226 protein-coding genes, 1 tRNA gene, 1 pseudogene and 1 riboswitch (2 of these 229 running past the window's edge) are annotated in these 219601 nt (G+C 67.4%); of the genes and pseudogenes, 103 read left to right on the top strand and 125 right to left on the bottom strand.

Annotated elements, in window-relative coordinates; genetic code table 11:
* Positions 1–467 carry the 5' portion of an MJ0042-type zinc finger domain-containing protein gene (locus ACW17V_RS07300; RefSeq protein WP_492108194.1) on the bottom strand. It extends 463 nt beyond the left edge of the window, so only the first 467 of its 930 coding nucleotides appear in the window; its start codon is at positions 465–467; its stop codon lies off the left edge, out of view.
* An 83-nt stretch (positions 468–550) separates the two neighbouring features.
* On the opposite strand from ACW17V_RS07300, the gene ftsE reads away from it, so the two are divergent.
* From ftsE to ACW17V_RS07280, 4 genes are read left to right on the top strand one after another with little or no spacing between them, the layout of a single operon-like run.
* The gene (gene ftsE / locus ACW17V_RS07295) at positions 551–1255 is read left to right on the top strand and encodes a cell division ATP-binding protein FtsE (RefSeq protein WP_419321472.1); all 705 of its coding nucleotides are present in this window, start codon (positions 551–553) and stop codon (positions 1253–1255) included.
* Positions 1252–2145, top strand: coding sequence for a cell division protein FtsX (locus ACW17V_RS07290; protein WP_492108193.1), 894 nt, complete (start codon positions 1252–1254; stop codon positions 2143–2145). Before ftsE ends, ACW17V_RS07290 begins: the two co-directional genes overlap by 4 nt.
* Entirely contained in the window at positions 2142–2762 is a 621-nt protein-coding gene (locus ACW17V_RS07285) for a YdcF family protein (RefSeq protein WP_492108192.1), read from the top strand. Before ACW17V_RS07290 ends, ACW17V_RS07285 begins: the two co-directional genes overlap by 4 nt.
* Entirely contained in the window at positions 2759–3469 is a 711-nt protein-coding gene (locus ACW17V_RS07280; RefSeq protein WP_492108191.1) for a lysophospholipid acyltransferase family protein, read from the top strand. Before ACW17V_RS07285 ends, ACW17V_RS07280 begins: the two co-directional genes overlap by 4 nt.
* Here ACW17V_RS07280 and ACW17V_RS07275 read toward each other — a convergent pair.
* The gene (locus tag ACW17V_RS07275) at positions 3466–4011 is read right to left on the bottom strand and encodes a gamma-glutamylcyclotransferase (protein WP_492108190.1); all 546 of its coding nucleotides are present in this window, start codon (positions 4009–4011) and stop codon (positions 3466–3468) included. The two genes, ACW17V_RS07280 and ACW17V_RS07275, sit on opposite strands and share 4 nt — an antisense overlap.
* A gap of 28 nt (positions 4012–4039) precedes the next feature.
* Between ACW17V_RS07275 and ACW17V_RS07270 the strand changes: the two genes are divergently transcribed.
* The 5 genes from ACW17V_RS07270 (at position 4040) to ACW17V_RS07250 (ending at position 9613) form a co-directional block, all read left to right on the top strand.
* Positions 4040–5047, top strand: a complete 1008-nt coding sequence (locus ACW17V_RS07270) for a DUF2125 domain-containing protein (RefSeq protein ID WP_492108189.1) — start codon at positions 4040–4042, stop codon at positions 5045–5047.
* Between the two features lie 114 nt (positions 5048–5161).
* The gene (locus tag ACW17V_RS07265; RefSeq protein WP_492108188.1) at positions 5162–5962 is read left to right on the top strand and encodes a chorismate mutase; all 801 of its coding nucleotides are present in this window, start codon (positions 5162–5164) and stop codon (positions 5960–5962) included.
* A gap of 45 nt (positions 5963–6007) precedes the next feature.
* Positions 6008–7129, top strand: coding sequence for a histidinol-phosphate transaminase (gene hisC / locus ACW17V_RS07260; protein ID WP_492108187.1), 1122 nt, complete (start codon positions 6008–6010; stop codon positions 7127–7129).
* A complete protein-coding gene (locus ACW17V_RS07255) occupies positions 7129–8067 on the top strand; it encodes a prephenate/arogenate dehydrogenase family protein (protein WP_492108186.1) in 939 nt (312 codons plus the stop codon). Before hisC ends, ACW17V_RS07255 begins: the two co-directional genes overlap by 1 nt.
* A gap of 328 nt (positions 8068–8395) precedes the next feature.
* Positions 8396–9613, top strand: coding sequence for an RtcB family protein (locus ACW17V_RS07250; RefSeq protein WP_492108185.1), 1218 nt, complete (start codon positions 8396–8398; stop codon positions 9611–9613).
* A 40-nt stretch (positions 9614–9653) separates the two neighbouring features.
* On the opposite strand, the gene ACW17V_RS07245 is transcribed toward ACW17V_RS07250, so the two are convergent.
* Positions 9654–11219 carry a DUF885 family protein gene (locus ACW17V_RS07245; RefSeq protein WP_492108184.1) on the bottom strand — a complete coding sequence of 522 codons (1566 nt, stop codon included), beginning with the start codon at positions 11217–11219 and terminating at the stop codon, positions 9654–9656.
* A 130-nt stretch (positions 11220–11349) separates the two neighbouring features.
* Here ACW17V_RS07245 and pcaF point away from each other — a divergent pair, with 130 nt between their 5' ends.
* The 5 genes from pcaF (at position 11350) to ACW17V_RS07220 (ending at position 18467) form a co-directional block, all read left to right on the top strand.
* On the top strand, positions 11350–12552 hold the full coding sequence (pcaF, locus tag ACW17V_RS07240; protein WP_492108183.1) for a 3-oxoadipyl-CoA thiolase: 1203 nt from the start codon (positions 11350–11352) through the stop codon (positions 12550–12552).
* A gap of 93 nt (positions 12553–12645) precedes the next feature.
* Complete coding sequence (locus tag ACW17V_RS07235) at positions 12646–14532, top strand: glycoside hydrolase family 9 protein (RefSeq protein WP_492108182.1); 1887 nt, start codon at positions 12646–12648, stop codon at positions 14530–14532.
* Between the two features lie 112 nt (positions 14533–14644).
* The gene (locus tag ACW17V_RS07230; protein WP_492108181.1) at positions 14645–16495 is read left to right on the top strand and encodes an ATP-binding protein; all 1851 of its coding nucleotides are present in this window, start codon (positions 14645–14647) and stop codon (positions 16493–16495) included.
* 125 nt (positions 16496–16620) lie between these two features.
* Positions 16621–17085, top strand: a complete 465-nt coding sequence (locus ACW17V_RS07225; RefSeq protein ID WP_492108180.1) for a DUF4126 family protein — start codon at positions 16621–16623, stop codon at positions 17083–17085.
* The gene (locus ACW17V_RS07220) at positions 17082–18467 is read left to right on the top strand and encodes an FAD-containing oxidoreductase (protein WP_492108179.1); all 1386 of its coding nucleotides are present in this window, start codon (positions 17082–17084) and stop codon (positions 18465–18467) included. The genes ACW17V_RS07225 and ACW17V_RS07220 overlap by 4 nt, the downstream gene beginning before the upstream one ends.
* Here ACW17V_RS07220 and ACW17V_RS07215 read toward each other — a convergent pair.
* From ACW17V_RS07215 to ACW17V_RS07170, 10 genes are all read right to left on the bottom strand, one after another.
* Entirely contained in the window at positions 18453–19511 is a 1059-nt protein-coding gene (locus ACW17V_RS07215; protein ID WP_492108178.1) for a tetratricopeptide repeat protein, read from the bottom strand. The two genes, ACW17V_RS07220 and ACW17V_RS07215, sit on opposite strands and share 15 nt — an antisense overlap.
* Before the next feature lie 48 nt (positions 19512–19559).
* Positions 19560–19634: transfer RNA gene (locus ACW17V_RS07210), tRNA-Gly, on the bottom strand.
* Between the two features lie 64 nt (positions 19635–19698).
* Positions 19699–20697: a UDP-glucuronic acid decarboxylase family protein gene (locus tag ACW17V_RS07205; protein ID WP_492108177.1), complete on the bottom strand. Its 999-nt coding sequence runs from the start codon at positions 20695–20697 to the stop codon at positions 19699–19701.
* A 121-nt stretch (positions 20698–20818) separates the two neighbouring features.
* Complete coding sequence (locus ACW17V_RS07200) at positions 20819–21709, bottom strand: TraB/GumN family protein (RefSeq protein ID WP_492108176.1); 891 nt, start codon at positions 21707–21709, stop codon at positions 20819–20821.
* A 75-nt stretch (positions 21710–21784) separates the two neighbouring features.
* On the bottom strand, positions 21785–22684 hold the full coding sequence (locus ACW17V_RS07195; protein WP_492108175.1) for an alpha/beta fold hydrolase: 900 nt from the start codon (positions 22682–22684) through the stop codon (positions 21785–21787).
* Between the two features lie 58 nt (positions 22685–22742).
* Entirely contained in the window at positions 22743–22937 is a 195-nt protein-coding gene (locus ACW17V_RS07190; RefSeq protein ID WP_419317414.1) for a helix-turn-helix transcriptional regulator, read from the bottom strand.
* Positions 22934–23335, bottom strand: coding sequence for a hypothetical protein (locus tag ACW17V_RS07185; RefSeq protein ID WP_492108174.1), 402 nt, complete (start codon positions 23333–23335; stop codon positions 22934–22936). The genes ACW17V_RS07190 and ACW17V_RS07185 overlap by 4 nt, the downstream gene beginning before the upstream one ends.
* Before the next feature lie 21 nt (positions 23336–23356).
* Positions 23357–23797 carry a hypothetical protein gene (locus tag ACW17V_RS07180; protein WP_492108173.1) on the bottom strand — a complete coding sequence of 147 codons (441 nt, stop codon included), beginning with the start codon at positions 23795–23797 and terminating at the stop codon, positions 23357–23359.
* Between the two features lie 114 nt (positions 23798–23911).
* Entirely contained in the window at positions 23912–24211 is a 300-nt protein-coding gene (locus ACW17V_RS07175; RefSeq protein ID WP_492108172.1) for a hypothetical protein, read from the bottom strand.
* Between the two features lie 320 nt (positions 24212–24531).
* A complete protein-coding gene (locus ACW17V_RS07170) occupies positions 24532–25560 on the bottom strand; it encodes a 2'-deoxycytidine 5'-triphosphate deaminase (protein ID WP_492108171.1) in 1029 nt (342 codons plus the stop codon).
* 159 nt (positions 25561–25719) lie between these two features.
* On the opposite strand from ACW17V_RS07170, the gene metZ reads away from it, so the two are divergent.
* The 5 genes from metZ to ACW17V_RS07145 all read left to right on the top strand — a co-directional run bounded on the left by metZ (position 25720) and on the right by ACW17V_RS07145 (position 29844).
* Positions 25720–26904 carry an O-succinylhomoserine sulfhydrylase gene (gene metZ / locus ACW17V_RS07165; protein WP_492108750.1) on the top strand — a complete coding sequence of 395 codons (1185 nt, stop codon included), beginning with the start codon at positions 25720–25722 and terminating at the stop codon, positions 26902–26904.
* Positions 26885–27349: a Co2+/Mg2+ efflux protein ApaG gene (apaG, locus tag ACW17V_RS07160; RefSeq protein ID WP_492108170.1), complete on the top strand. Its 465-nt coding sequence runs from the start codon at positions 26885–26887 to the stop codon at positions 27347–27349. The genes metZ and apaG overlap by 20 nt, the downstream gene beginning before the upstream one ends.
* 241 nt (positions 27350–27590) lie before the next feature.
* Positions 27591–27923 carry a helix-turn-helix domain-containing protein gene (locus ACW17V_RS07155; protein ID WP_492108169.1) on the top strand — a complete coding sequence of 111 codons (333 nt, stop codon included), beginning with the start codon at positions 27591–27593 and terminating at the stop codon, positions 27921–27923.
* A 207-nt stretch (positions 27924–28130) separates the two neighbouring features.
* Positions 28131–28784, top strand: coding sequence for a hypothetical protein (locus ACW17V_RS07150; RefSeq protein ID WP_492108168.1), 654 nt, complete (start codon positions 28131–28133; stop codon positions 28782–28784).
* 169 nt (positions 28785–28953) lie between these two features.
* A complete protein-coding gene (locus tag ACW17V_RS07145) occupies positions 28954–29844 on the top strand; it encodes a hypothetical protein (RefSeq protein WP_492108167.1) in 891 nt (296 codons plus the stop codon).
* Positions 29845–29891: 47 nt separating this feature from the next.
* On the opposite strand, the gene ACW17V_RS07140 is transcribed toward ACW17V_RS07145, so the two are convergent.
* The 4 genes from ACW17V_RS07140 to ACW17V_RS07125 all read right to left on the bottom strand — a co-directional run bounded on the left by ACW17V_RS07140 (position 29892) and on the right by ACW17V_RS07125 (position 34265).
* On the bottom strand, positions 29892–30800 hold the full coding sequence (locus tag ACW17V_RS07140) for an Hsp33 family molecular chaperone (RefSeq protein ID WP_492108166.1): 909 nt from the start codon (positions 30798–30800) through the stop codon (positions 29892–29894).
* A gap of 221 nt (positions 30801–31021) precedes the next feature.
* Positions 31022–31957: an ornithine carbamoyltransferase gene (gene argF, locus ACW17V_RS07135; RefSeq protein ID WP_492108165.1), complete on the bottom strand. Its 936-nt coding sequence runs from the start codon at positions 31955–31957 to the stop codon at positions 31022–31024.
* A 115-nt stretch (positions 31958–32072) separates the two neighbouring features.
* A complete protein-coding gene (locus tag ACW17V_RS07130; RefSeq protein ID WP_492108164.1) occupies positions 32073–33293 on the bottom strand; it encodes an aspartate aminotransferase family protein in 1221 nt (406 codons plus the stop codon).
* 150 nt (positions 33294–33443) lie between these two features.
* Positions 33444–34265, bottom strand: a complete 822-nt coding sequence (locus tag ACW17V_RS07125; RefSeq protein WP_492108163.1) for an ABC transporter permease — start codon at positions 34263–34265, stop codon at positions 33444–33446.
* 238 nt (positions 34266–34503) lie between these two features.
* Here ACW17V_RS07125 and gcrA point away from each other — a divergent pair, with 238 nt between their 5' ends.
* The 5 genes from gcrA (at position 34504) to ACW17V_RS07100 (ending at position 38334) form a co-directional block, all read left to right on the top strand.
* Positions 34504–35034 carry a cell cycle sigma 70 cofactor GcrA gene (gene gcrA, locus ACW17V_RS07120; RefSeq protein ID WP_492108162.1) on the top strand — a complete coding sequence of 177 codons (531 nt, stop codon included), beginning with the start codon at positions 34504–34506 and terminating at the stop codon, positions 35032–35034.
* Positions 35035–35105: 71 nt separating this feature from the next.
* Entirely contained in the window at positions 35106–36638 is a 1533-nt protein-coding gene (gene xseA, locus ACW17V_RS07115; RefSeq protein ID WP_492108161.1) for an exodeoxyribonuclease VII large subunit, read from the top strand.
* 27 nt (positions 36639–36665) lie between these two features.
* Entirely contained in the window at positions 36666–36887 is a 222-nt protein-coding gene (locus ACW17V_RS07110; RefSeq protein WP_492108160.1) for a DUF2093 domain-containing protein, read from the top strand.
* Positions 36888–36925: 38 nt separating this feature from the next.
* A complete protein-coding gene (locus ACW17V_RS07105; RefSeq protein ID WP_492108159.1) occupies positions 36926–37720 on the top strand; it encodes a M23 family metallopeptidase in 795 nt (264 codons plus the stop codon).
* A 104-nt stretch (positions 37721–37824) separates the two neighbouring features.
* The gene (locus ACW17V_RS07100) at positions 37825–38334 is read left to right on the top strand and encodes a response regulator (RefSeq protein ID WP_492108158.1); all 510 of its coding nucleotides are present in this window, start codon (positions 37825–37827) and stop codon (positions 38332–38334) included.
* Here the strand turns inward: ACW17V_RS07100 and ACW17V_RS07095 are convergent.
* Positions 38331–39272 carry a lysophospholipid acyltransferase family protein gene (locus ACW17V_RS07095; protein WP_492108157.1) on the bottom strand — a complete coding sequence of 314 codons (942 nt, stop codon included), beginning with the start codon at positions 39270–39272 and terminating at the stop codon, positions 38331–38333. The two genes, ACW17V_RS07100 and ACW17V_RS07095, sit on opposite strands and share 4 nt — an antisense overlap.
* 118 nt (positions 39273–39390) lie before the next feature.
* Between ACW17V_RS07095 and ACW17V_RS07090 the strand changes: the two genes are divergently transcribed.
* Both ACW17V_RS07090 and hisN read left to right on the top strand, forming a co-directional pair.
* Positions 39391–39783 (top strand): helix-turn-helix domain-containing protein, encoded by a 393-nt coding sequence (locus ACW17V_RS07090; RefSeq protein ID WP_425993805.1) that lies wholly within the window; start codon positions 39391–39393, stop codon positions 39781–39783.
* Positions 39784–39824: 41 nt separating this feature from the next.
* Positions 39825–40661 (top strand): histidinol-phosphatase, encoded by an 837-nt coding sequence (gene hisN, locus ACW17V_RS07085; RefSeq protein ID WP_492108156.1) that lies wholly within the window; start codon positions 39825–39827, stop codon positions 40659–40661.
* On the opposite strand, the gene ACW17V_RS07080 is transcribed toward hisN, so the two are convergent.
* From ACW17V_RS07080 to ACW17V_RS07060, 5 genes are all read right to left on the bottom strand, one after another.
* A complete protein-coding gene (locus tag ACW17V_RS07080) occupies positions 40642–41607 on the bottom strand; it encodes an alpha/beta fold hydrolase (protein WP_492108155.1) in 966 nt (321 codons plus the stop codon). The genes hisN and ACW17V_RS07080 overlap by 20 nt on opposite strands.
* Before the next feature lie 3 nt (positions 41608–41610).
* Positions 41611–41919 carry an SCP2 sterol-binding domain-containing protein gene (locus tag ACW17V_RS07075; RefSeq protein WP_492108154.1) on the bottom strand — a complete coding sequence of 103 codons (309 nt, stop codon included), beginning with the start codon at positions 41917–41919 and terminating at the stop codon, positions 41611–41613.
* Between the two features lie 90 nt (positions 41920–42009).
* A complete protein-coding gene (locus tag ACW17V_RS07070; protein WP_492108153.1) occupies positions 42010–42666 on the bottom strand; it encodes a hypothetical protein in 657 nt (218 codons plus the stop codon).
* Positions 42663–43550: a class I SAM-dependent methyltransferase gene (locus ACW17V_RS07065; protein WP_492108152.1), complete on the bottom strand. Its 888-nt coding sequence runs from the start codon at positions 43548–43550 to the stop codon at positions 42663–42665. The genes ACW17V_RS07070 and ACW17V_RS07065 overlap by 4 nt, the downstream gene beginning before the upstream one ends.
* Positions 43551–43605: 55 nt before the next feature.
* Positions 43606–44448 carry a class I SAM-dependent methyltransferase gene (locus tag ACW17V_RS07060; RefSeq protein WP_492108151.1) on the bottom strand — a complete coding sequence of 281 codons (843 nt, stop codon included), beginning with the start codon at positions 44446–44448 and terminating at the stop codon, positions 43606–43608.
* 230 nt (positions 44449–44678) lie between these two features.
* On the opposite strand from ACW17V_RS07060, the gene ACW17V_RS07055 reads away from it, so the two are divergent.
* Positions 44679–45149 (top strand): Hsp20 family protein, encoded by a 471-nt coding sequence (locus ACW17V_RS07055; protein WP_492108150.1) that lies wholly within the window; start codon positions 44679–44681, stop codon positions 45147–45149.
* A gap of 83 nt (positions 45150–45232) precedes the next feature.
* On the opposite strand, the gene ACW17V_RS07050 is transcribed toward ACW17V_RS07055, so the two are convergent.
* From ACW17V_RS07050 to gpmA, 3 genes are all read right to left on the bottom strand, one after another.
* Positions 45233–46498: a pentapeptide repeat-containing protein gene (locus ACW17V_RS07050; RefSeq protein WP_492108149.1), complete on the bottom strand. Its 1266-nt coding sequence runs from the start codon at positions 46496–46498 to the stop codon at positions 45233–45235.
* Positions 46499–46596: 98 nt separating this feature from the next.
* Positions 46597–47856: a pentapeptide repeat-containing protein gene (locus ACW17V_RS07045; RefSeq protein WP_492108148.1), complete on the bottom strand. Its 1260-nt coding sequence runs from the start codon at positions 47854–47856 to the stop codon at positions 46597–46599.
* Positions 47857–47942: 86 nt separating this feature from the next.
* Positions 47943–48656 (bottom strand): 2,3-diphosphoglycerate-dependent phosphoglycerate mutase, encoded by a 714-nt coding sequence (gene gpmA, locus ACW17V_RS07040; protein ID WP_492108147.1) that lies wholly within the window; start codon positions 48654–48656, stop codon positions 47943–47945.
* Positions 48657–48755: 99 nt separating this feature from the next.
* Between gpmA and ACW17V_RS07035 the strand changes: the two genes are divergently transcribed.
* The 5 genes from ACW17V_RS07035 (at position 48756) to ACW17V_RS07015 (ending at position 52940) form a co-directional block, all read left to right on the top strand.
* Entirely contained in the window at positions 48756–48989 is a 234-nt protein-coding gene (locus ACW17V_RS07035) for a hypothetical protein (protein WP_492108146.1), read from the top strand.
* Positions 48986–49942 (top strand): KpsF/GutQ family sugar-phosphate isomerase, encoded by a 957-nt coding sequence (locus tag ACW17V_RS07030; protein WP_492108145.1) that lies wholly within the window; start codon positions 48986–48988, stop codon positions 49940–49942. Before ACW17V_RS07035 ends, ACW17V_RS07030 begins: the two co-directional genes overlap by 4 nt.
* A gap of 98 nt (positions 49943–50040) precedes the next feature.
* Positions 50041–51537: a phosphomannomutase/phosphoglucomutase gene (locus ACW17V_RS07025; RefSeq protein ID WP_492108144.1), complete on the top strand. Its 1497-nt coding sequence runs from the start codon at positions 50041–50043 to the stop codon at positions 51535–51537.
* 212 nt (positions 51538–51749) lie between these two features.
* A complete protein-coding gene (locus tag ACW17V_RS07020) occupies positions 51750–52217 on the top strand; it encodes a GNAT family N-acetyltransferase (RefSeq protein ID WP_492108143.1) in 468 nt (155 codons plus the stop codon).
* Positions 52218–52313: 96 nt separating this feature from the next.
* Positions 52314–52940, top strand: a complete 627-nt coding sequence (locus ACW17V_RS07015) for a hypothetical protein (RefSeq protein ID WP_492108142.1) — start codon at positions 52314–52316, stop codon at positions 52938–52940.
* 16 nt (positions 52941–52956) lie between these two features.
* Here the strand turns inward: ACW17V_RS07015 and ACW17V_RS07010 are convergent, their stop codons facing one another.
* Positions 52957–54174 (bottom strand): multidrug effflux MFS transporter, encoded by a 1218-nt coding sequence (locus tag ACW17V_RS07010; RefSeq protein WP_492108141.1) that lies wholly within the window; start codon positions 54172–54174, stop codon positions 52957–52959.
* Between the two features lie 154 nt (positions 54175–54328).
* On the opposite strand from ACW17V_RS07010, the gene ACW17V_RS07005 reads away from it, so the two are divergent.
* Entirely contained in the window at positions 54329–55291 is a 963-nt protein-coding gene (locus ACW17V_RS07005) for an alpha/beta fold hydrolase (protein ID WP_492108749.1), read from the top strand.
* Between the two features lie 3 nt (positions 55292–55294).
* On the opposite strand, the gene ACW17V_RS07000 is transcribed toward ACW17V_RS07005, so the two are convergent.
* Positions 55295–55549, bottom strand: coding sequence for a low temperature requirement protein A (locus tag ACW17V_RS07000; RefSeq protein ID WP_492108140.1), 255 nt, complete (start codon positions 55547–55549; stop codon positions 55295–55297).
* A gap of 97 nt (positions 55550–55646) precedes the next feature.
* On the opposite strand from ACW17V_RS07000, the gene pip reads away from it, so the two are divergent.
* Positions 55647–56636 carry a prolyl aminopeptidase gene (gene pip, locus ACW17V_RS06995; protein ID WP_492108139.1) on the top strand — a complete coding sequence of 330 codons (990 nt, stop codon included), beginning with the start codon at positions 55647–55649 and terminating at the stop codon, positions 56634–56636.
* Positions 56637–56638: 2 nt separating this feature from the next.
* Here pip and ACW17V_RS06990 read toward each other — a convergent pair whose 3' ends face one another.
* From ACW17V_RS06990 to ACW17V_RS06945, 10 genes are all read right to left on the bottom strand, one after another.
* Positions 56639–57187: a GNAT family N-acetyltransferase gene (locus ACW17V_RS06990; protein ID WP_492108138.1), complete on the bottom strand. Its 549-nt coding sequence runs from the start codon at positions 57185–57187 to the stop codon at positions 56639–56641.
* Entirely contained in the window at positions 57187–58344 is a 1158-nt protein-coding gene (gene rodA / locus ACW17V_RS06985) for a rod shape-determining protein RodA (RefSeq protein ID WP_492108137.1), read from the bottom strand. The genes ACW17V_RS06990 and rodA overlap by 1 nt, the downstream gene beginning before the upstream one ends.
* Positions 58341–60347, bottom strand: a complete 2007-nt coding sequence (gene mrdA / locus ACW17V_RS06980; protein WP_492108136.1) for a penicillin-binding protein 2 — start codon at positions 60345–60347, stop codon at positions 58341–58343. Before mrdA ends, rodA begins: the two co-directional genes overlap by 4 nt.
* 4 nt (positions 60348–60351) lie before the next feature.
* Entirely contained in the window at positions 60352–60867 is a 516-nt protein-coding gene (locus ACW17V_RS06975; protein ID WP_492108135.1) for a hypothetical protein, read from the bottom strand.
* Entirely contained in the window at positions 60864–61928 is a 1065-nt protein-coding gene (mreC, locus tag ACW17V_RS06970; protein WP_492108134.1) for a rod shape-determining protein MreC, read from the bottom strand. Before mreC ends, ACW17V_RS06975 begins: the two co-directional genes overlap by 4 nt.
* Positions 61929–61976: 48 nt before the next feature.
* Complete coding sequence (locus ACW17V_RS06965) at positions 61977–63020, bottom strand: rod shape-determining protein (protein ID WP_004623009.1); 1044 nt, start codon at positions 63018–63020, stop codon at positions 61977–61979.
* Between the two features lie 342 nt (positions 63021–63362).
* Positions 63363–64241 (bottom strand): DMT family transporter, encoded by an 879-nt coding sequence (locus tag ACW17V_RS06960; protein ID WP_492108133.1) that lies wholly within the window; start codon positions 64239–64241, stop codon positions 63363–63365.
* Positions 64238–64849, bottom strand: a complete 612-nt coding sequence (locus tag ACW17V_RS06955) for an O-methyltransferase (protein ID WP_492108132.1) — start codon at positions 64847–64849, stop codon at positions 64238–64240. The genes ACW17V_RS06960 and ACW17V_RS06955 overlap by 4 nt, the downstream gene beginning before the upstream one ends.
* Before the next feature lie 108 nt (positions 64850–64957).
* A complete protein-coding gene (locus tag ACW17V_RS06950) occupies positions 64958–66532 on the bottom strand; it encodes a 2-isopropylmalate synthase (RefSeq protein ID WP_492108131.1) in 1575 nt (524 codons plus the stop codon).
* A gap of 237 nt (positions 66533–66769) precedes the next feature.
* A complete protein-coding gene (locus ACW17V_RS06945) occupies positions 66770–68674 on the bottom strand; it encodes an alkyl/aryl-sulfatase (protein WP_492108130.1) in 1905 nt (634 codons plus the stop codon).
* Positions 68675–68803: 129 nt separating this feature from the next.
* Between ACW17V_RS06945 and ACW17V_RS06940 the strand changes: the two genes are divergently transcribed.
* The gene (locus tag ACW17V_RS06940; protein ID WP_492108129.1) at positions 68804–69493 is read left to right on the top strand and encodes a TetR/AcrR family transcriptional regulator; all 690 of its coding nucleotides are present in this window, start codon (positions 68804–68806) and stop codon (positions 69491–69493) included.
* Here the strand turns inward: ACW17V_RS06940 and ACW17V_RS06935 are convergent.
* Positions 69468–70175 carry a TVP38/TMEM64 family protein gene (locus ACW17V_RS06935; protein WP_492108128.1) on the bottom strand — a complete coding sequence of 236 codons (708 nt, stop codon included), beginning with the start codon at positions 70173–70175 and terminating at the stop codon, positions 69468–69470. The genes ACW17V_RS06940 and ACW17V_RS06935 overlap by 26 nt on opposite strands.
* Positions 70176–70394: 219 nt before the next feature.
* On the opposite strand from ACW17V_RS06935, the gene ACW17V_RS06930 reads away from it, so the two are divergent.
* From ACW17V_RS06930 to ACW17V_RS06920, 3 genes are all read left to right on the top strand, one after another.
* The gene (locus ACW17V_RS06930; RefSeq protein WP_419317468.1) at positions 70395–71060 is read left to right on the top strand and encodes an AAA family ATPase; all 666 of its coding nucleotides are present in this window, start codon (positions 70395–70397) and stop codon (positions 71058–71060) included.
* A 128-nt stretch (positions 71061–71188) separates the two neighbouring features.
* Positions 71189–71869 carry a nucleotide-binding protein gene (locus ACW17V_RS06925; protein WP_492108127.1) on the top strand — a complete coding sequence of 227 codons (681 nt, stop codon included), beginning with the start codon at positions 71189–71191 and terminating at the stop codon, positions 71867–71869.
* A 49-nt stretch (positions 71870–71918) separates the two neighbouring features.
* Positions 71919–72452, top strand: a complete 534-nt coding sequence (locus ACW17V_RS06920; RefSeq protein WP_492108126.1) for an NADPH-dependent FMN reductase — start codon at positions 71919–71921, stop codon at positions 72450–72452.
* On the opposite strand, the gene ACW17V_RS06915 is transcribed toward ACW17V_RS06920, so the two are convergent.
* Positions 72449–73033: a carbohydrate binding domain-containing protein gene (locus ACW17V_RS06915; RefSeq protein WP_492108125.1), complete on the bottom strand. Its 585-nt coding sequence runs from the start codon at positions 73031–73033 to the stop codon at positions 72449–72451. The two genes, ACW17V_RS06920 and ACW17V_RS06915, sit on opposite strands and share 4 nt — an antisense overlap.
* A 282-nt stretch (positions 73034–73315) precedes the next feature.
* Between ACW17V_RS06915 and ACW17V_RS06910 the strand changes: the two genes are divergently transcribed.
* The 6 genes from ACW17V_RS06910 to ACW17V_RS06885 all read left to right on the top strand — a co-directional run bounded on the left by ACW17V_RS06910 (position 73316) and on the right by ACW17V_RS06885 (position 77121).
* Positions 73316–74518, top strand: coding sequence for a pyridoxal phosphate-dependent aminotransferase (locus ACW17V_RS06910; protein WP_492108124.1), 1203 nt, complete (start codon positions 73316–73318; stop codon positions 74516–74518).
* A gap of 104 nt (positions 74519–74622) precedes the next feature.
* Positions 74623–74769, top strand: coding sequence for a hypothetical protein (locus ACW17V_RS06905; protein ID WP_492108123.1), 147 nt, complete (start codon positions 74623–74625; stop codon positions 74767–74769).
* Between the two features lie 9 nt (positions 74770–74778).
* A complete protein-coding gene (locus ACW17V_RS06900) occupies positions 74779–75042 on the top strand; it encodes a hypothetical protein (protein WP_492108122.1) in 264 nt (87 codons plus the stop codon).
* Positions 75043–75106: 64 nt separating this feature from the next.
* A complete protein-coding gene (locus tag ACW17V_RS06895; protein WP_492108121.1) occupies positions 75107–75268 on the top strand; it encodes a hypothetical protein in 162 nt (53 codons plus the stop codon).
* Positions 75269–75382: 114 nt separating this feature from the next.
* Entirely contained in the window at positions 75383–76459 is a 1077-nt protein-coding gene (locus ACW17V_RS06890; protein ID WP_492108120.1) for a sensor histidine kinase, read from the top strand.
* Between the two features lie 80 nt (positions 76460–76539).
* Complete coding sequence (locus ACW17V_RS06885; protein WP_492108119.1) at positions 76540–77121, top strand: carboxymuconolactone decarboxylase family protein; 582 nt, start codon at positions 76540–76542, stop codon at positions 77119–77121.
* A gap of 29 nt (positions 77122–77150) precedes the next feature.
* Here the strand turns inward: ACW17V_RS06885 and ACW17V_RS06880 are convergent, their stop codons facing one another.
* Complete coding sequence (locus ACW17V_RS06880; protein ID WP_492108118.1) at positions 77151–77789, bottom strand: glutathione S-transferase family protein; 639 nt, start codon at positions 77787–77789, stop codon at positions 77151–77153.
* Positions 77790–77951: 162 nt separating this feature from the next.
* Between ACW17V_RS06880 and ACW17V_RS06875 the strand changes: the two genes are divergently transcribed.
* From ACW17V_RS06875 to ACW17V_RS06865, 3 genes are read left to right on the top strand one after another with little or no spacing between them, the layout of a single operon-like run.
* Positions 77952–78539: a glutathione S-transferase family protein gene (locus ACW17V_RS06875; protein WP_492108117.1), complete on the top strand. Its 588-nt coding sequence runs from the start codon at positions 77952–77954 to the stop codon at positions 78537–78539.
* A complete protein-coding gene (locus ACW17V_RS06870; protein WP_492108116.1) occupies positions 78536–79480 on the top strand; it encodes a DUF6807 family protein in 945 nt (314 codons plus the stop codon). The genes ACW17V_RS06875 and ACW17V_RS06870 overlap by 4 nt, the downstream gene beginning before the upstream one ends.
* A 2-nt stretch (positions 79481–79482) precedes the next feature.
* Entirely contained in the window at positions 79483–79659 is a 177-nt protein-coding gene (locus ACW17V_RS06865; protein ID WP_492108115.1) for a DUF4169 family protein, read from the top strand.
* 8 nt (positions 79660–79667) lie between these two features.
* On the opposite strand, the gene ACW17V_RS06860 is transcribed toward ACW17V_RS06865, so the two are convergent.
* Positions 79668–80708 carry an alginate O-acetyltransferase AlgX-related protein gene (locus ACW17V_RS06860; RefSeq protein ID WP_492108114.1) on the bottom strand — a complete coding sequence of 347 codons (1041 nt, stop codon included), beginning with the start codon at positions 80706–80708 and terminating at the stop codon, positions 79668–79670.
* A gap of 158 nt (positions 80709–80866) precedes the next feature.
* Between ACW17V_RS06860 and ACW17V_RS06855 the strand changes: the two genes are divergently transcribed.
* Positions 80867–81115 (top strand): ribbon-helix-helix domain-containing protein, encoded by a 249-nt coding sequence (locus ACW17V_RS06855; RefSeq protein WP_492108113.1) that lies wholly within the window; start codon positions 80867–80869, stop codon positions 81113–81115.
* Here the strand turns inward: ACW17V_RS06855 and ACW17V_RS06850 are convergent.
* Together ACW17V_RS06850 and ACW17V_RS06845 are read right to left on the bottom strand one after the other, a co-directional pair.
* The gene (locus tag ACW17V_RS06850; protein WP_492108112.1) at positions 81076–81288 is read right to left on the bottom strand and encodes a hypothetical protein; all 213 of its coding nucleotides are present in this window, start codon (positions 81286–81288) and stop codon (positions 81076–81078) included. The two genes, ACW17V_RS06855 and ACW17V_RS06850, sit on opposite strands and share 40 nt — an antisense overlap.
* An 8-nt stretch (positions 81289–81296) precedes the next feature.
* The gene (locus ACW17V_RS06845) at positions 81297–81488 is read right to left on the bottom strand and encodes a hypothetical protein (protein ID WP_492108111.1); all 192 of its coding nucleotides are present in this window, start codon (positions 81486–81488) and stop codon (positions 81297–81299) included.
* Positions 81489–81597: 109 nt separating this feature from the next.
* On the opposite strand from ACW17V_RS06845, the gene ACW17V_RS06840 reads away from it, so the two are divergent.
* The 5 genes from ACW17V_RS06840 to ACW17V_RS06820 all read left to right on the top strand — a co-directional run bounded on the left by ACW17V_RS06840 (position 81598) and on the right by ACW17V_RS06820 (position 88894).
* Positions 81598–83985: an ATP-dependent helicase gene (locus tag ACW17V_RS06840; RefSeq protein ID WP_492108110.1), complete on the top strand. Its 2388-nt coding sequence runs from the start codon at positions 81598–81600 to the stop codon at positions 83983–83985.
* A gap of 1186 nt (positions 83986–85171) precedes the next feature.
* Entirely contained in the window at positions 85172–85621 is a 450-nt protein-coding gene (locus ACW17V_RS06835) for a hypothetical protein (RefSeq protein ID WP_492108109.1), read from the top strand.
* A 49-nt stretch (positions 85622–85670) separates the two neighbouring features.
* Positions 85671–86537 (top strand): 50S ribosomal protein L11 methyltransferase, encoded by an 867-nt coding sequence (locus ACW17V_RS06830; protein ID WP_492108108.1) that lies wholly within the window; start codon positions 85671–85673, stop codon positions 86535–86537.
* Between the two features lie 74 nt (positions 86538–86611).
* Complete coding sequence (locus tag ACW17V_RS06825; protein WP_492108107.1) at positions 86612–87040, top strand: hypothetical protein; 429 nt, start codon at positions 86612–86614, stop codon at positions 87038–87040.
* 42 nt (positions 87041–87082) lie between these two features.
* Complete coding sequence (locus tag ACW17V_RS06820) at positions 87083–88894, top strand: aminopeptidase P family protein (RefSeq protein WP_492108106.1); 1812 nt, start codon at positions 87083–87085, stop codon at positions 88892–88894.
* Positions 88895–89019: 125 nt separating this feature from the next.
* Here the strand turns inward: ACW17V_RS06820 and ACW17V_RS06815 are convergent, their stop codons facing one another.
* The 3 genes from ACW17V_RS06815 to ligA all read right to left on the bottom strand — a co-directional run bounded on the left by ACW17V_RS06815 (position 89020) and on the right by ligA (position 92782).
* Positions 89020–89439 carry a DUF2147 domain-containing protein gene (locus tag ACW17V_RS06815; protein WP_492108105.1) on the bottom strand — a complete coding sequence of 140 codons (420 nt, stop codon included), beginning with the start codon at positions 89437–89439 and terminating at the stop codon, positions 89020–89022.
* Between the two features lie 135 nt (positions 89440–89574).
* Positions 89575–90306 (bottom strand): class I SAM-dependent methyltransferase, encoded by a 732-nt coding sequence (locus ACW17V_RS06810; RefSeq protein ID WP_492108104.1) that lies wholly within the window; start codon positions 90304–90306, stop codon positions 89575–89577.
* A gap of 124 nt (positions 90307–90430) precedes the next feature.
* Complete coding sequence (gene ligA, locus ACW17V_RS06805; RefSeq protein ID WP_492108103.1) at positions 90431–92782, bottom strand: NAD-dependent DNA ligase LigA; 2352 nt, start codon at positions 92780–92782, stop codon at positions 90431–90433.
* A 108-nt stretch (positions 92783–92890) separates the two neighbouring features.
* Here ligA and ACW17V_RS06800 point away from each other — a divergent pair, with 108 nt between their 5' ends.
* Positions 92891–94060, top strand: coding sequence for an acyltransferase family protein (locus ACW17V_RS06800; RefSeq protein WP_492108102.1), 1170 nt, complete (start codon positions 92891–92893; stop codon positions 94058–94060).
* Positions 94061–94116: 56 nt separating this feature from the next.
* Here ACW17V_RS06800 and recN read toward each other — a convergent pair whose 3' ends face one another.
* The 3 genes from recN to lpxC all read right to left on the bottom strand — a co-directional run bounded on the left by recN (position 94117) and on the right by lpxC (position 97829).
* The gene (recN, locus tag ACW17V_RS06795) at positions 94117–95814 is read right to left on the bottom strand and encodes a DNA repair protein RecN (protein ID WP_492108101.1); all 1698 of its coding nucleotides are present in this window, start codon (positions 95812–95814) and stop codon (positions 94117–94119) included.
* 92 nt (positions 95815–95906) lie between these two features.
* Positions 95907–96824 carry an outer membrane protein assembly factor BamD gene (locus tag ACW17V_RS06790; RefSeq protein ID WP_492108100.1) on the bottom strand — a complete coding sequence of 306 codons (918 nt, stop codon included), beginning with the start codon at positions 96822–96824 and terminating at the stop codon, positions 95907–95909.
* 108 nt (positions 96825–96932) lie between these two features.
* Positions 96933–97829, bottom strand: coding sequence for a UDP-3-O-acyl-N-acetylglucosamine deacetylase (gene lpxC, locus ACW17V_RS06785; RefSeq protein WP_492108099.1), 897 nt, complete (start codon positions 97827–97829; stop codon positions 96933–96935).
* A gap of 285 nt (positions 97830–98114) precedes the next feature.
* Here lpxC and ACW17V_RS06780 point away from each other — a divergent pair, with 285 nt between their 5' ends.
* A complete protein-coding gene (locus tag ACW17V_RS06780; RefSeq protein WP_492108098.1) occupies positions 98115–100187 on the top strand; it encodes a S9 family peptidase in 2073 nt (690 codons plus the stop codon).
* A gap of 6 nt (positions 100188–100193) precedes the next feature.
* Here the strand turns inward: ACW17V_RS06780 and ACW17V_RS06775 are convergent, their stop codons facing one another.
* The 6 genes from ACW17V_RS06775 to yajC all read right to left on the bottom strand — a co-directional run bounded on the left by ACW17V_RS06775 (position 100194) and on the right by yajC (position 104961).
* Positions 100194–100907, bottom strand: coding sequence for a squalene/phytoene synthase family protein (locus ACW17V_RS06775; protein WP_492108097.1), 714 nt, complete (start codon positions 100905–100907; stop codon positions 100194–100196).
* A gap of 66 nt (positions 100908–100973) precedes the next feature.
* Positions 100974–101585, bottom strand: coding sequence for a urate hydroxylase PuuD (locus ACW17V_RS06770; protein ID WP_492108096.1), 612 nt, complete (start codon positions 101583–101585; stop codon positions 100974–100976).
* Between the two features lie 86 nt (positions 101586–101671).
* Positions 101672–102034, bottom strand: coding sequence for an Mth938-like domain-containing protein (locus ACW17V_RS06765; protein WP_492108095.1), 363 nt, complete (start codon positions 102032–102034; stop codon positions 101672–101674).
* Positions 102034–102999: a protein translocase subunit SecF gene (secF, locus tag ACW17V_RS06760; protein ID WP_492108094.1), complete on the bottom strand. Its 966-nt coding sequence runs from the start codon at positions 102997–102999 to the stop codon at positions 102034–102036. The genes ACW17V_RS06765 and secF overlap by 1 nt, the downstream gene beginning before the upstream one ends.
* Complete coding sequence (secD, locus tag ACW17V_RS06755) at positions 103000–104601, bottom strand: protein translocase subunit SecD (protein WP_492108093.1); 1602 nt, start codon at positions 104599–104601, stop codon at positions 103000–103002.
* Between the two features lie 51 nt (positions 104602–104652).
* Positions 104653–104961, bottom strand: coding sequence for a preprotein translocase subunit YajC (yajC, locus tag ACW17V_RS06750; RefSeq protein WP_492108092.1), 309 nt, complete (start codon positions 104959–104961; stop codon positions 104653–104655).
* Between the two features lie 116 nt (positions 104962–105077).
* On the opposite strand from yajC, the gene ACW17V_RS06745 reads away from it, so the two are divergent.
* The 3 genes and pseudogenes from ACW17V_RS06745 (at position 105078) to ACW17V_RS06735 (ending at position 106805) form a co-directional block, all read left to right on the top strand.
* Complete coding sequence (locus ACW17V_RS06745; protein ID WP_492108091.1) at positions 105078–105917, top strand: ATP-binding protein; 840 nt, start codon at positions 105078–105080, stop codon at positions 105915–105917.
* A 235-nt stretch (positions 105918–106152) separates the two neighbouring features.
* Positions 106153–106346 (top strand): annotated as a pseudogene (locus tag ACW17V_RS06740) (hypothetical protein); the annotation flags it as partial.
* Positions 106347–106577: 231 nt separating this feature from the next.
* Positions 106578–106805, top strand: a complete 228-nt coding sequence (locus ACW17V_RS06735) for a hypothetical protein (protein WP_492108090.1) — start codon at positions 106578–106580, stop codon at positions 106803–106805.
* 40 nt (positions 106806–106845) lie between these two features.
* Here ACW17V_RS06735 and dipM read toward each other — a convergent pair whose 3' ends face one another.
* From dipM to serS, 4 genes are all read right to left on the bottom strand, one after another.
* Positions 106846–108717, bottom strand: coding sequence for a cell division endopeptidase DipM (dipM, locus tag ACW17V_RS06730; protein WP_492108089.1), 1872 nt, complete (start codon positions 108715–108717; stop codon positions 106846–106848).
* Positions 108718–108818: 101 nt separating this feature from the next.
* Positions 108819–109475 carry a protein-L-isoaspartate(D-aspartate) O-methyltransferase gene (locus ACW17V_RS06725; protein ID WP_492108088.1) on the bottom strand — a complete coding sequence of 219 codons (657 nt, stop codon included), beginning with the start codon at positions 109473–109475 and terminating at the stop codon, positions 108819–108821.
* Positions 109472–110266, bottom strand: a complete 795-nt coding sequence (surE, locus tag ACW17V_RS06720) for a 5'/3'-nucleotidase SurE (RefSeq protein ID WP_492108087.1) — start codon at positions 110264–110266, stop codon at positions 109472–109474. Before surE ends, ACW17V_RS06725 begins: the two co-directional genes overlap by 4 nt.
* 5 nt (positions 110267–110271) lie before the next feature.
* A complete protein-coding gene (serS, locus tag ACW17V_RS06715; RefSeq protein ID WP_492108086.1) occupies positions 110272–111690 on the bottom strand; it encodes a serine--tRNA ligase in 1419 nt (472 codons plus the stop codon).
* Between the two features lie 371 nt (positions 111691–112061).
* Here serS and ACW17V_RS06710 point away from each other — a divergent pair, with 371 nt between their 5' ends.
* Positions 112062–112547: a hypothetical protein gene (locus ACW17V_RS06710; RefSeq protein WP_492108085.1), complete on the top strand. Its 486-nt coding sequence runs from the start codon at positions 112062–112064 to the stop codon at positions 112545–112547.
* Between the two features lie 97 nt (positions 112548–112644).
* Here ACW17V_RS06710 and tatC read toward each other — a convergent pair whose 3' ends face one another.
* The 8 genes from tatC to ACW17V_RS06670 all read right to left on the bottom strand — a co-directional run bounded on the left by tatC (position 112645) and on the right by ACW17V_RS06670 (position 119398).
* Positions 112645–113544: a twin-arginine translocase subunit TatC gene (tatC, locus tag ACW17V_RS06705; RefSeq protein ID WP_492108084.1), complete on the bottom strand. Its 900-nt coding sequence runs from the start codon at positions 113542–113544 to the stop codon at positions 112645–112647.
* The gene (tatB, locus tag ACW17V_RS06700; protein ID WP_492108083.1) at positions 113541–114137 is read right to left on the bottom strand and encodes a Sec-independent protein translocase protein TatB; all 597 of its coding nucleotides are present in this window, start codon (positions 114135–114137) and stop codon (positions 113541–113543) included. The genes tatC and tatB overlap by 4 nt, the downstream gene beginning before the upstream one ends.
* Before the next feature lie 92 nt (positions 114138–114229).
* On the bottom strand, positions 114230–114454 hold the full coding sequence (tatA, locus tag ACW17V_RS06695; RefSeq protein WP_492108082.1) for a twin-arginine translocase TatA/TatE family subunit: 225 nt from the start codon (positions 114452–114454) through the stop codon (positions 114230–114232).
* A gap of 289 nt (positions 114455–114743) precedes the next feature.
* Positions 114744–115403, bottom strand: coding sequence for an SMC-Scp complex subunit ScpB (gene scpB, locus ACW17V_RS06690; protein ID WP_492108081.1), 660 nt, complete (start codon positions 115401–115403; stop codon positions 114744–114746).
* Positions 115400–116242, bottom strand: coding sequence for a segregation and condensation protein A (locus ACW17V_RS06685; RefSeq protein ID WP_492108080.1), 843 nt, complete (start codon positions 116240–116242; stop codon positions 115400–115402). Before ACW17V_RS06685 ends, scpB begins: the two co-directional genes overlap by 4 nt.
* Positions 116239–117261 carry a beta-N-acetylhexosaminidase gene (gene nagZ / locus ACW17V_RS06680; RefSeq protein WP_492108079.1) on the bottom strand — a complete coding sequence of 341 codons (1023 nt, stop codon included), beginning with the start codon at positions 117259–117261 and terminating at the stop codon, positions 116239–116241. Before nagZ ends, ACW17V_RS06685 begins: the two co-directional genes overlap by 4 nt.
* Before the next feature lie 10 nt (positions 117262–117271).
* A complete protein-coding gene (gene ftsN, locus ACW17V_RS06675; RefSeq protein ID WP_492108078.1) occupies positions 117272–118045 on the bottom strand; it encodes a cell division protein FtsN in 774 nt (257 codons plus the stop codon).
* Between the two features lie 168 nt (positions 118046–118213).
* Positions 118214–119398 carry a deoxyguanosinetriphosphate triphosphohydrolase gene (locus tag ACW17V_RS06670; RefSeq protein WP_492108077.1) on the bottom strand — a complete coding sequence of 395 codons (1185 nt, stop codon included), beginning with the start codon at positions 119396–119398 and terminating at the stop codon, positions 118214–118216.
* Positions 119399–119499: 101 nt separating this feature from the next.
* Between ACW17V_RS06670 and erpA the strand changes: the two genes are divergently transcribed.
* Entirely contained in the window at positions 119500–119832 is a 333-nt protein-coding gene (gene erpA, locus ACW17V_RS06665; RefSeq protein ID WP_492108076.1) for an iron-sulfur cluster insertion protein ErpA, read from the top strand.
* A 187-nt stretch (positions 119833–120019) separates the two neighbouring features.
* On the opposite strand, the gene ACW17V_RS06660 is transcribed toward erpA, so the two are convergent.
* Positions 120020–120358, bottom strand: a complete 339-nt coding sequence (locus ACW17V_RS06660) for a hypothetical protein (protein WP_492108075.1) — start codon at positions 120356–120358, stop codon at positions 120020–120022.
* A gap of 35 nt (positions 120359–120393) precedes the next feature.
* On the opposite strand from ACW17V_RS06660, the gene xth reads away from it, so the two are divergent.
* The 4 genes from xth to ACW17V_RS06640 all read left to right on the top strand — a co-directional run bounded on the left by xth (position 120394) and on the right by ACW17V_RS06640 (position 122806).
* Entirely contained in the window at positions 120394–121182 is a 789-nt protein-coding gene (xth, locus tag ACW17V_RS06655; protein WP_492108074.1) for an exodeoxyribonuclease III, read from the top strand.
* Between the two features lie 41 nt (positions 121183–121223).
* Positions 121224–122099, top strand: a complete 876-nt coding sequence (locus ACW17V_RS06650; RefSeq protein WP_492108073.1) for a hypothetical protein — start codon at positions 121224–121226, stop codon at positions 122097–122099.
* Between the two features lie 62 nt (positions 122100–122161).
* Positions 122162–122485 (top strand): hypothetical protein, encoded by a 324-nt coding sequence (locus ACW17V_RS06645; protein ID WP_492108072.1) that lies wholly within the window; start codon positions 122162–122164, stop codon positions 122483–122485.
* A 21-nt stretch (positions 122486–122506) separates the two neighbouring features.
* A complete protein-coding gene (locus tag ACW17V_RS06640; RefSeq protein WP_492108071.1) occupies positions 122507–122806 on the top strand; it encodes a 1-deoxy-D-xylulose-5-phosphate synthase in 300 nt (99 codons plus the stop codon).
* A gap of 228 nt (positions 122807–123034) precedes the next feature.
* On the opposite strand, the gene ilvD is transcribed toward ACW17V_RS06640, so the two are convergent.
* Both ilvD and ACW17V_RS06630 read right to left on the bottom strand, forming a co-directional pair.
* Positions 123035–124771 carry a dihydroxy-acid dehydratase gene (ilvD, locus tag ACW17V_RS06635; RefSeq protein WP_492108070.1) on the bottom strand — a complete coding sequence of 579 codons (1737 nt, stop codon included), beginning with the start codon at positions 124769–124771 and terminating at the stop codon, positions 123035–123037.
* Between the two features lie 170 nt (positions 124772–124941).
* Positions 124942–125997, bottom strand: a complete 1056-nt coding sequence (locus ACW17V_RS06630) for a sensor histidine kinase (RefSeq protein ID WP_492108069.1) — start codon at positions 125995–125997, stop codon at positions 124942–124944.
* 249 nt (positions 125998–126246) lie between these two features.
* Here ACW17V_RS06630 and ACW17V_RS06625 point away from each other — a divergent pair, with 249 nt between their 5' ends.
* Both ACW17V_RS06625 and ACW17V_RS06620 read left to right on the top strand, forming a co-directional pair.
* Positions 126247–126540: an antitoxin of toxin-antitoxin stability system gene (locus ACW17V_RS06625; RefSeq protein WP_492108068.1), complete on the top strand. Its 294-nt coding sequence runs from the start codon at positions 126247–126249 to the stop codon at positions 126538–126540.
* The gene (locus ACW17V_RS06620; RefSeq protein ID WP_492108067.1) at positions 126537–126821 is read left to right on the top strand and encodes a type II toxin-antitoxin system RelE/ParE family toxin; all 285 of its coding nucleotides are present in this window, start codon (positions 126537–126539) and stop codon (positions 126819–126821) included. Before ACW17V_RS06625 ends, ACW17V_RS06620 begins: the two co-directional genes overlap by 4 nt.
* Positions 126822–126823: 2 nt before the next feature.
* Here ACW17V_RS06620 and ACW17V_RS06615 read toward each other — a convergent pair whose 3' ends face one another.
* A complete protein-coding gene (locus ACW17V_RS06615; RefSeq protein ID WP_492108066.1) occupies positions 126824–127759 on the bottom strand; it encodes a Gfo/Idh/MocA family protein in 936 nt (311 codons plus the stop codon).
* Positions 127760–127861: 102 nt separating this feature from the next.
* On the opposite strand from ACW17V_RS06615, the gene ACW17V_RS06610 reads away from it, so the two are divergent.
* Positions 127862–128887, top strand: coding sequence for an NADP-dependent oxidoreductase (locus ACW17V_RS06610; protein ID WP_492108065.1), 1026 nt, complete (start codon positions 127862–127864; stop codon positions 128885–128887).
* A gap of 51 nt (positions 128888–128938) precedes the next feature.
* Here the strand turns inward: ACW17V_RS06610 and ACW17V_RS06605 are convergent, their stop codons facing one another.
* Positions 128939–129283: a copper-binding protein gene (locus tag ACW17V_RS06605; protein WP_492108064.1), complete on the bottom strand. Its 345-nt coding sequence runs from the start codon at positions 129281–129283 to the stop codon at positions 128939–128941.
* Positions 129284–129573: 290 nt separating this feature from the next.
* On the opposite strand from ACW17V_RS06605, the gene mdoH reads away from it, so the two are divergent.
* Together mdoH and ACW17V_RS06595 are read left to right on the top strand one after the other, a co-directional pair.
* Complete coding sequence (gene mdoH, locus ACW17V_RS06600; protein WP_492108063.1) at positions 129574–131571, top strand: glucans biosynthesis glucosyltransferase MdoH; 1998 nt, start codon at positions 129574–129576, stop codon at positions 131569–131571.
* An 85-nt stretch (positions 131572–131656) separates the two neighbouring features.
* On the top strand, positions 131657–132550 hold the full coding sequence (locus ACW17V_RS06595) for a cobalamin biosynthesis protein CbiG (protein ID WP_492108062.1): 894 nt from the start codon (positions 131657–131659) through the stop codon (positions 132548–132550).
* Between the two features lie 29 nt (positions 132551–132579).
* Here ACW17V_RS06595 and ACW17V_RS06590 read toward each other — a convergent pair whose 3' ends face one another.
* A complete protein-coding gene (locus tag ACW17V_RS06590; RefSeq protein WP_492108061.1) occupies positions 132580–133944 on the bottom strand; it encodes an MATE family efflux transporter in 1365 nt (454 codons plus the stop codon).
* A gap of 129 nt (positions 133945–134073) precedes the next feature.
* Here ACW17V_RS06590 and ACW17V_RS06585 point away from each other — a divergent pair, with 129 nt between their 5' ends.
* Together ACW17V_RS06585 and ACW17V_RS06580 are read left to right on the top strand one after the other, a co-directional pair.
* On the top strand, positions 134074–135078 hold the full coding sequence (locus tag ACW17V_RS06585) for an SDR family oxidoreductase (RefSeq protein ID WP_492108060.1): 1005 nt from the start codon (positions 134074–134076) through the stop codon (positions 135076–135078).
* A gap of 225 nt (positions 135079–135303) precedes the next feature.
* Positions 135304–136137 carry a flagellin gene (locus ACW17V_RS06580; RefSeq protein WP_492108059.1) on the top strand — a complete coding sequence of 278 codons (834 nt, stop codon included), beginning with the start codon at positions 135304–135306 and terminating at the stop codon, positions 136135–136137.
* Positions 136138–136144: 7 nt separating this feature from the next.
* Here the strand turns inward: ACW17V_RS06580 and ACW17V_RS06575 are convergent, their stop codons facing one another.
* Positions 136145–136579 carry a hypothetical protein gene (locus ACW17V_RS06575; RefSeq protein WP_492108748.1) on the bottom strand — a complete coding sequence of 145 codons (435 nt, stop codon included), beginning with the start codon at positions 136577–136579 and terminating at the stop codon, positions 136145–136147.
* Positions 136580–136750: 171 nt separating this feature from the next.
* On the opposite strand from ACW17V_RS06575, the gene ACW17V_RS06570 reads away from it, so the two are divergent.
* Complete coding sequence (locus ACW17V_RS06570) at positions 136751–137140, top strand: VOC family protein (RefSeq protein WP_492108058.1); 390 nt, start codon at positions 136751–136753, stop codon at positions 137138–137140.
* A 25-nt stretch (positions 137141–137165) separates the two neighbouring features.
* On the opposite strand, the gene ACW17V_RS06565 is transcribed toward ACW17V_RS06570, so the two are convergent.
* From ACW17V_RS06565 to thiC, 9 genes are all read right to left on the bottom strand, one after another.
* A complete protein-coding gene (locus tag ACW17V_RS06565) occupies positions 137166–137735 on the bottom strand; it encodes a DUF2239 family protein (RefSeq protein ID WP_492108057.1) in 570 nt (189 codons plus the stop codon).
* Complete coding sequence (locus ACW17V_RS06560; RefSeq protein ID WP_492108056.1) at positions 137732–138070, bottom strand: GIY-YIG nuclease family protein; 339 nt, start codon at positions 138068–138070, stop codon at positions 137732–137734. The genes ACW17V_RS06565 and ACW17V_RS06560 overlap by 4 nt, the downstream gene beginning before the upstream one ends.
* Positions 138071–138146: 76 nt before the next feature.
* Complete coding sequence (locus ACW17V_RS06555; RefSeq protein ID WP_492108055.1) at positions 138147–138545, bottom strand: hypothetical protein; 399 nt, start codon at positions 138543–138545, stop codon at positions 138147–138149.
* Positions 138546–138689: 144 nt separating this feature from the next.
* Entirely contained in the window at positions 138690–139472 is a 783-nt protein-coding gene (locus ACW17V_RS06550; RefSeq protein WP_492108054.1) for a DUF2461 domain-containing protein, read from the bottom strand.
* Positions 139473–139563: 91 nt separating this feature from the next.
* Positions 139564–140301, bottom strand: coding sequence for a hypothetical protein (locus ACW17V_RS06545; RefSeq protein WP_492108053.1), 738 nt, complete (start codon positions 140299–140301; stop codon positions 139564–139566).
* A 36-nt stretch (positions 140302–140337) separates the two neighbouring features.
* Complete coding sequence (locus ACW17V_RS06540) at positions 140338–140685, bottom strand: hypothetical protein (RefSeq protein WP_492108052.1); 348 nt, start codon at positions 140683–140685, stop codon at positions 140338–140340.
* Between the two features lie 190 nt (positions 140686–140875).
* Positions 140876–141229: a DUF1428 domain-containing protein gene (locus ACW17V_RS06535; protein ID WP_492108051.1), complete on the bottom strand. Its 354-nt coding sequence runs from the start codon at positions 141227–141229 to the stop codon at positions 140876–140878.
* Between the two features lie 39 nt (positions 141230–141268).
* Positions 141269–142660 carry a S41 family peptidase gene (locus ACW17V_RS06530; protein WP_492108050.1) on the bottom strand — a complete coding sequence of 464 codons (1392 nt, stop codon included), beginning with the start codon at positions 142658–142660 and terminating at the stop codon, positions 141269–141271.
* Between the two features lie 57 nt (positions 142661–142717).
* On the bottom strand, positions 142718–144559 hold the full coding sequence (thiC, locus tag ACW17V_RS06525) for a phosphomethylpyrimidine synthase ThiC (RefSeq protein ID WP_492108049.1): 1842 nt from the start codon (positions 144557–144559) through the stop codon (positions 142718–142720).
* Between the two features lie 73 nt (positions 144560–144632).
* A riboswitch (TPP riboswitch) is annotated at positions 144633–144739 on the bottom strand.
* A 101-nt stretch (positions 144740–144840) separates the two neighbouring features.
* Here thiC and ACW17V_RS06520 point away from each other — a divergent pair.
* The gene (locus tag ACW17V_RS06520) at positions 144841–145362 is read left to right on the top strand and encodes a RidA family protein (RefSeq protein ID WP_492108048.1); all 522 of its coding nucleotides are present in this window, start codon (positions 144841–144843) and stop codon (positions 145360–145362) included.
* A 67-nt stretch (positions 145363–145429) separates the two neighbouring features.
* On the opposite strand, the gene ypfJ is transcribed toward ACW17V_RS06520, so the two are convergent.
* Genes ypfJ through ACW17V_RS06505 form a run of 3 tightly spaced genes read right to left on the bottom strand, consistent with a single transcriptional unit; the run spans position 145430 to position 147328 of the window.
* Positions 145430–146278: a KPN_02809 family neutral zinc metallopeptidase gene (gene ypfJ / locus ACW17V_RS06515; RefSeq protein WP_492108047.1), complete on the bottom strand. Its 849-nt coding sequence runs from the start codon at positions 146276–146278 to the stop codon at positions 145430–145432.
* A gap of 30 nt (positions 146279–146308) precedes the next feature.
* On the bottom strand, positions 146309–146707 hold the full coding sequence (locus ACW17V_RS06510; protein WP_492108046.1) for a hypothetical protein: 399 nt from the start codon (positions 146705–146707) through the stop codon (positions 146309–146311).
* A 60-nt stretch (positions 146708–146767) separates the two neighbouring features.
* Positions 146768–147328, bottom strand: a complete 561-nt coding sequence (locus ACW17V_RS06505; protein ID WP_492108045.1) for a tetratricopeptide repeat protein — start codon at positions 147326–147328, stop codon at positions 146768–146770.
* A 191-nt stretch (positions 147329–147519) separates the two neighbouring features.
* Between ACW17V_RS06505 and cuyA the strand changes: the two genes are divergently transcribed.
* The 3 genes from cuyA to ACW17V_RS06490 all read left to right on the top strand — a co-directional run bounded on the left by cuyA (position 147520) and on the right by ACW17V_RS06490 (position 150448).
* Entirely contained in the window at positions 147520–148521 is a 1002-nt protein-coding gene (gene cuyA, locus ACW17V_RS06500) for a D-cysteate sulfo-lyase (RefSeq protein WP_492108044.1), read from the top strand.
* Positions 148522–148532: 11 nt separating this feature from the next.
* Positions 148533–149207, top strand: a complete 675-nt coding sequence (gene cuyB / locus ACW17V_RS06495) for a cysteate racemase (RefSeq protein ID WP_492108043.1) — start codon at positions 148533–148535, stop codon at positions 149205–149207.
* A 125-nt stretch (positions 149208–149332) separates the two neighbouring features.
* Positions 149333–150448 carry a 2OG-Fe(II) oxygenase gene (locus ACW17V_RS06490; protein WP_492108042.1) on the top strand — a complete coding sequence of 372 codons (1116 nt, stop codon included), beginning with the start codon at positions 149333–149335 and terminating at the stop codon, positions 150446–150448.
* Positions 150449–150458: 10 nt separating this feature from the next.
* Here the strand turns inward: ACW17V_RS06490 and ACW17V_RS06485 are convergent, their stop codons facing one another.
* Positions 150459–150638 carry a hypothetical protein gene (locus ACW17V_RS06485; RefSeq protein ID WP_492108041.1) on the bottom strand — a complete coding sequence of 60 codons (180 nt, stop codon included), beginning with the start codon at positions 150636–150638 and terminating at the stop codon, positions 150459–150461.
* A gap of 463 nt (positions 150639–151101) precedes the next feature.
* Here ACW17V_RS06485 and ACW17V_RS06480 point away from each other — a divergent pair, with 463 nt between their 5' ends.
* The 4 genes from ACW17V_RS06480 (at position 151102) to ACW17V_RS06465 (ending at position 155697) form a co-directional block, all read left to right on the top strand.
* A complete protein-coding gene (locus ACW17V_RS06480; RefSeq protein WP_492108040.1) occupies positions 151102–152742 on the top strand; it encodes a pectate lyase in 1641 nt (546 codons plus the stop codon).
* A gap of 277 nt (positions 152743–153019) precedes the next feature.
* The gene (locus ACW17V_RS06475) at positions 153020–154783 is read left to right on the top strand and encodes a response regulator (RefSeq protein WP_492108039.1); all 1764 of its coding nucleotides are present in this window, start codon (positions 153020–153022) and stop codon (positions 154781–154783) included.
* 69 nt (positions 154784–154852) lie between these two features.
* A complete protein-coding gene (locus ACW17V_RS06470) occupies positions 154853–155227 on the top strand; it encodes a VOC family protein (protein ID WP_492108038.1) in 375 nt (124 codons plus the stop codon).
* A 68-nt stretch (positions 155228–155295) separates the two neighbouring features.
* On the top strand, positions 155296–155697 hold the full coding sequence (locus tag ACW17V_RS06465) for a host attachment family protein (RefSeq protein WP_492108037.1): 402 nt from the start codon (positions 155296–155298) through the stop codon (positions 155695–155697).
* Positions 155698–155764: 67 nt separating this feature from the next.
* On the opposite strand, the gene ACW17V_RS06460 is transcribed toward ACW17V_RS06465, so the two are convergent.
* From ACW17V_RS06460 to ACW17V_RS06445, 4 genes are all read right to left on the bottom strand, one after another.
* Positions 155765–156037: a helix-turn-helix domain-containing protein gene (locus ACW17V_RS06460; protein ID WP_492108036.1), complete on the bottom strand. Its 273-nt coding sequence runs from the start codon at positions 156035–156037 to the stop codon at positions 155765–155767.
* A gap of 75 nt (positions 156038–156112) precedes the next feature.
* The gene (locus ACW17V_RS06455; protein ID WP_492108035.1) at positions 156113–156562 is read right to left on the bottom strand and encodes a hypothetical protein; all 450 of its coding nucleotides are present in this window, start codon (positions 156560–156562) and stop codon (positions 156113–156115) included.
* Between the two features lie 55 nt (positions 156563–156617).
* A complete protein-coding gene (locus ACW17V_RS06450) occupies positions 156618–159425 on the bottom strand; it encodes an ATP-dependent DNA helicase (RefSeq protein ID WP_492108034.1) in 2808 nt (935 codons plus the stop codon).
* Between the two features lie 46 nt (positions 159426–159471).
* Complete coding sequence (locus ACW17V_RS06445; RefSeq protein ID WP_492108033.1) at positions 159472–160458, bottom strand: tetratricopeptide repeat protein; 987 nt, start codon at positions 160456–160458, stop codon at positions 159472–159474.
* Between the two features lie 135 nt (positions 160459–160593).
* Here ACW17V_RS06445 and ACW17V_RS06440 point away from each other — a divergent pair, with 135 nt between their 5' ends.
* Together ACW17V_RS06440 and pdeM are read left to right on the top strand one after the other, a co-directional pair.
* Positions 160594–163044, top strand: a complete 2451-nt coding sequence (locus tag ACW17V_RS06440) for a ligase-associated DNA damage response DEXH box helicase (RefSeq protein WP_492108032.1) — start codon at positions 160594–160596, stop codon at positions 163042–163044.
* Positions 163041–163748: a ligase-associated DNA damage response endonuclease PdeM gene (pdeM, locus tag ACW17V_RS06435; RefSeq protein ID WP_492108031.1), complete on the top strand. Its 708-nt coding sequence runs from the start codon at positions 163041–163043 to the stop codon at positions 163746–163748. The genes ACW17V_RS06440 and pdeM overlap by 4 nt, the downstream gene beginning before the upstream one ends.
* 3 nt (positions 163749–163751) lie before the next feature.
* Here the strand turns inward: pdeM and ACW17V_RS06430 are convergent, their stop codons facing one another.
* Positions 163752–164213, bottom strand: a complete 462-nt coding sequence (locus tag ACW17V_RS06430) for a DUF3429 domain-containing protein (RefSeq protein WP_492108030.1) — start codon at positions 164211–164213, stop codon at positions 163752–163754.
* Positions 164214–164352: 139 nt separating this feature from the next.
* On the bottom strand, positions 164353–167304 hold the full coding sequence (locus ACW17V_RS06425) for an SEL1-like repeat protein (protein WP_492108029.1): 2952 nt from the start codon (positions 167302–167304) through the stop codon (positions 164353–164355).
* 210 nt (positions 167305–167514) lie between these two features.
* Here ACW17V_RS06425 and ACW17V_RS06420 point away from each other — a divergent pair, with 210 nt between their 5' ends.
* A complete protein-coding gene (locus ACW17V_RS06420; RefSeq protein ID WP_419254865.1) occupies positions 167515–167730 on the top strand; it encodes a hypothetical protein in 216 nt (71 codons plus the stop codon).
* On the opposite strand, the gene ACW17V_RS06415 is transcribed toward ACW17V_RS06420, so the two are convergent.
* Positions 167727–169367 (bottom strand): phosphatidylglycerol lysyltransferase domain-containing protein, encoded by a 1641-nt coding sequence (locus tag ACW17V_RS06415; RefSeq protein WP_492108028.1) that lies wholly within the window; start codon positions 169365–169367, stop codon positions 167727–167729. The genes ACW17V_RS06420 and ACW17V_RS06415 overlap by 4 nt on opposite strands.
* Before the next feature lie 195 nt (positions 169368–169562).
* Here ACW17V_RS06415 and ACW17V_RS06410 point away from each other — a divergent pair, with 195 nt between their 5' ends.
* The 4 genes from ACW17V_RS06410 to ACW17V_RS06395 all read left to right on the top strand — a co-directional run bounded on the left by ACW17V_RS06410 (position 169563) and on the right by ACW17V_RS06395 (position 173357).
* Positions 169563–170768, top strand: coding sequence for an acyl-CoA dehydrogenase family protein (locus ACW17V_RS06410; RefSeq protein ID WP_492108027.1), 1206 nt, complete (start codon positions 169563–169565; stop codon positions 170766–170768).
* A gap of 3 nt (positions 170769–170771) precedes the next feature.
* Complete coding sequence (locus tag ACW17V_RS06405) at positions 170772–171383, top strand: 2-hydroxychromene-2-carboxylate isomerase (RefSeq protein ID WP_492108026.1); 612 nt, start codon at positions 170772–170774, stop codon at positions 171381–171383.
* 1 nt (position 171384) lies between these two features.
* Positions 171385–172518 (top strand): acyl-CoA dehydrogenase family protein, encoded by a 1134-nt coding sequence (locus ACW17V_RS06400; RefSeq protein ID WP_492108025.1) that lies wholly within the window; start codon positions 171385–171387, stop codon positions 172516–172518.
* A 140-nt stretch (positions 172519–172658) separates the two neighbouring features.
* Positions 172659–173357 carry an SH3 domain-containing protein gene (locus ACW17V_RS06395; RefSeq protein ID WP_492108024.1) on the top strand — a complete coding sequence of 233 codons (699 nt, stop codon included), beginning with the start codon at positions 172659–172661 and terminating at the stop codon, positions 173355–173357.
* Positions 173358–173614: 257 nt separating this feature from the next.
* Here ACW17V_RS06395 and pyk read toward each other — a convergent pair whose 3' ends face one another.
* From pyk to fliL, 12 genes are all read right to left on the bottom strand, one after another.
* Positions 173615–175045 carry a pyruvate kinase gene (gene pyk, locus ACW17V_RS06390; protein ID WP_492108023.1) on the bottom strand — a complete coding sequence of 477 codons (1431 nt, stop codon included), beginning with the start codon at positions 175043–175045 and terminating at the stop codon, positions 173615–173617.
* A 22-nt stretch (positions 175046–175067) separates the two neighbouring features.
* Positions 175068–177530, bottom strand: coding sequence for a glycoside hydrolase family 3 protein (locus ACW17V_RS06385; protein ID WP_492108022.1), 2463 nt, complete (start codon positions 177528–177530; stop codon positions 175068–175070).
* A 270-nt stretch (positions 177531–177800) separates the two neighbouring features.
* Positions 177801–178823 (bottom strand): LacI family DNA-binding transcriptional regulator, encoded by a 1023-nt coding sequence (locus ACW17V_RS06380; protein WP_492108021.1) that lies wholly within the window; start codon positions 178821–178823, stop codon positions 177801–177803.
* A gap of 178 nt (positions 178824–179001) precedes the next feature.
* Positions 179002–179991: a glucokinase gene (gene glk / locus ACW17V_RS06375; RefSeq protein ID WP_492108020.1), complete on the bottom strand. Its 990-nt coding sequence runs from the start codon at positions 179989–179991 to the stop codon at positions 179002–179004.
* A 13-nt stretch (positions 179992–180004) separates the two neighbouring features.
* Entirely contained in the window at positions 180005–181816 is a 1812-nt protein-coding gene (edd, locus tag ACW17V_RS06370; RefSeq protein WP_492108019.1) for a phosphogluconate dehydratase, read from the bottom strand.
* Positions 181817–181821: 5 nt separating this feature from the next.
* A complete protein-coding gene (pgl, locus tag ACW17V_RS06365; RefSeq protein ID WP_492108018.1) occupies positions 181822–182514 on the bottom strand; it encodes a 6-phosphogluconolactonase in 693 nt (230 codons plus the stop codon).
* Between the two features lie 2 nt (positions 182515–182516).
* Positions 182517–183971 (bottom strand): glucose-6-phosphate dehydrogenase, encoded by a 1455-nt coding sequence (zwf, locus tag ACW17V_RS06360; protein WP_492108747.1) that lies wholly within the window; start codon positions 183969–183971, stop codon positions 182517–182519.
* 241 nt (positions 183972–184212) lie between these two features.
* The gene (locus tag ACW17V_RS06355; RefSeq protein WP_492108017.1) at positions 184213–187086 is read right to left on the bottom strand and encodes a tetratricopeptide repeat protein; all 2874 of its coding nucleotides are present in this window, start codon (positions 187084–187086) and stop codon (positions 184213–184215) included.
* Positions 187087–187093: 7 nt separating this feature from the next.
* Positions 187094–187897, bottom strand: a complete 804-nt coding sequence (locus ACW17V_RS06350; protein WP_492108016.1) for a MotE family protein — start codon at positions 187895–187897, stop codon at positions 187094–187096.
* Positions 187897–188457, bottom strand: a complete 561-nt coding sequence (locus ACW17V_RS06345; RefSeq protein WP_492108015.1) for a DUF6468 domain-containing protein — start codon at positions 188455–188457, stop codon at positions 187897–187899. The genes ACW17V_RS06350 and ACW17V_RS06345 overlap by 1 nt, the downstream gene beginning before the upstream one ends.
* Positions 188454–189599 (bottom strand): flagellar motor switch protein FliM, encoded by a 1146-nt coding sequence (fliM, locus tag ACW17V_RS06340; RefSeq protein WP_492057723.1) that lies wholly within the window; start codon positions 189597–189599, stop codon positions 188454–188456. The genes ACW17V_RS06345 and fliM overlap by 4 nt, the downstream gene beginning before the upstream one ends.
* 30 nt (positions 189600–189629) lie before the next feature.
* Positions 189630–190253 carry a flagellar basal body-associated protein FliL gene (gene fliL, locus ACW17V_RS06335; RefSeq protein WP_492108014.1) on the bottom strand — a complete coding sequence of 208 codons (624 nt, stop codon included), beginning with the start codon at positions 190251–190253 and terminating at the stop codon, positions 189630–189632.
* Positions 190254–190478: 225 nt separating this feature from the next.
* Between fliL and flgF the strand changes: the two genes are divergently transcribed.
* From flgF to ACW17V_RS06310, 5 genes are all read left to right on the top strand, one after another.
* On the top strand, positions 190479–191216 hold the full coding sequence (gene flgF, locus ACW17V_RS06330) for a flagellar basal-body rod protein FlgF (RefSeq protein WP_492108013.1): 738 nt from the start codon (positions 190479–190481) through the stop codon (positions 191214–191216).
* A gap of 13 nt (positions 191217–191229) precedes the next feature.
* A complete protein-coding gene (flgG, locus tag ACW17V_RS06325) occupies positions 191230–192018 on the top strand; it encodes a flagellar basal-body rod protein FlgG (RefSeq protein ID WP_492108012.1) in 789 nt (262 codons plus the stop codon).
* Between the two features lie 4 nt (positions 192019–192022).
* Positions 192023–192772, top strand: coding sequence for a flagellar basal body P-ring formation chaperone FlgA (gene flgA / locus ACW17V_RS06320; protein ID WP_492108011.1), 750 nt, complete (start codon positions 192023–192025; stop codon positions 192770–192772).
* An 11-nt stretch (positions 192773–192783) separates the two neighbouring features.
* A complete protein-coding gene (gene flgH / locus ACW17V_RS06315; RefSeq protein WP_492108010.1) occupies positions 192784–193515 on the top strand; it encodes a flagellar basal body L-ring protein FlgH in 732 nt (243 codons plus the stop codon).
* Between the two features lie 147 nt (positions 193516–193662).
* Positions 193663–194136 carry a hypothetical protein gene (locus tag ACW17V_RS06310; protein ID WP_492108009.1) on the top strand — a complete coding sequence of 158 codons (474 nt, stop codon included), beginning with the start codon at positions 193663–193665 and terminating at the stop codon, positions 194134–194136.
* On the opposite strand, the gene dxs is transcribed toward ACW17V_RS06310, so the two are convergent.
* The 6 genes from dxs to ACW17V_RS06280 all read right to left on the bottom strand — a co-directional run bounded on the left by dxs (position 194137) and on the right by ACW17V_RS06280 (position 199232).
* The gene (dxs, locus tag ACW17V_RS06305; protein WP_492108008.1) at positions 194137–196056 is read right to left on the bottom strand and encodes a 1-deoxy-D-xylulose-5-phosphate synthase; all 1920 of its coding nucleotides are present in this window, start codon (positions 196054–196056) and stop codon (positions 194137–194139) included. It abuts the gene before it with no gap.
* Positions 196057–196073: 17 nt separating this feature from the next.
* A complete protein-coding gene (locus tag ACW17V_RS06300) occupies positions 196074–196958 on the bottom strand; it encodes a polyprenyl synthetase family protein (RefSeq protein ID WP_492108007.1) in 885 nt (294 codons plus the stop codon).
* On the bottom strand, positions 196955–197299 hold the full coding sequence (locus ACW17V_RS06295; protein WP_492108006.1) for a tRNA-binding protein: 345 nt from the start codon (positions 197297–197299) through the stop codon (positions 196955–196957). The genes ACW17V_RS06300 and ACW17V_RS06295 overlap by 4 nt, the downstream gene beginning before the upstream one ends.
* On the bottom strand, positions 197299–197556 hold the full coding sequence (locus tag ACW17V_RS06290) for an exodeoxyribonuclease VII small subunit (RefSeq protein WP_492108005.1): 258 nt from the start codon (positions 197554–197556) through the stop codon (positions 197299–197301). Before ACW17V_RS06290 ends, ACW17V_RS06295 begins: the two co-directional genes overlap by 1 nt.
* Positions 197557–197650: 94 nt before the next feature.
* Complete coding sequence (locus ACW17V_RS06285) at positions 197651–198274, bottom strand: histidine phosphatase family protein (protein ID WP_492108004.1); 624 nt, start codon at positions 198272–198274, stop codon at positions 197651–197653.
* A gap of 37 nt (positions 198275–198311) precedes the next feature.
* Entirely contained in the window at positions 198312–199232 is a 921-nt protein-coding gene (locus ACW17V_RS06280) for a histone deacetylase family protein (RefSeq protein WP_492108003.1), read from the bottom strand.
* A gap of 63 nt (positions 199233–199295) precedes the next feature.
* On the opposite strand from ACW17V_RS06280, the gene ACW17V_RS06275 reads away from it, so the two are divergent.
* The 3 genes from ACW17V_RS06275 to ACW17V_RS06265 all read left to right on the top strand — a co-directional run bounded on the left by ACW17V_RS06275 (position 199296) and on the right by ACW17V_RS06265 (position 202243).
* Positions 199296–199808, top strand: a complete 513-nt coding sequence (locus tag ACW17V_RS06275; RefSeq protein WP_492108002.1) for a GNAT family N-acetyltransferase — start codon at positions 199296–199298, stop codon at positions 199806–199808.
* A gap of 87 nt (positions 199809–199895) precedes the next feature.
* The gene (locus tag ACW17V_RS06270; protein WP_492108001.1) at positions 199896–201074 is read left to right on the top strand and encodes a vWA domain-containing protein; all 1179 of its coding nucleotides are present in this window, start codon (positions 199896–199898) and stop codon (positions 201072–201074) included.
* Positions 201075–201739: 665 nt separating this feature from the next.
* The gene (locus ACW17V_RS06265) at positions 201740–202243 is read left to right on the top strand and encodes a hypothetical protein (protein ID WP_492108000.1); all 504 of its coding nucleotides are present in this window, start codon (positions 201740–201742) and stop codon (positions 202241–202243) included.
* Positions 202244–202259: 16 nt separating this feature from the next.
* On the opposite strand, the gene ACW17V_RS06260 is transcribed toward ACW17V_RS06265, so the two are convergent.
* Entirely contained in the window at positions 202260–202754 is a 495-nt protein-coding gene (locus tag ACW17V_RS06260; RefSeq protein ID WP_492107999.1) for a surface-adhesin E family protein, read from the bottom strand.
* Between the two features lie 181 nt (positions 202755–202935).
* On the opposite strand from ACW17V_RS06260, the gene ACW17V_RS06255 reads away from it, so the two are divergent.
* Together ACW17V_RS06255 and ACW17V_RS06250 are read left to right on the top strand one after the other, a co-directional pair.
* Positions 202936–203619 carry a TetR/AcrR family transcriptional regulator gene (locus ACW17V_RS06255; RefSeq protein ID WP_492107998.1) on the top strand — a complete coding sequence of 228 codons (684 nt, stop codon included), beginning with the start codon at positions 202936–202938 and terminating at the stop codon, positions 203617–203619.
* A 182-nt stretch (positions 203620–203801) separates the two neighbouring features.
* The gene (locus tag ACW17V_RS06250; protein WP_492107997.1) at positions 203802–204551 is read left to right on the top strand and encodes an FkbM family methyltransferase; all 750 of its coding nucleotides are present in this window, start codon (positions 203802–203804) and stop codon (positions 204549–204551) included.
* Here the strand turns inward: ACW17V_RS06250 and ACW17V_RS06245 are convergent.
* Positions 204548–205978, bottom strand: a complete 1431-nt coding sequence (locus tag ACW17V_RS06245) for a UdgX family uracil-DNA binding protein (protein ID WP_492107996.1) — start codon at positions 205976–205978, stop codon at positions 204548–204550. The genes ACW17V_RS06250 and ACW17V_RS06245 overlap by 4 nt on opposite strands.
* Positions 205978–207213, bottom strand: coding sequence for a putative DNA modification/repair radical SAM protein (locus tag ACW17V_RS06240; RefSeq protein ID WP_492107995.1), 1236 nt, complete (start codon positions 207211–207213; stop codon positions 205978–205980). Before ACW17V_RS06240 ends, ACW17V_RS06245 begins: the two co-directional genes overlap by 1 nt.
* A 91-nt stretch (positions 207214–207304) precedes the next feature.
* Here ACW17V_RS06240 and ACW17V_RS06235 point away from each other — a divergent pair, with 91 nt between their 5' ends.
* The 4 genes from ACW17V_RS06235 to ACW17V_RS06220 all read left to right on the top strand — a co-directional run bounded on the left by ACW17V_RS06235 (position 207305) and on the right by ACW17V_RS06220 (position 210833).
* The gene (locus ACW17V_RS06235) at positions 207305–208183 is read left to right on the top strand and encodes a transglutaminase family protein (RefSeq protein ID WP_492107994.1); all 879 of its coding nucleotides are present in this window, start codon (positions 207305–207307) and stop codon (positions 208181–208183) included.
* Between the two features lie 31 nt (positions 208184–208214).
* On the top strand, positions 208215–208361 hold the full coding sequence (locus tag ACW17V_RS06230; protein ID WP_492107993.1) for a hypothetical protein: 147 nt from the start codon (positions 208215–208217) through the stop codon (positions 208359–208361).
* A 151-nt stretch (positions 208362–208512) separates the two neighbouring features.
* Positions 208513–209364 carry a hypothetical protein gene (locus tag ACW17V_RS06225; protein WP_492107992.1) on the top strand — a complete coding sequence of 284 codons (852 nt, stop codon included), beginning with the start codon at positions 208513–208515 and terminating at the stop codon, positions 209362–209364.
* Positions 209365–209414: 50 nt separating this feature from the next.
* The gene (locus ACW17V_RS06220) at positions 209415–210833 is read left to right on the top strand and encodes an MFS transporter (protein WP_492107991.1); all 1419 of its coding nucleotides are present in this window, start codon (positions 209415–209417) and stop codon (positions 210831–210833) included.
* Here ACW17V_RS06220 and ACW17V_RS06215 read toward each other — a convergent pair.
* The 6 genes from ACW17V_RS06215 to ACW17V_RS06190 all read right to left on the bottom strand — a co-directional run bounded on the left by ACW17V_RS06215 (position 210830) and on the right by ACW17V_RS06190 (position 214982).
* A complete protein-coding gene (locus ACW17V_RS06215) occupies positions 210830–211126 on the bottom strand; it encodes a UvrB/UvrC motif-containing protein (protein WP_492107990.1) in 297 nt (98 codons plus the stop codon). The genes ACW17V_RS06220 and ACW17V_RS06215 overlap by 4 nt on opposite strands.
* A gap of 48 nt (positions 211127–211174) precedes the next feature.
* The gene (locus ACW17V_RS06210) at positions 211175–212236 is read right to left on the bottom strand and encodes a Leu/Phe/Val dehydrogenase (protein ID WP_492107989.1); all 1062 of its coding nucleotides are present in this window, start codon (positions 212234–212236) and stop codon (positions 211175–211177) included.
* A gap of 60 nt (positions 212237–212296) precedes the next feature.
* Positions 212297–213340: an alpha/beta hydrolase gene (locus ACW17V_RS06205; protein WP_492107988.1), complete on the bottom strand. Its 1044-nt coding sequence runs from the start codon at positions 213338–213340 to the stop codon at positions 212297–212299.
* Positions 213337–213918: a uracil-DNA glycosylase family protein gene (locus ACW17V_RS06200; RefSeq protein WP_492107987.1), complete on the bottom strand. Its 582-nt coding sequence runs from the start codon at positions 213916–213918 to the stop codon at positions 213337–213339. The genes ACW17V_RS06205 and ACW17V_RS06200 overlap by 4 nt, the downstream gene beginning before the upstream one ends.
* Before the next feature lie 56 nt (positions 213919–213974).
* Complete coding sequence (locus ACW17V_RS06195; protein WP_492107986.1) at positions 213975–214607, bottom strand: glutathione S-transferase family protein; 633 nt, start codon at positions 214605–214607, stop codon at positions 213975–213977.
* A 72-nt stretch (positions 214608–214679) separates the two neighbouring features.
* The gene (locus ACW17V_RS06190; protein ID WP_492107985.1) at positions 214680–214982 is read right to left on the bottom strand and encodes a DUF3253 domain-containing protein; all 303 of its coding nucleotides are present in this window, start codon (positions 214980–214982) and stop codon (positions 214680–214682) included.
* A 119-nt stretch (positions 214983–215101) separates the two neighbouring features.
* Here ACW17V_RS06190 and ACW17V_RS06185 point away from each other — a divergent pair, with 119 nt between their 5' ends.
* The gene (locus ACW17V_RS06185; RefSeq protein ID WP_492107984.1) at positions 215102–215554 is read left to right on the top strand and encodes a PaaI family thioesterase; all 453 of its coding nucleotides are present in this window, start codon (positions 215102–215104) and stop codon (positions 215552–215554) included.
* A gap of 123 nt (positions 215555–215677) precedes the next feature.
* Here ACW17V_RS06185 and ACW17V_RS06180 read toward each other — a convergent pair whose 3' ends face one another.
* The 3 genes from ACW17V_RS06180 to ACW17V_RS06170 all read right to left on the bottom strand — a co-directional run bounded on the left by ACW17V_RS06180 (position 215678) and on the right by ACW17V_RS06170 (position 218731).
* Positions 215678–216295 (bottom strand): glutathione S-transferase family protein, encoded by a 618-nt coding sequence (locus tag ACW17V_RS06180; RefSeq protein WP_492107983.1) that lies wholly within the window; start codon positions 216293–216295, stop codon positions 215678–215680.
* A gap of 66 nt (positions 216296–216361) precedes the next feature.
* Positions 216362–217642, bottom strand: a complete 1281-nt coding sequence (locus ACW17V_RS06175) for a NupC/NupG family nucleoside CNT transporter (RefSeq protein WP_492108746.1) — start codon at positions 217640–217642, stop codon at positions 216362–216364.
* A 210-nt stretch (positions 217643–217852) separates the two neighbouring features.
* Positions 217853–218731, bottom strand: a complete 879-nt coding sequence (locus ACW17V_RS06170) for an EF-hand domain-containing protein (RefSeq protein WP_492107982.1) — start codon at positions 218729–218731, stop codon at positions 217853–217855.
* A 305-nt stretch (positions 218732–219036) separates the two neighbouring features.
* On the opposite strand from ACW17V_RS06170, the gene ACW17V_RS06165 reads away from it, so the two are divergent.
* Positions 219037–219601, top strand: partial view of an ABC transporter permease gene (locus ACW17V_RS06165; protein WP_492107981.1) — the beginning only. The gene runs 644 nt beyond the window's last position; 565 of the gene's 1209 nt are visible here — the first part of the coding sequence; the start codon lies at positions 219037–219039; its stop codon lies beyond the right edge, outside the window.

Here is a 219601-nt window from a genome sequence, read left to right as displayed (position 1 = left end):
AGCCCGACCGTGTTCACCGGAAGGCCGACGCTGGCATAGGCCCCGGCCGTGGCGGGCCACAGGCGCACCATGTCGATGCGGAAGATCAGGGCGCCGACCACCATCGAAGCCATCGCAGCGGCCATGCCGGCCCAGACCACGCCCGTGGTCGTCGCCTCGCGCAGGCGACGCTCGGCGTCGGCACGGGCCCGGAACACCTTGGGCAGCTCCTCGCCCGGAAGGGCGCTGACCGGCGGTTCGGGTTCAGGTTCGGCGGTCGCGGCGGCCCCCGAGGCGTCCAGTGACGCCATGGCGGCGTCGCCGGCCAGGGTGGCGTCGGAAGGCTCGTCGAAGAGGTCCGTCGACTCCTCGTTACGGGCGGTCCAGCGGTTGCCGCACGAGGCGCAGCGCACGACACGACCAGCCGCACCGACCTTGGAGTCGTCGACGAAATAGCGGCTGGCGCACTCCGGACAGGTCAGTATCATGGCCGCGAATCGTAGGCTCCCCGCATTAACAAATGGGGTCGCTGATTTTGTCCCTGATGTCCAGAAAGCCCGGCGACAGCTCCTTGCGGATCGAGGCAGATCAGGGCGATGACGCCCTCCCCGTGGTTCGCTTCGAGGGCGTGTCGATGCGCTACGGCCGCGCGCCGGAAACGCTAAGAGACATTGGGTTTTCACTGGCTCCCGGGTCGTTTCACTTCCTGACCGGCGCTTCGGGCGCAGGCAAGAGTTCCCTGCTCAAGCTGATCTATCTGGCCCATCGTGCGTCACGGGGTCGCGTGGAGCTTTTCGGCCGCGATGTCAGCCTTTTGCCGACCGGCGACCTGCCGTTCCTGCGCCGCCGGATCGGGGTGGTCTTCCAGGAATTCCGGCTGCTGGAGCACCTGTCGGTGTTCGACAACGCCGCCCTTCCCCTTCGCATCCTCCAGCGCAAGCCGGCGACCTATCGCGACGACGTCGCCGAACTGCTGACCTGGGTCGGACTGGGTGAACGGATGCACGCCCTGCCCGCCACCCTGTCGGGCGGTGAGAAGCAACGCCTGGCCATCGCCCGCGCCGTGGTCGACCGGCCCGACGTGCTGCTGGCCGATGAGCCGACCGGCAATGTCGATCCGGCAATGTCGCTGCGACTGCTGCGGCTGTTCGTCGAGCTCAATCGCCTGGGCACCACCGTGCTGATCGCCACCCATGACGAAGACGTCGTGGCCCGCGCCGGCCAGCCCACCCTGCATCTCGAGCACGGCCGCCTGGTCGAAGGCGGCGACGCATGAGCGAGGTGTTCCAGGTCGAGCGCTGGCGGCCAGGTCCGCTGCTGCCGCCGCGCGACGCTCGCGACGGCTCGCTGGTCTTCGTGGTCGCCGTCCTCTGCTTCCTGGCCTGCCTGACAGCCCTGGCCGCCCTGGCCGCCAACCGCGCGGCCGAGGGCTGGACCAACCAACTGACCGGGTCGGCGACCGTGTTGGTCCGCGCCCGTCCCAACGAGACCCCCGACTCCGCCGCCGCCCGCGCCGCCGAGGCCCTGGCAGGGGTCAAGGGCGTGGTCGAGGCGCGAGCCCTGACCAAGGACAAGGCCGAGGAGCTGCTGGTTCCCTGGATCGGCAAGGAGGCCCTGGTCGACGACCTGCCCACGCCACGTCTCGTCACCCTGGACCTGGACCCCAAACTGCCCGCCACCGCCACGGCGCTGGATCAGGCCCTGAAGGCGGCCGGCGTGGACGCGGTCATCGATGACCACAGCCGCTGGATCGCCGACATCGAACGCGGCGCGGGCCTGGCCCGCTGGGCGGCGCTCGGCGTCTTCGCCCTGATCGCCGCTGCCGCGACTTCGGTGATCGCCTTCGCCACGCGGGCCGGACTGGCGGCGCGGGCCGACGTGATCGAGGTGCTGCACCTGTCCGGAGCGGAAGCCCGTTTCATCGCCGGCCTGTTCCAGTGGCGGTTCGCGGGCATGGCCGCCGTGGCGGGCTTGCTGGGCGGCGCGGGCGCGACCATCATCGGCGCGGCGATACGGACCCTGGGCGGCGGTTCGGGCCTGGCGCCGATCCTGCCCCTGGCCTGGATCGATCTGCTGGCGCCCTTGCCCTGCCCGCTGATCGCCGCCCTGGTCGCGGGCTTCACCGCCCGCTTCGCCGCCCTGCGTCTGCTCAGGAGCATGCCGTGAAGAGCTTCGCCGCCCTTTTGATCCTGCTGATGGTCTGGGCCGTCGGCCTGCTGGCGTTCTCGAGCCGTGTCGAGCAGTCCATCCCCGCCCGGGAGCCGCCGATCGCCGATGGCGTCGTGGTGCTGACCGGCGCCTCGAACATCCGCCTGGAAGCCGCCACCAAGCTTCTGGAAGCCGGCAAGGGCAAGCGCCTGCTGATCTCGGGCGTCAATCGCGAGGCCACCCGCGAGGACGTGCTGAACGTGACCAAGGCGGTCAAGCCGGTCTATGACTGCTGCGTGGACCTGGGCTTCGCCGCCGCCAACACCGTGGGCAACGCCCGGGAGACGGCCGAGTGGGCCAAGGCCAAGGGCTATCGCAGCCTGATCGTGGTCACGGCGGACTATCACATGCCCCGCTCGATGCTGGAGCTGCGCGCCACCATGCCCGACACCGTGCTCTATCCTTACCCGGTGGCTACCGAGGGACTGGACGCCCATCGCTGGTGGAAGCAGAACGCCACGGCGCGGCGGATGGTCGTGGAATATTGCAAATACTTGGCGATCCTGGGCCGCGAGGCGTTCCTGGGATTAGGCCCCAAGGAAAATGCTGGCGAGCCGGCGAAGGAAGCGTCTTGATCTATCTGCGTTCGTTTCTGTTCCAGCTGTATTTCTGGCTCTGGTCGATCTTCACCGCGACCTGGATGGTGGCCCTGCTGCCCCTGCCGCGCCGCTTCGCGGTCGCAGCCCTGACCTTCTGGTCCAAGGGCCTGTTCTTTGGCCTGCGCTGGATCGCCGGCGTCAGGGTCGAGGTGCGAGGCCGCGAATACCTGCCCACCGGCCCCGCCCTGGTCGCCGCCAAGCACCAGTCGATGTTCGACGTCTTCAGCCAGTTTGGCCTGCTGCCCGACGCCTGTTTCGTGATGAAGAAGGAACTGCTGAACGTGCCGCTGTTCGGCTGGCACGGCCTGAAGGCGGGCATGGTCGTCGTGGATCGCGCGGGCCACTCGGCAGCCCTGAAGAAGCTGGTCCGCGACACGCTGGAGAAAATGAAGGAGGTTCGCCAGGTGGTGATCTTCCCCGAAGGCACCCGCGGCGCCGTCGGCGTTCCCGGCGACTACAAGCCCGGCATCGCCGCCCTCTATCGCGAGCTGGACCTGCCGGTCACGCCCCTGGCGCTGAACTGCGGCGTGCACTGGGGCAAGGGTTTCCTGGTCAAGCCGGGCGTGATCGTCTTCCACTACCTGCCGCCCATCCCCGCCGGCCTGAAGCGCGGCGAGTTCATGCGCGAACTGCAGACCCGCATCGACACGGCGACCAAGGCGCTGGAGGACGAAGGAATCTAGGTCCCCTCCCGCGCCTCGACCAGCTTGAGCAGCGTCTCCATCGCGTGATCGCGCACGCCGTCCTCGCGCAGATGGCCGACGAGGTCGCTCAGATAGTCAATATTGCGCCCCGACAGCCCCTTGGCGCCGGCGATCAGGTCGGCCTGTTGCTCGAGGGTCAGGGCTCCGGCCCACTGGCTGTGCTTCATGTCCGACAGGAAGACCAGCGAGGAGATCTTCGCCGCCTCACCGTCGATCTTCAGATCGCTCCAGGCCTCGAAATAGGTCTCGGTCGGCTGCTCGCGTTCGCGCAGATAGCCGTAGACCTCTTCCCACTCCGCCGCGGCCACCCGATAGGCCGCGCCGCGCACCGAGCCGCCGGGCGCCAGGCCCAGAACCAGTCCCGGACGCTCGTAGGTGCCCCGGTGATGGACCGAATAGATGCAGAAGGCGCGACGACGGCCGTGGAGAACCGCGCGTCTTCGCTCTACAAACGGGAACCCGGGACGCCACATGAGCGATCCGTATCCGAACACCCAACGGTCTCCGCTCTCGACGCTCATCTTCAATCCCGACTGGACGCACGCTTTCATGACCCATACCGACGCCGCGCCGCCTCGCAAAGTCCGCCGACGGGGTCTGTTTGCGCCTTTCATCATCCTGCTGATCTTCGCGACGGCCTGGTGCGTCGGCTGGTTCTGGCTGCGCGGTCAGGCCGAGCAGCGGATGGACACCGCCTCGGCGTCGCTGAAGTCGCGCGGCTATGACCTGTCGTGGAGCGCCCGCACCTTTTCCGGCTTCCCGTTCCGCCTGGATGTGACCCTGGCCGACGCCCGCGTCGCCGAGCCGTCCGGCTGGGCTCTGCGCATTCCCGAGCTGCGAGCCGAAGCGATGATCTATGGCCTGGATCACTGGGTGGCCACCGCCCCGCGCGGCGCCCTGCTGACCCGGCCCAACGGCGGCGACGTCGCCATTGCCGGCCAGGCCCTGCGCGCCAGCCTGGCGGGCCTGAAGCAGCACCCGCCTCGCATCTCGATCGAAGGCGCCGGGCTCGTCTTCTCGACCGCGCCAGAGGCCGCGCCCTTCCCGCTGCGTTCGGCCCAGGCCATGCAGTTGCACCTTCGCCCCGGTCCGGATGATCAGGCCGCGATCCTGTTCAAGGCCGACGCCGCGCGCGTCAACTTCACGGGGCTGCTGGGCCGCATCGCCCAGGAGAACAGCGCGGACATGACCCTGGACGCCCGCCTGACCAAGGTCGGGGCGCTGCGCGGCGACAACTGGGCCGACGCCGTGCGCGACTGGAGCACGGCCGGCGGCGCGATCACCATGGAAAACGCCAGGATCACCGCCGGCGAGGCCGAGGGCACGGCCAAGTCCGGCGCCCTGACCGTCGACGCCAATGGCCGTCTGCAGGGCAAGCTTGAGGTCGCCCTCAAGGAGCGGGTCGATCCCCGGGCCGCCCGGACGCCTGAACAGATCCTGGCCGCCGCGGCTCAGGCCCTGGGGCGCGAGCCGGTCATCGAGGCCAGCCTGATCCTGCAGGAAGGCCGCACCCGCCTGGGAAGCATCGACACCGGCCCCTCGCCGCGCGTTTATTGAGCGTCGGACGGGCGCGCCTCCGGCGGACGGCGCGCAAGTTTCTTGCCGTGAACGCCAGCTATTGCGCCGGCGGCGGCAAGGACTATGGTCCGGCCTCCAATTTCGGGGATAGACATGGGTACCGACGCGGCTGACGCGCCTCCGTCTCTCGACGAGGTCCGATGGCGACTGGACGCCATTGATGGCGAACTGCTGAAGCTGCTGGACGAGCGCGCGGCGCTGGCCAGTTCGGTGGCGGCCGCCAAGCGCGCGTCGGGTGACACCGGCTTTGGCCTGCGACCCGGCCGCGAGGCCCTGATCATCCGCAAGCTGCTGGCTGCCCCGCGCACCGCCGCCAATGACGCCCTGATCATCCGCGTCTGGCGCGAGGTGATGAGCGACAACCTGGCCCGCCAGGGCCCGTATCACCTGGCCGTCTGGGGCGGCAAGGATCCGACCCGCACGGTCGAGCTGACGCGTCTGCGCTTCGGAACCGCACCCCGGATGCAACTCCTGACGGAAGCCAAGGACGTGCTGGCCGCCGCCAAGACGCCGTGGGGTGTTGGCGTGCTGGCCCTGACACAAGACAGCAACTGGTGGGGCCGGCTGCTGGCCGAGCCGAAGCTGAAGATCTTCGCCGCCCTGCCCTGCCTGAACCGCTGGGGCCCGCAGGCCGCTCTGGCCGTCGCCGAAGTCGAGGTCGAGCCCACCGGTGGCGACCAGACCTTCTGGGTCACCGACTCGGGCAAGAGCGCCGCCGCCATCGTCGAGGCCCTGAGCCCCAGCGGCGTCGCCGCTGAGCCCCTGGCTGAGGCGGGCGGGCTGAAGCTGTTTTCGCTGTCGGGCTTCTTCATGCCCAATGACGAGCGCCTGGCCCAGGCCCCGGGCAAGCTGACCGGCGTCATCGGGGCTGCGCCCACGCCGTTCGACGTGTAAGTGGGCGGCGTATAAGACGACCGTCTGTCTCGACCGAGTAATCCGATGACCGCTCCCGCCCCCGACCGCTTCGCCGCGCCGCGTCCCATGCCCAAGCCGGGCATCCTGGATATCCACGCCTATGTCGGCGGCAAGTCGAAGATCGAGGGCGTCGCCCATCCGGTGAAGCTGTCGAGCAACGAGAATATTCTGGGCTGCAGCGAAGCAGCCAAGGACGCCTATCGCGCCGCCGTCGACCGACTGCACCTCTATCCGGATGGCAAGGCCAATGGCCTGCGCGCCGCGGTGGCCCAGCACTATGGCCTAGAGCCCGAGCGCCTGACCTTTGGCGACGGCAGCGACGAGATCTTCGCCCTGCTGTGCCAGGTCTATCTGGAGCCCGGCGACAATATGGTTCAGGGCGAGCACGGCTTTGCCGCCTACGCCATCGGGGCCCGCGCCTGTCAGGGCGAGGTGCGGATGGCCCGCGAGCCGAACCAGCGCATCGACGCCGACGAGATCGTCAAATGCATCGACGAGCGCACGCGGCTGGTGTTCATCGCCAACCCGGCCAACCCGACCGGCACCTGGCTGACCGGCGAGGAAATCCGCGCCCTGCACGCGGCGATCCCGCCGTCGGTGGTGCTGGTGCTGGACGGCGCCTATGCCGAATTCGCCACCGATCCACGCTTCGAGGATGGCCTGGACCTGGCCCGAACCGCGCAGAACGTCATCGTCACCCGCACCTTTTCCAAGATCCACGGCCTTGGCGGCCTGCGGGTCGGTTGGGGCTATGGACCGGCCGGGATCATCGAGCCGATCGAGCGCATCCGTCCGCCGTTCAACACCTCGATCCCCGGCCAGGAAGCCGCCGTCGCAGCCCTCGCCGACCTTGAATTCCAGGCCCGTTCGGTGGCGCTGGTCGAGCAGTGGCGGCCGTTCCTGACCCAGCAGCTGGGCGGCCTTGGCCTTGAGGTCACGCCGTCGGCGGCCAATTTCGTGCTGGTCAATTTCCCCAAGGTCGCAGGCAAGACGGCCCCCGAAGCCGAGGAATTCCTGGCCAGCAAAGGCTATCTGGTCCGCGCCGTCGGCAATTACGGCCTGCCCCACGCCATCCGCATCACCATCGGCCTGGAAGAGCACAACCGCGCTGTGGTCGATCTGCTGACCGAGTTCATGGGTCGCTGATGTCACACCCCGGTATCCTCTATCCCAAGATGACCGTGATCGGCTGCGGCCTGATCGGCGGTTCGGTGATCCGCGCGGCCCGCGCCCACGGCGTGGTCAGCGAGATCACCGTGGCCGACGCCAGCGAGGCCCACCGGGCCCGCGTGGTCGAGCTGGGCATCGCCGACCACGTCACCGGCGACATCGCAGAAGCCGTGAAGGACGCCGACCTGGTCGTCATCGCCACGCCGGTGCTGTCGGTGCCTGAACTGGCCGGACTGGTGATCCCAGCCATGAAGCCCGGCGCCACCCTGACCGACGTCGGCTCGACCAAGGCCAATGTCGCCGAGGCCTTTCGCGCCCAGGACTGCTCCAAGATCTTCGCCATCCCCGGCCACCCGATCGCCGGCACCGAGCAGTCGGGTCCCGACGCCGGCTTCGCCGAGCTGTTCGAGAACCGCTGGACGATCCTGACCCCCTTCGAGAGCGACGACGAGCACTACGCCGCCGCCGTCGCCCAGCTGTCGGCCTTCTGGCGGTCGTTCGGCGCCCAGGTAGAGCTGATGGACGAGAAGCACCATGACCTGGTGCTGGCCGTCGTCAGCCACCTGCCCCACCTGATCGCCTACACCATCGTGGGCAGCGCGGCCGATCTGGAGAACGTGACCGAGAGCGAGGTCATCAAGTTCTCGGCCTCGGGCTTCCGCGACTTCACCCGTATCGCCGCCAGCGATCCGACCATGTGGCGCGACATCTTCATCGCCAACAAGGACGCGGTGCTGGAGATGCTGGGCCGCTTCACCGAGGACCTGCAGGCCATGAGCCGCGCCATCCGCTGGGGCGACGCCGACACCCTGCACAGCCACTTCACCCGCACCCGCGCCATCCGTCGCGGCATCGTGGCCGCCGGCCAGGAAAGCGCCGAGCCGAACTTCGGGCGCGATCGCGGCAAGCACTGAGGCGCACCTGTGCCTCATCCGCCACAGAGCGCAACTTCCGCGTCAGCGCCTCTGGCGCACCCTGAGCGAACACTGTAATCGCCCGCCTCCCGAAGGATTGAGGACCATGGCGCACAAAGCTCCAACCTACCTGCCCGCATTTGTCCAACTCGACCGCCAGGTCGAGGAGATGAACGCGTGCGCGTGGGAGGGGGTTACGGTCTAGGGTTCGAACTGAACTCGGGAAGTCCGAAAAAGCCCCTCCTGGCCTGAGCCGGAGGGGTTTTTCGTTTGTGCGGAGATCTTGCCGGCCCTGTCGCCAGGAGGGGGAGCAAGAGGAGAGAAGCCCATGAGCGGCTTCACGCATATCGAAAGTGACGGCGCGCCCATCAAGGCGTGGACACACGGGGTTCCCATCGAGGACTCCGCTCTCAAGCAGCTGCGAAACGTCGCCAGCCTGCCGTTCATCCACAAGCACGTTGCGGTCATGCCCGACGTGCATTGGGGTATGGGCGCGACCGTAGGCTCGGTGATCCCGACCCTGGGCGCGATCATCCCGGCGGCCGTAGGCGTAGACATCGGCTGTGGCATGATGGCGGTGCGCACCTCGATCCGCGCCGAGCATCTGCCCGACAACCTGTTCGGGATCCGCTCGGACATCGAGGCGGCCGTCCCGCACGGCCGAACCGACAATGGCGGGCGCAACGACAAGGGCGCCTGGCAGACGGAGCCTCCAGCGGTCGCGGCCGACAAGTGGGCGAGCCTGAAAACCGGCTATGACGACGTGGTAGCGCGGCATCCCAAGGCCGGCCACCAACGCGGCTTTGGCCACTTGGGCACGCTGGGCACCGGCAACCATTTCGTCGAGCTCTGCATCGACGAAGCGGGCGACGTCTGGGTAATGCTGCACTCCGGTTCGCGGGGCGTGGGCAACCGGTTCGGGACCTACTTCATCGAGCGAGCCAAGTACGAAATGCGCCGGTGGTTCATCAACCTGCCCGATGAAGACCTGGCCTACTTCGCCGAAGGCAGCGAGGGCTTCATCGACTATGTGCGGGCGGTTTCCTGGGCGCAGAAGTACGCCTTGGCCAACCGCGAGGTGATGATGGAGCAGGTGCTGACCGTGCTTCGGCGGACCTTCCCCGATTTGACGACCACGGAGCATGCGGTGAACTGCCACCACAACTACGTGTCGCGGGAAAAGCACTTCGGCAAGGACGTCTACCTGACCCGCAAGGGCGCGGTGTCGGCCAAGGACGGAGAGCTGGGGATCATCCCGGGCTCGATGGGCGCCAAGTCGTTCATCGTGCGCGGCCGGGGCAACCCGGACTCGTTCTGCACCTGCTCGCACGGAGCAGGACGGGCGATGAGCCGTAACGAAGCCAAGCGCCGTTTCACGACGGCAGACCACATCGCCGCCACGGCTGGCGTGGAATGCCGCAAGGACGAAGGCGTGATCGACGAAACGCCGATGGCCTATAAGGACATCGACGCCGTCATGGCCGCCCAGAGCGACCTGGTGGACATCGTCCACACGCTGCGCCAGGTCGTTTGCGTAAAGGGCTAGCGGACGCCGTCCGGTCGAAGGACCGGGCGGCGTCTCGCGTTTAAGCCGTACCCAGCACCCGCGCCCGCAGCATCGACAGCGGCAGGGTCCCCGGGAGCAGCACCGCGTCGTGGAAGGCCCGGATGTCGAAGCCCGGCCCCAGCCGCTTGCGCGCTGCTTCGCGCAGGCGGACCAGCTCCAGCCAGGCCAGCCCCTGCCCCGCCGCGGCGGCCGGGCCGATGGCGATGCGTTCGATGCCTTGCGAGACGGGCGAGAACACGGGCGGCGGACCCTGCAGGTCATTGAGGAAGATCGTGGTCTTCTCCACGCTCCAGCCCTTCAGATGGACGCCGAGGTCGGCCAGCAGGCGGCCGACGCGGAACAGCATCCACTGGAGATAGCCCAGCTGCGCGAGCGGATCGCCCGCGAAGGCGCCCTCCTCATCGGCAAGCTGTTCGGCATAGATCGCCCAGCCTTCGGAGACCCCCGGGAAAGCCAGTCGGGTGCGCAGCGGATGGGCGCCGGAGCGCTCCTCCAGCGGCATCTGCACCATGTGACCCGCCACGCTTTCATGGTGGACGACGCTGGGCAGGGTCCAGCTGGGGCGGCTTCGGATGGTGTTGAGGTCAGCGTAATAGACACCCGGCTTGGAGCCATCGAAGGACGGGGCCTCGCGATAGCCCTGGCGGCGGGCGGCCTCGTCGGCGGGGGTCATGCGGCGCATGCTGACCGCGCGACTGCCCGGCGCGACCGTGGCGAACGAGACCGGCAGGCGCGAGACGGCCCTGGTCAGCGAAGCGTTCATGTCGGCGATGAGCCGGTCGCGCCCGGCGTCGTCATCGCTGTAGAGCCAGCGCTCGTCGTGGCTGAGGGCGGCCAGACGCGCGCCGACCGTTCCCTTGCTCAACCCCTGGGCCTTCAGCAGCCTGTCAGCGCGGGCGGTCAGGGCCTTGGCGGCGGCGTTGGCGCGATCCCAGGCCTGGGCCGGCGTGATCTTGTCGCCCATCGCCGTCTTCAGCAGCAGCGCGTAATACGCCTCGCCGTCCTTGAAGCGATGCACGCCGATCCCTTCGCCGGCCTGGGGACGCAGTGCGATCAGAGCGTCACGCTGGCGGCCGAGGGCGGCCACGAGGTCGGGCGCGGCGGCGGCGGCCATGGCGGTTTCGGCGAGACCCGCGACCACCTTGTCGATCACGAAGGCGGGCAGGATCACACCCCTGGCGGCGTCGGCGGCGATCCTCGCGGTCTCGGCGTCCAGTCGCCTGACGGTGTCAGCGGCCGCGTCGCCCGACTTCGCGGCCTCAACGGCCTTCAGCCAGGCGCCCGCGCGGGTGGTCACGACATAGGGCGAGGTCGCGCCCGCGCCGAACGGGAAGCGGCGGACGATTTCGTCCTCGGTGGCGAACGCCGACAGTACAGCATCGTAGTCCAGGCGCGCGACGGGGCTCAGAGTCGTCGGGGAAAAGGCTCTCAGCGTCGCCAGCTTCTGGTCGGCCGGGCCGCCCCTGGCCAGCTTGTCCAGCAGCGCCTTCAGCGCCGCGTCGTCGCTGCCCGCCTGCGCGCCGCCGGCCGCCAGCAGCGCCGCGCCGCCCACGGCGCCGCCCATCACGTCTCGCCGGCTGATCATGGCGTCTCTCCTGGGATGTCTCATTGCGGTCAGGTCTATGCGATCTGACACCGGTGTCCAGCCATTCGCCGACTTGATCGCGCCCGCCCGGCCGCTAGGGTGCGCCGAACAAATGTTTGAGAGATCCGCCATGGCCGAAGCCTTCATCTGCGACGCGATCCGCACCCCCATCGGCCGCTATGCAGGAGCTCTGTCGTCGGTGCGGGCCGACGATCTGGCGGCGATCACGCTGAAGGCCCTGGCCGCGCGCAACCCGGGCGTCGACTGGAGCCTGATCGACGACGTGGTGCTGGGCTGCGCCAATCAGGCCGGCGAGGACAACCGCAACGTGGCCCGCATGGCCGCCCTGCTGGCGGGGCTGGGAACCGAGGCCTCGGGCTCGACAATCAACCGCCTGTGCGGCTCGGGCCTGGACGCCGTGGGCGTGGCCGCCCGCGCCATCAAGTCGGGCGAGGCCCAACTGATGATCGCCGGCGGCGTCGAGAGCATGAGCCGCGCGCCGTTCGTGATGGGCAAGGCCGACAGCGCCTTCTCGCGCAGCGCCGAGATCTTCGACACCACCATCGGCTGGCGCTTCGTCAACCCGGCCATGCGCAAGGCCTATGGCGTGGACTCCATGCCCGAGACCGCCGAGAACGTCGCCGACGATTACGGCGTCAACCGCGCCGACCAGGACGCCTTCGCCCTGCGCAGCCAGGCTCGCGCCGCCGCCGCCCAGGCCAGCGGCCGCTTCGACGCCGAGATCGTTCCGGTCAGCATCGCCCAGCGCAAGGGCGACCCCGTCGTGGTCAGCAAGGACGAACACCCCCGCGCCACTACGATCGAGGCGCTGTCGGCCCTCAAGCCCATCGTCCGGCCCGACGGCACGATCACCGCCGGCAACGCCTCGGGCGTCAATGACGGCGCGGCGGCGCTGATCATCGCCTCCGAAGACGCCATCAAGCGCCACGGCCTGACGCCACGCGCCCGCATCGTCGGTTCGGCCGCCGCCGGCGTCGCGCCGCGTGTCATGGGCTTTGGCCCCGCGCCCTCGACCCAGAAGCTGCTGGCGCGGCTGGGGCTGACCATCGGCCAGATGGACGTGGTCGAACTGAACGAGGCGTTCGCCGCCCAGGGGCTGGCGGTGCTGCGGGCGCTGGGCCTGCCCGACGACGGCGAGCACGTGAACCCCAACGGCGGCGCCATCGCTCTGGGCCATCCGCTGGGCATGAGCGGCGCGCGTCTGGCGCTGACGGCGGTGGAGGAGCTGCATCGCCGGGAAGGTCGCTATGGCCTGGCGACGATGTGCATCGGCGTCGGCCAGGGGATTTCGATGGTGGTCGAGCGGGTCTGAGCGAAATTTTGCGGACGACAACGCTGTCAGGTTACCGCTAACCTGCGCCCGAAGACGCGCGGCCATGACGCGTCGGCAGGCAGGAAGACGCATATGACCAGGATCAGCCCGGCCCTGAAGGCCCTCGCCCTGACTCTTGCCCTGGCTGGCGGCGCGGCGGCGCAAGACACCGTCCAACCCATCCGCCTCAACCAGTTGGGCGTCGAGGCGACGGGCCCCAAGCGCGCCATGCTGGCTGATCCCTCGACCCGCCCGCTGGCCTGGAGCCTGCGCGACGCGAAGGGCGGGGTCGTCGCCAGCGGCGAGACCCGGGTGTTCGGCGCCGACGCGGCCTCCGGCGAGCATGTCCACCAGATCGATTTCAGCGCCTTCAGGGGCTCCGGCGACGGCTATCGCCTGAGCGTCGGCGCGGCGCAGAGCCGACCCTTCGCCATCGGCGGGCGGCTGTATGGCGCGCTAAAGGCCGACGCCCTGGGCTTCTTCTACCAGAACCGCGCCAGCATCCCGATCGAGGCGCGGTTCGTTCAGCGACCGGATCTGGCCCGCCCCGCCGGCCACGCGCCGGACAAGGCGACCTGCTTCGACAAGGCCGACGAACGCGGCCAGGTCTGGGCCGGCTGCGACTATACCCTGGACGTCAGCCGGGGCTGGTACGACGCCGGCGACCACGGCAAGTACGTCGTCAATGGCGGCATATCGGTCTGGACCCTGCTGAACGCCCACGAGCGCGCCGCCGTGCTGGGCAAGACCACGACCCTGGCCGCCTTCGCCGACGGCAAGGGCAGGATTCCCGAGAACGCCAACGGCGTCTCCGACCTGCTGGACGAGGCCCGCTGGGAGATGGACTTCCTGCTGGCCATGCAGGTTCCGCAGGGCAAGACCCTGGCCCTGCCTGTGGGACATCAAGAGGTCGGCCCGACCGGTCGCCTGGTCCTGACCGAGCTGGACGCCTCCGGCATGGCCCACCAGCGGATGGGCGACGAGCGCTGGACGGCCCTGCCCACCGCCCCGGCCGACGACAGGGAAACCCGCTACCTGTATCACCCGACCACCGCCGCCACCCTGAACCTGGCCGCCACGGCGGCCCAGGCGGCGCGGATCTGGAAGAGCATCGATCCGGCCTTCTCGGCCCGCTGCCTCGACGCCGCTCGGCGCGCGTACGCGGCCGCCCGGCGCAATCCCGAGGTCTACGCTCTGGGCGCCTTCACAGGCAGCGGCGGCTATGGCGACGGCAATGTGGAAGACGAGTTCTACTGGGCCGCCGCCGAGCTGTACGCGACGACCGGCGCGGCCGAGTACGAGACCGCCCTGCGCGCCTCGCCACTGTTCCTGGCTGCCCCCTCTGCATCCGGACTAGCGGCGGGCGGCAGGCCGACGGGCGACATCGGCTGGCCCTCGGTCGGCGCGTTGGGGACGATCACCCTGGCGCTGGTGCCCAACGGCCTGAAGCCCGCCGAGGTCGCCACGGCCCACGCCAATCTGGCCGCCAGCGCCGACCGCTATCTGGCGGATGGCGTCACCCAGGGCTACGCCCTGCCCTATGCGCCCAGGGGCTATCCCTGGGGCTCGACCTCTTCGGTGCTGAACCGGGCCATGGTGCTGGGCCTGGCCGCTGACTTCACGGGCAAGGCCGCCTATCGCGATGGGGCGGTCGACGCCATGGACTGGATCCTGGGCCGCAACCCGCTGGACCGCTCGTTCGTCACCGGCCATGGCGCGCGGCCGATGCGCAACCCACACCACCGCTTCTGGGCCCGGCAGGCCGACGCCCGTTATCCCGCACCGCCGCCCGGCGTGGTCTCGGGCGGTCCCAACTCGACCAGCATGGGCGACCCCGTGGCCAGGGACATGAAGGGCCAGTGCGCGCCCCAGACCTGCTGGACCGACGACTATCGCGCCTTCACCCAGAACGAGGTGGCCATCAACTGGAACGCGCCGCTGGTCTGGGTCGCCGCCTGGCTGGACGAGCCGGCGCGCTGACAGGAAAGGGCTTACGGCCAGGCTACGCGACATTTTGCCGCTCAGATTGGCATATCTTCGTTCACCCTGGCGGCCGTATTGAAGAAAATGATGGCCCGGTGCGAGTTCTGGAATGCGGTCTGACGGAGCAGAGGATAGGCCGTGGGGCGAAGCCCTGAGGCTCGCCCTGCTGGGGCAGGCGCAGCGCAACAGCATGGCCACCATGGCGGTTCAGGCTGCGGCGGCGATCGGCGTCACCCTGATCGCGCAACCGGCCGAGCGCCCCTTCCACGTGGGTTGGCTAGTCGTCGTCCTGACCCTGCTGGCCACTCGCCTGGTGATCGACCGCCTGCTGGGCGCCGCCCTGGCTGGCCGGTTGCTGGCCGATCACCTGTGGTCTCTGGCGCGGCTTCACAGTGCGGGCCTGATCCTGAGCGCGGGCCTGTGGGCGCTGCTGGCTTACCTGCGCATTCCGGTCGACAGCCTTGTTACGCGCTATGCCCTGATCGTGGTGCTGTCGGCGCTGGCGGGCGGCGCGGTCGGCGTTCTGTCGCCCCAGAAATGGACCGGCCGGATCTATGTCTCTCTCATCCTGCTACCCGCCTCCATAACCCTGATCACTCTGGGTGGCGTGGATGCGAGCCTGGGCGCCCTTGGCGTCGTCTTCTGGGTGGTGATGATTGTGGGCCATCGCAACAACCACGCCCTGCTGGTCGACTGCCTGCGGCTGCGCGACGAGAACCGCGAGCTGCTCGAGGATATCCGGCGACGCAATCACGACACCAGCCTGCTGAACCGCGACCTGGAAAGCCGCGTGCGCGCCCGCACCGAGCAGTTGGAACGCCTGTCGGAAAAGGCCCAGGTCGCCAACCGCGCCAAGTCGCAGTTCCTGGCCATGGTGAGCCACGAAATGCGCACCCCGCTGAACGCCATCCTGGGCGAAGGTCAATTGCTGGCGCGCGAAGACCTCACCCCGCCACAACGCCAGCGCCTGGGGGTAATGAAGACCGCCTCCCGCGTGATGCGGCAACTGATCGACGACATCCTCGACATCTCGCAGATCGAGGCCGGCGGCCTGCAATTACGGTTGAACGTATTCTCGCTGGAGACCCTGGTCAGTAACATCCGGGAACTCCACCAGCCCATGGCCCGGGAGCGGGGCCTGTCCCTGACCATCGCCCTGCAACCCGATCTGACGCGTTTCCGACGCGGCGACGGCGACAGGCTGGCCCAGGTCGTCGCCAATCTGGTCGCCAACGCGCTGAAGTTCACGCGGCAGGGCGGCGTCACGGTCAAGATCACCGGCGACGATCATCAGCTTCAGATCGCGGTGATCGACACCGGCATCGGCATCGCCGCGAAGGACCACGAGGCGATCTTCGAGCGCTTCGTCCAGGTCGACAATTCATCGACCCGCCAGGTCGGCGGCATCGGGCTGGGCCTGGCCATCTGCCGCGAGATTTCCGAGCGCATGGGCGGCGCGTTGACGGTCACTTCGGCCCTGGGCATCGGCGCACGGTTCGATTTCACGGCGCCGATCCCGTCGGTGCTATCGTCCGAAGCCCCGATCGAGGACGAGGACGGCGAGTTCGCCGGGGAGGCGCCCGCTTCGCTTCTGGTGGTGGACGACAATCCGGTCAACCGGCGCATCCTCGCCGCCCTGGTCGAACCCTTCGGCGTCACCTGCGGCTTCGCGGTCAGCGGTCGCGAAGCCGTGGCGGCCTGGCGCGCCCAGCCCTGGGACGCGATCTTCATGGACGTGCACATGCCCGACATGGACGGGGTCGAGGCCACGCGGGCGATCCGCCGTGAAGAGGCCCTGGCCGGAGCCGCGCGGACCCCGATCATCGCCGTCACCGCCAGCGTACTGAACCACGAGGTGGAAAGCTACATGAAGGCGGGGATGGATGGCGTCCTGCCCAAGCCGATCGAAGCCTCGGCCCTGGCGTCAACCCTGTCACAGTGCGTGGCCGCCGCGGCCTAGAGCCGGTCGCGGCCCATCACATCGAGACCAGGGACGATCGAAACGTCCAAGACCGACGGCGCCGCTTGCGATTTGCTCCAACCGGGCGCCAGATCACGGGACGCTCGATCGCTCTGGAGCCTGGCATGGTCTTCTATCTCCTCGCCCTGCTGATCGGCGTCATCGCCGGTCTTCGCGCCATGACCGCTCCGGCGGCGGTCAGCTGGGCCGCCCATCTGGGCTGGCTGCCCCTGGCCGGCACGCCCCTGGGCTGGCTTGGCGCAAGCCTGACGCCCTGGATCTTCAGCGCCCTGGCCCTGCTGGAACTGGTGGCCGATCAGCTTCCCAAGACCCCCAGCCGAAAGGTTCCGGTGCAGTTCGGGACCCGCATCCTGACCGGCGGCCTCTCCGGCGCGGCGATCGGCATGGCTCATGGCGCCTGGATCGGCGGCGCGGTCGCGGGCGTCATCGGCGCGGTGATCGGCACGCTGGGCGGGGCCGAGATCCGGGGCCGCCTGGCCCGGGCCTTCGGCAAGGATCTGCCCGCAGCGCTTCTTGAAGACGCCGTCGCCGTGGGCGGCGCGGCGCTGATCGTGACGGCGCTCTCGTGAACCAGACCTTCGACGCCATCATCATCGGCGCCGGCCAGGCCGGTCCCGCCCTGGCCGAACGGCTGACGGCGGCCGGAAAGACCGTTGCCGTGATCGAGCGCAAGCTGTTTGGCGGCACCTGCGTCAATACCGGCTGCATGCCGACCAAGACCCTGATCGCCAGCGCCCATGCCGCGCACCTGGCCCGCCGCGCCGCCGAGTACGGCGTCACCCTGGCCGGCCCGGTCGGCATCGACATGAAGCGGGTCAAGGAAAGGCAGCAGACCGTCGTCCGCAACGCCCGCCACGGCGTGGAAACCTGGCTGAACGGCATGCCCGGCTGCACGACCTTCGTCGGCCACGCCCGCTTCGAATCCGCCACGGCGGTGCGGGTCGGCGACGACCTGCTGAGCGCCAGCCAGATCTTCATCAATGTCGGCGGCCGGGCCAATATTCCCGACATGCCGGGTGTGGACCAGGTTCCCTACCTGACCAACACCGACATGATGCAGATGGATAGCGTGCCCGAGCACCTGGTGATCATCGGCGGCAGTTATATCGGGCTGGAATTCGCCCAGATGTACCGCCGCTTCGGGGCCGAGGTGACGGTGGTCGAGATGGGGCCGCGCCTGATCGGGCGCGAGGACCCCGAGGTCTCGCAGGCCGTGCAGGAGATCCTCGAGGCCGAGGGGATCAGCGTGCGCCTCAACGCCGAGTGCATCAGCTTCGCCACCCATGCGGACGGCGTCTGCGTCCACGTCACCTGCGAGGCCGGCGCGCCCGAGGTGACCGGATCGCACGTGCTGCTGGCCGTGGGCCGCAAGCCCAATACCGACGACCTGGGCCTCGAAGCGGCCGGGGTCGCGGTGGACAAGCGCGGCTACATCGTCGTCGACGACCAGCTGCGCACCAGTGTGCCCGGCGTCTGGGCGATGGGCGACTGCAACGGCAAGGGCGCCTTTACCCACACCGCCTACGATGACTTCGAGATCGTCGCCGCCAACCTGCTCGACGATGACGCCCGCAAGGTCAGCGACCGCATCACCGCCTACGCCCTCTATATCGACCCGCCTCTGGCCCGGGTCGGTATGAGCGAGGCCGAGGTCCGCGCCACGGGGCGTCCCGCCTTGATCGGGACGCGGCCGATGACCCGCGTGGGCCGCGCGGTCGAGAAGGGCGAGACCAGGGGCTTCATGAAGGTGCTGGTCGACGCCGAAACCAAACAGATCCTCGGCGCCGCGATCCTGGGCGTCGGCGGCGACGAGGCCATCCACGGCATCCTCGACATCATGTACGCCAAGGCGCCCTGCACCACCCTGCAGCGGGCCGTGCATATCCACCCGACGGTGTCGGAACTGATCCCGACCGTGCTGGGAGAGCTGAAGCCGCTAACCCCGAGCTGAAAACCGCTCACCCAGGCGCTCGATGGTTTCGTCCCAGCGCCCTTTGGCATCGCTGAAGAAGAACTCCGCGGAGGGGTACCAGGTTGATCGGTCCCGCCCCCTTCCCCATCGCCAATCGGTGTCGATCCGGGTGAGCAGCAGCCATACAGTCTTGCCCATTCCACCCGCCAGATGGGCGATGGCCGTATCGACGGTCACGACGACATCCAGACCTTCGATAATGTCAGCGGTGTCGGCGAAATCCTTCCCGCCCGTGGCGGCGTAGTCCAGGCCGACGGTCGCGCCGAGCGCGGCGGCCAGCTTCAAGCCGCTCGCCTCGTCAAGCGAGCGGTAGGCATTGTTGCCATGTGCGGCGCTGCCCCCCGTGACCAGACCGATCCGGGCGGAAGACGTGACCTTCCCGCCGGCCTTGAGGTAAGGCGCTCCTGGAACCGTCTCGAGTGTATAGTCCATCAGGCCGACGATATCGGGCCCCATGGCGTAGAAGTCGCAGTCCGGGATTTCGACCCGACCACTGCCCTCATAGACCTCGACGCCCGGCAACGATCTGCCAAGCAGTCGAGACACCTGTGGTCTGCAGACCAGCCTGACGGTCGCGCCGCGCTCGGCCAGGATCGGCGCGAAGCGAGCGTACTGAAGTTCATCGCCAAAGCCCTGTTCGGGCCAGATCAACAACGAGCGACCGGCAAGGTCTTCGCCATTCCATTCGGGACACTCGAAAAAGGCGGGCTTGTTGGTGTTGTATTTGGGCACGTCGTGCCGCCGCCTAAAATGCGGGATCGCATCCCTGTAGCGCCCCTGCATCATGATGACCTGGCTGAGCGCATAGTGGGTGCGCGCCGACTCCGGATCGATGGCCAGGGCGCGGCGATAGGCCTTTTCGGCCTCGGGCAGCCGACTGCGGCTGGACAGGACGCCGCCCAGATTGTGCTGGATCGCCAGATCGCGCGGATGCATGCGCGCCGCTAGCCTGAAAAGGCGTTCAGCCTCCTCGAAGTCGAGCGCGGCTTCGGCGCGCTGCGCCTTGTCGAAGAGTTTCCTCACGAGGGCGCTCCGTCAAAGGCCCGACCCAGACCGCAGAACCGCGAGCCTTGGAGCGGGCGATGGGAATCGAACCCACGACATTCTGCTTGGGAAGCAGACGCTCTACCTCTGAGCTACGCCCGCGAGGCGTTCGGGTCGTCTAGCGGGTCTGGGCCGGGTTCTCAAGAGCCGCGGACGGTGAAACGGGCTAGCCTCGGCTCTCGTCCTCGACTAGGCCCTTGCCCAGCACCGCCTTGAAATGGGCGATGGTCTTGGCCAGGCCTTCCTTCAGCTGGGTCCTGGGCTCCCAGTCCAGCGCCGACTTAGCCAGGGTGATGTCGGGCTGGCGCTGACGGGGATCATCCTGCGGCAGGGGCTTGCGCTCGATCACCGAGGTCGAGCCGATCTGGGCGATGGTCTGCTGGGCCAGCTCCAGGATCGTGAACTCGTTGGGATTGCCGATATTGACCGGGCCCGTGAAGCCAGTGGGCGTGGCCATCATGCGGATGAAGCCTTCGACCAGATCGTCGACATAGCAGAAGCTGCGGGTCTGCTGGCCTTCGCCGTAGATGGTGATCGGCTGGTTGGTCAGGGCCTGGACCACGAAATTGCTGACCACCCGGCCGTCATTGATCGCCATGCGCGGACCGTAGGTGTTGAAGATCCGCACGACCTTGATGTCGATGCTGTCCTGCCGGAAGCTGTCGAAGAACAGGGTCTCGGCGCAGCGCTTGCCCTCGTCATAGCAGGCGCGCGGCCCGATCGGATTGACCCGGCCCCAGTAGCTTTCGACCTGGGGGTGGATCTCGGGGTCGCCATAGACCTCGCTGGTCGAGGCCTGCATCACCCGGGCGCCGGTGCGCTTGGCCAGGTCCAGCATGTTGATGGCGCCCATGACATTGGTGCGCACGGTCATCACCGGATCGTACTGATAGTGGATCGGCGAGGCCGGACAGGCCAGGTTGTAGATCTGGTCCACCGGGATGAAGATCGGGTGGTTCACGTCGTGGTTCACGAACTCGAAGTTCGGGTGATCCATCAGGTGGGCGATGTTGTCCTTGCTGCCCGTGAACAGGTTGTCCAGGCACACAACGCGATCGCCGCGGGCGATCAGCCGGTCGCACAGGTGAGAGCCGACAAAGCCGGCCCCGCCCGTCACCAGGATGCGAAGCGCTGTGTGTTTCTTGGCGGCGGTTTGGGCGGACATGGCGGGTCTCTGCGGCGCGATCTTCACCGTGGTCTGAATTGCGTAACGGGTCTCGCCCTCTGGCTCAACCATCGCCTGCGCTGACGGATGCGACCGACCGGCGCACCCGTCCCTGGCATGGCTATTTCACGCGCTCGGCCTGGACACCCAGCGTGGCCAGTTGCGCCTGCAGGCTGTCGGGACCCACGAGGTGGCCCGCGCCAACGGCGACGAAACTGACGCCCGAGCCGGCAAGCTTGGTCTTAAGCTGAGTGGCCCAGTCGCGATTGCGGTCGGTCAGCAGTACGCCATAGACCTCGGCATAGTTGGTCTTCATCTCGGTGATGAACTGCTCCTCCAGGGCCCGGATGTCGCCGGCCGCCCAGGCCGCGACCATGCTGTCGATCTTGGCGGGGCCGGCCTCGGCGTCGTCCAGAGTGGCCTGCAGCATCTCGACCTCGGTCTTGGTCGGCATGTCGGCGAAGAACCGGATCTGCTGCTCCACCGTCTCAAGCGATGAGACCGACTTGCCGGCCGCCTTCATCTCTCCGGAAATCACCTGCTCGACGCCGCTGCGCGGATCATAACCGGCCTTAATCACCGGCAGCATGGCCAGCGAGATCGAGGCCAGCCAGGGTCGCATGACCTCCATGGCCTGGGGCGGCATGCCCGCGGCCTGGGCCAGGCCCTGGGCGCGTTTGAAGTCCTTGGACGACAGCTTCTGCGACAGCGGCGTGGCGCGATCCAGGCCGTACTGCATGACCAGCGGCTGCATGACCGCCGGATCGTCGGCGCCCAGGACCTCGATCACCAGATCATCGCTGGCCTTCAGGGCCTGATTGATCCGGGGCGAGCGCCACTGGGTCTGAGGCTTGAGCACGTGGATGGTGCCGAACAGATAGATCGTCGAGTCCTGGTCCTTGATCGCCCACAGGGCGGGCTCGGCCATAGCCGGGGCGGCGAGGCCAAGGGCCAGCAGGGAAACCAGGCCGATGAACGCCCGGCGGGCGGGCTGGAAGACGGTGCGGAGCATGTGATTCTCTGAACGGATGCGAGGACGAGTTAGGGGTGAACCCTCGCCGGGCGCAATCGGGCCCGGCGAAAGCGGCTATTTCAGGAAGCGCTCGACCGCGCCGGCGAAGGCGGCCGGCTGGTCGACCATGATGAAGTGAAAGGCGCCGTCGACGCGCTCCAGCCTGACCTTGGGCAAGGCGGCATAGGCGCCGGCATAGGTCTGGTCGACCATGGCCTGGGGCGCGCCCATGGCCGGATCATAGGGATAGAGCATCGTGGTCGGCGTGGTGACGGCGGCCAGCTCACCGCGCATGTCGGTGGTCAGAACATCGTAGAGCGCGCGCGCCACGACCGATTGTGATGAGGTCTTCGACCAGTCCAGCGCAGCCTTCAGGCCGTCCGGCGACTTGACCAGGCGAGGCATGGTCATCGCCTGCTGAGCGGCGAAGGTCTCGGCCGACATGGCGGTCATGCTGTCACGCATGGCCGTCGCCTGCGGTTTGACGCCGTCGACAGTGGCGGCCGGCGAGAACAGCACGGCATAGAACGGCAGGCTGTCGACGATCATCAGGCGGCTGAGGTCCTCGGGATGGCGGCGGGCCAGCATCAGACCGGTGAGGCCGCCCATCGAATGGCCGATCACGGCGGGCGACTTCAGCCCGGCGCCCTTGATGTAGCTGTCGACGGCTTCGACCAGCGGCTCCAGCACGGGCCCCTCGGCATTGCCGCCGACCGGCGCGCCGGCGAAACCGGCGACCTGGACGACGTGGACGCGGTAGCGCCCCGAAAGCTGCTTGACCGTGGCGTCCCAGACCGCGCCGGACGAGGCCAGGCCCGGGATCAGCACAACGTCAGGCCCCTGCCCGCTGACCGTGACCGCGATGCGATCGGAGACCGGGGCCGAGTGGGCGTGGTTGCCGCCAAAGACGCCGATGGCGGCGAAGATGGCGATCAGGCACGCGAAAGCGCGCGCCGAAAAACGGCGGTTACACATGGCGACAATCCTTGTTCGAGAGATGACGGCGGGGCGATCCCGCCGCGATCAAGAGAGGCTAGGCCTCGTCCTGGAAGATGGCTTCGATGGGTTGGCTGAAGAGCCGGGCGATCTTGAAGGCCAGCGGCAGGCTGGGGTCGTACTTGCCCGTCTCCAGGGCGTTGATGGTCTGGCGCGAGACCTCCAGGCGTTCGGCGAGGTCAGCCTGGCTCCAGTCGCGCTCGGCGCGCAGCACCTTGAGCCGGTTCTTCACTGGTACCTCCTGCGCACGAAGGGCTGGGCCAGGCCGAAGCTGCCGCAGAACAGCGGAAACACCAGATAGAGCGGGATGTGCGGCACGACGTCGGCGTTCTCCAGAAAACCCCACGCCGTGCAAGCCGACAGCGTGATCCCGACGCCCCACAGCATCGACTGGATCAGGACCGAGCGGATGAACTCGTCGGTCTCCTCGATCAGGTAGAGACCCATGATGGCGATCACCGCGATGACCGGGAACGCCGGGGCGACGGCCAGGAGCCAGAGCAGCGGTCCGGTCGGATGAAGGTTACTGATTGCCCACAGGGCGCCGCACAGCACGACGACATAGGCCAGCATGGCGGGAATGAACCGGGCGATATAGCGGCGTCCGGCGACGGTGGTTGAACTGTTCATGTCGGGTCTCCTATTTCCGGATCAGCGCGACCGAAAGAGCCACCAGCCGACCCAGGCCAGGATGTAGCCGGCCAGCTGGATCAGAACGACAGCCTGGACGCCGGCCATGACCCAGTAGCGGGTGTCATGGGCGCCCAGAAGGGCCTCCCAGATCGAGGCGTCGATGAAGAACAGGGTCGGCAGGGCCAGGATCAGGGCGGTGCTGCCGCCCCAGAACCAGGCGAACTTGTGGGCCTCCCGGGCCGCCTCGTCGATCAGCCGCCAGTAGTAGATCGACGCGCCCGCACCCACGACCAGCAAGACCGCGGCGACCGTCAGCTGAACCGGCATCGGGAGAGGCCTGTCCAGCCCCTCAAGAAAGCCCCAGACAAAGCCGGTGACGGCGCCGATGGAGACGCAGCCGATCAGCACCGCCTGGGCTTTGGTTTGACGCGGCCATCGCGCGCCGGATTTAGTTTCCATGACAAGCACCCCTATCGAAATGACAAGGGTATTTGTCATGCCCACCCGATGCATGTCAAGCGTGCTTATCTTTTTGTATGGGAGAGGCGACTAAATGTAAGGTCCGTCAGCTCTTCAAGCGGCCTTGGGCAGATCGAAAACGTCGCGGGCCTCATCGCCCAGAACTCCACGCCAGTGGATCGCCTCGATCGTGCGGCGCTTGAGGGCGCGAGCCAGCACACCCGTGCTTTTGCAGCTGCGCATTTCCCAACCATAGCGCGAGAAGCGGTCGCCGAAATCGGCCCAGCGGATCACCCGGCCCGCGCCGTCCTGCCGCCATATGGCCTTGTCGCAGCCCGGGATCCTGGCGCATCCCTCCCAGGCGCGGATGCGGGTCTGAAGGATCGAAAACGGGTCAGAACCGAGACGGGCCATAACGCGGCCTCCTTGGAAATTCGGGGCGCCGGTCCAGGTCGTTGCCCGACTCTTCCGACGTTTTAAATCTATCACTAGTATTCAGATCAATCTCGCCTACCACATGTGGTGTGACGCAATGCCGCGAGGGCTAGGCTGGCGCTGTGACACGCGCGCCGCCGCTATCAGCGGCGCGCGCCAGACGCCGCCCTGATCCAGTCCTGTGCTTGTCCATCACGACGCTCCGGCTCGTGCGAAATGCGTGAGCCAGAGCTAAGCGTGAGTCGGTTTAAGGCGGGACTTAAGTCCGGCGCGACCTAACGCCCCAGGGGCATGTTGACTCAGGTCCAGGCCTTGAAGTGCTTGGACAGTTTCAGGCCCTGGCGCTGGTAGTGCGACCCGCCCTCCCCGTACAGCCGCGCGGGCCGGGCGGTCAGGGGCTCATAGACCAGCCGGGCCACGGTCTGGCCGTCCTCCAGCAGGAACGGCGTCTCGTGGCTGCGCACTTCCAGCACGCCCTTGGAGCCGACAGCGGCGGCTTCCTCGGTTCCAAAGCCCGGATCGAAGAAGCCGGCATAGTGGACGCGGAACTCACCGACCGACGGATCGATCGGCGTCATCTCGGCCGCTTCCAGCACCGGGATCTCGATGTCGTCTTTGGACGCCAGGATGTAGAACTCGCCCGGATCCAGCAGCAGCTCGCCATGGCGGGTTTCCAGCGGTTCCCAGAAGTCGCGCGGATCGTGGCCGTCCTCGTGGTCCAGGTCGACGACGCCAGCGTGGCGACGGCCGCGGAAACCGACAATGCCGCCCATGCCGGGCGACAGGTCGACCCCGACACTGCGAATCGACAGCTTGGCCGGCTCGCCCCGCTTCAGGCGCAACTGGTTAAGGCGCGTGCCCGACCGCACCAGAACCGAAAAGGTCTGAGGCGCGATCTCCATATAGAGCGGCCCCTCATAGCCGGCGTCGACGTCGTCAAAGGCGCGGCTGTGATCGGTCAGCAGGCGCACGAAGACATCCACCCGCCCGGTCGAGCTCTTGGGATTGCCGCGCGCCGAGATATTGGCCGGCAGGGCCAGGCTTTCCTGCAGCTCGGCGATATAGACGCAGCCCTTCTCCAGCACCGCGCCCTTGGTCAGGTCCAGCTCGTGCATGGCGACGTCTTTCAGGCGCTGGGTCACGCGACGGCCCAGGCCCGGCAGGAACGAGGCGCGCACCCGCCAGGCGCGCGCGCCCAGCCGCAGGTCCAGGCTGGCGGGCTGCACCTGATCGACGTCGAACGGCGTCTGAGAGGTGATCGCCTCCTGGGCGATGAGGTCTTCGATGGTCTGGCAGGGCAGAATCCCTGCGGAATGGGCGTCGGTCATTGGCGCGACAGTCGCTAAAGCTCGCCTGGAAGGCAAGGCTGGAGAGACAACCGCTCGCCTCAAGCAATTGTGGTGTTGAAATCAGGCCTATCCGCCTTGACCCTGCGGCCCTCTAAACCCCTTATGCCGGCCTTTTCCGCGCCGAAGAAGGAACACCCCGTGGCCGAGGACCCGAAAGACTGGGACATCGCGACCAAGCTGATCCGCGGGGGGCTGGCCCGGTCGCAATATATGGAGACCGCCGAGGCGCTCTACCTGACCCAGGGCTTCACCTATGACAGCGCCGAGGGCGCCGATCGCCGCTTTTCCGGCGAGGATCCGGGCTTCGTCTATTCGCGGTTCAACAACCCGACCGTGAAGATGTTCGAGGACCGCCTGGCCCTGCTGGAAGGCGCCGAAGTGTGCCGCGCCCAGGCCACGGGCATGGCCTCGATCAACGCCGCCCTGATGGGCCTGGTGAAGGCTGGCGACCACGTCGTGGCCGGCCGCGCCCTGTTCGGCTCGTGCCGCTGGCTGATCGCCGAATGGCTGCCGCGCTTCGGCGTCGAGACCACCTTCGTCGACGCCACCGACCCCAAGGCCTGGGAAGCGGCCATGCGGCCCAACACCAAGGCCGTGCTGATCGAGACGCCGTCAAACCCGGTGCTGGAGATCACCGACATCCGCGCCGTGTCCGAGATCGCCCACGCGGTGGGGGCCAAGGTCATCGTCGACAACGTCTTCGCCACCCCGATCTTCCAGCAGCCGCTGAAGCTGGGCGCCGACGTCGTCGTCTATTCGGCCACAAAGCACATCGACGGTCAGGGCCGGGTTCTGGGCGGGGCGATCCTGACCAGCGAGGCGATCGCCGAGGAATTCTATCGCGACATGCTGCGCCACACCGGCCCGTCACTGTCGCCCTTCAACGCCTGGGTGCTGGTCAAGGGCCTGGAGACGCTGGACCTGCGCGTGCGCCGCCAGACCGACACCGCCTTCGCCCTGGCCAATGTGATCGCCGAGCACAAGAAGACCCAGAAGGTGCTCTACCCCTTCCGCCACGACCACCCGGGCCATAACGTCGCCAAGTCGCAGATGACGGGCGGCGGCACCGTGGTGGCGCTGGATCTTGGCACACGAGAAGCCGCGTTCAAGTTCCTGAACGCGCTGGAGATCGTCGACATCTCCAACAACCTCGGCGACGCCAAGTCGATGGCCACCCACCCGCCGACCACCACCCACCGCTCGGTGCCCGAGGCCGAACGTCCGTCCCTGGGCGTCACCGAAGGCGGCGTGCGCCTGTCGGTCGGTCTCGAAAGCCTTGCCGATCTGACGCGAGATGTGACCCGTGCGCTCGACCAGGCGTGAAACCTCCCCGCCGCTGCAGCGGATCCGCAAGCGTCGCGGCGCCGATGGCGGCATCTATGAAGCCCGCACGCGCGACATCGTCGTGCGCGTGGCGCCCGTTTACCTGCCCGAGGAATCCGCGCCCGAGGAAGGCCTCTATCTTTGGTCCTACACGGTGGAGATCGAGAACCACGGCGCCGAGACGGTGCACCTGGTCGCCCGCCGCTGGGCGATCACCGACGCCCTCAATCGCTGCAACGAGGTCGAGGGCTCCGGCGTGGTCGGCGAGCAGCCGGAACTGAAGGCCCGCGAGGCGTTCCGCTACGTCTCCAGCTGCCCCCTGCCGACCGCGTCGGGCGCCATGCGCGGCAGCTACCAGATGATGACCGAGGGCGGCGACGTGTTCGACGCCGAGATCCCCGAGTTCTCGCTGCACCTGCCGGGCGCGGCGCGGCGATACAACTGATCCCGACGGGCGCCGAAGTCACTTAGACGCTGCCGGACGCGGCGCCAGCCAACGGCTGGCTCTTGCTCCATCGCGACAGCGTCCAACAGCGATCGCTCGACGCCACGCGCGCGATCTCGACTTCAATACAATCAGGGAATGTATTCCGTGCCGTGGCGGTCCGATTTCCGCTTACATCCTGCGGTGCCTATGGCGGTGGGTGACGTTCGAAAGACCTTAGACCCAAGGATCGATCGCACGCATGGCGTCCCGGGGGGAACGGCTAAGCGAGGCCATAAAGGGCCGCGGCATCACCAAGATGCTGTCCCTGGCCCTCGACCTGCGCGTCCATGAAAGCGCCATCAGCCGCTGGCGCAGGGACGGCGCGATGACGCTCGACAACGCCGTGCGCCTCTCGGAGGTGCTCGACGTCTCCCTGGACTGGCTGATCCTGGGCCGCGGCGACATGGACCGCCACAAGACGCCCTCACCCCATCCTGAAGAGGCCGACCTGATCGAGGTCGGCCGCCGCCTTCCCGCGGCGGCGCGTGGTCACCTGGTGGTCTTCCTCGAGAGCATCGCCCCGACCGACTGACGGCGCAGATCGCTCTTGCGCCCGGCGCAAGAAGTGCACGCGCCAGTTGCGCGAGACGCAACACGCCACGGGTGTTAACAAAGTATTATCGTCCTAGGGTTGCTTTGTCGGAGGAACGACGGGGACACTGTGAGGCGCTCAGCCAATGCAGGTCCTTCGCCCTTTTGTCCGACCTCAAACAGCAACGCTTCCAGAGGAATTGGCGCAATGGCGACCTATACGATCAAGATCCTGAACAACGCTCAGGCCAACAAGAGCTATGTGGCCTTCATGGCTCAACCCGTGGTCACGTCGAACGGCGGCACGGTGCCCGTCTACACCAACGCCTGGGCGACCTTCGAGAACATCACCGACGGCGGTTGGGATTCCGTCGTCTACACCCAGTCGACCTACGCCTACTGGTCGCAAGCCGCGGCTCAGCTGAGCCCCACCACGATCATCGACTCCGGCGGCACCAAGCAGGTCAACACCGCCACCACCGACACGGTGGCCTTCACCAACACCGGCGCCACGGGCTTTGGTTCGGTCACCAGCCCGGGCACCGCCCAGAACGGGTCGTTCTCGATCACCACCACCACCGACTTCACGCCGGCCAACAACTTCGTGCTCGGCCTGGCCAGCTCCAACGGCTCGCTGATCCCCAGCCCGGTGGCCAGCTTCGCCGCCTTGCCCAACGAGATCTACAACATCACGCCGGTCGTGAAGTTCTACGTCGCCGACCAGCTCTATCAGGCCGGCCAGGTCATCGACTATTCGGCGACCTCGAACCAGATCGCCACGATCGACTTCACCGGTCTGCCGCAAACCACCGCGACCGTCGTCCAGGCCGCCAACGGCGCCTTCTCGGTCACCTACAGCTAACAGCGCCGACGGGGAGCCCCCCCCCCCGTACCGTACCGCTGCCTGGCGGGCGGGTCGCTTGAGCCAGCAAGCGACCCGTCATGCCCCTGTTTCCCTCTCACACCGTGGTCTCAAGCCCGTCGGCGGCGTCCGGCGGCGCGCGACCGCGCCTCCAGCAAGGAGAAGACCCATGGCTATCGGCTATTCCGCGTTCACCACGCCTGCAGGCAATCTCGCACCGACCTTCAACAACGGGAACTTCACCTCCACCTTCAACAACACCGCCACCTTCACCCATGGCCAGGGCGAGACCTGCGCGGACGGCGAGTATCGGCAATATGTGAAGGGCGCACTGTCGGCAGGCGGGTCATCCGTTCCGCTCACGCTCTGCGCAGCGCTCAATACGACGCTCTCGGCCGTCTATCAGGAGGATGGCTGTCCGTCGGGAACCTGCACGGCCTACGGCCACCGGTCGTGCCCCACCAGCCCGCTCGACAACTACACGCCGAGCCAGGCCACCGGCTGCTCATTCTCGATGTCGGACTCCCCGGGATTTTACAATGTGACTGCGGGAACCGCCTACTCGGTGGCGTTCGAGTTCAAGGGCGATCTGATCAACACCGCGACCAATGAGGTGCTCGCGACCAACACCTGGACCGTCAATGGCGCCGAGACAGCACCCGGCGCTGTTAATGTCATGGTCGCGGCGGCCTCGACAGCAGCAGCGCCCGTCGGTATGCGAGCCGGCGACAAGCTCGTCTCGGCGGACCTGACCCGCAACCTGGTGACCGGCGCGCGCGAAGTTCAGCTCGTGATCACGCGGACAGCCTTCGAAGCGCCGCTGAGCCCCAACGCCGTGAGCATGATCCTGAAGGACGAAAACGGCGGCGTCATCGCCACCCTCGGCGCGCCGGTCGTGCATGAGGTCGGCCACAAGGGCGAGACAACCGCCGTCATCGTCCACACGCTCGCGGACGCCGCCCCCAGCCCGTCTCACGCCGAGATAACCTTGATCGGCGCCAGGGCAATCGAGAGCTTGTCGTCCCCCAATGTGACGGTGTTGCCCGTAAGACCGCGCTGACCTCAGGTTCACGCCGCCGACCGAACGCCGGCGGCGTGAATCAAGCCTTAGCCGACCGAGGCCGGATCCACCGCATAGACCCGCGAGCAGTACTCGCACGTCACGTGGATCTTGCCGTCGGGCTCGACCATCTCGGCCTTTTCCGCCTCGGTGAACGACTGGATCACCACGGCGATGCGGTCATCCGAGCAGCGACAGAAGGAGCGCAGCGGCTTCTCCTCGATCAGCCGCACGCCGTCCTCGTTGAACAGCCGCCACAGCAGGGTCGGCGTGCTCAGAGTCGGGTCGATCAGCTCGTCCTCGCCGGTGGTTTCGAAGAAGGCCTGGGCATGGGTCCAGGCTTCCTTCGTCTCGCCGCGCGTCTCGTCGCCGGCGATCGACTGGATCAGGATGCCGCCGGCGCGCCACTTGAGCCCTTCGCCGGTATCCGCCTGGCCAACGGCCAGGCGCACGCGGGTGGGGGTCTGTTCCGACTGCTGGAAATACTGCTCGGCGCACAGGGCCAGGGTCTCGCCTTCGATCGGCGTGACGCCCTGATAGCGGTCCATGTCCGCGCCCTGGTCCAGGGTCATGATGAACACGCCACCGCCCAGCAGGGTCTTGGCGCCGGGGCGGGCGAAGCCCTCCGAGGCCTTGGCGACTTCCTCGGGGTCGAACCGGCAATAGCCGCGCAGGCCGCCGCTGGTGTCGTAGTCGACCACGACATAGCGCACGGGTCCGTCGCCCTGGGCCTGGACGATCAGCCGGCCCTCGAACTTCAGGCTGGAGCCGACCAGGGCGGCCAGGGCGCAAGCCTCGCCCAGCAGGTTGGCGACCGGCTCGGGATAGTCGTGGCGGGTCAGCACCTCGTCGACGGTGGCGCCCAGGCGCACGACACGGCCGCGCACGGGCAGGCCTTCGATCTGAAAGGCGGAAACGATGTCGTCGAGGGCGGGAATGGCGGTGGTGTCGGTCATGGGGCGGTTAGATAGGAGCTTCCAGCGAAAATGCGAGCCCCTAGATGCGCCGCCGCCCGGCTAGGCCGCGCCCTATCCAATATGGGTACGGTCCGGGCCCGGACCCATTGTGGAGCGAGGAGAGTCGGAGCACGCCAGAAAGGTCGCCGCTTTTGCCCATACGCGGCGGCAAAGCCGGCCAGTGTTCCAACCCCACCGGACGCTGGCCGGCGCCCCGCCCCCTACCCGATCGCGCCGAACGCCCAGGCCAGAACCGACTTCTGGGCGTGGATGCGGTTCTCGGCCTCGTCCCAGGCCAGGGACCGCGGACCATCGAGCACGGCGTCGGTGACTTCCTCGCCCCGGTGGGCCGGCAGGCAGTGCAGGAAGACGCCGTCGGGCTTGGAAAGATCCATGAGCGCCTCATCCACCTGATACGGCTCCAGCGCCGCCAGGCGCTGGTCGTGATCGGTGTCGCCCATCGAGACCCAGGTGTCGGCCACGACCACGTCGGCGCCGCGCACGGCCTCGCGCGGGTCGTCGGTCATGGTCACCTGGCCCTGCAGATCCTGGGCGCGCGCCAGATCCACCAGGTCGGGGTGATACACCGCCGGACAGGCAATCTTCAGCTTGAAGCCCAGCAGCGGCGCGGCGTGGATGAAGCTGGAGCAGACATTGTTGCCATCGCCGACCCAGGCGATGGTCTTGCCACCCACGTCGCCGCGATGCTCTTCGATGGTCAGCAGGTCGGCCATGATCTGGCACGGGTGGCTCTTGTCAGTCAGGCCGTTGATCACCGGCACGGTCGAGACCTGGGCGAAGCGTTCCACGTCAGCGTGGCTGTTGGCGCGGATCATCACCGCGTCGACCATGCGCGACAGCACGCGGGCGGTGTCCTCGATGGTCTCGCCGCGCCCCAGCTGCATGTCGTTGGAGGTCGAGATGATCCCCGAGCCGCCCAGCTGGCGGATCGCCGCGTCGAACGAGAAGCGGGTGCGGGTCGAGTTCTTCTGGAAGATCATCGCCAGAACGCGACCATCGGCGGGCGCGTCGGCGTCGACCTTGCCCTGGCCCCAGCCCTTGCGGGCGGTCTTGCGGGCCTTGGCGTCCTCCAGCATCAGACGCAGCGTGGCGCCGTCGAGCTTCCAGAGATCGATGAAGTGCCGGGGTTGGGTCATTGCCATTCCCTCCCCGCTCTCCCCGGCGAAAGCCGGGGCCCAGATACATCCGGGAAAGCAGCGGGCTTGATCTGGGTCCCGGCTTTCGCCGGGAAGAGCGGATAAGAGTTGGAGTTTAGGCGGCCGCCAGTTTCGAGCGAGCGGCCTCGCAGGCCTTCTCCAGCTTGGCGATCGCCTCGCTGGCTTCCTCGATGGTCAGGTTCAGCGGCGGCAGCAGGCGCACGCAGTTGTCGCCGCCCCCCGCCACCAGCAGCTTCTCGTCGCGGGCCAGGACCATGAACTCGCGGTTGTTCGGGATCAGCTTGATGCCGATCAGGAAGCCCTTGCCGCGGATGTCGACGATGACGTCCGGGAAGCGATCCTTCAGGCCGTTCAGCTGCTGCACGAAATAGCCGGCCACGGTCTTCACGTTGTCGAGGATCTCGGGCGTGTTGATCGTGTCGAAAGCCGCCTTGCCCACGGCCATGGCCAGCGGGTTGCCGCCGAAGGTCGAGCCGTGGACGCCCACGGTCATGCCCTTGGCCGCCTCGGTGGTGGCAAGGCACGCGCCGACCGGGAAGCCGCCGCCCAGGGCCTTGGCCACGGCCATGATGTGCGGCTCGCCGCCGGGCGCCCACTCATAGGCGAACAGCTTGCCGGTCCGGCCCATGCCGCACTGCACTTCGTCATAGATCAGCAGGACGCCGTGCTCGTCACACAGCGAACGCAGGCTGACCAGGCAGTGCTCGGGGATCGACCGCGCGCCGCCCTCGCCCTGCACGGGCTCGACAATGATCGCCGCGGTGGTCGGCTGCGCGATGGCGGCCTTCAGGGCGTCATGGTCGCCGAAGGTCAGCTGGCTGTAGCCCGGCAGGCGCGGGCCAAAGCCCTCGACATAGCTGGGATTGCCCGACGCGTTGACCGCCGCATACGACCGGCCGTGGAACGAGCCGTCGAAACCGAAGATCTCGGTCCGCTCGGGCTGGCCGTTGGCGGTGTGATACTTGCGGGCGGTCTTCAGCGCGCACTCGATCGCCTCTGTGCCCGAATTGGTGAAGAACACCACGTCGGCGAAGCTGTGGGCGCACAGCTTGTCGGCCAGCTCTTCCTGCTCGGGGATGCGATAGATGTTGGAGACGTGCCAGAGCTTCTCGCCCTGGGTCTTCAGCGCCTCGACCAGAACCGGGTGGGCGTGGCCCAGACCGTCGGTGGCGATACCCGCCACGCAGTCCAGATAGACATCGCCGTCGGTCGAGAACAGGCGCGCGCCTCGGCCTCGCTCGAACGCCAACGGGGCGCGGTTGTAGACGCCCATGATGTGCTGTTGCGAGGACTTCGAAGACGTCGGGCTGGTCAAGACCGCCTCCCAAAAAGGAAAGAAGCCCCCGCGCTGTTCGCACGGGGACCGGAAGGCCGCAGGTTGTCGCCGTGGAACGACGCTCTGTCAATGAAACTGGCCGGGAAAGTTTTGTGAAATTACGCGCTTGGGTCGCGCGCGCCACACCGCTCAGGTCTTGAGGCGATATCCGGTGCGGAACAGATGCCAGCACCACAGGAACAGCACGATGGTCAGGACCGCCGTGGTGATCACGCCAATCAGGATCGAGCCGTCGGCATGACCGATGAAGCCGTAGCGGAACCCGTCGATCAGATAGAAGAACGGGTTGTAGTGGCTGGCCGAACGGAAAGGCTCCGGCAGCCTGTCGACCAGATAGAAGGTGCCCGACAGGAAGGTCATCGGCATGATCAGGAAGTTGGTCACGGCCGACAGCTGGTCGAACTTCTCGGCCCACAGGCCCGCCAGAATACCGGCCAGGCCCAGGATCAGCGACGCGCCGATCCCGAAATAGAAGATCGGCCAGACGTGGGCGACGCCCAGGCCCGCGCCCGGCAGCAGGCCGATGACAATGGCCGTCACCGCGCCGACCACCACGCCGCGCGTCGCCGCGCCCAAGGCGAAGGCCGAGACCTGCTCCAGAGGCGACAGCGGCGGGGTCAGGAAGTCCGGCGTCAGACCCATCATCTTGGCCTGGATCAGCGACGAGGACGAATTGGCGAAGGCGTTGTTGAGGATGGCCATCATGATCAGGCCCGGGGCCACGAAATGGCCGAAGCTCACCCCGTCCACCGCCTGTCGCGCAGGACCGACGGCGACCACGAAGACCAGCATGTAGAGCAAGGTGGTCACCACCGGAGCGGCCACCGTCTGGGTGCCCACCTTCCAGAAGCGGCGGATCTCGCGCTGGTACAGGGTGAAGAACCCACTCCAGTTCCAGCCATGATAATCGCGCGGCTGCGGCGGAACGACGCTGTCTGCCATGTCTCTCATGAACCCGAGTCCCAAAATTCCCTTACGCATGTGCGCTTTGGGCCCTCAAGGCGCAAGTCAGACCCTTTCCGAATCAACATCTAGTTTCTGTGGACAGACCACTTGGCGCCCATTGTGTGATTTAACGTTTTCTTTACGATATGTGGTAGGACGACTGCCGGCGGGGTGGTCAAAACACCAGATATGGGGTCCAGAGCTTGGGGAAGCTTCGGAACCCGTTGAATGGCGGGAGATGGGTATGAGCTGGACCGACGATCGGGTCACCACCTTGAAGAAGCTCTGGCTGGACGGGCTTTCGGCCAGTCAGATCGCCAAGCAATTGGGCGGCGTTACGCGCAACGCCGTCATCGGCAAGGTGCACCGCTTGGGCCTTTCGGGCCGCGCGGCTCCTTCGCAACCGGCGCGTCCGGCCTTCAAGGCCCCGCGTCCCGCCCGTCCCGCCGCGCAGACCATGCCGTCCGCGCCGCGCCGGGTCGTCACGCCCGAGCACACGCCAGCGCAAGCCATCGTGTCCTCCGGCGTCGCCCCTCCGACCCTGCCCGTCTATCGCGACGAGCAACCCGGCTCGGCCACCGTGCTGACCCTGGGCGCCCACATGTGCAAGTGGCCGATCGGCGACCCCTCGTCGGACGGCTTCACCTTCTGCGGCCGTCGCTCGTCGGAAGGCCCCTATTGCGGCGAACACGCCCGGGTGGCCTACCAGCCGCAACAATCCAAGAAGAAGGCCGGCCCCACCGAGCTGGCTCGCTCGCTGCGTCGCTACATCTAAAACCTACCCCATAAGAACAAGTCTCTCATGCGGCCCTCCCCGTTCGTCGGGGAGGGCCTTATGCTGTGCGCATGACCGACGTCGCCGCTCCTGATTCCAACGCGCCCGCCTATTCCGTCTCGGAACTGGCCTTCGCGCTGAAGCGCACGCTGGAGACCAGCTATTCCCACGTGCGGCTGCGCGGCGAGCTGTCGAAGGTCACCCATCACGGCAACGGCCACGTCTATCTGACCATCAAGGACGACAAGTCGGCCATCGACGGCGTGGTCTGGAAAGGCTCCGTACGGGGCTTGGGGGTGCGGCCCGAGCACGGCCTGGAAGTCATCGTCACCGGCAAGATCACCACCTATCCGGCCGGCTCGCGCTACCAGATCGTCATCGAGAGCATGGAGGCCGCCGGGGTCGGCGCGCTGCTGGCCCAACTTGAACGCCTGAAGGCCAAGCTGCATAGCGAGGGCCTGTTTGAGGCGTCGCGCAAGCGTCCGCTGCCCACCATGCCCGCCGTGGTCGGCGTGATCACCAGCCCCACCGGGGCGGTGATCCGCGACATCCTGCACCGCATCCGCGACCGCTGGCCGTGCCATGTGCTGGTCTGGCCCGTGGTCGTGCAGGGCGATCAGGCCGCGCTGCAGGTGGCCGGGGCCATCCGGGGCTTTAACGCCATCACCCCCGGCGGACGCGTGCCGCGTCCCGACATCATCATCGTCGCCCGCGGCGGCGGTTCGGTCGAAGACCTGTGGGCCTTCAACGACGAGACCCTGGCCCGCACCGTGGCGGCGAGCGACATCCCGCTGATCTCGGCCGTCGGCCACGAGACCGACACCACCCTGATCGACTTCGTCTCCGACCGCCGCGCGCCCACCCCCACCGCCGCCGCCGAGATCGCCACGCCGGTGCTGGGCGAGCTGCGGGCCCTGGTCTCCGACTATGACCGCCGCCTCAATCGCTGCGGCTCGCGCGTTCTGGAAGAGCGCCGCACGCGGCTGGTCAGCGCCGCCCGCGCCCTGCCCCGCCCGGCCGACCTTCTGGCCCTGGCCCAGCAGCGCTTCGACATCGCAGCGGGACGCCTTGACGCCGCCCTGGGCCGCAACACCGCCGTCCACGCCCAGGACCTGCTGCGCGTCACCGCCCGCCTGTCGCCCGAGGCTCTGGGCCGTCAGCACAAGGTCAAGGCCGATCGCGTGTCTGACCTGTCGCGCCGCATGGATCTGGCCGCCCGTCGCGCGCCCGAGCGCATCGCCCAGAACGCCCGCCTGCCCGCTCTGTGGAGCCGCCTGAACGACGCCGGCAAGCGGCGCCTGCAACGTGACGCCGACCGTCTGTCCAGCCTGGAAAAGCTACGCCAGTCGCTTAATCCCCGGCGACCTCTGGATCTGGGCTTTGCCCTGGTCCGCAAGGCCGATCACTCGATCGTCCGCTCGGCCGCGCATTTGGGCCCCGGCGACTGGGTCAGCCTGCAGTTCGGCGATGGAGAGCGCAACGCGTTGATCGACGACAGCGCGCCGCCGGCTGTGGCGCCCGCCCCCGCCCTGACCCCCGCTCCGCCCAGACCAGCCCGTCCGAAGCCGACTACACCAAAACCTGATCAGGGCGATCTGTTCTGAGACGTCACCGTGGCGTAGAACACCCTCATGAACGCTTTTGATCGCGACCTTGGAAAATCCGACGGCCTGGCCGTGCTGCACTATGGCGACGGCGAATACGCCGTGATGTCGCCGGGCCGTTTCGTGCTGTGCGCCGTCACCGGCGCCAAGGTGTCGCTGGACGCCCTGCGCTACTGGAGCCCCGAGCTTCAGGAAGCCTATGCCACCCCCGCCGAAGCGCTGAAGCGCTGGCAAGAGAAGATCGCCTGAACCGTCGGGCGCTCCTGACGGGCCTCGCCGTCAGCGGCGTGGCTCGCGCGGCCTGGGCCTCGGCGCCCGGGCTGACCCTGTCAGGCAAGTTTGTGCAGGGCGGCTACGCCATCGGCCGCACCGCGCCCCAGGCCACCATAGATCTTGATGGCGAGATCGTGGGCCTGGCCTCGACCGAGGGCTGGTTCGTGGCCGGCTTCGACCGCGACGCTCCGCCGGTCGTCACCATCACCGTCACCACCGCCGACGGCTCCGCCAGCCATGAAGCGGTCATCGCGCCTGGAGCCTTCGATATCCAGCGCATCGACGGCCTGCCCGCCAATCAGGTCGCGCCCGTCGATCCCGTCCTGCTGGCCCGGATCGCCGCCGAGGGCGAGCGCAAGGCCGCGGGTTTCAACAGCATCGCGGACCTGGACGCCTTCAGGAGCGGCTTCATCCTGCCTGTCGAGGGCGCGAGGCGGTCAGCCCGCTTCGGCGGGCAACGCATACTTAACGGCGAGCCCAGGCGCCCCCATTTCGGCGTTGATCTGGCCGCGCCAGTGGGAACGGCCGTGCGCGCGCCGGCCGGCGGACAGGTCGTTTTTTCCGAGACCGGACTACATTTCGAGGGCGGGCTGATCCTGATCGATCATGGTCAGGGCCTGATCACCGCCTACCTGCATCTATCCAAAGTCATTGTTATGGCCGGAGATTTGGTCAGGCAGGGCCAGATCATCGGCGCCGTCGGCAAGGAAGGGCGGGCCACGGGCCCGCACCTGTGCTGGCGCATGAAATGGCGGGGCCGCAACCTTGATCCATCCCTGATGGTCGGCGCCACCTCTCCTCGCCCGTAGCGCGCAAATAAACCATCCATTAGCCTTGATCTCACTATCCAGAAGCCGGGCCATGTGCTTACTCGCGGCTCTGCTTCCCGGTCTGACTAGGAGATAGCCACCGCATGTCGGCGGAGTATGCCAATCTGCGCTTTCTGCTGGTGGACGATAACCACCACATGCGGGCTATCGTCAGCGCCATCCTCAAGGGCGTGGGCGTCAAGCACGTGCGCGAGGCCATGGACGGGGCAGAAGCCCTGCAGGCGATGCGCGAAGGTCTGATCGACATCGCCATCGTCGACTTCAAGATGTCGCCGCTGGACGGCGTTCAGTTCACCCAGCTGGTCCGCAACTCGCCAGACAGCGTCGATCCCTTCCTGCCGATCATCATGCTGACCGGCTTTGCCGAGCGCCATCGGGTGTTCGAGGCCCGCGACGCCGGGGTTACCGAGATCGTGGTCAAGCCGGTCACGGCCCGCTCGCTCCTGGACCGGATCAACATGGTGATCTTCAAGCCCAGGCCATTCATCCGATCGGGCGACTATTTCGGCCCCTGCCGCCGTCGCCGCGATGAACCGAACTATGCGGGCCCCTTCCGTCGGCAGGGCGAAGGTCCAGGCGCGCTCGAAATCTAGCCTTCGCTGGCAGGGGCTTCCCTAGCGGCCAGCGCCGCATAGACCTCGTTGGGCCACCGGCGGTGAACCCAGAACCATTCCGCCGGCCGCTCGCGGATGCGCTCCTCCATGAAGGTGTTGATCAGGCGCACGCCCGCCTCGATGTCGGCCGTGCGGTCGCCGGTCGAGGGCACGACGATGGGATCGTGGACCACCGCCCGGAACCGCGCGCCCCTGATGCGCTGAACCGACATCGGCTGCAGCACCGTGCCAAAGCGGATCGCCAGCCGGGTCGGGCCCGGCGCGGTGCGCGCGTCATGGCCGAAGAACGGAGCGGCCACGCCATTGTTGAACTTCTGGTCGTTCATCAGGGCGACCGACCGGCCTTCCTTCATGCCTTCGAGCAGTTCCCGCGCGCCGTCGCCGCCCTTGGGCGCGAACAGCCGCACGCCATAACGGAAGCGGCTCTCCTTGATCCGCTTGTCCACATAGGGATTGTTGGCCGCGCGATAGGTCATCTCGCAGATCACGCCGCTATCGACGATGGCGGCCGGCATCACCTCCCAGTTCGAGAGGTGGCCGGACACGAACACCACCGGGATCTTCTTCTCGGCGATCTCGGTCAGACGCTCCCTGTTGACGACCTCGACCCGGCCGGTGGACGGCAGGATCCTGTCCATCAGCGGGAATTCGGCGAATGAGCGGCCCAGGCCGTCCCATTGCGCGACCAGGGTCTGCGCGCGCCAGGCCTCGTCCTTTTCCGGGAACGCCAGCTTCAGATTGCGCTCTGCGACCTTGTGCGCCCCGCTGAGCGGACCGAACGTGCGGCCGATCCAGCCGCCGAAATTCGACGCCGCGTCCACGCCCATAAGGCGAAACAGCGCGATGAAGAGGTCAAAGCCCAGCGCCTCACCGCGCCAGAGCAGATCCTGGGCCCAGGGCCGACGCTTATCCGACATGCCTTCTTAGTAGGCTGGCTTGCACGCCGCGCGCAACGCCACTTCGCCCGGCACGCGACTTGCGACCAACAAGCACGACCGTTCCGTTTCGGGACGCTCGATACTCTAACGGGGGGGCTTGGCTTCCATGGGTAACGACATCGACGTGCATTTGGGCAAGCGTCTGCGCCGTCGTCGCCGTCTTCTGGGTCTGACCCAGCAGCAACTGGCCGGCACGGTGGGCGTTCGATTCCAGCAGATTCAAAAGTACGAGTGCGGCGCCAACCGTATCTCGGCCGCTCGCCTCTGGCAGCTGTCCGAGGCGCTGGAGGTGCCGGTCGGCTATTTCTATGACGGCCTCTCCGACCAGGTTCGCCGCGAAGCCGCAGGCGAAGCCGAGGGCGGCGAAATGTTCGCCCGCAAGGAAACGCTGGACCTGATCCGTGCATACTACCTGCTGGGCGAGCGTCCGCGTCGTCGCCTGCTGGATCTGGCCAAGTCGTTGAACGGCGGCGAACACGCCGACGCGTAGTTCCGGTAGCGTACGTGCGGCGGGGGCGTTAAACCCCGCCCATGACGCTTTCTGCTGACCGGCTCGCCGCGCTCGACGCCTTTATCATCGATCTCAACCAGGCTTCGGCCGAGGTGATCCTGCCCTTGTTCCGGGCGGATCATGGACTCGAGGACAAGGGCGCCGGCAAGAACCTGCCGCGTGAAAGCCACGCCGCCTTCGATCCGGTTACCGAGGCCGATCGCGGGGCCGAGGCGGCGATCCGCGCGCTGATCGCCGAGCGCTTTCCCGAGCACGGCGTGATCGGCGAGGAATATGGCGAGGACCGCCCGGACGCCGAGTTCGTCTGGGTGCTCGATCCCATCGACGGCACGCGCGCCTTCATCTCCGGCCTGCCCCTGTGGACCACCCTGATCGGCCTTCGCCATCAGGGCCGTCCCATAATGGGCTCCATCGGCCAGCCCTATGTGGGCGAGGTCTTCATCGGCCATGCCGGTGGCTCGCGCCTGATCTCGCGCGGCCAGAGCACGCCGATCAAAGTCCGCGAATGCCCGAACCTGACCGACGCCGTCATCTCCACCACTGATCCCGACGCCTGTTTCGACGGCGCCGAACGCGGGGCCTGGTTGCAGGTTCGCGCCGCCGCCAAGCTGGCCCGTCTGGGCTGCGACGCCTATGCCTACGCCATGGTCGCCATGGGCAAGATGGACATGGTGATCGAAGCGGGCCTGAAGTCCTGGGACATCGAAGCCGCCATCCCCGTGATCGAGGGCGCCGGCGGCCTGGTCACCGACTGGCGCGGCGAACCGATCGGACAGCACGGTGGGCAGATGGTGATCTCGGGCGATCGCAGGCCGCTGGACGAGGCGCTGGTGTCGCTCAGGCGGTCGGCGAAATAGGCGCCACGGCGTCCACGGTCTGGTCGAACGCCACCCAGAACTGCGCCCGGCGCGCGTCGATCTCGATCAGGATCTCGTGGAACGATCCCTCGATCTCCCGATAGCGCCCCTTCGGAATCCGTTGCGCGATCGACCTGAGGTCGACGTTCAGCACGCGGCTGTCCTCGCCGGCCCCGACGATGGTCACCGGGATCGAGATCGCTTCAACGCCAGACGAACGGCGAAGCCAGGCGCAGGCGGAAAAGGCGAAGTCCACCCAGCCCCAGGTCGTGCCGCCCAGGGCGATGTCGGGATTGGCCAGCAGTTGAGCGCGATAGCGCTCGTATCGCGCCTGGTCGTGGGTCAGGGCGTCGGTGGCGAAACTGTGGGTGAACGGGTCGCCGGTCTCGCCCAGCGTATAGTCGCCCGCCCGGCCGGCGCGGGCCATGAGCCAGGCCAGGGCGCGGGAGGCGCGAGGCGGCCGACGCCCGGTGTTCAGACCCAGCATCGGGGCCGATAGCACGCAGGCGGCGAAACGGTTTTCGCCGTGGGCCAGGGCCAGTGTGGTCAGGCAGCCGCCCATCGAGTGTCCCAGGGCGATCCAGGGCTTGGGCAGGCGGCCTTCGAAGGCGTCGAGCAGAGCCGCATAGTCGCCCAGGAACGGCTTGAAGCCCCGAGCGTGGCCCTTGAGCCGGTCAGGCAGAGCGCGGGCCGACAGCCCCTGCCCTCGCCAGTCGTGGACAAGCACGGCGAAGCCGCGATCCAGCAGGTCTTGAATGACCTCGTAATATTTCTCGATCGGCTCGCTTCGGCCGGGGCTGACGATCACCGAGCCCCGGGGTTTGCCATCCGGGAAAAAGGAAGCGGCGCGGAGGGTCGCCCCATCCGCGCCGACAAACCATTCAGCCATCCCATGATCCGGAACAGGCGCCTCGGGAATCGATACCAGAGGCGCCCTTTCCGGCATGGATCAGCGCATCTTGGCGAACAGCGTCGCCATCTTGGACTGCAGCGCCATGGCGGCGCCCATGTCCGACAGCTTCAGCTTGCCGGTCATCACCGCCATGGTGGGGTCCAGCGAACCGGCGCCGATCGCCAGCAGATCATCCATGCTCAGAGTCATGGTCAGATCGGCGGGCAGGTCTTCGTTGGTGACGGAGCCGCCGTCGATGTGCACGACGCCGGCGTCCTTGAGGTCGAATTTCAGGCTTTTGCCCAGACCGCTGTCGTCGCCCACGGCGCCTTTGATACGGTCGGTGATTTCCTGCAGCGTGGCCATGAGCGCGATCTCCCTGTGTTTCGCGTGTTGATTGGCGATAGCTAGACCGGGCAGCGACGGCAAGTAAACACCGTTCAGACCCGTTCCGGCTTATTTCTTCCGGTCGTAGAACCCGACCTTAGTTGGGCTTTTTGTCAACTTTACCCTTACGGCGCCCTTGAAATCTTCCGGGCGAAAGTACGGGGTTTCCTTGATCAGGGGCAGCGGCTGGGTGCGGCCATCGGCGAAGACGGCGACGCCGCCGGCGGCCTTGACGAAGGCGATCCCGGTCATCTTGGGCAGCAGCATACCCATCGGGCCCGCCGCCTTGCCGATCACCGTATTGGCCTCGCTCACCGTGGCCGCCAGTTCTCGGGCGTCGTATTCGGTCGCCGGATTCAGCTGGGTCGCGAAATTCAGCGTCGTGCCGACCTTGGCGTCCTCGGGCAGGTCGAGCGCAAGTTTGGCCCCACCCTCAAGCTGCGCCAGGGTGGGCAGGCGTTCGAAAGCCCCGGAGGCGTTGACCGGCAGCGGCGTGCGGGCTCCGTTCGCCTCGATCAGCGTCGCCTTCAGGTTGGCCAGCGGTTTGTCCTTGAGGCTCAGCGTATAGCCAAGCCGCACTCGGGCGCGCTCGCCGGCGGGCACCTTCAGGAACTTCTCGAGATAGGGAAACGCCTTGGCCGCCGGCCCGACCTTTTCGGCCAGGGCGGGCGTGGCGATCGCGGCCAGCAAGGCCGCCGCGACGAGGCCGGTCTTCAGAGGGCTCATTTGGGCTTCATGAATTTGAGGGTCATGCGGTCACTCTCGCCGATGGCGTCATACTTGGCGTGGTCGAAGCCCGGCTCGGCGGGCTCACCGCGCGGGGCAGAAAGCCGGGTCGGCGGCAGGGTCCAGACGCCGAAGGGGTGATCCTTGGTGTCTTTGGGATTGGCGTTGATTTCGCTGGAGCCCGCCAGGATGAAGCCGGCTTCCTGGGCCATCTGCACGACATAGGCTTCCTGCACATAGCCGTCGGCCGCCAGCACGTCCTGGATACGTCCAGCCTCGCCGCGATGCTCCTCGACGCCGAGCACGCCGCCAGGCTTCAGGGCCGCCAGAGCGTCCCGGAAAGCCTTCTCGGCGATCCCTGCAGCCATCCAGTTATGGACGTTACGCAGGAACAGCACGAGGTCGGCTGAGCCGGCCGGCGCGACCGGACCGCTGGTCGGCCCAAACGCGGTGACCTCCACGGCGCCATACAGCCTGGACTTCTCCGACAGCTTGCGCCGATAGGCCTCGACCACCTCGGTGGCGGCCGGATCGCTGGCGTCGGCCTGCAGGGTCGGGGCGTAGAGCTTGCCCTTGGTCGAGGCCAGGAACGGAGCCAGGATCTCGGTGTACCAGCCCGCGCCCGGCCAGAATTCGACGACCGTCTGTCCGGGTTTGAGCTCCCAGAACTTCAGGCTCTCGACAGGGTGGCGCCACATGTCGCGAGCGCGGTCGGCCGACGAGCGCCAGTCGCCGCCGACCGCTGTCTCGATGGTTTGGCTTGCGGCCTTGGATGGCGCCTTTGGCGCATCTTCAGCCGTCTTGCGTCCGCAGCCGACAAGACCTGCCGCCGCCCCACCGACGATCAGGCCTCGCCTGGACCAGGAAATATCCGGAAGCATCATCCCCCCTTACGAACGCCGCCAGACTATTTCGCGACCTTGGCCAAAAGGCGCCGAATCACGAAGGCTTGCGGAAACGCAGGGTCATCCGGTCGCTTTCGCCGATCGCGTCGTACTTGCTGCGATCGAAGGTCGGATCGGCGGGCTGGCCGCCGGGCGCGGTGCGCTTGACCGGGGGCAGAGTCCAGACGCCGAAGGGGTGATCCTTGGTGTCCTTGGGATTGGCGTTGATCTCGGACTTGGCGTCTAGCTTGAAGCCCGCCTTTTCGGCCAGGGCCACCACGGTGGCGGTGGCCAGATAGCCATCGGCGCCGGCGCTGGTTTCAGACTTCGGATCGGCGCGGTGGTCCTCGACCGCCAGGATGCCGCCAGGCTTCAGCACGGCGAAGAAGTCGGCGAGCACCTTGTCGGCGACGCCGGGCTGAACGGTCCAGTTGTGGACGTTGCGGGCGGTCAGCACCAGATCGGCGGAACCCGGCGCGCCGAGCGGCCCGGACACGGCCCCGAAGTTGGCGTACTGCACCTTGCCGTAGCGGCCTTCATCAGCGAAGCGGGCCTCGAAAGCCTCCCGCCCCTTGCGCGCGCCGTCGGACAGCTTGGGGTTGGCCAGGTCGGCGACGCCGGCGATGTAGTTTCCACCGGTGGCCTTGGCGTAGGGCGCAAGGATCTCGGTCCAGTAGCCGTTGCCCGGCGAGACCTCGATCACGGTCTGCGAGGGTTTCAGGCCCCAGAACGACAGGCTCTCATAGGGATGGCGAGCGCCGTCGCGCGCCACATCGGCGGCGGGACGGTGCGGGGCGGCAACGGCGGCCTTGAGCGCCGCGTCGGCGGCGAAGGCTGCGGGAGCGGCGGCCAGGCAAAGCGTGGCGGCCAGCATCAGGACATGGCGACGATGGGTCATGTTCGGGTCTCTTCCGCGTCAGGAGCGGCGACCTTAACCGGGGGCTGGAGCCGATCAAGCGTTTAGCGACCGAGGTTCAATTCAACCTCTTGAAGTCGAAAACCTGCTCCCCACCTGTCTATTCGAAGGCGCTGGATCCCCGGGCCTTCCGGACCACGGGCGACGCCGATTTCGGGTCGCCGACGGGACGAACAGACACTGCAACCTTGCTTGATAAGAAGGATGTGACCATGCGTACGATCGACCTTTCCCCTCTGTACCGCTCGCTTGTCGGCTTTGACCGTCTGGCCGCGCAGCTCGACGCCGCCGCCAGCAACGAAGCCGCTTCGGGCTATCCGCCTTACAATATCGAGCGGACCGACGAGAATTCCTACCGTATCGAGATCGCCGTCGCCGGCTTCAAGCTGGACGAACTGGCCATCGAGGTGAAGGAAGGCCTCCTCACCGTGTCGGGCCGCAAGACGGCCAATGACGACGTGAAGCGCTACCTGCATCGCGGTCTGGCCGAGCGCAATTTCGAGCGCCGCTTCCAGCTGGCTGACTATGTGATCGTCACCGACGCGGCCCTGGCCGACGGTCTGCTGTCGATCTCGCTGAAGCGCGAGCTGCCCGAAGCCCTCAAGCCCCGAACCATCGAGATCAAGTCGGACGCCGCGCCGCTGATCGAAGGCAAGAAGGTCAAAAGCGACAAGGCCGCCTGACCGGCGACGTTGAACAGCATCTTCTGAGATCCCTCCCCTCGACTTTGGCGGCGCAGCGATGCGCCGCCTTTTTCGTGTCGAGGCTAGGCCGGAACGGAAAGGTCCAAGCCCTGCGCCTGGCTCAGGTCGCAGTCGCGAAAGCTGGCTTTGACGGCCCGGGCCCCGGTGAAGTCAGCGCCACGCAGATCGGCGCCGTCGAGGACCGCTTCCGACAGATCGGCGGTCTGGGCCATGACGTAGCGCAACCGCGCCGAGGCCAGATTGGTCAGCGTGCGGCGCTCGGGACCCAGCGGCAGCGGGGTCAGAATGGCCTGACGCAGGTCGGCCTTGGTCAGGTTGGCGCCGGTCAGCTTGGCGCCTCGCAGGTCGGCGCCACGCAGGTCGGCGGCGCGCAGGTCAGCGTTCTGAAGATTAGCGCCCTGCAGCTGCGCCCCGGACAAATCCAGGCCCACCATGCATGCGCCCTTGGCGCTCATCGCCGTCAGGCGAAGGCCCTTGAGGCGATCCCCCAGCGGCCGCAGGTCTTCGTCATCCAGCCGCGCGCACTGGCCTTCCTTGCCGCCGGTCTGGCACCAGCGCTGGTTGTCGAGGGCGCGTTGATAGAGTTCCTGGGCCCTGGCCTGGGCCTGGGCGGTCACGGTGACCAAGGCGCCGGTCATGTTCGAGCCCGAGGTCCGGGCGGTCGAGGTATCGACCCCGGCCATCACCGAGCCTTGAAGATTCGCGCCTTCGAGATTGGCGCCCTTGATATCGGCCCCGTCCAGGATGGCGCCCGACAGATTGGCTTCCTTGAGATTGGCGCCCGACAGCTTGGCGCCACGCAGCGAGCAATCGCTGAAATCGGCCTTGAACGCCGAGACGCCCTCGAACTGCGACCCGTCCAGGGTGGCGCCCGAGAAGTTGGCCTCGTCGACATCGCCTTCGCGCGTCTCGTGGCGCAACGAGTCGAGACCCTTGCGAGCATGGGGAATGGCGATCTGGCCTTCGCGGAAGTCGGCCTGGGTCAGGTCGGCCTGGGCGAGATTGGCGCCGCGCAGGCAGGCGCCGCGCAGGTCGGCGCGAACCAGCATGGCCTGACGAAGATCGGCCTTGCGCAGATCGCAGCCAAACAGGCTGGCGCGGTCCAGCTTGGTACGGACCATTCGGCAGCCGTCGAGGACCGAACCCGTGAAATCGGCGTCGACGAGATTGCGGAACGACATGTCCAGACCGGACAGGTTCGTGAATTTGAGGGAAGCACGCTTGCCGCCCTGTTTGCCCGTGACGAATTTCTCGTGGGCCATCACGATCATGTCGAGCTCGGCCTGGCTCAGGCGTCGTCTGCCAGCCATGCTCTGCGCGGCGGTCATGCCCTGCTATCTCCACGTGAAAGGTCTGCTCGAAGTTGGCGACAGTACCGACGACCGACGAGCGAACGGTTAAGACTGCGCGGAAATGTCGCGGCAGATCAGATGACGTCTTCCAGCCCCCTCGCCCCCTGGCGAATGGCGCCGGTGAGGTCGACCTCCTTGAGGAGCGCGTTGGTGAAATTGGCGCGCGACAGGTCAGCGCCGCTGAGGCAGGCCTGCCGCAGGTCGGCCCGCGCCAGGTCGGCATTGGTCAGCAACACGCCCGTCAGGTCCGACGGCAGTAACCTGTCGCGCCCGATCAGCAGGGGGCCAAGCTGGGCGTCGCGGAGATCCGAACCGGAAAGCTTGGCGCCGCGAAGCCGCGCGCCGCGCAGGTCAGCGTGACGAAGATTGCAGGCGCGAAGATCCGCGCCTTCCAGCTGCGCGCCCTGAAGCTGCACGCCCTCCATGTCGAGGCCGTAGAACACCGCGCCCTTGGCCGAAAGGGCCGTCAGGTTGAAGCCGCGGACCGATTTCAGATTGCGCAGGTCGGCCTTGTCGAAGGCCGAAGGCTTGCCCTCGGCGCCGCCGGTCTCGCACCAGCGCGCATGGTCGGCGATCATCTGCTCGTAGGGCAGGTCGGAAACGCTGGTGCCCGACGGCTTGTCAGTCAGGGCGCCGTCCATATTGGTGTCGTTGACGTTCCACTGCTGGGTCTTGGCGCCCACCAGGACGGTGTTTCGCAGATCGGCGCCTGCGAGATTGGCGCCTGACAGATCGGCGCCCGCCAGGTTGGCGCCGTTGAAATTAGCCTGTTTGAGGTTGGCGCGGATCAGTTTCGCGTCCTTCAGGATCGCGTCGCTGAAGTCGGCCTTGGTCGCCACGATGCCCGACAGGCGCGAGCGCTCCAGGTTCGCGCCGGCCAGGATGGCGCCGGTGGCATAGGCTTCCCGATGCACAGGCTCGATGAGCTTGTAGCCTTCCTTGCGATCAGCCGAAGCGATGGAGCCTTCGCGCAGGTCAGCCTCGAACAGATCGGCCCCGGTCAGGTTGGCGCCGCGCAGGCTGGAGCCACGCAGATCCACGCGACGCATCGAAGCATCGGTCAGATCGGCGCCCTGCATGTCGGCGCCGTACATGTTGGCGTTGTCGAGTTTGGCCCTGCGTAGATCGCAGCCAACCAGCAAGGCGCCGGTGAAGTCAGCGTCACAGAGGTTGCGGCCCGTGACCGACAGGCCCGACAGGTCGCAGAAGGCGAAGACCGCGCGCGCGCCGCCCAGCCGCGCCGCCCACAGGCGGTCGTGCTTGGCGCAGATAACGTCCACGTCATATTGCGTCAGGCGCCGGTACTCTTGGCCTGTCGCCACTGGGGCGGTCATGGTGCTTGCGATCTATCCCGACTGGATGGACCGCGACCATGCCCGCCCGGGCATTAACGCTGAGTTTCCAAGCGTTTCCGGCTCTGTCAGGCGATTGCGGGCAGATCTTGAGCGCGGCTCTCGTCGAGGTAGCGGACCGAAACCGGCTTGAGGGCGCCGTCCAGTTCGATCACCAGCGGGTTGCCGGTGGGAATTTCGACATGAACGATGTCAGCGTCCGGCACCTGGAACAGGTGCTTGACGATGGCGCGCAGGGAATTGCCGTGGGCGGCGACCAGGATCGTCTCGCCCGCCGCCAGCTTCGGCGCAATCTCGGCTTCCCAATAGGGCAGGACGCGGACCAGGGTCGTGGCTAGGCTCTCGGTCGACGGGAGGTCCTTGCCAGCGTAGCGGCGGTCCTTGCTGAAATCGTACTCGCCGCCCGGGGCCAGTTCCGGCGGCGGGATGTCGTAGGACCGGCGCCAGATGGTGACTTGCTCCTCGCCGTGCTTGGCGGCGGTCTCGGCCTTGTTCAGGCCCGTCAGGCCGCCATAGTGGCGCTCGTTCAGGCGCCAGTCCTTGGTGACCGGCACAAAGCTCTGGCCGGCGGCGTCCAGCGCCAGGTTACAGGTGCGGATGGCGCGGGTCTGGACCGAGGTATAGGCCTCATCGAGATCGATGCCCGCGGCCTTGATCAGCTCGCCGCCCTTGCGCGCCTGGGCTTCGCCCTCGGCGGTCAGGTCGACGTCCACCCAGCCGGTGAAGCGGTTCTCGAGATTCCACTGGCTCTGGCCGTGGCGGAGCAGGACGAGGGTTGGCATCGGGCCTCCTTGCGAGATGTCACGGGCGGGCTAGGCCCAGAGGCGCGTTCCGTCAAGCGCCCCCTCCCCGTCCGCGCGACACATGCTATAGGCAGGCGCATGTCCGATCGCATTTTCATGCCCCTGATGGCGTTGATCGCCATGGCGATGATCGCCCTCGCCCTGGTCTGGCCGCAAGGCTACGGCGCGCGCTCGCCCGATCCGTTCGGCTCCACGCCGATCCAGCAGACGCCTGAAATGCGAGCCAAGATCGAGCGCGAGAAAGAAGGCGCCCGCCGTCGCGCGGAAGAAGCCGTCCGGGCCGTCAAGGCCGCCGGCGGAGTCGTGCAGTGAGCGCCTTCGACGCCGTCCTGGTCGGCCAGAGGGTTATTCTGGGCGAAGCCGACGCGCTGCGCGCCCTGTCCGATCACCTCGGCGAGAGCTTCGCCAAGGCCGTGGAGACCGTTTTCAGCGCCAAGGGCCGCGTGGTCTGCACCGGCATGGGCAAGTCGGGCCACGTGGCGCGCAAGATCGCCGCCACCCTGGCGTCGACAGGCACCTCGGCCATGTTCGTCCATCCCGCCGAGGCCAGCCACGGCGACCTGGGCATGATTGGCCCCGACGATGTGGTCCTGGCCCTGTCGAAGTCGGGCGCTGGCCGTGAATTGTCTGACACCCTGGTCTACGCCAAGCGCTTCTCGATCCCGTTGATCGCGATGACCGCCGTCGCCGACAGCCAGCTGGGTCTGGCGGCCGACATCCTTCTCCTGCTGCCCGACGCACCCGAGGCTACCGCCGAGGTCAGCGCGCCGACCACCTCGACCACCCTGCAAATCGCGCTGGGCGACGCCCTGGCCGTGGCCCTGCTGGAGCGCCGGGGGTTCACGGCGAGCGATTTCCGGGTCTTCCACCCCGGCGGCAAGCTGGGCTCGATGCTGCGCACGGTCGGCGACCTGATGCATGGCGACCAGGAACTGCCGCTGGTGGCCGCCGATGCGCCCATGCCCGCCGCCCTGCTGGTGATGAGCGAGAAGCGCTTCGGCGCGGCCGGCGTGCTCGACCCTTCTGGCCACTTGATCGGCCTGATCACCGACGGCGACCTGCGCCGCCACATGGACGGCCTTCTGGACCACCGCGCTGATGAGGTTATGACCCAGGCGCCCCTGACCATCGGCCCGGGCGCCCTGGCCGCCGAGGCCCTGAAGGTGATGAACGAGCGCCGGATCACCGTGCTGTTCGTGGTCGACAGCGGGCGCCCGGTCGGCATCCTGCATGTCCACGATCTGCTGCGGGCGGGCATTATCTAGGCGGCGGTCACGTTTCGACAATCGATGTCATGTGAGAACGCTAGCGGCGCCGGCCCGTGGTCGCTAAAGCAACGTTCTCAACCTTGATGCGAGCCCCGATGTTCTCTGCCCCGCGCTCTGACCTCGTTCCCAATACCGCCGCCTATGAGAACGAGCCGCTGGTTAAGGCGACCGGCTTTCGCGAATACGACGCGCGCTGGCTGTTTGGGCCCGACATCAACCTGCTGGGCATCCAGGCGCTGGGACTGGGCCTGGGCACCTACATCCAGGAACTGGGCCTGTCGAAGATCGTGGTCGGCCACGACTTCCGCTCCTATTCCAGCTCGATCAAGAACGCCCTGATCCTGGGTTTGATCTCGGCCGGCTGCGAGGTTCACGACATCGGCCTGGCCCTGTCGCCGACGGCCTATTTCGCCCAGTTCGACCTGGACATCCCGTGCGTGGCCATGGTCACCGCCAGCCATAACGAGAACGGCTGGACCGGCGTGAAGATGGGCGCGCAACGCCCCCTCACCTTCGGTCCCGACGAGATGGGCCGGCTGCGCGACATCGTACTAGGCGGAGCCTTCGTCGAGCGCGACGGCGGCAAGCTGATCCGGGTCGAGGGCGAAGCCGAGCGCTTCATCGCCGACGTCGCCAAGCGCGCCAGCATCACCCGGCCCTTGAAGGTGATCGCCGCCTGCGGCAACGGCACGGCCGGCGCCTTCGCGGTCGACGCCCTGCAGCGCATGGGCGTCAGCGACGTGATCGGCATGGACACCGAGCTCGACTACACCTTCCCCAAATACAATCCGAACCCTGAAGATGTGGAGATGCTGCACTCCATGGCCGCCGCCGTGCGCGAGCACAAGGCGGACCTGGCCTTCGGCTTCGACGGCGACGGCGACCGCTGCGGCGTGGTCGATGACGAGGGCGAGGAGATCTTCGCCGACAAGATCGGCCTGATGCTGGCCCGCGATCTGGCCCCGCTGAACCCCGGCGCGACCTTCGTGGTCGATGTGAAGTCGACGGGCCTCTACGCCACCGACCCGATCCTGGCCGAGCACGGCTGCAAGGTGATCTACTGGAAGACCGGCCACAGCTATATCAAGCGCAAGAGCGCCGAGCTGGGCGCCCTGGCCGGCTTCGAGAAGAGCGGCCACTTCTTCATGAACGGCGACCTGGGCTACGGCTATGACTGCGGCCTGACCGCCGCCGCCGCCGTCCTGGCCATGCTGGACCGCAACCCCGGCCAGAAGCTGTCGGACATGCGCAAGGCCCTGCCGGTGGCCTTCACGTCTCTCACCATGAGCCCGCACTGCGGCGACGAGGTGAAGTACGGCGTCGTCGATGACGTGGTGAAGGAATACCAGGACCTGTTCGCCGCCGGCGGCTCGATCCTGGGCCGCAGGATCACCGAGGTCATCACCGTCAACGGCGTGCGCGTGCACCTGGAGGACGGCTCGTGGGTCCTGGTGCGGGCCTCATCGAACAAGCCCGAGATCGTGGTCGTGGTCGAGAGCACCAGCTCCGAGGACGACATGCGCGCCCTGTTCCGCCAGGAAGTGAAGCCGCGCCTCGGCGACCGGGTCGGGAAGTACAACCAGGAAATCTGAGTCTTCCCAGCGACGCGCGCAGTTCGTAGAGTTGCTGGACGCCCGCCGACGAGATCGGCGGGCCGGTTCCAGGAGAATGCCTTTGCTCACCGACCTCGCATCGGACCGCTTCAGCGGCCAGCGCGGACGCGTGTGAGCACGCCCGGACGCTGACCGCTCACGAAGCCTGGACAGACGTCATCGACGTCCCCTCATTTTCTTCGAGAGCCACCATGATCCTGGAAACAACCAAAGACGACTACGCACGCCTGATGCTGGGCCTCGGGCCGAGAGATCTTGATCTGGCCGACACGCCGATCGCGCCGCCTGCCATTATCGAAATGCTGGCCGGTGTCGCAGACGGCGTCTGGGCGACCTTCTCGCCTGCCTCCTGGCTGATCGTCGAGCGCGGCGAGGTGGTGGGGCTGTGCTCCATCACGCGCCCGCCCGAGCACGGCGTGGTGGATATCGGCTATGGGGTCGCGCCCAGCCGGCAAGGTCGCGGCTATGCCGGCCGGGCGGTGAGCGACATCGTCGCTTGGGCGAAAGAGCGCGACGATGTAGCGGCCCTGACCGCCGAGACATCGACGACGAACCTGGCCTCGCAGCGCGTCCTGAGCCGAAACGGCTTCGTTCAAGCAGGCGAGCGCCTTGATGAAGAGGACGGACCGTTGATCTGCTGGTGCTGCCCGACCGCATAGCGGGCCGCCGAACCGGGGCGACGGTGGAGATCAGTCACCGTCGTCCCTGACGCATTCCCCTTGCGCGAAACCCCAAAGCCGGGCGATCTCGCCAGGATGCGTCGCTCGATCCCTCTCGCCCTGACCTGCGCCCTGCTGACCGGACCGGCCCTGGCCGCCGATCCCGGCACGACCCAGCGCGGCGACACCATGCGCGACGCCGTCACCGCGCCGCTGGAGGACCTGAACCTCAGGCGCAAGGACATCCCCGCCGTGCTGACGCGCGCGGTCGCTGATCCCTATGACGTGGTGGGCCTGGAGCGTTGCGAGCCGATCGCCGCCGAGATCGGCCGGCTGGACGCGGCGCTGGGTCCCGACCTGGATGAGGCCCCGCCCCCCGACGATCGCTCCAGGAGCAGGAAGGTGGTCGATGGCGCGTGGAAGGCCGGGGTCGCCGAGGTTCGCGACCAGACGACCCATGTGCTGCCATTCCGCGGCTGGATCCGCAAGCTGACCGGCGCGGCCAAGCACGACAGGGCCGTCCAGGCCGCCATCCGCTCGGGCGGCATCCGGCGCGGCTATCTGAAGGGCGTGGGCATGCGGATGAACTGCGCGCCGCCTGCCGCGCCCAGCTGGTTCGTGCCGGCCCCGCCGCCGCCGCCGCCCGCGCCGGAAAATCCGTTGGCGAAGCTCATCGCGGTCTGGGAAAACTTCCTGATCTGGCTGCGCAACCTGATCGGCTAGGGCCTGACCGGCCGCCTCACGCCTGGGTCTTGGCGGCGCCCTCGGGCAAGGCGATCAGGAAGATGGCCAGCGACGATCCGATCAGGCAGGCGAACATCACGCCGGCCATCGGCCTAGCCGTGCCGTCGTGCAGAAGACCGCTGATCCAGGCGGCGATGGCGCCCGAGCCGAACGAGGCCGCACCCATCAGGGCCGAGGTGGAGCCGGCCCGCTTGGGATCGACGCTTAGCGCGCCGGCCATGGTGTTGCCGCCCATCAGACCATAGGTCGACAGCGACAGGAACAGCAGCGGCAGCACCGTCCACTGTCCGCCCAGACCCGACCACGCCGCGCCGACCAGTAGGAAGGCGAAGATCACCGAGGCGATGCTGGCGCGCATCAGCACGCGGTCCGGGGTGGTCCGGCGCAGGAGCAGCCGATTGACTTGGCTGGCGCCAATAATGCCCACGGCGTTGAAGGCGAAGATGATGTTGAAGACCAGCGGCGAGTGGCCATAGGTGCTCATGATCACATCCGGCCCACCAGAAATGTAGGTGAACAGCACCGCGCCGTTCAGCGTGCCGGCCAGGCCATAGCCCACCAGCCGCCGCATCCGCAGCAGGGCGCCGAACGCCTTGAAGGGGTTTTCAGAACGCGCCTGGGCCTCGGTCTCGGCCGAGCGCGACTCGCTCAGCCCCAGCGCCACCCACACGCCGATCGCCAGGCCAAACCCCGCCAGCACCCAGAACACGCCGCGCCAGCCAGCGACCAGCTGGATCAGGCCGCCAAACTGCGGGGCCAGCACCGGCGCCAGGCCCATGATCAGGGTCATCAGCGACAGCACGCGCGCCGTGTCGGCATGGCCAAAGCGATCGCGCACCACGGCGCGGGCGACCACCGCCCCGGCGCAGCCGCCCAGGGCCTGAACGAACCGCGCGGCGATCAGGGCCTCGATCGTCGGCGCCAGGGCGCAGGCCACCGAGGCCAGAAAATAGACCGCAACCCCGAACAGGATCGGACCCCGCCGGCCCAGGCGATCCGACGCCGGGCCGTAGATGAACTGGCCGATGGCCATGCCCGCGAAAAACGCCGCCAGGGTCGCCTGGGTCTGGTCCGGCCCGGCGTGCAGCGACCGGCCGATGGACGGCAGACTCGACAGATACATGTCGATCGACATGGGCGCGAAGGCGGTCAGGGCGCCCAGCAGGAGGACCAGCCTCCAGGGCGTGGCGACGGGCGGTTCGGCGACGGTCATGCGGGCCTTCTACTCCCGTTTGACGCAGCGTGAACCCCTCAACCGGCTTGCGGGGCGAGGTTTGGACCGTCACGGTGATCAACAATCACACAGGGCAGGAAAGCAGCAGGAGACATCGATGAGCCGCAGCGAAGAGCGTCCGCTCGCCCCGCCGATGCCGCAGCCGTCCTTCGCGACGGTCAACGGCATCCGCATGGCCTATTATGAGGCCGGCCCGCGCCAGGGCGTTCCCATCGTGCTGTGCCACGGCTTTCCCGAGTTTTCCTATTCCTGGCGGCACCAGATCGCGGCGCTGGCCGCGGCCGGGCGTTGGGTGATCGCGCCGGACCAGCGCGGCTACGGCCTGACTGATCGTCCCGAGCCTGTCGAGGTCTATGACATGGAGCACCTGACCGGGGATCTGGTTGGCCTGCTCGACCATCTGGGCGTCGAAAAGGCCGTCTTCGTCGGTCACGACTGGGGCGGGATCATCGTCTGGGCCATGCCGCTGCTGCATCCGGATCGGTGCGCCGGGATCATTGGCCTGAACACCCCGTTCACCCCTCGCCTGCCGCTGGATCCGATCGAGATGTACCGCCGCGCCTATGGCGACGAGATGTACATCGTCCACTTCCAGAAGCCCGGTATCGCCGACGCGCAGCTGGGCGCTGACGCCGGCAAGACCATCCGCTTCTTCATGCGCGCGCCCGGCGACAGCGTCGAAGCCTTCGAGGCGCGCCCGGCGGAGCGCAAGAGCTTGGCTCTGCAGGAAGGTCTGGCGCGCTACGATCCCGCCAGTGACCCACTGCAGTTCCTGCGTCCCGAGGAACTGGCCGTGTTCACCGAGACCTTCGAGCGCACCGGCTTTACGGGCGGCATCAACTGGTATCGCAACTTCACGCGCAACTGGCAGCGCGCGGAGCACCTGCCCCGTCGCATCGACGCCATCCCCTGCCTGATGATCATGGCCGAGCACGACGTTGTCCTGCCACCGTCGCTCTGCGACCGCATGGGCGAACAGATCGAGGATCTGGAGAAGGTGCTGATCAAGGGCAGCGGCCACTGGACCCAGCAGGAGAAGCCGGCAGAGGTCAACGCGGCCATGCTGGACTGGCTGGATCGCCGCTTTCCGGCCTGACCGTCAGGGCCGGCCGCTAGCCAGGGCCTCGGCGCGTCGGCGCATCGCCGCCGCCAGTTGCAGCAGGGCCAGGGCCGAGGTCTCGTCTCGCCGGGCCGCGCGCATCGAATAGACCTGGGCCAGGGCGAACAGCGCCTCGACCCGATCAACGCCGCCATCGGCGAAGGTCTCACCGATCGTGCGGTCCAGTTCGGCCAGCTGGCGCGGGGTGAGCATGCCCAGCAGCTCTTCGTCGGTCAGATCTTCAGGCGAGTCCATGAGCGGAACATAGCAACTCGGCGGCAGGACGCATCCTCGAACCCCGTTGGTCGATCTTTCGTTCACAGGACGAGGTGAAGCGCGTTAGGTTCGGGGCATGGATCGTAACGCTTCCTCCACCGTCATGTCCTCGATCGGCCGGCGCGGCCTCTTTCGCGAGGTCGAGCCCTATTCATTCGGCTGGATGCCCACCGGCGGTCCGCACGAGATCTATTACGAGGAATGCGGCAATCCGCGCGGCAAGCCCTGCGTGATCCTGCACGGCGGCCCCGGTGGGGCGGTCAATCCGACCATGCGGCGGTTCTTCGACCCGGCCAAATGGCGCATGGCCCTGTTCGACCAGCGCGGCTGCGGCCGCTCGCGCCCCAACGCCAGCCTCGACGATAACACCACCTGGAGCCTGATCGAGGACATCGAGCGGCTGCGCGAGCATCTGGGCGTCGAGAAATGGACCGTGTTCGGCGGCTCCTGGGGGTCGACCCTGGCCCTGGCCTACGCCATCAAGCACCCCGACCGGGTCGAGGGCCTGGTGCTGCGCGGCATCTTCCTGCTGACGCAGAAGGAACTGAACTGGTTCTACCAGGACGGCGCCTCGATGCTGTTCCCCGACGCCTGGGAACGCTTTCTGGCCCCGATCCCGGAAGACGAGCGCGGCGATCTGATGAGCGCCTATCACCGTCGGCTAGTGGCCCCCGACCGTCGCGTACAGCTGGAAGCCGCCGCGGCCTGGAGCCAGTGGGAGGGCGACACCATCTCGCTGCGAGGGCCGGAGGCGCGTCCGCCGAAGTTCAACGAAGAAGACTTCGCCATCGCCTTCGCGCGGATCGAGTGCCACTTCTTCACCAACAAGGGCTTCTTCGACCACGATGGGTGGATCCTGAAGAACATCGACAAGATCAAGCACATCCCTGGCTGGATCGTGCAGGGCCGGTTCGACGTGGTGACGCCGCTGGACAGCGCCTGGTCGCTACACAAGGCCTGGCCCGAAGCGCGCTTCGACATCATCTGGGACGCCGGCCACGCCTCGACCGAACCCGGGATCATCGATGGGCTGGTGCGGGCCACCGAGGCGGCGCTGGTTTCCTGAAATCAGGCGGCTCGGCTGATCGCCTGCGCGCCGCACCACTCCCAGCGGTCGCGCGCTGGCGAATGGATCAGGCGCTGGCCGACCGGGCTCATTCCCAGCTTTTGCATGACTCCGAATGAGGCCGCGTTCTCGCGCTGGGCGACGGCCTCGATGACCTGCACCGGCAGCAGCCGCCACATCGCCGCGAGCGCCGCCCTCCCCGCTTCGGTCATGTAGCCCTGGCCATGCGCGTGCTCGGCGAGGTGATAGCCGATATCGATCACGTCCGTCGCGTCGACGGTTCCGCCGCCAAAGCCGCCGATCATCACCCCGTCTGACAGACGCTCGATCGCATAGCTCACATGCCAGCCGGCCAGCACGCCCGCCCGCGCGAGTGCGATGCGCTCGACGGCCAGCTCAACGCTGACGGGATCTGGCCAGGTCGCCAGCCAGCGGGTCACGGCGGGCGTCAGGTTGGCCGCGAGGACAGGCGCGTCCGAGGCGCGGAAACAGCGCAACTTCAAGCGCGGCGTGATCAGCACAGGCAGCAGTTCGGCGGCCTGGTCCGACATCACATCAGCGAGCCTTTGCCGCTGGTCACTTCGGTATAGCGATGCACCCGCACGGCCTGCACCAGGCCAAAACCGATCATGACGGTCAGCATGACGGTGCCGCCATAGGACAGCATCGGCATGGGCACCCCGACCACCGGGGCCAGACCCATCACCATCGCGCCGTTGATCAGCACGTAGAGCGCGAAGGTCGCGGTCGTGCCCGCAGCGGCAAGGCGGCCAAAGTGGCTGTGGCTGATCGAAGCGATCCGCAGGGCCATGAAGATCACCGCGCCATACAGGAACAGCACCGCGAAACAGCCTAGAAAGCCGAACTCCTCGGCCAGGGTGGCGAAGATGAAGTCGGTCTGCTTCTCGGGCAGGAAGTTCAGCTGGCTCTGCGAGCCCAGACCAAAGCCCTTGCCCATCAGGCCGCCCGAACCCAGGGCGATCTTGGACTGCATGATGTGATAGCCGTTGCCCGAGGGGTCGGCCTCCGGGTTCATGAAGGTCATGATGCGGTTGCGCTGATAGTCGTGCAGCACGAACAGAATGAACGGCGGGATGGCGACCAGGGCCGCCACGACGCCGGCCACGATCACCCGCCAGGAAAGGCCCGCCAGCACCACGATGGCCAGCCCCGTGGCGGCGATCAGCACGGCGGTGCCAAGGTCTGGCTGATGGGCGACCAGCAGCACGGGCGCGCCGATCATGACGGCCGGGATCAGCAACCGCCAGGACAGACGGGCGCTGTCGGCGGACAGGCCGTGATAGTAGCGGGCCAGGGCCAGCACGAGGCCAATCTTCATGATCTCGGACGGCTGGAAGCGGAATCCACCGATCGACAGCCAGCGCTGCGCGCCCAGCGAGGTGTCTCCCACCAGCTCCACGGCGACCAGCAACAGCAGGCCCACCACATAGACGGGATAGGCGATCATGAACCACAGGCGCAGGTCGATCATGGCCAGCACGATCATGATCACGAAATAGATGCCAAAGCGGACCAGATGCCTGGCCGCCCAGGGCTCCCAGGACGCGCCGGCGATCGAAAACAGCATCAGGGCGCCAGCGCCCGCGATGAAGCAGAGCGCCAGACAGAACGTCCAGTCGATCTCCATGAACTTGATGATCGGCCGGTCGCGTTCGCCGGGCCGGCTGAGGCCGCCGCTGAGGGTCATATGTGCGGTCCTTGCGGCGGCGGCGCGGCCGGCGGCGGCGCGCCCACGATCGGATCTTCCGGCGCGGCGCCTTCGATCACCGCCTCGGGCGGCGCGTCGGGCATGGGCATCGGCTTTTCGATGCGGGCGCGGATCTCCGGATCCTTCAGCAGGGCCACGCGCATGACCTCGCGCGCGCGCGGCGCGCCGGCCGTGCCGCCGCCCAGACCGCCATGCTCGATGATGACCGAAACAGCGTAGCGCGGGTCGTCATAGGGGGCGAAGGCGACGAACAGGTTGTGGTCCTTCAGCCGCCAGCGCACGTCCTTGCTGTTGCGCGAGACGCCCTTGTCGAAGCTGCGCACCTGGGCCGTGCCGGTCTTGCCGGCCATCTGGATGTCACCCAGGCCCAGCTGACTGTTGGTGTAGGCGGTGCCGCCGGCGGCCGACACGGCGGCCATGCCTGCGCGCACATATTCCAGGTGCTCGGCCGAGAACGGCAGGTCGGGTACGGCGGCGCCGCTGGGCTGCTCGACGCCGCCCACCGACTTGATCAGACGCGGAACAAGGGCCTTCTTGCCGTTGGCCAGGCGCGAGGTCATCACCGCCAACTGCAGCGCGTTGACGTTCAGAGCCCCCTGCCCGATGCCGTAGCTGGGCGACTCGCCCGGGAACCAGATCTGGTTGCGCGGGTCCTTGAAGGCCTTCTTCTTCCAAGCGCGGTCCGGGACGATGCCACGGCGCTGGCCGGGAATGCCGATGTCGAAGATTTCGCCAAAACCCACCGCGCGCGCCGCCGTGGCGATCGCGTCGGGACCGATGCGCAGGGCCGTCTGGTAGAAATAGATGTCGCACGAGTTCTTGATGGCGTCGTGCATGTTCTGGGCGCCGTGGCCGCCCTTTTCCCAGCAACGCCAGGTGCGGCCGCCATAGTACCAGCCGCCCGAACAGTTGATCCGCTGCTCGGGATCAACCCCCGCCGTCAGGGCCGCCAGCGCCACAGTCGGCTTGAACGTCGAACCCGGCGGGTAGGTGCCGGTCATCGCCTTGTCGAGCAGCGGCTTGCGTTCGTATTCCGAAAGGGCCTTGTATTCAGGGCCACTGAGGCCCTTCACGAAGCGATTGGCGTCGAAGCTCGGCGCAGAGACCATGCACAGCAGGTCGCCGTTGCGCACGTCCATCACCACGATGGCGCCGCTCTCCTCGCCCATCACCTCAAGGGCGCGGTTCTGGATGTCGGCGTCGAGAGTGAGGCGGATTTCCTTGCCCGGCGTCGGACGGATGTCGCCTTCAGGATCGAGGCGCACAACGCGTCCCTGGGCGTCGACCTCGGCCTTAGTGGCGCCCGCGCGGCCGCGCAGGGCGGTGTCGAAGGCCTTTTCCACGCCCTGCTTGCCGATCCGGAAGCCCGGATGATGCAGCAGGTCCTGATCCTGGGTCGGATCCTTCTCGGCCGCCACCAGATCGCGGTCCGAGACCTTGGCGACATAGCCGATCACGTGGGCGAAGGCGCCGCCGAACGGATAGACCCGGACCTCGCCCATGTCGGCGGTGACGCCGGGCAGTTCCGGCGCGCGGATATTGACCCGGGAAAACTCCTCCCAGCTCATGTCTTCCATGATCGCCACCGGCGCCTTGCGAGGCGCGCGGGCAATGTCCTTGATCAGGCGGGCGCGTCGCGTTCCATCGATCGGCACCAGCTTTGACAGGTCGTCGAGGGCCGCCTCGACATCCATGCCCTTGTCCTTGGTGATCATCAGCCGGAAGTTGGGCCGATTGGACGCCAGGGGAACGCCATTGCGGTCCAGGATCAGGCCGCGCGGGGGCGGGACCAGGCGGTAGTTGAACTGGTTGCCGGCCGACAGCTTCTGATAGCGCTGGGCTTCGACCAACTGCAGCTGGGCCAAGCGGCCGCCCAGGGCCAGCAGGCCCGCGCCCGCCAGACCGCCCATCAGGAACGCGCGCCGGTGGAAGACCCCCTGGCGCTCGTTGACCTCGAAGAACAGGATTGACGGTTCGCTCATCGCCCTACCGGAAACGCACGTCGGCGTCGTCGAAACGATCGACCAGACGATGGGCGAACGGGAACAGCAGCGCCGTGGCCAGGAACTGCCAGAACACGGCCAGCAGGCTGGGCATGACCAGGCTGTCGAGCATCGAGAACAGGAAGCCGGCGATCATGGTCACGGCCGTCACACCCGCGAACCAGGCCCACATCATCGGACGGCTCTGGCCGGTCATCATGTTGCGGGCCGTCAGCACCATGGCGTAGGCGACCAGCAGCGACAGACCCCACAGGCCAAGAGGGCCGCCCCAGAACAGGTCCAGAAACAGGCCCAGCAGCAGGGTGGCGAACGGGGCCAGGATCGAGGGGCGGATCAGGGCCCAGGCGAAGGCCGGAACCAGGGCGAAGACCGGCTCGGGCAGTTGCAGGCCCCAGATGCGCAGCGGGGCCGCGAACACGATCGTGGCGGCGATGCAGACGAGCAGCGGAATGCCCAGCCAGCGCGCCGGGTGCAGGGGCCTGGCGCCGCGCATGCTCATTGCGGGGCTCCCGCGGCGGCGGGCCTGGGCGCGGCGGGTTTCGGCGCCGGCGGCTTTGGCGTCGCGGTCGCGCCTGGGGACGTCGTGGCTGGAGGCTTCGTGGCCGAAGCCGCTGGCGGCCTGGCGATGGGGGCTGGCGCGCTGAGGATCGAGGTCTGCGGATCCTCGGTGGTTACCGGCGGCAGGCTGCGGGTCTGCAGCTGCTTTTCGTCGGCCAGTTGGGCGAAGTCCTTGAAGAGCAGGATACGGACAAAGTCGATCGCGGCGTCGTCGGCGAACAGCACCACGCGCCAGCGGCCGTCCAGGCCCTTGACCGCGGCGCCCACGGGCAGGCCACGCGGCACGACGCCGCCATCGCCGGAGGTCACCACCCGGTCGCCCTGCTGGATCGGATCAACACCGCGCAGATATTCCAGCTTGGGATTGGGGCCGCCGTCGCCGGTGAGGATGGCGCGGGCGTTGGTGCGGTCGATCATCACCGGCGTGCGCGAGGCGATATCAGTCAATAGCAGCACGCGACTGACGCCGCGCGACACGCCGACGATCCGGCCGACCAGGCCGCGCTCGTTCAGCACCGGATTGCCGACCACCACGCCCTTTTCAGAACCAGCATCGGCCAGGCGGGTATTGGCGAAGGGGCCGCGGCTGTCGCTGACCACACGGGCTGACGCCATCGGGATCGGCGGATCGGTCTTCAGGCCCAGCAGGGACTTGTAGCGGTCGTTGGTGTCCTGCAGCGCCAGCGCGCGATCACGCCACTGGCGCATCTCGGCGAGCTCGGCCTTCAGCCGGCGGTTTTCGGAAGCGGTGAAGAAATAGCTGCGCGCGAAGTCGAGACCCAGGCCCGTCCAGCGTCCCGGCGCGGCGATCACGCCACTGACCGGCTTGGAGACCGTGTCCACTGTCTGGCGGGTCACGCCATAGGCGTGGTCCTGAAGCGTCTCGCGCCGGTCGGCCAGCAGGAACGCCACCGCGATCACGATCGCGACGATGAGCGCCACGGCCGCGGTCCAGGTGAGCGGCACTTTCAGGTCGCCGAGGGGACCTTCGCGAAAGGGCACGAATGCGTTCTCCTGGCGCCGCCCCGGCGCCCTTGCAGGATTCTAGGCCTAGGCCAGGGTGGATTCCAGGACGCCCTTCATCCACTTGGGATGCTCAAGCACCTTGCCGCAGCCCAGGGCCACGCAGGACAGCGGATCATCGGCCACGGTGACCGGCAGGCCGGTGTGGTCGCGGATCTCGGCGTCCAGGCCGCGCAGCAGGGCGCCGCCCCCCGTCAGCATGATGCCCTTGTCGGCGATGTCCGAAGCCAGCTCAGGCGGCGTGGCTTCCAGGGCGACCTTCACGGCCTCGACGATCTGCCCGACCGGTTCGGCCAGGGCGTCGGCGGCCTGCTTTTCGCTGATGCGCACTTCGCGCGGCACGCCCTGCATCAGGTCGCGGCCCTTGACGTCGATCGACAGGCCTTCGCCGTCGGCCGGCGCGCGGGCGGTGCCGATTTCCTTCTTGATGCGCTCGGCGGTCGTTTCGCCGATCAGCAGGTTATGGTGGCGACGCATGTAGCTGATGATCGCTTCGTCCATCTTGTCGCCGCCCACGCGGACCGAGCGCGAATAGACGATGCCCGACAGCGACAGCACGGCCACCTCGGTGGTGCCGCCGCCGATATCGACGACCATCGAACCGGTCGGCTCGTGGATGGGCAGGCCGGCGCCGATCGCGGCGGCCATCGGCTCGTCGATCAGGCCGACGCGGCGGGCCGAGGCGTTCAGGCAGCTGTCATTGATGGCGCGGCGCTCGACGGCGGTGGCGCCCGACGGCACGCAGACGATGACCTTGGGGTTCACGAAGCCCTTGCGGTTGTGAACCTTGCGGATGAAATACTTGATCATCTCCTCGGCGACTTCGAAGTCGGCGATGACCCCGTCGCGCATCGGACGGATGGCTTCCATGTGACCGGGCGTGCGGCCCAGCATCTGCTTGGCTTCGATACCCACGGCGTGGACGATCTTGCGACCACCGACATTGCGAAGCGCCACCACCGACGGCTCGTTCAGAACGATCCCCTTGCCCTTCATATAGATAAGGGTGTTGGCCGTTCCGAGGTCGATGGCGATGTCGTTGGAGATCACGCCGAAGAGGGAAGAAAACATTGAAAGCCCTGACTGAGGGATAGAGGGGCAAAACGCGGCAGTTCAAGACGAAAGCAGGCTCTGGACCAGTCCACGGCGCGAAGCGGACTTCGCGCGCGATTCACTACCTAACCCACTACCGGACAAGGACAACATGATTCCCCGGAATCGCCGTCTCATCTGGGTTTTCGTGCTCCGGGACACGACGGGAGCGCCGCCCCCTGGCCGCGCCGTCGCCTGAAAGCCCCAAAGCGCGTCGACGCTGCCCGTTTGCCCTGCGAAAGCGTTGATTTCAAGGTCTATTCGCGGCTCGTCCAAAGGCATTTGCGGAGAGGGTGTCCAAGCACCCGATCATGGCCAAATCTAGCCGAGCGCGGCCATGACCACGCCGAGCGCCGTGACCGCTCCGGCGATGATCTGCAGACGGGTCAGACGCTCGGCGAACAGTCGTCGCCCGGCCAGGGCGGCGATGGGCATTTCGATCACGCCGACGGCCCGGACCGGTCCCACCGGGCTCAGGGCCATGGCCGTGAACCACAGGCCGGAAGCCGCCGCGCCGCAGAATCCCGCCCCGAGCGACTGTCTCCAGACTGCCGCCACAGCCGCAAGCGCGGCCGGGTTTCGCACCGCCAGCACGCTGGTCAGGGTCACCGTCTGGATCGCCTGCACGACCATCACCGTGACAAAGGCCGAGGCGACGGGATGGCCGGGGTCGAAGGCCAGGCTGGCCTGCCGGAAGCAGTTGGCGCTGAGCGCGAAGATCGCGCCCGAGCCCAGCCCGGCCAGAACGGCGCCGCGACGCAGGACGACCTCGCCTCGCGGCCAGGACAGGGCCGCCAGACCCAGGGTGACCACCAGGCCGCCGATCCAGGCCATGAGACCCACATGGTCGCCAAACAGCAGCACACCCCAGACCAGGGCGAAAGGCAGTCCGCTCTGTTGCATGGCCGTGCCCAGGGCGAAGGTCGAGCGATGCATGGCGGTCAGCAAGGCCGCCGTGGCGGCGATCTGCAGCCCCGCCCCCGCCGCGCAGGCCAGCCAGAACCAGGTCGCGGGATGGGCCTGTGCGCCCGGCGTGGCCCACCAGGCCACGGCCGCGAACACGGTGGCGAAGGGCAGGCCAAACAGAAACCGCACCAGGGTCGCACCCCACGGCCCTGCTCCACCCATGACAGAGCGCTGGGCGGCGTTGCGGGCGACCTGCAGGGCCGCCGCGCCGATGGTGATGGGAATCCAGATCATGACCGTCGCGCCGATATCACCAGGCCCGAGGCCCAGGAGAGGCTGACGGTCGCGAGATCAGGATGGCTTTTCAGCCGCGCGGTCAGGTCGTCAACCCGCGCCTGATGACCGCACGGCCAATTGGGCTGGGGAAGCATGTCATCGACGATGTAGAGACCTCCCGGCGCCAGCAAGGCCAGCGCCGCGTCCAAGCCATCGTACTTTCCGGGCCAGGCGTCAGCGAAGATCAGGTCGAAGCTTCCCCTCGCCTGCCCTCGAATGACGTCGAGGCCGTCGGCGACCACGAAGCGCACCCGCTGATCTCGGGCCAGCGCCTCCCGCGCCACGACCTGGACACGCTGGTCCGTATCAACGCTGAGCAGGGTGGCGTCCGCGCTCATGCCTGCGGCCAGGCACACGGTGGCAAGCCCCGTGCCGGTGCCCAGCTCCAGCAGGTTTCCTCCGGGCTTGGAAGCGGCCAGCAGGCGCAACATCGCGCCGGTGTCGGGCTCGGAAGGCATAGCAAAGCCCAGCGCGGCAGTGCGGGCGCCGATCTCGCGCCAGGATTCAGGCAAGGCGGCGGCATTGTCGCCGAACCCGGGGTTCGCCGAGGAAAGGGTGGAGCTCATGCGGCATCCGCTCATGGGGCCGCGCAGGGCGGCGCTACCCGTCGCGCTGAGGCGACGGGATCATCCTTGCGATAGGGAAAGGGGTCGGGGGCGCGAACGCTTCCGATCCTAGAAGCCGCTGGCGATCGCCGCCTCGGGCCGGCTCTTCTCCTTGCGGGCGAAGAGGTTGTTGAGCGCGTTGACATAGGCCTTGGCCGACGCGGTCAGGGTGTCGGTATCGGCGGCCTGGCCGGTGGCGATACGACCGTCTTCTTCCAGTCGCACCGAGACCTGGGCCTGGGCGTCCGTGCCTTCGGTGACGGCGTGCACCTGGAACAGGCGCAGGGCGGCGCTGTGCGGCACGATCTTGTGGATGGCGTTGAACACCGCGTCCACGGGACCATCGCCGGTCGCCTCGGCGGTACGTTCCTGGCCGTCGACGTCGAGGGTCAGCTCGGCCGACTGGCCGTCGGTGCCGGCCACGACGCGCAGGTGCTGCACGCGGATCTTTTCCGAGCCGCGCGCCAAGGCGTCGTCGACCAGGGCGATGATGTCGTCGTCGTAGACGTGCTTCTTGCGGTCGGCCAGGTCCTTGAAGCGGCCAAAGGCCTCCTTCAGGGCGTTCTGGCCCAGCTCGTAGCCCAGGTCCTTCAGCTTGGCGCGGAAGGCGTGGCTGCCCGAGTGCTTGCCCATGACAAGGCTGGACGGCGCCTGGCCGACCGACTCCGGGGTCATGATCTCGTAGGTCTCGCGGTTCTTCAGCATCCCGTCCTGGTGGATGCCGCTTTCATGCGCGAAGGCGTTCTTGCCGACGATGGCCTTGTTGTACTGCACCGGGAAACCGGTGATGGCCGAGACGTAGCGGCTGGCGCGAGTGATGTGGGTGGTGTCGATCCTGGTCTCGTAGGGCAGCTTGTCGCCGCGCACCTTCAGGGCCATCACCACCTCTTCCAGCGCGGCGTTGCCGGCGCGCTCGCCCAGACCGTTGATGGCGCATTCGATCTGGCGCGCCCCGCCCTGCACGCCGGCCAGGCTGTTGGCCACGGCCAGGCCCAGGTCGTTGTGGCAGTGGGTCGAGAAGATCACCCTGTCAGCGCCCTCGACGTTCTGGGTCATCCAGCTGAACAGGTCGGCATATTCCGACGGATAGGTGTAGCCAACGGTGTCGGGCAGGTTGATCGTCGTGGCGCCGGCCTTGATGGCGGTCTCGATGGCGCGGCGCAGGAACTGGCGGTCGCTGCGGGTGGCGTCCTCGGCCGACCACTCGACATCGTCGCGCAGGTTGCGGGCATGGGTCACCGAGCGGGCGATCACGTCGATGACGGCGTCCGGCTCCATCTGCAGCTTGTGCTTCATGTGCAGGTCGCTGGTGGCGATCACCACATGGATGCGGCCGCGGGCGGCGGGCTTCAACGCTTCAGCGCAACGGTCGATGTCGACCTGATGCGCCCGGCACAGGCCGGCGATGGTGCTGTCCTTGACGATCTTGGCGATCTCGCGAACCGCCTCGAAATCGCCGTTCGAAGCGATCGGGAAGCCGGCCTCGATAACGTCGACGCCCATCTCCTCAAGGATCTTGGCCAGTTCCAGCTTTTCGTCATGCGACATGGACGCGCCGGGCGACTGCTCGCCGTCGCGCATGGTGGTGTCGAAGATCACGACGTTGTCGCGCTTGTCGAAAGCGCCGTTGGCTACGGGGGTCATTTGATTACTCGTCGGAAGGTGTCTGCGTGCGGGGCGGCTGCGGGTAAATCATCCCCTGCGCGCCCGGCCACGACGAGGCGTGACCCTAGAGCGCCCAGGGGCTGGTAAGCCGAAGCAGAAGCAGGGTGCGCGCGACGTTCATGCGCACTTTCTACACATCGCCCCCAATCGCAGCAAGCATTTTGCGCCCGGAGCGCGATTGGCCGCACGCAGCGCAACTTCTATCCAAACATCAAACTATTTGAGGCGGGTGACGATCGGAAAATCGTTCGGGAAGGTGTCAAACCACCCCGACAGCCGCCCCATGGCGGCCCGATCGCCCTCGAGCTTGACCTCTCCGGCCAGGATCTTGGGCAGTAGGGACGTTCCCCGGAACAGCGAGTCGAGAAACAGCGGTCGGGAAACAGTCAGGGTGGCGTCGACCGCCTCACCTGCGACAAGCGGCTGAGCCACCAGAACACGGTTACGGACCTCGACCAGGAACCGCTCGTTACGCTCCGGGAAGACGAAGGCCAGCTTGAGGCGCGCGTCGCCGACCTTTTCGGCGTTCAGCCGGATGGCCAGGACGTCGAAGATCATCTGGCTTTCCAGGCCCTGCAACATGTCGAGCGAGGCCATGGAGGCCGGGAGCTTGCGCACGCCATCCCTCAGCTCATCGGTCGCCGTCAGGTACATGTTCCTCCAGATGGCGTTCTCGGTCTGGTAGCCGAGTTGTTCATAGGCAGCGGCCAGTTGGGCTCGGGCGGCTTTGTCGCCGCCATCGCTCATGACGACGTGGTTCAACAGGCTGGCGGCCCAGGCATAGTCGCCGGTCGTGGCGGCCTCGGCGGCCAGGGCCCTGACCTTATCGGCGCCGCCCATGGCGGCGACATAGCGCTTGCCGGTTTCGGCGGGCGGCGCCGGGGCCAGGTGCGCGGGATTGGCGTCGTACCAGCCCATATAGCGCTGATAAACCGCGCGGCTGTTGAAACTCATCGAGCCGTAGTAGCCGCGATTGTACCAGTCCCTGGCCAGGGTCGGCGGCAGCTCGATCCGGGCGGCGATCTCGTCGCCGGTCAGGCCCAGGTTCAGCAGTCGCACCGACTGATCGTGCAGATACTTGTAAGCGTCGCGGTGCTCGCCCAGGAAGGTCTTCACCGTCTCCTGGCCAAAGCGCGGCCAGCCGTGGCTGGTGATCATCAGGTCCGACTGGTCGGCGAACAGGCGGATGGACTCGGTCAGGCCGTCAGCCCAGGCCTTGCTGTCGCGAACCAGCGCCCCGCGCGGGGTCAGCACATTATGCATCGTGACATTGGCGTTCTCGGCCATGTCGAGGATGCGCAGATCCGGCAGGTAGAGGTTCATCTCGGCAGGGGCTTCGGTGTTGGGCGTGTACTGGAAGCGCACCTTCACGCCATCCAGCACCAGTTCCTGGCCGGTGTGGTCGATAGTCTGGGTCGGCGGGATCAGGGTGATCGTACCCTTGGCGATGCCCTGGCCTATGCCCGAGCTGATCTGACCCTCCACGCCAGGCGGCAGCATGATGCCGAACTGATACTGGGCCCTGCGGCTCATGGCGTTGCCGGCCAGCACGTTCTCGCTGACGACCTCCTTCATGAAGCCCTCAGGCGCGACGATCGCCACCTTGCCGGCCTCGACATCTTTTTGGTCGACGATGCCGCGCACGCCGCCGAAGTGGTCGCTGTGGCTGTGGGTATAGATCACCGCCCGGATCGGCAGCACGCCCAGCTTCTCAGTGACAAGGTCGAAGGCCGCACGGGCGGTCTCGGCCGTGGTCAGCGGATCGACGACAACCCACCCGGTGTCGCCCTTGATGAAGGTGACGTTGGAGACATCAAAGCCCCTCACCTGCCAGACCCGGTCGGAGACCTGAAAGAGGCCGTGGCGCGACAGCAACTGGGCCTGACGCCAGAGACTGGGATTCACCGTCGCGGGCGCCTCGCCCTTGAGGAAGTCATAGGCCGCGAGGTTCCACGCCACCTGGCCGTCTGCTCGCCTGATCAGCGGATCGGCGCGCGTGCCCAGAAAGCCCCGATCGGCGAACTCGAAGTCCTGACGATCGGAAAACGGCAATGCCCGGGCGACAGCCTTCTGATGCTCGGCGGTGAGCGCCGAGGCCCGCTCGCCAGCATCAGCGGCCAATGGAATCGCGAAAAGCGAAACAATCGACACGACAAGCGCCACTTTACGGTTAAGTCTGAATCCCGACACCGAATCCTCCCCCGTTTCGTATTTTGAAACTTTATAGTTTCATTCTACTTATCACCGAAGATGACCGCAGCAAACCAAGCTCGAACACCGACGCCACGCGGTCGTCCCGGCCAGCCCAAGCCCCGGGTCGATCGCGACGCGCGCGCCCAGGCCGTGCTTGACGCGGCCGTGCTTGTGTTCGCTGAAAAGGGCCTTCACGCCGCGACGATGCAGGACATCGCCGACCGGGTGTGCATGGCGAAGATCCTGATCTACCGGCTTTATCCCTCACGTCAGGCCCTGGTAGACGCCCTGTTCAGCGAAATCCTGGTCGAGATCGAGGCCATCGCCGCCCAGCCGTGGGGCGGGTACGGATCGGGCATGGCGGCTCTGATCGAGATGGGCAGGGCGCGCCCCGCCCTGTTCCTGCTGCTGCTGCGGGAGGCGCGCGGCGGTCCCGAGACCCTGCCTTGGGCCACCGCGTGCGACGCCCTGCTCGCGGGCCTGACCGAACCCTTCGTGGCGGCGCCGCCGGAAGCCTCCGACGACCTGAAGGCCGCCTGCGCCCACGCGGCGCGAACCTTCCTGCCCTTTGTTGTTCAGGCCTGGGTCGCCGGGATCGAGCGCAGCGACGGCATGACCGACGCGGCGCGCATCAGGTGGTTTGGCCTGATGGTCCGCGCATGGCGCAGCGCGACGCGCGAAGCCCTCGGACTGCCGGACGCGCCGGAACCGGCCACGCTGGCTAGTCAGCCGCCTCGCGCTTCTTGAGCCAGGCGCGGGCGACAAGACCCGCGACGATCCAGACAGCCACGGCGATCACGAGCATTACGATGTGCTGCCCGCCACCGCCGCGCATGGCCTGGACGATGGAGTTGCCGGCGAAGGCCGTCAGGCCGATCTTCGGAATGATGCCGATGGCCGTGCCGGCCGCGAAATCGCGCAGCTTCATCGGCGTGACGCCGGCGGCCATGTTGACGACGATGAAGGGGGCCGAGGGCACCAGCCGCACGATCAGGCTGGCCAAGAAGCCGTTCTTGCCGATAAGCCGCATGAACTTGGCCACGCCGTCGCCCGCGAAGTCACGCAGCACCCTGGCGCCGAACGCGCGTCCCAGCCAAAACCCGACCAGCGACGAGACCAGGGTGCCGACCCAGCTATAGGCGAAGCCCGTCAAGGGTCCGAAGGCGACCACCGCCGCGGCGATCAGCACGAACTGGGGAACACCGATAAAGGCCAGGGCGGCGAACGCTCCCACCGCCATGGGCAGGGCCCAGGGACCATGGGCCGCGCCAAGCCACTGCTCGACGGCCGCCTCACCATTGAGGCCCAGCATCTGGGCGCCGAACAGGAAGACGATCCCCACCCCGCCAAACAGCACGAAGGACACCGCCACCGTGCGCCAGGCGCGGGCGTCCATATTGGTCACAAACTCGATGAGGCGGCGCATCACGTCTCCTGCCTCGCTCAATGGCGCCGGTGGGTCAAGCATCGGCGGCGTCTGTGGCGCCTCGATGGCGGGCGAATTAACCATGTCACAGCCCTCACCCCTTGTTTTTCAAGGGATAGCACTCGCCCGTCACGACATTTCGTTTGCCAAGCCTTCACATTACACCGTTACTTATCCACAGGCCGGTGGGGCAAGAACCGTGTCTGAACTGGAGTGATCGACGTGAAGACCCTGGCTGTGATTTCTCGCAAGGGCGGTGCCGGAAAGACAACACTCTCGGTCAATCTGGCCATCACCGCCCATTTGGCCGGCCTCAAGACGATGATCGCCGACATCGACCCGCAGCGCTCGGCGACCGATGCGCTCAAGGCCCGCGTCGCGCCCGGTCCGACTCTGATGGAGATCAACGCCGGCAAGCTGTTCCAGACCAAGGCCACCGCCGGCTACAGCGGCTATGACTGCCTGATAGTCGACACACCGGCGGCGCCGGACACCGATGTCCTCCAGGCCGTGCAGTGCGCCGACCTCTGTGTGCTGGTGTGCCGCCCCACCTTCCTGGATATCGCCTCTATCGCGCGGTCGGCCGAAGCCGTTCGCCGCCTGGGCAAGAAGGGACTGATCGTCCTCAGCCAGGCCCCGCCCCGTCGCAATGGCGAAGAGCCCCTCAGCGTCCTGAAAGCCGCCGAGGCGTTGCGTTTTACCGGCATGCCCATGGCGCCGGTCGGACTGCGCGCCCGCGCCGCTTTCCAGCAGTCGATGGCCCATGGTCGATCGGTCTGCGAGTGGGAGCCGAGCTCGGCCGCCAGCCAGGAAATCCAGCGTCTTTGGGACCATCTGGAAACCCTGGCGCCGAGCGGTCAGAGCGACCTGTACCTTCGCGCGAACTGAAGCGCGATCCGCGAAATCGCGAGGTCGCGGAGGTTGTATTTCGTTTACATTTTCTCCCTCACTATGGCGAAGCTTGGCGTCAAGCCAATCGGTTCCAGTTCAGGTGGCGGCCTGGGGGGAGATTAGCCGTGAAGACAATCAGCGTGCTTTGCCGAAAAGGCGGAACGGGCAAGACGACACTCGCCGTTAATCTGGCCATTGCGGCCTTTCTGGATGGCCACAAGGTGATGTTGGCCGACCTTGACCCTCAGCGATCAGCCTCGGACGCGCTCCGGGCCCGAAGGCGTCCCGGCCCCGCGTTCGCCGAAAGCTGCGCCGGCAAGCTGTTCCACGCTCAAACCAACGCCCAGCGCGAGGGCGTTGAACTGCTGATCGTCGACACACCGGCGGCTCCAGAGACGGACGTGGCGCATGCTGTCAGTCTTTCAGACCTGTGCCTGGTGGTGGGACGTCCCTCGTTCCTGGATCTGGCCCCCATCGTGCGATCGGCGGACACGGTGCGCCGTCTCAATCGACAGGGCCTGATCGTGCTCAACCAGGCTCACACCAATCGCCCCGAGGTGGCTCCCGTCGCCTTTCCGGACGTGGTCGAGGCCCTGCGCTTCTGCGGCCTGCCGCTGGCGCCGGCGGGACTGCGCTCCCGTAGCGTGTTCCAGCAAGCGATTGCTCAGGGCCAGTCGGTCATGGAGCTGGAGCCCGGCGGGGCCGCAGCCCAGGACATGTCACGCCTGTGGGCGCACCTGAAGTGTGCATGGGCGCTGGGCGACCATGGCCAGACGTCGCCGGAGCTAGCCGCCCGCGCCGGTTGATCCTATCTCTCTCGCGTCGCCTGATCCTTGGGCGATGCGAAAGCATGACATGAAGATCCTAGGCGTTTCCGGCAGCCTGCGCGCCGCCTCGTTCAACACTGCCCTGCTGCGCGCGGCGCAGGAACTGGCCCCCGAGGATGTCACGATCCAGATCTTCGGCCTGCACGACCTGCCCCTGTTCAATCAGGACGTCGAGGACGTGGGCGATCCGCCGGCCGTGACCGCCTGGAAGGACGCGATCCGAACGTCCGACGCCCTGCTGCTGGCCTGCCCCGAATACAACGGCGGCGTCACCGGGGTGTTGAAGAACGCCATCGACTGGGCCTCGCGCGGCAAGCCCGCGCCGCTGGCGGGCAAGATCTGTTGCCTGGTCGGGGCCAGTCCGGGCGCGACGGGTACTGTCCGGGCCCAGGACGCCCTGCGGCTGTCCCTGCGGCGCGCCGGGGCCGAGGCCGTTCCGCTAGGGGAGATCCTGGTCGGTCAGGCGCACACCAAGATCGTCGACGGCGTGCTGGCCGACGAAACCACGCGGACCTATCTGGCCCGCCATCTGGCGACCTTCGCGGCGCGGCTGCGGAGCTAGTTGGCCAGCTTCGACAGGTCGTAGTCGGGGCCAAAGTCCAGCACGAAGACCGGTCCCAGCACGACGGTCTGCCTGGCCGAGGCCAGATGAAGAGAGATGTTGCCGCCCCCGGCCGGGATATCGATCGCCGCCTTGCCGGGCACCGTGTGCATCGCCCATTCCCCGCCGATCTTCACCGAGCCCTGCATGGCCGCGTCGTAGGGCGCGCTGGACTGCTGGATACGAGCGCCCGAGATCGTCGCCGCGGCCGGCCCGCCATCGACGCTTTCGGCCTTGGCCCAGAAGGCCAGAAGCAGGGTGTCGCCCTTGGCGATCTTGCCGCTGATCGGCTGTTGGGCGGCCACGTCCCAGGGCTGGGCGCTGGCGGACGCGACCTCGACGCGGATCCCGCCGCCGCCCACCACGGACTTGTCCTTGACCGGCTTGTTGGTCTGGCCCGCACCCTGGACCTGCCAGTTGGCCGACGGCGTGTTGATCGCCTTCTGCAGGATGTCGCCATCCTTGTCCTGACGCGCCAGGACCGACGACCCGGCGCCGACGGCCAGCGCCACGAGCGAGGCGACGACGATGACAGCTTTCATGCTGCTCCCTCCCCTGTTTCACCTGGACGGAATCGTCCTTCGGGACGGCTCCGGCATTTCCCCCCAAGGTCGGCCGACGAGGCGGTCCTGAACCTTGATCGTTGTTATTGATGGTAGCGCTACCGTTTGAAGCTCGGCGAGGCAAGACGCGGTCGCGCCACAGGCCTGTCGCCCAAAGGCCTCACCTGCCGCAAGAGCGGTCGCCCCGCGTTGCGCCGCAGCAAGCGGAGGCGTAAAGACCGCCGCAATCCTGAAAACCGGTTTCCCAGGGGAGTCCCAAGAATGTCGCTCGAGTCCGCCGCCCTGCGGCGCATCGCACCGTCGGCCACCATCGCCATCAGCGCCAAGGCGCGCGCTCTGAAGGCCGCCGGTCGTGACATCATCGCCCTGTCGGCGGGCGAGCCGGACTTCGACACCCCGGAAAACATCAAGGAAGCTGGCATCACGGCGATCCGCGCCGGCAAGACCAAATACACCGACCCCGACGGCATGCCCGAGCTGAAGGCGGCGATCTGCGCCAAGTTCAAGCGCGAGAACGGCCTCGACTATAAGCCCAGCCAGGTCCACGTCGCCCCCGGCGGCAAGCCGGTGATTTACAACGCCCTCGTCGCCACCCTGAACCCGGGCGACGAAGTCATCATCCCCGCGCCCTACTGGGTGTCGTATCCCGACATGGTCCTGCTGGCCGGCGGAACGCCCGTGCCGGTCGAGACGACGGCCGAGAGCGGCTTCAAGCTGACGCCGGAAGCCCTCGAAAAGGTCATCACGCCCAAGTCCAAGTGGCTGATCATCAACAGCCCGTCCAACCCCTCGGGCGGCGCCTATACCCGCGCCGAGCTGCAGGCCATCGCTGACGTGCTGCTCAAGCACCCGCAGGTCTGGGTGCTGACCGACGACATGTACGAGCACCTGGTGTTCGACGACTTCGAATTCACCACCATCGCCCAGGTCGAGCCCAGGCTGTACGACCGCACGCTGACGATGAACGGCGTCTCCAAGGCCTACGCCATGACCGGCTGGCGGATCGGCTACGCGGCCGGCCCCGAGCCGCTGATCAAGGCCATGGCCAAGATGATCAGCCAGACGACCTCCAATCCCTCGTCCATCTCGCAATGGGCGGCGCTGGAGGCGCTGAACGGCACGCAGGACTTCATCAAGCCTAACGCCAAGCTGTTCCAGGAGCGCCGCGATCTGGTCGTGTCGATGCTGAACCAGGCCAGCGGGATCCACTGCCCGACCCCGGAAGGCGCGTTCTATGTCTATCCGTCGTGCGCCGGCCTGATCGGCAAGACCGCGCCCAGCGGCAAGGTCATTGAAAGCGACGAGGATTTCGCCGTCGAACTGCTGGAAACCGAAGGCGTCGCCGTCGTCCACGGCGCGGCTTTCGGCCTCTCGCCGTTCTTCCGGATCAGCTACGCCACCAGCAACGATGTGCTGGAAGACGCCTGCTCGCGGATCCAACGTTTCTGCGGCAACGTTAAGTAGATCGACAAAATCCTCCCCTTCGGGGGAGGATTCCACTGCGCATCGCGCACAAAGCGCGCTAGGGGTCTCGCCCGTCGCGCTTCCAGCGGCCAAGGAGGTCTCAAATGGCGCGTACTCCCAACTATTCCTTCGAACGTCAGGAACGCGAGCGCGCCAAGGCTCGCAAGGCTGCCGAGAAGGCTGCCGAAAAGGCCGCCGCCAAGCAGGCGCAAAATCCCGATGACGCTCCGTCCCAGACCGACGATCAGTAAAGAACCTTCATGCCCACCCTGACGATGTACAACCACGAGACCGTCGCCCTTGATGGCGAGGTCTTTTCGGACTGCGAGTTTCGCGGTTGCCGCCTCGTCTATTCCGGCGGGGAAGCCCCGACCTTCGACGGCTGCCGTTTCGACGAATGCGAATGGAAGTTCGACGACGCCGCCGAACGCACCCTGGCCCACCTGAAAGTGGTCTGGAACAATGGCGGCAAGGGCCCGGTCCAGGCGCTGATCAAGGAAATCACGGGCGGCGGCGGGCGCTAGCCCGCGGAGCCTTCGCCGAACTGGCGTGTTAGGTCGTGTGACACTGCACGATTGAAGCAAGCCCATGCGAAGCGCCAAGGAGTGCCTGGCCAAGGCCGCCGAGATGGAGCGGCAGGCGGCTCAATGCCAGACCCCCGCCCTGCGGGCTGATCTCATCTCGATGGCCGAGACCTGGCGATACGTCGCCCTGCAGGCGCTTTGGCAGGATCGCCGAACGGGCGTCTAGGCCAAGCAATTGACGACATCAGTTTGGAAAGCGCGTAGGGCTTTACTATCGGCATCCATCCGCTGCCGTCCGCGCCCAAGTCGCCGCGTCGAGGATCGGACATAAATCCCGCCGATGACCCGACAGATACCCGGCATTGAAGACGCCCAAACCCTTGCTCAGGCCATCGTCGATACGATCCATGAGCCTCTGTTGGTCTTGGACGAAAGCTTCACTGTTCTGGCGGCCAGCCGGTCATTCTACGAAATATTCCAGGTCGATCCGCAGCAGACCATCGGCTGCCTGCTCTATGCGCTGGGCGACGGCCAGTGGGATATCCCCGGGCTGAGACTCCTGCTCGAGACCATCATCCCCGAGCACACCGCCATGGACGGTTTCGAGGTCGAGCACGATTTTCCCGGCCTCGGCCGCCGCACTATGCTGCTGAACGCCCGCAACGTTCTCTACGCCACCAGTTCCAGCACCACGATCCTGCTGGCCTTCACCGATATCACGGCCCGGCGCCTGGTCGAACGGGAGAGACAGGATCTGCTGGAGCGCACAGAGGAGCTCCTTCGGCAAAAGCAGGTGCTGCTGCAGGAGATGCAGCATCGCGTGGCCAACAGCCTGCAGATCATCGCCAGCATCCTGATGCTCAAGGCCCGGGCCGTCACCTCAGAAGAAACCCGCTTCCATCTCAAGGACGCCCATCAGCGGGTGATCTCGGTCGCCGAGGTGCAGTCCCATCTGCACGCCTCAGGCGGCGTCGATCAGATCGAGGTCGGCCCCTACCTCACCAAGCTGTGCGCCAGCCTGGCCACCTCGATGGTCAGCCAGGACCAGCCCATCAGCCTGAAGGTCTTCGCCGACCATGGCCTCATCGGATCCGACAAGGCCGTGAGTATCGGCCTGATCGTCACCGAGCTGGTCATCAACGCCATCAAGTACGCCTTCCCCACCGCCCGGAAAGACGCCCTGATCAATGTCACGTTCTCGAGCCAGGCCAGCGACTGGGAACTGAGCGTGGTCGATAATGGCGTTGGCGCAGCCGCGAGCGCCCCATCCGTCAAGCATGGCGGCCTGGGCACGGTCATTGTTCAGGCCCTGGTCAAGCAGCTCGAAGGCGAGATGACGACGGACTCGACCGCCGGCATGCGCGTCTCGATCAAGCGAAGCTCTTTGCTTCCCCCCGCACTCGACGACGCGGCCTGAACGATCGTTTGACCCCGGCCTGCGGGTGAGGCGATGCTGACGCCGACGCGGCGCCAGACCGCGCGAGCGGGAGGCAAGCGATGCGGTTGAACGAGCCCAGGGTCCATCCCCTGTCCAGCGACAGGCTGACGCCTGAACAGGCCGAGATCCTGGCGCCGCTGGGCGGCGGCGGCGTGATCCCGGCCGGGCCCGTGCTGAACATCTTCCGCACCATGGCTCACGCCCCCAAGGCCCTGAAGGCCTTCTTGACCTGGGGCAACTACGTCCTTTCCAAGAAGAACGACCTGCCGGCGCGCGAGCGCGAGATCGTCATCCTGCGCACGGGCTATCTGTGCAAGAGCGGCTACGAGTGGACCCAGCACGTCGAGATCGGCCTGCGATGCGGCCTGACGTCCGACGAGATCATACGGCTCAAGGCCGGCCCCGACGCCGGCTGGAGCCCGGCCGACGCGGCGCTGATCCATGCGGCGGACGAGCTCAACGCCGACCACTTCATCAGTGACACGACCTGGGCCGCCCTGCTGTCCCACTTCAGCGTGAAGCAGGCGATGGATGTGGTCTTCACGGCCGGCCAGTACACCCAGGTCAGCATGATCCTGAACACCTTCGGGGTTCAGTTGGACCCCGGCCAAACCCTCGATCAGGACCTGCGCAAGGCCTGACCGCCCGATCAGCGATATCGGTCTCGGCTCTAGTCGTTGATCCAGTCGGTAAGGCCTTCGCGGTCATGGACCTCGCGCAGGGACGGCATGGCGCGCATCCGCTTCAGGTACTCAGCGATGTTGGGCCACGCCACGGCGGTCCTGGGCATGTTGCGCGACCAGCGCATCAGCATGGTCGCCAGAAAATCAGCGGCCGTCAGACTGTCGCCCAGCAGATGGGGGCCGCTAGCGGCCAACTGCGCGTCTATGCGATTCCAGGCGCCCTCGATCCTGGTCCGCGCGACCAGGCCGGCCGCCTCGCTCGCCTCGGCGGAGGCGGGTTCATCCGGATAGAACCAGGCGCGGAAGGCCGGCAGGAGGGTGTTGGCCAGATAGATCATCCACTGCAGATAGGCAGCGCGGTCTGACGAACCCGGCGCGGGCGAGAACGCGCCCAGGCTATGGCGCTCGGCCAGCAGCATCAGGATCGCCGTGCTCTCGCTCATCGGCGCGCCGTCGACGATCAGGGTGGGCACCACGCCGTCGGGATTGAGCGCCAGATATTCGGGCGTTTTTTGTTGCCTGGCTTCCGTGTCGATCAGCGCCAGTTCGAACGGGACGCCCAGTTCGATCAGCATCCAGTGGATCGCCAGGCTGGCCGCGCCAGGACTGTAGTAGAGCCGGTACATATCAGAATCCCTCGCCCTGTTCGGGCGAGGGATCGTTCACCTCGGATAGGGTGTCAACGCCCTTGGTGCTTCTCGAACGGGCGACGCTCCAGCCAGGTTTCCCGCCAGCTTGCCCAAGCGATCCGTTCCGGTTACGTTCGCGTCCAGATTGCGGAGAAATCGATGCTCACCCTGTTCCATGCCCCTCGCTCGCGCTCGACACGCTTCCTGTGGCTGCTGGAGGAACTGGGAGCGACCTACGAGATCAGGACCGTCGACATCTATCGCTCGGTGTCCGGCACGGGCGCGCGTGACCCGGCCAATCCCCATCCCCACGGTCAAGTGCCGGCCCTGCTCGACGACGGCGTGCTGATTACCGAGTCCGCCGCCATCGCGCTCTATCTGACCGACAAGTTCCCGGCCAACGGCCTGGGTCCGCAGGTGGGCTCCCCCTTGCGGGGCCCCTATCTCAGCTGGCTGGCCTACTATGCCGGCGTGCTCGAACCCGCGGTCGTCAATCTGTGGAAGCAGCGGCAGGACGACGAGGACAAGGCGACCTATCAGGCGCTGGACGATCGGTTGCGGACCACGCTGGAAAAGTCGCCCTGGCTGCTGGGCGACGACTTCTCGGCGGCCGACATGCTGTTTATCAGTTTGTTGCAGTTCGCCCGCCAGATGTTGCCGCCGCACGCGGTCTATGACGACTGGCTGGCGCGCGCCAACGCCCGCCCTGCCCTGGCGCGAGCCCTTGCCAAGGACGACAGCCAATGATCCGCTGCTCGCCCATCCTCGCCCTGGCCGGCCTGCTGGCCCTGTCGACGCCGGCGGCTGTGGCGCACGCCGACCCCGCGATCGGCGCCCGGGTCGACGCGGTGCTGGCGGACGATGCGGTCACCATCACCGAAGCCGGCAAGACCGTGCTGGTCTATCGGACCAAGCCGCTGGATCCGGCCACCGAGCCGGGCCGACTGAACTATGTGCACCCGCTGTACGCGCCGGACGGCACGGTCCTGACCGAGGACAAGCCTGCCGACCATCTCCATCAGCGCGGCGCCTTCTGGAGCTGGCACCAGGTGCTGGTGAACGGCAAGTCCGTCGCCGACGGCTGGTTCATGAAGGGATTGACCTTCCACGTGCGGGAAAAGCGCTTCAAGGGCGACGCCCAGGGCGGTGGAACCCTGACCGTCAATGCCGACTGGATCGTCACGTCCGGTCCCGAACTGGACTATGTGGCGCGGGAAACGACCAAGGTCAGGGTCTATCCGCTGAAGGACGGCGCGCGGCGCATCGACTTCGACACCCTGATCACCGCGCGGGTCGACGCCCTTGGCCTGGGCGGCAGCGACGACGCCAAGGGCTATGGCGGCTTTTCCTTGCGGCTGGTGCGCCCCGACAGACTGACCTTCGCTTCGGGCGGCAAGACCGTCACGCCGACCGATACGGCGCTTGAAGCGGGCGCCTCCATGGGCTTTGCCTGGCCCGCCGAGACCGGCTCTCCGGCCTGGACCGTGGGCCTGACCTGCAAGGCCAATGAGCAGCCGATCAAGCGCTGGATCCTGCGCAGATCGCTGTCGATGCAGAACTGCGTCTTCCCCGGCCGCGCGCCGTTCGTGCTCAAGAAGGACGAAACCCTGCGCCTCCGCGAGACCCTGATCATCCGGCCCGCCACGCCGGCCAAGGGACCGTCCGCGCCCAAGACCGAAAAGCCCTGACCATGGCCGAGATCCTCAATCTGAACCGGGCTCGCAAGGCCAAGGCTAAAGTCGAAGACAAGACCCGCGCTGCGGAGAACCGCGCAAAATTCGGTCGCGCCAAGGCCGACAAGGCTCTGGACGCCGCCCGCGCCGATAGGCTGCGCCGCGACCTGGACGGCGCCAAGCGCGAAGACTGAGCTGAGCCCTACGCCACTATGCGGTTGATCGCCTTGGAGCGCGGATAGGACGCCAGAAACCGTTCGGCGACGAAGTGCAGGATGACGTCTGGCTGCTCGCTGTCGATCAGATCACCGATCACGTCGCCATCATGCCAGACGAACACCGACCGCGAGAAATGATGCGCCAGCAGCTCCACGCTGAGGGTCGCGGTGGAATCGCGGAAGATCAGCGCGGTGGGCAGGCTCTTGTCATCCTGCTCCATGATCACGGTCTCGCGCCCGCCGCCGCCGGGCATGAACCCCTCCGGCGTGCGAACCTGCCGCGCCCGTTTGCGCGCCGCTGGCAGGGTATGGGAGATCACCAGTTCCAGCATGTTGCCGACCCGGGCCAGTGAGGCGTCGACCTCGAACGCGTCTTTCGCCGCCTCGGGCAGTTGGATCAGCACGTCGCCCTCCATGCCGGCAATGAAATGCTGCAGCTGGTTGAAGGTCAGAGGCTCTCCCACCGGCGCGCCGCGGGCCTGCAGCGCCAGGATCGCCTCGCGATAGAGGTGATAGGCGCCCGTCCAGTTGACGTGGGTGTCGCCCCGGAAGAACAGCACGCCCAGGCGCTTGAGGGCCTCGAAGCGGTCCGCCAGATAGTGCACGATATCGGGACGCATCCGCGCCATGGCCGTGGCCGGCCTGTCGTCAAAAGGCGGGATCCTATCAAGCCCGGCAGGCAGGTAGTCACGATAGACGATGCTTTTCTCGGGGCAGATGAGCATTTGGTAGTAGCGCCCCGACAGCCGCTCGGCGCGTTCGTCCAAGATCCTGCGGACGGCGGCCCGCTCGTCGTCCGACCAGCGCTTCAGGCCCAGCTGCCAGCTCAGGAAATCATTGGTGTCGTTGATCAGAAACACCCAGCCGCCGGCGGCCGCCAGACCCTTGGCCCCGTTCTGGATCGCCTTCAGGCCAGCAAGAATGTCGGACGGGGTCGCGACAGACTCTTGCGGCTGCGGCTGCGGCTGCGGCTGATGCGGCGTGGCGTCTTCAGCCGGCTTAGGGCGCCCAAACTGAAATCGCATGTTTCGTCACTCCCGAACGTCCAACGCTAGAGGTTGAGTCGTATAAGATCAATCAGCGGCCCGCAGTGTCGTCTGGCTCGCGCGCGGCTCACGGTCTACCGAAATAATGATATCGCGTCCTTCAGAGCAGGGGCCGCAACAGGAGGCTATCGGCCGGCATGAGCAGTCTCAAGAAGCGGTCGGTGAACCTGGCGGGCCACGCCACCTCGCTCGCGCTGGAGCCCGAGTTCTGGGCCGCACTGGAGCGCGCCGCGAACGACGATGCGCTGAGCCTGGCGGCGCTGATCCAGTCGATCGACACCGGCCGGGGCGAACGCCCGCTGGCCTCGGCGTGCCGGGTCTTCGCCCTGCGGCGCGCAGCCGCCCATCAACCGGGACGCGGCGAGGTCGGCAACGGCGACGGCTGAGGATTCGGCATCGACCGCGACGGCGCCGAGGGCGCGCGAAACTGCAGGTCGGACGGCACGGTGACCGCGCCGCCCAGACTCCAGGCCATCCACAGGGTCAGGGCCACCACGAACACGACCAGACCGGCCAGCCAGCCGCCGTAGCGGTCATGATTGGGGCGCGCGTGCTTCATGGCCGGTCTCAACTGCCCGGCGGCTTGGGCGCGTCCGGAAGCTGGGGCGCCGAGGCCGACACATTGACGTCGATCGACTTCTTCTGGGTGAAGCCGCCGGAATAGACGACGAAGGCGATGATCGCGACGATCACGACCAGTCCTCCGACGATGAACGCCAGACCGGCGTTGCCGCCGCTGTTGCTTGCGCCTTCGGCCATGTGAGCCTCCCGTGATTGATGTGTCGGATCAACGACCCCCGAGGCCGCAGGTTCCGCAATCGCCGCCTTGGGGGCTTAAGCCCGCCACGGTCTGTGCTACATATGTTCCATGTCTTCAGACTTCGACTCGACCTTTCCCGGCGACCTCCCCTCCCCGCGCATCTCCGACCTGGCCCGCCCCCGCGGCCCCGGCGGCGACCCCGGCTATCTGGAGGGGCTGAACCCCGAGCAGCGCGCGGCGGTCGAGACCACCGAGGGGCCTGTCCTGGTCCTGGCCGGGGCCGGCACCGGCAAGACCCGTGTTCTGACCACCCGCCTGGCCCACATCCTGTCGACCGGCCGCGCCCGTCCGTGGGAGCTGCTGGCCGTCACCTTCACCAACAAGGCCGCCCGCGAGATGCGCGAGCGGATCACCCACATCATCGGCGCCGAGGCCGAGGGCCTGCGCTGGCTGGGCACCTTCCACTCGGTGGCCGCCCAGATCCTGCGCCGCCACGCCGAACTGCTGGGCCTGAAGTCCAGCTACACCATCATCGACAACGACGATCAGGAACGGCTGCTCAAGCAGCTGATCGAGGCCGAAAACGTCGACGCCAAGCGCTGGACGCCCAAGATCCTGGCGGGGATGATCGACAACTGGAAGAACAAGGGCTGGACGCCAGACCGCGTGCCCCCGGCCGAGGGCGGCGAGTTCGCCAATGGCAAGGGCGTCACCCTGTATCGTCAGTACCAGGAGCGTCTGCGCATCCTGAACGCCTGCGATTTCGGCGACCTGCTGCTGCACAACATCACCCTGTTCACCAGCCACCCCGACGTGCTGGCCGACTACCAGACGCGCTTCAAATACGTGATGGTCGACGAGTACCAGGACACCAACATCGCCCAGTATCTGTGGCTGCGGCTGCTGGCCCAGGGCCGGCAGAACGTGTGCTGCGTGGGCGACGATGACCAGTCGATCTATGGCTGGCGCGGGGCCGAGGTCGACAACATCCTGCGGTTCGAGCGCGACTTCCCAGGCGCCAAGGTGGTTCGGCTGGAGCGAAATTATCGGTCCACGGAACATATCCTGGCCGCAGCCTCGGGTCTGATCACCGCCAACAAGGACCGGCTGGGCAAGACCCTGTGGACCGAGGCGATGGGCGGCGAGAAGGTCAAGGTCAGCGGCGTCTGGGACGGCGAGGCCGAAAGCCGGATGGTCGCCGACGAGATCGAGAAGGCCAAGCGGGCCGGCCGAAAGTACAGCCACATGGCCATTCTGGTCCGGGCCTCCTTCCAGATGCGCGCCTTCGAAGAGCGCTTCGTGATGCTGCAGATCCCCTACAAGGTGGTCGGCGGCCCGCGCTTCTTCGAACGGGCGGAAATCCGCGACGCCCACGCCTATCTGCGCCTGATCCAGTCGCCCGATGACGACCTGGCCTTCGAGCGCATCGTCAATACGCCCAAGCGCGGCATCGGCGACACCTCGGTGCAGAAGCTGCTGCATATCGCCCGGGCCGAGAGCCTGTCGGCGGTGGAGTCGGCCCGCGTCCTGGTCAGCAGCGACGAACTGCCGGCCCGCACCCGCACGGCGCTGAGCAATTTCCTGCGCGATCTGGATCGCTGGCGGGCTTTGGCCGCCACCACGCCGCACCAGCGGGTGCTGGAGGCGGTGCTGGAAGAGAGCGGCTATACCGACGCCCTGCGCCTCGACAAGGGCCCCACCAGCCAGACGCGGCTGGAAAACCTGAAAGAGCTCGTCCAGTCGATGAGCGCCTTCGACACCCTGGAAAGCTATCTGGAACACGTGTCGCTGGTCATGGACCTGGACAAGGGCGCCGGCGACGACGCGGTCTGGGTCATGACCCTGCACTCGGCCAAGGGCCTGGAGTTCCCACTGGTCTTCCTGCCCGGCTGGGAGGAAGGCGTCTTCCCCAGCCAGCGCAGCATGGACGACAAGGGGACCAAGGGCCTCGAGGAAGAACGGCGCCTGGCCTATGTGGGCATCACCCGGGCCCGCGAGGAGGCCCGGATCAGCTTCGTGGCCAACCGGCAGGTCTATGGCCGCTGGACCAGCCAGCTGCCCAGCCGCTTCGTCGACGAACTGCCCCTGGCCCATGTCGAGGCGGCGTCCGAAACCGGCTATTATGGCGGCGGTCCAGGCATGCAGCAGACGGCGGCCTCGCGCTGGGACGATACAGGCGCCAATGCGTCGTTCGGCGGTTCCGGCTATGCCAGCCCCGGCTGGAAACGCGCCCAGGACCGCATGGCCGGCGGCAATTCCTGGAGCAATCCCCGCACCGGCGGCTCGGGCGGGCGCTCGGCCCCAATCGAGGGCGAGGGCCGGCTGGTGGCCGTCTCCGCGCCGTCCAAGGCCAGCGCCTATCAGCGCGGCGACCGGGTGTTCCACGTCAAGTTCGGCTACGGCAAGGTCTCGGCCGTCGAGGGCAACAAGCTGTCGGTGGCCTTCGACAAGGCCGGCGACAAGAAGGTCATCGACAGCTTCGTCGAGAAGGCGTGACACCGTCTTCTCCTCTGCTCCCTTCCCGTCGGCGGATGGGGGAAGGGTTGGGGATGGGGGTGAAAGACTGTCGGGGTGCGGCTCGGCCTGTGTGAAATCGTCCGGCGGTGTCACCCCCATCCCCGCCCTTCCCCCATCGATGGGGAAGGGAGAAGACACGGCTTCTCAGCCTCACGCGGCATCAGCCACTGAGCTAGTCGGGGAGGCGCGAAGCGGCCGGGGCGACCCCGGATGACCGTGATGTGTTTTGTGCGTTTCGGCTCGACCTGTCCGCTTCGCAGAAGCTGTTCTTGCGTGAGGATTGGGCCAAGCGAGCGTCTTTCAGCTCTGATACCCAAGAGCCCCCGTACGGGCGCGCATCCCGTCGATCGGCTAACCGTCTCGACGCCGACGATGCGCGATAGGCGGGTTTACGATCCCTCGCCCTCTTCGACCCGCGCTCACCCGGCCGACGAGCCACTCAGCGTTTGGTCCGTCCTTCTGAGACAGCCCGCACACCTCGACCCGCCTTCCAGGGCGTCGCGGCCCCGCTCAGCTCCATCCCCATCGCCGCTTTGGGCCGGTACCACGCGCCCTCCCCTTGCGACGGGGACAGCTATGATTATGCGGGAGGTTTGAGCTCCGAGGATTGGCGCGATCAACTATTTTACAGTGCGTTGATTGGGCTGGAGTTTGTTTCGGAAAGTACGGGGATAAACTGCGCGCTATCCCCATTCCCCACCCCTCTCCCAGAGGGAGAGGGAGGGACCCACGCTTGCGTGGGAGGGTGAGGGGTTACACCGTCAGCCGTCCTGGCGCCCGAAGGCCCTGCCCTGTCCGGAAGGGCTACGCAAACCCCTCATCCTCCCACGCCTGCGGCGCGGGGCCCTCCTTCTCCCTCTGGGAGAAGGTTTCAATCCGGCGTCCCGCCCCGCCTTCGCGCCGAAGGGAGCCATCCTTAAATCTCACGGCGAGACGATCGCCGGACGGGCGGGAATATCTGCTTCCGACCCATTGCGGACCTTTTGAATCCCTCTCTCATAGAGAGAGAGGGGTTCCGAGGGCCGATAGCCACCCTCCTCGGCCAGTCGAAAGGACCACTCTTTCGACGGTGACAACGGCCGAAGCCCAGCCCCAACCAACACACGCCCGACAGGATTTCTCGCCTCCCCATCGAACGGAACCGCGCGCCAGACGCTATCGGTGCATGGACATCGATCTGACGCCCCTGAAGACCTTCGCCGCCTCGCGGCCGGTGCTGTATGGCGCACCGCTGGCGGCTGTGCTGGGCGTGGTTCTGGGACTGGTGTTTCAGGTCGGCTCCCAGACCGAAGCCTTGGTCGAGAGCCGCCCGATCAACCGCGCCGCACTGGAAGACGCCGCCCTGCCGATCTCATGGCCGGCGGGCAAGGTTCCGGACTATGTGATCGGGACCGATTTCCTGGCGGAGGCCAGGCCCCGCGAGATCCACCAGCCGCGCTACGAGGTCGAGGCAGTCTATCCAGCTTCCGACGACGCCCCGGCCGAGCCCGAGCCGCCGACGGTGATCGCCGCCCGCCCCGCGCGCGAGGAGACCCGCTGGGCGTCCACCCAGGGCGACATCATGGACATTCGCCTGCCCGAGGATGAGCCCGCCCGGCCGACTTTGCTGAACTAGGCGACCTCAAAGGCTCGCCTTTCGGCTCCGGGATCGGTACTGGAGCGGCATGACCGACTATACGCCCCAACAGATCGTCGCCCGCGGCGCCCGCGCCGACGCCGAAGCCGCCGCCGACGCCATCGATATGGACGCCGCGCTGGAAGGCGCGACCTACTCGATCCTGGAAGAGGACGAGGACAAGAACATCTGGCGGATCGACGCCTTCCCCACCACCCAGGACGAGTCCGACGGCCTGGCGCGCGTGCTGGCCGGCTTCAAGGTCAAGGTGACCACCGAGGTCCTGGCCGACGCAGACTGGCTGGCCATGGCGCTGTCGGGCCTGCCGCCGGTCAAGGCCGGGCGCTTCTTCGTCTATGGCATGCACGATCGCGGCCGCCTGCCGGCCAGCACCGTCAATCTGCGCATCGAGGCCGGCGCGGCCTTCGGCACCGGCCACCACGGCACCACCGTCGGCTGCCTGCAGGCCTATGACCGCCTGATCAAGGCCCGCAAGTTCAAGAAGGTGCTGGACGTCGGCGCCGGTACGGGCCTGCTGGCCATCGCCGCCGCCCGCACGGGCAGCAAGCTGGCCGTCGGCACCGATATCGACCGGCCCAGCGTGCGGATCGCCCGCGAGAACGCCAAGGTCAACCAGGCCAACGCCAAGTTCGTCCACGCCTCGGGCCTGGGCGACCGGCTGGTAGCCGACAACGCCCCCTATGACCTGGTGTTCGCCAACATCCTGGCCCGGCCGCTGATCAGCCTGGCCCAGGACATCAAGCGCGCCCTGGTCCCCGGCGGCACGGTGATCCTGTCGGGCCTGCTGCGCACCCAGGAGCGAATGGTCAAGGCCGCCTATCTGTCGCGCGGCTTCAAGGTGGTCACCCGCATCCATCGCGACGCGTGGGCGACGCTGGTCCTGCAGCGTCCCTGACCGGCGCCGCCGGAACCGGCGGACCAACGGCGACGTTTCCTAAGCCAAGACTTCCCGGCTCAAGGAACAGCCCGATGACCTATGTCGATCCCCAGATTCCGCCGACCGAACGCGTGGTCGAGGTCCGCCGCGAAAGCAACACCACCGGCTGGACAGTGGCCGGCATCGTCGCGGTGGTCGCGGTGATCGCCGTGGCCTTCATGCTGACCCAGCGCCCGGCCGACACCAGCCAGGACCAGCTGCTTCAGGCCCAGGAACAGGGTCGCGCCGCCGGCGTGATCGAAGGCGCCCAGTCCAGCGTGGCCACCAGCGCCCAGCAGGCCCAGTTCGCCGCCGAAAACGCCGCGCGCAACGCCGGCGCCGCGGCTGACGAGGCCCGCCGCGAGACCGAAAGGTCCGCCGCCAACGCCAGCCAGGCCGCCCAGGACGCCGCCGACCGTGTCGCGGCCACCGGCGACACCGCGCCATCGGTCGACGCGCCGGCCGCCGCTTCGCCGCAATAATCATCCTCTTCCCAGGCTCGGGTCGGGGGATTACATCGGGGCATGCGTCAGACCTTCGATGAATCCACCGACCCGTCCTTCGGGCCCCGTCACGTTCCCCTGATCCGCGCGGCCATGGCCCGCCAGGGTCTGGACGGCTTCCTCGTGCCGCACGAGGACGAGCACCAGAACGAATATCTGCCCGCCGCCAATGACCGCCTGGCCTGGGCCAGTGGCTTCACCGGCTCGGCGGGCGCCGGCGTGATCATGAGCGACCGCGCCGCCGTGTTCGTCGACGGCCGCTACACCCTTCAGGTCCGCGAGCAGGTCGATCAGGGCGTGTTCGAGATCCGCGACCTCGTCGAGGGCGGCGTCCCCGCCTATCTTGAGACCGCCAAGGCCGGCGCGGTCATCGGCTACGACGCGCGTCTGCACAGCCCCCAGGCCCTGGACAGCCTCAAGGCCGCCGCCGCCCGGGCCGGCGCCGCGCTGAAGCCCGTCGCCGTCAATCCGCTGGACGAAGCCTGGGGCGACCAGCGTCCCGCGCAGCCGGCCGCGCCCATCGCGCCCCATCCCGTTCAGTATGCGGGCGAGGACTCCGCCTCCAAGCGCGGCCGCGTGGGCGCCGGCCTGGCCGGCCTGGGCGCCGACGCCGCCGTGATCACTGCTCCGGCCTCGATCGCCTGGCTGTTCAATGTGCGCGGCGGCGACGTGATCCGCTCGCCCCTGCCGCTGTCGCAGGCCATCGTAAACGCCGACGGCACGGCCCGCCTGTTCATCGATCCGGCCAAGGTCACCGAGGACCTGCCGGCCTGGCTGGGCAACCAGGTGTCACTGGAAACGCCGGACGCCCTGGACGCCGCCCTGGCGGAGCTGGCCGGCAAGGCGGTTCTCGTCGATCCCGGCCAGTCCTCGGCCTGGTACTTCGACACCCTGACCGCCGCCGGCGCCAGGGTGGTGCGCGGCATGGATCCCTGCACGATGCCGCGGGCCTGCAAGAACGCCGTCGAGATCGACGGCACGCGCGAGGCGCACCGCCGGGACGGCGCCGCCCTGACCCGCTTCCTGCACTGGCTGGCCACCGAGGGTCAGATCAATCCACCGGACGAGAAGGAAGCCGTCGCTAAGCTGGAAGGCTTCCGCGAAGCCACCGGGGTGCTGAAGGACCTGTCGTTCGACACCATCGGCGCCGCCAACGGCCACGGCGCCCTGCCCCACTATCGTCCGACCGAGCGCAGCAACCAGCGCGCCGCGATGGGCTCACTGCTGCTGGTCGACAGCGGCGGCCAGTATCTGGACGGCACCACCGACGTCACCCGCACGGTGGCGATCGGCGAGCCCTCGGCCGAGATGATCCAGCGCAACACCCTGGTGCTGAAGGGCCATCTGGCCATCGCTCGCCTGCGCTTCCCGGCGGGCACCACCGGCTCGGCCATCGACGCCTTCGCCCGCGCCGCCCTGTGGGCCCACGGCCTGGACTATGACCACGGCACCGGCCACGGGGTCGGCGTCTATCTGGGCGTCCACGAAGGCCCGCAGCGGATCTCCAAGGCGCCCAACACCATCGCCCTGCAGCCCGGCATGATCGTCTCCAACGAACCGGGCTTCTACAAGGACGGCGAATACGGCATCCGCATCGAGAATCTGGAAGTGGTGATGCCGGCCGAAGACATCGCCGGCGGCGAACGCCCGATGCACCGCTTCGAGGCCCTGACCCTGGCCCCCATCGACCGCCGCCTGATCGACAAGGCCCTGCTGTCGACCGAAGAGGTCGCCCAGTTCGACGCCTATCACGCGCGGGTGCTGAAGGAGATCGGCCCCCGGGTCAACGCCGAGGTTCGGGCCTGGATGGAAGAGGCCTGCGCGCCGCTTTAGCTTTCAAGTCCTCTCCCTGACGGGAGAGGTGTCGCCGCAGGCGACGGAGAGGGAAGTCGTAGGGCCAAGGCCACTTCCCCCTCCGGTCGCTTTGCGACCGCCTCCCCCTTCAGGGGGAGGACTTCCTACTTCACCCGGTTCCACACCTGGGTCTTGCACAGCGGGGCGACGACGCAGCCCTTCAGTTTCAGCTGGCTGTCGGACAGCATCTCGATCGTGCCCGAATAGGTGCCGCCGTCGTCGGGATTATAGACCTTGCCGCCGGTCCACTTGGCCGGCCCGCCGGTGAAGTCGTAAAGCATCTGCAGGCCCTTCAGGGTGCGGCCCCGCTGGGCGGCGTCCTTGTTCTTTTGGTCCTTCAGGGCGGCGTTGGTCTTGATCTGGTTGGAGGTGACCAGCTTGCCGCACAGGCTGTTGCCGCAACGGGCGATCTCGACCTGGCCGCCATTGGTCGGCGTGGCCCACAGGCCGGTGACATCGGCGGCGAAGGCTGGCCCGGCCAGCGCGCCGAGCGCCGCGACGGCGATCAAGGTGGTGCGGAACATGGTCTACTCCCTGGGTCGCGCCTGACTGCGCGTTTGACGGCATTGGTTGCGCGATCCGCCGACCAACGGCAAGTCTCACGGCGAATTGAAGGCGAGATCTTCAAATCCGTCCAGCGCAACGAGGCCCCGGTGGTCTCAGGTCCGTTTCTGAAACACGCAGAGGGCCTGGCCCATATTGCCCTGCGGCACCACCACATCGCCGCCGCCGCGGATCTCGACCACGTCGAAGCCCAGCTCCGGAGCCCACAGAGTCAGGATATCGCGATGCAGGAAGGCGTTCAGGGGCGCGTGGGCGCCGGTCTTGATGTGCTCGACCGTCGGCTTGAAGATGTTCGTGAAATGCGCGGGCTCGGAAAATTCCAGGAACGTAAACACCACACGACCGCCCGGCTTCAGCACGCGGTGGGCTTCTTCCAGGTACCAGTAGCTCTGCTCGTGCAGCAGGTGGGTCAGGACCGAGAAGAAGCAGACCATGTCGGCGACAGAGTCCTTCTCGGGTATTCCGATGTGGTCGATCACCTCGAAACGCCAATCGGCGCGCTCGGTGATGCGGCGCGCATTGGCCACGAGCGCGGGAACCAGATCGATCCCCAGATAGTCGCCACGATGCTGCGCCGACAGCGGCTTGGCCAGACGGCCCGCCCCGCAGCCCACGTCAATGAGATAGCCGTCGTCGGGCAGGCCGTAGTGCTTCAGCAGGGCGGCCTGCAGATTGCCGAAAAAGGTCCAGTCGCCGCCGATGGCGACCGCCATCGCTTCGTCGTGCGGCATGGCCCGCATCAGTTCATCGACCATGGCGATATTGACCGACTTCAGGTCATGAGGATTCCGGCTCGGCGCCGCAGCCGCCGGTTCGGGTCGCAGCAAGTTCCTTACGAGTGCCCGAAGTCCCACTGCATGCCCCTTAGGTTGAGCATCAACCCCTATGGCATTTTAAGATGTCCTGTCCAGCCAGACCCGCAGCCGATCAGGCAAGGCCTGCCGAATGGCCCTATCCGGCCACCATGGCCAGCCACTCGTCCTCGGTCATCACCTGGATGCCCAGCTCGGTGGCGGTCTTCAGCTTGGAGCCCGCGCCGGGACCGGCCACCACCAGATCGGTCTTCTTCGACACCGATGAGGCCACCTTGGCGCCCAGGGCCTCGGCCTGGGCCTTGGCCTCGTCGCGGGTCATCTTTTCCAGAGCGCCGGTGAAGACCACGGTCTTGCCGGCTACGGCCGTGTCGGTCTTGGGCTTGGCGACAGCCTGGATGTCCAGTTCAGCGACCAGGGCGGCGACCTTCTGGCGGTTGTGATCCTCGCTGAAGAACCGGGCCAGGGACTGAGCCGCCACCGGGCCCACGCCGTCGACGGCGGCCAGATGCAGATAGTCCTCGCCCGGAGCGCCATTGGCGGCTTCCGCCAGGGCCTGGGCGAAGGCGTCCCAGGTTCCGTAGCGCTCGGTCAGGGCGGCGCGAGCCGGTTTGGTCAGCTTGGGGACGGCGTGACCGATCTTGATCTCCACGCTGTCAGCCTCGGGCCACGGATCCGCTTTCAGGCCGCCCTTGCCGACCTCGACCAGTAGGTCCAGCGCCTTGGGACCGACGCCGGGCGCGGTCGAGAGCTCAAGATAGGTCGCGGTCGGCAGACCCGTGGCGGCGGCCTCGGCGGCGGCCTGCAGGTCGGCGAAGGTGTCGAAGTGGCGGGCCAGCACGGTCGAGGTGGTCTCGCCGATATCCCGCATGCCCAGACCATAGATCACCCGGTCCAGGCCGATCGTGCGCCGGGCCTCGATGCCCTTGACCAGATTGGCGACCGAGGTCTCGCCATAGCCATCGCGGGAGCGCAGCGCGTCCAGCTTTTCCGCGTCGCGGGCCAGACGGAAGATGTCGGCGGGCTCGCGGATCCAGCCCTCGTCGAAAAAGGCCTGCAGCTGCTTTTCGCCCAGACCCTCGATGTCGAAGGCCCGGCGCGACACGAAGTGGCGCAGGTGCTCGACCCGCTGGAACGGACAGGCGAACTCGCCGGTGCAGCGGCGCACCACGGACTCGGTCCCCGAGGCGTTGGTCTCGCGCGCCAGCTCGGTCTTCAGCGGACACGGGCAGACATGCGGGAATTCATAGGGCGGCGGCGCGGGATCGGGCCGCGCCTCCAGCGCCACCTCGACGATCTGCGGGATCACGTCGCCGGCCCGCTGGATCACCACCGTGTCGCCGATCCGCACGTCCAGCCGGGCGATCTCGTCGCCATTGTGCAAGGTGGCGTTGGTCACAGAGACGCCGCCGACGGTCACCGGCTTCAGCCGCGCCACCGGCGTGATCGCGCCGGTGCGGCCGACCTGCAGGTCGATGGCCTCGAGAATGGTGCGGGCCTTCTGGGCCGGGAACTTGCGGGCGATGGCCCAGCGGGGCGAGCGCGAGACGAAGCCCAGGCGTTTTTGCAGATTCAGGTCGTCGACCTTGTAGACGACGCCGTCGATGTCGAAGTCCAGGGTCGGCCGCAGGGTCTCGAAGGCGGCATAGATGTCGAGCAGGCCTTGCGCGTTCTCCACCCGTTTGGCCGGCGGGGCCGTGGTGACGAAACCCCAGTCTTCGAGCCTGGCCAGCGCCTCCCACTGGCCGTCTGCGAAACTGTCGCTGACCAAGCCCCAGGCATAGCCGAAGAACCGCAGCGGCCGCTGGGCGCTGATCTTGGGATCGATCTGGCGCAGCGAGCCGGCGGCAAAATTGCGGGGGTTGGCATAGGTGCGCTGGCCGGCCGCCTCGGCGGCGGCGTTGAAGGCCGCGAAGGCGGCCAGTTCAACATAGACCTCGCCGCGCACCTCGATCACGTCGGGCCAACCGGAGCCCTTCAGGCGATGGGGGATGTCGGCGATGGTCCGCAGATTGGCAGTGACGTCCTCGCCCACCCGGCCGTCGCCCCGCGTCGCGCCCTGGACCAGCACGCCCTTCTCATAGCGCAGGGAGGCCGACAGCCCATCGATCTTGGGCTCGGCCGTATAGGCGACCGTCTCGCTGGGCGACAGCTTCAGGAACCGCCGGACGCGGGCGTCGAACTCTGTCGCCTCGTCATTGGAAAAGGCGTTGTCGAGGCTCAGCATCGGCACGCCGTGCTCGACCGGCGAGAACTGGTCGGCGCGCGCCGCCCCTACTCGCAGCGACGGCGAGTTCTCGCGGATCAGGTGCGGAAAGCGGGTCTCGATGTCGAGGTTGCGGCGCTTGAGGGCGTCGTACTCGGCGTCGCTGATCGTGGGCGCGTCCTGCTGGTGATAGCGCAGGTCGTGGGCCGCCAGCTGATCGGCCAGCGCTTCCAGTTCCTCGGCGGCCTGGGCTTCGGAGAGGTCGGCGACGGGCGTCAGGGTCACGGGCGAATCCGGCTGGAAGATGTGTCGACCCGGTTTTAACCGATGCCCCGGTAAAACGCTCCTGTTGGCGCGCGCCTTGCTGCGGCTTCGTCAGAAACGGAGATCCGCATGTCGAACGCCGCCAAACCGTCCCGCATTGGGGCGCGTGACCTTCCCAAGGCGAGAGACCTGTCGCGCGGCGGCCCGCTGGACGCCCTGCGGTTCTTCGCGGCCTTCTTCATGGTGATCTATCACTATGCCGAGCAGGCGCCCGTCAGCCTGTTCTCGCTGCACCCGGCCCTGGGGCGCGGCTATCTGGCCACCGATTTCTTCCTGATGCTGTCGGGCTATGTGCTGGGCCGCGCCTATGGTGACCGGGTGGCCAAGCGCCAGGTCGGCGACCGCGAGTTCCTGCTCAAGCGTTTCGCCCGCGTCTGGCCCTCGCATCTGGTGATGCTGGCCGGCTTCGTAGCCCTGATCCTCGCCACCACCCTGATCGGCGTCGCCCCGCAGAACCCGCAGTGGTTCCAGTGGTCGCAGCTGCCGGCCCAGGCCCTGCTGGTGCAGGCCTGGGGCTTTGACGGCCCGTCGGGCTGGAACACCCCGACCTGGACCCTGTCGGCCCTGATCTTCTGCTATGCCGCCTTCCCGGTGCTGTGGCGCGGCTTTGCCGCCATCCGCTCGCCCTGGATCGCCCTGGCCGTGGGCGTGGCGATCTTCGTGGCCGTCGATCTGGCCTGCCGCTACTGGCTGGGTCAGAGCTCGTATCGCCTGGCGCTGAAGTACGGCGTCATCCGCGCCCTGCCCCTGTTCCTGATCGGCGTGCTGATCGCCCGCCTGGGCCGCGAAGTCGTGGTCAGCCCCCGCGTCGCCGACGCTCTGGGCGCGGCGGCCATCGCCGGCGTGGTGGCCCTGAACCTGATCGGCGCGTTCGACTATGCGAGTCTCGCCCTGCTGAGCGTGCTGATCTTCGCGGCCGGAGCCTCGGCCCGGAAGGACTGGGGCTGGGCGAAAACGGCGGGCCGGCTGGCCTTTGCTCTCTACCTGACCAACCAGTTCGTCGGCGTGACCTGGTTTGGCGCCCAGCACGTGGCGGCCGGCAAGCTGGGCCTGAACGACGGCGCTCTTTGGCTGACCTGGGCCCTGGCCTTCCCGATCGCCGTGGCCTTCGCCGCCCTGTTCGAGCGCTTCGTCGATGGTCCGCTACAGGCCTGGGTCAAGCCACGCGTCGAGATGAGCACCCTGCGGTCGATGTTTCGCGCCAACCCGGCGATGTGGGCCAAGCGGCGGGCGGTCTGAGGGATGTTGGCGGACGATAGCAACGCTCGCTGTCGTCCCCCTGAATCCAATCCAGCCTAGTTGATCAGGGCTCGCGCCGCCGCCCTCGCCGCCTCGGTGACTTCCGCGCCCGACAGCATGCGGGCGATCTCTTCCTCGCGCTGAGCCGGCGACAGGGGCTCGACCCGGGTGCGGATGGCCTGATCGTCGCCGGACTTGGCGATGCGCCAGTGGGCGTCGCCGCGCGCCGCGACCTGGGCCGAGTGGGTGACCACCAGGACCTGGGCGTTCTCGGCCAGGCGCTTCAAGCGCAGGCCCACCGCGTCGGCCACCGCGCCGCCGACGCCCTGGTCGACCTCGTCGAAGATCATCAGCGGCTGCGGACCGGTTCCGCGCCCCGCCAGGGCCGCCTTCAGCGCCAGGGCGAAGCGGGCCAGTTCGCCGCCCGAGGCTATGGCCTCCATCGGCCCGAACGGCGCGCCGGGGTTGGTCGAGATCTCGAAGGCGACGCGGTCCATGCCGGTGGGGCCGACCCGGTCCTCGGGAAGAGGCTCGACGGCGACGCGGAACTTGGCCTTTTCCAGCTTCAGCGGCGCCAGCTCGGCCTCGACGGCCAGGGCCAGCCGGTCGCCGGCGGCGCGGCGTTCGGCCGACAGGGCTTCGGCGGCGAAGACATAGCCGTCGCGGGCGGAAGCCGCCTCTTCCTCGGCGGCTTTCAGGGCCTCGCCGGAGGTCTCGATGGCCTGCAGGCGGGCCGCGAACTCGGCGCGCAGAGACGGCAGGTTCTCGGTGGCGACGTTCAGCTTGCGGGCCATGCCGCGCAGGGCGAACAGCCGCTCCTCGGTCTTTTCCAGCCGGTCGGGCTCGAATTCGAAGGTTTCGGCCACCGCGTCGATGGCGGAGCTGGCTTCCTGGGCCTCGACCAGGGCGCGGTCGACAGCGTCGCAGGCGGCGGCCAGCCGGGTCATGGCCGCGCCGTCGGCGGGGGCTCCGGCATGCAGGGCGCGCTCGCGGGCCCGCTCCAGGGCGCGGAAGGCCTGAGCGAGCTTGCCGGACAGCGCGTCGCCGCCCAGGGCGTCCTGGGCCGAGGCGATATCGGCCAGGGCCTTCTCGGCCGAGCCCAGCAGGGCCCGCTCCTCGGCGAGAGCCGTTTCCTCGCCTTCGCGCGGATCGAGGCGATCCAGCTCCGACAGACGCAGGGTCAGTTCCTCGGTCTCGGCGGCGGCCTGGTTGGCCAGGGCGCGCAGGGCCTCGGCCTTTTCGCGCGCGGCGCGCCAGCCGCTCCAGGCCGAGGCGACGGCCGAGACGGACACGGCGCCGAAGGCGTCCAGCAGGGTGCGGTGGGTGCGGGGATCCAGCAGGCCGACCGTCTCGTGCTGGCCGTGAACCTCCAGCAGCAGGGCTCCGAGGTCCTTGAGCACGCCGACGCTGGTGGCCTGGTCGTTGACGAAGGCTCTGGAGCGGCCGTCGGGCGACAGCTGGCGGCGCAGGACCAGGTCCTCGTCGCGGCCATAGTCCAGGCCCTTGTCGTCCAGATAGGCGAAGGCGGGGTGATCGGCCGGCAAGGCGAAGATGGCGGTGGCCGAGGCCTGCCCCGCCGCGCCGCGCCGGACGAGGCCCGCGTCGGCCCGCGCGCCTGTGGCCAGACCGAGGGCGTCGAGGATGATCGACTTGCCCGCGCCGGTCTCACCGGTCAGGGCTGTCAGGCCCGGCCCGATGGCCAGGTCCAGGCTCTCGATGAGCACGACGTCGCGAATGGAGAGACCAATCAGCATGTCGCGGAGATTCGCCCAGAATCAGCGTTTTTCAAAGCGCTCAGACGCTTCGATGTTCAGCTTGTGTTCCGCGAGGCTGCGGAGGGCCGGGGCTAGAGCCCCAGAAGCCCCCGCATGCCGGCCTTCTTGGCCGGCTTTTCGCCGGGAGGGGCCAGGGTGGCGTTCTTGTCGCGCACCAGACGGTCCAGCAGGTTCTTCTTGGCGCCGGGGGTCAGCGGCTCGACGGCGGGCTTGAGGCCGGCGTCGTTCAGCAGCTTGTAGGCGTCCGAATACCAGCGATCACCCGGGAAGTTGTAGCCCAGCACGGCGCCGTTGCGCTTGGCCTCGTCGGCGAGGCCCAGGGTCAGGTAGGACTCGACCAGACGGAACAGGGCTTCGGGCGTGTGCGACGTGGTCTGGTGACGGTCGATCACGGTCTTGAAGCGGCCGATGGCGGCCAGGGTCTGGCCCTGGCGCAGATAGTAGCGACCGATGGCCATTTCCTTGCCGGCCAGCTGGTCGTTGACCATGTCGATCTTCAGGCGGGCGTCCTGGGCGTATTCGCTGGACGGATAGCGCTGCACCACATCGCGCAGCGCGCCCAGGGCCTGTTCGGTGGCGGCCTGGTCGCGGTTCACGTCGACGATCTGTTCGAAATAGCAGACGGCCTTCAGATAGTAGGCGTAGGAGGCCGACGGGTTGCCCGGATACAGCGAGATGAACCGGTCGGCGTCACCGATGGCGTCATTGTACTGGTTGCCCTGATAGTGGGCGAAGCCGGTCATCAGGATCGAGCGGCGCGACCATTCCGAATAGGGGTGCTGGCGTTCGACTTCGCGGAAATAGTCGACGGCCTCGTTCCAGTTGCCGCGGTCCAGCCGATCGGCGCCCGTGGCGTAGAGCAGCTCAACCGGGCGCTCTTCATAGGCCAGGGTCGGCTTCTTGGACTTGCCGGCGCAGCCCGCAACCGTGACAGCGACGAGAACGGCGGCGAGGACGACTGCCGAACGACCCGGGAATTTAAGAAGCACGGACTATCACCCTCGAAGCAAACGCGCGCCTCGGCGCCGTGCAAGGCTTCTACACCACGCCGCTGAGGGCGCAAATGCGAAGGCTCGACGACGCTGGGTCGCGCTTATCTAGACAGCCTCGGCCAGTTCCAGCGCATGGGAGCGCAGGCGCCAGGCGCGCGGCTGGGCCAGCAACGCCCGAACCACGGCGTTATTGAGGCCATGGCCCGCCAGAACGCCTTCGAAGCGGCCGATGATCGGCGCGCCCAGAACATAGAGATCGCCGACCGCGTCCAGCGCCTTGTGGCGCACGAACTCGTCGGGACGACGCAGGCCTTCGGGGTTCAGCACCCGGTCGCCATCGATGACGACGGCGTTTTCCATCGAACCGCCCCGCGCCAGGCCGATGGCCCGCAGGGCCTCGACGTCGCGGACGAAGCCGAAGGTGCGGCAGTTGGACAGCTCGGCCCGGAACGATTCCTCGTCCACGGTCAGGTCGACGCGCTGGCGGCCGATGGCCTTGCTGCCGAAAGCGATCTCGAAGGCGACCTCGAAGCGATCCGACGGGGTCAGGCTGGCGAACTTGTCGCCCTCCTCGACCCGGACCGGCTCCAGGATCTCGATATATTTGCGGGCGGCTTCCTGCCTGCGGCGGCCGGCGCGATCCAGGATCTGGACGAAGGGCTCGGCCGAGCCATCCATGATCGGAACCTCGGGGCCGTCGACCTCGATGATGCAGTTGTCGATCGACAGGGCGGCCAGGGCCGCCATCAGGTGCTCGATGGTCGAGACCCGCACGTCGTCGGCGTTGTTGATGACGGTGCCCAGCTGGGTCTGGCAGACGGTGTCGGGCTTTACGGGCACACGGTTGTCGAGGTCATGGACATCGGTGCGCACGAAGACGATCCCGGCGTCGATCTGCGCGGGACGCACCGCCACACGGACATGCTCGCCCGTGTGCAGGCCAATCCCCGCGAAGATCACCGGTCCTGCGACCGTGTGCTGAAAATATGCCGAAGCCGACACGAAAGACCCTTATCGTTTTACTCAGAAGCGGCTTTTCGACCGCTCTACGCCCTCTGTACCATTTAGGGACTATGCCGCGCTGCGACAAAGCAAGTCCTGTTTCGGATTGTTACCACTCAAGCCTTTGTAATCGTGTCGCTTTTTTGACACGAAACCGCCACACAAAAACGACCGGCGTCGGACGACCGGCGTTCGGAATTTTCACCCTATCTGCTGGCCTAGCGCGCAAGCGGCGGTTAGGCTTCCGCCTCTTCAAGGAAGAATAGGGCCAGGATTTTGCGTTTCATGATCAAGAGCTTGCGTCTCGCCGCCTCGGCCCTGGCCCTGTCCGCCGCGTTCGGCGGAATGGCTGTCGCCCAGGCCCGTCCGTTCACCGCCAGGGACATGGCCAGCCTGGATCGCCTGAGCGATCCGCGCGTCTCGCCCGCCGGTCGTCTGGTGATTTACAGCGTGCGGACCATGGACTTCGACGCCAACAAGGCCTCGATGTCGCTGTGGGTCGCCGACCTTAAGACCAAAATGGCGCCGCGCCGGCTGACGATCTCCGACGGCGGCGCCTCCAGCGCCCGCTGGTCGCCCGACGGCAAGTCGATCTATTTCATCTCAGGCCGCGCCGGCGGAACCGATCAGGTGTTCCGCGCCGACGCTGCGGGCGAAACCGCCGTACAGGTGACCTCCGCGCCGTTCGATGTCGGCGCCTTCAAGGTCTCGCCGGACGGCAAGACCCTGGTGATCAGCCAGGCCGTCTTCCCCGATTGCGACACCCTGGACTGCACCCAGGCCCGCCTGGACGCCCGAAAGTCGGTCAAGGCGACCGGCGTGGTGTACGACAAGCTGTTCATCCGCCATTGGGATGCGTGGGCCGACGGGACCCGCAACCACCTCTATGCCCTGGCGCTGGACGACAAGGGCGTGGCCTCGGGCAAGCCCGTGGCCCTGATGCCCGGCTTCGACGGCGATGCGCCGACCAAGCCGTTCGGCGGCGACGAGGACTTCACGATCTCGCCCGACAGCCGGTTCGTGACCTTCTCGGCCAAGGTGGCGGGCAAGGACGAGTCTTGGACCACCAATTTCGACATCTGGGCCGCGCCGCTGGACGGCTCGGCCAAGCCCAAAAACCTGACGCCCGCCAACAAGGCCTGGGACACGGCCCCAGTCTATTCGCCGGACGGCAAGTGGGCGGCCTATCGCGCCATGAAGCGTCCCGGCTTCGAGGCCGACCGCTATGCGATCATCCTGCACGAGGAAGCCACCGGCAAAGAACAAGAGCTGGTCCCCACCTGGGACCGCTCGGCCGACGCCATCGCCTGGAGCGCCGACGGCAAGTCGATCTACGCCCTGGCCCAGGACGTGGGCCAGACCAGGATCTTCGACATCGCCATCAAGAGCGGCAAGATCACGCCGGTCACCGGCGACGGCCATGTCAGCGCCTTCGACGTGGGCCCGGGCGGTCTCGTCTATGCGATGGACACCCTGAAGGGCCCCGCCCAGCTGTATGCGACGGCCGGCAAGGGCGCGCCGGTCAAGCTGACCGACCTGAACGCCGAGCGCCTGAAGACCGTCGCCTGGGGCGAGCCGGAACAGTTCAGCTTCAAGGGCTGGAACGACGAGACGGTGCACGGCTTCGTGGTCAAGCCGGCCAATTTCGATCCGGCCAAGCGCTATCCGGTCGCCTTCCTGATCCATGGCGGACCGCAGGGCTCGTTCGGCAACAGCTGGAGCTATCGCTGGAACCCGCAGACCTACACCAATGCCGGCTACGCCGTGGTGATGGTCGATTTCCATGGCTCCACCGGCTATGGCCAGGGCTTCACCGACGCGATCAGCCAGCACTGGGGCGACCGCCCGCTGGAAGACCTGCAGAAGGGCTGGGATCACGCCCTGAAGACCTACGGCTTCCTTGACGGCGACCGGGCCTGCGCGCTCGGCGCCTCGTACGGCGGCTTCATGGTCAACTGGATCGCCGGCAGCTGGAACCAGCCGTGGAAGTGCCTGGTCAATCACGACGGCATCTTCGACAGCCGCTTCATGGGCTATTCGACCGAGGAGCTGTGGTTCAGCGAGTGGGAGAACGGCGGCACGCCCTGGGATCCGAACACCACCTACGCCAAGTTCAATCCCGCCGATCACGTGGCCAACTGGACCAAGCCGACCCTGGTCGTGCACAGCCAGCTCGACTACCGCGTGCCGATGGAACAGGGCATCGCCACCTTCACGGCCCTGCAGCGCAAGGGCGTGCCCAGCAAGCTGCTGACCTTCCCCAATGAGAACCACTGGGTGCTGAAGGCCCAGAACTCGGTGCAGTGGCACAAGGAAGTGCTGGACTGGCTGAATACCTGGACGGCCGAGAAGAAGTAGGCCGGCCTAGATCAGGCCCGTCGCCACCGACCAGGTGAGGCGGGCCTTTTTTTCGAGCTCGCCGGGGTCACGGCCCTTGGCGTAGGCGCCGGCCAGAGCGGCCGTCGCGATGGCCGGGAACGCCGCGACGGGCAGGCCCCTGAGCTCGCGGCGGGCGGCCTTCAGCTGGTCTGCGACGCGGCGCGCGAGGTCGGCCTCCGTCCAGTCTTCCGGCAGGCGCGAACGGCCAGACAGTTTCAGCCGCCAAAGGCCCGCCAGGCCATAGGCCCGGGCCGCACCCTTCACGGCGTGCGGGTCGGCGGAGGGATCAAGACGTCGGGCGGCCAGCACGGCCAGGGCGCCGGCGGTGGCGTCGACATAGGCCAGCGCCCTGCCCTCGTCGGCCGGCGGCGCGTCGTCCAGATCCGCGAAGCGCGCCTCGGCCATGGCGGCCAGGGCCAGGGGGTCTATCCCCGACGCAGCGATGGCCTCGACATTGGGATGCTTGCGCGGCGGCTTCCCGGCCGCGATCTCTTCCATGGCCTCGCGCCACCAGGTCAGGCGGATCTCGCCCATCAGGGCGTTGGACACGCCGCCGGCCACCCGGGCCAGCTCATAGTTGAAGGCGTAGAGCGCGATCACGTCGGCCCGCGCCGCGGGGTCGGCGATGAAGCGGCTGGCCAGCCAGCGGTCTGGATCGACGCGGCGGACGAGATCGTCGAGGGTTTCGGTGTCGGCCATGGTCTCGAAACGAAAAAGGCCCGCCGAATCCGGCGGGCCTTTCCCTTACACGATTTTGGTCGGGGTTTAGCCGAACAGCGTCTGGTTCATCGTCATGGTGGCCAGCATCGGGATGCTGAGCAGGGTGTTGGTGCGCGAGAACAGCATGGCCGTCTTGGCGGCCTTGGCCTTGGCTTCCGCGTCGGCTTCGACGATGCCCAGGGCGATCTTCTGGTTGGGCCAGATGAAGACCCAGACGTTGAAGAACATCACGGTCGCCAGCCACATGCCCACGCCGATGAAGGTGTAGCGGGCGTCGACGTCGGGCGAATAGCCGCCGGCCAGACCCAGGGTCGCGGCCTCGACCAGATAGTTGCGGCTGAGGGCCAGGATCACGCCCATCACCCAGGTGGCCAGGGCCGCCCAGCGGAACCAGAACAGGGCCTCGGGGGCGATGTACTTGCTGACCGCCGGCTTCAGCTCGGCCGGGATCTGCGGCATCACGCGGATCTGCACGAAGTTGAAATAGTACAGCAGCCCGATCCACAGGATGCCGAAGAACACGTGCATGAAGCGGAACACCGCCTCGAAGAACACCAGCCCGCCACCGGCGTGCATGAAGTAGCCAGCGATCATCACCAGCGACAGCAGGACGCTGACAATGATGGTGTTGCGGAAGTTCGCGAGCAGTCCGGACATCCAAGTTCCCCCTAAGAGTCCTAAATCTTGGCGGTCAGCTATAAGCCTCTTCTCAGAGTCGGGCAAAGCCTTGAAAAGGCTGCCGGCTATACCGCGATCAGGGCCGCCGCCAGACGCCGGCCCTCGCTGGCCAGCACGTTGTAGGTGCGGGCCGCGGCTTCGGTGCTCATAAACTCGAGGCCGATGCCCGCCGCCTTCAGGGCGTCGCGGAGGTCGCGCGGCGGCAGGGCGTTGACCAGACCGCCGCCCAGCAGCACGAACTCGACCGCGCCGCCGGCCGCGAAGACCTGGGCGAAGTCGTCCGGCGTCAGCGCGGCCAGGGCGGTCGCCGACCAGGCGTGCGGCTGGTCATCAATGATAAGCAGCGAGCCCGGCCGCCAGTCGCCGGAGACCCGAAAGCCGCCGCCGCCCCAGGCGTCGATCGAGGGCGGACGGCGAAGCTCGGCCATTACGGACGCGAGGCCGCGCCGAGCTTGATCGGCGTAGCCTCTTCATCGCCGCGCTTGACGCCCCACAGCAGGATGATCGGCGCGCCGACATAGATCGACGAATAGGTGCCGACCACGATGCCGAAGATCATCACCACCGAGAAGCCAAACAGCGCCTCACCGCCGAAGATCGCCAGACCCGCCAGGGCCATGACCGCCGTGACGCCGGTGATGATGGTGCGCGACAGGGTTTCGTTGATCGACAGGTCGATCACCTCGCCCAGCGGCATTTTCTTGTATTTGCGCAGGTTCTCGCGGAGGCGGTCGAACACCACCACGGTGTCGTTCATCGAATAGCCGATCACGGTCAGCAGGGCCGCGACGGTGTTGAGGCTGAACTCGATCTTGAACAGGATGATGAAGCCGAAGGTCAGGATCAGGTCGTGCAGCAGGCCCGCAACGGCGCCGAGGCCAAACTGCGGCTCGAACCGGAACCAGATGTAGAGGAACATCAGGCCGATCGCGAGCGCCAGGGCGATGATGCCGCTGCGGAACAGCTCGCCCGAGACCTTGGGCCCCACCGCCGACGGGTTGATGAACTGGACGGGCTCGCCCAGCGACTGCTTCAGGGCGTTCTTGACGTTGGTCAGGGTGACGCCGGCGTCACCGCCAGCCGGGGTCTGGAACCGCACCAGGGCGCGGTCGGGAGCGCCGAACGCCTGCACCTGAACATCGCCCAGGCCCTGGGCCCCCAGCGTGTCGCGCACCTTGGCCAGGTCAACCGCGCGCGGGGCGGTCGAGACTTCCATGACGGAGCCGCCCTTGAAGTCGATGCCCAGGTTGAGCCCGGGCTTGAAGAGGCCGACCAGCGAGGCGACCACGAGGGTCGCGCTGATCAGCGCCATCAGGCGCGCGAACTTGACGAAGGTGAAGTTGGTTTTCTGCGGGAGCAGCTTGATCAGGGGCCAGGCCATGGGTGCGCTCACTCAGATCGGAAGTTTCTTGGGGCGGGCGGCGCGGAACCACCAGCCGATGAGAAGCTGGCTGACCAGCACGGCGGTGAACACCGAGGTGAACACGCCGATCGACAGGGTCCAGGCAAAGCCCCGGACCGGGCCGGCGCCAAACGCGAACATGATGCCGGCCGCCACCAGGGTGGTGACATTGGCGTCGATGATCGTGCTCATGGCGCGGGAGAAGCCGGCGTCGGCGGCCATGATCGGCGATTTGCCGGCCCGGGCCTCGTCGCGCATCCGCTCATAGATCAGCACGTTGGCGTCAACGGCCACGGCCAGGGTCAGGATCAGGCCGGCGATGCCCGGCAGGGTCAGGGTGGCCTGAGTGATCGACATGGCCGCGACGATCATCATGCCGTTGATCAGCAGGGCGATCACCGAGATGCCGCCAAACAGCAGCCCATAGGACAGCAGCATGAAGACCACGATGGTGACAAAGGCCACCAGGGTGGAGATCGCGCCCGCCTTGACGGCGTCCGCGCCCAGCTCGGCGCCGACGGTGCGCTGCTCCTCGACGTTCAGCGGCGCGGGCAGAGCGCCCGACCGCAGCAGCAGGGCCAGTTCAGCGGCGCTCTCCGGCGTGAAATTGCCGGTGATGATGCCCGAACCGCCGGTGATGGCGCCGTTGATGACCGGCGCCGAGATGATCTTGCCATCCAGGACGATGGCGAACTTCTTGTTGATGTTGCGGGCCGTGGCGTCGCCGAACTTGCGCGCGCCCTGACCGTTGAAGGCGAACGAAACGACCGGGTTGCCGCTCTGGGAATCGAAGGTCTGGCGGGAATCGGTCAGCTCGTCGCCCGACACCACGGCGCGCTTGCGCACCACATAGGCCGGCACATAACCGTCCTCGCTGGGCAGCATTTCCGAGCCCGGCGGGATGCGGCCGGCGGCCATATCCTCAGGCGTCACGCCTTCGTCGACCATCTGGAAGGTGAGCTTGGCGGTCTTGCCGATCACCGACTTCAGCTTTTCCGGATCGCTTTCGCCGGCCGCCTGGATGACGATCCGGTCGAGGCCCTGACGGGTGATCGTCGGTTCCTTGGTGCCCAGGCTGTCGATCCGGCGACGGATGGTCTCGATCGACTGCTCCACCGCCATCGCGGCGTCGGCCTTGGCGGCCTCGGCCACGAAGCTGATCTCCAGAACCTGGTTGTCCCGCGTGGCGACCGAGATGTCGCGACCGCCGACGGCGCCGACCAAGGGCGAGCCGACCGACCGCCGAAGCAGGTTGGCGGCGTCATTGACCTTGGCGGCGTCGGCGATGCGGACGCTGATCACGCCGCCCGCGTCACGCAGCTCGCCAAAGGCAATCTGCTCGCCCCGCAGGCTGGTGCGGACATCCTCGACCAGATTGGTCAGGCGTTCGCGACGCAGCGCGGCCGTGTCGACCTCCATCAGCAGATAGGAGCCGCCCTGGAGGTCGAGACCCAGGTTGAGCTTCTGCTTGGGAACCCAGCCGGGCAGAGCGTCGAGCGTTCTTTGCGGCAGAAGGTTTGGCAGGGTGAAGACAAGGCCGAAGATCACCGCCAGGGTGACGACGATGATCTTCCAGCGGGACAGTGTCAGCATGGATTACAGGCTCTGGACGACGCCTCGCGGCGCCTAGACGTTTTGGAAAAATCAGCTCTTGGGGTCGTTGGCCGGGGCGGGTTCGCCCTTGGCGCGGACTTCGGTGATCATGCCCTTGACGACCTTGACGGTGACGCCCTGGGCGATCTCGACGCCGACTTCCTTGTCTTCGACGCGCACGATCTTGCCCAGCATGCCGCTGGACAGCACGACATTGTCGCCGCGCTTCAGGTTGGACAGCATGATCTGATGTTCTTTCGCCCGCTTCTGCTGCGGACGGATCAGCATGAAGTAGAACAGAACCACCATCAGGAGGATGGGGGCGATTTGCATAAGCTGCGCGCTCAGGCCACCGGGCATAACGTCTCCAAAATTTCTGCGGTCGAAACCTCCATATGGGGTCTCGCCAAGTCGGCGGAAGCTATGCGTTCACCTCCTCTTTTGCAATGACGGCGCGGCGAGGTTAGGACCGGGCCATGATCGACGCCCAAAACGCCCTGCTCGCCCGTATCGCCGACGCCCTGGAGCGCCTCGCGCCGGCCGCGCCGACCCCGCCGGATTTCGGCGGCGCGCGGCTGTTTCGGCATGATCTCGCGGGCCAGGCCTTCGTCCCTGCCCCCGACTATCCGATGGCCCTGGACCTGCTGGTGGGCGTCGAGCGGCAGAAGGACCGGTTCGTCGAGAACCTGACGCGCTTCGCCACGGGCCTGCCCTGCAACCACGTTCTGCTGTGGGGGGTGCGCGGCACCGGCAAGAGCTCGATGACCAAGGCCGCGTTCATGGTCGTCAGCGAAGGCCACCCCGCCCTGAAGCTGGTCGAGGTGGATCGCGACGAGATCGCGGCGTTGCCGCCGCTGTTTGATCTGTTGCGAAGCCGTGCGGAGCGCTTCGTGGTGCTGTGCGACGACCTGTCGTTCGAGGACGGCGCGGCGGCCGCCAAGGCCCTGAAATCGGCGCTGGAAGGCGGCGTGGCCGGCCCGCCGGAGAATGTGCTGTTCGTCGCCACCTCCAACCGCCGCCACCTGATGCCCCGCGACCACGTCGAAAGCCAGGGCGCCATCGCCGCCGCCGAGGACGCCGAGGAGGAGATGAGCGTCTCCGACCGCTTTGGCCTTTGGATCGGCTTCCCGCCCATGGACCAGCCCACCTATCTGGAGGCGATCCGCTGCTATGCCGAACGCTTCGACCTGGTGGTCGAGAACCTCGACCGCCGGGCCCTGCAATGGTCGCAGCTGCGCGGCGCGCGCTCGGGCCGCGTGGCCTGGCAGTTCATCCGGGATCTGGCGGGGGAACTGGGCAAGAGCCTGCCGGCGTAGCGAACGCAGGTTCTCGACCTCGCGCTTTCGCTGCGAGGGTGATGGAAAGGGTCGCGGAGCGTCCGGACCACGTCCGGATGTGAGTTTAAAAGTACCGTTTCGACGAAGCCGTCCGCCCCGCGTGACCGGTTCACAAGAGCCTGCGCTTGGGCGGTATTGTGACGCCTCGTACGCTCCCAGCCCCAGACGGGCGGCGTGAATAGCGTTCACGCCCGGCCGCGAGCCATTACGCCCGCCTGTCCCCGCTCGATCACCCCCCGCCGCCGCAATGGTCGCTGGCCTTGCGCCCTTTCCTCGCGACGAGGTGGGACAAGAATACAGGAGGTTTCAGCGCGTCGGATAAGTTTGCTGGACGCCCGAGCCGATCCCCGTTGCTTCGACCCTCTCCCAGAGGGAGAGGGAGGGACCCACGCTTGCGTGGGAGGGTGAGGGGTTACACCCTAAACCATTGTCGCACCTGGGATCCTGCCTTGTCCGGAAGGGCTTCGCAAACCCCTCACCCTCCCACCGCTACGCGGCGGGCCCCTCCCTCTCCCTCTGGGAGAGGGTCACTTGTCCCCGCGCCCATCCGGGGACAGCGCGGTCGCAATCCCCGTTCTAACGAGACGCGATCCATCGTCTGGAGTAAAGTGGGCCCTGCAAACCAAGCAGGAGCCAGCCATGGGCAAGCCGTGGTTTCGGACCAAAAAATACGGCTACGGCGCGGGACTGCCCTGCAGTTGGGAGGGTTGGGTCGCCACCGCAGCCTTTCTCGCAGCGCTGATCGGCCTGTCGGCCCTGCCAGAGGGATGGCCAACCATCGCCCTGGTCATCGGCGTTACCATCACCTTCGTGATCGTGGCGCGATGCAAGAGCGACAGGCCCTGGGCCTGGCGCTGGGGCAAATAGCCAAACGGCCCGCCTCTCTCGAAGCGGGCCGTTCCTAGTTCTAGCGCGGCAGGACCAGTCCCGGATCCACCGGCCGGGCCTTGTCCTTGACCGTCGGCGCATAGCGCATCTCGAAGTGCAGCTGGGGCTCGTTGACCCCGCCGGTCGAACCGACCGTGCCCAGTTGCTGGCCCTTCGACACCTGCTGGCGCATCTTCACGTCGGTCGTGCCCAGGTGCGCATAGGCCGTGACCCAGCCGTCGGCATGCTTGACCAGCACCAGGTTGCCGAAGGTCGGGACCTGGTTGCCGGCATAGGCGATCTCGCCGTCGGCGGCGGCCACCACCGGCGCGCCGGCATTGGCGCGGATGTTCAGGCCGTCATTGCGCTGGCCGGTGCCCTTGACCCCGAAGTCGGAGATGATCTCGCCGCGCAGCGGCCACGCGAAGCGGCCCTTGCCCGAAGCGATGATCTCGGCCTCGGTCGGGGCGGCGCTGCTTTCGATGATCGGACGGACCGGCGCCGACGGCGGCGGATTGACGGGCATGGCCGCGACCGGGCCGCTGGGGCGCGGGGTCGAGGGGCCGGGACGATAGGGGATCGGCGCTGACGGCGTGGTCACGGGCGTTTCGGTCGGGGCCGGAGCCTGGGCCACGGTCGTCGACGGCGCGGCCGGCCGGGTCGTCGTGGTCTTGATCGGCCCCTTGTCCTTATAACCGTCGGGCAGAAGGATCTTCTGGCCCTTCTTGACGGCCGCCGTGGTCTTCAGGTCGTTCTCGGCGGCCAGGGCCTTGAGGGTGACGTTGAAGCGCTTGGCAATGGCCGTCAGGGTGTCGCCGGACTGGACGGAATAGGCCTTGGCCGTCGTGGCCGGACCCTTGATCTTCGCGCCCAGCTTCAGCGGCTTGTCGGGGTTGATATCGTTGGCGTCGGCCAGTTCCTTGACGCTCATGTCAAAGCGCCGGGCGATCGCGGTCAGGGTGTCGCCAGACTTGACCGTATGGACCTGACGCGGTCCCGCCACGCTGACCACCGAACCGGTGACGCTGGTCGTGGTGGTGGTGACGCTGGCCGAAGCGGTGGAGACGCTGGCCGGCGTCGGGGCCGGCTGGGTCATGGTCGGGGTCGCAGCGCGCGGCGCCTCGGTAGGGGGCGCGCTGGAAGAGGTGGTCATCGGGCTGCTGGCAGCCGGCGCGCTGGAGGGCGGCGCGGCCATGGCCGTCTTGGTCGGACCCTTGTCCTTGAAGCCGTCCGGCAGGAGCAGCTTCTGCCCCTTCCTGATCGGCGCGCCGCTCTTGAGGTCGTTCTCGTCGGCCAGGGCGGCGGCGGTGACGGAAAAGCGCTTGGCGATGGCGAACATCGTGTCGCCCGACTGGACGACATAGGCCTTGGACTTGGGGCCGGCGGGACCGACGATCTTCTGGCCCAGCTTCAGGCGGTAAGGCGGCTCGAGATCGTTGAGCTTGACCAGTTCGGCGCGGGTCGAGCCAAAGCCCCGGGCGATGGCGTCCAGGGCGTCGCCCGACTCCACGATGCGCGACTGCGGCTTGCCGGGCACGTCCACCACCGGACCGGCCACGGTGGTGACGATGATCGGCGCGGCCGGACGGATCTGGGCCGGCGGCGGCGGGGGCGGCGGAGGCGGCGCAAGTTCGGTGCGGGTGACCGGCGGATCGGTATAGGTCGGCGGCGCAGGAGCGGCCTCGACCGGGATCGGCTCGCGGCGGATCACCTCGGACGGCGTCGGCCTGGTGTCGAGCGCTTCTGCGGACGGCGCCTGGGTGATCGGGAAGTTCGGCGTCTGCGCCCGAGGCGCGGGCGCGCCGGGCTGCCCGTCCCGAGCGGGATACTGCGGTCCTCCGGCCGTCTCGCAGGCCGCGAGCGTTCCAGCCGTCAGGGCGATCACCGCCGCGCGCGTCCACAACTGCCTCATAGCCTCTCCTTGTCCTCGCCAGTCGTTCAGACGGCCCCGCGAGGGTAAATCAATCATTAACCGCAAGGACGCCGCGCAAGCCGCGCCCCCCATTTCCCGCTTCACTGGTCGCGAGCGACGCCATCGAGCAGTGGCACAAACCGCACGTCGCACAGCGCCTCGACCTTGAAGCCGCCCTTGCCGTCGCCCGCATAGCGGCGAAGGCTCTGCACCGGCCCCTTCCCGATCGGCGCCACGAGGACGCCGTTGGGCTTGAGCTGGGACAGCAGTCGTTTCGGATCATCTTCAGCCGCAGCCGTGACCATAATGCGGTCAAACGGCGCCTGTTCGGCCCAACCTTCGCCGCCATCGCCGAACTTGGTGATCACGTTGGTCAGGCCAAGCTTGTGAAAGCGCGCCTCGGCCTCCTTCATCAGGGTCCGATAGCGCTCGATCGTATAGACCAGCCGCGAGACGTGGCTGAGGATGGTGGTCTGGTAACCCGACCCGGTGCCGATCTCCAGCACGCGCGAGCGCGGCTCGATGGTCAGGGCCTGAGTCATCAGGCCGACGATATAGGGCTGGCTGATGGTCTGGCCGCAGGCGATCGGCAGGGCCGAATCCTCCCACGAGCGTTCCTTGAACAGGTCAGGCGTGAACAGGTCGCGCGGCGTCTTCTCGATGGCCGCCAGCACCTGGGGATCGGTGATCCCCTGGTCGCGCAGGGCCTGCATCAGGCGGGGTAGATCAGTGGTCGCGGCGGCCTTGACCTTGCTCATGCATCCACCCGCAGCTTGGGAGGCGCGCCGCCCAGCAGGCCCTTCAGGGCGTGGACGGTTTCGTTGTGGGTCAGGTCGATATGCAACGGCGTGACCGAGATCTTGCCCTCATAGACGGCCTTCAGATCGGTGCCGTCCTTGGGCGCCGAGGCCGTGGCCGTAAAGCCCATCCAGTAATAGTCGCGGCCGCGCAGGTCGGTGCGCTTGTCCCAGTGGCGCAAATGGCCGTCGCGGAAGCCCTGGCGCGTGACCTCGACCGCCGCCACCGCTTCCGGCGGCAAGGCCGGGAAGTTGACGTTCATGATCACGTCGGTGGGCCAGCCCACCTCCAGCAGCCGCTGGATGATGCCCGGACCATAGGTCTCGGCAGTCTCCCAGTGGGCGACCACTTCGTCGTGGAAATAGTTCATGGCCTGGGACAGGGCGATGGAGCGGATACCCAGGGCCATGCCCTCGATCGCGCCGGCCACGGTGCCCGACAGGGTGACATCCTCGGCGATGTTCTGGCCGCGATTGACGCCCGACAGCACCAGATCCGGCGCGGGGCCGTCGATCAGCTGCTGCACGGCCATCATCACGCAGTCGGTGGGCGTGCCCTCGACGGCGAAGCGGCGGTCGTCCAGGCGGCGCACCCGCAGCGGGTCGGCCAGGGTCAGGGCCCGGCTGGCGCCCGACTGCTCGTATTCCGGCGCGCAGATCCAGACGTCGTCGGTCAGGGCGCGGGCGATCTTCTCAAGCGCGACGAGGCCCGGGGCATGGATGCCGTCGTCGTTGGTGAGGAGGATGCGCATGCGGCTCAGGCCTGCCCGCCGATGTAGGTGACGCCGCCCATATAGGGAACCAGCGCCTCGGGAATGGTGATGCCGCCGGTCTCGTCCTGATAGTTCTCCAGCACGGCCACCAGGGTGCGACCGACGGCCAGGCCCGAGCCGTTCAGGGTGTGGACGTAGTGCCCGCCCTTCTCGCCGGTCTTGCGATAGCGGGCGCTCATCCGGCGCGCCTGGAAGTCGCCGCAGTTGGAGCACGAGCTGATCTCGCGGAAGGTGTTCTGCGAGGGCAGCCAGACTTCCAGGTCATAGGTCTTGCGGGCGCCAAAGCCCATGTCGCCCGTGCACAGCAGCACGGTGCGGAACGGCAGGTTCAGGGCCTTCAGCACCGCTTCGGCGCAACCGACCATGCGCTGGTGCTCGGCCTCGGACTCTTCGGGCGTGGTGATCGAGACCAGCTCGACCTTGTAGAACTGATGCTGGCGGATCATGCCGCGCGTGTCGCGGCCGGCCGAACCGGCCTCGGAGCGGAAGCTGGGCGTCAGGGCGGTCATCCGCATCGGCAGTTGCGCCTCTTCGGTGATCTGCTCACGGACGATGTTGGTCAGGGAGACTTCGGCGGTGGGGATCAGCCAGTGATGACCTTGGCCGCCATACTTGGCCAGCAGCGTCTCATGCTCGTATTCACTAGGAGCATCCGGATAGGAGGTCGATGGAAGCTCGCCTCCGTGCTCCTCTACGATCCGCTGAACATCCGCCCAGTCAGTGCCTATCCGAAAGAGATCGTCCTTAAACTTAGGCAGCTGACCCGTGCCAAACAGCGCCTCGTCCTTGACCAGCAGCGGCGGGCTGACCTCGGTGTAGCCGTGCTGCACCGTCTGCAGATCCAGCATGAACTGGCCAAGGGCCCGCTCCAGCCGGGCGATGTGGCCCTTCAGCACCACGAAGCGCGCGCCGCTCATGCGGGCGGCGGCCTCGAAGTCCATGCCGCCCAAGGCCGCGCCCAGATCGACATGGTCCTTGGCGGCGTTCAGGCGGCCGGCGGGCAGCTTGGAAGCGTCACCCCAGCGGCGGATCTCGATATTGCCGGCTTCGTCCTCGCCGGGCGGCACGTCGTGGGCCGGGATGTTCGGAAGCGACGCCAGCAGGTCCTTCAACCCGGCGCCGGCTTCGGCCTCCAGGACGGCCGCGTCGGCCATCAGCGCCTTGAGGGTCTCGACCTCGGCCATCAGGGCCTGGGCTTCGACCTCATCCTTCTTGGCCTTGGCCATGCCGATGCGCTTGGAGGCTTCGTTCCGCCTGGCCTGGCTCTCCTGCAGCGCCGTCTGGGCCGCGCGCAGCTGAGCGTCCAGTTTCACGGCCTCGGCGGCCGCGCCCGAGCGACCCTTGGCCGACCATGCGGCTTCAAAGGCTTCGGGATTGTCGCGGATGGCCTTGATGTCGTGCATCGGAAAAGTGCTCGAAGACTAGCTTAGGGAAGCGCCCTCTCTAAGGCGCGTCGGCAGAGGCGCCAACCTTTTCGGGGCCGCCATACGAGGCCGTGAACAGGGGCTTGGATCACCAGAGGCATCCTCGCCCGATTCGTCCAGCGCCCGCCCCGCGACACAATCGCCGAACCCGCCACGACCAGCGCCGTCGCCCATGTATTTCGAGAAACTGAATCCGGCAGTGCGCGAAAAATCAAAGTTGTCGAAAGACTTTAATTTCCTAATTCAGCATTAAGCCCGTTTTTGAACTTCAATTTAATTTGCGGATGAGAAACACCCCGCCAACAAAGTGAAACCCGCGTTCCTCCCCAAGATCTAACAGGATTTGCCCTATGAAGAAGTTTGTCGCTCTCGCCGCCCTGGTCACCGTTTCTGCCGCGATCGCCGCCCCCGCCAGCGCCGCCACCCTGGTTCGCGTCTCGCTCGCCGGCAAGACCAGCGTCGAGATCAACAACGCGATCAAGACCGCCGCCGAGACCGTCTGCGCCGGCGAAAAGGCCGCCATGGTCGCCGCCTGCCTCGAAAGCACGACCTATGACGCCAACCGCCAGCTGGCCTCGATCCTGAAGGCCCGTTCGGGCGCCCCGAAGGTGTGGGCCCGTCGCGAGTCGGTCTCGGTCGTTCGCGTGTCGCTGAAGGGCAAGTCGACCGACCAGATCCACGCCGAGATCCGCGCCGCCGCCGAAGCCGTCTGCAAGGCCTCGCCCGCCTTCCACAGCCGCTCCGACTACCGCGCCTGCGTCGGCGGCACCGTCCGCTCGGCCAAGGCCCAGCTGCAGGCGATGACCGCGCAGCCGAAGCAACTGGCCTCGCTCTAAGCTTGAAGGCTTGAGCCCCCAACGGGGCTCGCCAGAAGCAGAAAAGCCTCCGCTCCCTTTCGGGGCGGAGGCCTTTTTGTTGTCTTGAGGGGTGGGGCTAGACCGCCACCATCTCGTTGCGCTTCTTCTCGTCCTTGGCCTTGCCGCGTTCGATCAGCCACACGCACCAGATGCCGATCTCGTAGAGCAGGCACATGGGGATGGCCAGGGTCAGCTGGCTGATCGGGTCGGGCGGGGTCAGGATGGCGGCGGCGATGAACACGCCGACGATGGCGTAGCGGCGGCCGTCGCGCAGCAGCTTGCTGGAGATAATCCCAGCCAGACCCAGCAGCGACACCACCACCGGCAGCTGGAAGCACAGCCCGAAGGCCAGCAGCAGCGAGGTCACCAGGGTCAGATAGTCGCTGACCTTGGGCAGCAGCTGGATGGTGATGCCGGCGGTCTGGACCTGCTGGCTCAGCGAGAACCACAGGACGAACGGCAGCATGATGAAATAGACCAGCGCCGCGCCCAGGAAGAACATGAAGGGCGAGGCCAGCAGGAACGGCAGGAACGCCCCGCGCTCGTTCTTGTAGAGACCGGGCGCGACGAAGCGATACAGCTGCCAGGCCAGGACCGGGAAGGTCAGGACCACGGCCCCGAAGCCCGCCAGCTTGATCTTGGTGAAGAAGAACTCCAGCGCCGCCGTATAGACCAGGTCCAGCGCCTTGGTCTGGCCCATCGGGATGTCCTTCAGGCCGACCAGGGCCAGCAGCAGGTCGAACGGACCATGCTTGCCGCCCGAGTGCTGGGCCGCCAGCAGCTGTTGAGCCACCGTGAACGGCTTGACCAGGAACAGGAAGATCTGGTCGGCGAAGGCGAAGCAGACGCCAAAACCGACGAACAGCGCCAGCACACAGATGATCAGCCGCATGCGCAGCTCGACCAGATGATCCAGCAGTGGCGCGCGCGAGGCTTCGATCTCGTCCTCGGGTTCGTGTCCGATGGCGTTCGTCACGAGACGATATCCGAGGCTGTGGAGCCGCCGGCCTTCACGGTCTTCTTGCGCGGCGCGCGGGCCGCCTTGGGCGCTTCGATGGTGATCTCGGTCTTGGCCGCGCGCTTGCGGGCGGGCGACTTGGAGACAGCGGGTTCAACCACCGCCGGCGCCTTGGCGGCGCGCGGCTTGCGAGGCTTGGCGGCGACGGGCTGGATCTCGGTTTCCGGCGGCAGGATCGACGGCTCGCCCGACGCGCCATTGGGCTGGTAGCCGGCGTAAGGATGAACCTGCGCCGCGCCGCTGTTGAGGCTGGCGTCGATGTCGGCGAACACCTGGTCGACGCCGACGTCCTTGGCCTGGTCGGCCGCCTCGCGCAGCGGCGAGGCGTACTGGCCCGAGCGCATGGCCTCGACTTCCTTGCGCAGGTCGTCGAGTTCGGACTGGCGGGCCATCTCGTCGAAGCTGGCGCGGAATTCGGACGCCATGCCGCGCATCTTGCCGATGAACTGGCCAAGCTTGCGCAGCAGCATGGGGAGATCCTTCGGCCCGACCACGATCAGAGCGACCGCGGCGATGACCAGAAGTTCTGTGCCGCCGATATCAGGAAGCATGGACGCGCCTTAGAGCGACGCGGGCATCAAACCCGCCGTCGCGAAGTGGAGGGGACGCGCGCGACGGGACCCGCCCGCGCGCCCGGAGGATCTTACGACTTACGCAGGTCTTCTTCTTCGGCCTTGGTGCGCGGCAGGGCGCCCGTCGACTTGTTGGCCGCGACCTCATCGGAGGTGTCGTCCTTCAGGCCGTCCTTGAACGCGCGAATGCCCTTGGCCGCGTCGCCCATGATTCCCGACAGCTTGCCGCGACCACCGAACAGCAGGGCGATGACCGCGATCACGATCACCCAGTGAATCCAGCTCATGCTACCCATAGCGGCGATGCTCCTTGCGACAGCGGCCCATTAGCCGGTGCGGCGTGTCGTTACAATCTCTCAGACAATATAGGCGTTCGCGAGGCGGGGAGCCAAGCCTATCCGGACTGGCCCACCTATAACTGCCGTCATTCCCGCCCTCGTGGCGGGAACCCCTGTTTCAGCTGGCGCGTGAAGCGCATTGGCGCGCCTGCGCGCCACACATCCGCACCTGCGGCGGATCGAGGGGTTCCCGCCACAAGGGCGGGAATGACGGAAAGTTAGAGAGGAAGCCCTCTTCCCTCTGCCCTCACCCCTTCTCCAAATCCCCCAAAAAATCCTGAGCGAATTCGGGCGCCTCGTCGCCGTCTTCCAGCGGATCCTCGTCCTCGCCGGGACGCAGGCCCAGCGGGTCGGGCACCGAGAATCCGGGCGGCAGGTTCATCTCCAGCAGGCCGGCGGCCTTCATCTCGGTGACGCCCGGCAGATCCGACAGAGTCGCCAGGCCATAGTGCTCGAGGAAGGCGTCGGTCGTGCCGAAGGTCACCGGGCGGCCCGGCGTACGGCGGCGGCCGCGCATCCGCACCAGACCCAGCTCCAGCAGCACGTCGATCGTGCCTCGACTGGCCTGGACGCCGCGCACGGCCTCGATCTCGGCCCGGGTGACGGGCTGGTGATAGGCGATGATCGCCAAGGTCTCCTGAGCGGCCTTGGACAGCCGGCGCGGCTCCTCGCGCTCCTGCGTCATCAGGAAGGCCAGGTCGGTCGCCGTCTGGAAGCGCCAGCGGTTGGCCACGCAGACCAGCTCGATCCCCCTGCCCTCATACCGCGCCCGCAGGGCGGCGATGCCGGCCGGGATATCGCAGCCGTCGGGCAGGCGCTTGGCCAGGTCGACGTCGCTCAGCGGCTCGGCGGCGGCGAACAGCAGCGCCTCGATGCAGCGCTCGGTGAACAGGGGATCGATCGTCACGCCAGCGGTTCCAGCTCGAATTCGGGTTCAGGCGGCTCGGCCCGGGTGCGCAGATAGATATCGGAGAACGCCTCCATCTGCCGCGCCTCCAGCACGCCTTCCTTCACCAGCTCCAGCGACGCCGCCAGGGTCGAGGCCATGTAGGACGCGGGCGACGGGCCGTCGTCTTCCTCCAGATAACGCTCGACGGGCGCGACGGTGGTCAGGGTGGTCCAGTCGTCCATGCGCGGCAGCAGCGACCGCAGCCGGTCACGGGCGTCTTCCAGCGGATAGGCCGTCGGCGGACGCGGGGCGTAGTGGCGGCTGTGCTCGCGTTTGCGCTGGACGATGTAGGCGCTCATCAGACCATAGAGGTCGCCCTCCAGCCGGGTCGACGAGACGATCTTCACCGCGTCGGGATCGCCGCGCATGAACACCTCGCGCCCCAGCACCGGACGCTCCTTCAGGGCCTCGACGGCCTTGCGCATCACGTCCAGCTTGGCCAGTCGGAAGGCCAGCTGGGCGGCCATCTCCTCGGCCGGCGGCTCCTCGCCCTTGGCGCGTTCGGGCTTGGGCAGCAGCAGGCGCGATTTCAGATAGGCCAGCCAGGCGGCCATCACCAGATAGTCGGCGGCCAGCGAGAACCGCACCCTGCGGGCCTGCTGCACGAAAGCCAGATACTGCTCGGCCAGCTTGGTGATCGACAGCTGCAGGAGGTCGACCTTCTGGCTGCGCGCCAGGGCCAGCAGCACGTGCAGCGGGCCTTCATAGCCGTCGATGTCGATGACCAGCGCCGCGCCGTCTTCGGCCGCCTCGTTGGCGGCCTCGAAGTCGAGCGTGGGCTGGAAGCCCGTTGTCACGCAAAGCGTCCGTTGAAGGCGGCGTCAAACCTCGCCCGGGCCTCGGCCACATCGAACGGTTCGACGACCTTGATCAGCCGGTTCATCACCGCCTGCGACCGACGGCGGGCTTCCTTGGACAGGCCGCCGACGCCGGACATCACGGCCTTCATCTCGGCCATGTCGCCATTGCAGTGCAGAACGACGTCGCAGCCGGCCGACAGACTGTCCTTGGCGCGCTGCCTGAAGTCGCCTGACAGGGCTTTCATCGACAGATCATCGCTCATCAGCAGGCCGTCGAAGCCCAGGGACTCCCGGATGATCTTCTTGATGACCTTCTTCGAGGTCGTGGCCGGATGACGGCGGTCGATGGCCGTGTAGACAACGTGGGCCGTCATCGCCATCGGCATGTCGGACAGCACGCGGAAGGGCGCGAAGTCGCGGGCGTCCAGCTCGGCCAGCTTGGCTTTCACGACCGGCAGCTCCAGATGGCTGTCGCTCAGGGCGCGGCCGTGGCCGGGAATGTGCTTGATGATCGGCAGCACGCCGCCGGCCAGCAGACCTTCGGCGGCGGCGCGGCCGAGGGTGGCCACCTGCTCGGGGGTGTCGCCATAGGCGCGGTCGCCGATGATCTCGTGGCCCAGAGGGTCGGGCACGTCCAGCACCGGCACGCAGTCGACATTGACGCCGATGGCCCGCAGGTCATGAGCGATCAGGCGGGCGCCCAGGCGGGTGATTTCGCGGGCGACCAGCGGATCATTGGCCACCAGCTCGCCATAGGCGCGGCCGGGCGGATAGGTCTTCCAGTGCGGCGGCTGCAGGCGGGCGACGCGGCCGCCCTCCTGGTCGATCAGGATCGGCGCATCGGGCCGGCCAATCGTGTCGCGCAGGGCGGCGGTCAGGGCCCGCACCTGCTCGGGATCGGCGATGTTGCGCTTGAACAGGATGAAGCCCCAGGGCTTCACATCCCGGAAGAAGGCGACTTCTTCGGCCGTCAGAGTGGTCCCGGCGCAGCCGAGGATCGCGGCGGAGGTGCTCAAGCGCTGGTTCCTACTTCACGAAGCAGGACTTGCCCGCGGCCGAGATCGCCTCGCAGAACGCCTTGGCGGACTCGCGGCTGGAAAAGCCCGTCACCGAGGTGCGGTAGAGCGTCGTGCCGTTCTTGTCGATCGCCTCAACCTTCTTGCCCTTGCCGGCGGCCAGGCCGGGGGCCAGGCGGGCGGCGTCGTTCCAGGCCTTGTCGGCCAGGGCCGGCGAAGACAGGGCGCCGATCTGCACCATGGCCGAACCGCTGGCCGAGGCCACCGGCTTGGGCGCGGCGGTGTTGGTGGCGACCACGGTCGGCTTGGCGGCGACAGGCTTGGGCGCGGGCGCGATGGCGGCGGTGGCCAGGGCCTCGATGGTCGGGGCCGGAGCGGGCTTGGCGGCCGCCGGCAGGGCGGCGGTCGGGATCGGCTTGGCCTCGACCGGCGTGGTCGGACGCGGCAGCGGCGCCTCCGGCTGGGCGGCGTAGGTCGGCGAGGGCTGGCTTTCCTCGTTCTTGTAGATCTGCAGGCCCGAGGCCGGATCGGCCGGCTGGCTGCCGGCCGGCGGCGGGGTCTTCATCTCGGCGACCTGCGAGCCGACCGTGCGCGGCGGCTCATTGGGGCCGCGAACGCCGCCGCGATAGATCATCACCACCGCCACAACCAGCGTCATCAGCACCACGGCGCTGATGATCAGGGTCATGGGCAACGGGCGGGAACCGCGCACCGGCTGACGCGCATCGAATGACAGCGGCGCATCGGTCGGCGGCGTATAGGCGCCGCGGTGGGGATCGGACATCGCGATTAGGCTCCAGACTACAACGCACGCGGCTCGGACCGCCGAATCACACGTGCGCGAACACAGCTTACCGAAGGGACAGGCGCGTCATAAGCGTCCGCGCCATCACGGTTTCAGGAAGGCCCCTCTTCCCCGCCCAAAACGGGCAGAGACTCCCTTGACTGGACTCTAGTTCCAGACATCGAGCTGGAACAGCTTCCTGTGTTCCTCGATGGCGAAGCGGTCGGTCATGCCTGCGATGTAGTCGCAGACCACCCGCGCGCGCCCGGCCTCGTCGCGGTTCTGCGACTTCTCGAACCAGACGCTCGGCAGAACATCGGGCTCGGCCAGAAACAGGCTGAACATCTCGGCCAGAATGCGGCGCGCCTGGCTGCGGGTGCGGTTGACGCGCCAGTGACGGTACATGCGGGCGTGCAGGAACTGACGCAGGCGGGCCAGGTCCTCGGCCATGTCCGGCGAGAAGGCGACCAGGGCATGGTCCAGCGCCCTCACCGCGTCGGCCGACTGGACGCCGGTGGCGGCGGCGCGCTGCAGGGTCTCGCCCATCACGTCGTCGACCATGGCGCCGATCATGCGGCGCACGGCCTCGAGGCGCGTCAGACGGGCGTCGAGATCCGGCCGCTCGCTCTTCACGGCGAACAGGATCGGCCCGATCAGCGGCACGTCCAGCAGTTCGTCCAGGCTGAACAGGCCGGCCTCGACCCCGTCGTCGACGTCGTGATTGTTGTAGGCGATGTCGTCGGCCAGGGCCGCGACCTGGGCCTCGGCCGAAGCCCAGGTGCCCAGGCCCAGATTGTATTCGTTGTCGTATTTGGAGATGGCCTTCCACGACGGCTTGCCCAGCTTTTCGGTCACCGGGCCATTGTGCTTGATGATGCCTTCCAGGGTTTCCCAGGTCAGGTTCAGGCCTAGGAAATCGGGATAGCGGTGCTCCAGCTCGGTCACCACCCGGAAGGTCTGGACGTTGTGATCAAAGCCGCCATAGGGCTTCATCTTGTCCTGCAACTCGTCCTCGCCGGCGTGACCGAAGGGCGGGTGGCCGATGTCGTGGCCCAGGGCGATGGTCTCGGCCAGATCGGAATCCAGCCCCAGGGCCGTGGCCAGGGAGCGCGCCACCTGGGCCACTTCCAGCGAATGGGTCAGGCGGGTGCGGAAGTTATCGCCCTCATGGGCCACGAAGACCTGGGTCTTTTCCTTCAGCCGGCGAAAGGCCGAGGTGTGGATGATCCGGTCGCGGTCGCGGGCGAAAGGCGTGCGGGTGCGGCTCTCCTCCTCCTTGAACCGGCGGCCGCGCGATTTGGCCGGATCCTCGGCATAGGGGGCGCGCGCGACAAGGTAAGGAGAAGACGTCATGAACCGCTCTTAGACCGCATGGGGGACCGCATCGGGATTTTCACCCCTTCCGTTGGGGCGTTGATATCCTCATATAGGTCAAGGATGAGTTTTCCACAGCCATGACCGACACAACCGTAACCCTTTCCCCCAACGCCGCGCGTCGCATTCACGCCATCGGACAGGCCGAGGGGCGTCCCGTCATGCTGCGCGTCGCCGTGGACGGCGGCGGATGCTCGGGCTTCCAGTATCGTTTCGACCTGGTCGAGGCCATCGAGCCCGACGACCTGAAGATCGAGCGCGACGGCGCCGCGGCCCTGGTCGACGTGATCTCGCTGGCCCTGCTGAAGGGTTCGGAGATCGATTTCGTCGATGAGCTGGCCGGCGCGGAGTTCAAGGTGCGCAACCCCAACGCCAAGTCCAGCTGCGGCTGCGGCGTCAGCTTCTCGATCTAGCTTCGATCGGCCGGGCCTGCTTCAGGCTAAACTCTTTCATCCCCGCTCTCCCCGGCGAAGGCCGGGGCCCAGATTCACCCTGAGCGTCTGGGGATGATGCGCCTTCTGCTTGAGAAAGGCGATGGCGTCCCTGGGTTCGATCTGGGCCCCGGCCTTCGCCGGGGAGAGCGGAAAAGAGGGATTCGATCTAGCTCGGCACGAACTGCAGAACCGTCACGGTCAGCGCCCCCCAGGCCGCCGGCGCGGCCATGGCCGCCCAGGCCTCGGTGCGCCTGCCCTTGCGCCACTGCATCCAGCCGACCAGCGGCGCCAGCATGCAGACGGCCCAGAACAGCGCGCCCAGCGCGAAGCCCAGCCACGCCACCGGGTTGCGCAGATTGCCCGGACCATCGAAGACAAGCGGCGAGAACACCGCCAGTATGGCTCCGATCACCGCCGCCACACCCCAGACAAGCGAAACCAGGACCAGCAGCGCCTGCTGTCCCTTGTCTGAAATCTTGAAGCCCGGCTTGAGCGTGGTCGTCATGCGCCCTAGCCTCCCCGCGCCTCTTGGAGCCGTCAATGCGTATCGCCACCTGGAACGTGAATTCCGTCAATGCTCGCCTGGAAGGGGTGCTGGCCTGGTTCGAGGCGCAGGCCCCGGACGTCGCCGTGCTGCAGGAAATCAAGTGCATCGACGAGAAATTCCCGACGGAAGCCTTTGAAAGGCTTGGCTATAATGTCGCCGTTCACGGCCAGAAGACCTATAATGGCGTCGCCCTGCTGTCGAAGTTCCCGCTGGAGGACGTCCGGCGCGGCCTGCCCTTCCTGAGCGCCGACGAGACCGACGAACAGTCGCGCTATATCGAGGCCGTGATCGCCGCGCCCACGCCGGTGCGGGTCTGCGGCATCTATCTGCCGAACGGCAATCCGATCGGCACCGAGAAGTTCGACTACAAGCTGGCCTGGATGCGCCGCCTGCACAGCCACGCCAAGGCCCTGCTGGCGCTGGAAGAGCCCCTGGTCATCCTGGGCGACTACAACGTCATTCCCGAAGCCGAGGACGTGGCCAATCCCGACGCCTGGACCGGCGACGCCCTGTTCCAGCCAGAGAGCCGCGCCGCGTTCCGGGCCCTGAAGAACCTGGGCTTCACCGACGCCTACATGCAGGTCGACGGCGCGCCGGGCGGCTACACCTTCTGGGACTATCAGGCCGGCGCCTGGCCGCGAAACCTGGGGATTCGCATCGACCACCTGCTGCTGTCGCCCCAGGCCGCCGACCGCCTCGCGGATGTGGTCATCCATCGCGACGAACGCGACAAGGAAAAGCCGTCGGACCACGTTCCGGTGGTGGCCGAGCTTAACCTCTAGGCCCTGTCGCGAATCCGGAACTCCCGCTAGCCTTGGCCCCCATGAGCGAACTCGCCCGCCTCCTGCTGTTTGTCGCCATCGCCGGCTCGGCCGTGACGTTCATGGGCAGCGCGGCCATCTGGTTCATGGACGAGGACCGGCGCATCCGCCGGGCGCTGCGCCATGTGCTGCGGGGCGAGCCCGAGGTGCTGATCCTGGCGCGGGGTCGCGGACGCGGGGCCGGCTTCTCATTCGCCACGGGCCTGGCCGCCGTGGCCTGGGACAGCGGCGCCTGGTGCCTGATCTATCGCATCGACGAGCTGATGGGCGCGGAACTGCTGGTCGACGGCCAGGTGGTGGGCCGGGTGTTCCGGGGCGAGAACCGCCGCGCGGTCGATCAGGTCGCGCCGCAGTCGGTGCACACCGTCACCCTGCGCCTGGTGTTCGACGATCCGCGCCATCCCGATTTTGACCTGGACCTGTGGATCCCGGGCGACGAGCAGCGCCGTGAAAGCCGCTCGCCCGCCGACGCGATGCAGGAAGCCAACCGCTGGCTGGCCCGCTGCGAAGCCATCGTGCGCCGCCCGCAGGCGCCGCGCCCGCAGCCGCGTCCGGCCCCTGCCCCCGCGCCCTCTCCACCGCCAGAGGCGGCGCCGGTCGCCAGAACGCCCGCCGCCGCGCTCGAACCCGAACCGCCACCGCAAAGGCCGGAGCCGCCCAGACGCGCGCCGCAGCCGCCGCCTCCACCGCCCGTGCTCGCCAGCGATGATGATTTCGAGGATGAGGACGAGGACGACGAGCCCCGCTTCGATCTGGACGAGCCGCCGTGGGAGATCGATCCCTCGCCGCCCCTGACGCAGACCTACAAGCCGGTCTCGAAGGCCAAGCGCGAGCCCAAGGCGGATCAGGGCGACCTGCCGTTCGATCTGGACGACTAGCAGTCGCCTTGCGCGTTCAACGCAGGGGCGTAAGCTTGCGATCCTCACCGGGAGATCACCTCATGAGACGGATCGCTATCGCGTCCCTGGCCCTGGTCATGGCCGCGCCCGTCGCCGCCATATCCGCCGAGACGCCGCGCCTGACGCTTTCTCTAGCCGACGCCAATCGCGACGGCGTCGTCAGCCAGGATGAAGCCGCCGCGGTTCTGGTCCGGACCTCCGGCGCCAACTTCAAGATGATCCGTCCGCGCGCCGCCGCGCCGGACACCGAGCCCTTCGTGCTCGAACCCGGCCCGCTGGACCTGGAACGCCGCATCGTGCCGGCGACCGAGTTCGAATACGCCAACGAGCAAGCGTTCCGCATCGAGAAGCGCAAGCGGGACTGACGCTCGGTGCGATCCCGCATCATGTATATCGAAAACAAATCCGGTGGCCTGAATGGCGTCGGCCGGATTGGACGCGTGCGCTACTCCAAGACCGGGGCGACGATCTATTATGCGAGCCAGGCCTTTCAGAGCCTGAAGGGTTCGGGATTCAAGGCGAACTATTTCGACGTCGCCACAGGCGAGGAATTCTGGATTTCCGGACCGCGCCGTGACGGCGCAGATGGGTTGTACGGTCGCCTCACCCAGAGTGCGGAGGTCGATACCGATGTTTCGGAAGTCTATTGGCGGGACATTCGCGGCATGGCGCCGCCCTCGTCCTAGGTTCAGGACCGCCGCCGGGTCTCCCAGGCCATCCAGACCGCCACCACCGCCAGGGCGACGCCCAGTCCACCGCCATCAGACCCGCGCGCCGGCCGTGGGCCGCCGCCAGCGCCGCCAGATAGGCCATGTTGGGCCCGGGCGTCAGCTCGATCAGGATGACCGCGACCAGAAAGGGCGCGATCATCGCCGGATCGACGGGCCAGACGGCGTGGGACAAGCCCAAGCCGCCTAGAGGTCGGCGTAGATGTGGGTCTCGCCGTCGGCGCCCGGATGAGTGGTCGCGCCCAGGTGGGCCGGGCCCACGAGCTGGGCGAATTTCCAGATGGCGCCTGAGTTGTAGTTGGTCTTGCGCGGGGTCCAGGCGGCCTTGCGGCGAGCCAGTTCCTCGGGCGCGACTTCCAGGTCGATGGTGCCGGCGTCGGCGTCGATATTGATGATGTCGCCGTCCTCAACGAGCGCGATCGGACCACCGGCCTGGGCTTCCGGACCAATGTGGCCGATGCACAGGCCGCGCGTCCCGCCCGAGAAGCGGCCGTCGGTGACCAGGGCCACCTTGTCGCCGCGACCCTGGCCGGCCAGCGCCGCCGTGGTCGACAGCATCTCGCGCATGCCCGGGCCGCCCTTGGGGCCTTCGTAGCGGATCACCAGCACGTCGCCGTCCTGATAGTCGCCGGCCGCGACGGCGTCGAAACAGGCGTCCTCGCCCTCGAAGCAGCGGGCCGGGCCGCGATGGCTGCGGTGCGAGGTCATGCCCGCCACCTTGACGATGGCGCCGTCCGGAGCCAGCGAGCCCCACAGGCCCACCACGCCGCCGGTCGGCGACAGGGGATTGGAGACCGGGCGGATCACCACCTGGTCGTCGCGCCATTTCACGTCCTTGAGGTTCTCGGCCATGGTCTTGCCGGTCACCGTCATGCAGTCGCCGTGGATGAAGCCGCCTTCCAGCAGGGTCTTGAGCAGCACCGGCATGCCGCCGGCCTCGCCCATGTCCTTGGCCACGAACTGGCCGCCCGGCTTCAGGTCGGCCAGATACGGCGTGCGGTGGAAGATCTCGGCGACGTCGCGCAGGGTGAACGAGATGCCGCACTCGTGGGCCATGGCCGGCAGGTGCAGGCCGCCATTGGTCGAGCCGCCCGTGGCCGCCACGACGACGGCGGCGTTCTCGAACGCCTTGCGGGTGCAGATGTCGCGCGGGCGCAGATTGCTCTCGATCAGCCGCATCACCGCCTCGCCCGAGGCCACGGCATATTCGTCGCGGCTCAGATACGGGGCAGGCAGCGAGGCCGACAGCGGCAGGGCCAGGCCAATGGCCTCGGAGACGCAGGCCATGGTGTTGGCGGTGAACTGGCCGCCGCAGGCGCCGTCCGAAGGACAGGCGTGGGTTTCCAGATCGCACAGGTCTTCCAGCGTCATCTTGCCGGCCGAGTGCATGCCCACGCCCTCGAAGACGTCGACCACGGTGACGTCCTTGCCGCCCCAGCGGCCGGGCAGGATCGAGCCGCCATACAGGAACACCGACGGGACGTTCAGGCGCAGCATGGCCATCATCATGCCCGGCAGGCTCTTGTCGCAGCCCGCCACGCCGACCAGGGCGTCATAGCCGTGGCCGCGCATGGTCAGCTCGACCGAGTCGGCGATGCAGTCGCGGCTGACCAGGGAAGAGCGCATGCCCTCGTGGCCCATGGCGATGCCGTCGGTGACAGTGATGGTGCAGAACTCGCGCGGGGTGCCGCCGGCCGCCTTGACGCCCTTGGACACCGCATGCGCCTGGCGCATCAGGGCGGTGTTGCACGGCGCCGCCTCGTTCCAGCACGAGGCCACGCCCACGAAGGGCTGGGCGATCTCGCGGGTGCCAAGGCCCATGGCGTAATAGTAGGAGCGGTGCGGCGCGCGCGACGGACCTTCGGTCACGTGCCGGCTCGGCAGTTTGGACTTGTCCCAGCTTCCGTCGGGTTTCCTGGTCATGACGCGCGCCCTTTAGAATGAAGAGCGGTGGGATTAGCCCACGCGGCGGCTCGACGGAAGGGTTTGACGCTCAGTTTTTGCCGGAAATCAGGGCCTGATCGCGCATTTCATTGCGAGCCGTTCGCGATGCGAGCCGCACCGGCGCATGATCAGACCCCTGCCCGCATCGCCTACACGGCGACCGGCGCTTCCATCTGGCTTGCGCCCTTGTGGATGATCGAGACCTTGGTGCCCGGTTCGTTGTCGGTCACCTCGACCACGCTCTTCAGCTGCTTGGCCAGGGCCTGGACGATGCTGGTGCCAAGACCCGCCTTCGCCTTGCCCTTGTGGGCGTGCATGCCGATGCCGTCGTCGCGCACGCACAGCGTCCAGCCCGCGCCCTCGCGCCGATAGGCGACGACGATCCGGCCCTTCTGCCCCTCGGGAAAGGCGTGCTTGAGGCAGTTGATCACCAGTTCGGTGACCAGAAGGCCCAGACTGATTGAGATATTGGCCTCGACCACGCTGTCATCGATATCCACGTCCAGGGTCACCAAGTCGTGGTTCTGGATCATCGAGGCGCCCAGACTGTCGCAAAGCTGACCGAAATAGGGACCCAGCTCCACGTCACCCACACGGGACGTAGCCAGTTGCTGCTGAAGCGCGGCGACCGACATCACCCGGTTGTGGGCGTCGCGAAGATGGCCCCGGCTCTCCTCAGACTGCACGTTCCGCGCGCTTTGCAGGATGACGCTGGCGATGATCTGCAGGCTGTTGGCGACGCGGTGCTGCACTTCCTGCAAGGCGATGGCCTTGTCGCGCAGCAGTTCATCCTTGAGCCTTTCCACGCCACGCGCGGTCGTAACATCGGTCACGGTCAGCAGGATCCGCATGGGCGCGCCGGCGACGCCGTATTCCAGCTTCTGCGCATGGACCACCAGGCGACGCATCCCGCTGCCCTGGCTCTTGAGATCCATCTCATAGGCGTCGATCGCGGCGGCTCCGGACGCGGTCGCCCTCAGCAGCGAGCGCAACTGCGGTACGGCCCACTCGCCCTCGCCAAGCTCCAGGACCGAGCGGCCCACCACAAAATCAATATCCAGCTTGAACGCCCGAAGAAACGACGTGCTCGCCGCCACGACGGTCAAGCTTTCATCGAGCAACAACGCCGCTGCCTGAGACGATTCAATCAGGGCAAAGGCCAGTTCTGACCCTGTCGGAAAGGCAAGGGGTAGATTATCGGCCATCAAGGGCCTTTCAGGCACGCCAAGAGGCTCGCGAAGCGAAAGCCATATTGGTCGAAAGCGCGTACTGTCGACCACGACAATGTCTGTACGCACAATGGGTATTGTACGACGCATCAGCAAAAAGATCGCAGTCTAGTTTGCGTCGAAGGCGCTCAACCCTCCGCGCCAGGAGACCAGCCAGTTTCCCGTCAATTGCTCGGGGTAATGAGATCGTATATACGTTGTAGGAACACTGCTTGGGGGCTCTGCATGGCCAAGGACGCCGTTTTCACGCTGAAGCTCGAGGCCCAACTGCGCGACGCCTTCGTCGCCGAGGCCGAGGCCACCCATCGTCCCGCATCACAGATTGTCCGCGACCTGATGCGTGACTTCGTGGCGCGTCAGCGCGAGGCGCGGCTCGATGAAGACTTCCTGCGTCGCAAGGTGGAAACGGCTAGGGCGGAACGTCTTTCCGGCCTTAGCCTCTCCGATGAGGAACTGGAAACCGAGTTCGCCGCGCGCCGCGCTGAACTGCTGAGAAAGGCGGACGAGGCTGCCGCGTGAAGGTCAGGTGGACGGCGTCGGCCAGACTCGATCGCCTCGATGTCCTGAACCACATCGCCACCGATAGCCCCGGGGCCGCGGTCAGGATGGACTCGCTTTTCGCCGGGGCCGCTGAAACCCTGGCTGCCTTTCCCGAGAAGGGACGCCCTGGAAAGATCGCCGGCACAAGGGAATTGATCCCTCACAAAAGCTATCGGCTCATCTACGAAATCGCGGACGACATCGTGTGGATTCTAGCTCTCGTCCACACAGCCCGACGATGGCCGCCGGAACGCGGCTGAGTTCAACCCTCAGCCGCCTGCTCCACCGCCAGCGCCAGATCCAGCGCCCGGGCGGCCTCTTCCCCCGTCACCACGGGTCGCGGGCTCTCGCCGCGCACCGCCGCCAGGAAGCCGGCGACGCTCTGCCCCAGGGGATCCTTGCCGGCCGGGGTCTCGGTGAAGTCCTCGATCAGGGGGAAAGGCGTGGTGTTGCGGAAGGTGCGGGCCAGGAAGTCGATCTCGACATCGCCGGAAGGGTAGACCACCTTCATGGTCCGCTCGCGGGCCTGCGCGACACGCGAGCTGTCAAACACGGCGGTAAAGCCGTTCTCGAACATGGCTTCGACCTTCACCCAGTCTAGGGACTCCGAGCGGGTGATGGCCCCCTCGCCGTCCACCGTCATCGGCTGGGCTTCGCACAGGGCCAGGGCCAGGTCGATGTCGTGGATCATCAGGTCCAGCACCACCGAGACGTCCAGATTTCGGTCCGACGGCGTGCCGCGCCGCACGGCTTCCAGGCGCAGCGGCTGCTCGGGAATGTCCAGCAGGCCCATGGCCTGGAACACCACCCGCTCCTGATGACCGCAGGCCAGCGGCACGCCCGCCTTCAGCGCCGCGGCGACCAAGGCGTCGGCGTCCTCGGGCGTCACCGCCAGGGGCTTTTCGCAATAGACCGGCTTGCCCGCCTTCAGCGCCGCCAGCGCCGCCCCGGCGTGGTGGACGGCGGGGGTGGCGACCGTGACCACGTCGACCGCGGCCAGAAAGGCGTCCATGTCGTCATGGGCTGCGGCGCCCAGTGGCTCGGCCAGGGCCCGGGCCCGCTCCAGGTCGACGTCGAACACGGCCACCAGCTCGACGCCGGGCAGCTCGACATACTTCTTGGCGTGATAGCCGCCGAACACGCCGGCGCCGACGACGCCTGCCTTGAGGGAGCCTGCTTTGAGGATCGCTTGGGTCATGGCCGGGTGTCTACTCCGGTTCGGTGACGCTCGAAAGCGCTAGAGCCGCGCCCCGCGACGCGCTAAACAAGCGTTTAAATTAGAAACTCACGGGAGGTCCCCATGACCACATCGCGCGAAATTCGCCTGAAGAACCGCCCTGTCGGCGTTCCCACCCATGCCGACTTTGACCTGGCGACCGTCGATGTGGCCGCGCCCGGCCCCGGCGAGGTGCAGGTCAAGAACCTGTGGATGTCGGTCGATCCCTACATGCGCGGCCGCATGTACGACCGCAAAAGCTATTCGCCGCCGTTCGAGCTGGGCAAGGCCATGCAGGGCGGCGCGATCGGTCAGGTCACGGCCTCCAATGATCCGGACTATGCGGTCGGCGACATCGTCAACTCGATGTTCGGCTGGCGCGAGGTGTTCAACTGCTCGCCCAAGGCCCTGGTCGCCGCCGGCATGGGCGCCCTGACCAAGATCGACACCCACGGCCTGCCGCCCCAGACCTTCCTGGGCGTTCTGGGCATGACCGGCATGACCGCCTATGTCGGCCTGCTGCGCATCGCGGCCCTGAAGGACGGCGATGTGGTGTTCGTCTCGGCCGCCGCCGGCGCCGTGGGCTCGATCGTCTGCCAGATCGCCAAGCTGAAAGGCCACACCGTCATCGGCTCGGCCGGCGGGCCCGAGAAGGTGGCGTTCCTGAAGTCGATCGGTGTCGACCACGTGATCGACTACAAGGCCACGCCCGACGTGGTGGCCGAACTGGCCAAGGCCGCGCCCAAGGGGATCGACGTCTATTTCGAGAATGTCGGCGGCGTGCACCTGGAGGCCGCCATCAACTCGGCCCGGCCGTTCGCTCGCATGGCCCTGTGCGGCATGATCTCGCAATATAACGAGACCGGAACCCCGACCGGCCCGTCGAACATCATCCAGGCGGTGGGCAAGAGCCTGCGGCTGGAGGGCTTCATCGTCTCCAACCACTACGATCTCTATCCGGCCTTCGCCAAGGATATGGCCGAGTGGATCAAGGCCGGAAAGATCACCTGGAAGGAGACTGTCGAGGAGGGCATCGAGCGCGCGCCCGACGCCTTCATCAAGCTGTTCGCCGGCGAGAACATGGGCAAGATGCTCGTCAAGCTGGGCTAGCCATCACGTCACTTGCCCCCTCAGCGGCAGCGCTGAGGGGGCAAGGCATGATCAGCGGGCCTTCAGCTCGGACAGCTCCAGCGCCTCACCGTTCTTGCGGAACTTGAAAGCCACCCGCGATCCCGGCGCCAGGGGCGCATCCGACAGCACATCGGCAAAGCCGACGAACGCATCACGCCCGGCCGGGACCCCGGCGGCGCTCGCGCCGTCGTGATCGATCGTGAGAGTCAGGCCGTCCACGGCCGAAATAACGCCCGTTGAGTCGTACTCGGGCAGGGTTTGAGACGCCTGCGGGGCCGTGGCGGGCGACTTGTCCGGAGCCGCGCCCTGCGGAGCGGGGCCGCAGGCGGCGACCAAAAGCAGGCCACAAATAGTCATAAAAGTCTTATTTTTCATGATTTTATGAAATTTCCCTATTTTGGCGACCGTAGCTCGCCCAACGCGGATTCCAAGTTTTTTGCCGCACCTGCGAAATAAGCGTGATTTCCGGTAGCGAATTCGTGATCGAAGTTTTACTCTAAAGGCGCCGGCGGCTCTCCACGTCGGAAATCGACCGTCATGACAACGTCACACGCCGCGACAACCGACCCCTAGCGGACGGTCGCTTCAGCGCAAAGGGCGAACCTCATGCGGCGATACGCCGGAGAGAGCCCGGCCCTCGCCGGACAGATCGAGACGATGACGACATGAGCGACCGCTCTTCCCTCTTCGACCTCCGCTCGTCCACGAGCGTCTCCCTCGATCAGGTCGTTCAACGCCGCGACACCGTCGAAATCCCGGCGGAAGCGCCGCTGGCCATGCCCGTGCAGCCCTTGGCGTTCTGGCAGGGCGGCGCGCGCCGCGCGACCTCGGTGGTCGCCACTATCAACGCCCGACGCTGGATGGTGTTCCTGGCCACCGCCTTCATGGGCGTGGCGGGCTGGAAGGCCACGTTCGACACCATCGCCCTGGGCGGCGTCACCCGCCTGGAATTCATCTGCCTGGTGCTGCTGGCCCCGCTGTTCACGGCCCTGTCGCTGTGGTTCTGCACCGCCGTCGCCGGCTTCGTGATCCTGCTGGGCAAGCCCAAGGATCCGCTGGGCATCGACAGCGCCAAGCCCATGCCCAAGCTGCGCGCCCGCACCGCCATCCTGATGCCGGTGCACAACGAGGACGCCACCGCCGTCTTCGCCCGCCTGCGCGCCATGGACGCCTCGATCGCCGAGACGGGCAACAGTCGCGCCTTCGACATCTTCATCCTCAGCGACACGCGCGACGCGGCCGTGGCCCTGGCCGAGCAGGCCTGCTTCGCTCGCTTCCGCCGTGAGGCCAACAGCGCCGTCTATTATCGCGTCCGCCAGGAAAACAAGGGCCGCAAGGCCGGCAACATCGCCGACTGGGTCGCCCGCTGGGGCAGCGCCTACGAGCATATGCTGGTGCTGGACGCCGACAGCCTGATGACCGGCGACGCCATGGTCCGTCTGGCCGACGCCATGGAACGCCACCCCGGCGCGGGTCTGATCCAGACCATGCCGATGCTGATCAACGGTCAGACGATCTTCGCCCGCACCCTGCAGTTCGCCACGCGCCTGTATGGCCGCGTCGCCTGGACGGGTCTGGCCTGGTGGTCGGGCAGCGAAAGCTCCTTCTGGGGCCACAACGCCATCGTCCGCACGCGCGCCTTCGCCGAGACCTGCGGCCTGCCCTCGCTGGACGGCCCCAAGCCCTTCGGCGGCGAAGTGATGAGCCATGACGCCCTGGAAAGCGCCCTTCTGCGCCGCGGCGGCTGGAGCGTTCACCTGGCTCCGTATCTGGAAGGCTCCTACGAAGAGAGCCCCTCCAACCTGCTCGATTTCGCCACCCGCGACCGCCGCTGGTGCCGGGGCAATGTCCAGCACATCCCGCTGGTCGCCCTGCCCGGCCTGCACTGGCTGAGCCGCATGCATCTGGTCATCGGCGTGCTGAGCTATGTGCTGTCGCCGCTGTGGTTCATGGCCCTGTCGGCCGGCGTCGTCTCGCGCCTGCTGATGCCGTCGCTGAAGAAGGCCGCCTTCACCATGGCCGACCTGCAGGCCGCCGCCCACGCCCTGATCGACTGGAGCGAGATCCAGGCCACGGCCTGGGCGATGATCATCACCTTCGTGCTGCTGTTCGGCCCCAAGATCCTGGGCTCGATCCTGGTGTTCTCGCGTCCGCACGAGATCAAGGGCTTCGGCGGCCGTCGCCGGATCATGGCCGGTCTAGGCGTCGAGATGCTGCTGTCGGCCCTCGTCGCCCCCATGCTGATGTTCACCCAGACCCGGGCCCTGCTCGAGATCCTCGCCGGCAAGGTCGGCGGCTGGGCCACCCAGCGCCGCGACGCCGACAAGGTGACCGGCCAGGAAGCCTTCCGCGCCATGGGCTGGATCACCGTCACCGGCTGCGTTCTGGCCGGCCTGTTCTGGTTCACGCCCGACCTGCTGACCGCCACCGCGCCGATCCTAGCCGGCCTGATCCTGGCCGTGCCGCTGACCATGCTGGGCGCCCACAAGATCGCCGGCCTGAAGGTCAAGGCCAATGGCCTGTTCATGACGCCGGAAGAGCGCCGCCCGCCGGCCATCGTCCGCGCGGCCCTGGGTCCGGTCTGCGAGCCCCCCGCCCGCTGGTTCGCCCGCGACGGTCGTATCGCCCCGCCGGTCGAGGCCGCCGAGCGGACCGCCGCCTAATACGCTCTATAGGCGAACGCCCGCTGGCCCTGGCGGCCCGGGCGGAGTAGAAGCGCGGCTTCGTTCGTTTCCGACGGAGCCTGCCGTGTCGCGCCTTTTCAGCGCCTATGTGATCGTCGACTGGAGCGCGGCGGCCAAGCCGACCACCGGCGCGGACTCCGTCTGGATCGGCGTGCTCAAGCGCGACGTGCGGTTCCGGCTGACCTTCGAGAGCTTCAACCCGGCCACCCGGCACGAAGCCGAGATCAAGCTGGCGGCCATTCTCGACGACTTCAAGAAGCGCGGCGAGCGGGCCCTGGTGGGCTTCGACTTCCCGCTGGGCTTCCCGCAAGGCTTCGCCAAAGCGCTCAGCCTGCCGGGCGAGCACCCCTGGCGCGCGGTCTGGGACCAGCTGAACAAGATGGTCAAGGACAAGGCCGACAACACCAACAACCGGTTCGGCGTAGGCTCGGAGATCAACCGCCGCCTGACGGGTGGCCCCTTCCCGTTCTGGGGCTGCCCGCCCAAGGACGCCCTGACCACCCTGCAGCCCAAGCGCACCCGCGAGCACGGCCCGGACGATCTGGCCGAGTTTCGCCATGCCGACAAGGCCGCCAAAGGCGCGCACTCGATCTGGAAGCTCTACTACAACGGCTCGGTCGGCGGTCAGGCGATCGTCGGAATTCCCGCTGCGCGCCGGCTGAAGGACGCGCGCGGCGACGCCGTGCGGGTCTGGCCGTTCGAGACCGGCTTCAAGGCCCTGACCGAGGCCGACCTAGAGGGCGTCGCCGTGGTGATCGCCGAGGTCTATCCCTCGCTGATCAAGCCGACCCCGGGTCCGGGCGAGGTCAAGGACCTGGCCCAGGTTCGCGCCCTGGCCGAGCACTTCGCCAAGCTGGACGAAGCCGGCAAGCTGGCGGCGCTGTTCGCCGCGCCCAAGGCGGCGGACGAGGTGGTCGAGGCGGCCGCGACTGAAGAAGGCTGGATCCTGGGGGCTTAGCCTTCCTTCTCCCCTTGCTTGAGAAGGATTCAGCTCCGGTCCTTCACATCCAGAATCCGGAACCGCGCCAGCAGGAACGCCATCGAGATGAAGCTGGTCACGATCACTGACCAGACGATGCCGTCGACGCCCAGTTTCATCGGAATGGCCAGCCACCAGGCCAGCGGCCCCATGATCACGCCATAGCTGATCAGGTGGGTGATGGTCGGTATCCACACCTCGCCGCGCGCCCGCAGGGCCTGGGCCGCCACCACCTGCACGGCGTCGGGGGCCAGGAACAGGCAGGTCAGGGCCAGGGCTGGCGCGATCAGGGCCAGGGCGTTGGGGTCGGCGGTATAGGCCGAGGCCACCCATTCGCGCAGGGGGAACAGCAGCAGGGCCGCGGCGATCCCGACCAGGGCGGTGAAGCCGAACGACACCCAGCCCGCCCGCGTCATGCCGGCCGGATCGCGCGCGCCATGGGCTCGCCCGACCTGCACCGAGGTCGCCGTGGCGATGCCCAGGGGCAGCATGAAGATCACGCCGGCGACATTGAGCACCACCGCCCAGGCGGCCACCGACAGTCCGCCGATCCAGCCGGCGACCAGACTCATGCCGGCGAAGGCCGCGACCTCGAAGAAGTTCGACGCGCCCGCGCCATAGCCGATGCGCCGCTGCTCGATCGACGCGGGCAGATCGCGGGCCGGCTTGTCGAACACGCCCAGGGTCCGCGCATCCTTCAGGCGCAGCACATAGACGCCCAGCATCACCAGCAGCGCCGCCCGCGCCACGAACGTGGCCCAGGCCCCGCCGACCGCGCCCAGGGCCGGCAGGCCGAAGGTTCCCGGCACCAGCACCAGGTTGACCGCCAGATTGACGGCGTTGGCCACCCACATGGCGATGGTCACCGGACCGGGCCGCGACAACCCCTCCAGCCAGAAGCTGATCACCACGGTCAGCGCATAGAGCGGCAGCGACAGCGAGAAGACGATCATCGGCGCGGTCGCCCCGTCGGCCAGGGCCTTGGGCAGGTGTACGGCGTGCAGCAGCAGCGGCCCCAGCAGCGCCAGGGAGACGGCCGAGGCCATCCCAATCCAGAAGGCGTAGACAAGGCCCCGGCGCAGGACCGCGCCGGTGTCATGCGGCCGGCCCGCCCCGATGGCCCGCGAGGTCATGACCTGGGCGCCCACCAGCAGGCCGACGGTCATGGTCACGAACACCGAGGACGGGGCCCAGGCCATGGCGTGGAAGCCCAGCTGCTCGGCCGAGAACCGCCCGACGACGATGGCGTCGGTCAGGCCCATGACCATGATGCCCAGGCGCGACAGCACCACCGGCCCCGACAGGCGCAGCAGTTCGATCAGGTCGGACATCACGGCGCCGCGGGGCGCCGAAGCAGCCGCGGGGCGGGGCATGGGCAGGGGCCTTTCGAAAGGGCCGGCAAGTTGACCCAAGGCGCCGCTCGCGGCAAGGCGGCATCTGGGCTCTTGGGAACATCCCTCCGCGCCAGTGGTTTTCGGGTCTCAGCTTCCGGAGAGCCCGCCATGGCCAACACCCAGACCCCGCAGTTCGCGCGCGACGCCGCCGATGTCGCAGACGCCGAACGTGACATCCAGGCTCCTCTGGACGCCAGGGAAGAGCGCTCTTTTGAGCCCTCCGATGACGACAAGCCCGCCATGCAGGCGGGCGCCCGCCTCTACCCTGCCCCGCCGTTTCCCGAGCAGCATCAGGTGAAGCCGGGTCTCGAGTCGCGGCTCGAACCAGCGCCGATGTATGACGCCCCGTTCTACAAGGGCTCGGGCAAGCTGAGGGACAAGGTGGCCCTGATCACCGGCGCCGACAGCGGCATCGGCCGCGCCGTGGCGGTGCTGTTCGCCCGCGAAGGCGCCGACATCGCCATCGGCTATCTGGACGAGGAAAGCGACGCCCTGGAAACCAAGGCCGCCGTCGAGGCCGAGGGTTGCAAGGCGATCCTGCTGCCCGGCGACGTGGCCGACCCGGCCTATGCCAAGGCGGCGATCAACGCGACGCTGAAGAGCCTGGGCAAGCTGGACATCCTGGTCAACAACGCCGCCTTCCAGGAGCACGTCATGGCCTTCGAGGACATCACCGAAGAGCACTTCGACCGCACGATGAAGACCAACCTCTATGGCTATTTCCACATGGCCCAGGCGGCGGTGAAGGTGATCCCGCCGGGTGGGGCGATCATCAACACCGGCTCGGTCACCGGCCTGCTCGGCAACAAGGACCTGCTGGACTATTCGACGACCAAGGGCGGCATCCACGCCTTTACCCGCTCGCTGGCCACGCACCTGATCGACAAGGGCATCCGGGTCAACGCCGTGGCCCCAGGCCCCGTCTGGACGCCTCTGAACCCGGCCGACAAGCTGGGGCCGCAAGTCGCCGAGTTTGGCGCCAAGACCCCGATGCGCCGTCCGGCCCAGCCCGAGGAAATCGCCCCGGCCTATGTCTTCCTCGCCTCGCCCCAGACCTCCAGCTACATCACCGGCGAGGTGCTGCCGATCATCGGGGGATACAACGGAGGATGAGCAGTCCTCCCCCTGAAGCGGGAGGTGGCGCGGTGCGCCGGAGGGGGAAGTCCCTTCTGTTCATGGCATCCCCTCTCCGGCGCCCTTCGGACGCCACCTCTCCCACGGGTAGAGGGTTTTTCTGCTGAAGCGAACGGAGCGCTAACGCTGTTGGCCTAAGGTTGGGGTCGCGACGCAAAACGCGTTGTTGGTCTCTCGGACCGGGCTACGGAAGCAGCGCCGACCATGTCGCTCAACAGCGTCAACACCAATGTCGGCGCCATGATCGCCCTGCAGTCGCTGGCGTCGGTCAACCGCGACCTTGCCACCACGCTGCGCCGCATCTCGACGGGCCTGGCCGTCTCCAGCGCCAAGGACAATCCCGCCGTCTGGGCCATCGCCCAGACCCAGCGCGCCGAGTCGCGCTCGCTGGACGCCGTCCGCGATTCCCTGCAGCGCGGTCGCTCGATCACCGAGGTGGCGCTATCGGCCGGCGAGACCGTCGTCGACCTGCTGGGCAAGATGAAGGAAAAGATGCTGGCGGCGGCCGACACCAGCCTGTCGACATCCAGCCGCGTCGCTCTCAACAACGACTACCTGACGCTGAAGCGCCAGATCGACCGCACCGTGGGCAATGCCGAGTTCGGCGGCGTGAACCTGATCTCGTCGGGAACGGTCGGCCAGGTCCGCGCCCTAGCCAATGCCGACGCCAGCGACACGGTTGATATCGACCACGTCGACCTGTCGACCACGGGCGCGGCGCTGTCGGGCATGCCCGCCGACCTGCTGACCGCGCCGATCACCGGCGTCGAGATCAAGGCCATGAGCACGGCGATGGAGACGGTCACCTCCGCCCTCGCCCGCCTGGGCACCGGCTCCTTCGCCCTGGAGAGCCACCAGACCTTCATCGACAAGCTGCAGGACACGCTGGACACCTCGGTCGGCCGGCTGGTCGACGCCGACATGGCCCGGGAGTCGACCAAGCTTCAGGCGCTGCAGATCAAGCAGCAGCTGGCCATCAAGTCGCTGGCCATCGCCAATTCCGGAACCTCGTACCTGCTGACCCTGTTCGGTCGCTAGACGGGGTCTAGTGCGGCCAGGTCTCGGCCAGCACCTTGACCACGCCGTCCTTCAGGCTGACCTCGAGGGCCGGCGTCTTGGGCTGGCCGGCGGCGAACAGTTCGTAGATCACCATGCCGTCGTTCTGGGTGCTCTCGATCACCCGCACGGGCTGGGCCTTGCCGGCGGCGGTCCGCACGGCGGCGGGCGCATCGGCCCAGGCGATGTTGCGCTGGGTCTCGACGATCTCCCAGACGCCGTTCTTTTCCAGCAGGTCGAACTCGATCTCGGCGCCGCCGGGCAGCACCCCCTCGACGTCGAAATAGCGGCGATCCTCGCGCTCCTTCAGCTCCGCCTCGGTGACCTTCAGCCCCGGCGCGGCCTTGATCACCACGGCCAGAACGGCGGGCGGCAGGTCGGCCGCCGCGACGGGCGTGATCTTGGTTTCGGGCGCGCCGGCCATCGCGGCCGAGCCAGCGAGGGTCAGGATCAGGGCCAGGGTCGAGGGAAGGATGATGCGGGTCGGCATGACAATCTCCAGCGGGTCGCGACCAGCATAGCCGAGAGGCTGAGAGTCAGCGATGCTAAGGCTGGATCGCCGATGCTATGACGGCCACTCTTCAAGGAGTCGTCCATGGCCCGCCATCTCGCCCTGATCTCCCTGCTCGTCGCCGACTATGACGAGGCGCTGGGCTTCTATGTCGGCAAGCTGGGCTTCGACCTGATCGAGGACACCGACATGGGCGCGGGCAAACGCTGGGTCGTGGTCTCGCCGGGCCCGGGCGGCTCGCGCTTCGTGCTGGCCAGGGCCGCCGACGATCATCAGGCCGCCCGGATCGGCGACCAGGGCGGCGGTCGGGTCTGGCTGTTCCTGCACACCGACGACTTCGCCGGCGACCACGCCCGGATGAGCGCGGCCGGGATCCGCTTCCTCGAAGCGCCACGTCACGAAGCCTATGGCAGCGTCGCGGTGTTCGAGGACCTGTACGGCAACCGCTGGGACCTGCTGGAACCCAAGGGCTGACGCCTCGCGGCGAGGTCGCGGCGACCTAGGCCGCCACCGTGTCCGCGCCGAACGCCTCGGCCGCGAAGGCGCGAAGCTGGGTGGCGATGTCGGCCGGCCAGGCCTGTATCCGTTCCTCGAACGCCGCATCGTCCCCCGCGAACAGGGCGCGCATCGCCGCTTCGAAGCCTTCGCGGTCTCCGGCCATCACCGTGGCGAAGCGATAGGCCGCATCGCGGGAGCGGCGGATGCGATCGGGGCCTTCGCTCTCGCGCCGCGCCGCCTCGACCAGCTTGCGCAGCGCCACCGAAGCGCCGCCCGGCTGGCTGGCCAGCCAGTCCCAGTGACGGGGCAACAGGGTGACCTCGCGCGGCGTGACGCCCAGCCTGGGCCGGCCCCGACCGCGCGGCGCGACGACGTCCCCGGCGGGCGCGAGCCGGGCGGTCAGGTCCGCAGGCCCGCCGCTGAGATCGAAGTCCACCTGCCGGCCCTGGTCGTCGAAGATCAGCACCCCGGCGTCCGAAGGCTCGGCCGCCAGGCGCTGAGCGGCCAGGGCCGCCTCAAGGGACGATCCCGTCACGACGCGCTCGGCGCCCCTGAAGACCACATGGTTCATCGGTTCAGCCCCCGGGCGCTCAGAGCCTCTATCCAGGCGGCGCGGCGTTCCTTCAGAAGGGAAGACTTGCCCAGCGGGCCAAGATTTTCATCGTCGATGGCTTCCAGGGCCTCAAAGCTGAACGCCGCCTCGCCATGGGTCGTCCACGCCGCCTGAAGAGACCTCTCCCGGTGCCCGCCATGTCGCAGGGAAAACCAGATCCCGTTCTGACGGGTCGCCAGATCGGGCGTGGCGCCCACCCAGGCTTCGCCACTGGCAGCGCAGCGCACGGCATAGATCCCGGCTTCGACCTTGCGGTCACGATAGTCGCGCACCAGCGCCTTGCGTCCGTTCATGGGACCCTCCTGCGGCGCGCTTTTTACCCGGACAGAATATAAAGTCAATATTACCCGGATATATATTTCAAAGCGTCTAGCCCGGTCCCGGCGCGGAGCGGAACATCACATAGCCCCGCTCGACCATCCGCCGCATGGCCTCATAGGCCTCGGCCAGTTCATCATAAGCCGTGCGCATCTGGGCCAGCTTCTGGATCTGCTCCGGCGAGGGTGTGTGGGACGTCTCGGTCATGGCCACCGCGGCCGCCACCCATTGGGCGCGGGCCTGGGCGGCGGCGACGGCCATGCGCTGGAAGTGGCTGGCGTCGACATGGCCAAGCGCCTGGCCGATCAGCGCCTTGTTCGAGGCGAAGGCTGTGTAGTCGATATGCTCAAGAATTCCGCGCATGCGGCGCTGGAGCTGGGGATCGACATCCTCGGGCTCGAAATGATCCGGGCCTCGACGACGAGAGCTGGATGTGACGGTCGACGACATGGCGTCCTCCCGCCCGGCCATGAGGTGCGAGAAGAGCCGGGTTCGGAGAACAGCCTGCGCCCGACAACTTAAAAGGTCATTGCCAACCGGCCCGCGCCAGGTTGACGCAGGCTAGGCGCTAGCACCCGGTATATTCAGGACGCCCTAGGGCCGCAGCGCCTTCCAGCCGAAGTCCAGCAGCGGCCGGGCGTCGGCGGCGAAGCCGGCGATGATCTCGGGCAGGTCCGCTCCGCCGATCTCGGCGCCGGTCAGGTCGCGGCGCACCAGCCAGCGGGTGCGCTTGATCGCCGCCTCCAGCGGGCCGCCGGCCTGCCCCTCGAAACCCTTGGGCATGCGCTTGGTCGGCTCACCTGGCTCCAGCGGCAGCCCCCTGGCGGCCAGGGCCTTCTCGACCGCCGCCCAGCCCTTGGGATCGGCGACGATGGCGCGCCGGAAGGCGTCGATCTGCGGCCGCTCGGACAGATAGAAGCCGGCCGCCGCGAACGGTCCGTTGCCGGAATAGCCCGCGTCGCCGGCGTCCGCCGACGGGAAGGTGGAGGGATCCATCGGGTCGATGGTCTCGGGGTCGAAGGCGGGCCTGCTGCCGCCTTCCGGCTCGATATGCACGTACAGCATGCCCGGCGACATCTTCTGACCGTCGCGGGTCAGGGTGGCCGAGACGTGGGTCTTGTAGGGCTTCTTGTCCTTTGAGAACCGCACGTCGCGATGGATGCGGAAGACGGTGTTCTTCGGATGTCCGGCCAGCGGTACGTCCCGGGCTTCCAGCGTGTCGTTCAGCGCCAGGATCAGCCCCACCAGCGTGGGCTTGAGGCCCTCGTCAAAGGGCGCGCGGTGGGCGGTGAACCACTCGCGGTCATTGTTGGCGGCCAGGGCGGTCAGGAAGGCGAGATCGGCGGCGGCGAAACCGGGGAACGGGGTGTGAGTCATGGCGCGCAGCTTAGCGCGCAAATCGCCCGATGCAGCAGGCAAGCGACGGCCGCCTTCGCCGGTCAGGGCGAAGACGGCCGCCTGAACGCGCCTAGTAGTCGCGCGTCGCCGTCGGGGTCACGCCGGGGCGATCCATGCGGCGATTGTCGTCGTCGATCAGCCCAGCGTCGCGATCGCTGTCAGCGAACGAGCGCTCCTCGCCGCGATACAGATCGCGTTCGCGGGTGACCTGTTCGCTGGTGTAAGGGCCAGCGTTCTGGTCAAAGCCGGTCCAGCCGGCCAGACGATAGGCCTCGCCGCGTTGATGGGCGTCGACACCGCGTCGGCCGTCCAGGATCTGCTGGATCTCGACGGCGCGATCGTCATGCGCCTTGACGCTGACCAGGGTGCCGCCGCGACGGACGCCTTCGGAATAGACATTGGCCTCTTCCTCGGTATGGCCCGCTTCCTTCAGCGCGCCCAGCAGACCGCCGGCCGCGCCGCCGGCGGCCGCGCCAACCAGGGCGCCGACAGCGGTCGACGCCAGCCAGCCAGCCGCCACCACGGGGCCCAGGCCCGGGATGGCCAGCATGCCAAGCCCGGCCAGCAGGCCCGCGCCGCCGCCGATCAGGCCGCCGGTCGTGGCGCCCTTGCCGGCGCCGTCGGCGACATCGTTCTCGCCGTCGCCATTGGCGTCGCCCAGCGGGCCGGCCTTGCCGTCATGCCAGTTGTCGCTGTTGTTGGAGACTAGGCTGATGTGGTCGCGATCGACGCCGGCGCGTTCCAGATCTTGGACGGCGCTCAGAGCCTGGGCGCGGTCGTCGAACAGGCGGGTGATGGTCTTGCTCATGGGTTTTCCAATCTTGCTGATGTTCGAAGCCAGGGATCAGAGCGCGGTGACCGCGCCCTTGTAGTCGACGGAGACGCTGACGGACTTGCCGTCCTTCATCGCCGGGCCCTGCCACAGGCCGTTCACGTTCTGGGTCAGGGCGCCGACGCCGGTGTAGCCGGCGGCCTCGATGGCGCTTTTGGCCTGGGCTTCGGTGTAGGAGCTGGCACCGGGGGTGGGGCCGCTCTCGCCGGTGGTCGGTGTGGTGTCGACGGCTTCATTGCGCGGGGCCTCGGAGGTCGAGACCACCGGGCCTTCAGTGCGCGAAGCTTCCGCGTCGGTCTTGGGACCGCAGGCGGTGAGTACGGCGGCCGCGGCCGCCACGATGGCGATGGATCTGATCATGACTAGTCCTCCCAGAAGGTGGAAGGAAAAGTCCCAAAGTCATGACCAGTTCCGTGGAAATCGCTCAGACGAAGAAACGCCCTAGCGTCACCATGAGCTTGGCCTTGGCCATCACCTCTAAGCCCCGTCAACCGGCCAGAGACGGAACTTTACTGCCAAGTCTTTTTTCGAATATTTGTCGAACTAGCCGCTAGGCCTCCAGGAACCTCTCGAAGCCGCCGAAGATCATGCGCTTGCCGTCGAAGCGCATGTTGGCCATGTCCCACTTCATGCGCTCGTCGGCCATCACCTTGGCGTTGACCGCGTCGCGGGCCGCGCGGCTCTCGTAGGTGATCCACGAGAAGACCACGACCTCGTCATCGGTCGCCTGGACAGCGCGCGGGAACGAGGTGAGCTCGCCATAGGGCACATCGTCGCCAAAGCATTCGACATAGGACAGGGCCCCGTGTTCCATCCAGACCTTGGCGCCCAGGCGAGCCATGTCCTTGTAGGCCTCGATATTGGCCTTCGGGACCGCGAGAACGAAACCATCGACATAGGCCATGGGGAATCCTCCGCATCGTTGTTGACGATACGAGGACGTTCAGCGGCTGGCGGTTCCGACAGTCGCGCTCGCATCGTGACGAATTTTCGCGATCAGGCCGGTGATCGCCCGGGCGTGGCCGCCCGCGAGGTCGTCCTCGGGGAACACGGTCAGCGGGATTTCGGGCGCCAGCCCCCTGCCCTCCAGGTCCTCGCCGCCGGGGCCCTTGTAGAGTTCAGCCGGCAGGGCCAGGGCCCAGCCGTTGGGCAAGGGCTTGGGCAGTTGGTCGGAAAAGGCGCCGTGGGTAGCGCCGCCCGCCAGACGCACATTGGGCAGGGCCTTCATCATCAGGGTGAAGGTCTCGCCGGCGCTGACGGTGATGTCGCTGGTCACCACATAGACCGGCCCGGTGAAGCGCTGGCCCGCCGACGGCTCGACCCTGACCGGCTGGGGCGTCGCCCGGGCCCCGACGCCGACCTTGGAATAGGCCACGCGCGGCTGATCGGCGAAGCGGGCGGCGACCCGCTGGCTGATCGTGTCGAAGCCGCCGCGATTGTTGCTGACATCAACGATCACCGCTTTGGCGCCCGCGAAGGCAGCCAGGGCCTCGTCCAGCACCGCCTCGAGCGGTCGGGGATCGTCCGGCGCGGTGTTGCGGGCGAAGGCGCCCATGGTCACCAGGTTCAGATAGCCGACGTCGTCGACCCGTCCCCAGAAGATGCGGTTGTTGGCGGCCTGCCGGCCGTTGCCTTGCAGGATCTCGGTCAGGACGCCTTCGCGATAGGCCTGCAGCCACGCCTTCTCGCCGCCGGCGGCGCGGACGCGGGTCAGGGTCGCGGACTCGCCCTGCTCCAGCGTGCGCTCGGCGCCGGCCGCCACGCCCTGCAGCTCGACATGCGGATCATCCAGCCCCGCCAGCAGGCCCGAGAGCGCCGTCCACAACTGATCCTCGCTCGCGGTCGGACCGACCTGGGCCAGGGCCGCGGCCCGGCGCGCCGGCCAGTCCAGACCGCGCTCGGCCGATCGCGGATAGAGCTCGGCGAAGGTGTCGGCCGCGAAGGCGACGATGCGATCCGGCGTCCACGGAGCCGTGTCCAGGCAAGCGGCGGGCAGGTCGGACAGACGGTCGAACAGGTAGCGCGTCCCGCCGGGCGATCCGGTCAGGGCGATCATGCCCTGCCCTTCCGAGCGCCACGCGGACATCATTTCGTCAGGGTCGGACTCGGGGCGGGGATCGGCGTAACACGCGCCGCCGGCCGTATGGAAAAGCCTGGGTCCGTCGGGCCCGAACAGCACGATCCAGCCGTAGCCGCGCGACCGCCACACGCCCTGCAGCTGCGCCGCCACCTGCCCCTTGTCCTTCACCGGCCAGAACGGGCTTTCAGCCAGAACCGGCGTGGCGATGGACAGGGCAACGGCGGCGGAAACCGCAAACAGGGACGAGATTCTCATGGCGCGACGGTGAAGCGCTCCCCGCCGCCGCGCCAGTGAATTTCTCGCAAGCAGACCCTACTCGGTCTTCAGATAGATCTCCGAGCCCTGCTCGCGGAACTTCTCGCTCATCTCGGCCATGCCCAGCGCCGCCGCCTCGTTCGGGGCCTGAGCGGCCGCGAATTCGCGGACCTCGTGGCTGATCTTCATCGAGCAGAACTTGGGTCCGCACATCGAGCAGAAGTGCGCGGTCTTGTGCGCCTCCTTGGGCAGGGTCTCGTCATGGAACTTGCGGGCGGTTTCCGGATCCAGCGCCAGGTTGAACTGGTCTTCCCAGCGGAACTCGAACCGCGCCCGGCTGATGGCGTCGTCCCACATGGCCGCGCCGGGGTGGCCCTTGGCCAGATCGGCGGCGTGGGCGGCCAGCTTGTAGGTGATGACGCCGGTCTTGACGTCGTCGCGGTCGGGCAGGCCCAGGTGCTCCTTGGGCGTGACGTAGCAGAGCATGGCCGTGCCGAACCAACCGATCATCGCCGCCCCGATGGCGCTGGTGATGTGGTCGTAGCCAGGGGCGATGTCGGTGGTCAACGGGCCCAAGGTGTAGAAGGGGGCCTCGTGGCAGTGCTTCAGCTGCTCATCCATATTGGCCTTGATCTTGTGCATGGCCACATGGCCCGGCCCTTCGATCATCACCTGGACGCCCTTGCTCCAGGCCACCTTGGTCAGCTCGCCCAGCGTGCGCAGCTCCGAGAACTGGGCCTCGTCATTGGCGTCGGCGGTCGAACCGGGACGCAGGCCGTCGCCCAGCGAGAACGACACGTCATACTCGCGCATGATCTCGCAGATCTCGTCGAAGCGCTCGTACAGGAAGTTCTCCTTGTGGTGCGCCAGGCACCACTTGGCCATGATCGAACCACCGCGCGAGACGATGCCGGTGACGCGCTTGGCGGTCATCGGGATAAACGGCAGGCGCACGCCGGCGTGGATGGTGAAATAGTCCACGCCCTGCTCGGCCTGCTCGATCAGGGTGTCCCGGAAGACCTCCCAGTTCAGGTCCTCGGCCACGCCGTTGACCTTTTCCAGCGCCTGGTAGATCGGCACGGTGCCGATGGGGACGCTGCTGTTGCGGATGATCCAGTCGCGGATGTTGTGGATGTTGCGGCCGGTCGACAGGTCCATGACCGTGTCGGCGCCCCAGCGCGTGGCCCAGACCAGCTTGTCGACCTCGTCGGCGACGGTGCTGAGCACGGCCGAATTGCCGATATTGGCGTTGATCTTGACCAGGAAGTTGCGGCCGATCGCCATCGGCTCCAGTTCGCCGTGGTTGATATTGGCCGGGATGATGGCGCGGCCGCGCGCCACTTCCTGGCGCACGAACTCGGGCGTCACGAAGTCGGGGATCGAGGCGCCGAAGTCGTCGCCGTCGCGAACGCACGGGGCGTTCTGCTCGCGGCGCAGGTTCTCGCGGATGGCCACATATTCCATCTCGGCGGTGATCTTGCCGGCGTTGGCGTATTCGTACTGGGTGATCAGGTGGCCCGGCTTGCCGCGATAGATGGTGCGGCCCACGGCGGGGAACTGCGGGGCCAGGTGCTTGCCCTGGGCGAAGCCGTTGTCCTCGGGCTTCACGGCGCGGGGCTCGGCCACCACGTCCACATCACCGCGCGCCACGACGAAGGCTTCGCGCGGGCGCTCCAGACCCTTTTCGATGTCGATGGTCGCGGTCGGATCGCTGTAGGGGCCGGACGGATCATAGACCGTCACCGGCGGCTCGTTGGCGGATGGGTGGACGGCCACCTCGCGGAACGGCACGCGGATATTGGGGAACAGCTCGCCGGCCTGATAGACCTTGCGCGAGCCGGGGATGGGGCCGGTCGAGATGGTCTCGGCGACGGCCTTGATGGTGGTCTGGACGTTCATTCTTCGGGCGCTCCTCAAGCGATAAGGAGACCCGGACGTGCGTGCTAAGTCGGTTCTAACGGACGGACTGTAAGCCCCGACCGCGTTCCCTCCCTTCGCCGGCATGACCCGGATCAGGTTCGACGGGTCAGGGCGAAAAGCCCAATCTCAGCCGCACAAGCGACCCCCCGGTGAACAGGGGGACACTAGGCCGACTGACGTATGGGTCAAGGTGACAGTTATTTCACTTGCTGGCTCAGGCGCATCGCGGCATCGGAAACCAACGTTATCGGGAGATCCGCATGGCTTTTCATCGCTGGGCCCTGCCCGCGCTCTGCGCCCTGATCGCCACGCCGGCCCTCGCCCAGGAGGCCTATCCCAAGCGGATCCCCGCGCCGGGCGGTGAAGTGATCATCCCGTCGGAGGGTCACCAGAAATCCTATGACGGGATCATGTACGCCCCCGCGCGCCGGGTCGGCGACATGCTGTACGTCTCCGGCGTGATCGTCGGCCGCGCCAAGGACGAGGGCACGGACCCGGAATCCTTCAAGGCGCAGGTTCGCCGCGCCTTCGTCAGCCTCGACACCGTGCTCAAGGCCTCGGGCGCCAGTTTCGACGACGTCGTGATGATCAACAGCTTCCACGTCTGGGAAGGCCCCGACCAGCCCGCGCCGCGCTGGGAGCAGCTCAACATGATCAACGCCGTAAAGAGCGAGTTCATGAAGGCCCCCTATCCGGCCTGGACGGCGGTCGGGACCACGGGCCTGCTGTCGCCCGGCGGGATCGTGGAGATCCAGCTGATCGCTAGGGTTCCTCCGCGCTAGACAAAGGACGTGCCGGTCCAGCGAAACGGCTGCCCGTCTCGCGACCGGTCACGCCTCAGATATCGGGCTACAGCCGCGACGCCCCGAACGTGTCGCACACCGCCGGATCGCCGCGTTCATAGCCGCGCGTGAACCACCGCACGCGCTGGGCGCTGGTGCCGTGGGTGAAGCTGTCGGGCACGACCTGACCCTGGCTCCTGGACTGGATCGTATCATCCCCGACCGCCGCGGCCGCGCCCAGGCCGTCCTCGATGTCGGCGCTGTTGATGACGATCTGGCCGTTCGAGGTCTCGCCCGCATGGGCGGCCCAGACCCCGGCATAGCAGTCGGCCTGCAGTTCCAGCCTCACCGAGCCGCTTTCAGCGCCCTTGGCTCCCATCCGCCGGGCGGCTTCCGAGGCGCCCAGCAGGGTCTGCACATGGTGGCCGACCTCGTGGCTGATCACATAGGCGCGGGCGAACTCGCCCTTGGCCCCGAACTTGGACTCCAGGTCGTTCCAGAAGGTCAGGTCCAGATAGACCTTGCGATCGGCCGGGCAATAGAACGGCCCCATCGCCGACTGGCCCGTGCCGCAGCCCGTAGGCACGGCGTTGTCGTACAGAACCACCGCCTCCGGCGGCGTATAGCGCGCGCCCTGCCGGGCGAAGATCGGACCCCAGACGTCGGTGTTCGAGGTCTCGATGGCGTCGACGAACTGGCCGTTCTCGTCCTTGGTCTGCCCCTCGGCGACCTGCTGCTGGGTCTGGCCCTGCAACTGCTGGGTCGCCTGCAGGGTGGTCTGCGGATCGATGCCGAAGACGAAATAGCCGATGGCCGCCAGGACCACCGCCCCTATGCCGCCGCCGGCGATGCCGACCCCGCCCATGCCCCGCCGGTCCTCGATATTGCCCGAGCGGCGCGCGCCTCTCCATTCCATGCGGTGTTCCTGTGTTCAGCGGTGTTTTGGTCAGCGGTCGCTGGCCGGACGAACGGCCCGGACACGCGCATTGCTGCGCGCCAGCGCATCCTGGGTCAGACGCTCCATGCGGTCCATCTGCCCCTGAAAGGAGTCCGGCCCGCTGGCGGGCGCCGGTGCGGGCGCGGGTGGCGGAATGACCAGGCTGTTCGAGCCCGGCGGCGTGGTCCGCGCGGCGTCCAGCTCGCGCAGCACCATGGCGGTCCGCAGCTGGTCCTGGCGAGCGGTGATCTCGCGTTGGGCGGCCAGCGCGTCCTGGCGCGCGATCTCGGCGGCCTGCTGGGCGGCGTTCTGGGCCCGCAGTTCGCGCAGCGTGTCCTGGGCCGACGCGCCGCCGGCGGCGGCGAGAACGGCCAGACCGATCCCGGCGATCCATCTGATCCTGCGCATCGGCGCTCCGTGTTTCATGGCGGGGTCTTGCTCAAAGCCGCCCCGAAGCGCCCGCCGCGCTTAGGGTCGTTTGACGGTGAAACGCATCAGTTCCCGTTTCGGCGCATCCCATTCGGGATCAAGTTCGGCCGCCTTAGAATAGTCCTGATAGGCCGATTTCAGGTCACCCAGGCCCTCATTGGCCAGGGCGCGGTTGAACCAGGCCTTTTCAGGATCCTTGACCCCAAGGGACAGCCCCTTGTCGATCTGGCCGAGGGCGTCACCATAGCGCTCCTCGCCGACATAGGCGGCCCCGCGATTGACCCAGGCTTCGCCCAGGTCGGGATCGATCTTCGAGGCGGCGTCGAAGTCGGCGCGGGCGGTCGGGAAGTCGCGCTGGCGCATCTGCAGGACGCCCCGGTTCACAAAGGTGCGGGCCCGGTCGCGGAAGTTCAGGTTCTCGGTTTCCAGCGCGACGGTGCAGGTCAACACCGACCTCTCGTCCGAGCGACCATCGATGGCGGCGATCGAGCAGTCCTTGGCCGCGCCGCCGCCCAGCACCAGGGTCGAGGCCAGCGCCCCGCTGCCTGCGAAAAGGGTCGCGGTCCAAACACCAGCGACCAGAAGGTTTCTTGGCGTCATGTCTTCCTCCCTGACGTCGCGGTCTCTCCGACAGCGTCCGGCGGGAGATGACTGGAAAGTCCGCCAGGGCGCGCGGGGCCGCGCTTCACGATGGCCCAGCATGCTCCGGCCAGGCTTCATCGTCGATATGGATAATACGCCCCTCTGCCGCCGCGTGCTAACAGAACCGCGAGTCATTTCAGGGACCTTCGATGCACCTCGCCCGCTTCCCCCGCGCCCGCTTCGCTCACCTGCCCACGCCGCTGGAGCCCCTGCCCCGCCTGGGCGCCGCGCTGGGCATCGACCTGTGGGTCAAGCGCGACGACTGCACCGGCCTGGCCGGCGGCGGCAACAAGACCCGCAAGCTGGAGTTCCTGCTCGGCGAGGCCCTGGCCCAGGGCGCCGACACTCTGGTGACGCAGGGCGCCGTTCAGTCCAACCACGTGCGCCAGACCATCGCCGCCGGCGCGCGCCTTGGCCTGGCCTGCGAGATCATCCTGGAAGAGCGCACGGGCTCCAAGGCCCATGACTATGTCGGCAACGGCAATGTGCTGCTGGATCGGCTGATGGGCGCTTCGATCCGCTTCGTGCCGGGCGGAACCGACATGGTCGCCGAGCTGGAAGCCTCGGCCGACGCCGTGCGCCAGCGCGGCGGCAAGCCCTATGTGATCCCCGGCGGCGGCTCCAACACGGTCGGCGCCCTGGGCTATGTCGACTGCGCCCGCGAACTGATCGTCCAGGCTGACGAGCGTGACCTGAAGATCGACCGCCTGGTCACCGCCACCGGCAGCGCCGGCACCCATGCGGGTCTGGTGGCGGGCTTCGCCGCCCTGTCGGTCGACGTGCCGATCCTGGGCTTTGGCGTGCGCGCGCCCAAGGCCAAACAGGAAGAGAACGTCTTCAACCTGGCCGTCGCCACCGCCGAGACGATCGGCGCGGCCGGTCGTGTGACCCGCGAGATGGTGGTGGCCGACTGCGACTATGTCGGCGAAGGCTATGGCCTGATCGACCAGGGCGTGATCGACGCCCTGACCCTGGCGGCCCGCACCGAGGGTCTGCTGCTGGATCCGGTCTATTCGGGTAAGGCGATGAAGGGTCTGATCGACCAGGCCCGCAAGGGCGCGTTCAAGGGCGAGCGCGTTGTGTTCCTGCACACCGGCGGCGCGCAAGGCCTGTTCGGCTATCACACCCAGCTCGAAGCGGCGCTTCTCTAAGGATTCCGACCATGACCAAGACCCTCGGCGTGCTGGGCGGCATGGGACCGGCCGCCACCCTGGACTTCCTGGCCAAACTGCAGGCCGCGACCCCGGCAAAGCGCGAGCAAGACCACCTGCGGGTGCTGGTCGACATCAATCCCAAGGTGCCGGACCGCAATGTCAGCGACTCCGATCCCGGCCCTGTTCTGGCGGCCATGGCGGCGGGGCTGAGGGACGGCGGCGCCCAGGTGCTGGCCATCGCCTGCAACACCGCCCACGCCTATGCCGACGCGGTGCGCGCCAGCGGCCTGCCGCTGGTCGACATGCTGGAGGTCGCCGGCCAGGCGGCCCGCACGGCCGGCGCCACGCGCGTCGGTGTGCTGGGCACCGGGCTGGCCCTGGGCCTCTACCGCAATCGCCTCGCGCATCAGGGCCTGGAGGTCATCACCCTGGACGACCACGAACAGGTCGAGTTCATGGCCCTGCTCTACCGGATCAAGCTGGGCGAGCTGGGGCCGGACTCCCGCGAGACCATGGCCGCCCTGGCCCATCGCCTGATCGGCAAGGGCGCGGAGGCCGTCATCGCCGGCTGCACGGAGGTTCCGCTGGTGCTGGGCGCCGAGGACCTCACGGTCCCGTTCATCGACGCCACCGAGGCCCTGGCCCGGGCCTGCGTCGCGGCTTGCGCCGAGGCGAACGCCTAAGGGATGGGCGAGCGTTGTCGGGAACGCGGAACGCCAATAGTCTGTATGGACGACATCACGGGATGAGTTGGAACGACCTGGGCCTGCGCCACAGGGGACCACGGCCGGAGCCAGAGTAGGTAAAGATGACTGGAAAGAACCGCTCCAAGCCGCCCGGCTTCGGTGAGCCCGCGCCGCTTATCGGCGGCGACCTTGACGACGGCACGAGCTGCAACATCAGCACGGGCGCCGGCCGGTGGGTCATCTTGCAGTTCCTGATGCGGATGTCCTCGGAACTTGTTCGAGACGCCCACCAGGTCATTCTCGATCGCGCCGAGCTGTTTGACGATGTGAACGCCAGTTATTTCGGCGTCATCGTCAATGCGTCGGATCTTTCGCAAGGCCCGCGCACCAGCCTGCCCGGTCGTCGCTACTTCAGCGACGTGGACGAGCGGATCACACGCATTTTCGGTCTCAAGATCGAGGGTGGATACATGCCAATGACCATCCTGCTCGACCCGACCTTGCGCGTGGTGGCGGCCGAGCCGCTGCGAAAGACCGGCGAGATCCTGGATCTCATGGAGCGCTACATCCAGGCCGAGCCGCCGAGCCGGGCGGAAACCTTCGCTCCGGTCCTGACCGTGCCCCGCGTCTTCGAGCCCGAGTTCTGCAAGACCCTGATCGACTACTACAACCAGAAAGGCGGGGCCTCTTCGGGCTTTATGCGGCAGATTGGCGACAAGACGATCGTGATGCATGACCCCACCATGAAGCGTCGCAAGGATGTAACGATCGAAGAGAGCGATCCCCTGAGAGAAGCCGCACTGACCCGAATTCGTCGTCGTCTGCTCCCGGCCATCGAGCGCGCGTTCAGCTGGCGAGGCACTCGGATCGAACGCTATCTTATCGCGTGCTACGACGCCGACGAGCAGGGCTTCTTCACGCCTCACCGCGACAATACCACCGCTGCAACCGTTCACAGGAAGTTTGCGGTGTCGATTAACCTCAATGCCGATGACTTCGAAGGCGGCGCCTTGAGATTTCCAGAATTTGGTCCGCGCACCTACAAGCCGCCAACAGGCGGCGCTACAGTGTTCGGCTGCGGCCTGCTGCATGAGGCGACGCCTGTAACCCATGGCGTGCGCTACGCGTTCCTTCCGTTCCTGTATGATGAGGAATCCGCCAAGATCCGCGCAAAAAATGCGCACGCCTTGGTCCTGGAACCTCAGAACGCGGTTGCGGAGGAAGAAGCCGCATCCTGATCCGGCGCCTTTAAAGCCGAGCGCCGGCCCGTTTTTCGTCGCAGGCCTCGATCATGCCCACCAGCGCGGCCGCGCCGCGCGAGGCCTGGGCCATGCGGCGCAGGGCTGCGCGGGCATGGGCGTTGTCGGCGATCTCCGCCTGACGTTCCAGCCGCTCGGCTTCATGCAGATGTTCGGTGCGTGTTGGCATGGGAAGAATGTTTACAGAATGTAAATTTCCTCGCCATGCGACCGCTGGACGCACGTCGTTCGTCAGAGCTTCAGAGTGTCATTGAAAACGCCCCCGAACCGGTCCCGGTTCGGGGGCGTTGTACTGTTCCCCAACAGGACGGCGTCGCGCGCGGCCAGGACCGGCGCGGCGGCGTCGCCTCAAAGGCTGTCACCGGTAGTCGCCGAACCCGGATCATGGCGCAAGACGACGCCCTGTCGCACCCGCCATTGCGCCGAACGCTGTTGCGCGAAAAGCACCTAGCCAAGTGGTGACACCGGTGTCACAACAAGGACAAGAATTCGCCGCCTGAAGGTGGTGGGATCGGCTCGCCTGGTCCGGGAGGACGCAACGGAACCGCCACGGGCGCTCGGCCTCGCCGCCGTCGCGCCGCGGCCCGACGCCCCACCGAGCCTGTCGGGATAAACGTCAGTCGGAGCGCCGCATGCCTCTCAGCCCCATCTCCCGCCGCCGCCTGATGGCGACCTCGGCCGCCGCCTTCGCCGCCGCAGGCTGCGTCTCGCCGCTCAAGGCTCTGGCCGGCGCGCCGCCGACCAAGGCCCAGGCGCTGGAGACCATGAAGAAGGCCACCACCTTCATGGTCGAGAAGGCGGCCTATAACGGCGGCTATGTCTGGAGCTACCTGCCCGACTTCTCGCGCCGCTGGGGCGAGATGGAGGCCTTCCCGACGATGATCTGGGTCCAGCCGCCCGGCACGGCCACCATGGGCCACCTGTTCCTGGACGCATTCCACGCCACGGGCGACGCCTATTACTACGAGGCCGCCGTCAAGGCCGCCCAGGCCCTCATCGCCATCCAGCACCCGGCCGGCGGCTGGAACTATCTGGGCGACCTGGCCGGCGAGGCCTCGCTGAAGAAATGGTACGACACCATCGGCAAGAACGGCTGGCGGCTCGAGGAATTCCAGCACTACTACGGCAACGCCACCTTCGACGACGCCGGCACGGCCGAGAGCTCGCAGTTCCTGCTGCGCCTGTATGTCGAGAAGCAGGACCCGGCCTTCAAGCCCGCCCTGGACAAGGCCCTGGCCTTCGTCCTGGACAGCCAGTACCCGGTCGGCGGCTGGCCGCAGCGCTTTCCGCTGAAGGACGAGTTCCATCACCACGGCAAGGCCGACTATACCGGCTACATCACCTTTAATGACGACGTGGCCGGGGAAAACCTCAAGTTCCTGATCATGGTCTGGCAGGCCCTGGGCGACGAACGCGTGCTGCCGTCGATCCGCAAGGCCATGGACTGTTTCGTCGCCTGCCAGCAGCCAATGCCGCAGCCGGCCTGGGGCCTGCAGCACAAGGTCAGCGACCTGAAGCCCGCCGGCGCCCGCACCTATGAGCCCGAGGCCTTCGCCACCCACACCACCGGCGGCAACATCGCCTCGTGCATGGACTTCTACGAGCTGACCGGCGATCCGAAGTTCCTGGCCCGCCTGGGCGAGGCGCTGGACTGGCTGGACAGCGTCAAGCTGCCCGCCGGCCAGATCAAGGGCGGCCGCGCCTATCCCACCTTCATCTCGATCGGCGAAGGCAAGCCGCTGTTCATCCACCGCACCGGCAGCAATGTCGTCAACGGCCGCTACTATGCCGACCACAATCCCGAAAACGTCGTCATCCACTATGGCTCGACCCGCGCGGTCAATGTGGAAGGCCTGCGCAAGCGCCTGGCCAGACTGCAGGCCACCCCGCCCGAAGTCGCCAGCAAGGACTCGCCGCTGAAGGGCGGACGCAAGCCCCTGCCCCGCTATTTCACCACCGGCGACATCTCGGTCTCGGACCTGAATGTCGACACCCTGAAGGCCGACGCCGGCCAGGCCTCGCCCGACAAGGCCGCTGCCCTGGTCGCGACGCTCAACAGCGAAGGCTGGTGGCCGGCCGAGCTGAAGGCGACCAGCAATCCCTATATCGGCGACGGCTCGCCCACCCCCGCGCCCGGCGACTTCAGCCAGACCCGGGTGGGCGACGCCACCGACACCTCGCCGTTCATCACCGATACGCCCAAGATCGGCATCTCGACCGGCGGCTACATCGAGAACATGACCGCGCTGATCAAATATATCGGCGCAGCCTAGGCTCTCTACGCGCCGATCAGCCCCTGGGCGCGCCTATCCGCGGCCAGGGGATCGCCGCGGACCTGCTCGACCTTTGGCCCGTCAAAATCCACTCGCGTGAAAGACGAGCGGGAAAGCGCGAATCGTCCGTCTATGGCGTGTGTCCGTTGCGCCTTTCCGTAGAGGAAGGTCGGTGCGACGACCGGGGCGGATGACGTTAGGCGGGGGCTGGATGCCAGGACGGATTGCTGATGTAACCCAGCTGGAAGGGTACATCCTGTACTCCCGCGGGGTCGCATTGACCCGGCTCGTTCTCGTCGCCTGTTTCGTCGTCCTGCTGGCGTTCTTCACCCCCTGGCGCATGGCCCTGCTGGCGGTTCTGGAATTTGCCCTTTACCTGGCGCTGTTCGCCGCCGCGGAAATCGCCGCCCGCGATCCCGACCCGGGCAAGGCCTTCAAGCGGCTGCGCTGGCAATCGGACGTCCTGATGGTCCTGCTGGTGGTCAATGCCTGCTGGCTGGCCGTCCAGATCCGGCTCTATGGCGGCCCGATCGCCCAGGTCGAGACGGGACTATTGGCGATCTGTGTCCTGCTGTTCGTCGCCCTGCGGGTCCACATCACCCCGATCAGCTATGTCATTGGCGTCGTTCCCCCGGCCCTGACCCTGATCTGGAGCGCCATCGACTGGACCGCGCCCCTGGCCCCCAATCACTACGCCCTGGCGATGGTCCTGTTCGTCGCCGCCGTGCTGCTGGTCACCTCGCGACAGCAGGCCACCGACCGAACCCTGACCCAGGCCCTGCGCGACCTGACCCGCAAGAACGCCGCCCTGACCGAGGCCATCGACGAGGCCAAGGCCGCCAGCCGCGCCAAGACCGACATCCTGGCCGTGGCCAGCCACGAGATCCGCACCCCCCTGAACGCCGTTCTGGGCTTCGCCCAGATCCTGCGCGACAAGGACCTTCCCCCCGATCAGGCCGAGCTGATCGGCGGCGTGCTGGAAGGCGGCGAGCAGCTTACCCGTCTGCTGGACGGCATTCTCGACCTGGCCCATGTCGAGGGCGGCCAGACGCGCCTCAACCCCGTCCCGGTCGATCTTCGCGCCATGATCCATGCGGTGATGCGCGTATGGGGCGCCCATGCCCGCGGCATCGGCGTGGCGTTCACCTTCGACGACGCCGACCCCACCCTGTCCTTCCATGTGCGCGCCGACGCGGTGCGGGTGGAACAGACCCTGGTCAACCTGATCTCCCACGCCATGGGCGCGGTGTCGGCCGGCGGCGGGGTGGCCGTGCGCCTGGCCGGCACGCTCAAGGGCGAAACGCTCAGCGTCCTGATCGAGGTCAGTGACACCGGCCCCGCCGTGCCGCCCGAAGACCGGCCCCGCCTGTTCGAGGCCTTTGACCAGACCGCCCGGGGACGCCGGCAGGGCGGCAGCGGGCTGAGCCTGGCGATCTGCGCCCGCAACATGGCCCTGATGGGCGGAGCCCTGGGGAAAGAGGATCCCGCCGCCTCCGTGACCTCAAGGGCGGCGCCCGGCGGCGCGCTGTTCTGGTTCGCCTTCGACGCGCCCGTCCACACCCCGCCCCTGGCCGCCCCGGCCCTGACCGGCCGCGACCTGGGTCAGGTTCGCCTGCTGGCCGCCGAGGACAATCCCGCCAACCGCAAGGTGCTGGCGCTGCTGCTGAAGGACACCCCGGTGTCGCTGACCTTCGCCGAGGACGGCGCCCAGGCGCTGGACGCCTGGCGGGCCCAGCCGTTCGACCTGATCCTGATGGACGTCAACATGCCGGTCCTGAGCGGCGTGGAGGCGGTGCGGAAAATCCGAATGTCCGAGCCGCCCGGCGTCCGCACGCCGATCTGGATGCTGACCGCCAACGTCTTCGACGACGACATCGACCGCTATGTGGAAACCGGGGCCGATGGCGTGCTGCGCAAGCCCATCGACGTGCCGGCCCTGTTCACCCTGCTGGCCCAAATCGCCGAGAAAGGGGTCGCCGAGAAAGGGGTCGCCGAGAAGCGCGTCGCCGAAGGGCTGATCGACACGCCCCCCAACGCCTGACCCCGCGTCAGCGTTGCCCGGCCGCCGCCTCATGCTAGCCTCCCGTCAAAGACAAACGGGAGAAGACGCATGGCCAAGGTCGCTTATTTCACGGTGGGCTCCAACAAGCTGGAAGAGGCCAAGGCCTTCTACGACGCCCTGCTGGGCTCGATCGGCATGGCGCCGGTGCATGAGCACGCCTCGGGCGGACGGCTCTATCGCGGCAAGGGCACGGGCCTGTTCGGCGTGCTGGGCCCCTATGACGGCGCCCCCGCCTGTATCGGCAATGGCACCATGGGCGGGTTCAGCTTCGACACCGCCGAAGAGGTCGCCGCCTTCCACGCCAAGGCGATCGAGCTGGGCGCCGCCGATGAAGGCGGTCCGGGCGAGCGGATGCCGGGCGCCTATTTCGCCTATTTCCGCGACCTGGATGGCAACAAGCTGTGCGGCTACAAGTTCGGCTAGTTGCGAACGATCAAGGCAACTGCCTCCCGCGCCGTTCGTTACGGTGACCAACACGTGGAGAGCAGAGCATGATCCTTCCCAATGGCGCCCTGGTGGCGGTGGTCGACGGCGAAAAGCTCGTCCTCTTCAGGAACAGCGGACACACCGACATCAAGCTGTCGGCTGTCGAAAATCCCGAAATGACGGAACGCGCCTCCGGTTCGCCCGGCCATCCTTCCAGCGGCGCCAATCCCGACAATGACACCCAGGCCGAGGATGGTTTCGCCATGGGCGTGGCCCAGAGCCTCAATCACTGGGCCCTGACCGGCAAGCTGACCGACCTGCTGGTGATCGCCGCGCCCCGCACCCTGGGCGAACTGCGCAAGCACTGGCACAAGGATCTTCAGGCCAAACTGGTGGGCGAGATCGCCAAGGACCTGACCGGCCACTCGACCGACGACATCGCCTCGGCGATCAGCAAGGCGGCCTAGTCTGGTTTCGGCCGGTTCGGATGGCGACATCCGACCCGGCCGAACGCCCTCGGTCTCGGAAGGGGCTCTAGTGGCCCGAACGCCCCAAGGCTTCGCGCACCACCTCGGGGGCGTGGTCGATGACCCGCAGATAGGCCGTCAGAGCCGTGTCGGGCCGGGCGCCGCCATGCTCCAGCGCCTCGAGCAGATCAGGGTCGATGTGGAAGGCGCGAGCGAACTGGGCCGCCGAAAGCCCGCTGCGCCAGCGCACCGCCCGCACCAGAGCGCGAGCCGAATAGGCTTGAGCGGGGGCGGCGGTCTCGTCGATCGCCGGATCGGTCGAGTGGGCGTGGGGGGTCATGGGAACGCTCCTGTACTGCCCTCCTCCTAGACTCTGTCGATTGCAGAAATTCGACGGCTTTGAGTCAAACTGCGGTCAAGGCGGGGTGATCAGGGTCCGGGCCTTGCGCTCCACTTGATCGACGCCGCGCAGGGGATCGCCCGAGGCCTCCAGCATGGTGTTGAACACTTTCAGGTCGCCGGTCTTGATGCGCTTGATGCGACGGTCGCGCGCCCATTCCCAGCCGATCAGCTGGCCCAGCCGACAGGCCTTGGGCAGCAGCATCGGGTGTTCGGAAGGCCCGCCCCGGGTCAGCAGCTTGTCGACGATGTCGTTCCAGTTCGGCGAGCCGGGCATGCACAGGCTGAGGTCCTGGCACGACCCGGTCCAGAACCGCTTGTACCAGCGCGCGTGCAGGTCGTTCTCGAACTTCAGCTTGCTGGTCGCCTGCACGGTCGTGCGGCAATCGTGGCGAACGAATTCCTGCGCCCCGGCTTCGCCGGCGATCAGCAGCAGCGCCAAGGCCGCGACCCAAGCTCGAATCATCTGCGCCTCCAAGGCCTTAGCCCATGGCCTGGCTTTTACCGAACCCGCATGAAGCTTATGTCTCGGTCAGAAATGCGGCGGTGGCCTCGATGGCCTCGACCAGGCTCATGCGCTCGACCGTCACCCCTTCGGGCAGGCCCGAGAACAGCCTCGTCGGGGCGGCGGCGTCCAGCATCACGAAGACGCCGCGATCATCGGCCCGGCGGATCAGCCGGCCAAAGGCCTGGCTGATCCGCGCCCGGGCGGTCGAGTCGTCATAGCCCTTGCCGCCGAAGCGCGCCCGCCGCGCCTTGTGCAGGATATCGGGCCGGGGCCACGGCACCCGGTCAAACACCAGCAGACGCAGGGACCGGCCCGGCACGTCGATCCCGTCGCGGATGGCGTCGGTGCCCAGCAGGCAGGCGTCCTGCTCGGCCCGGAAGATGTCGACCAGCGCCCCGGCCTCCAGCGGGTCGACGTGCTGGGCGTACAGCGCCAGACCCCGATCGGCCAGCGGCGCGGCGATCATCTCATGCACGGCCTTCAGCCGCCGGATGGCCGTGAACAGCCCCAGCCCGCCGCCGCCGGCCGCCAGGAACAGCTCGCGCATCGCCGCCGAAACCTGCCGCGCATCCTCCTTGTTGACGTCCGTGACCACGATGGCACGGGCGTTCTTCTCATAGTCGAATGGCGAGATCAGCCGCAGCACCTTGGGCGACTGCGGCATCCGCGCCGCGCCGGTCCGCATCTCGGCCAGGGCGAACGGATCCTCCAGCGCCGGGTCGGTCAGGGTGGCGCTGGTGACCAGCACCCCGTGGGCGGGCGACAGCACCGCCGCGCGCAGCGGCTCGGTCGGATCCACCCAGTGCCGGCGGCACGCGGCGTCGACCACCCGCCCGTAAAGGAACGTCGCCTCGAACCAGTCGACGAACTCCGGGTCATCCTCGGCGTCTTCGTCGATCGCTTTCAGGATCGAGCGCCAGGCCGGCAGGGTCATGCGCGCCCGCCGGTCCAGACCCCGCAGAGCGCCCTCGATGCGCGCGCGCTCCGAAGGCCCCAGATGCTCGGCGTCCTCGTCCAGCACGTCTTCCAGCTGGCGGGCCAGGGCCAGCAGCGGGGCCTCGACCCCGGCCAGGGCCTTGGCCGCCTCGCCGGCCCGCTCGCGCACCAGGTCCACCGCCGGTCGCGCGGCGCACTGCAGCCCCTGCTCGACCCCGCCCCGCTCGCTGCTGCGGGCCCGCAGTTGCTCGATGACGGCTACCAGATAGCTCTCGATCGGTCCGATCGGATTGACCTGGCCGTCCGGCGGCGCGACCCGGCCAGACCAGCCCTCGCCCGGCAGGGCGGCGGCGGCGTGCAGCACCGCCGTCAGAGCCTGACGCGCGCCTTCGCGGTCGCCTAAAATGTCCAGCAGCCTGGCCTCCAGACCCCTGCCCCGCCGGCCCCGTCCCTCAGGTCCGCGGATCCAGCGACGCAGCTCGGCCGCCTCCGCCCCGGACAGGGCCGCCGAAAAGGCGCTGTCGGCCGCGTCGAACAGGTGATGGCCCTCGTCGAACACCACGCGCTTGACCGCGGTGGTCTCGTTGTCGCCCTTCAGCCCCCGCGCCGCCCGCGCGCCGTCGAACGCCGCCTGGGTCAGCACCAGGGCGTGGTTGGCGATGACGATGTCGGCCCGCTTTGAGGCCCGCACCGCCTTCTCGATGAAGCAGATGCGATAGTGCTGGCAGCCGGCGTGAACGCACTCGCCGCGCCGGTCCACCAGATTGGCCGGGCTGGCCTGCTGCATCGGCGCGATCGAGAACAGCGTCGGCAGCCAGGCCGGGAAGTCTCCGCCAGTCATGTCGCCATCGCGCGTGGCCCGCGCCCAGCGCGCCGCCAGGGCCAGGCCGATCAGGTCGCCATTGCCCAGCTGGGCGCCGTTGACCTGCTCCTGGAAGTTCAACAGGCAGACGTAGTTCTCACGCCCCTTGCGCACCACCGCCTTGCGGGCCCGCACCGCCGGATCGGGATAGATCGACTGGCTCTCGCGCTCGATCTGGCGCTGCAAGGCCCGCGTATAGGTGCTGATCCAGACCGATGGCCCATTGGCCTCGGCCCACAGCGAGGCGGGGGCCAGATAGCCCAGGGTCTTGCCGACGCCGGTGCCGGCCTCGGCCAGCATCATGTTCGGCTCGCCCTCGCGATCGCGCGGCTGAAAGACGAACGCCGCCTCGCGGGCATAGGTCGCCTGGGCCTCGCGGACCTCGTCCAGCCCCGAGCGCTGAAGCAGTTCGGTCAGACGTTCGCCCGCCCGTTCCGGATCGATCGGCCGCGTGCCGGATTCGCCCAGGGGGGCCTGGTCTTCCCACTCGACGATCCGCGCCCAGACATCCAGGCCCGAGCTTCGGAGCTGGTTGCCGACCGGGGCCGAACGCAGGGCGCCGATGACGGCCGGTCCCCAGGCCCAGCCAGCCTTGGCCAGGGTCTCGGCGACCGCCAGGGCCTCTTCCCGTGACGGCTGGGGCGTAAGGCGCAGCTCGGCCAGCAGGGCGTCGGCCGAGATCCGCAGGCTGGCCGCCTGCTCGGCCGCGCCCTTCGGCTCGGCCAGACCCAGAGCCATCGACAGGCCCACAGCCGACGGCGCGCAGAACGTCGCCGGCCGGGTGAAGGCGTAGAGCTCCAGAACGTCGAACAGTCGGCCGCTGCGAGCCGGTGCATGAAGATTGAGCCGCTTGGCCGTCATGGCCGCGTGGGCGACCAGAACCGGGCCATGCTCCATCAGGTCGCGCGCGTCCGGCGCGCGCAGCATGCGGCCCTCGCCGTCGCCATCCGCATAGCCGGCGCGGGGCCCGGGCAGGACGACCAGCGCGGGAGCAAGATCCAGAGTCGGCGGCGAAGCAGTCACGCGAGTCTGTTAGCACCTTGGCGGCGGAAACAGAATGCGAACGGCGTCAGACCACGCGCGGGTCTTCCTCTTCGCCGCGTTCCAGCCGGTCGATCGCCTGCCGCGCCTTCTGGCGCAGGGCGGGATCATCGCTCCCGGCGGCCCGCCGGTACATGTCCAGGGCCACATCAAGGTCGAACCGAACGCCCTCGCCCGCCTCGCACATCGCGCCCAGTCGATAATAGGCTGGCAGATAGCCGTTGTCGGCCGCGAGTTGGTACCAGCGGATGGCCTCGACATAGTCGACCGGCACCCCTTCGCCATTGTGGTGCACCACCGCGACATTGGCCATGGCGATGGCCGAGCCGTTGCGCGCGGCGGCGGTGAACAGCTTCAGCGCCTCGGCGTCGTCCTGGGGCACCCCGTCGCCATCGGAATAGAGCGCGCCCAGGTCGTTCATGGCGGCCGACGATCCCGCCGCCACCGCCTTGTTGAGCCAGAAAACAGCCTGGCGCATGTCGACGCGAACGCCACGTCCATGATGATAGGCGTTGGCCACCTGGAACATGCCGATCTCTGAGCCTGCATCGGCCGCACGGCGATACCAGCGCAGGGCCTCGGTCAGGTTTTCCCTGATCCCGCCGCCGCCCTCATGGACGATGCCGACGTTGTAGAGCCCATCCAGGTCGCCAAGGGCGGCGGCCTGTCGGTAGAAGCTCAGGGCCTTGCGGCGATCCTGCGCAACCTGCTCGCCATCGAAATAGAGGTTGCCCAGCTCAACCATGGCCTCGGGCAACCCGGCCGCCACGCCCTGCGCCAGCCAGCGTTCCGCCGCCTTCACATCGTGGTGGGCAGAGTCCTCGTCGAGATATTCGAACGCCAGATCCACATACGCCGTGGCGTCGCCACGTTGGGCGCGCTTCAGCAAGGCGCTGAACACCGGATCGGCGACAGGCGCGACAGCGGGCGGCGCTGTGGCCTGGCGCGCCTGGGCGTGCGTAGCGCCCCCCAGGGCAACCAGTCCCAACAGGACGACGAGCGCCTTCGAAATCATGACTACCCCAGACAACGTCTGCGATTGTTGCCGCCAGGCAGCGGGCGTCAAGCGTTGCAGCGTGACAGGCGAGTTGCGCGGTGCTGTGCGCGCGCCGTCTGGAAACGGAACGGGAACATGCTATATCGGCGAGCAATGTCAGCGGCCGCCGCCCTCCCTCCGCGCTTTCAGGACTGGTTCGCCGCGCGCGGCTGGGCGCCTCGCCCTCATCAGCTTGAGATGCTGGCCAAGGCGCGCGAGGGCAAAAGCGCCCTGCTGATCGCCCCGACCGGCGGCGGCAAGACCTTGGCGGGCTTCCTGCCCAGCCTGATCGAGCTTTCCGAACGGACGCCGCGCAATACGCCGGCCGGGGTCCACACGCTCTACATCTCGCCGCTCAAGGCCCTGGCGGTTGACGTCGAACGCAACCTGATGACGCCCATCCGCGAGATGGGCCTGAAGATCGTCGCCGAGAGCCGCACCGGCGACACGGGCGAAAGCCGCAAGGCCCGCCAGCGGATCAGGCCGCCGGACATCCTGCTGACCACGCCCGAGCAATTGGCCCTGTTCTGCGCCTGGGAAGGCGCGCGGGAATATTTCGCCGACCTCGCCTGCGTTGTCATCGACGAGGCTCACGCCATCTGGCCCTCCAAGCGCGGCGACCTGCTGGCGCTGCATCTGGCGCGCCTGCAGCAGTTCGCGCCGAACCTGCGGCGCGTGGGGCTGTCGGCGACCGTGGATGATCCTGGGCTGGTGCGACGATGGCTGGGCCAAGGCGGCGAAGATAGCGTGGACCTCGTCCTCGGCTCGGGCGGCGCCCAGCCCGTCGTCGAGGTGCTGGTCTCCGGCGGCCGGGTGCCGTGGGCGGGCCACACCGCCGAGCACGCTATGGCCGAGGTCTATGAGATCATCAAGAGCTCGAAGACAGCGCTCGTTTTCGTCAACACCCGCTTCCAAGCCGAGTTCGCCTTCCAGAAGCTGTGGGAGCTGAACGACGAGGGCCTGCCCATCGCCCTGCACCACGGCAGCCTGTCGGCCGAGCAAAGGCGCAAGGTCGAGTCCGCCATGGCCCGGGGCGAACTGCGGGCCGTGGTCTGCACCTCGACGCTGGACATGGGCATCGACTGGGGCGACGTTGATCTGGTCATCCAGCTGGCCGCGCCCAAGGGCGCCTCGCGCATGGTCCAGCGGATCGGTCGCGCCAATCACCGCCTTGACGAACCCAGTCGCGCCATCTTCGTGCCCGCCAGCCGTTTCGAGATGCTGGAATGCCGCGCCGCCGCCGACGCCATCCTGGAAAACCACCTCGACGGCGAACCCGAGCGCATCGGCGCCCTCGACGTACTGGCCCAGCACGTCATGGGGTGCGCTTGCTCCGAGCCCTTCGACCTCGTGGCGCTGCACGACGAGATCCGCACGGCGGGCCCCTATGCCGCCCTCTCCTGGGAAGACTTCGAGACCGTCGTCGATTTTGTCTCCACCGGTGGCTACGCCCTCAAGACCTACGACAAGTTCCGCCGCATCGTGCAGGGCCAGGACGGGCTCTGGCGGGCGCGCAACGCCCAGACCATTCAGCGGCACCGCATGAACGTGGGCACGATCGTCACGGCGGCCACGGTCAATGTTCGCATCGGCGGCGGCAAACGCCCGATGGGCGGACGCAAGGTCGGCGAAGCTGAAGAAGGCTATTTCGAGCAACTGACGCCCGGCGACACCTTCGTCTTCGCCGGACAGGTCTGGCGGTTCAACGCCATCGTGGGCGCCGACGCCTTCGTCAGCCCGGCCCCGAACGACGATCCCAAGATGCCCAGTTGGGGCGGCTCGAAATTCCCCCTTTCAACCTATCTCGCCAGCCGCGTCCGCACGATGATGCACGACGAGCGCGAGTGGACCGCCCTGCCCCCGGATGTCCAGGAGTGGCTGGCCTGGCAGAAGGTGCGTTCAGCCCTGCCGGGCGAGCACGAGATGCTGCTGGAGACCTTCCCGCGCGGGAAGCGGTTCCACATGGTCTGCTATCCGTTCGATGGGCGCATAGCCCACACGACACTGGCCATGCTGCTGACGCGCCGGCTGGATCGGCTGGGCGTCGGGCCGCTGGGTTTCGTCTGCAACGACTACGCCCTGAACATCTGGTCGCTGAAGCCGATGGACGATCTGGACCTCGACGATCTGTTCGATCAGGACATGCTGGGCGACGACCTCGAGGCCTGGCTGGAGGAAAGCTTCATGATGAAGCGGTCCTTCAAGGCCTGCGCGCTGATCGCCGGCCTGATCGAGCGACGCTATCCCGGCGAGGAGAAGTCCGGCCGGCAGGTGACCTTCTCGACCGATCTCATCTATGACGTCCTGCGTCGCCATCAGCCCGACCATCTGCTGTTGCGCTGCGCCCGGCAGGACGCCGCCAGCGGCCTGCTGGACGTCGCGCGACTGGGCGACATGCTGGCGCGCGTGAAGGGAAATATCCGCAATGTCAGACTGGACCGTGTCTCCCCCTTCGCCGTGCCGCTGATGCTGGAGATCGGACGCGAGCGCGCGCCCGGGGATGCGGCTGGCGAGATGATCCTGGCCGAGGCCGAGGAAGACCTGATCGCGGAGGCCATGGCTTGACCCGGTTTGAAGCCAGCGCCTGCGGCGGGCTGCGCATCGAACTGGCCGGCGCCAGCGTGATGCTGCGCGGCTCGGGCGCGCTGTGGCTGGAGGTCGAACGCACCCTGGTGGTCGCCGACCTGCACTTCGAGAAGGGCAGCAGCTATGCCGCCCGCTTTGGCCAACTGCTGCCGCCTTACGACACCCGCGAGACGCTGGATCGACTGGATCGCGAGATCGCCGCGCTCTCGCCCGCGCGCCTGATCTTCCTGGGCGACAGCTTCCATGACGGCCAGGGCGAGGGCCGGCTCGCGGCAGACGACGCCGAGCGGCTGCGCAAACTGGCGCGCGGACGGGAACTGGTCTGGGCGGTGGGCAATCACGACGAGGACGGCCCGCGCGCGCTACCGGGCGAGGTCATCGACGAAGCCTCGATCCTGGGTCTGGTTCTGCGACACGAACCCCAAGGCGGCCTGCAGCCCGGTGAAGTGGCCGGTCACCTGCACCCTGCAGCGCGGGTGTCGAGCGGCCGCGGCAGTGTGCGGCGGCGCTGTTTCGTCACGGATGGCTCGCGGCTGATCCTGCCAGCCTTTGGAGCCTATACGGGCGGGTTGAACGTCCTGGATCGGGCCTTTTCAGGCCTGTTCGGTGGCCCTGTCCTGGCGGCCGCTCTGGGGAAGCAGAAGATTCACGCGATCGGACCGCGCTCCCTGCGCCCCGACTAGGGACTACATGTGGAGGGCCTGCTCCAGCGCGAAGGCCAGCGAGATGGCGGCGCCGGAGGTGAGCAGGGTTCGCATCCGGGGCCGCCAGGCCGGGCCGTCATGGTCGGTCACGTCCCAGACCCACTGCAGCAGGAAGACCAGCAGAAAGCCCGACAATTGCCAGGCCGGCTCGAAGCGAAGTTCGCCGAGCAGAAGACCGAAGCCAGCCAGCGGAAACAGCAGCGAGAGACCCAGAACCACCCATCGCGGACTGGGATTCTCGATCTCAAGCCCCGTTCGCACACCGCCAAAATACGAGACCATCGCGGTCGAATAGGCGAGCAGCGAGACCAGGGCGCCGCTCTGCGACCCGGGAGGGCCGTAACAGAACAGGCCCGAGGCCACAAAGAAGGGTATCAGGGTCGCGAGCCCAAACACCCAAACCGCCGGCGGCGCCGGTACGCGATCCGCCACTGGCTCGCTCATGAATCAACTCCTCCGGAAGGCCGCCCCCGCGACCTTCCTTACCCCGGGCGCGACTATACCCACACGCGCCAAGAGGTCCACGGACGATATTTGCCGAATGGATTCAAGCGCCCCCGCAATGAGGTTCGCGTCGCGTCGATCAGCGCGTGTAGACCGAGAGCCGGTTCAAGGTTTCGCCGTCCAGCGCACCCGAGGACGGCAGGCCCTGGTCGCGCTGATAGGCGGCGATCGCCATGCGCAGCGCGGGAGAGGCCACGCCGTCGCGAGGACCCTGATAGTAGCCCAGCTGTGACAGCACGCGCTGGGCGGTCCCGAGTCCGGCGGAGGCCGGCGCCGCGGCGGTGCTGGTCGCCACCGAAGCGTTTATGGTCTGGGCGCGGAAGGCCATGGCCGACCGGTCGGCCGTGCGCTGGGCTTCGGCGGTCAGTTGCGGACGCAGCGCCGTGGCGCGCGCCTTCGACGTGGAGTCTCCGGCGCGGCCGGCGATCACGTACCACTTGTAGGCTTCGGCGGGGTTCTGGCTGACGCCCCAACCGCCTTCGTAAAGCTGCGCCAGGTTGAACTGGCTATCGACCAGACCCTGATCGGCGGCCTTGCGGAACCAGCTTGCGGCCGTGGTGGAGTTCTTGGCCCCGCCGTCGCCCTTGAAATAGAACAGCGCCAGATTGTGCATGGCGCGCGGGTCGCCAGCGGTGGCGGCGCGTTCGGTCCAGCGGCGGGCCTCGACGAGGTCCTTCTTCACGCCGCCCTCGCCCATCTCGTACATCTTGCCGAGATAGAACTGGGCGCGCGGCAGACCAAGATTGGCGGCCTTGCGCATGATCTCGACGCCGGAGCGATCCTTCGCCTCGATCTTGCGGACGCCTTCATCGAACAGCGCCTGAGCGTTTTCCTGCGGTGGCGCGGGCGGCGGCGGCGCGGCGTCTGTCGTGGCCGGGGTGATCAGCTGCGGCGACAGCGCGACGGCGGCGCGGGGCATACCGGGCGTCGTGTCGGCTTCCGCCGTGCGGATCTCGACCTCGGACTTGCGACCGGCGATGGATTGAGCCACCCGATCCGGCACCTGACCCTCACCATGGTCAGGCAGCAGCAGACCGGCGACACCCGCGCCCATGGCGCCGGCGACGCCGAACACCATCAAAGCCGTGGCGACCGTGGAACCGACCCGACGCTTGGGCGCCTTGGTCGAGGCCTTGGACCCAAAGCCCGCGAACAGCGAGGTGCGGGCGGGCTTGTCCTTGGTCTTCCTATCCTTCTTGGCCTTCACGTCCGCGGCGGCCGCGGCGCGAGCGGCGGCGCGGGCCTGTTCGATCACTTCGCGGGTCGACAGCGGACGCGTCGGGTCGGCGGCCTCGGGCGCCGAGAATGTCCCGAAGTCTGAGGCTGGCGCGAAGCTTTCAACGGCCTCGGAGGGCTCCTGACCGACAAAGCCGTCAGCGGCTTCATAGTCCTCGTCGTCGAAGCTGGGCGGCTCGGGATCGACCGCCGGGAAGGCGGCGACTTCGAACACAGGCGCGCGAGCCACGGGCGGGGGTGTGTTGAACACGTCCTCGTCCACGGCAGGCTCGCCACCGAAGGAGTAGCTGCTGGTCTCGAACGGCGACACCGCCGGAGCGCGAACGACTGGCGCGGGCGCAACGGCGGCAGCCTGAACCGGCGCCTCCGCCAGTTTGCGCTGGGCGTCGCTCAGGCGGGTGTCGATCTTTTCCCGCGCTTCATCGAGCATCCGCGCGGTGCGTTCTTCGCTCTGGCGGATGCGGTCGATCAGCTCCTGCGACGAGCGCTCGTGACGCTGGTTCAGGCGATCGGTGACGCGGGTGACCTGCTCGCCGACATCGTCGATGGCCAGGGCGTTGCGGCGCTCGGCGTTGCCGATGCGCTCGGCGAGCTTCTCGGTGATGCGGGCGATTTCCATGCCCAGCTTTTCCAGGGCCTGGGCCTGAACGCTGTCGGCGCGGTTCAGCTTGTGCTCGACGGTCGCGGCGATGCGAGCGACTTCGCCGCCGACCTGCTCGATGGCCGCAGCGTTGCGGCTCTCAGCGGCCTGGACGCGGCGGTTGAAGGCGTCAGCGACGCCGACCACTTCCCGGCCCATGCGCTCGATGGCCTGGGCAGAGCGTTGCTCGGCGGCCTGGACGTGCGCGGCCATCTCGCCGAGCTTCTTTTCCATGCGATCGAAACGGCCGTCGGCGCTGTCGCGCAGCTTGGTCGCCATTTCGAGGCGCGCGGCCTCCATGCGCTTGGTCAGGTCGCCGGCCAGCTGGTCGAGGCGTTCCTGAACGCCCGAAGCCGGATTGGCGCCTTCGACGGCCTGCAGCCGTCCGTCCAGCGCAGAGAAGGAAGAGCCCAGTTCACGCAGCGCCTCGGCTGTGCGCGTCTCGGCGGCCTCAAGGCGTTGACCCAAGCGTGCAACGACTTCCTCGACCAGAGCGGATGGTTCGCTGACAGCGGCCGGCTGAGAGTCGAGACGCGCCTCAAGGGCAGCGATCGCCTCGCGGGTGCGGGCTTCGCCCTCGTAGAGATGTCCGGCGACCTTGCCGAGCGCACCTTCGAGAGCGCGCAGGGCCTCGGCCGAGCGCGGACCCACGGCTTCGGCTTCCATGCGGCGAAGACGTTCAGCAGAGCGGGTCTGTTCGGTCTTGATCTCGTCGACGGCGCCCTCGAAGCGGGCGGCGACGGCGATCTGTTCGCGTTCGGACAGGGCCAGACGGCTCAGCGCGCCACGAACGGATTGATCGATGCCGGAGATGGCGGCGGCGGAACGGCCTTCAGCCGCTTCGATGCGGTGCGTCAGGCGGTCAAGAGCGATCGCCACGCGACCGACTTCGTCCGCGGGGTGTTCGGCGATCTCGATACGAGGCGGCGTGTCGCCGTCCGTGGCGATGTGAAGATAGGGTTTTGGCGAACGATCCTGGGCGCCGCCGCCAAAGGCGTCAGCGGCCGGCGCATCCGCGCCTGGGCCTTCACCCTCGATGATCATGCGGTTGAGCCACTCGCCCAACGTCATGCCGGAGCGACGCGCAAGGTCCTTTGCGACCTCACGTGCCCTGGGGTCTATCCCCTTTACGCTCCATGGCGCTGCGGCCGTCATACGAATCGTTCTCCCCGTACTTGGGGACCAACGCTAGTCACCGATTCCTAGGGTGTAAACGCGACCAAATAGCTAAATCTAGTGGGTTTGCGATTCACAAGTGGAAGAATCGGGACGCAGCTTTAACCATGTTTACCTTGGTTAAAAAGCAAGGGGGTTAACGCGGGTTAACCATTTGCCAGGCCGATTGTCGCAGGGCATGGAGGGCCCATGGACCTGCCCTTCACTGTCGCCGCCTTGGTCGTGCTGTTGATCCTCGCCGTCGTCTGCGGATGGCGTGGCGCGCGTCCGGCCAATATCCTAAAGGGCCCGCGTATGATGCCGTGGCGCCCGCTGATGATGGTCTGCGTGGTGGCGATGATGCTGCTTTTGGTCCACCTGCTGAACCTCCTGGGCATGCAAACCGGCAACCAGACGCGCTATTAGGTCGCGGGCTTTTTTGGCCGCTTCGTCAGGCCGCTGACGCCGCCCGAAGACAGCAGACCGATGTCCGCCAGCAGGAAAGGGATCGCCCACTTGCGCGGCGCGGCAATGTAGCGCGGCTGCCAGACGGGGTCGTACTTGTCCTTGTACCGGCGCACGCCCTGGAAATTGTAGATCTCTTCTCCGCGTTCATAGAGCAGACGGCCCACGCGGGACATGATCGGCGCAAGCGGACGATCCTGCAGGCCCGCCAGCGGCGCCATGCCGAACTCGAACGCCAGATAGCCTTCGTCGCGCCCCCACTGCAGGAGTTCGACGAAGAGATAGTCCATGACGTTCTTGGGCGCATCGTCGGAATAGCGCATGAGATCCATGGAGAAGGCGGACTTGTGCGCCGTCGTCCACAAGGTGGCGAAAGCGACGATCCTGCCCTCGGACCGAACCAGGGCCACCGGGAACTCGGCCACATAGCGCGGATCAAAGCCGCCCATGGAGAAGCTCTTCTCGCCACCGGCGTGATGGCTGAGCCAGGAATCAGAGATCGCCTTCAACTCCTCGATCGGAGCCTCGCCGGCCGGCAGGATTTCGAAAGCCGCTCCGCCCTCGCCCGCCTTGCGCCAGTTGCGGCGCAGAACCTCGCGGCGGCGGCCGACCAGAGAGAAGGCCGCCAGCGGTACGGCGGCGCTTTCACCCGTCTTCTGGATCGCCAAGCCCAGGTCGATGGTGTCGGGCAGGTCATTGGGACCCAGAGCATAGAAACCGGCCCGGGCCGCATGGGCGTCCGCCAGTTCACGGAAGCGCCAGAAGAGTTCCATGCGCTCGTCGCGGCGACCCACGGGAGGCCCCAGGGCAATCCAGGAGCGTCGACGCACCCCGAACATCAGGAAGCTTTCGCCCGAGGCGGAAAACAGGAAGCGCTTGTCGCCCAGCAGGGCCAGGTTCGAACCAGGCTCGGCGTCTTCGGCCTTGGCCAGGATCGCTCGAACACGATCGAACTGCGGGTCGGTGTCGTCGACCACCGGTGGCGTGGCCGGCGTCGAGATCATCCGCCAGACGCCAATGCCCAGGAGTACGATCGCGGCGGCCACAGATGAGCGGATGGCGCGGGCCGCATCTTGGTCACCCATGACCCGCATCCAGGATTTGTCGGCATACTCGGTGTGGGTGAAGACCCACCAGCCGCAGAAGGCCGCGCCGCCCAGGGCTGCCGCGGCCGAGAGCAGCCAGGCGGGCGTGATCTCCATGCGAAAGAGCGCGGCCTTGCGGGGGAAGGCTTCGTGGAAGGGCAGGATCAGCACGAAACACAGCGTCAGAAGCGCGGTCTCTTCCCAGTTCAGGCCCTTGAAAATGGCCAGAACCGCCGCTGCGCCCAGCGTGATGACCGCAGCCCACCACGCGCCGTCGAGGCGCGACCGCAGGCCAAAGGCCAGCAGCAGCAAGACAAGACCCAGGATCGACGAGACGAAGTGGCTGATCTCGATCAGCAGGTCAGGCGCGAACGCGAGAAGAAGTGCAAAGCGCGTCGGCTCGGACGGGGTCGCGCCGGATGTCAAAAGCATAACCCCGGCCGAGACGGCGAGGATGGCCGAGAGTGTCGGCGCCATCGCCAGGGCCGCCGGTCTGAATTCAGGCGCTGACATCAAGAACCCGGATCGGCGAATCCCCTGCGGGACCCCACTTGGCACTCAATATACGCCGGAACATGTGACGCGGTCGCCCGCATTGCGATAAACGATCGTTTGAATCGGCTTGCCCACCACGCCCGGTCGCGTAGTCTGGTGACGAGCGGTGTGCCCGACACGCCGAACGATGACGATCCCAAGGGAGAGACGACCATGGCCGACTTCGGTGGAACCGAACTCGACGCCTTCCGGGCCGAGACCCGCGCCTGGCTGGAAGCCAATTATCCGCCGTCGCTGCACGAGCCGATGGGTGAGGACGACGCCCCTTGGGGCGGTCGCAAGATGGTCTGGAAAAACCCGGACGCCAAGCTGTGGCTGGATCGCATGGCCGAGCGCGGCTGGACCGCGCCGATGTGGCCCAAGGAATACGGCGGCGGCGGCCTTTCCAAGGCTCAAAACAAGGTGCTGGAACAGGAGCTGCGGCGCATCAAGGCGCGCCCGGCCCTGATGAGTTTCGGCGTCTGGATGCTGGGCCCGGTGCTGCTGGAATACGCCACCGAGGAACAGAAGAAGAAGTTCATCCCCGGAATCGTGCGCGGCGAGACCCGCTGGTGCCAGGGCTACTCCGAACCCGGCGCGGGCTCTGACCTCGCGGCCCTGCAGACCAAGTGCGAAGACAAGGGCGATCACTATCTGATCAACGGCCAGAAGGTCTGGACCAGCTATGCCGACCAGGCTGACTGGATCTTCTGCCTGGTGCGCACCGACACCACCAAGAAGCACGAGGGCATCTCGTTCGTGCTGTTCGACATGACCACGCCGGGCGTCGATCCGCGCCCGATCAAGCTGATCAGCGGCTCCTCGCCCTTCTGCGAGACCTTCTTCGACAATGTGACGGTCCCCAAGGACCAACTGGTCGGCAAGCTGAACGGCGGCTGGGACATCGCCAAGCGGCTTCTCCAGTACGAGCGCCAGAACATCTCGGCCAGCGGCTTCGGCGGCGGCGGCGGGCTCGACCTGGTCGATGTGGCCAAGAAGGAGATCGGCGTCGACGAAAGTGGTCGTCTCGCCGACGGCGACCTGCGCGCCCGCATCGCCGCCCACCGCATGGACGCCCATGCCTTCGCGCTGACGGTGCGTCGGGCCGAGCAGGAGTCGAAGACCGGCAAGGGGCCCAGCGCCGCCGTCTCGATCATCAAGTACGCCGCCGCCAAGATGAACCAGGAGCGCTACGAGCTGATGGTCGAGGCCATGGGCCTGCAGGGCCTGGGCTGGGAAGGCGAAGGCTTCAGCAAGGACGAACTGAACGTCACGCGCGGCATGCTGCGCTCGAAGGGCAATTCGATCGAGGGCGGCACCAGCGAGGTCAACCTCAATGTCGTCGCCAAGCGCGTGCTCGGCCTGCTGGACCACCAATAGCCGATGCTGACCTTCTGGTACGAGTTCGCCTCGACCTACTCCTACCCGGCGGCCATGCGCATCGAGCGACTGGCCGCCGAGGCCGGGGTTGCGGTCGCCTGGCGGCCTCTACTGATCGGACCGCTGTTTCACGAACAGCAGGGCCTGACCGACAGTCCCTTCAACAGCTTCCCGGTCAAGGGCGCCTATATGTGGCGCGACCTGCAGCGGGTCTGCGATCGCGAAGGCCTGCCGCTGGTCCGTCCCAGCCAGTTCCCGCGCAACGGCATGCTGGCGGCGCGTGTCGCCATCGTCGGGCTGGAAGACGGCTGGACGCCGGCCTTCAGCCAGGCGGTCTATCAGGCCAATTTCGTCGACGACCAGGACATCAGCGACCCCGCCGTCCTTGCCCCGCTGATCGCGGCGGTGGGCGCGGGCCCCGAGCATGTGCTGGCCGCCGCGGCGAGCGATCCGGTCAAGGCTCGTCTCAAGGATCACGTCGCCGAAGCCCGCCGCCTGGGCGTGTTCGGCGCGCCCAGTTTCGTCACCGCCGACGGCGAGCTCTTCTGGGGCAACGACCGTCTAGAACAGGCCCTGGAATGGGCCGTCCATCATCAATCGAGGGAGCACGCCTGACATGGCCGTCCTGACCGAAGAACAGACCATGCTGCGCGACGCGGCCAAAGGCTGGACCACCGACAGCGCCCCCGTCGGCGCCCTGCGCAAACTGCGCGACAGCAAGTCCGGCGCAAGCTTCGACCCCGCCGCCTGGTCGGAAATGGGCCAGATGGGCTGGGCCGGCGTCGTCGTTCCCGAAGAGCACAATGGCTCGGCCTTCGGCTATCTGGGTCTGGGTCTGGTGCTGGAAGAGACCGGGCGCAACCTGGTGGCCTCTCCCCTGCTCTCCACCGCCCTGATCGCCGCCTCCGCCCTGAACCTGGCGGGTACCGACGCCCAGAAGGCCGCCTGGCTCGACAAGATCGCCCTGGGCGGAGCGGTCGCCACCCTGGCCGTGGACGAGACCTCTCACCACGCCCCCGCCCGCACCGCGCTGGCGGCGACCAAGGCGGGCGACGGCTTTGTCCTGAACGGCGCCAAGACCTTCGTGATCGACGGCGAAGCGGCCGACCTGCTGATCGTCGCGGCGCGCACCAGCGGCAAGCCTGGCGACACCGACGGCCTGACGCTGTTCCTCGTGCCCGGCGACGCGTCTGGCGTGACCCGAACGCACCTGGCCCTGGCGGACTCGCGCGGCGCGGCGCAGATCACCTTCAAGGACGTGTCAGTGGGCGCCGACGCTGTACTGGGCGAAGTCGACAAGGGCTGGGCGGTGCTGGAGCCGACCCTGGATCGCGCCTATGCCGGCCTCGCCGCCGAAATGCTCGGCACGGCGAACGCCGCCTTCGAGATCACGCTGGAGTACCTCAAGACCCGCACCCAGTTTGGCCAACTCATCGGCGCTTTTCAGGCCCTGCAACACCGGGCGGCCAAGCTGTTTACCGACCTTGAGACCACCCGCTCCTGCGTCGAGGCCGCGCTTGAGGCCATCGACGCCGGCGGCGACACCCGCGCCCTGGCTTCGCTCGCCAAGGCCAAGGCCTGCGACGTGTTGCACCTGGCTTCCAACGAGATGGTTCAGATGCATGGCGGGATCGGCATGACCGACGCTCACGATTCCGGCCTCTACATGAAGCGCGCACGCGTCGCCGAGGCGCTGCTTGGCGGCGCTTCGTTCCATCGTGACCGCTACGCACGCCTGCAAGGTTTTTGATCCGATCCAGGTCGCCCATCCCCCCTGAACTGGGGATGGGCGGCGCTCCCCACCGCCGCATATCGTTGTTCGCTACAACGGATCGATGCTCGGCGCGGATCATGCGCGCCGGATCGCCCGGCGTTTTGGGGAAGATTTTCATGACGATCGACAACAAGAAAACGGCACGCTTGGTCCGGGCCATCAGTGCGAGCTTGGCCATAACCGCAGCCTTGGCGACCGGCGGCGCCGCAAGCGCACAGATGCAGATGACCCAGGGTAGCGACGCGACCCTGACGTGCGAGCAGCTCGCGGCCGAGGTCGCTCGCATGGACCAGGCGATGGTCCTCGCCAACAACGCTATCGCCGGCGCAGACGGCGCCGCGCGCGCCGCGGACATGGGCGCCAGCCTGGGCATGGAAGCGGCGCTGCGCAGCGGCGCCTTGACCAAGATGCCAGGCTTGGGTCGCTTCGCCAGTCTGGCGGCTTCCGCCGCCAAACAAGCCGCGGCGAGCAAGGCCGAACAGGGCGCTCAGAACATCCAGATCGCGCAGCAGCGCCGCGCCATCATGTCCGGCCTGTACCAAGGCCGCGCCTGCGGTTCCGCGCCGGTCGCGACGCCGGTCTCCATGACCATGACCACCACGACCACGGCCGCTCCGGCCGCACCCGCCTCGCTGGCGGCGACCCAGGACGTCTCCCTGCGCGTCTCGGCCGCGCCGACCGCCGCCATTGTCGGCACGGTCAAGACCGGCGGCGCGATCTATCCCACCGGAAACCGGAACGGCGTGTGGATGGAAGTCGATGACGAAAACGGCGCGCGGGGCTGGATGTCCTCCGCCTTCGCCAAGCCGCGCTAGGGTTTGCCCTGACCTGTCCCGTACGGGTCAGAGCAAGCGCGCATGGGACCAAGCCGGATCCACCCCGGACCAGATCCGACCTGGAGCGCCGGAACCGCCATCCGTGTCGCTGGCTCTTCCTTGCGATTTCGCTGTCGCAAGGAAGGCCCCCATGTTCACTCCAGGGGCGGTCATCAATGAGGGCCTGGGTCACGACGTGACCCATCTTTCGACCTGTAGAGCCGATCCTTGACGCCGTCTAACGCTGTGGAAGGTTGCTAGCGCTTGCGGATGGGAAGCGGCGCGTGGGCCAGTCGCAGCAGATTGGCGGCGCCCGGCGCGCCAAACGGCGTACCCGCCACGATCAACAGACGCTCGCCGGGCGCCACCAGTCCAAGTTCCAGCGCGCGGCTGGCGGCGTCGGTGGTGACGACCTCAAGGCTGTCGGGTTGGGCGCTGACCCGGGGTTCGACGCCCCAGACCAGGGTCATGCGGCGCACGGCGTTGATTTCGGGCGACAGCGCCAGGACCGGCTGCAGCGGACGCTCGCGCGCCAGACGACGGGCGGTGGCGCCGGTGGTGGTGAAGGCTACCAGGCACTTGGTCGAGCCGGCCTTGGCGGCGCCGGCCGCGGCGACCACCAGAACATCGGCGTCGTCGTCTTGATGTGGCTGCTCGGCCTGCATCAGCTCAGGCCAGCGCGGATCACGCTCAACGCGCTCGATGATGCGGTTCATCATCGAGACGGATTCTTCGGGATAATCGCCGGCGGCGGACTCAGCCGACAGCATGACCGCGTCGGCGCCTTCATAGACCGCGTTGGCGACATCCGAAGCTTCCGCCCGCGTGGGGGTGGGCGAGCTGGTCATGGATTCCAGCATCTGGGTCGCGACGATTACGGGGATGCCGCGCTCGCGCGCCGCGCGCAGGATAATCTTCTGGGCGACCGGCACCTCTTCGGGCGCCATCTCGACGCCCAGATCACCTCGCGCGACCATCACGCCGTCGCAAAGGTCCATGATCGCGCCCAGGCATTCCAACGCCTGCGGCTTTTCGATTTTGGCCAAAACAGCAGCGCGACCTTCGACGATGCGGCGGAGCTCGGCCATATCTTCCGGAGCCTGCACGAACGAAAGCGCGATCCAGTCGACGCCGAGGCGCAGGGCAAAGGCCAGGTCCTCTCGGTCCTTCGGTGTCAGCGGCGACATGGGGATGACGACGTCCGGGACCGCCACGCCCTTGCGCTCCGACAGCTTGCCGCCATTGACAACCTTGGTGTTGGCATAGCCGGGGCCGGCGTCGGTGACCGTCATCCGCAGCTTGCCGTCATCCAGCAGCAGGGTGGCGCCGGGGCGCATGGCCACCAGGATTTCCGGATGCGGCAGGCAAACGCGCGTCTCATCACCGGGCGTGGGATCGTCGTCGAAGCGGAACGCTTGGCCAGCCTTCAGCTGCACCGGCCCATTGGCGAACTTTCCGACGCGCAGCTTGGGACCTTGCAGGTCGGCCAGAATACCCAGCGGCCGACCGACGATGGGCTCTGCCGCCCGGATCGCGGCATAGACGGCGGCATGGGTTTCATGCGCGCCGTGGCTGAAGTTCAGGCGGAAGACGTCCGCCCCGGCCTTGGCCAGGGTGATGATCATCTCCGGCGAACTGGATGCCGGGCCAATGGTGGCCACGATGCGGGAACGACGCGCGCGGATCATGCGGCCGCTCCTTTTGCTGGGGTCAAGGGCAGACGGCGTCGCCCTCGTTGGAAGCGAGCCGGATCTCGGTGAAGGCCAGAGAGAACCGTCCTGTCGTCGACAGAGCAAAGGGGGACGAAACATGCTCCATGTCCGCGCCTTTGGCCTTGAAACAGGAAAGCTTGATCTTGGCCGTCCGCCATTCGCCGATTTTCGCACCTGAGAAAGTTGACGTTACGTCTACCTCCGCACCACAGGATTCGCCACAGCCGATCGCCAGGGTAACCGGTTTCTCTGGGGCCGCGTCGACCCGGTAGCGAATGGCGATGGCCATGTCCCCGGTTGTCTGACGGGACAGGTCCACGGGCTGGCCCAGAACCGTCAGGGTGCCCCTGCCCTCGCCGCTCCATTCGGCCAGGCGCGCATTCTCCTGCGCGCCCGCGTCGATGGGCTTCAAGGCCAACGAGCCACCCACGTTCAGGGTCCATGGCGGCGGAGCCCTGCCACCGATGAAGTAGCGGTCGACATTGACCGCCGCAGAGACCACGCCTGGATCTTCCGAAAGCTGCGCGACCTTGCCGGGCTTGGCGTAGCTGAGGCCATAGCCATAGGCGAACTGGGGATCATAGCCGGCGTCGCCGCGGTTCAACGGAACCTGATTGGCGCGCCGGGGCCAGGAGAACGAGAGCGTTCCCTGGAAGTCCTTGCGCGGCTTGCCGGCCTTGTCACCGACCAGCACATCGGCCACCCCGCCGCCTTCGCTGCCCGGCAGCCAGGCGGCGACGAAAGCGTCGGCGGCGTTGATCTCGGGATTGGTCCACAGCGGGCGGCCACTCAGGAACACGGCGACCACCGGAATGCCCTGCGCCTTCAGCTTCTGGATCAACGCCAGGTCAGTCTTGTCGCCCGGCTGGTATTCCAGATTCGTCACGTCGCCCTGGAACTCGGCATAGGGGTTCTCGCCGAACACCACGACCGCAACATCGGGCTTGTCCTTGAATGCGCCATCCCTGGCCAGTTCGGTCTGGCCGCCGCCGGCCTTCACGGCCTCGGCAATACCGGCATAGATGGATTGGCCGCCCGGGAAGTCGCTGTTCTTGTTGCCCGTGCCCTGCCAGGTCAGGGTCCAGCCGCCGGCCTGCTTGCCGATGTCGTCGGCGCCGTCGCCTGCGACCAGCACCCTCGCCGAGCTCCTGATCGGCAGGACGCCCTGATTCTTCAGCAAAACGAGTGACTTGCGAACAGCCTCTCGCGCCACGGCCCGGTGCTCTGGCGCTCCCAGCAGCTCGAACTTGCCTTCGAGAGGTCGCTTGCCCCCGAACAGGCCCGCCTTGACCTTGACGCGCAGGACTCGGCGCACGGCGTCGTCCAGCCGCGCCATCGGGATCGTGCCATCCTTCACCTGGGCCAGGGTGTTTTCGAACAGGCCCTTCCAGCTGTCGGGCGCCATGACCATGTCCATCCCGGCGACATAAGCCTGCGGACAGTTGGTGTTGGTGCAGCCCTCGACCTGACCATGGGCGTTCCAGTCGCCGACCACGAAGCCCTCGAAGCCCATCTTGCCCTTGAGGACATCGGTCTGAAGGCTCTTGTTGCCGGTATGCTTGACGCCGTTCCAGCTGGAAAACGAGACCATCACGGTGAGGATGCCGGCGTCGATGGCTGGCGGATAGCCCTGGGCGTGGAGCCGGATGAGGTCCTGCTCGGAAATCAGGGCGTCGCCCTGGTCCTTGCCACCCTCGGTGCCGCCGTCGGCCAGGAAGTGTTTTGCCGAACCGACCACATGGTTGGTGGCCAGAGGTTGTCCGGACTTCAGAACCCCCTGCAGACCCAGGGTCATGGGACCGGCAAATGTCCTCACCACCTCTGGATCTTCAGCATAGCCTTCATAGGCCCGGCCCCAGCGCTCGTCGCGCGGCACGGCCACGGTAGGGCCGAAAGTCCAGTCGGCGCCGGTCGCGGCGACCTCGGCGGCGGTGACCTCGCCGATCCGGCGGATCAGATCCGGGTCGCGCGTCGCTCCCAGGCCCACATTGTGCGGAAACACCGTCGCACCGACGATGTTGTTGTGACCATGCACGGCGTCGATGCCGAAGATGATCGGGATCGCATTGTGGCCGTCACGCTTCTCCAGCGCCACGGCGCGATAGGCCCTGATCCAGTCCAACCACTTTGCCGGCGCGGCGCGGTCGTCACCACCTGGCGCGGTGTTTCCGCCGGCCTCGACTGAACCCAGCGGATATTTCCGCAGCTCGTCCGGCGTAATCGAGGCGCCGTCGGCCTGGATGGTCTGCCCTACCTTTTCCTCCAGGCTCATGCGCGACATCAGCTCGGTGATGAAGGCCTCGGTCCTGGTGTCGGTGATCGCCTTGGGGCTGGCCGCCTTGGGCCAGAGTTCGGGATGCGCCACCGCCGACGGCGTTTGGGCAAACGCCGCGCCGCCGAGGCATCCGGCCACCAGAAGCGCGAGGACCGAGGTGTGGGCAGAACGGTGACAAGCGAACATGAAACTTCCCGTGGTGTGCGGAGCCGACGCAGAGAGCCGACAGACATAAAAGGCTCGACGCAGCGCGCAGGTGCGCCGCGTCGAGAAGGACGCGCCTAGACGTCCCCAACAGGCGACGTCGACCGGCGACAAGCGCGGTCCGGCGAAATGATCGGTGAGATCAGGGTCTCCTCCAGACGCCGCTTGAGAGCGACGTTCTTGCTTGAAGGCATGACACCGCAATCAGACAGCGCTGTCAACTATGATGATCCGACTGATCCTCTGGTGGAGCTAGCTTGCCGCCGGCCCCGTGGATTCGCGGACCACCAGTTCAAAATCCAACAGCTTCGAGGGGGGAAGCTCACCGTCCTCCCACGACACGCCGTTCAGCAGCATGTCAGCCGCCGCTCCCGCCATCGCGGCGATCGGCTGGCGGACGGTGGTCAGCTGCGGCCAGACAACCTTGGCGCCGGGCGTATCGTCGAAGCCGGCCACGGACAGGGTTTCGGGCACATTGAGGCGCAGGCGGTTGGCGACCGCCATCACGCCCAGCGCCATGTCGTCGTTGCTGGCAAAGACGGCGGTGGGCCGGTCCTCGCTGGTCAGCAGCCGTTCGGCCGCCTCAAAGCCTGAGCGGAACGAGAAATAGCCCTGCTCTACCCGCTCGGGCCGAACGCTGAGGCCGCTATCGGCCATCGCGGCCATGAAGCCCTCATGGCGCAAATGCGAGGCGCCGTGATCGGGGTGGCCGATGATGAAGCCGATATCGCGGTGACCCAGACCGATCAGGTGCTTGGTCATCTCATAGGCGGCCAGCCGATCGTCCATGCCGACCCGGGCCGAACGATCCAGGTCGCTGCCGGGCGAGATGCGCACATACGGCACCTGTTCCCGCTCCAGCGCCGCCAGCACAACAGGATGGTCACAGACCGGCGCGGTGAGGATGACACCGTCCATCCTAAGGGTCGCCAGCATCGGCGCGACCTGGTCTTCGACATTGTCGGCGGTGGAATCGAGCGGTTCTACGATGAGGTGATAGCCCTCCTCCCGACACCGCGCGATGGCGCCGAGCTGCACATCGGTGATGTAGCCGGGGCTGGGATTGTCGAAGAAGACGCCGATCAGATAGGCCTTCGATCCCGCCAGGCTGCGGGCCGAGATATTGGGGCGATAGTGCAACGCCGCCACAGCCGCCTGCACCCGATCGCGGGTGTCGGCCTTGACGTTGGGTTCGCGATTCAGGACGCGCGAGACAGTCTTGATCGAGACGCCCGACTGCCGGGCGACGTCATGGATCGTGATCTTCGAGCTCAATTCCACCCCTCGCCCTAGAGCCTTTTTGGGGCTCTAAATCATGCTTGGAGCGTGGCAGACGCCGAAACCGGCGCCCACTTTCGGTTGCCACGCTCGCCGATTCATTCGGCTTGGCAGGCAATAAGCCATGACAGCCTTGTCATGGCGAGCCCTCCCGCGCGCTTAAGGGAAACCCGGTTCAGGAGATCGAGGCTCGTCCGTCTGGCGTCATGGCCACCGCCGCCCCTATCAAGGCGGTATGCGGATGCAGGATCACATGGGTCGGGATGGACTTCATGTAGTCGACGAACCGACCCTTGGCCTCGAACCGCTCACGGAACGGGCCCTTCTCCAGCAGGTCGATGATCTTGGGGCCGACGCCGCCAGCGATGAAAACGCCTCCGCGAGCACCCAGCGCCAGGGCTAGGTCCCCCGCCGTGGAGCCGAGGACGGCGCAGAAGCGGTTCACGGTCGCCAGGCTGTCAGCGCAGCCTTCCAGGGCGCGCTCGGTAATCTGCTTGGCCTCCAGGGGAGCGACCTCACGCCCTTCGGCGTCGCCCAGGGCTACGTGGAGATCTTCCATGCCCGGACCCGACAGGATCCGCTCAACAGAAACCCGGCCATATTTCTTGGCCAGCAGCCGCAGGATCTCGATCTCGACTTCGTCGGTCGGCGCGAAAGCGATATGGCCGCCCTCGGTGGTGAGGGGCGTATCAACGCCGTGGCGACGCGCCATGCCGGCGACGCCAAAGCCGGTGCCCGGACCCAGAATGGCCAGATCTCCCTCGCCGGAGGTCGGCAGCGGGCCGATCTGGCGCAGATCCTTGGGTGACAGACGGGGGGCGGCCAGGGCCTGGGCGGTGAAATCGTTGATCAGCGTGGCCTGCCGGAAACCGCCAGCGCGGCGCAGGCTGTCCTCGGAGATCCGCCAGTCAAGATTGGTCATGTGGACCGAGCCATGCTCAATCGGACCCGCGACGGCGACCACCGCCTGATCGGGATGCTTGACCCCGACCTTGTGCAGGTACTCTTCGATGGCGTCTTCGGCCTTGGCGTAGTCCTCGCCCTTGTAGGTGGTCGGCTCGATCAGGCGCGGATCAGGCCCGTCGAATTCCACCAGGGCGAAACGCGCGTTGGTTCCGCCGATGTCGCCGACTAGGCCAAGCCCGCCGCCATTCAAGCCGCTCATCTAAACCGCTTCCTCAAGCAAACAGCACGGAAGCGCCGTGGTCGGCGGGACCGACTCCCGCGCGCATCCAGCCAAACAATTCCCGCCCAAAGCCCGGCTTGGACGCCGGGACATTCGCCGGCGTACGAGCGCGAAGAACCGCGTCGTCCACCAGCACTTTCAGATCGCCATTGGCGGCGTCGACCGTGATCAGATCGCCGTCCTGGACATAGGCCAGAAGGCCGCCCTTAGCCGCCTCCGGCGTCACATGGATCGCCGCCGGGGTCTTGCCCGACGCGCCCGACATCCGGCCGTCGGTGACCAGGGCCACCTTGAAGCCGCGATCCAGCAGCACCGAGATCGACGGCGACAGATTATGCAGTTCGGGCATGCCGTTGGCGGCAGGCCCCTGGAAGCGCATCACCACCACGACGTCGCGGTCGAGCTCGCCGCGCTTGAAGGCGGCGATGAAGTCTTCCTGTTCCTGGAATACCGCCGCTGGAGCCGTGATCGTGTGATGTTCGGGCTTCACGGCCGAGATCTTCATCACGCCGCGCCCGATATTGCCGCCCAGCATGCGCAGGCCGCCCTCGGGACTGAAGGCGTCGGAAACCGGGCGAACGATGGCGGTGTCGAGCGACTCTTCGGCGCCATCGCGCCAGGTCAGTTCGCCGTCGACCAGGACGGGCTCCTGCGTGTAGCGCGACAGGCCGGGGCCGGCGATGGTCAGGACGTCTTCGTGAGCCAGACCAGCCTTCAGCAGTTCGCGGATTACGAAGGCCATGCCACCGGCGGCCTGGAAGTGGTTCACGTCAGCCGAGCCATTCGGATAGACGCGCGCCAGCAGCGGCGTGGCCTTGGAGATCTCGTCCAGGTCTTCCAGCGTCAGGATCACGCCAGCGGCGTGAGCCATGGCGACGAGGTGAAGGGCCAGGTTGGTCGAGCCGCCCGTGGCCATCAGACCGACCACGCCGTTGACGACCGACTTCTCATCGATCATCCGGCCGACCGGGATGAACTCATTGCCCTTGTTCGTGACGGCGGCGGCGCGACGGGCGGCTTCCTTGACCAGGGCCTCGCGGAGCGGCGTGTTGGGATGCACGAAGGCCGAGCCGGGCAGATGGAAGCCCATCAGCTCCATCAGCATCTGGTTGGTGTTGGCCGTACCGTAGAAGGTGCAGGTGCCGGGGCCGTGATAGCTGGCGCTCTCGGCTTCTAGCAGTTCAGCACGGCCGACCTTGCCCTCGGCGTAAAGGGCGCGGATGCGGGCCTTCTCCGAATTGGGCAGGCCCGAGGTCATCGGACCGGCCGGCACGAACAGGGCCGGCAGGTGGCTGAAGGTCAGGGCGCCGATCACCAGACCAGGCACGATCTTGTCGCAGACCCCCAGATAGAGCGCGCTGTCGAAAGCGTCATGGGTCAGGGCGATGCCCGTCGCCATGGCGATCACGTCGCGCGAGAACAGCGACAGCTCCATGCCCGGACGGCCCTGGGTGACGCCGTCGCACATGGCCGGCACGCCGCCGGCGAATTGAGCGGTGGCCCCGACCTCGCGCGCTGCGGCCTTGATCAGCGCCGGATACTCTTCCAGCGGCTGGTGGGCCGACAGCATGTCGTTATAGGCCGAGACAATGCCGATATTGGGCGCGTTTGGATCCAGAGCCCGCACCTTGTCGACGCCCGGCGAGGCGGCGAAAGCGTGGGCCCAGTTGGCGCAGGACAGCTTGGCGCGTCCCGGCTGGTTGGCGATCGCCGCTTCCATGTTGGCCAGGTAGGCGGCGCGGCTGTCCTTGCTGCGCTCGACGATCCGGGCCGTGACCTTGGCGATAACGGGATTGAGGCTCATGACAACTACTCGGCCCATAGGATGCGGACCTCGGCGCGGTCCTGCTTGAGGATGGACGCGACAGGCAGGGCCGGATCGATGGGGCCTTCCAACAACGCGCGTTTGGCCTCACCGGTCACCAGCAACACGATCAGATCGGTGCGGGTCAGGGCCGCGAAGGTCAGGCTGAGACGGGGAATGTCCGGCGCGGGCGAGCCGGCCGGCGCAGCCACGACCAGACGTTCCGATGCGGGATCCAGCCCCTGCGCCAACACGGGCGAGCCCGGAAAAAGCGAGGCGAAGTGGCCATCGGCCCCGACGCCTAGCAGCACCGCCCCGAACGGCATGGCGGCAGCGACGCCGGCCTCCGCCTTCACGGCGGATTCTTCCTGGCTGACGCCCTCGAAATAGAGTGGCGCGAACTGGGCCTTGGCCGCTTCGCCGACCAGCAGGTGGCGGCGGACCAGGCCTTCGTTGCTGCCTGCGTGAGACGGCGGCACGAAGCGGTCGTCGCTGAGCGTCACCATGACCTTGTCCCAGGGCGCAGTCATCGTCGCGAGACGATCGTAAACTGGAGCCGGCGTGGTGCCGCCTGTCGCCGCGAAACCAGCTAGGCCACGCTTGGCCACGCCTGCGGTCAGGGCCGAGACCAGCACCGAAGCGGCGGCGTCGTAGAGGTCTTCGCGCGAGTTGAAGGCTTCGATCTGGGGCTGACTCATGATCAGGCCTTCCAGGCTCGGCCGCCGGGTGAAATCAGGCCCATTGAAGATTGCGGCCCCCAGGTGCCCGCCGCATAGGGCGCGGGCTCGATATTGGCCGCAGCCCAGGCGGCCGAGACGCCGTCGATGAATTTCCAGGCCTGTTCGACCTCGTCGCGACGCACGAACAGGGTGCCGTCACCGCGGAACACGTCGAGGAACAGCTTTTCGTAAGCGATCCGTCGGCGGCCGCCACTTTGGCTGAACGACAGCGACAGCGGCAGCGATTGCAGCCGCATGCCCTCTTCCGACAGGCCCGGGCGCTTGTTCATCAGGGTCAGGACGATGTTCTCGTCAGGCTGAAGATCGATGACCAGCCGGTTGGAACACAGGTCCCCGTCGGTCGCCTGACCGAAGATGTTGTGCGGCAACGGCTTGAACTGCACGACGATCTGGGTGCGGCGATCAGGCAGGTTCTTGCCGGTGCGCAGGAAGAACGGCACGCCGTCCCAGCGCCAGTTGTCGATCGCCACCTTCATGGCCACGAAGGTCTCGGTCTTGGTGGCCTTGCCGACTTCCTGGAGGTAGCCCTCCCGCGCGCCGCCCTCGACGACGCCGGCCACGTACTGGCCGCGGACCGTGTCATGGGCCACGGTGTCCTTGTTGAAAGGCCGCAGGCTGCGCAGAACCTTGACCTTCTCGTCGCGTACGGCGTCCGGGTCGAAGCCGGAGGGGGCCTCCATGGCGACCAGGCACAGAAGCTGCAGCATATGGTTCTGCACCATGTCCCGCAGCGCGCCGTATTCGTCATAGTAAGGCCAGCGGTCGCCGACCTTTTCGGTCTCGGCGATGGTGATCTGAACGTGGTCGATCGTGTTGCGATCCCACAGGGGCTCGAACAGCACGTTGGCGAAGCGCAGCGCCGTCAGGTTCTGGACCGTTTCCTTGCCCAGATAGTGATCGATGCGGAAAATCTGCTCTTCACCGACCACGGCGCCCACGGCGGCGTTGGTCTTGCGCGAGCTTTCCAGATCGCGGCCGATCGGCTTTTCCAGGACCAGACGGGACTTGGGTCCCGTCAGACCAGCGGTTTGAAGCGCATTGCAGACCGGGCCGTAGAGGCTGGGAGACAGGGCGAAATAGACGACCAGCGAGCCATGTTCGCCGACGCGCTCGGCCAATTTGGCCGCGCCCTCATCCTTGGTGATGTCGACGGAAAGGTAGTCGAGGCGGGCGGCGAGACGGTTCCACGCGGCCTCTTCGACGGTGGCGCGCTTTCCCAATTGCTCACGGACCAGGGTCTTGTAGCTCTCGCCATCCCCCTCGCCGCGCGCGACGCCGACGATTCTCAGGTCGTGCGGCAGGAGGCGATCGACCTCCAGGAAATAGAGCGAGGGCAGCAGCATGCGCAGCGCCAGATCTCCGGCGCCGCCAAGCAGCACCAGGACATCGCGGCCATTTTCGCCGTCGTTGGTCATATTCACCAGATCTTCCACCCTATGACAACGTTGTCATGACACGACTGCTCACGCTTGGCAAGCTGCTGTCGACCAACGTTCCGCCCGGGAAGTCGGGCGCCGCTCTAACTAGGACAAACGCGCGAGGCTCGCCATAAGACCAATCGCGTTTTGTGGAGGTTTATCGCGCGCATGGCAGCCGTCGCGCACGCGGCTTGCGTGGTTACAGCGATTTCGCACAGGTGGCGAAAGACCGTGCCCGCTAGCCTCTGGCGGGCGATCCGGCCGGGCGGGCCGCGCGGAAGCGGTCCTTCATCTTGGCCACCCATCCGCCGAAGGCCTCGTTGTCGGCGGTCACACGACTGAAGTCAGCGCTCGACAGCGATTCGACGTTCATTCCCGACAGGGCGATCCGCAGCCCCTCGGGATTGCGTGCGCCCTCGACAAAGCCGGAATAACGCTGACGCAACCGACCCAGGGATGCATCGTCGTCGGCCAGGCTATAGGCCACGCCGGCTCGCAAAAGTCGGGCCTCCTCGCCCACGGCCAGAGCCCCCTGCCCCTTCCAGCGATCGCCCAGCGACTTTTCGTACAGGGTGGCGGCAGCCGGCCAGGTGCGCTGCTTCCAGGCGATCTCGGCGCGGATGTCCTGGGAGTCTCGGCTGTTGTCGCTCTCGACCAGTTCCAGCGCCGCGTCGTAGCGGCCCAGACCCATATAGGCCCGCGCCGTCGCCAAGCGGCGCTCGGCGTTGAGGGCCGGCGGCAGGATCGTGGTGCGGCTTTCGTTGATGGCCTGCAGCGCGCTCTCGGGCTGCTTGTTCATCAGGTAGATCCAGGCCAAGTCCGTCGCCACCTGGGCCTTGGGCACGCCATCGAGACGGTTGTCGACCTGGTATTTCAGCAGCTTGCCGGCTTCGTCCAGCAGGTCGACATCCACAAGGCGACGCACGAGGTTGCGCACCATCTGGTCGCCGTCAGCGCCGAGCGGGGTCAGGTCCTGGAAGTCGTAGAACAGGCCAACAGCCTGGATCGGCTGCATGCCGTCGGCCAGACCGTCGAGGAACAGGGCCCGGAACGCGCCATTCAGATCGTTGCGCAGCGCGATCGCCTCGGGGTGATCGGGCTGGTTGTTGCCGGCCGAGTGCAGAACCTCCAGCGCCTCGCGATAGCGACCCTGATCGATGAACAGCTTGCCCAGACCGCGAATGGTCTCCAGCTCCACCCCATCGCCGCGCCAGCGGAAGCGGAGCTGGTTGAGCTCGTTGGCCGCCGCGGCCGCGTCGATCTGACCCTTGGCCAGCCGCAGCTGGGTGGCGTGCAGCATGGCGGGCGCGGCGATGCGGTCGATGGGCGCCTTGGCGATGGCCTGGAACATGCGCAGGGCGCGGGCCTTCTCGCCCTTGGCCTCGAAGATGCGCGCCTGGGTCAGACGGATATCGAGCTGGTCCTCGACAGGAACCTTGGGCTGGCTCAGGGCGTCCGCGACCAGGCGCGCCGCTCCGACAAGATCGCCGGCTCCAAGCGCGGCCTCGGCCTGGGCGTGCAGGAACCGCGCGCGCCAGAGCGGGGGAAAGAGATCGAGCGCCCGGCCACCGGTTGAGAATTTCTGGCGCGCGTCGACCCACTCACCCTGCTGGGCGGCGATATAGCCACGCCATTGCGCGCTGGATGCGTCGTCGGTCAGGACCGGAGAGGCAAAGTCGGTTTCGGCTTCGGCCAGGCGATTGGCCATGACCCGCGCCACGCCGCGCAGGCCACGGAACTCGGCGTCGCCCATCAGGGTCTGGTGCTTGCGGGCGGCGGCGTTGAGAACGCCGATGGCCTCGTAGGACATGCCCGACCCGACCAGGAAGCGCGCCAGAGCCATGCGGGCGCCGATGTCGCCGCTCTTGTCTTCGCCTTCTCCGGCGGCCGCGATGGCGCCCTGAAGGGCGTTGTAGCGCGCCAGGAACCCGCCCGACCCGGTCTTGGGCCAGTTTTCAAGATCGATCAGGGCCGGCATGGCCATCGGCTGAGGGGCGCCGGCGGCGGCCTCTTCCGGAGCCTTGGCGGCCGACAGCGGCGAGAGCACCAGCCCCTTGGGACGGCCGATGCGCAGCAGATCGCCATCGATCGAGACCATCAGGTCGCTGGCGTAGGTCTCCGCAGCCAGGCCCTGGGCTGAGGGCAACAGCGCCATTTCGACATATTCGCGGCGCGACGGCAGGCCCTTCGAGGGCGCGAGCGCCGGAGCGACAAGGAGCCGGTCGCCAACGGCGGGATCATTGACCCAGACCGCCTTGGTGACGCCCGCCAGGGCGGCGGTCAGGGTGGCGGGCGTGACGGTCTCGTCACGCGCCACACGAATGGAATCGGGCGTGGCCTGCGAGCCGGCGCCCAGGCTGATCGACCATTGGCCGCCCTGGCCCTCTGCATAGTAGGGCGTGCCCTGTGGCGTGACGATGCGCAGAGCCGTGTAGTCGGCGCCCTTGAAGGCCTGGATCTTGGAATAGTGCGCGCTGGCGGCGGGAATCTTCGAGATGTCGAGGCGCGCAGGGGTGTCGAACACCACCCACACCGCTTCGCCGCGACGGAATACGGCGGCGCCGGAGGGGGCGGCCCAATTGAACACCAGCCGCGCCTGGCCATCAGCCTTTTCGTATCCCGCCTTGACCACGCCGCCCGGCGGCATGGGATTGGGGCGGCCGACCGGCGCCACATGCGCCGGAGCGTGGGCGGCGGCGGCGGCCATGGCGCCCGCGCGGGGGAAGATATTCACGAAGTCGGCGCCGTCCGCGTTGCCCACGCGGGCCTCGGCGTCGTCGGCCAGGGTGATGACGATTTCCAGCGCCCCGCCCGTGTGGCGGACCTCGGCGGACTTCACCCAGCGCGGCGGGTTCAGCCGCAGGGTCGACATGTCGGGGTTGGCGTCGCGATTGAAGCGCAGGGTCAGGACCTGACCGTCGCGCTTTGACGTCATACGGGCGCCGCCGGCCCAGTGGAATTCCAGACGGCTGAACTCAGCCGCCTGAGCGACGCGCACATCAAGGGAGCCGCGCGACGCGGCGACAGGACCGGCGGCGTTGACCGACGGCGCCGCCACGCTGGCGATACAGACCGCCGCGACGCTGGACCGCAGGATCGCGCGAAGGCTCATCGAGCGCCTAACCGGCCTTCTTGGGCGCGGCGGCGCCGGCCAGCGGCGCGGCGGCCGCCTGCTTGCCCGGGGCGTTCGCGTCGGCCGCGGGCGCGCCGTTCTCGGCGATCGCGGCCTTGCCCTTGTTGATGGCGTCGTTGGCGAAGCGGTTGGCCAGACGCTCGGTCAGGTTCTTGGCGTCGACCGGAGCCATGTTGGCCAGGATCAGGCTCAGCGTGCGCTCCTTCATCTTGGCGGCGATCGGCAGACGAACCGAATCTTCCAGGATCGTCATCCGCGCGGCGGCGTCCTTGGGCTTCATGCTCGAGAACACGGTGACCATGCGGTCGACCTCGGCCGACTTCTGGCTGTCAGCCTGGCCGAGAAGACCCTGGATATCGCCCTTGAGGCCGTTCAGCGCCTTGACCTTGGCGTCCAGCTTGGCCTCGGCGGCGGCCAGCAATTGGAGCTGCACGTCAATGTCCTGCTCGCGCTGGTCCAACTGGCCGCGACGGGCGCCCAGGCTTTGCAGGATGCGCAGTTCAGCGGGCGACAGGCCGGCCTCTCGGGCCAGATCGGTCACCGAAGGCGCGCAGACGCGGGGTGGAACCGACGAGGCCGCTGAGGCGGCAGCGTCATGACCAGCCGACTCGGCCGACTTGGCCTCTTCGCCGTGTTCGGCCTTGGCGTCCGGCTTGACCACCCCCTCGGCGAAGGCCTTGGCCCCGCCGAGCATGTCAGGCAGCGACTTGGCGCCAGCCAGGGCGTTAACAGCCAGAACGCCGCCAACGGCGACGCCGACGAGCGGGAGAATGCGAGGAATGTTCTTCATCACCGGGCTCTGAAACTGGGTCCGGGACGCGGCGGATCGACCGGGCCCTCGAAGAGGTCATCATCAACCCGCGCTCGTGAACGCGGGGTTTCCTTGGCTACACTCGGTCGCGAGACAGGGGTCGAGCGCGCCGAAGGCTCGATCGGCCGACTGGCCTGGGCTTCCCGATCCAGCAGGCGCTCGAAATCCTCAGCCTTGAGGCGGCGGTCCGCCTTCGACTCGGTCGCCTCCATCCGCGCTGCCACAGGCGCCGAAGCAGTGGTAGGTGGCGGCGTGACCATCGGGCGATTGAGGCGCTCGTCGAGCTTGGCGGCCAGGGCGGTGGCGCGCTCGATGCGATCGGCCAGGGCTTCGGAAGCCTCGTCGGTGGCGGCGCGCAGATCGGCCAGCCCCTGTTCGGCCCGAGCGGCGGCTTGATCCAGGTCGGCCACGGCCTTGGCGAAGCCGACATGGCTATCGCGCAGGGCCTTGAGGCGGCGCTCAAGGCGCCATCCAAAGCCCAGCGCCACGATCAGCAGCACCGCGAGTAGAGCATTCATGGCGACGGCGACGAGGCTCATTTCAGCTTTTGAACCGCTTTCTTGGCCGCAGGCGACAGCGGCGCCTCGGCGCGGATGGCGATGGAGTGATTGCGACGTCCCATGCGACCGCGCGTCAGCGGGATGGCCCCGGCGCGCAGCTCGACCAGACTGTCAGGCGTGGCGTTCAGCATCATGGTGTCGCCGACCTGAAGGTTCAGCACCTTTGACAGCGGCAACTGCTGCTCGTCGAGAACGGCGCGGACCTCCATCTGGGTGGTCCAGAGTTCGGTGGCCAAGTGGCCTTCCCAGATGTTGTCGCGACCGAACTTCTCACCCATGAACTGCTGCAGCAGCATCTTGCGGATGGGTTCCAGCGTGGCGTAGGGCAGCAGCAGTTCGATGCGCCCGCCGCGGTCTTCCATGTCGATGCGCAGCTTGACCAGGATCGCCGCGTTGGCGGGCCGGGCGATGGCGGCGAAGCGCGGGTTGGTCTCCAGGCGATCCAGCGAAAACGAGACCGGATGCAGCGGCTCGAACGCGGCCTTCAGGTCGTGCAAGACCACCTCGATCATCCGCTGCACCAGCACCCGCTCGATGGTGGTGTAGGGGCGACCTTCGATGCGCATGGCCGCCGTGCCGCGACGGCCGCCCAGCAGCACGTCGACGATGGAATAGATCAGGTTGGAGTCGACGGTCAGCAGGCCGTAATTGTCGAGCTCCTCGGCCCGGAACACCGCCAGGATGGCGGGCAGCGGGATCGAGTTCAGATAGTCCCCGAAACGGATCGAACTGATGTTGTCGAGGCTGACCTCGACGTTGTCGCTCGTGAAATTGCGCAGGCTTGTGGTCATCAACCGCACGAGACGGTCGAAGACGATTTCGAGCATCGGCAGACGCTCGTAGCTGACCAGAGCCGAGTTGATGATCGCCCGGATACCGGTGCGGTCGTCGTTGCCGTCGCCCGAGAGGTCGAAGCCCAGCAGGCTGTCGATTTCATCCTGGTTCAGGATCCGCTCGGATCCCGCCATGTCGCCGCCGCCGCCGTCGTCCCAGCCGCCACCGCCCATGCCGCCGCTGAAATCGCCGAATTCGCTCGCGGCCCCGCCGCCCTCGGCCCCGCCCGGAGGGTTTTGCGAAGCCCATTGGGCCATCGCGGCCTGATCGTCGAGTTCGTCCGCCATGTTGGTTCGCCCAACCAGCTCCCGAAGGGGCTAGTTGATCAGCATCTCCTCGATCAGGACCGCGTTCACCTTTGACGGCGCGGCGACGAGATTGACCCGACGCAGCAGCTCGACGCGGAGTTGGTAGGTGCCCTGGCTACCGTTCAGGTCTTCCGGACGCAGCTCGCGCAGGAAGGTCTGGAACATGTCCTGCAGCCTGGGCAGATTCGGCGTCAGAACCTCGGCCGTTTCCTCATCGGGCAGCTCGAAGGTCAGTTTCAGCTTCAGGAAGGTCGACTTGCCGTCGGCGGTCTGCATGTTCACGACGATGTCGGGCAGGGTGTAGAAAACGATCCCGTCCGGCCCCTCCTTGATCACCGGCGTTCCGGCGGCGCCCTCTGCGCCTGCAGCGGCGCCGTGCTCGCCTTCCTTCTTCTTCTCGTCCTTCTTTTTTTCCTTTTTCTTCCCGTGCTCTTCCGCACCCTTTTCGCCATGGGCTTCAGGCTTGGGCTTCATCAGGAAGAAAGCCGCAGCGCCACCTCCGCCCAGCACCAGCACGCCAGCAGCGGCCGCGATCAGAACGATCGGCGGCTTCTTCTTGGCTGGAGCTTCGCCATCGACAGCACCCTCTTCGCCTTCGGGGGCGGGAGCTTCCTTTGGGGGTTTCTTGGCCACGCGCGCGGTTCCTTGGAATCTACCCCCGTACTCATGCGCGACCATGGTTAACGATGTGTTTTGGAGGCCAATTCGCCGCAGGCAGAATCCACCCGGCAGACTCCGCCCAACACCCCCGCGTTAACCTTCCTATTGTTTGTTTTTGCTGGCCTTTTGACGTTGGCACGAAGGTTGCTGACAGGACTGCGGCGCATTTGTCGCGCCAGCCGCCCGAGTTACCTCGTCATGGACAACGCGCTGTATATCGGCCTTTCGCGCCAGATGACGCTCCGCCGCGAGCTGGACATCGTCGCGAACAACATCGCCAACGCCAACACGACGGGCTTCAAGACCGAGGACCTGATGGTCCGCACGGAAGCCGCCAAGCCGGCCCGGACGCTGGGCGGGACCAACCCCGTCAAGTTCGTGCTCGACGACGGCGTGGCGCGTGACTTCACCCAGGGCGCCATGACCAAGACCGGCGGCGACTTTGACGTGGCCATCGAGGGCCAGGGCTTCTTCAAGGTCCAGACGGCTGCCGGCGAGCGCTACACCCGCGATGGTCGCTTCACCACCAACCCCGAAGGCAAGCTGGTCACCCAGACCGGTAACCCCGTGCTGGACGAGGGCGGCGCCGAAATCCTTATCGATCCCAAGCAAGGCCCCGTCACCATCGGCAAGGACGGCATCGTCAGCCAGGGCCAGCTGAGTGTCGGCAAGATCGCCGTGGTTCGCGCCGATGACCTGTCCTCGCTCAGCAAGGACGGCGACAACCTCTATCGCAACACCTCCAACGCCACGCTCCAGCAAGCGCCCGACGCCGTCGTGCACCAGGGCATGCTGGAATCCTCCAACGTCCAGTCCGTCGTCCAGATCACCAAGCTGATCGAGGTGCAGCGCGCCTACGAGAGCATGGCCAAGATGATGGACAACACCGCCGAACTGACGCGCTCCGCCGTCGAGCGCCTCGGCAAAGTCAACTAAGGGAAACTAGATCATGCAAGCTCTGCGCACCGCCGCAACCGGCATGTCGGCCCAACAGCTGAACGTCGAAGTCATCTCGAACAACATCGCCAACATGAACACCGTTGGCTTCAAGCGTCAGCGGGCCGAGTTCCAGGACCTGCTGTACCAGACCATCGAACGGGCCGGCGCCCAGTCGTCCAGCGACGGCAACGTGGTGCCCACCGGCGTCCAGATCGGCGGCGGCGTCAAGGCCGGCTCGGTCTATCGCATCACCCAGCAGGGCACGCCGACCCTGACCAACAACGAGCTGGACGTGGCCATCCAGGGCAAGGGCTACCTGCAGGTCCTGCTGCCGTCGGGCGAGACGGCCTATACCCGCGCCGGCAACTTCTCGACCAACGATCAGGGGCAAATCGTCACCGACGACGGATACGCCGTCCAGCCTGGCCTCACGGTCCCGCAGAACGCCACGGCCATCACCATCGGCAAGACCGGCCTGGTGCAGGTGACCCTGCAGGGCCAGACCGCGCCCCAGACCATTGGCCAGCTCGAGCTGGCCAACTTCATGAACGAAGGCGGCCTGGAAGCCATCGGCGACAACCTGTTGATGGAAACCGGCGGCTCGGGTCCCGCCAACATCGCCGCCCCCGGCCAGCCCGGCTTCGGCACCCTGCTGCAGAACTACACGGAATCCTCGAACGTCGACGCGGTCAGTGAAATCACCGCCCTGATCGTCGCCCAGCGCGCCTACGAGATGAACTCCAAGGTCATCACCACGGCCGACCAGATGCTCCAGGCCACCTCGCAGTTGAGGTCCTAGGCTCATGAAGCGCCTCCTGATCACCGTCTGCGCCCTGGCCATAGCCGGCCCCGCGCTCGCCGGACAGACCGTTTCGCTGAAGATGGACACCACCGACGCCGACGGCCGCGTCACCCTGGGCGACCTGTTCGACGGAGCCGGATCGGCCTCGGACATCCTGGTCGCCACCCGGATCGGCGCCACCTCCGTTCTGGACGCCGGCCAGGTGCAGTCGGCCGCGCGTCGCGCCGGACTGGATTGGACCAATTCGCAGGGCCTGCGCCGGATCATCGTCCGTCAGGGCGCAGATGGTGGCGGCGCAAGCGCCGGCGCGGTCCGCGTCCGGGGCAATGTGGAAGTTCTTGCCTATGCCCGCAGCCTCTCGGCCGGCGAGATCGTGCAGCCCCAGGACCTGATCTGGGTAAAGATGGCCGCCTCGCCCAGCGACGCGCCCCAGGACGCCGACGCCCTGATCGGCATGAGCGCCAAGCGCCCCCTGCGTGAAGGCGCCGCAGCCTCGCTGCGCGATGTGTCCGCCGCCCAGGTCATCAAGAACGGCGACATCATCACCGTGACCTACGAAAACGGCGGTGTTTCCCTTGCCCTGCAAGGAAAAGCCATGTCAGCCGCGGCCGCCGGCGACCTGGTCTCTGTCCAGAACACGCTGTCCAAGAAAATCATCCAGGCGGTCGCGACCGGTCCTGGCTCCGCGATGGTCGGTCCGCAGGCGCAGTCCTTGCAAAACCGATCGTCAGTCCGTTACGCCGCTCGCTAGAGGTCATTCGCATGCGCCCCGCCCTGATCGTCGCCCTCGCCCTGCTCGCCCCGCTCGCCGCCTGCTCGACCGTCACCGAAGCCGTGAGGGGCCCGGAACTGGCGCCCGTCGGCTATCCCGCCCAGTTGGCGCCGATGACCCAGCAATTCGTCTCCTCGCGAGACCAGGCGCCACAGGCGGCCTCTGCCAACTCGCTGTGGCGGGTCGGCGCCCGCGCCTTCTTCAACGACCAGCGCGCCAGCAAGATCGGCGACATCCTGACCGTCCAGATCGACATCGACGACAGCGCCAGCACCAAGAACAACTCCGCCAGCAACCGCGCCTCCACCACCCAGGCCGGCGTCAGCAACTTCCTGGGTCTGGAATCCAGCCTGGGCAAGATCCTGCCGGGCGGCTTCGATCCGGCCAACGCCATCGGCACCAATTCCACCTTCACCAACGCTGGCGGCGGCAGCGTCAGCCGGTCCGAAAAGATCAGCCTGACGATCGCCGCCGTGGTCAGCCAGGTCATGCCCAACGGCAACATGGTCATCCAGGGCACGCAGGAAGTGCGCACCAACGCCGAACTGCGCCAGCTGACGGTCGCCGGCATCGTCCGCCCGGAAGACATCTCCTCGGCCAACACCATTAAGCACACCCAGATCGCCGAAGCCCGCATCAGCTATGGCGGCCGCGGCGACATCAGCCGGGTGCAGAAAACCCCGGCCGGCCAGGCGCTGGTCGAGCGCTTCTCGCCCTTCTGACCCGGCGACGGGCGGTTCGCGCAAGAACCGCTCCAGTCCTCCGATACCTTCAGGCGCGGCCCCGACAGGGAGTCCGCGCCTGAAGCATTTGTGGGGCCCGCGAAACCGCCGCGCTCCCGCCGCGTTCCATCAGGCAGGAGAACCGCCATGGGACGTCCGCTCGCCGCACTTGCCGCTCTGGGATTGCTGGCCGCTGGCCTGGCGGGCTGCGCCCACGAGAAGGTCGCCGACAGCGGCTATCGCTGGGCGTTCCTCAGCGATGTCAGCGAAGCCCCGCGCCTGGCCTATGGCCGGCCGTCCAGCGATGACGTCATTCTGATGCTCAGCTGTTCGCCCGGCGCCGACAGCGTCCAGATTTCGGCCGTGGGCCTTAGTGGTGGCGAGATCGTCCTGGCGTCCGACCGCATCGAAAGCCGCTTCACCGCCGCGAAGGCCGACAGCGCCCTGATCGAGACGGGCCTTCTGGAAGCGCGGGGCCGGATGAGCGCCCCCGCCCTGGCCGGCTTTCAGCACACCGGCGACCTGACCATCCTGACGAACGGCGAGCGCCACAATCTCCACGCCAGGCGTGAAGACGAGGGCCAGGTGAAGGCGTTCTTCAGGTCGTGCGCAGCGGCCTGATCAGGCCCGGCGGCCCGCCGCCGAGATGTTGTCGATACCCAGGGCCGACAGCGCGCCGCGCATGATGCCCTCGGCGTCGAGACCGGCCTGGGCGTACATCACCTCGGGCTTGTCCTGATCCTGGAAGACATCCGGCAACACCAGAGTGCGGATCTTCAGGCCGCGATCCAGCGCGCCGTGCTCGGCCAGGGCCTGCAGCACGAAGGCCCCGAAGCCGCCCATGGCGCCCTCTTCGACCGTGATGATGGCTTCGTGCTCGCGGGCGAGCCGCAACATCAGATCGATGTCCAGCGGCTTGGCGAAGCGGGCGTCGCAGACCGTGGCCGACAGGCCGCGCGCGGCCAGCAGGTCGGCGGCCTTGAGGCTTTCGGTCAGGCGCGTGCCGAACGAGACAATGGCGACGCTGGTTCCTTCGCGGACGATGCGGCCCTTGCCGATCTCCAGCGGGTCGGCGCGACCGATCGGCATGTCCAGGCCCAGGCCCTCGCCGCGCGGATAGCGGAACGCGCTGGGGCGGTCGTCGATCTCGACGGCGGTGGCGACCATGCGAGCCAGTTCCAGCTCGTCGGCGGCGGCCATCAGCACCATGCCGGGCAAAGCGCCCATGAAGCCGACGTCGAAGGTGCCGGCGTGGGTGGGACCGTCCGCGCCGACCAGGCCGGCGCGGTCCATGGCGAAGCGCACGGGCAGGCGCTGGATGGCCACGTCGTGGACCACCTGGTCATAGCCGCGCTGCAGGAAGGTCGAATAGATCGCCGCGAAGGGCTTCATACCGTCGGCGGCGAGGCCGGCGGCGAAGGTCACCGCGTGCTGCTCGGCGATGCCGACGTCGAAGGTGCGTTCCGGGAACGCCTTCTGGAAGATGTCGAGGCCCGTGCCCGACGGCATGGCGGCGGTGATGGCGACGATCTTTGAGTCGTGCTCGGCCTGCCGGACCAGTTCCTGAGCAAACACCTTGGTGTAGCTGGGCGGACCGGCGGCGGCCTTGTGCTGCTGGCCGGTGACCACGTCGAACTTGACCACGGCGTGCAGCTTGTCGTCGGCGCCCTCGGCCGGGGCGTAGCCCTTGCCCTTCTGGGTGACGACGTGGACCAGCACGGGCTTGTCCTGGAACTCGCGGGCGTTCTTCAGCACGCTGACCAGGGCGTCCATGTCGTGGCCGTCGATCGGGCCGACATAGTGGAAGCCCAGCTCCTCGAAGAAGGTGCCGCCGGTGACCATGCCGCGGGCATATTCCTCGGCCTTGCGGGCCGCTTCGCGCATCGGGGTCGGCAGTTTCTCGACCACGGTCTTGCCGAGCTTGCGAACCTTCCGGTACGCGCCGCCCGAGACGAGATTGGCCAGATAGGCGCTCATGCCGCCCACCGGCGGGGCGATCGACATGTCGTTGTCGTTGAGGATGACGGTCAGCTGCTTGGTGGTGTCGGTCGCCGCGTTCATCGCCTCATAGGCCATGCCGGCGCTCATCGAACCGTCGCCGATCACGGCCACGACCTTGTTGGTCTCGCCCTTCTGGTCCCGCGCGGCGCAGAAGCCCAGCGCCGCCGAGATCGAGGTGGCCGCGTGGGCCGCGCCGAACGGGTCGTATTCGCTCTCGGCCCGCTTGGTGAAGCCCGACAGACCGCCGCCCTGACGCAGGGTCTTGATGCGATCGCGACGCCCCGTGAGGATCTTGTGCGGATAGGCTTGGTGCCCGACGTCCCAGATCAGGATGTCCTTGGGCGTTTCGAACACGTGGTGGAGGGCGACGGTCAGTTCGACCACCCCCAGGCCCGCGCCCAGATGCCCGCCGGTCACCGACACCGCGTCGATGGTCTCGGCGCGCACCTCGCTGGCCAGCTGTTTGAGTTCGGCCACGGAAAAACCGCGCGTATCGGCGGGCGAGGCGATCGTATCGAGAAGAGGAGTCACGGTGGTCATGTCCGAAGAAAGCGCGGTCAGTTGCGCCGGTCCAGCACGAAATCAACGCTGCGACGCAGATGATTGGCGCGTTCGCCGAAAATATCGAGATGAGACTTGGTTTGGGCGGCCAGAAGCGTGGCCCGTTCCTTGGCCGCGTCGAGGCCCAGCAGGGTGACATAGTTGGTCTTGCCCATGGCGGCGTCCTTGCCGCCCGCGGCCTTGCCCAGCACGGCTTCGTCGCCCTCGGCGTCCAGAATGTCGTCGACGATCTGGTAGGCCAGACCCAGGTCCTGGGCGAAGCCCATCAGGGCGGCGCGCTCGGAATCTTTTGCCCGGGCGATGATCAGCGGAATTTCGAAGGCAAAGGCGATCAGAGCGCCGGTTTTCAGGCGCTGCATGCGGGCCACGGCCCCCAGATCGTCGCGAACGCCCAGAATGTCGATCATCTGGCCGCCCGCCATGCCCTTGGCGCCCGAGGCGATCGCCAGCTTGCGCACCAGTTCGGAGCGGACATTGCCGTCGTCGTGGGTGTCGGGGTGGGCCATGATCTCGAAGGCGGCAGTCTGCAGGGCGTCGCCCGCCAGGATCGCGGTCGCCTCGTCATACTGGATGTGCACGGTGGGACGGCCGCGACGGACGTCGTCATTGTCCATGGCCGGCAGGTCGTCATGCACCAGGCTGTAGGCGTGGATGCATTCCAGGGCGCAGGCGGCGCGCAGCACCGGCCGCTCGGGCAGGTCGAACATCTTGCCGGTTTCGAGGGCGAAGAACGGCCGCAGCCGCTTGCCGGGCCCAAGAGCCGCATAGCGCATGGCCTCGGTCAGCCGACTCTCGGGGCCGTCGGCCCGGGGCAGCAGCTCGTCCAGCGCCACGGTGACGATGTCGGCCGCCTGGACGATGCGACGTTCCAGATCGATCAAAACAGCTTCCCCCCGTCTGGCGCGGCGCGATCCACGCTGACCAGCACCACATCACCCTCAGCGTCGGGAAAGCCCAGACACAGAACCTCGGACATCACCGGACCGATCTGACGTGGCGGAAAATTGACCACCGCCGCGATCCGGCGCCCCACCAGATCCTCCAGGGCGTAGTGCTTGGTCACCTGGGCCGACGAGCGCTTGATCCCGATCGCCGGGCCAAAGTCGATGGTCAGCTTGTAGGCCGGCTTGCGCGCTTCCGGAAACGGCTCGGCCTTGGTCACGGTGCCGATGCGGATATCGACCTTGTCGAAGTCGTCATAGGTGATCGGCGCTGAACCCATCAGGCGAAGTCCGCCGGTTCGGCGCTGACCGCGCCGTTCTGGCCCAGCACGATCTTCTCGACCTTCAGGCGGGCGGCCTCGAGCTTCTTCTCGCAGTGGGCCTTCAGGGCCGCGCCGCGCTCATAGATATCGATGGACCGCTCCAGCGGCGCCTGGCCGGACTCAAGCTCGGACACGATCTTTTCCAGCTCGGCCAGGGCCTGCTCGAAGCTCAGCCCGGCGAGCTCTCCATCGATGGCTTTCGAGGCGTCGGTCATTTCAACTCCGAGGAGAACTGCCGCACCCTAGTGGGGCGGGAAGATACGGGCAACGACCTAGAATGCGGCCGTGGTTAAGGGAAGCCGGAATGCGTCAGGCCAGGGTGAAGCGCTTGACGCTCCAGTAGGCGTGGCCTTCGTCGAGCAGCTGGCGCGCGCCCTTCTTTCTCAGCGACCGGGCGATCATCCAGTTGAAGAAGCCGTGGGCCAGGACCAGCACGTCCTGTCCGCCGGCGGCCAGATCGATCAGTAGGTCAGCGGCCTGGTCGGAGCGGACCTCGGCCTGGGCCCGGGTCTCCTGCCCGCCGTGATTGTCGAAGAACCACCACCAGAAGCGGGCGAAGAAACCCAGATGGCTGGGCTTCATCCTGATCCATGCCGGCCAGGGCGGCGGCGGCAGCGGGGCCTCGATGAACAGCGGATCGGTGGCGAAGGCGCGACCCTCGCAAACGGCCTCAGCGGTTTCGATCGAGCGGCGACGGGTCGAGGCGATGACCACGCTCGCTTGCCGGCCGGTCTCGATCAGGGAGGCGGGCGGCGTCTGGCCGGGCTTCAGCCCGCCCACTTCGTAGCGCGCCCACCATTCGCCATAGGCGGCGCAGTTGAAGCGGACCTTGCGCGACAGGGCCGGCTCGCCGTGACGGGCCAGGGTGATGACCCCGGAACGGACGGACTGGGTCTCGGCCAGGATGTGGTCGGCGTTGCTTGCGTCGGCCATGTTCCCGAGAGAGCGATGGGTCACCCCGTCGATCCCTTCATCCCTCCTGCAGAGCGCTGACATGCGCGGCGGCTGAGCGCCCCAGCGCCTGTAGGTCGTAGCCGCCCTCGAGCGAGGAGACAATACGGCCCCGCGACCGGGCGTTGGCGACCGAGACGATCGCCCGGGTCGCCCAGGCGAAATCCTCGGCCTCCAGGTTCTGGGCCGACAGCGGATCGCGGACATGGGCGTCGAAGCCGGCCGACACCAGGATCAGGTCCGGCGAGAAAGCGTCGACCTGATCCATCAGCCCCTCGAACCCCGCCCGCCAGGTCTCACGGGCGGCGCCCGGCGCCACAATGGCGTTGGCGATATTGCCCAGGCCGGTCTCGGACGGATCGCCCGTGCCCGGATACAGCGGCGACTGGTGGATCGAGGCGAAGAAGACGGTGGGGTCGTTCTCGAACGCGGCCTGGGTGCCGTTGCCATGGTGGACGTCGAAATCGACGATCGCCACCCGGCGCAGGCCCGAAGCCTGGGCCACCCGCGCCGCGACGGCCACGTTGGAGAACACGCAAAAGCCCATGGCCGTGCCCGGCTCGGCGTGATGGCCCGGCGGTCGCACCGCGCAGAAGGCCCGGCTCCCCTCCCCGGCCGCGATCTGGCGCACCGCCGACACCGCCGCCCCGGCCGCCCGCCGCGCCGCGACCAGGCTGCCGGGGGTCAGGATGGTGTCGGGATCCAGGGCGTGACGGCCGGCGCTGGGGGCCGAAGCCAGGATGGTGTCGATGAAGGCCTGCGGATGCACCAGGGCCAGGTCGGCGAGATCGACCAGCGGCGCCTCATGGGTTTCCAGGTCCAGCGTGGCGTCGTCGCCCAGGGCGTCGATCACCGCCTGCAGCCGTTCGGGCCGCTCGGCGTGCCCGTCGCCTGGCCGGTGGTCGAGCATGTCGGAATGGGTGAACAGGGCGATGCTCATGACGCCACGGTAGCGCGGACAGGCATTGGACGAAACCGGTCGATCGCGGTTATCAGGAGTGACATGAGCCTTTCCCTTCGCCGCGCCACGATCAACGACGCCGACACGGTGTCCAGCCTTGGCGCCCGCACCTTCGCCCAGACCTTCGAGCACCTGTATCCGCCGGAGGATCTGGAGACCTTTCTGGCCTATGCCTACGGTCTGGAGCGCACCCGGGCAGATCTGGCTCATCCCGACAAGGCCACCTGGCTGCTGGAGGACGACGGCGAGGCGATCGGCTACGCCTCGGCCGGCCCCTGCGACCTGCCGCATGACGATGTCCGGCCGGGCGATGGCGAGCTGAAGCGCATCTATGTGCTGAAGGAGCACCAGGGCGGCGGCAAGGGCTCCAGGCTGATGAACGCCGCGCTGGAGTGGCTGGAAAAGGATGGCCCCCGCCCCCTGTGGATCGGGGTGTGGTCCGAGAATTTCGGCGCGCAGCGGCTCTATGAGCGGCTGGGTTTCGCCAAGGTCGGTGAGTATTTCTTCCCGGTCGGCGAAGTGCGGGATCTGGAGTTCATTCTGCGGCGGGGGTGAAGCCGCGCGAGCCTCGAAGGACGCACCCCGTTGCGTCCCGTTTAAGAACCCTCCACACTCCGAACATCTGTTCGAAAGTCCGCGCCGATGTTCCTTCGCTTCTTCTCCGAGCTCCGTCAGGCCAAGGTGCCGGTCAGCCTCCGCGAGTACCTGATGCTCATGGAAGCCCTGGACAAGGACGTCATCGACCGCTCGGTCGAGGACTTCTACTTCCTGTCCCGCGCCAGCCTGGTGAAGGACGAGAAGAACCTCGACAAGTTCGACCGCGTGTTCAGCCACGTCTTCAAGGGCCTGGAAACGGTCAGCGACGGCGTCGCCGCCGACATCCCGGAAGAGTGGCTGAAAGCCCTGACCGAGAAGTTCCTGACCGACGAGGAAAAGGCGGCGATCGAGGCCATGGGCGGTTTCGAGAAGCTGATGGAGATGCTGCAGGAGCGCCTCAAGGAACAGAAGAAGCGCCACGAGGGCGGCAACAAGATGATCGGTTCGGGCGGCACCAGCCCGTTCGGCAATAACGGCTACAATCCCGAAGGCGTCCGCATCGGCCAGGACAAGAGCCGCCATGGCAAGGCCGTGAAGGTCTGGGACAAGCGCGAATACAAGAACCTCGACGACAGCGTCGAACTGGGCACCCGCAACATCAAGGTGGCCCTGCGCCGGCTGCGCAAGTTCGCCCGCGAAGGCGCCGCCGAGGAGCTGGACCTGAACGGCACCATCCGCGGCACGGCCGAGAAGGGCTATCTGGACATCCAGCTGCGCCCCGAACGGCGCAACAAGATCAAGGTGCTGCTGTTCTTCGACATCGGCGGCTCGATGGACGGCCACATCAAGCTCTGCGAGGAGCTGTTCAGCGCCGCCAGGACCGAGTTCAAGAACCTGGAATTCTACTATTTCCACAACTGCCTGTACGAGGCCGTGTGGAAGGACAACCGCCGCCGACAGGTGGAAAAGATCCCGACCTGGGACGTGCTCCACAAGTTCCCCAGCGACTACAAGGTGATCTTCATCGGCGACGCGACGATGAGCCCCTACGAGATCACCTATCCGGGCGGCAGTGTCGAACACTGGAACGAGGAGCCCGGCGCGATCTGGATGCAGCGCGTGGCCGACATCTATCAGAGCTGCATCTGGCTCAACCCCACGCCCGAGCGCCACTGGGACTACACCCAGTCGATCGGCGTGATGAAGCAGCTGATGAACGACCGCATGTTCCCCCTGACCATCGAGGGCCTGGACAAGGCGATGCGGGAGCTGGTGCGGGGGTAAAGGTCCTCCCCCTGAAGGGGGAGGTGGTCGCGCAGCGACCGGCGGGGGAAGTCGGCTGAGGCTGCATCACTCCCCTCTCCGTCGGCTTCGCCGACACCCCTCCCGTCGGGGAGAGCAATTGTTGCGCACGGCTTCGCATCCCCGCGCTTTCGCTGCGGGTGGGTGGAAAGGGTCGCAGAGCGTCCGGACCACGTCCGGATGAGAGATAGAAAATACCGTTTCGACGAAGCCGTCCGCTCCGCGTGACCGGTTCACAAGAGCCTGCGCTTGGGCGGTATTGTGACGCCTCTTACGCTCCCAGCCCCAGACGGGCGGCGTGAATAGCGTTCACGCCGGGCCGCGAGCCATTACGCCCGCCTATCCCCGCTCGATCACCCCCGCCGCCGCAATGGTCGCTGGCCTTGCGCCCTTTCCCCGCGACGAGGTGGGATGATTATGCGGGAGGTTTCAGCGCGTCTGACAGGCGCGCTCAACTATTCTACAAGGCATTGATCAGGTTGATGTTTGCTCCGGAAAGTACGGGGATCCAGGACGCTTTATCCCCGTGCTCGCACCCCTTCAGCGCCTGGGCGCCGGGCCCCAAGGCGCCACCCCGGACCTCGCCGCTTGACGACCTCCGCGCCTTTGACCCACGGTAGCGGTCCCATGGGTCGAGGACCGTCGTCATGATCCGCGCAGCCAGCCTCACCGCATTCTGTGTCGCCGCGGGTCTCGCCTGGCCAGCGGACGCCTATACCCGACGCGATGAAAGCTGGGGCAAGGCCGGGATCTCGTTTCTGCAATATCGCACCGATGCGGTGGAATGCGTCTATCTGGTCGAGACCCAGGCCCCCGTCAGCATCCCGCAGGTGGATCTGACCTTCGCCATCGACATGCCTGCGCCCGGGGGCGCGCAGGTCAGTCCCGAAACCGCCACGGCCGATCTCAGCGCCGTTGTCGACTATGCCGCGCAGTATCAGATGCGCATGAACAAGCACTGGCGGCGCGTCTCCCAGCAGTTGGAGCCGGCCCTGGCGGCCTGCCTCAGGGCGCGCGGGTACCAGCGCTTTCGCCTGACCGAGGCGCAGAACGCCGAGCTGAAGCGACTGCCCGCCGGGACCCGGGGCCGGCAGGTCTATCTGTGGCGGCTGGCGGTGGACCCCGACGTGCTGGCGACGCAAAAGCGCTGACGGCGGCGCGCACCGTCTAGTCAGGCGTCAGGCAGGTCGCCTCGACGACGGTTTCGTCAAAGTGGCCCGGCTCGGGGCGAGTCCAGACCCGCTCCTCGAAGTCGAAGGCCGCCGGCACGCCGTCCAGATTGTTCCTCGGATAGCGGTAGACCACCAGGCTGCGATAGGTTCGGGTGGCGCAGTCGACCTCCTGCTCCAGGCGTTCGGACAGATAGGTCACGGGCGTGGCCGCGCCGGTTTCGGTTTGCGGCTGGCGAAACTCGTGGCGCACCAGCACCCGCTGATAGGGCGATGGCGGGCGCCCGTCGGTCTTGGCGAACATCATCACGCCCCGGTCGGCGCCCAGGCCCAGGAACGGCCAGCCGATCGCTTGGACCTGGCTTGACCAACGCGGCAGCAGGACCGTTTTGCCGGTGGCGGTGACGGTGACGGAATCGACCCTGGCCGCCTCATCGACCGGGGTGGCGGCCTGGCCGCTCAACAGTATCACAGCCGAGATCATGCCGATCATCGCGCGTCCCTCCGGGATTGTTAGCGCTACCCTAAAACCTTTCGAGGTCAAGGAAAGGACCTGCCGGAAAGCCAGCTAGCGCCGGCCGCTCCAGCATTTCATCAGCCTTCGGCCCATCTTGACGCTTGCGCCAAATTCGAACGCCCGTAAGACTTCCCCACGGGTAAAGGGGAATATCGTAGTGAGTCCGACCACCGACGCCGTCGCTTCGCCCTCTCTGCATGAGGGAGGGGCCGAGGCCGCCGAGACCGAAGCCGCGACCAAGAATCTGGTGTTCGTGGCCGCCGAGCGACTGTTCGCCCTGCACGGCTTCCAGAACGTGTCGGTGCGCGACATCACCGCGGCGGCCGGCGTCAACCTGGCCTCGGTGAACTATCATTTCGGCTCCAAGGACGCCCTGCTGTTCGAGATCTTCCGTCGCCGCACGGCCGAGCTGAACCGCGAACGCGCCCGCATGCTGCACGAGGCCAACGACCGCAACGCCGGCAAGCCGCCCGTGCGCGAGGTGCTGGCCGCCCTGCTGACCCCGCCCCTGCGCTGGCTGGCCCCCGACCACGAGCGCCGCATCTCGCTGCAGTTCCTGATCCGCGCCCGCAGCGAGGGCACCGACGATATCCGCCAGATCCTGAAGACCGACGTCTCGCACCTGCGCCGCTTCTCCGACGCCCTGCTGGCGGCCCGCCCCGGCCTGTCGCCGGAAGACGTCTACTGGCGCCTGCACTTCACCCTGGGCATGCTGCACAACAACCGCTTCGCCGAGTTCGACCGCCTGAACGTGCTGTCGGAAGGCGCCACCAGCGAGGGCGATGTCGAGGCCCTGCTGGCGCGGATGCTGGCCTTCGCCGAAGCGGGTTTCGCCGCCTAGAGCATTTTCCGATCCAATTGGATCGGTGAAATGCTCCAGCCTTTTGTTTTGACGCATTTTCTGGCGACGAACCGGCGTCCACTTCGTCGGAAAATGCTCTCACCTTGCGCGATTTGGCGCACTAGCCACGCCCAGGCTTCAAGCCCACCATCGCCTCGCGAGTCGATCCGCCTGGAGGGCGCATGCTGCTGGAACGTGTGCCCTACGGGCTGATGATGCCGACCATCTACGGGCCGGTGATCGTCAGTCGCCATGACATCAACCAGACCAACCACCTGCTGAAGACCGGCCGTGCCCACGGCCACGACAGCACCGACATGATCGCCAAGCTGTCGGTGCTGAAAGGCCCCGAGCCCTTCGTCGTGGATGTCGGCGCCAATTTCGGGCTGTTCTCGCTGGGGCTGGCCAGCCTGCTGCAGGGGCGCGGCGTCTATCACTGCTTCGAGGCCCAGCGGATCCTGTTCAACATGATCGCCGGATCGGTGGCGCTGAACGGCTACAGCAACATCTTCTGCCACCACATCGCGGTCGGCGAGGAAGCCGGCGCGATCGAGATTCCGCAGTTCGACTACAATCGGGAAATGAACTTCGGCAGCGTCGAGTTCGGGGCCCAGCAGCGCGAGCGGCTGTCTCAGGAGCGCGGCAGCGATCCGGCCAAGCAGGAATTCGTCGAGATGCGCACGCTCGACAGTTTCAACTTTCCCAGGGTCGACATCCTGAAGGTCGATGTGGAGGGCATGGAGCCGCAGGTGCTGCGCGGCGCGGAGAAGCTGATCGACGCCTGGCGGCCGATCATGCTGGTCGAACATCTGAAGTCCGACAGCCAGAGCCTGGCCGACCAGATCACCGCCAAGGACTACAAGCTGTACGCCCTGTCGGACGACTTCATCTGCATTCCCAACGAACTGGCCCACCTGATCCCTGACGCCTAGGCCAGCGACTTGGCCAATCGCAGATCCGCGACCAGCTCGGCATAGGCCCGCGCCCTGGCCCCGGCGTCGGGCACGCGCAGCAGGTAGGACGGGTGCCAGCTGACCACCAGCCGGGCGCCGCCGTCGAGCGCGATCGGCGCGCCGCGCGACTTCGCGATCGGCATCGACTTGCCGGTGATCCCCATGACGGCCGTCGCGCCCAGGGCCAGAATGACCCTGGGCTTCACCATCCGCCGCTCGGCGTCCAGCCACCAGCGGCAGGCCTGGACCTCTCCGCGATCGGGGGTCTTGTGCAGGCGCATCTTGCCGCGCGGCTCGTGCTTGAAATGCTTGACCGCATTGGTGACGAAGGCCTTCCAACGATCGAAGTCCGCTTCCAGCATGGCCTTGTCGAGCAGCCGGCCGGCCGGGCCGACGAAGGGGCGGCCGGTCAGGTCCTCCTCGTCGCCGGGCTGCTCGCCGACGATCATGATCCGGGCCCGCGCGGGGCCCTCGCCCGGCACGGCCTGGGTGGCCTCGCGCCACAGGTCGCAGCGGCGACAGACCTGCGCGGCGACGGCGGCTTCCTCCAGGGTCAGGGGATCGCTTTCGCCATAGGAGCCGTCGCGGGCGTGGCGCAGGGCGGCCTTGAGCACCCGTTCCGACGGTGGGTTGGGCCGGGCCTCGACCATCTGCGCGGTCCTTCGCTGGGCGCTTTCGATCAGCGCCGGGATGAGCCGCGCCTCGGGCAGGTTGCGCCAGTACCGCTTGGGCATCTCCTGCTGCATCATGCGCCGATTGAGCCGGGCCGGATTGAAGATCGAGGCGTAGTAGGTGCGCCACAGCTCTTCCTGCGCATCCTCGCGTGGCGCGTCGGCGGGGTCGGCGCCTTCGGACACTTTCAGGACCTCGCCGTCCCAGGCCACGCAGGCGTCCGGCGTCAGGATCGACCAGCGCATGCCGGTGAACCGGCGGGCGAAGAACGGGGCGACAGCCTCGGTCACCCGATGGGCCGGCTCGAACCAGGCCATATAGGTTTCCGGCGCGACGCCCTCGACCAGCCGGAAGCGGACGAAGGCCTTCATCTTGTGCGCCGCCCGGCTGACGCCCTTGGCCATGTCGCGGGCCCGGGTCATGTCGGGGTCAGCGGGATTGTCGATCAGGCCGGGCTCGCGCTCCAGCCGCCACAGCAGCGTGTAGAGCAGCGCAAAGCGCTCGCTGGAGCGATGCAGCACGACCTGCTGCGCCAGGTCGACAAAGGGTTTGGGGACGGTGAAGGGCGAACCGCCGCCCTTGTCCAGCGCCGCCGGCGCCGCGCTATCCGCGAACAGGTCATACTCGACCGTCCACACCACCGCGTCCGGCGCCACCCCCTCGGCGCGCAGGGCCCGGGCGGCCTGGCGCCAGCCGTCGAAATCGATCTCCGAGGCCAGACGAACCACGCGCATCAGAACAGGCTCAGTTGCTCCGGGACGACCAGCGACGCCTTGAGCCCGCCGGCGTCGGTCAGGCCGCCCGGCGTCCAGTCGGCGGTGACGATGAAGGGCTGGGCGCGCTTGGTCGAACCGCAGACGCGCTTGACGTCGGCCAGGGTCAGGCGGGCCTGGCGACGGGCGGCCAGGATGCGGTCGACGCCTCGCGTGCCCAGGCCCGGCGTGCGCAGCAGGGTGTCACGGTCAGCAGTGTTCACATCCACCGGAAAGTCGCCGCGATGGCGCAGGGCCCAGGCGGTCTTGGGATCGACGGTCAGGTCCAGGTCCTCGCCCGGCTCGACGATCTCGCCCTGGGTGAAGCCGTAGAACCGCATCAGCCAGTCGGCCTGATACAGCCGGTGCTCGCGCATCAGCGGCGGCCGCATCGACGGCAGGCGCGAGGCGGCGTCGGGGATCGGGCTGAACGCCGAATAATAGACCCGCCGCAGCTTGTAGGACCGATAGAGGTTGGCGCTGCGGGCCAGGATGTCGCCGTCGCGGGCGGCGTCGGCCCCGACGATCAGCTGGGTCGACTGGCTGGTGGCGAACTTGCGGCGCCCGGCCTTCCTGGCGGGATCGGCGTGATCCTCGATCGACAGCCGCATGCGCCCCATGGCCCGCTTGATGCCGGCGGGGTCCTTTTCCGGCGCCAGGATGTTCAGGCTCTCGTCCTGGGGCAGCTCGATATTGATCGACACCCGGTCGGCGTACAGTCCCGCCTGCGCCGCCAGCTCGGGCGAGGCCTCCGGGATCAGCTTCAGATGGATGTAGCCGCGAAAGTCGTGGTCCAGCCGCAGGCTTTTGGCCACCCGCACCATTTCTTCCATCGTGTAGTCGCCGGTCTGGATCACCCCCGACGACAGGAACAGCCCCTCGATATAGTTGCGCTTGTAGAAGTTGAGGGTGAGGTCGACGACCTCCTTGACCGTGAACCGGGCGCGCGGGGTGTTGGAGCTGACGCGGTTGATGCAATAGGCGCAGTCATAGATGCAGAAGTTGGTCAGCAGGATCTTCAGCAGGCTGATGCAGCGCCCGTCCGGCGCATAGGCGTGGCAGATGCCCATGCCCTCGGTGGAGCCCACACCCTTGCCGCGCCCACCCGGCCCCGACAGCGAGTTGCGCTTTTCCGCCCCCGACGAGGCGCAGGAGGCGTCATACTTGGCCGCGTCGGAGAGGATGGCGAGTTTACGCTTCAGATCGAGGACGGCCATCCGCCAATGGTAATGTTCCGTCTTTGTTCTGTCGACCCCAATCCGTGCTCCAGCCGGAACGAGCGGCCACGTCAGGGGTTATCCTGACCTGATGGCCCGTCTGAAAATCCTGCACGAGACCCGGTACGACTATGATCGCCCGGTCGGCTTCGGCGCGCACCGGCTGCTGATCCGGCCGCGCGACAGCCATGCCCTGCGCATTGTCGAGGCCTCGCTCTACGTCACCCCGCCGGGCCCCACCCGCTGGACCTATGACGCCAACGGCAACTGCGTGTGCCTGTTCAATCCGCGCGGCGAGTCGACCTCGCTCAGCATCATCAGCGAACTGGTCATCGACCGCTTCCCCGCGCCGCTGTCGCCGTTGAGGATCGACAATCCCCACACCCTGACGCCGATCGTCTATGACCGCGAGGATCACGCGACCCTGGCGCCGTTCATGGCGCCGGTCACCGACGATCCCGACGCGATCCTTCTGAAGTGGCTGCGCGGTCTGGGCGCGCGCCTGGACGAGCCGGCGCTGGACTTCCTGCTGCGGGTCAATTCGGTGATCCACCAGCAGTTCGCCTACACCAACCGCTACGAAGAAGGCGTCCAGAGCCCCCTGGAGACCCTGGCCAGCGGCCAGGGCGCGTGTCGCGACCTGGCCTGGCTGATGGTCGAGGGCATGCGCCGGCTGGGCTATGCGGCGCTGTTCGCGACGGGTTACCTCTACTCGCCCAGTGTCGGCGCCGTGCGGGGCGCGGGCGCGACCCATGCCTGGTGCGAGGTGTTCCTGCCCGACCTGGGCTGGGTGGAGTTTGACCCCACCAACGGCCTGGCCGAGTCGCCGGACCTCATTCGCGTGGCAACCACCCGCACCCCCTGGCAGGCCCTGCCCGTCTCGGGCGCCATTCTGGGCGACCCGGGCGAGGCCCGACTTCACGTCTCCGTGGACGTGGCCTTGATCGACAGTGTTTTCGAGGCCGCGTGATAGAATGCCCTGTCGATCGGGAGTGAGCGCCATGACCAACGGGTTCCAGCATCAAGACCCCATGACCAACTATTGCGTCCCCAAATCCGAGCCCAAGCCCCAGCACGGCCGCAAGCCGGATGCGGAAGCCGTGAAGCTCAAGGAGAAACGCGCCTTCGAGCCCAGACCGGGCCACTGACCGCCAGAGCGCCCCTTCAGGTCGCCGGCAAAACGGGCGCGAACCTAAATTCACATTTGATCGCCGCGATCGGCCTATACAGCCGTCACAGTGTTGAGCATATCTTGAGGCGCACGCTGGGGGACGCGAGCGCGAGGGGACGTTCGGATCGATGCGGGTTGGGGTCATCATAAAGGGCGCGCTGGTCGCGGCCGGGCTGGGGGTGGTCGCCACGACCGCCACGGCCCTGTCGACCCATGCGCCGACTCCCTATGACGGGACCCTGACACTCGCCGGCGGCGCCGCCGCCATCGATCCGGACGCTCCGATCGCCACCGCCCGCTATGGTGACGCGCCGCGTGGCGCGGCCGCCGCGCCGGCCTCCACCCTGCCCCCTTCGCCGGTCGATCTGGCCGGAGCGGTCGCGCCCCTGGCCGGCGGCCCCGCAGAGCCCTCCGCCGCCAAGCCCTTGCTGGTCGCCCAGGCCGACGCCAGGCCCGACGCCAAGGCGCCGCCCGCGATCCAGACCCTCGCCGAACCCCGCAAGCGCGCGGCGCCGGTGGCTCTGGCCGCCGCTGAGACGCGTCAGCCGGCCCTCAGCCTCGTCCGCTCATCGGCGCGCCGCATTCCGGTGGCCAAGATCGAGGACATCCAGATCCAGCCCTTCAGCCCGCCGGGCGAGCCTTCGACGTTCCGGCGACTGTCGGTCAACGCCTCGGCCCTGGTGGGCAAGATGAGCGGCGTGGCCCAGGATCCGCGCCGGGGCCGCTGGGTGCTGTTCGCCGCCAGTTCGGGACAGGCGCTGAGCTGGAACGTTATCCGCAGCTCGGTCGAGGGCTGGCGGGGTTCGGGCTGGTCGCAGGACCGACTGACGCGCTTTGGCACCCACCAGGTCGGCGTCGGCTGGCGCAAGGGCGGCAAGCAGCTGTCCCTCAGCGCCACCCGCCGCAAGCTGCAGGCCGAGGCCTATTCCGACCGCGACATGGTCTATGGCGTGACCCTGTCGATCAAGCCCAAGCGCTGAAACCGACGCCGGCGCTTGAGCCGGCCATGCGAGGGGCTTAAGCCCAGAGCGTGTCCGAACCACAGCCCTCCCCTTCGCCCTCGCCGCTCGCCACCCGGCTGATCGCGATCGCCATGGCCAGCGCTCTGTTCATGGAATTCATCGACGCCACCGCGCTGTCGACCGCCCTGCCGACCCTGGCCCGGGCCTTCGCGGTGGATCCGATCCACCTAAAGCTGGCCCTGACGTCGTACATCCTGTCGCTGGCGGTGTTCACCCCGGCCAGCGGCTGGGCGGCCGAGCGCTTCGGCTCGCGTCGGGTGTTCCTGGCGGCGATGGTGGTGTTCCTGCTGGGTTCGGCCCTGTGCGGCCTGTCGCGCAACCTCGAGGCCCTGGTCGCCTCACGCATCCTGCAGGGCCTCGGCGGGGCGATGATGACGCCGGTGGCCCGGCTGATCGTGGTGGGCTCGACCCCGCGCAACAAGCTGATCGGGGCGATGGGCTGGTTCACCATGCCCGCCCTGCTGGGACCGCTGATGGGACCGCCCCTGGCCGGTCTGGTCCTGACCTTCGCCGACTGGCCGTGGATCTTCTACCTGAACCTGCCGGTGGGCGTGCTGGGCATGATCGCCGTGATGCGCTTCGTGCCGCCCGGGACCCGCCAGCCCGACATCCGCTTCGACTGGGCCGGCTTCGCGCTGGCGGCCGTGGCCGTCAGCGGACTGGTGGTGGTGGCCGAGACGGCGGGCCTGGGCCTGCTGCCGCCGGCGCTGCAGCTGTCGATCCTGGGCGCGGCGCTGCTGGTCGGCTGGGCCTATCTGCGTCAGGCCAAGCGCTCGACCCAGCCGATCCTCGACCTGTCGCTGATGCGCTATCCCACCTATCGCGCCAGCCTGCTGGGCGGCGCCTTCGTGCGGCTGGGCGTCGGGGCCAGCCCCTTCCTGCTGCCGCTGCTGCTGCAGGTGGCGCTGGGCTGGACGCCGCTGCAGGCCAGTCTGGTGACCATCGCCTCGGGCGGCGGCGTGCTGGTCGCCCGCCCGTTCGCGGCGTGGAACCTCAAGCGCGTCGGCTTCCGTACGGCCCTGGCCTTCGCTCTGGTGCTGACGGCGATCTTCACCGCCGCGCCCGGCTTCTTCACGGCCTCGACGCCCGTGTGGGTGATGATCGCCCTGATGACCCTGGGCGGGTTCTTCCGCTCCAACCAGTTCATCGCCGCCAACACCATCGCCTATGCCGATGTGCCCGAAAGCTCGGTGGCCGCGGCCTCGACCCTGGCGGCGGTGGCGCAGCAGGTCGGCTTGGCCCTGGGCGTCAGCTTCGGCGGCGCGATGCTGCATCTGGCGCGCGGCGCCGACGGCGCCCTGACGCCCGACCGCTTTGTCCTGCCCTATCTGGCGGTGGGCGCGGTGACCCTGATGGCCCTGCCGGTCTATCTGGCGCTGGACAAGGACGCCGGTTCCAGCATCAGCGGGCGGGGCGTGAAGCCCTAACCCTTGCGCCGACGCCCGCCCTTCGAATGGCCGGCGGTCATGGGGTCAGGCCTCTTCGGCGGGACCCAGCCTTCAGGCGGCGCATAGACCTGTTGGTCCGTGCCCAGGCCCATCCGGCCGGGAACCTGGCGTTGGAAATACGAGGCCTGGGGCGTGTCCTCGACCCCGCGCACCAGATTGCCGTGCCGTAGGCTCTCGATCTGGTCGCGCAGCTTGCCCGCCGTCTCGAAATCCTGAGCGGCGACCGCCGTTTCCATCTGGTGTTTCAGCTCGTCGAGATGGGTGTTGGTCATGGGAGGCTCCATGGTTTCCACCATGGAACGCGCGACACGCGGAAAAAGCTAGGTCCGCGCCGCCGCGATCCGCGCCCGGGCGATCTCGTCGGCCACCAGGTTGGCAGGGCGCTTTTCGGCGATGGACTGGTCGATGACCTCGCCCAGGGTCTGGGCCAGGCGGTCCAGCTTGGTCGCCACCCAGTCGCCGTCAAACGAACCGCCGGCCTCAAGGGCGCGGATCTCGGCGGCCACATTGATGATGCCGCCGCCGTTGATGACATAGTCGGGGGCATAGAGGATGCCCCGATCAAACACCGTCTGGCCGATCATGGCGTCGGCCAGCTGGTTGTTGGCGCCGCCGGCGATCACCTTGACCTTCAGCCGCGGCAGGGTCGCCGCCGAGATCGCGCCGCCCAAGGCGCAGGGGGCGAAGACGTCGGCCTCGACATCGAAGATGGCGTCGATCGGCACGATGGTCGCGCCGGTCCGGGCGGCCACCTCATTGAGGGCTGTCTGGTTGACGTCGGCGATGGTCAGGATCGCGCCGGCCGCGTGCAGCTTTTCGGCCAGATAGGCGCCGACATGGCCCACGCCTTGGATGGCGACGCGCACGTCGGTCAGGTCGCGTTGCAGAGCCTTCTCAACGCAAAGGCGCACGCCGCGGAACACGCCCTCGGCGGTGACCGGCGACGGATCGCCCGAGGCGGCCGCATGGCCTTCCAGGCCGGCGACATAGCGGGTGGTCTTGCGGGTGCTTTCCAGGTCCGACGGCGACACGCCGACGTCCTCGGCTGTCCAGTATTGGCCATTCAGACTGTCGACCGCGCGGCCGAAGGCTTCGAACAGTTCCGGAGTCTTCTGGCTGCGGCTGTCGCCGATGATCACGGCCTTGCCCCCGCCGAAGTCGAGGTCGGCCATGGCGTTCTTGAACGACATGCCGCGCGACAGGCGCAGGGCGTCGGTGAGGGCGGCTTCGCTGCTCGTGTAGTCCCACATCCGGCAGCCGCCGGCGGCCGGGCCGCGCGCGGTGGAATGGATGGCGATGATCGACTTCAGACCGGTTTTTTCGTCGAAGAAGGTATGGACGCCTTCATGTCCCTCGAAATCGGGGGAATCGAACAAGGTCATGCCGCAGGTCTCGCCTCAGACAGAAAGAATGCGCCGGGGTTTACGCTGCGCGGCGGGCCGTCACAACCCCGAAGACTTGGCGACATCCTTGAGAGGCTTGGGCGCCATGGCTTCCATCAGCTTCACGCTGGACGGGATCGGCGGCGCGCCCGACGGCCAGGGCGCGGCAGGGTCGTTCAGGAAGCTGACCGCATCGCGCCAGACGGTCGGGGCCTGCTGGTCGACCAGCAACAGGTGCCAGCCCTTTTCGTAGCAGGCGGTGCGGTCGGCAGGCTTCAGTCTGGCCGCCGCCTCGACAGTCGGCTCCTTGGGGATGATCTTGTCATTGACCCCATAGAACCAGGCCGTCGGAACCGTGATCCTGTCGGTCGAGCGCCAGGCCTTTTCCATCAGGCCCACCAGGCCATAGACGGTGTCGGACCGCGCGCCCCAGATCATCAGCGGGTCTTTACCCATGCGCCGCAGCTCGTCGAGATTGTCGCTGGGCATCACCTTGCGCACCAGCCAGTCGGGCGGTTCCACTACCCAGCCGCCGACCATGTGGGCGGTGACCCACAGGCTGGCGCGGTTGGGCAGGGGCTGCTCGGACCAGCCCCAGACAGCCGGGGCGAACAGCAGCAGGCGATCGACGACCGGCGGATCGGGATCGGTCATGGCGGTGATGGCCAGCCCTCCGCCCATGCTGATCCCGGCCAGGGCGATCTTCGCGCCCGGATGCCGTTCGCGGACCAGGGCGACGCAGGTGCGCACATCCTCGATGACGATCCCGACCGGCGCCCAGACGCCGCGCTCGGGCGAGCGGCCAAAACCGCGCACATCGAAGGCGTAGGTGGCGATCCCCTGCCCGGCCCACCAGTCGGCAGCCAGGTGATAGGCGTTGGAATAGTCGTTCATGCCGTGCAGGCCGACGATGACCCACTCGGGTTCTCCGGCCGGCAGCCAGGTCTTCAGGCCCAGCCGCGCGCCGTCGAAACTGACGAAATCGTCGCCCTCGAAGCGGGGACCGCGAAAGCCCAGCGGCCCCAGGTCCAGCCTCTGGGTCAGGGGCGCGCAGCCGCCCAGGGCGGCGGCGGACGCGGTGAAGATCAGGCTTCGGCGGTTCATGCCCCCAGAATGCCCGCCACGCGCTGGCGAAGATAGGGCGTGACCTCGGCCTCGAACCACCGATTGCGCTTGAGCCAGGCGGTGTTGCGCCACGACGGATGCGGCATGGGCAGGACCTTGGGGCCAAAGCTGCGCCAGGCGGCGACGGTGTCGGTCATGGTCTTGCCTGCGCGGTCGCCCAGCGCCCAGGCTTGGGAATAGCTGCCGACCAGCAGGGTCAGCTCGACATTCGGAAGTTGCTCCAGCAGCTGCGGCCGCCACATCGCCGCGCAGCGCGGCGGCGGCGGATAGTCGCCGCCCTTGGGGTTGGTCCCCGGAAAGCAGAAAGCCATGGCCGCGACGCCGATCTCGGGCCGGCCATAGAAGGTCTCGCGGTCGATCCCCATCCACTGGCGCAGACGCACGCCGGACGGATCATTGAACGGCAGGCCGGTCTCGTGGACGAGGCGTCCCGGCGCCTGGCCGGCGATCAGGATGCGGGTCTCCTCGCGCACGCGCGTCACCGGCCTGGGCGTGTGCGGCAGGTACGGCGCGCAGGCCCGGCAGGCGGCGATATCGGAGAGAAGCGCGTCGAGCATCGGGACAATCTAGGGCGCGGCGGCGCTTATCCAAGCGTCGCCGCGCCAGAGAAACCCTAGCCGCCCAGGAAGCCCCGCTCCTTGGCGATCACCGTCGCGAAGGACGGCCGGGCCAGGATGGCGTCTGCCCAGGCCTTCGCCTTGGGCCATTTGGCGAAGTCAAAGCCCGCATGCATCAGGTTGGCGAAGGGGCTGGCCACGGCGATGTCGGCCAGGGTCAGGCGGTCCTCGATCAGGAAGCCGCTCGCGGGCGCGATCTTCTCCAGATAATCGAGCACAGGCGGCATTTCTTCGGTCGTGGCCTTTTCAACGGCCGCCAGGTCAGCTTCGACACCCATGAAACGAGGGCCGACCACCAGGTTGAAGAAGATCTTGCCGGCCGCAGCGACAAAGATGGTGTCGGCGAATTCCTCGAACCAGATCGTCCGGGCGCGGGCCTTGGCCTCGGTCGGGATCAGGTTCGGATCGGGATGTGCCGCTTCCAGATAGGTGACGATGGCGGTCGAGTCGGAGATGCGGAAATCACCGTCCTGGAAGCCCGGGATCTTCTTGAACGGGCTGCATTCCAGGAATTCCGGATCCGGCGATCCGGGCCGGCCGACCTTGTTCTCGAACGCCAGGCCCTTCTCGGTGGCGAAGGCCATGGTCTTGCGCACGAACGGCGACAGCGACGAGCCGTGGATGATCATCGGTGAACTCCCCTATTGTTGGGGCGCATAGTTCACCGATTAAGTTTCGTTTCAAGACCTAGTCGACAGGGATCAGATATCGTCGTCCGCGTCGTCATCCGGCGCGGCGGTCTCGAAGCTGGTCGGATCGCCGGGCAGACGGGTGCGCAGGCGATAGACGCCGCGGAATTTCTCGGGGTCGACCGGCTTGTTGTGGCGCAGGATCACGATGGTCCCGGCCTTGGCCAGTTCGATGGCGTTGGTGCGCACGTGGCCCAGGATCTGCTGCCAGCGCTCGGGCTGAACCGCCTTGGCGACGTTCATGGGGTCGATGGACTTTCCCTCCGGCAGGGCCGCCAGCTGGGAAAGGATGGTCTCTTGAATAGGACTAGTCATGGGGATCGGGGTCGTCATGGGCGGCTCCATGCCACGGATCGCCGCTTTACGCGAGGGACGGCTTGCGCGTCTTTCGACACGGCTCTAGCTCAGGCCGGTTGATTTGAGGGGACGAGCACATGGATGGCGGCAATGACGCGCCCGGCGGGCCGCGACTGGTAGAGACCGGCGACTGGGCCGGCTGGCGCACATGGTCGGGTCTGGATCCGTTCGAGGACCAGTCCGGCCCCTTCTATTTCCGGGAAGACGAGACCGGCCTGGTGACCACCGCCTTCAAGGCCGAGACGCGCCACATGAACGGCGGCGGCTTCATGCACGGCGGCTGCATGCTGACCTTCGCCGACTTCTCGCTGTTCGCGATCTCGTGGCGGGCGCTGGCCGGCCAGCATGCCGTGACGGTCAGCCTGAACGGCGAGTTCCTGGGCCCGGCGCGGCCGGGCGACCTCGTGACAGCGACGGGCGAAGTCACCAAGGCCGGCGGCTCGCTGCTGTTCGTACGCGGGCTGGTGTCGACGGGCAGTTCGCCGATGCTGAACTTCTCGGGCGTGATCAAGAAGATCAGGAACCGGTAGGCAAGTCCTCCCCCTCGCGGGGGAGGTGTCGGCGAAGCCGACGGAGGGGGAAGTGACCGCGCAGTCATTGCGATCTTCCCCCACCGGCCTCCGGCCGCCTCCCCCTTCGGGGGGAGGACTTGCCTACATCCCCGCCTTCGCCGCCGGGCGGGCCAGCATGGCGTCCATCCAGCGATTGACGTGAACCAGCTCCGCGTCGGGCCGAAAACGGATCATCCGCCCGAAGTCCAGACTGGCGATCGTCACCACGTCGGCAATGGTCACGCGGTCGGTGGCGATGAACTCGCTTTCGGCCAGACGCCGGTCCAGCATCTTCAGGCTGCGCTTGGCGCCGGTCAGATTGTAGTCGGCGACCTCGGGGATCTGGGCTTCCAGCGCGGCCATGCCCGGATGGCTGTGGCGCACGGCCTGCATGATCGGCGTGGCGACCATCAGCTCGGCCCGCCGCAGCCACATCTCGATCACCGCAGTCTCTTTCGGATCGCGCCCGAACATGTTCGGCTCGGGATAGACGCTCTCGAGATACCTGCAGATCGCCACCGACTCGGTGATGGTGGTCTCGTCGTCGATTTCCAGGGCGGGCATATGGGCCAGACCGGCCTTGTCCCTGTAGTCAGCCGCCTTGTGGTCGCCGCCCATGATCGAGAGCACGACGATCTCAACGTCCTCGATACCCTTCTCGGCCATGAACCAGCGCACGCGGCGAGGATTGGGGGCCCGCGCGCAATCATAGAGCTTCATACGAAAATCCTCCCGGCTTTTGACCGGGAGGATGCTTGGTTTTCGCTAGGGAATGAAAGGGTTTCCCTACAGCCCGAACAGCTCGCGCGGCATCAGGCCGATCAGCGAACCGGTTAGGCAGGTGGCCAGGAAGCCGGCCATCATCGCCTTCCAGACCAGGCCCAGCACTTCCTGCCGGCGCTCGGGCACCAGCACGCTGAAGCCGGCCACGTTCATGCCGACCGAACCGATATTGGCGAAGCCGCACAGGGCGTAGGTCATGATCATCCGGGTGCGCTCGTCCAGCAGGGCGGCGCCCGTCTGGGACATCTGGATGAAGGCCGTGAACTCGGTGAGGATCAGCTTGACGCCCAGCAGGCCGCCGGCGGTGCCGGCTTCCTTCCAGGGGATGCCCATCGACCAGGCCAGCGGCGAGAAGAGCACGCCCAGGCCGCGCGCGATGCTCAGCGGCTGCCCGCCGACGTCCGGCAGGGCCGCCAGGCCCTTGTCGACCATGGTGGCCAGGGCCACGAAGACGATCAGGGTGGCGCCGATGTTGAGCGCGATCTGCAGACCGTCGGTGGTGCCCTTCATGACGGCGTCGATGGCGCTGCCATAGGTCTTGTCCTCGGTGTTGAGGTCCAGGCTGGAGACCTTCTCCATCGGGTCGGCCGGCACGATGATCCGGGCCAGCAGCACGCCGGCCGGGGCCGAGATCAGCGAGGCGGTCAGCACGTGGGCGGCGGCGTTGGGCAGGATGTCGGCCAGGATGGTGGCGTAGGCCACCATGGTCGAGCCGCTGACGCAGGCCATGCCGACCGCGATCAGCATGAACAGTTCAGAGCGCGACAGCTTGTCGAGATAGGCGCGGATGAAGATCGGGCCCTCGATCTGGCCCATGAAGATGGTGGCGGCGGTGGCCAGGGCCGGCGGGCCGCGCAGGCCCAGGGTCTTCTGGAACACGAAGCCGAAGCCCTGCGCCGCCCATTTGAGGATCTTCCAGTGCCACAGCAGCGCCGACAGGGCGCAGACCACCAGGATCACCGGCAGGACGCGGAAGGCGAAGATGAAGCCCAGGCCCGGATTGCTGACCGGATAGGGCTGATCGCCGCCCGCCAGGAAGCCGAAGATGAACATCGTGCCGGCCTGGGTGGAGGACGACAGGCCCTCGACCGCGCCATTGACGCCGCGCAGCAGCGCCTGGGCCTGGGGCAGTCCGAACAGCAGCAGTACAAGGCCGACCTGGACGACGAGCGCGCCGATGGCCAGCACCCAGGGGAAACGCTTGCGATTCTCGGAGACCAGCCAGCAGAGGCCGAGGGTGAGCGCCAGACCCGCGAGGGCTTGGACGTTCTCGGGACGAAACATCAAGACAGAAGAACCTTTGAACTAGGCGACGCCCCCGCGACGTCGGCCAAGGGGCGAGATTGACACCAAGTTTACCGTTAGAGGCAAGCGGCTTGCGCGCTTCGCGCCGCAGGAAGGCGCTTGTGCCGTCAGGACAGCAGGGTCTCCCCCTCCCCCGACCCTCCCGACGATATCCCGTATCGCCGGAAAGACCGGAGGAAGGGGATGGTCTCAGGCCGTGGCGCTGACCGAGCCGGCAGACGCGGAACCGGATGTCATCGCGGTATTCAGCTGCGCCAGCAGCTTCTGCATCAGGTCTGAAGCGACGCTGGGCCTGGAGCCGCCGCCGCCCGATGCGCCGGCGCCGCTCTTGGCGTCGGAAAGAGCGCTGTCGTTCGAATCCTGCACGGCGCTCAGAGCATCCATCAACACGTCGAACTCGGATGTCGAAAGCGATCCGTCTTCATCGGTGTCCAGAGAGGCCAGAAGTTCGCTGCCCGAAACGGTTCCGTCCTCATTGGTGTCGCGGGTGTCGTAGGACGTACTAGCGCTGCTCGCCGAGGACGACGACGCGCTCTGGCTGCCGGCGTCCGACGGCGGCGGACCACCCGGCGGCGGGCCGCGCATGCCCTGCATGGCCGACTGCGCGGAGGACAGGCCCGAGGCGATCTCGTCGGACGACAGGGCGCCGTCGGCGTCGGAATCGAGGGCGGAGATCATGTCCTCGGCCATCTTGGCTTCCAGGCCCAGCCCCTTGGCCTGCTCGGGCGCGTTGGCGGCCAGGGCGCTGGAAATCTCGTCGGCCGACATCAGGCCGTCGGCGTCCGCATCGCCGCTGCTGAGGATCGAACCGGCGTCCGAGCCCAGCATCTGGACCGACATCAGCGAACGCAGTGTGTCGCCGCTGAAATTTCCGCCGGGGCCGCCCTGCCCGCTCATGGGCGGCGGAGCGGGGCGATCGCCGCCGCCCTGCACTTTCTGCCCGATCGACTGGAACTCGCTCAGAGACAGCGAGCCGTCAGAATCGGCGTCCGCCGTGGTGAACATCGACTGTTGAAGCTGCCGCAATTGCTGCGTCAGCGAAGAGGAACCGACACTGGAGACGGTCATCTAGCTCTCCTTTCAGATTGCGGCGTCCGGGCCCGGAGACCAGAGCGCCCGCGCCGAATGAGCCGGCGCGCGGAATGACCAGCGAAAAACATTCCACATTTCAGCATGTTGCGAGGCGGAAACTTAGGGAGAGTTATCGCTGCGGCGCCCTGCCTGCTCCGCCTTCACCCTGCCGGCGGCGGTGGCGACAGAGGAAGCATCTGGCGTCCGCGGGTCCGACTCTCTCCGCCTTACCCCGATTTAACTTGGCCGCTGGCTGAACGCCGTTCATTGCTGCAACCCTTGATTGGGGGAGCATTGTTCGCATGTCGCTGGCCTTGGCCACGTTGCTGTACGAGTGGCGTCGATACATGGCGGCCGTCGTCGCCCTGGCGTTCTCCGGTCTTCTGGTGCTGGCCCAGGTCGGCATGTTTGTCGGCATCGGCAAGGGCTTCACCGCCCAGATCGACCGCGCCCGCGCCGACATCATGGTGCTGGGTCCCGGCGCCAAGGCGCTGTTCGGCGGCCCCTCGGGCCTGCCGCGCCGGATGATCCCGCTGGTCTACAGCCATCCCGAAGTGACCCAGGTCGCCCCCCTCGACGGGTCCGGCGGGCGCTTCCAGAACATCCTCAGCCCCGAAGAGCAGGCCAAGATCGAGGCCCGCACCAAGGCCGCCGCCAAGGGCGGCAAGAAGGCCGGCGGCGAAGGCGGCGGTCGCAAGACCGAGTTCGTCAACGTCACCGTCATCGACGCCATCCCGGGCTATGTCACCGTGCCGACCGACTATACCCAGTCGATGGTCGAGGCGCTGCGCCAGCCCTACGCCGTGGCCGTCGACCAGACCGCCCTCAAGCGCCTGGGCGTCAAGAAGGGCGACAAGGCGATCTATA

The organism is Caulobacter sp. FV2ye17ST (assembly GCF_058680955.1).
Note: the sequence above shows the minus strand (reverse complement) of the source record. Positions and strands in the feature narration are given on the sequence as shown.

Excerpts from the sequence above, each read along its gene's own strand:
- ACW17V_RS07290 (WP_492108193.1), top strand. The coding sequence starts at position 1,252 with ATGAGCGAGGTGTTCCAGGTCGAGCGCTGGCGGCCAGGTCCGCTGCTG.
- ACW17V_RS07275 (WP_492108190.1), bottom strand. The coding sequence starts at position 4,011 with ATGAGCGTCGAGAGCGGAGACCGTTGGGTGTTCGGATACGGATCGCTC.
- ACW17V_RS07270 (WP_492108189.1), top strand. The coding sequence starts at position 4,040 with ATGACCCATACCGACGCCGCGCCGCCTCGCAAAGTCCGCCGACGGGGT.
- ACW17V_RS07265 (WP_492108188.1), top strand. The coding sequence starts at position 5,162 with ATGGGTACCGACGCGGCTGACGCGCCTCCGTCTCTCGACGAGGTCCGA.
- hisC (WP_492108187.1), top strand. The coding sequence starts at position 6,008 with ATGACCGCTCCCGCCCCCGACCGCTTCGCCGCGCCGCGTCCCATGCCC.
- ACW17V_RS07255 (WP_492108186.1), top strand. The coding sequence starts at position 7,129 with ATGTCACACCCCGGTATCCTCTATCCCAAGATGACCGTGATCGGCTGC.
- ACW17V_RS07250 (WP_492108185.1), top strand. The coding sequence starts at position 8,396 with ATGAGCGGCTTCACGCATATCGAAAGTGACGGCGCGCCCATCAAGGCG.
- ACW17V_RS07245 (WP_492108184.1), bottom strand. The coding sequence starts at position 11,219 with ATGATCAGCCGGCGAGACGTGATGGGCGGCGCCGTGGGCGGCGCGGCG.
- pcaF (WP_492108183.1), top strand. The coding sequence starts at position 11,350 with ATGGCCGAAGCCTTCATCTGCGACGCGATCCGCACCCCCATCGGCCGC.
- ACW17V_RS07235 (WP_492108182.1), top strand. The coding sequence starts at position 12,646 with ATGACCAGGATCAGCCCGGCCCTGAAGGCCCTCGCCCTGACTCTTGCC.
- ACW17V_RS07230 (WP_492108181.1), top strand. The coding sequence starts at position 14,645 with ATGCGGTCTGACGGAGCAGAGGATAGGCCGTGGGGCGAAGCCCTGAGG.
- ACW17V_RS07225 (WP_492108180.1), top strand. The coding sequence starts at position 16,621 with ATGGTCTTCTATCTCCTCGCCCTGCTGATCGGCGTCATCGCCGGTCTT.
- ACW17V_RS07205 (WP_492108177.1), bottom strand. The coding sequence starts at position 20,697 with ATGTCCGCCCAAACCGCCGCCAAGAAACACACAGCGCTTCGCATCCTG.
- ACW17V_RS07200 (WP_492108176.1), bottom strand. The coding sequence starts at position 21,709 with ATGCTCCGCACCGTCTTCCAGCCCGCCCGCCGGGCGTTCATCGGCCTG.
- ACW17V_RS07195 (WP_492108175.1), bottom strand. The coding sequence starts at position 22,684 with ATGTGTAACCGCCGTTTTTCGGCGCGCGCTTTCGCGTGCCTGATCGCC.
- ACW17V_RS07185 (WP_492108174.1), bottom strand. The coding sequence starts at position 23,335 with ATGAACAGTTCAACCACCGTCGCCGGACGCCGCTATATCGCCCGGTTC.
- ACW17V_RS07180 (WP_492108173.1), bottom strand. The coding sequence starts at position 23,797 with ATGGAAACTAAATCCGGCGCGCGATGGCCGCGTCAAACCAAAGCCCAG.
- ACW17V_RS07175 (WP_492108172.1), bottom strand. The coding sequence starts at position 24,211 with ATGGCCCGTCTCGGTTCTGACCCGTTTTCGATCCTTCAGACCCGCATC.
- ACW17V_RS07170 (WP_492108171.1), bottom strand. The coding sequence starts at position 25,560 with ATGACCGACGCCCATTCCGCAGGGATTCTGCCCTGCCAGACCATCGAA.
- ACW17V_RS07155 (WP_492108169.1), top strand. The coding sequence starts at position 27,591 with ATGGCGTCCCGGGGGGAACGGCTAAGCGAGGCCATAAAGGGCCGCGGC.
- ACW17V_RS07150 (WP_492108168.1), top strand. The coding sequence starts at position 28,131 with ATGGCGACCTATACGATCAAGATCCTGAACAACGCTCAGGCCAACAAG.
- ACW17V_RS07145 (WP_492108167.1), top strand. The coding sequence starts at position 28,954 with ATGGCTATCGGCTATTCCGCGTTCACCACGCCTGCAGGCAATCTCGCA.
- ACW17V_RS07140 (WP_492108166.1), bottom strand. The coding sequence starts at position 30,800 with ATGACCGACACCACCGCCATTCCCGCCCTCGACGACATCGTTTCCGCC.
- argF (WP_492108165.1), bottom strand. The coding sequence starts at position 31,957 with ATGACCCAACCCCGGCACTTCATCGATCTCTGGAAGCTCGACGGCGCC.
- ACW17V_RS07125 (WP_492108163.1), bottom strand. The coding sequence starts at position 34,265 with ATGAGAGACATGGCAGACAGCGTCGTTCCGCCGCAGCCGCGCGATTAT.
- gcrA (WP_492108162.1), top strand. The coding sequence starts at position 34,504 with ATGAGCTGGACCGACGATCGGGTCACCACCTTGAAGAAGCTCTGGCTG.
- xseA (WP_492108161.1), top strand. The coding sequence starts at position 35,106 with ATGACCGACGTCGCCGCTCCTGATTCCAACGCGCCCGCCTATTCCGTC.
- ACW17V_RS07110 (WP_492108160.1), top strand. The coding sequence starts at position 36,666 with ATGAACGCTTTTGATCGCGACCTTGGAAAATCCGACGGCCTGGCCGTG.
- ACW17V_RS07100 (WP_492108158.1), top strand. The coding sequence starts at position 37,825 with ATGTCGGCGGAGTATGCCAATCTGCGCTTTCTGCTGGTGGACGATAAC.
- ACW17V_RS07095 (WP_492108157.1), bottom strand. The coding sequence starts at position 39,272 with ATGTCGGATAAGCGTCGGCCCTGGGCCCAGGATCTGCTCTGGCGCGGT.
- hisN (WP_492108156.1), top strand. The coding sequence starts at position 39,825 with ATGACGCTTTCTGCTGACCGGCTCGCCGCGCTCGACGCCTTTATCATC.
- ACW17V_RS07080 (WP_492108155.1), bottom strand. The coding sequence starts at position 41,607 with ATGCCGGAAAGGGCGCCTCTGGTATCGATTCCCGAGGCGCCTGTTCCG.
- ACW17V_RS07075 (WP_492108154.1), bottom strand. The coding sequence starts at position 41,919 with ATGGCCACGCTGCAGGAAATCACCGACCGTATCAAAGGCGCCGTGGGC.
- ACW17V_RS07070 (WP_492108153.1), bottom strand. The coding sequence starts at position 42,666 with ATGAGCCCTCTGAAGACCGGCCTCGTCGCGGCGGCCTTGCTGGCCGCG.
- ACW17V_RS07065 (WP_492108152.1), bottom strand. The coding sequence starts at position 43,550 with ATGATGCTTCCGGATATTTCCTGGTCCAGGCGAGGCCTGATCGTCGGT.
- ACW17V_RS07060 (WP_492108151.1), bottom strand. The coding sequence starts at position 44,448 with ATGACCCATCGTCGCCATGTCCTGATGCTGGCCGCCACGCTTTGCCTG.
- ACW17V_RS07055 (WP_492108150.1), top strand. The coding sequence starts at position 44,679 with ATGCGTACGATCGACCTTTCCCCTCTGTACCGCTCGCTTGTCGGCTTT.
- ACW17V_RS07050 (WP_492108149.1), bottom strand. The coding sequence starts at position 46,498 with ATGACCGCCGCGCAGAGCATGGCTGGCAGACGACGCCTGAGCCAGGCC.
- ACW17V_RS07045 (WP_492108148.1), bottom strand. The coding sequence starts at position 47,856 with ATGACCGCCCCAGTGGCGACAGGCCAAGAGTACCGGCGCCTGACGCAA.
- gpmA (WP_492108147.1), bottom strand. The coding sequence starts at position 48,656 with ATGCCAACCCTCGTCCTGCTCCGCCACGGCCAGAGCCAGTGGAATCTC.
- ACW17V_RS07035 (WP_492108146.1), top strand. The coding sequence starts at position 48,756 with ATGTCCGATCGCATTTTCATGCCCCTGATGGCGTTGATCGCCATGGCG.
- ACW17V_RS07025 (WP_492108144.1), top strand. The coding sequence starts at position 50,041 with ATGTTCTCTGCCCCGCGCTCTGACCTCGTTCCCAATACCGCCGCCTAT.
- ACW17V_RS07020 (WP_492108143.1), top strand. The coding sequence starts at position 51,750 with ATGATCCTGGAAACAACCAAAGACGACTACGCACGCCTGATGCTGGGC.
- ACW17V_RS07015 (WP_492108142.1), top strand. The coding sequence starts at position 52,314 with ATGCGTCGCTCGATCCCTCTCGCCCTGACCTGCGCCCTGCTGACCGGA.
- ACW17V_RS07010 (WP_492108141.1), bottom strand. The coding sequence starts at position 54,174 with ATGACCGTCGCCGAACCGCCCGTCGCCACGCCCTGGAGGCTGGTCCTC.
- ACW17V_RS07005 (WP_492108749.1), top strand. The coding sequence starts at position 54,329 with ATGCCGCAGCCGTCCTTCGCGACGGTCAACGGCATCCGCATGGCCTAT.
- ACW17V_RS07000 (WP_492108140.1), bottom strand. The coding sequence starts at position 55,549 with ATGGACTCGCCTGAAGATCTGACCGACGAAGAGCTGCTGGGCATGCTC.
- pip (WP_492108139.1), top strand. The coding sequence starts at position 55,647 with ATGGATCGTAACGCTTCCTCCACCGTCATGTCCTCGATCGGCCGGCGC.
- ACW17V_RS06990 (WP_492108138.1), bottom strand. The coding sequence starts at position 57,187 with ATGTCGGACCAGGCCGCCGAACTGCTGCCTGTGCTGATCACGCCGCGC.
- rodA (WP_492108137.1), bottom strand. The coding sequence starts at position 58,344 with ATGACCCTCAGCGGCGGCCTCAGCCGGCCCGGCGAACGCGACCGGCCG.
- mrdA (WP_492108136.1), bottom strand. The coding sequence starts at position 60,347 with ATGAGCGAACCGTCAATCCTGTTCTTCGAGGTCAACGAGCGCCAGGGG.
- ACW17V_RS06975 (WP_492108135.1), bottom strand. The coding sequence starts at position 60,867 with ATGAGCATGCGCGGCGCCAGGCCCCTGCACCCGGCGCGCTGGCTGGGC.
- ACW17V_RS06965 (WP_004623009.1), bottom strand. The coding sequence starts at position 63,020 with ATGTTTTCTTCCCTCTTCGGCGTGATCTCCAACGACATCGCCATCGAC.
- ACW17V_RS06960 (WP_492108133.1), bottom strand. The coding sequence starts at position 64,241 with ATGATCTGGATTCCCATCACCATCGGCGCGGCGGCCCTGCAGGTCGCC.
- ACW17V_RS06955 (WP_492108132.1), bottom strand. The coding sequence starts at position 64,849 with ATGAGCTCCACCCTTTCCTCGGCGAACCCCGGGTTCGGCGACAATGCC.
- ACW17V_RS06950 (WP_492108131.1), bottom strand. The coding sequence starts at position 66,532 with ATGACCCCCGTAGCCAACGGCGCTTTCGACAAGCGCGACAACGTCGTG.
- ACW17V_RS06940 (WP_492108129.1), top strand. The coding sequence starts at position 68,804 with ATGACCGCAGCAAACCAAGCTCGAACACCGACGCCACGCGGTCGTCCC.
- ACW17V_RS06920 (WP_492108126.1), top strand. The coding sequence starts at position 71,919 with ATGAAGATCCTAGGCGTTTCCGGCAGCCTGCGCGCCGCCTCGTTCAAC.
- ACW17V_RS06915 (WP_492108125.1), bottom strand. The coding sequence starts at position 73,033 with ATGAAAGCTGTCATCGTCGTCGCCTCGCTCGTGGCGCTGGCCGTCGGC.
- ACW17V_RS06910 (WP_492108124.1), top strand. The coding sequence starts at position 73,316 with ATGTCGCTCGAGTCCGCCGCCCTGCGGCGCATCGCACCGTCGGCCACC.
- ACW17V_RS06905 (WP_492108123.1), top strand. The coding sequence starts at position 74,623 with ATGGCGCGTACTCCCAACTATTCCTTCGAACGTCAGGAACGCGAGCGC.
- ACW17V_RS06900 (WP_492108122.1), top strand. The coding sequence starts at position 74,779 with ATGCCCACCCTGACGATGTACAACCACGAGACCGTCGCCCTTGATGGC.
- ACW17V_RS06895 (WP_492108121.1), top strand. The coding sequence starts at position 75,107 with ATGCGAAGCGCCAAGGAGTGCCTGGCCAAGGCCGCCGAGATGGAGCGG.
- ACW17V_RS06890 (WP_492108120.1), top strand. The coding sequence starts at position 75,383 with ATGACCCGACAGATACCCGGCATTGAAGACGCCCAAACCCTTGCTCAG.
- ACW17V_RS06885 (WP_492108119.1), top strand. The coding sequence starts at position 76,540 with ATGCGGTTGAACGAGCCCAGGGTCCATCCCCTGTCCAGCGACAGGCTG.
- ACW17V_RS06880 (WP_492108118.1), bottom strand. The coding sequence starts at position 77,789 with ATGTACCGGCTCTACTACAGTCCTGGCGCGGCCAGCCTGGCGATCCAC.
- ACW17V_RS06875 (WP_492108117.1), top strand. The coding sequence starts at position 77,952 with ATGCTCACCCTGTTCCATGCCCCTCGCTCGCGCTCGACACGCTTCCTG.
- ACW17V_RS06870 (WP_492108116.1), top strand. The coding sequence starts at position 78,536 with ATGATCCGCTGCTCGCCCATCCTCGCCCTGGCCGGCCTGCTGGCCCTG.
- ACW17V_RS06865 (WP_492108115.1), top strand. The coding sequence starts at position 79,483 with ATGGCCGAGATCCTCAATCTGAACCGGGCTCGCAAGGCCAAGGCTAAA.
- ACW17V_RS06860 (WP_492108114.1), bottom strand. The coding sequence starts at position 80,708 with ATGCGATTTCAGTTTGGGCGCCCTAAGCCGGCTGAAGACGCCACGCCG.
- ACW17V_RS06855 (WP_492108113.1), top strand. The coding sequence starts at position 80,867 with ATGAGCAGTCTCAAGAAGCGGTCGGTGAACCTGGCGGGCCACGCCACC.
- ACW17V_RS06850 (WP_492108112.1), bottom strand. The coding sequence starts at position 81,288 with ATGAAGCACGCGCGCCCCAATCATGACCGCTACGGCGGCTGGCTGGCC.
- ACW17V_RS06845 (WP_492108111.1), bottom strand. The coding sequence starts at position 81,488 with ATGGCCGAAGGCGCAAGCAACAGCGGCGGCAACGCCGGTCTGGCGTTC.
- ACW17V_RS06840 (WP_492108110.1), top strand. The coding sequence starts at position 81,598 with ATGTCTTCAGACTTCGACTCGACCTTTCCCGGCGACCTCCCCTCCCCG.
- ACW17V_RS06835 (WP_492108109.1), top strand. The coding sequence starts at position 85,172 with ATGGACATCGATCTGACGCCCCTGAAGACCTTCGCCGCCTCGCGGCCG.
- ACW17V_RS06830 (WP_492108108.1), top strand. The coding sequence starts at position 85,671 with ATGACCGACTATACGCCCCAACAGATCGTCGCCCGCGGCGCCCGCGCC.
- ACW17V_RS06825 (WP_492108107.1), top strand. The coding sequence starts at position 86,612 with ATGACCTATGTCGATCCCCAGATTCCGCCGACCGAACGCGTGGTCGAG.
- ACW17V_RS06820 (WP_492108106.1), top strand. The coding sequence starts at position 87,083 with ATGCGTCAGACCTTCGATGAATCCACCGACCCGTCCTTCGGGCCCCGT.
- ACW17V_RS06815 (WP_492108105.1), bottom strand. The coding sequence starts at position 89,439 with ATGTTCCGCACCACCTTGATCGCCGTCGCGGCGCTCGGCGCGCTGGCC.
- ACW17V_RS06800 (WP_492108102.1), top strand. The coding sequence starts at position 92,891 with ATGTCGAACGCCGCCAAACCGTCCCGCATTGGGGCGCGTGACCTTCCC.
- recN (WP_492108101.1), bottom strand. The coding sequence starts at position 95,814 with ATGCTGATTGGTCTCTCCATTCGCGACGTCGTGCTCATCGAGAGCCTG.
- ACW17V_RS06780 (WP_492108098.1), top strand. The coding sequence starts at position 98,115 with ATGATCAAGAGCTTGCGTCTCGCCGCCTCGGCCCTGGCCCTGTCCGCC.
- ACW17V_RS06775 (WP_492108097.1), bottom strand. The coding sequence starts at position 100,907 with ATGGCCGACACCGAAACCCTCGACGATCTCGTCCGCCGCGTCGATCCA.
- ACW17V_RS06770 (WP_492108096.1), bottom strand. The coding sequence starts at position 101,585 with ATGTCCGGACTGCTCGCGAACTTCCGCAACACCATCATTGTCAGCGTC.
- ACW17V_RS06765 (WP_492108095.1), bottom strand. The coding sequence starts at position 102,034 with ATGGCCGAGCTTCGCCGTCCGCCCTCGATCGACGCCTGGGGCGGCGGC.
- secD (WP_492108093.1), bottom strand. The coding sequence starts at position 104,601 with ATGCTGACACTGTCCCGCTGGAAGATCATCGTCGTCACCCTGGCGGTG.
- yajC (WP_492108092.1), bottom strand. The coding sequence starts at position 104,961 with ATGCCCGGTGGCCTGAGCGCGCAGCTTATGCAAATCGCCCCCATCCTC.
- ACW17V_RS06745 (WP_492108091.1), top strand. The coding sequence starts at position 105,078 with ATGATCGACGCCCAAAACGCCCTGCTCGCCCGTATCGCCGACGCCCTG.
- ACW17V_RS06735 (WP_492108090.1), top strand. The coding sequence starts at position 106,578 with ATGGGCAAGCCGTGGTTTCGGACCAAAAAATACGGCTACGGCGCGGGA.
- dipM (WP_492108089.1), bottom strand. The coding sequence starts at position 108,717 with ATGAGGCAGTTGTGGACGCGCGCGGCGGTGATCGCCCTGACGGCTGGA.
- ACW17V_RS06725 (WP_492108088.1), bottom strand. The coding sequence starts at position 109,475 with ATGAGCAAGGTCAAGGCCGCCGCGACCACTGATCTACCCCGCCTGATG.
- surE (WP_492108087.1), bottom strand. The coding sequence starts at position 110,266 with ATGCGCATCCTCCTCACCAACGACGACGGCATCCATGCCCCGGGCCTC.
- serS (WP_492108086.1), bottom strand. The coding sequence starts at position 111,690 with ATGCACGACATCAAGGCCATCCGCGACAATCCCGAAGCCTTTGAAGCC.
- ACW17V_RS06710 (WP_492108085.1), top strand. The coding sequence starts at position 112,062 with ATGAAGAAGTTTGTCGCTCTCGCCGCCCTGGTCACCGTTTCTGCCGCG.
- tatB (WP_492108083.1), bottom strand. The coding sequence starts at position 114,137 with ATGCTTCCTGATATCGGCGGCACAGAACTTCTGGTCATCGCCGCGGTC.
- tatA (WP_492108082.1), bottom strand. The coding sequence starts at position 114,454 with ATGGGTAGCATGAGCTGGATTCACTGGGTGATCGTGATCGCGGTCATC.
- ftsN (WP_492108078.1), bottom strand. The coding sequence starts at position 118,045 with ATGTCCGATCCCCACCGCGGCGCCTATACGCCGCCGACCGATGCGCCG.
- ACW17V_RS06670 (WP_492108077.1), bottom strand. The coding sequence starts at position 119,398 with ATGACGTCTTCTCCTTACCTTGTCGCGCGCGCCCCCTATGCCGAGGAT.
- erpA (WP_492108076.1), top strand. The coding sequence starts at position 119,500 with ATGACCGACACAACCGTAACCCTTTCCCCCAACGCCGCGCGTCGCATT.
- ACW17V_RS06660 (WP_492108075.1), bottom strand. The coding sequence starts at position 120,358 with ATGACGACCACGCTCAAGCCGGGCTTCAAGATTTCAGACAAGGGACAG.
- xth (WP_492108074.1), top strand. The coding sequence starts at position 120,394 with ATGCGTATCGCCACCTGGAACGTGAATTCCGTCAATGCTCGCCTGGAA.
- ACW17V_RS06650 (WP_492108073.1), top strand. The coding sequence starts at position 121,224 with ATGAGCGAACTCGCCCGCCTCCTGCTGTTTGTCGCCATCGCCGGCTCG.
- ACW17V_RS06645 (WP_492108072.1), top strand. The coding sequence starts at position 122,162 with ATGAGACGGATCGCTATCGCGTCCCTGGCCCTGGTCATGGCCGCGCCC.
- ACW17V_RS06640 (WP_492108071.1), top strand. The coding sequence starts at position 122,507 with ATGTATATCGAAAACAAATCCGGTGGCCTGAATGGCGTCGGCCGGATT.
- ilvD (WP_492108070.1), bottom strand. The coding sequence starts at position 124,771 with ATGACCAGGAAACCCGACGGAAGCTGGGACAAGTCCAAACTGCCGAGC.
- ACW17V_RS06630 (WP_492108069.1), bottom strand. The coding sequence starts at position 125,997 with ATGGCCGATAATCTACCCCTTGCCTTTCCGACAGGGTCAGAACTGGCC.
- ACW17V_RS06625 (WP_492108068.1), top strand. The coding sequence starts at position 126,247 with ATGGCCAAGGACGCCGTTTTCACGCTGAAGCTCGAGGCCCAACTGCGC.
- ACW17V_RS06615 (WP_492108066.1), bottom strand. The coding sequence starts at position 127,759 with ATGACCCAAGCGATCCTCAAAGCAGGCTCCCTCAAGGCAGGCGTCGTC.
- ACW17V_RS06610 (WP_492108065.1), top strand. The coding sequence starts at position 127,862 with ATGACCACATCGCGCGAAATTCGCCTGAAGAACCGCCCTGTCGGCGTT.
- ACW17V_RS06605 (WP_492108064.1), bottom strand. The coding sequence starts at position 129,283 with ATGAAAAATAAGACTTTTATGACTATTTGTGGCCTGCTTTTGGTCGCC.
- mdoH (WP_492108063.1), top strand. The coding sequence starts at position 129,574 with ATGAGCGACCGCTCTTCCCTCTTCGACCTCCGCTCGTCCACGAGCGTC.
- ACW17V_RS06590 (WP_492108061.1), bottom strand. The coding sequence starts at position 133,944 with ATGCCCCGCCCCGCGGCTGCTTCGGCGCCCCGCGGCGCCGTGATGTCC.
- ACW17V_RS06585 (WP_492108060.1), top strand. The coding sequence starts at position 134,074 with ATGGCCAACACCCAGACCCCGCAGTTCGCGCGCGACGCCGCCGATGTC.
- ACW17V_RS06580 (WP_492108059.1), top strand. The coding sequence starts at position 135,304 with ATGTCGCTCAACAGCGTCAACACCAATGTCGGCGCCATGATCGCCCTG.
- ACW17V_RS06575 (WP_492108748.1), bottom strand. The coding sequence starts at position 136,579 with ATGGCCGGCGCGCCCGAAACCAAGATCACGCCCGTCGCGGCGGCCGAC.
- ACW17V_RS06570 (WP_492108058.1), top strand. The coding sequence starts at position 136,751 with ATGGCCCGCCATCTCGCCCTGATCTCCCTGCTCGTCGCCGACTATGAC.
- ACW17V_RS06565 (WP_492108057.1), bottom strand. The coding sequence starts at position 137,735 with ATGAACCATGTGGTCTTCAGGGGCGCCGAGCGCGTCGTGACGGGATCG.
- ACW17V_RS06560 (WP_492108056.1), bottom strand. The coding sequence starts at position 138,070 with ATGAACGGACGCAAGGCGCTGGTGCGCGACTATCGTGACCGCAAGGTC.
- ACW17V_RS06555 (WP_492108055.1), bottom strand. The coding sequence starts at position 138,545 with ATGTCGTCGACCGTCACATCCAGCTCTCGTCGTCGAGGCCCGGATCAT.
- ACW17V_RS06550 (WP_492108054.1), bottom strand. The coding sequence starts at position 139,472 with ATGACTCACACCCCGTTCCCCGGTTTCGCCGCCGCCGATCTCGCCTTC.
- ACW17V_RS06545 (WP_492108053.1), bottom strand. The coding sequence starts at position 140,301 with ATGAGCAAGACCATCACCCGCCTGTTCGACGACCGCGCCCAGGCTCTG.
- ACW17V_RS06540 (WP_492108052.1), bottom strand. The coding sequence starts at position 140,685 with ATGATCAGATCCATCGCCATCGTGGCGGCCGCGGCCGCCGTACTCACC.
- ACW17V_RS06535 (WP_492108051.1), bottom strand. The coding sequence starts at position 141,229 with ATGGCCTATGTCGATGGTTTCGTTCTCGCGGTCCCGAAGGCCAATATC.
- ACW17V_RS06530 (WP_492108050.1), bottom strand. The coding sequence starts at position 142,660 with ATGAGAATCTCGTCCCTGTTTGCGGTTTCCGCCGCCGTTGCCCTGTCC.
- thiC (WP_492108049.1), bottom strand. The coding sequence starts at position 144,559 with ATGAACGTCCAGACCACCATCAAGGCCGTCGCCGAGACCATCTCGACC.
- ACW17V_RS06520 (WP_492108048.1), top strand. The coding sequence starts at position 144,841 with ATGGCTTTTCATCGCTGGGCCCTGCCCGCGCTCTGCGCCCTGATCGCC.
- ypfJ (WP_492108047.1), bottom strand. The coding sequence starts at position 146,278 with ATGGAATGGAGAGGCGCGCGCCGCTCGGGCAATATCGAGGACCGGCGG.
- ACW17V_RS06510 (WP_492108046.1), bottom strand. The coding sequence starts at position 146,707 with ATGCGCAGGATCAGATGGATCGCCGGGATCGGTCTGGCCGTTCTCGCC.
- ACW17V_RS06505 (WP_492108045.1), bottom strand. The coding sequence starts at position 147,328 with ATGACGCCAAGAAACCTTCTGGTCGCTGGTGTTTGGACCGCGACCCTT.
- cuyA (WP_492108044.1), top strand. The coding sequence starts at position 147,520 with ATGCACCTCGCCCGCTTCCCCCGCGCCCGCTTCGCTCACCTGCCCACG.
- cuyB (WP_492108043.1), top strand. The coding sequence starts at position 148,533 with ATGACCAAGACCCTCGGCGTGCTGGGCGGCATGGGACCGGCCGCCACC.
- ACW17V_RS06490 (WP_492108042.1), top strand. The coding sequence starts at position 149,333 with ATGACTGGAAAGAACCGCTCCAAGCCGCCCGGCTTCGGTGAGCCCGCG.
- ACW17V_RS06485 (WP_492108041.1), bottom strand. The coding sequence starts at position 150,638 with ATGCCAACACGCACCGAACATCTGCATGAAGCCGAGCGGCTGGAACGT.
- ACW17V_RS06480 (WP_492108040.1), top strand. The coding sequence starts at position 151,102 with ATGCCTCTCAGCCCCATCTCCCGCCGCCGCCTGATGGCGACCTCGGCC.
- ACW17V_RS06470 (WP_492108038.1), top strand. The coding sequence starts at position 154,853 with ATGGCCAAGGTCGCTTATTTCACGGTGGGCTCCAACAAGCTGGAAGAG.
- ACW17V_RS06465 (WP_492108037.1), top strand. The coding sequence starts at position 155,296 with ATGATCCTTCCCAATGGCGCCCTGGTGGCGGTGGTCGACGGCGAAAAG.
- ACW17V_RS06460 (WP_492108036.1), bottom strand. The coding sequence starts at position 156,037 with ATGACCCCCCACGCCCACTCGACCGATCCGGCGATCGACGAGACCGCC.
- ACW17V_RS06455 (WP_492108035.1), bottom strand. The coding sequence starts at position 156,562 with ATGATTCGAGCTTGGGTCGCGGCCTTGGCGCTGCTGCTGATCGCCGGC.
- ACW17V_RS06445 (WP_492108033.1), bottom strand. The coding sequence starts at position 160,458 with ATGATTTCGAAGGCGCTCGTCGTCCTGTTGGGACTGGTTGCCCTGGGG.
- ACW17V_RS06440 (WP_492108032.1), top strand. The coding sequence starts at position 160,594 with ATGTCAGCGGCCGCCGCCCTCCCTCCGCGCTTTCAGGACTGGTTCGCC.
- ACW17V_RS06430 (WP_492108030.1), bottom strand. The coding sequence starts at position 164,213 with ATGAGCGAGCCAGTGGCGGATCGCGTACCGGCGCCGCCGGCGGTTTGG.
- ACW17V_RS06425 (WP_492108029.1), bottom strand. The coding sequence starts at position 167,304 with ATGACGGCCGCAGCGCCATGGAGCGTAAAGGGGATAGACCCCAGGGCA.
- ACW17V_RS06420 (WP_419254865.1), top strand. The coding sequence starts at position 167,515 with ATGGACCTGCCCTTCACTGTCGCCGCCTTGGTCGTGCTGTTGATCCTC.
- ACW17V_RS06415 (WP_492108028.1), bottom strand. The coding sequence starts at position 169,367 with ATGTCAGCGCCTGAATTCAGACCGGCGGCCCTGGCGATGGCGCCGACA.
- ACW17V_RS06410 (WP_492108027.1), top strand. The coding sequence starts at position 169,563 with ATGGCCGACTTCGGTGGAACCGAACTCGACGCCTTCCGGGCCGAGACC.
- ACW17V_RS06405 (WP_492108026.1), top strand. The coding sequence starts at position 170,772 with ATGCTGACCTTCTGGTACGAGTTCGCCTCGACCTACTCCTACCCGGCG.
- ACW17V_RS06400 (WP_492108025.1), top strand. The coding sequence starts at position 171,385 with ATGGCCGTCCTGACCGAAGAACAGACCATGCTGCGCGACGCGGCCAAA.
- ACW17V_RS06395 (WP_492108024.1), top strand. The coding sequence starts at position 172,659 with ATGACGATCGACAACAAGAAAACGGCACGCTTGGTCCGGGCCATCAGT.
- pyk (WP_492108023.1), bottom strand. The coding sequence starts at position 175,045 with ATGATCCGCGCGCGTCGTTCCCGCATCGTGGCCACCATTGGCCCGGCA.
- ACW17V_RS06385 (WP_492108022.1), bottom strand. The coding sequence starts at position 177,530 with ATGTTCGCTTGTCACCGTTCTGCCCACACCTCGGTCCTCGCGCTTCTG.
- glk (WP_492108020.1), bottom strand. The coding sequence starts at position 179,991 with ATGAGCGGCTTGAATGGCGGCGGGCTTGGCCTAGTCGGCGACATCGGC.
- edd (WP_492108019.1), bottom strand. The coding sequence starts at position 181,816 with ATGAGCCTCAATCCCGTTATCGCCAAGGTCACGGCCCGGATCGTCGAG.
- pgl (WP_492108018.1), bottom strand. The coding sequence starts at position 182,514 with ATGAGTCAGCCCCAGATCGAAGCCTTCAACTCGCGCGAAGACCTCTAC.
- zwf (WP_492108747.1), bottom strand. The coding sequence starts at position 183,971 with ATGACCAACGACGGCGAAAATGGCCGCGATGTCCTGGTGCTGCTTGGC.
- ACW17V_RS06355 (WP_492108017.1), bottom strand. The coding sequence starts at position 187,086 with ATGAGCCTTCGCGCGATCCTGCGGTCCAGCGTCGCGGCGGTCTGTATC.
- ACW17V_RS06350 (WP_492108016.1), bottom strand. The coding sequence starts at position 187,897 with ATGAAGAACATTCCTCGCATTCTCCCGCTCGTCGGCGTCGCCGTTGGC.
- ACW17V_RS06345 (WP_492108015.1), bottom strand. The coding sequence starts at position 188,457 with ATGAGCCTCGTCGCCGTCGCCATGAATGCTCTACTCGCGGTGCTGCTG.
- fliM (WP_492057723.1), bottom strand. The coding sequence starts at position 189,599 with ATGGCGGACGAACTCGACGATCAGGCCGCGATGGCCCAATGGGCTTCG.
- flgF (WP_492108013.1), top strand. The coding sequence starts at position 190,479 with ATGGACAACGCGCTGTATATCGGCCTTTCGCGCCAGATGACGCTCCGC.
- flgG (WP_492108012.1), top strand. The coding sequence starts at position 191,230 with ATGCAAGCTCTGCGCACCGCCGCAACCGGCATGTCGGCCCAACAGCTG.
- flgA (WP_492108011.1), top strand. The coding sequence starts at position 192,023 with ATGAAGCGCCTCCTGATCACCGTCTGCGCCCTGGCCATAGCCGGCCCC.
- flgH (WP_492108010.1), top strand. The coding sequence starts at position 192,784 with ATGCGCCCCGCCCTGATCGTCGCCCTCGCCCTGCTCGCCCCGCTCGCC.
- ACW17V_RS06310 (WP_492108009.1), top strand. The coding sequence starts at position 193,663 with ATGGGACGTCCGCTCGCCGCACTTGCCGCTCTGGGATTGCTGGCCGCT.
- dxs (WP_492108008.1), bottom strand. The coding sequence starts at position 196,056 with ATGACCACCGTGACTCCTCTTCTCGATACGATCGCCTCGCCCGCCGAT.
- ACW17V_RS06295 (WP_492108006.1), bottom strand. The coding sequence starts at position 197,299 with ATGGGTTCAGCGCCGATCACCTATGACGACTTCGACAAGGTCGATATC.
- ACW17V_RS06290 (WP_492108005.1), bottom strand. The coding sequence starts at position 197,556 with ATGACCGACGCCTCGAAAGCCATCGATGGAGAGCTCGCCGGGCTGAGC.
- ACW17V_RS06285 (WP_492108004.1), bottom strand. The coding sequence starts at position 198,274 with ATGGCCGACGCAAGCAACGCCGACCACATCCTGGCCGAGACCCAGTCC.
- ACW17V_RS06280 (WP_492108003.1), bottom strand. The coding sequence starts at position 199,232 with ATGAGCATCGCCCTGTTCACCCATTCCGACATGCTCGACCACCGGCCA.
- ACW17V_RS06275 (WP_492108002.1), top strand. The coding sequence starts at position 199,296 with ATGAGCCTTTCCCTTCGCCGCGCCACGATCAACGACGCCGACACGGTG.
- ACW17V_RS06270 (WP_492108001.1), top strand. The coding sequence starts at position 199,896 with ATGTTCCTTCGCTTCTTCTCCGAGCTCCGTCAGGCCAAGGTGCCGGTC.
- ACW17V_RS06265 (WP_492108000.1), top strand. The coding sequence starts at position 201,740 with ATGATCCGCGCAGCCAGCCTCACCGCATTCTGTGTCGCCGCGGGTCTC.
- ACW17V_RS06260 (WP_492107999.1), bottom strand. The coding sequence starts at position 202,754 with ATGATCGGCATGATCTCGGCTGTGATACTGTTGAGCGGCCAGGCCGCC.
- ACW17V_RS06250 (WP_492107997.1), top strand. The coding sequence starts at position 203,802 with ATGCTGCTGGAACGTGTGCCCTACGGGCTGATGATGCCGACCATCTAC.
- ACW17V_RS06245 (WP_492107996.1), bottom strand. The coding sequence starts at position 205,978 with ATGCGCGTGGTTCGTCTGGCCTCGGAGATCGATTTCGACGGCTGGCGC.
- ACW17V_RS06240 (WP_492107995.1), bottom strand. The coding sequence starts at position 207,213 with ATGGCCGTCCTCGATCTGAAGCGTAAACTCGCCATCCTCTCCGACGCG.
- ACW17V_RS06235 (WP_492107994.1), top strand. The coding sequence starts at position 207,305 with ATGGCCCGTCTGAAAATCCTGCACGAGACCCGGTACGACTATGATCGC.
- ACW17V_RS06230 (WP_492107993.1), top strand. The coding sequence starts at position 208,215 with ATGACCAACGGGTTCCAGCATCAAGACCCCATGACCAACTATTGCGTC.
- ACW17V_RS06225 (WP_492107992.1), top strand. The coding sequence starts at position 208,513 with ATGCGGGTTGGGGTCATCATAAAGGGCGCGCTGGTCGCGGCCGGGCTG.
- ACW17V_RS06215 (WP_492107990.1), bottom strand. The coding sequence starts at position 211,126 with ATGACCAACACCCATCTCGACGAGCTGAAACACCAGATGGAAACGGCG.
- ACW17V_RS06210 (WP_492107989.1), bottom strand. The coding sequence starts at position 212,236 with ATGACCTTGTTCGATTCCCCCGATTTCGAGGGACATGAAGGCGTCCAT.
- ACW17V_RS06205 (WP_492107988.1), bottom strand. The coding sequence starts at position 213,340 with ATGAACCGCCGAAGCCTGATCTTCACCGCGTCCGCCGCCGCCCTGGGC.
- ACW17V_RS06200 (WP_492107987.1), bottom strand. The coding sequence starts at position 213,918 with ATGCTCGACGCGCTTCTCTCCGATATCGCCGCCTGCCGGGCCTGCGCG.
- ACW17V_RS06195 (WP_492107986.1), bottom strand. The coding sequence starts at position 214,607 with ATGATCATCCACGGCTCGTCGCTGTCGCCGTTCGTGCGCAAGACCATG.
- ACW17V_RS06190 (WP_492107985.1), bottom strand. The coding sequence starts at position 214,982 with ATGACTAGTCCTATTCAAGAGACCATCCTTTCCCAGCTGGCGGCCCTG.
- ACW17V_RS06185 (WP_492107984.1), top strand. The coding sequence starts at position 215,102 with ATGGATGGCGGCAATGACGCGCCCGGCGGGCCGCGACTGGTAGAGACC.
- ACW17V_RS06180 (WP_492107983.1), bottom strand. The coding sequence starts at position 216,295 with ATGAAGCTCTATGATTGCGCGCGGGCCCCCAATCCTCGCCGCGTGCGC.
- ACW17V_RS06175 (WP_492108746.1), bottom strand. The coding sequence starts at position 217,642 with ATGTTTCGTCCCGAGAACGTCCAAGCCCTCGCGGGTCTGGCGCTCACC.
- ACW17V_RS06170 (WP_492107982.1), bottom strand. The coding sequence starts at position 218,731 with ATGACCGTCTCCAGTGTCGGTTCCTCTTCGCTGACGCAGCAATTGCGG.